The organism is Streptomyces sp. iso_384 (genome assembly GCF_056172905.1).
This window is the reverse complement of sequence record NZ_JBWBTT010000001.1, coordinates 6128148-6354633: the sequence shown is the minus strand read 5'-3', so window position 1 is coordinate 6354633 and position 226486 is coordinate 6128148. Positions and strand designations below refer to the sequence as shown.

Annotated in this window: 204 protein-coding genes, 1 tRNA gene, 2 pseudogenes and 1 riboswitch (1 of these 208 running past the window's edge); of the genes and pseudogenes, 107 read left to right on the top strand and 100 right to left on the bottom strand. The window is 71.3% G+C overall.

All coding sequences use genetic code 11. The features are described from left to right. Positions 1–301 precede the first annotated feature (301 nt). The 4 genes from AC0VY3_RS28400 to AC0VY3_RS28385 form a co-directional block, all read right to left on the bottom strand. The gene (locus AC0VY3_RS28400) at positions 302–625 is read right to left on the bottom strand and encodes a DMT family transporter (protein WP_030580547.1); all 324 of its coding nucleotides are present in this window, start codon (positions 623–625) and stop codon (positions 302–304) included. A gap of 145 nt (positions 626–770) precedes the next feature. Continuing rightward, the gene (rsgA, locus tag AC0VY3_RS28395) at positions 771–1787 is read right to left on the bottom strand and encodes a ribosome small subunit-dependent GTPase A (protein WP_103510551.1); all 1017 of its coding nucleotides are present in this window, start codon (positions 1785–1787) and stop codon (positions 771–773) included. A 3-nt stretch (positions 1788–1790) separates the two neighbouring features. Beyond that, entirely contained in the window at positions 1791–3143 is a 1353-nt protein-coding gene (aroA, locus tag AC0VY3_RS28390; protein ID WP_103510557.1) for a 3-phosphoshikimate 1-carboxyvinyltransferase, read from the bottom strand. A 102-nt stretch (positions 3144–3245) separates the two neighbouring features. Continuing rightward, a complete protein-coding gene (locus AC0VY3_RS28385; protein WP_030087216.1) occupies positions 3246–3959 on the bottom strand; it encodes a M50 family metallopeptidase in 714 nt (237 codons plus the stop codon). Between the two features lie 52 nt (positions 3960–4011). Here AC0VY3_RS28385 and AC0VY3_RS28380 point away from each other — a divergent pair, with 52 nt between their 5' ends. From AC0VY3_RS28380 to AC0VY3_RS28350, 7 genes are all read left to right on the top strand, one after another. After that, positions 4012–4827 carry an SOS response-associated peptidase gene (locus tag AC0VY3_RS28380; protein WP_475550901.1) on the top strand — a complete coding sequence of 272 codons (816 nt, stop codon included), beginning with the start codon at positions 4012–4014 and terminating at the stop codon, positions 4825–4827. A 56-nt stretch (positions 4828–4883) separates the two neighbouring features. Further along, complete coding sequence (locus tag AC0VY3_RS28375) at positions 4884–5525, top strand: alpha/beta hydrolase family protein (RefSeq protein WP_475550900.1); 642 nt, start codon at positions 4884–4886, stop codon at positions 5523–5525. Between the two features lie 312 nt (positions 5526–5837). Then, the gene (locus tag AC0VY3_RS28370) at positions 5838–6494 is read left to right on the top strand and encodes a sigma-70 family RNA polymerase sigma factor (RefSeq protein ID WP_010061546.1); all 657 of its coding nucleotides are present in this window, start codon (positions 5838–5840) and stop codon (positions 6492–6494) included. Beyond that, positions 6491–6811, top strand: a complete 321-nt coding sequence (rsrA, locus tag AC0VY3_RS28365; protein WP_030087211.1) for a mycothiol system anti-sigma-R factor — start codon at positions 6491–6493, stop codon at positions 6809–6811. Before AC0VY3_RS28370 ends, rsrA begins: the two co-directional genes overlap by 4 nt. 406 nt (positions 6812–7217) lie before the next feature. Continuing rightward, positions 7218–8213, top strand: coding sequence for a tetratricopeptide repeat protein (locus AC0VY3_RS28360; RefSeq protein ID WP_030087209.1), 996 nt, complete (start codon positions 7218–7220; stop codon positions 8211–8213). 74 nt (positions 8214–8287) lie between these two features. After that, positions 8288–8926 carry a peptide deformylase gene (gene def, locus AC0VY3_RS28355; RefSeq protein ID WP_218524801.1) on the top strand — a complete coding sequence of 213 codons (639 nt, stop codon included), beginning with the start codon at positions 8288–8290 and terminating at the stop codon, positions 8924–8926. Positions 8927–9094: 168 nt separating this feature from the next. Next, a complete protein-coding gene (locus tag AC0VY3_RS28350) occupies positions 9095–9832 on the top strand; it encodes a D-Ala-D-Ala carboxypeptidase family metallohydrolase (protein ID WP_103510545.1) in 738 nt (245 codons plus the stop codon). Between the two features lie 16 nt (positions 9833–9848). Here the strand turns inward: AC0VY3_RS28350 and AC0VY3_RS28345 are convergent, their stop codons facing one another. After that, on the bottom strand, positions 9849–10829 hold the full coding sequence (locus AC0VY3_RS28345; protein ID WP_103510544.1) for a GlxA family transcriptional regulator: 981 nt from the start codon (positions 10827–10829) through the stop codon (positions 9849–9851). 81 nt (positions 10830–10910) lie between these two features. Here AC0VY3_RS28345 and AC0VY3_RS28340 point away from each other — a divergent pair, with 81 nt between their 5' ends. Further along, on the top strand, positions 10911–11126 hold the full coding sequence (locus AC0VY3_RS28340; RefSeq protein WP_475550899.1) for a hypothetical protein: 216 nt from the start codon (positions 10911–10913) through the stop codon (positions 11124–11126). 24 nt (positions 11127–11150) lie between these two features. On the opposite strand, the gene AC0VY3_RS28335 is transcribed toward AC0VY3_RS28340, so the two are convergent. The 7 genes from AC0VY3_RS28335 to AC0VY3_RS28305 form a co-directional block, all read right to left on the bottom strand. Then, entirely contained in the window at positions 11151–12167 is a 1017-nt protein-coding gene (locus tag AC0VY3_RS28335; RefSeq protein ID WP_103510543.1) for a ribonucleotide-diphosphate reductase subunit beta, read from the bottom strand. Further along, the gene (locus tag AC0VY3_RS28330; RefSeq protein ID WP_475550898.1) at positions 12167–14581 is read right to left on the bottom strand and encodes a ribonucleoside-diphosphate reductase subunit alpha; all 2415 of its coding nucleotides are present in this window, start codon (positions 14579–14581) and stop codon (positions 12167–12169) included. The genes AC0VY3_RS28335 and AC0VY3_RS28330 overlap by 1 nt, the downstream gene beginning before the upstream one ends. A 137-nt stretch (positions 14582–14718) precedes the next feature. Beyond that, positions 14719–14872, bottom strand: a riboswitch (cobalamin riboswitch). 33 nt (positions 14873–14905) lie between these two features. Then, positions 14906–15415: a GNAT family N-acetyltransferase gene (locus tag AC0VY3_RS28325; protein WP_242741201.1), complete on the bottom strand. Its 510-nt coding sequence runs from the start codon at positions 15413–15415 to the stop codon at positions 14906–14908. Beyond that, on the bottom strand, positions 15415–16098 hold the full coding sequence (locus tag AC0VY3_RS28320) for a hypothetical protein (RefSeq protein ID WP_475550897.1): 684 nt from the start codon (positions 16096–16098) through the stop codon (positions 15415–15417). The genes AC0VY3_RS28325 and AC0VY3_RS28320 overlap by 1 nt, the downstream gene beginning before the upstream one ends. A gap of 147 nt (positions 16099–16245) precedes the next feature. Further along, positions 16246–16449 carry a YbdD/YjiX family protein gene (locus AC0VY3_RS28315; protein WP_010061528.1) on the bottom strand — a complete coding sequence of 68 codons (204 nt, stop codon included), beginning with the start codon at positions 16447–16449 and terminating at the stop codon, positions 16246–16248. Further along, complete coding sequence (locus AC0VY3_RS28310) at positions 16446–18671, bottom strand: carbon starvation CstA family protein (protein WP_475550896.1); 2226 nt, start codon at positions 18669–18671, stop codon at positions 16446–16448. The genes AC0VY3_RS28315 and AC0VY3_RS28310 overlap by 4 nt, the downstream gene beginning before the upstream one ends. 250 nt (positions 18672–18921) lie before the next feature. Further along, a complete protein-coding gene (locus AC0VY3_RS28305; protein ID WP_007458216.1) occupies positions 18922–19686 on the bottom strand; it encodes a GntR family transcriptional regulator in 765 nt (254 codons plus the stop codon). Positions 19687–19965: 279 nt separating this feature from the next. Between AC0VY3_RS28305 and AC0VY3_RS28300 the strand changes: the two genes are divergently transcribed. The 4 genes from AC0VY3_RS28300 to AC0VY3_RS28285 all read left to right on the top strand — a co-directional run bounded on the left by AC0VY3_RS28300 (position 19966) and on the right by AC0VY3_RS28285 (position 24782). After that, the gene (locus AC0VY3_RS28300) at positions 19966–21264 is read left to right on the top strand and encodes a sugar ABC transporter substrate-binding protein (protein WP_103510538.1); all 1299 of its coding nucleotides are present in this window, start codon (positions 19966–19968) and stop codon (positions 21262–21264) included. A 114-nt stretch (positions 21265–21378) separates the two neighbouring features. Beyond that, positions 21379–22386 (top strand): carbohydrate ABC transporter permease, encoded by a 1008-nt coding sequence (locus AC0VY3_RS28295; RefSeq protein ID WP_103510537.1) that lies wholly within the window; start codon positions 21379–21381, stop codon positions 22384–22386. Further along, on the top strand, positions 22383–23243 hold the full coding sequence (locus AC0VY3_RS28290; protein ID WP_103510536.1) for a carbohydrate ABC transporter permease: 861 nt from the start codon (positions 22383–22385) through the stop codon (positions 23241–23243). Before AC0VY3_RS28295 ends, AC0VY3_RS28290 begins: the two co-directional genes overlap by 4 nt. A gap of 9 nt (positions 23244–23252) precedes the next feature. Continuing rightward, positions 23253–24782, top strand: coding sequence for a glycoside hydrolase family 3 protein (locus tag AC0VY3_RS28285; protein ID WP_103510535.1), 1530 nt, complete (start codon positions 23253–23255; stop codon positions 24780–24782). Between the two features lie 155 nt (positions 24783–24937). On the opposite strand, the gene nagB is transcribed toward AC0VY3_RS28285, so the two are convergent. After that, positions 24938–25723 (bottom strand): glucosamine-6-phosphate deaminase, encoded by a 786-nt coding sequence (nagB, locus tag AC0VY3_RS28280; RefSeq protein ID WP_103510534.1) that lies wholly within the window; start codon positions 25721–25723, stop codon positions 24938–24940. 249 nt (positions 25724–25972) lie between these two features. Between nagB and AC0VY3_RS28275 the strand changes: the two genes are divergently transcribed. Next, positions 25973–27055, top strand: a complete 1083-nt coding sequence (locus AC0VY3_RS28275; protein WP_103510533.1) for an SIS domain-containing protein — start codon at positions 25973–25975, stop codon at positions 27053–27055. Between the two features lie 564 nt (positions 27056–27619). Further along, a complete protein-coding gene (locus AC0VY3_RS28270; RefSeq protein WP_103510532.1) occupies positions 27620–29086 on the top strand; it encodes a sensor histidine kinase in 1467 nt (488 codons plus the stop codon). A gap of 172 nt (positions 29087–29258) precedes the next feature. Here the strand turns inward: AC0VY3_RS28270 and AC0VY3_RS28265 are convergent, their stop codons facing one another. Together AC0VY3_RS28265 and AC0VY3_RS28260 are read right to left on the bottom strand one after the other, a co-directional pair. Then, complete coding sequence (locus AC0VY3_RS28265) at positions 29259–29516, bottom strand: WhiB family transcriptional regulator (protein WP_003953983.1); 258 nt, start codon at positions 29514–29516, stop codon at positions 29259–29261. A 320-nt stretch (positions 29517–29836) separates the two neighbouring features. After that, positions 29837–30805, bottom strand: a complete 969-nt coding sequence (locus AC0VY3_RS28260; protein ID WP_103510531.1) for a diacylglycerol/lipid kinase family protein — start codon at positions 30803–30805, stop codon at positions 29837–29839. A 165-nt stretch (positions 30806–30970) separates the two neighbouring features. On the opposite strand from AC0VY3_RS28260, the gene AC0VY3_RS28255 reads away from it, so the two are divergent. Further along, positions 30971–31420, top strand: coding sequence for a hypothetical protein (locus tag AC0VY3_RS28255; RefSeq protein WP_103510530.1), 450 nt, complete (start codon positions 30971–30973; stop codon positions 31418–31420). 35 nt (positions 31421–31455) lie between these two features. On the opposite strand, the gene AC0VY3_RS28250 is transcribed toward AC0VY3_RS28255, so the two are convergent. The 3 genes from AC0VY3_RS28250 to AC0VY3_RS28240 all read right to left on the bottom strand — a co-directional run bounded on the left by AC0VY3_RS28250 (position 31456) and on the right by AC0VY3_RS28240 (position 33315). Continuing rightward, a complete protein-coding gene (locus AC0VY3_RS28250) occupies positions 31456–32385 on the bottom strand; it encodes an RNA polymerase sigma factor SigF (protein ID WP_103510529.1) in 930 nt (309 codons plus the stop codon). 23 nt (positions 32386–32408) lie between these two features. Next, positions 32409–32822, bottom strand: a complete 414-nt coding sequence (locus AC0VY3_RS28245) for an ATP-binding protein (protein ID WP_003966375.1) — start codon at positions 32820–32822, stop codon at positions 32409–32411. Between the two features lie 232 nt (positions 32823–33054). Then, positions 33055–33315, bottom strand: a complete 261-nt coding sequence (locus tag AC0VY3_RS28240; RefSeq protein WP_103510528.1) for a UBP-type zinc finger domain-containing protein — start codon at positions 33313–33315, stop codon at positions 33055–33057. A 35-nt stretch (positions 33316–33350) separates the two neighbouring features. On the opposite strand from AC0VY3_RS28240, the gene AC0VY3_RS28235 reads away from it, so the two are divergent. Continuing rightward, positions 33351–34952, top strand: a complete 1602-nt coding sequence (locus tag AC0VY3_RS28235) for a Na+/H+ antiporter (RefSeq protein ID WP_103510527.1) — start codon at positions 33351–33353, stop codon at positions 34950–34952. Here AC0VY3_RS28235 and AC0VY3_RS28230 read toward each other — a convergent pair. The 3 genes from AC0VY3_RS28230 to AC0VY3_RS28220 all read right to left on the bottom strand — a co-directional run bounded on the left by AC0VY3_RS28230 (position 34928) and on the right by AC0VY3_RS28220 (position 37704). Next, on the bottom strand, positions 34928–35875 hold the full coding sequence (locus AC0VY3_RS28230) for a 1-aminocyclopropane-1-carboxylate deaminase/D-cysteine desulfhydrase (protein ID WP_475550895.1): 948 nt from the start codon (positions 35873–35875) through the stop codon (positions 34928–34930). The genes AC0VY3_RS28235 and AC0VY3_RS28230 overlap by 25 nt on opposite strands. Positions 35876–35912: 37 nt before the next feature. Continuing rightward, complete coding sequence (locus tag AC0VY3_RS28225) at positions 35913–37109, bottom strand: globin domain-containing protein (RefSeq protein ID WP_103510526.1); 1197 nt, start codon at positions 37107–37109, stop codon at positions 35913–35915. A gap of 148 nt (positions 37110–37257) precedes the next feature. Then, the gene (locus tag AC0VY3_RS28220) at positions 37258–37704 is read right to left on the bottom strand and encodes an RrF2 family transcriptional regulator (RefSeq protein ID WP_475550894.1); all 447 of its coding nucleotides are present in this window, start codon (positions 37702–37704) and stop codon (positions 37258–37260) included. A gap of 176 nt (positions 37705–37880) precedes the next feature. Between AC0VY3_RS28220 and AC0VY3_RS28215 the strand changes: the two genes are divergently transcribed. From AC0VY3_RS28215 to AC0VY3_RS28190, 6 genes are all read left to right on the top strand, one after another. Further along, the gene (locus AC0VY3_RS28215) at positions 37881–39287 is read left to right on the top strand and encodes a family 2B encapsulin nanocompartment shell protein (protein WP_103510524.1); all 1407 of its coding nucleotides are present in this window, start codon (positions 37881–37883) and stop codon (positions 39285–39287) included. A gap of 91 nt (positions 39288–39378) precedes the next feature. Continuing rightward, the gene (locus AC0VY3_RS28210; protein ID WP_103510523.1) at positions 39379–40422 is read left to right on the top strand and encodes a family 2 encapsulin nanocompartment cargo protein polyprenyl transferase; all 1044 of its coding nucleotides are present in this window, start codon (positions 39379–39381) and stop codon (positions 40420–40422) included. An 88-nt stretch (positions 40423–40510) separates the two neighbouring features. After that, positions 40511–41107, top strand: coding sequence for a GNAT family N-acetyltransferase (locus AC0VY3_RS28205; RefSeq protein WP_475550893.1), 597 nt, complete (start codon positions 40511–40513; stop codon positions 41105–41107). A gap of 56 nt (positions 41108–41163) precedes the next feature. Then, complete coding sequence (locus AC0VY3_RS28200; protein ID WP_103510521.1) at positions 41164–41832, top strand: DUF6304 family protein; 669 nt, start codon at positions 41164–41166, stop codon at positions 41830–41832. 169 nt (positions 41833–42001) lie between these two features. Then, positions 42002–42970: an SdpI family protein gene (locus AC0VY3_RS28195; RefSeq protein WP_103510520.1), complete on the top strand. Its 969-nt coding sequence runs from the start codon at positions 42002–42004 to the stop codon at positions 42968–42970. Positions 42971–42972: 2 nt separating this feature from the next. After that, complete coding sequence (locus AC0VY3_RS28190; protein ID WP_103510519.1) at positions 42973–43329, top strand: GntR family transcriptional regulator; 357 nt, start codon at positions 42973–42975, stop codon at positions 43327–43329. A 150-nt stretch (positions 43330–43479) separates the two neighbouring features. Here AC0VY3_RS28190 and snpA read toward each other — a convergent pair whose 3' ends face one another. Further along, the gene (snpA, locus tag AC0VY3_RS28185; protein ID WP_475550892.1) at positions 43480–44136 is read right to left on the bottom strand and encodes a snapalysin; all 657 of its coding nucleotides are present in this window, start codon (positions 44134–44136) and stop codon (positions 43480–43482) included. 314 nt (positions 44137–44450) lie between these two features. Here snpA and AC0VY3_RS28180 point away from each other — a divergent pair, with 314 nt between their 5' ends. The 5 genes from AC0VY3_RS28180 (at position 44451) to AC0VY3_RS28160 (ending at position 49499) form a co-directional block, all read left to right on the top strand. Then, positions 44451–45404 carry a LysR family transcriptional regulator gene (locus tag AC0VY3_RS28180; protein ID WP_103510517.1) on the top strand — a complete coding sequence of 318 codons (954 nt, stop codon included), beginning with the start codon at positions 44451–44453 and terminating at the stop codon, positions 45402–45404. A 96-nt stretch (positions 45405–45500) separates the two neighbouring features. Next, positions 45501–46499: an NAD-dependent epimerase/dehydratase family protein gene (locus AC0VY3_RS28175; protein WP_475550891.1), complete on the top strand. Its 999-nt coding sequence runs from the start codon at positions 45501–45503 to the stop codon at positions 46497–46499. Between the two features lie 115 nt (positions 46500–46614). Next, complete coding sequence (locus tag AC0VY3_RS28170; RefSeq protein WP_475550890.1) at positions 46615–48219, top strand: choice-of-anchor A family protein; 1605 nt, start codon at positions 46615–46617, stop codon at positions 48217–48219. A 33-nt stretch (positions 48220–48252) separates the two neighbouring features. Further along, positions 48253–48621 carry a DUF952 domain-containing protein gene (locus AC0VY3_RS28165; RefSeq protein ID WP_030079494.1) on the top strand — a complete coding sequence of 123 codons (369 nt, stop codon included), beginning with the start codon at positions 48253–48255 and terminating at the stop codon, positions 48619–48621. Further along, the gene (locus AC0VY3_RS28160; RefSeq protein ID WP_475550889.1) at positions 48618–49499 is read left to right on the top strand and encodes an SDR family oxidoreductase; all 882 of its coding nucleotides are present in this window, start codon (positions 48618–48620) and stop codon (positions 49497–49499) included. The genes AC0VY3_RS28165 and AC0VY3_RS28160 overlap by 4 nt, the downstream gene beginning before the upstream one ends. A 15-nt stretch (positions 49500–49514) precedes the next feature. Here the strand turns inward: AC0VY3_RS28160 and AC0VY3_RS28155 are convergent, their stop codons facing one another. The 12 genes and pseudogenes from AC0VY3_RS28155 to AC0VY3_RS28100 form a co-directional block, all read right to left on the bottom strand. Then, a complete protein-coding gene (locus tag AC0VY3_RS28155; protein ID WP_475550888.1) occupies positions 49515–50735 on the bottom strand; it encodes a DUF1266 domain-containing protein in 1221 nt (406 codons plus the stop codon). Then, the gene (locus tag AC0VY3_RS28150) at positions 50726–51904 is read right to left on the bottom strand and encodes a DUF1266 domain-containing protein (RefSeq protein WP_475550887.1); all 1179 of its coding nucleotides are present in this window, start codon (positions 51902–51904) and stop codon (positions 50726–50728) included. Before AC0VY3_RS28150 ends, AC0VY3_RS28155 begins: the two co-directional genes overlap by 10 nt. Positions 51905–51947: 43 nt before the next feature. Beyond that, complete coding sequence (locus AC0VY3_RS28145; RefSeq protein WP_103511855.1) at positions 51948–52622, bottom strand: response regulator; 675 nt, start codon at positions 52620–52622, stop codon at positions 51948–51950. Beyond that, on the bottom strand, positions 52619–53947 hold the full coding sequence (locus AC0VY3_RS28140) for a sensor histidine kinase (protein ID WP_103511856.1): 1329 nt from the start codon (positions 53945–53947) through the stop codon (positions 52619–52621). Before AC0VY3_RS28140 ends, AC0VY3_RS28145 begins: the two co-directional genes overlap by 4 nt. 28 nt (positions 53948–53975) lie before the next feature. Then, positions 53976–55148 carry an acyltransferase family protein gene (locus AC0VY3_RS28135; protein WP_103511857.1) on the bottom strand — a complete coding sequence of 391 codons (1173 nt, stop codon included), beginning with the start codon at positions 55146–55148 and terminating at the stop codon, positions 53976–53978. Next, positions 55145–56110: an alpha/beta hydrolase gene (locus AC0VY3_RS28130; RefSeq protein WP_475550886.1), complete on the bottom strand. Its 966-nt coding sequence runs from the start codon at positions 56108–56110 to the stop codon at positions 55145–55147. Before AC0VY3_RS28130 ends, AC0VY3_RS28135 begins: the two co-directional genes overlap by 4 nt. 183 nt (positions 56111–56293) lie before the next feature. Beyond that, a complete protein-coding gene (locus tag AC0VY3_RS28125) occupies positions 56294–57166 on the bottom strand; it encodes an alpha/beta hydrolase (RefSeq protein WP_475551744.1) in 873 nt (290 codons plus the stop codon). A 159-nt stretch (positions 57167–57325) separates the two neighbouring features. Continuing rightward, positions 57326–57592, bottom strand: a pseudogene (locus AC0VY3_RS28120) (NUDIX domain-containing protein); the annotation flags it as partial. Between the two features lie 173 nt (positions 57593–57765). After that, positions 57766–58575, bottom strand: a complete 810-nt coding sequence (locus AC0VY3_RS28115; protein ID WP_103511860.1) for an aminoglycoside phosphotransferase — start codon at positions 58573–58575, stop codon at positions 57766–57768. 77 nt (positions 58576–58652) lie between these two features. After that, positions 58653–58790 (bottom strand): hypothetical protein, encoded by a 138-nt coding sequence (locus tag AC0VY3_RS28110; protein ID WP_167398098.1) that lies wholly within the window; start codon positions 58788–58790, stop codon positions 58653–58655. A gap of 3 nt (positions 58791–58793) precedes the next feature. Next, on the bottom strand, positions 58794–59906 hold the full coding sequence (locus AC0VY3_RS28105) for a radical SAM protein (protein ID WP_103511861.1): 1113 nt from the start codon (positions 59904–59906) through the stop codon (positions 58794–58796). Next, entirely contained in the window at positions 59894–60346 is a 453-nt protein-coding gene (locus AC0VY3_RS28100; RefSeq protein WP_258047364.1) for an ATP-binding protein, read from the bottom strand. The genes AC0VY3_RS28105 and AC0VY3_RS28100 overlap by 13 nt, the downstream gene beginning before the upstream one ends. Before the next feature lie 149 nt (positions 60347–60495). On the opposite strand from AC0VY3_RS28100, the gene AC0VY3_RS28095 reads away from it, so the two are divergent. Continuing rightward, positions 60496–61806: an NsdA family TPR-like regulatory protein gene (locus AC0VY3_RS28095; protein WP_181011063.1), complete on the top strand. Its 1311-nt coding sequence runs from the start codon at positions 60496–60498 to the stop codon at positions 61804–61806. Positions 61807–61810: 4 nt separating this feature from the next. On the opposite strand, the gene AC0VY3_RS28090 is transcribed toward AC0VY3_RS28095, so the two are convergent. Together AC0VY3_RS28090 and sodN are read right to left on the bottom strand one after the other, a co-directional pair. Then, positions 61811–62350, bottom strand: coding sequence for an NUDIX hydrolase (locus AC0VY3_RS28090; RefSeq protein WP_103511863.1), 540 nt, complete (start codon positions 62348–62350; stop codon positions 61811–61813). A gap of 302 nt (positions 62351–62652) precedes the next feature. Beyond that, entirely contained in the window at positions 62653–63048 is a 396-nt protein-coding gene (gene sodN / locus AC0VY3_RS28085; protein WP_015611295.1) for a superoxide dismutase, Ni, read from the bottom strand. Positions 63049–63237: 189 nt separating this feature from the next. On the opposite strand from sodN, the gene sodX reads away from it, so the two are divergent. Next, positions 63238–63666 (top strand): nickel-type superoxide dismutase maturation protease, encoded by a 429-nt coding sequence (gene sodX / locus AC0VY3_RS28080; protein WP_242741818.1) that lies wholly within the window; start codon positions 63238–63240, stop codon positions 63664–63666. Here sodX and AC0VY3_RS28075 read toward each other — a convergent pair. Then, on the bottom strand, positions 63579–64199 hold the full coding sequence (locus tag AC0VY3_RS28075; protein ID WP_103511865.1) for a CGNR zinc finger domain-containing protein: 621 nt from the start codon (positions 64197–64199) through the stop codon (positions 63579–63581). The genes sodX and AC0VY3_RS28075 overlap by 88 nt on opposite strands. A gap of 88 nt (positions 64200–64287) precedes the next feature. Between AC0VY3_RS28075 and AC0VY3_RS28070 the strand changes: the two genes are divergently transcribed. Next, on the top strand, positions 64288–65049 hold the full coding sequence (locus AC0VY3_RS28070) for a class I SAM-dependent methyltransferase (protein WP_103511866.1): 762 nt from the start codon (positions 64288–64290) through the stop codon (positions 65047–65049). 272 nt (positions 65050–65321) lie between these two features. After that, entirely contained in the window at positions 65322–65714 is a 393-nt protein-coding gene (locus tag AC0VY3_RS28065) for a hypothetical protein (protein WP_146065948.1), read from the top strand. A 46-nt stretch (positions 65715–65760) separates the two neighbouring features. On the opposite strand, the gene AC0VY3_RS28060 is transcribed toward AC0VY3_RS28065, so the two are convergent. Genes AC0VY3_RS28060 through AC0VY3_RS28050 form a run of 3 tightly spaced genes read right to left on the bottom strand, consistent with a single transcriptional unit; the run spans position 65761 to position 68455 of the window. Further along, positions 65761–66528 carry an amino acid ABC transporter ATP-binding protein gene (locus AC0VY3_RS28060; RefSeq protein ID WP_103511867.1) on the bottom strand — a complete coding sequence of 256 codons (768 nt, stop codon included), beginning with the start codon at positions 66526–66528 and terminating at the stop codon, positions 65761–65763. Then, positions 66525–67466 (bottom strand): amino acid ABC transporter permease, encoded by a 942-nt coding sequence (locus tag AC0VY3_RS28055; RefSeq protein ID WP_103511868.1) that lies wholly within the window; start codon positions 67464–67466, stop codon positions 66525–66527. Before AC0VY3_RS28055 ends, AC0VY3_RS28060 begins: the two co-directional genes overlap by 4 nt. Before the next feature lie 29 nt (positions 67467–67495). Further along, the gene (locus tag AC0VY3_RS28050; protein ID WP_103511869.1) at positions 67496–68455 is read right to left on the bottom strand and encodes an ABC transporter substrate-binding protein; all 960 of its coding nucleotides are present in this window, start codon (positions 68453–68455) and stop codon (positions 67496–67498) included. Between the two features lie 529 nt (positions 68456–68984). Here AC0VY3_RS28050 and AC0VY3_RS28045 point away from each other — a divergent pair. From AC0VY3_RS28045 to AC0VY3_RS28020, 6 genes are all read left to right on the top strand, one after another. Next, entirely contained in the window at positions 68985–70226 is a 1242-nt protein-coding gene (locus AC0VY3_RS28045; RefSeq protein ID WP_098025096.1) for an NAD(P)-dependent malic enzyme, read from the top strand. A 223-nt stretch (positions 70227–70449) separates the two neighbouring features. Then, entirely contained in the window at positions 70450–71418 is a 969-nt protein-coding gene (locus tag AC0VY3_RS28040) for a zinc-binding dehydrogenase (protein WP_103511870.1), read from the top strand. Positions 71419–71667: 249 nt separating this feature from the next. Next, entirely contained in the window at positions 71668–73089 is a 1422-nt protein-coding gene (locus AC0VY3_RS28035; RefSeq protein WP_475550885.1) for a cellulase family glycosylhydrolase, read from the top strand. Next, positions 73067–73606, top strand: coding sequence for a GNAT family N-acetyltransferase (locus AC0VY3_RS28030; protein ID WP_475550884.1), 540 nt, complete (start codon positions 73067–73069; stop codon positions 73604–73606). The genes AC0VY3_RS28035 and AC0VY3_RS28030 overlap by 23 nt, the downstream gene beginning before the upstream one ends. 31 nt (positions 73607–73637) lie before the next feature. Beyond that, positions 73638–73847 carry a sigma factor-like helix-turn-helix DNA-binding protein gene (locus tag AC0VY3_RS28025; RefSeq protein ID WP_450228866.1) on the top strand — a complete coding sequence of 70 codons (210 nt, stop codon included), beginning with the start codon at positions 73638–73640 and terminating at the stop codon, positions 73845–73847. Further along, positions 73847–74446 carry a Clp protease N-terminal domain-containing protein gene (locus AC0VY3_RS28020; RefSeq protein WP_475550883.1) on the top strand — a complete coding sequence of 200 codons (600 nt, stop codon included), beginning with the start codon at positions 73847–73849 and terminating at the stop codon, positions 74444–74446. Before AC0VY3_RS28025 ends, AC0VY3_RS28020 begins: the two co-directional genes overlap by 1 nt. Before the next feature lie 48 nt (positions 74447–74494). Here the strand turns inward: AC0VY3_RS28020 and AC0VY3_RS28015 are convergent, their stop codons facing one another. Continuing rightward, a complete protein-coding gene (locus AC0VY3_RS28015; RefSeq protein WP_475550882.1) occupies positions 74495–75544 on the bottom strand; it encodes a PadR family transcriptional regulator in 1050 nt (349 codons plus the stop codon). A 1-nt stretch (position 75545) separates the two neighbouring features. Beyond that, a complete protein-coding gene (locus AC0VY3_RS28010) occupies positions 75546–76403 on the bottom strand; it encodes a DUF4097 family beta strand repeat-containing protein (protein ID WP_181011065.1) in 858 nt (285 codons plus the stop codon). 152 nt (positions 76404–76555) lie between these two features. Between AC0VY3_RS28010 and AC0VY3_RS28005 the strand changes: the two genes are divergently transcribed. Beyond that, positions 76556–77380: a hypothetical protein gene (locus AC0VY3_RS28005; protein WP_475550881.1), complete on the top strand. Its 825-nt coding sequence runs from the start codon at positions 76556–76558 to the stop codon at positions 77378–77380. Positions 77381–77421: 41 nt separating this feature from the next. On the opposite strand, the gene AC0VY3_RS28000 is transcribed toward AC0VY3_RS28005, so the two are convergent. The 5 genes from AC0VY3_RS28000 to AC0VY3_RS27980 form a co-directional block, all read right to left on the bottom strand. Next, on the bottom strand, positions 77422–77607 hold the full coding sequence (locus AC0VY3_RS28000; protein ID WP_010061466.1) for a DUF6104 family protein: 186 nt from the start codon (positions 77605–77607) through the stop codon (positions 77422–77424). Positions 77608–77707: 100 nt separating this feature from the next. Continuing rightward, on the bottom strand, positions 77708–81523 hold the full coding sequence (locus tag AC0VY3_RS27995; RefSeq protein WP_475550880.1) for a multifunctional oxoglutarate decarboxylase/oxoglutarate dehydrogenase thiamine pyrophosphate-binding subunit/dihydrolipoyllysine-residue succinyltransferase subunit: 3816 nt from the start codon (positions 81521–81523) through the stop codon (positions 77708–77710). Between the two features lie 282 nt (positions 81524–81805). Continuing rightward, on the bottom strand, positions 81806–82882 hold the full coding sequence (locus AC0VY3_RS27990) for a HAMP domain-containing sensor histidine kinase (protein ID WP_103507559.1): 1077 nt from the start codon (positions 82880–82882) through the stop codon (positions 81806–81808). After that, a complete protein-coding gene (locus AC0VY3_RS27985; RefSeq protein ID WP_103507558.1) occupies positions 82879–83616 on the bottom strand; it encodes a response regulator transcription factor in 738 nt (245 codons plus the stop codon). The genes AC0VY3_RS27990 and AC0VY3_RS27985 overlap by 4 nt, the downstream gene beginning before the upstream one ends. 234 nt (positions 83617–83850) lie before the next feature. Then, on the bottom strand, positions 83851–84561 hold the full coding sequence (locus AC0VY3_RS27980; protein WP_475551743.1) for a spermidine synthase family protein: 711 nt from the start codon (positions 84559–84561) through the stop codon (positions 83851–83853). 261 nt (positions 84562–84822) lie between these two features. Between AC0VY3_RS27980 and lon the strand changes: the two genes are divergently transcribed. After that, positions 84823–87240: an endopeptidase La gene (lon, locus tag AC0VY3_RS27975; protein WP_103507557.1), complete on the top strand. Its 2418-nt coding sequence runs from the start codon at positions 84823–84825 to the stop codon at positions 87238–87240. Positions 87241–87342: 102 nt separating this feature from the next. Here the strand turns inward: lon and AC0VY3_RS27970 are convergent, their stop codons facing one another. Next, complete coding sequence (locus tag AC0VY3_RS27970) at positions 87343–88095, bottom strand: polysaccharide deacetylase family protein (protein ID WP_181010731.1); 753 nt, start codon at positions 88093–88095, stop codon at positions 87343–87345. Between the two features lie 310 nt (positions 88096–88405). Between AC0VY3_RS27970 and AC0VY3_RS27965 the strand changes: the two genes are divergently transcribed. Further along, positions 88406–88888 (top strand): MarR family winged helix-turn-helix transcriptional regulator, encoded by a 483-nt coding sequence (locus AC0VY3_RS27965; protein ID WP_103507560.1) that lies wholly within the window; start codon positions 88406–88408, stop codon positions 88886–88888. Between the two features lie 60 nt (positions 88889–88948). Here AC0VY3_RS27965 and AC0VY3_RS27960 read toward each other — a convergent pair whose 3' ends face one another. Beyond that, positions 88949–89743 (bottom strand): protein phosphatase 2C domain-containing protein, encoded by a 795-nt coding sequence (locus AC0VY3_RS27960; protein WP_103507555.1) that lies wholly within the window; start codon positions 89741–89743, stop codon positions 88949–88951. Between the two features lie 364 nt (positions 89744–90107). On the opposite strand from AC0VY3_RS27960, the gene AC0VY3_RS27955 reads away from it, so the two are divergent. The 5 genes from AC0VY3_RS27955 to AC0VY3_RS27935 are packed head-to-tail and all read left to right on the top strand — an operon-like array spanning position 90108 to position 96162. After that, the gene (locus AC0VY3_RS27955; RefSeq protein WP_475551742.1) at positions 90108–93320 is read left to right on the top strand and encodes a sensor histidine kinase; all 3213 of its coding nucleotides are present in this window, start codon (positions 90108–90110) and stop codon (positions 93318–93320) included. Further along, positions 93317–93823, top strand: coding sequence for a roadblock/LC7 domain-containing protein (locus AC0VY3_RS27950; RefSeq protein ID WP_103507138.1), 507 nt, complete (start codon positions 93317–93319; stop codon positions 93821–93823). The genes AC0VY3_RS27955 and AC0VY3_RS27950 overlap by 4 nt, the downstream gene beginning before the upstream one ends. Beyond that, positions 93820–94236: a DUF742 domain-containing protein gene (locus tag AC0VY3_RS27945; RefSeq protein ID WP_103507137.1), complete on the top strand. Its 417-nt coding sequence runs from the start codon at positions 93820–93822 to the stop codon at positions 94234–94236. The genes AC0VY3_RS27950 and AC0VY3_RS27945 overlap by 4 nt, the downstream gene beginning before the upstream one ends. After that, on the top strand, positions 94217–94888 hold the full coding sequence (locus AC0VY3_RS27940) for a GTP-binding protein (RefSeq protein ID WP_103507136.1): 672 nt from the start codon (positions 94217–94219) through the stop codon (positions 94886–94888). The genes AC0VY3_RS27945 and AC0VY3_RS27940 overlap by 20 nt, the downstream gene beginning before the upstream one ends. Before the next feature lie 38 nt (positions 94889–94926). Further along, positions 94927–96162 (top strand): styrene monooxygenase/indole monooxygenase family protein, encoded by a 1236-nt coding sequence (locus AC0VY3_RS27935; RefSeq protein ID WP_475550879.1) that lies wholly within the window; start codon positions 94927–94929, stop codon positions 96160–96162. Between the two features lie 108 nt (positions 96163–96270). Here AC0VY3_RS27935 and AC0VY3_RS27930 read toward each other — a convergent pair whose 3' ends face one another. The 5 genes from AC0VY3_RS27930 to AC0VY3_RS27910 all read right to left on the bottom strand — a co-directional run bounded on the left by AC0VY3_RS27930 (position 96271) and on the right by AC0VY3_RS27910 (position 102814). Continuing rightward, positions 96271–97572 (bottom strand): C40 family peptidase, encoded by a 1302-nt coding sequence (locus tag AC0VY3_RS27930; RefSeq protein ID WP_475550878.1) that lies wholly within the window; start codon positions 97570–97572, stop codon positions 96271–96273. 165 nt (positions 97573–97737) lie between these two features. After that, complete coding sequence (locus AC0VY3_RS27925; RefSeq protein WP_475550877.1) at positions 97738–100662, bottom strand: outer membrane protein assembly factor BamB family protein; 2925 nt, start codon at positions 100660–100662, stop codon at positions 97738–97740. A 114-nt stretch (positions 100663–100776) separates the two neighbouring features. Further along, complete coding sequence (locus tag AC0VY3_RS27920; protein WP_086779598.1) at positions 100777–101052, bottom strand: hypothetical protein; 276 nt, start codon at positions 101050–101052, stop codon at positions 100777–100779. Positions 101053–101056: 4 nt separating this feature from the next. Further along, complete coding sequence (locus tag AC0VY3_RS27915) at positions 101057–101833, bottom strand: TetR/AcrR family transcriptional regulator (protein WP_103507976.1); 777 nt, start codon at positions 101831–101833, stop codon at positions 101057–101059. A gap of 45 nt (positions 101834–101878) precedes the next feature. Further along, positions 101879–102814 (bottom strand): AurF N-oxygenase family protein, encoded by a 936-nt coding sequence (locus tag AC0VY3_RS27910; RefSeq protein WP_103507975.1) that lies wholly within the window; start codon positions 102812–102814, stop codon positions 101879–101881. Between the two features lie 247 nt (positions 102815–103061). Between AC0VY3_RS27910 and AC0VY3_RS27905 the strand changes: the two genes are divergently transcribed. The 3 genes and pseudogenes from AC0VY3_RS27905 to AC0VY3_RS27895 all read left to right on the top strand — a co-directional run bounded on the left by AC0VY3_RS27905 (position 103062) and on the right by AC0VY3_RS27895 (position 105473). Continuing rightward, positions 103062–104174, top strand: coding sequence for a ferritin-like domain-containing protein (locus tag AC0VY3_RS27905; RefSeq protein WP_103507974.1), 1113 nt, complete (start codon positions 103062–103064; stop codon positions 104172–104174). A gap of 56 nt (positions 104175–104230) precedes the next feature. Beyond that, positions 104231–104482, top strand: a pseudogene (locus tag AC0VY3_RS27900) (ADP-ribosylglycohydrolase family protein); the annotation flags it as partial. A 133-nt stretch (positions 104483–104615) separates the two neighbouring features. Next, positions 104616–105473, top strand: coding sequence for a hypothetical protein (locus AC0VY3_RS27895; RefSeq protein ID WP_475550876.1), 858 nt, complete (start codon positions 104616–104618; stop codon positions 105471–105473). A gap of 45 nt (positions 105474–105518) precedes the next feature. Here AC0VY3_RS27895 and AC0VY3_RS27890 read toward each other — a convergent pair whose 3' ends face one another. From AC0VY3_RS27890 to ligD, 9 genes are all read right to left on the bottom strand, one after another. After that, the gene (locus AC0VY3_RS27890; protein WP_475550875.1) at positions 105519–106652 is read right to left on the bottom strand and encodes an amidase family protein; all 1134 of its coding nucleotides are present in this window, start codon (positions 106650–106652) and stop codon (positions 105519–105521) included. A 38-nt stretch (positions 106653–106690) separates the two neighbouring features. After that, positions 106691–108148: a peptidoglycan D,D-transpeptidase FtsI family protein gene (locus AC0VY3_RS27885; RefSeq protein ID WP_475550874.1), complete on the bottom strand. Its 1458-nt coding sequence runs from the start codon at positions 108146–108148 to the stop codon at positions 106691–106693. Further along, positions 108145–109524, bottom strand: a complete 1380-nt coding sequence (locus AC0VY3_RS27880; protein ID WP_103507475.1) for an FtsW/RodA/SpoVE family cell cycle protein — start codon at positions 109522–109524, stop codon at positions 108145–108147. The genes AC0VY3_RS27885 and AC0VY3_RS27880 overlap by 4 nt, the downstream gene beginning before the upstream one ends. A 169-nt stretch (positions 109525–109693) precedes the next feature. Next, positions 109694–110194, bottom strand: coding sequence for an SH3 domain-containing protein (locus AC0VY3_RS27875; protein WP_103507476.1), 501 nt, complete (start codon positions 110192–110194; stop codon positions 109694–109696). A 93-nt stretch (positions 110195–110287) separates the two neighbouring features. Beyond that, complete coding sequence (locus AC0VY3_RS27870; protein ID WP_475550873.1) at positions 110288–111670, bottom strand: ATP-binding protein; 1383 nt, start codon at positions 111668–111670, stop codon at positions 110288–110290. Continuing rightward, positions 111667–112485, bottom strand: coding sequence for a hypothetical protein (locus AC0VY3_RS27865; protein ID WP_103507172.1), 819 nt, complete (start codon positions 112483–112485; stop codon positions 111667–111669). Before AC0VY3_RS27865 ends, AC0VY3_RS27870 begins: the two co-directional genes overlap by 4 nt. 111 nt (positions 112486–112596) lie before the next feature. Beyond that, positions 112597–112914, bottom strand: coding sequence for a zinc ribbon domain-containing protein (locus AC0VY3_RS27860; RefSeq protein WP_098026030.1), 318 nt, complete (start codon positions 112912–112914; stop codon positions 112597–112599). After that, positions 112911–115121, bottom strand: a complete 2211-nt coding sequence (locus AC0VY3_RS27855) for a HEAT repeat domain-containing protein (RefSeq protein ID WP_475550872.1) — start codon at positions 115119–115121, stop codon at positions 112911–112913. Before AC0VY3_RS27855 ends, AC0VY3_RS27860 begins: the two co-directional genes overlap by 4 nt. A gap of 181 nt (positions 115122–115302) precedes the next feature. Further along, on the bottom strand, positions 115303–116208 hold the full coding sequence (gene ligD / locus AC0VY3_RS27850) for a non-homologous end-joining DNA ligase (RefSeq protein WP_475550871.1): 906 nt from the start codon (positions 116206–116208) through the stop codon (positions 115303–115305). A 78-nt stretch (positions 116209–116286) separates the two neighbouring features. Between ligD and ku the strand changes: the two genes are divergently transcribed. Together ku and AC0VY3_RS27840 are read left to right on the top strand one after the other, a co-directional pair. After that, entirely contained in the window at positions 116287–117495 is a 1209-nt protein-coding gene (ku, locus tag AC0VY3_RS27845) for a non-homologous end joining protein Ku (protein ID WP_475550870.1), read from the top strand. Positions 117496–117604: 109 nt separating this feature from the next. Further along, entirely contained in the window at positions 117605–119362 is a 1758-nt protein-coding gene (locus AC0VY3_RS27840) for a serine/threonine-protein kinase (protein ID WP_475550869.1), read from the top strand. Here AC0VY3_RS27840 and AC0VY3_RS27835 read toward each other — a convergent pair. Continuing rightward, the gene (locus AC0VY3_RS27835) at positions 119331–120983 is read right to left on the bottom strand and encodes a hypothetical protein (protein ID WP_475550868.1); all 1653 of its coding nucleotides are present in this window, start codon (positions 120981–120983) and stop codon (positions 119331–119333) included. The two genes, AC0VY3_RS27840 and AC0VY3_RS27835, sit on opposite strands and share 32 nt — an antisense overlap. 305 nt (positions 120984–121288) lie before the next feature. Here AC0VY3_RS27835 and AC0VY3_RS27830 point away from each other — a divergent pair, with 305 nt between their 5' ends. From AC0VY3_RS27830 to AC0VY3_RS27810, 5 genes are all read left to right on the top strand, one after another. After that, a complete protein-coding gene (locus tag AC0VY3_RS27830) occupies positions 121289–122587 on the top strand; it encodes a serine hydroxymethyltransferase (RefSeq protein ID WP_103508034.1) in 1299 nt (432 codons plus the stop codon). A gap of 214 nt (positions 122588–122801) precedes the next feature. Next, a complete protein-coding gene (locus AC0VY3_RS27825) occupies positions 122802–124619 on the top strand; it encodes a DUF262 domain-containing protein (protein WP_258047072.1) in 1818 nt (605 codons plus the stop codon). Then, positions 124603–125634 (top strand): CBS domain-containing protein, encoded by a 1032-nt coding sequence (locus tag AC0VY3_RS27820; protein WP_475550867.1) that lies wholly within the window; start codon positions 124603–124605, stop codon positions 125632–125634. The genes AC0VY3_RS27825 and AC0VY3_RS27820 overlap by 17 nt, the downstream gene beginning before the upstream one ends. 176 nt (positions 125635–125810) lie before the next feature. Further along, complete coding sequence (locus AC0VY3_RS27815; protein WP_475550866.1) at positions 125811–126131, top strand: hypothetical protein; 321 nt, start codon at positions 125811–125813, stop codon at positions 126129–126131. 212 nt (positions 126132–126343) lie between these two features. Further along, positions 126344–126904 carry a hypothetical protein gene (locus tag AC0VY3_RS27810; protein ID WP_103508038.1) on the top strand — a complete coding sequence of 187 codons (561 nt, stop codon included), beginning with the start codon at positions 126344–126346 and terminating at the stop codon, positions 126902–126904. A 126-nt stretch (positions 126905–127030) separates the two neighbouring features. Here AC0VY3_RS27810 and AC0VY3_RS27805 read toward each other — a convergent pair. Continuing rightward, positions 127031–127102: transfer RNA gene (locus AC0VY3_RS27805), tRNA-Arg, on the bottom strand. A 211-nt stretch (positions 127103–127313) separates the two neighbouring features. On the opposite strand from AC0VY3_RS27805, the gene AC0VY3_RS27800 reads away from it, so the two are divergent. The 25 genes from AC0VY3_RS27800 to AC0VY3_RS27680 all read left to right on the top strand — a co-directional run bounded on the left by AC0VY3_RS27800 (position 127314) and on the right by AC0VY3_RS27680 (position 153302). Next, entirely contained in the window at positions 127314–127727 is a 414-nt protein-coding gene (locus AC0VY3_RS27800) for a response regulator (protein WP_475550865.1), read from the top strand. Positions 127728–127782: 55 nt separating this feature from the next. Continuing rightward, positions 127783–128871, top strand: coding sequence for an ArgS-related anticodon-binding protein NrtL (gene nrtL, locus AC0VY3_RS27795; protein WP_475550864.1), 1089 nt, complete (start codon positions 127783–127785; stop codon positions 128869–128871). Between the two features lie 33 nt (positions 128872–128904). Further along, positions 128905–130296 (top strand): diaminopimelate decarboxylase, encoded by a 1392-nt coding sequence (gene lysA / locus AC0VY3_RS27790; protein WP_103508041.1) that lies wholly within the window; start codon positions 128905–128907, stop codon positions 130294–130296. Between the two features lie 96 nt (positions 130297–130392). Further along, entirely contained in the window at positions 130393–131694 is a 1302-nt protein-coding gene (locus tag AC0VY3_RS27785) for a homoserine dehydrogenase (RefSeq protein ID WP_475550863.1), read from the top strand. A gap of 7 nt (positions 131695–131701) precedes the next feature. Continuing rightward, positions 131702–132772: a threonine synthase gene (thrC, locus tag AC0VY3_RS27780; RefSeq protein ID WP_047178819.1), complete on the top strand. Its 1071-nt coding sequence runs from the start codon at positions 131702–131704 to the stop codon at positions 132770–132772. Between the two features lie 388 nt (positions 132773–133160). Continuing rightward, positions 133161–134078 carry a homoserine kinase gene (gene thrB / locus AC0VY3_RS27775; RefSeq protein ID WP_475550862.1) on the top strand — a complete coding sequence of 306 codons (918 nt, stop codon included), beginning with the start codon at positions 133161–133163 and terminating at the stop codon, positions 134076–134078. Between the two features lie 389 nt (positions 134079–134467). Continuing rightward, positions 134468–136504, top strand: a complete 2037-nt coding sequence (gene rho / locus AC0VY3_RS27770) for a transcription termination factor Rho (RefSeq protein ID WP_475550861.1) — start codon at positions 134468–134470, stop codon at positions 136502–136504. Between the two features lie 330 nt (positions 136505–136834). Beyond that, positions 136835–137938, top strand: a complete 1104-nt coding sequence (locus AC0VY3_RS27765) for an LCP family protein (protein ID WP_103508044.1) — start codon at positions 136835–136837, stop codon at positions 137936–137938. 173 nt (positions 137939–138111) lie between these two features. Further along, entirely contained in the window at positions 138112–138336 is a 225-nt protein-coding gene (rpmE, locus tag AC0VY3_RS27760; protein ID WP_015611364.1) for a 50S ribosomal protein L31, read from the top strand. Between the two features lie 156 nt (positions 138337–138492). Beyond that, positions 138493–139569: a peptide chain release factor 1 gene (prfA, locus tag AC0VY3_RS27755; protein ID WP_103508045.1), complete on the top strand. Its 1077-nt coding sequence runs from the start codon at positions 138493–138495 to the stop codon at positions 139567–139569. A 46-nt stretch (positions 139570–139615) separates the two neighbouring features. After that, entirely contained in the window at positions 139616–140461 is an 846-nt protein-coding gene (gene prmC, locus AC0VY3_RS27750) for a peptide chain release factor N(5)-glutamine methyltransferase (protein ID WP_073878327.1), read from the top strand. A gap of 52 nt (positions 140462–140513) precedes the next feature. Beyond that, positions 140514–141161: an L-threonylcarbamoyladenylate synthase gene (locus AC0VY3_RS27745; RefSeq protein ID WP_006127582.1), complete on the top strand. Its 648-nt coding sequence runs from the start codon at positions 140514–140516 to the stop codon at positions 141159–141161. Then, positions 141158–141799 (top strand): arsenate reductase/protein-tyrosine-phosphatase family protein, encoded by a 642-nt coding sequence (locus AC0VY3_RS27740; protein ID WP_103508046.1) that lies wholly within the window; start codon positions 141158–141160, stop codon positions 141797–141799. The genes AC0VY3_RS27745 and AC0VY3_RS27740 overlap by 4 nt, the downstream gene beginning before the upstream one ends. Positions 141800–141949: 150 nt before the next feature. Then, positions 141950–143230, top strand: a complete 1281-nt coding sequence (locus AC0VY3_RS27735) for a serine hydroxymethyltransferase (RefSeq protein WP_103508047.1) — start codon at positions 141950–141952, stop codon at positions 143228–143230. A 93-nt stretch (positions 143231–143323) separates the two neighbouring features. Beyond that, entirely contained in the window at positions 143324–144718 is a 1395-nt protein-coding gene (locus AC0VY3_RS27730; protein ID WP_181010773.1) for an MraY family glycosyltransferase, read from the top strand. Positions 144719–144985: 267 nt separating this feature from the next. Further along, positions 144986–145426, top strand: a complete 441-nt coding sequence (locus tag AC0VY3_RS27725; protein WP_103508049.1) for a Cg1360 family ATP-synthase-associated protein — start codon at positions 144986–144988, stop codon at positions 145424–145426. Positions 145427–145626: 200 nt separating this feature from the next. After that, positions 145627–146454, top strand: coding sequence for a F0F1 ATP synthase subunit A (gene atpB / locus AC0VY3_RS27720; protein ID WP_103508050.1), 828 nt, complete (start codon positions 145627–145629; stop codon positions 146452–146454). A gap of 97 nt (positions 146455–146551) precedes the next feature. Then, the gene (atpE, locus tag AC0VY3_RS27715) at positions 146552–146788 is read left to right on the top strand and encodes an ATP synthase F0 subunit C (RefSeq protein WP_003966254.1); all 237 of its coding nucleotides are present in this window, start codon (positions 146552–146554) and stop codon (positions 146786–146788) included. 37 nt (positions 146789–146825) lie between these two features. Then, positions 146826–147362, top strand: coding sequence for a F0F1 ATP synthase subunit B (locus tag AC0VY3_RS27710; protein WP_098024909.1), 537 nt, complete (start codon positions 146826–146828; stop codon positions 147360–147362). Continuing rightward, the gene (locus tag AC0VY3_RS27705) at positions 147359–148174 is read left to right on the top strand and encodes a F0F1 ATP synthase subunit delta (protein WP_475550860.1); all 816 of its coding nucleotides are present in this window, start codon (positions 147359–147361) and stop codon (positions 148172–148174) included. The genes AC0VY3_RS27710 and AC0VY3_RS27705 overlap by 4 nt, the downstream gene beginning before the upstream one ends. 129 nt (positions 148175–148303) lie before the next feature. Next, entirely contained in the window at positions 148304–149875 is a 1572-nt protein-coding gene (gene atpA, locus AC0VY3_RS27700; protein ID WP_030580920.1) for a F0F1 ATP synthase subunit alpha, read from the top strand. A gap of 3 nt (positions 149876–149878) precedes the next feature. Continuing rightward, positions 149879–150796 carry a F0F1 ATP synthase subunit gamma gene (locus tag AC0VY3_RS27695; RefSeq protein WP_475550859.1) on the top strand — a complete coding sequence of 306 codons (918 nt, stop codon included), beginning with the start codon at positions 149879–149881 and terminating at the stop codon, positions 150794–150796. Next, positions 150796–152238: a F0F1 ATP synthase subunit beta gene (gene atpD / locus AC0VY3_RS27690; protein ID WP_103508052.1), complete on the top strand. Its 1443-nt coding sequence runs from the start codon at positions 150796–150798 to the stop codon at positions 152236–152238. Before AC0VY3_RS27695 ends, atpD begins: the two co-directional genes overlap by 1 nt. A 109-nt stretch (positions 152239–152347) precedes the next feature. Beyond that, complete coding sequence (locus tag AC0VY3_RS27685; protein WP_010060164.1) at positions 152348–152722, top strand: F0F1 ATP synthase subunit epsilon; 375 nt, start codon at positions 152348–152350, stop codon at positions 152720–152722. A 133-nt stretch (positions 152723–152855) separates the two neighbouring features. Beyond that, a complete protein-coding gene (locus tag AC0VY3_RS27680) occupies positions 152856–153302 on the top strand; it encodes a DUF2550 domain-containing protein (protein ID WP_030079306.1) in 447 nt (148 codons plus the stop codon). 204 nt (positions 153303–153506) lie between these two features. On the opposite strand, the gene AC0VY3_RS27675 is transcribed toward AC0VY3_RS27680, so the two are convergent. The 3 genes from AC0VY3_RS27675 to AC0VY3_RS27665 form a co-directional block, all read right to left on the bottom strand. Further along, positions 153507–155378 carry a glycosyl hydrolase family 18 protein gene (locus AC0VY3_RS27675; protein WP_475550858.1) on the bottom strand — a complete coding sequence of 624 codons (1872 nt, stop codon included), beginning with the start codon at positions 155376–155378 and terminating at the stop codon, positions 153507–153509. Between the two features lie 165 nt (positions 155379–155543). Next, positions 155544–156206: a response regulator gene (locus AC0VY3_RS27670; protein ID WP_475550857.1), complete on the bottom strand. Its 663-nt coding sequence runs from the start codon at positions 156204–156206 to the stop codon at positions 155544–155546. Next, complete coding sequence (locus tag AC0VY3_RS27665; RefSeq protein ID WP_475550856.1) at positions 156203–157402, bottom strand: sensor histidine kinase; 1200 nt, start codon at positions 157400–157402, stop codon at positions 156203–156205. Before AC0VY3_RS27665 ends, AC0VY3_RS27670 begins: the two co-directional genes overlap by 4 nt. A 150-nt stretch (positions 157403–157552) precedes the next feature. On the opposite strand from AC0VY3_RS27665, the gene AC0VY3_RS27660 reads away from it, so the two are divergent. Beyond that, positions 157553–158125, top strand: coding sequence for a hypothetical protein (locus tag AC0VY3_RS27660; RefSeq protein ID WP_475550855.1), 573 nt, complete (start codon positions 157553–157555; stop codon positions 158123–158125). Between the two features lie 10 nt (positions 158126–158135). Here the strand turns inward: AC0VY3_RS27660 and AC0VY3_RS27655 are convergent, their stop codons facing one another. The 3 genes from AC0VY3_RS27655 to AC0VY3_RS27645 are packed head-to-tail and all read right to left on the bottom strand — an operon-like array spanning position 158136 to position 160264. Beyond that, positions 158136–158708, bottom strand: a complete 573-nt coding sequence (locus tag AC0VY3_RS27655; protein WP_103508055.1) for a cob(I)yrinic acid a,c-diamide adenosyltransferase — start codon at positions 158706–158708, stop codon at positions 158136–158138. A 13-nt stretch (positions 158709–158721) separates the two neighbouring features. Then, on the bottom strand, positions 158722–159471 hold the full coding sequence (locus AC0VY3_RS27650; RefSeq protein WP_475550854.1) for an ABC transporter permease: 750 nt from the start codon (positions 159469–159471) through the stop codon (positions 158722–158724). Positions 159472–159481: 10 nt separating this feature from the next. Then, positions 159482–160264: an ABC transporter ATP-binding protein gene (locus AC0VY3_RS27645; RefSeq protein WP_475550853.1), complete on the bottom strand. Its 783-nt coding sequence runs from the start codon at positions 160262–160264 to the stop codon at positions 159482–159484. Positions 160265–160372: 108 nt separating this feature from the next. On the opposite strand from AC0VY3_RS27645, the gene AC0VY3_RS27640 reads away from it, so the two are divergent. The 4 genes from AC0VY3_RS27640 to AC0VY3_RS27625 all read left to right on the top strand — a co-directional run bounded on the left by AC0VY3_RS27640 (position 160373) and on the right by AC0VY3_RS27625 (position 165314). Beyond that, positions 160373–161014 carry a TetR/AcrR family transcriptional regulator gene (locus AC0VY3_RS27640; protein WP_242741125.1) on the top strand — a complete coding sequence of 214 codons (642 nt, stop codon included), beginning with the start codon at positions 160373–160375 and terminating at the stop codon, positions 161012–161014. Between the two features lie 150 nt (positions 161015–161164). Further along, positions 161165–162013: a 3-hydroxyacyl-CoA dehydrogenase family protein gene (locus AC0VY3_RS27635; protein ID WP_475550852.1), complete on the top strand. Its 849-nt coding sequence runs from the start codon at positions 161165–161167 to the stop codon at positions 162011–162013. Between the two features lie 236 nt (positions 162014–162249). Then, entirely contained in the window at positions 162250–162573 is a 324-nt protein-coding gene (locus AC0VY3_RS27630) for an STAS domain-containing protein (RefSeq protein ID WP_003966237.1), read from the top strand. 221 nt (positions 162574–162794) lie between these two features. Continuing rightward, complete coding sequence (locus AC0VY3_RS27625; RefSeq protein WP_475550851.1) at positions 162795–165314, top strand: ATP-binding protein; 2520 nt, start codon at positions 162795–162797, stop codon at positions 165312–165314. Between the two features lie 64 nt (positions 165315–165378). Here AC0VY3_RS27625 and nucS read toward each other — a convergent pair whose 3' ends face one another. Further along, on the bottom strand, positions 165379–166050 hold the full coding sequence (gene nucS, locus AC0VY3_RS27620) for an endonuclease NucS (protein ID WP_030079290.1): 672 nt from the start codon (positions 166048–166050) through the stop codon (positions 165379–165381). Positions 166051–166322: 272 nt separating this feature from the next. Here nucS and AC0VY3_RS27615 point away from each other — a divergent pair, with 272 nt between their 5' ends. Further along, complete coding sequence (locus AC0VY3_RS27615) at positions 166323–166715, top strand: SCO5389 family protein (RefSeq protein ID WP_006127608.1); 393 nt, start codon at positions 166323–166325, stop codon at positions 166713–166715. Between the two features lie 133 nt (positions 166716–166848). Here the strand turns inward: AC0VY3_RS27615 and AC0VY3_RS27610 are convergent, their stop codons facing one another. Beyond that, positions 166849–167898 (bottom strand): LLM class flavin-dependent oxidoreductase, encoded by a 1050-nt coding sequence (locus tag AC0VY3_RS27610; protein ID WP_475550850.1) that lies wholly within the window; start codon positions 167896–167898, stop codon positions 166849–166851. 211 nt (positions 167899–168109) lie between these two features. On the opposite strand from AC0VY3_RS27610, the gene AC0VY3_RS27605 reads away from it, so the two are divergent. Then, positions 168110–168439 (top strand): hypothetical protein, encoded by a 330-nt coding sequence (locus AC0VY3_RS27605; RefSeq protein ID WP_030079288.1) that lies wholly within the window; start codon positions 168110–168112, stop codon positions 168437–168439. Between the two features lie 89 nt (positions 168440–168528). Here the strand turns inward: AC0VY3_RS27605 and AC0VY3_RS27600 are convergent, their stop codons facing one another. The 7 genes from AC0VY3_RS27600 to mce form a co-directional block, all read right to left on the bottom strand. Then, the gene (locus AC0VY3_RS27600; RefSeq protein WP_475550849.1) at positions 168529–169380 is read right to left on the bottom strand and encodes an ABC transporter permease; all 852 of its coding nucleotides are present in this window, start codon (positions 169378–169380) and stop codon (positions 168529–168531) included. Then, the gene (locus tag AC0VY3_RS27595) at positions 169377–170522 is read right to left on the bottom strand and encodes an ABC transporter ATP-binding protein (RefSeq protein WP_475550848.1); all 1146 of its coding nucleotides are present in this window, start codon (positions 170520–170522) and stop codon (positions 169377–169379) included. The genes AC0VY3_RS27600 and AC0VY3_RS27595 overlap by 4 nt, the downstream gene beginning before the upstream one ends. Positions 170523–170661: 139 nt before the next feature. After that, positions 170662–171441 (bottom strand): ABC transporter permease, encoded by a 780-nt coding sequence (locus AC0VY3_RS27590; RefSeq protein WP_103507880.1) that lies wholly within the window; start codon positions 171439–171441, stop codon positions 170662–170664. A gap of 5 nt (positions 171442–171446) precedes the next feature. Then, positions 171447–172442: an ABC transporter ATP-binding protein gene (locus AC0VY3_RS27585; RefSeq protein ID WP_103507876.1), complete on the bottom strand. Its 996-nt coding sequence runs from the start codon at positions 172440–172442 to the stop codon at positions 171447–171449. Positions 172443–172520: 78 nt separating this feature from the next. Beyond that, entirely contained in the window at positions 172521–173459 is a 939-nt protein-coding gene (locus tag AC0VY3_RS27580; RefSeq protein WP_030079278.1) for a coiled-coil domain-containing protein, read from the bottom strand. 184 nt (positions 173460–173643) lie between these two features. Continuing rightward, positions 173644–177537 (bottom strand): polarized growth protein Scy, encoded by a 3894-nt coding sequence (scy, locus tag AC0VY3_RS27575; RefSeq protein WP_475550847.1) that lies wholly within the window; start codon positions 177535–177537, stop codon positions 173644–173646. A gap of 199 nt (positions 177538–177736) precedes the next feature. Beyond that, positions 177737–178165 (bottom strand): methylmalonyl-CoA epimerase, encoded by a 429-nt coding sequence (gene mce, locus AC0VY3_RS27570; RefSeq protein WP_103511468.1) that lies wholly within the window; start codon positions 178163–178165, stop codon positions 177737–177739. Positions 178166–178329: 164 nt separating this feature from the next. Between mce and AC0VY3_RS27565 the strand changes: the two genes are divergently transcribed. Further along, positions 178330–179505, top strand: coding sequence for an acetyl-CoA C-acetyltransferase (locus tag AC0VY3_RS27565; RefSeq protein WP_103511469.1), 1176 nt, complete (start codon positions 178330–178332; stop codon positions 179503–179505). A gap of 45 nt (positions 179506–179550) precedes the next feature. After that, positions 179551–180519, top strand: coding sequence for a methylmalonyl Co-A mutase-associated GTPase MeaB (meaB, locus tag AC0VY3_RS27560; RefSeq protein ID WP_181011030.1), 969 nt, complete (start codon positions 179551–179553; stop codon positions 180517–180519). 163 nt (positions 180520–180682) lie between these two features. Here meaB and AC0VY3_RS27555 read toward each other — a convergent pair whose 3' ends face one another. Next, positions 180683–181114, bottom strand: a complete 432-nt coding sequence (locus AC0VY3_RS27555; protein WP_475550846.1) for a DUF7919 family protein — start codon at positions 181112–181114, stop codon at positions 180683–180685. A 72-nt stretch (positions 181115–181186) separates the two neighbouring features. After that, complete coding sequence (locus AC0VY3_RS27550) at positions 181187–181924, bottom strand: PepSY domain-containing protein (protein WP_475550845.1); 738 nt, start codon at positions 181922–181924, stop codon at positions 181187–181189. A 119-nt stretch (positions 181925–182043) separates the two neighbouring features. On the opposite strand from AC0VY3_RS27550, the gene AC0VY3_RS27545 reads away from it, so the two are divergent. Both AC0VY3_RS27545 and AC0VY3_RS27540 read left to right on the top strand, forming a co-directional pair. Further along, positions 182044–182706 carry a response regulator transcription factor gene (locus AC0VY3_RS27545; protein WP_475550844.1) on the top strand — a complete coding sequence of 221 codons (663 nt, stop codon included), beginning with the start codon at positions 182044–182046 and terminating at the stop codon, positions 182704–182706. Beyond that, positions 182703–184163, top strand: a complete 1461-nt coding sequence (locus AC0VY3_RS27540; RefSeq protein WP_103511473.1) for a sensor histidine kinase — start codon at positions 182703–182705, stop codon at positions 184161–184163. The genes AC0VY3_RS27545 and AC0VY3_RS27540 overlap by 4 nt, the downstream gene beginning before the upstream one ends. Positions 184164–184175: 12 nt before the next feature. Here AC0VY3_RS27540 and AC0VY3_RS27535 read toward each other — a convergent pair whose 3' ends face one another. The 4 genes from AC0VY3_RS27535 to AC0VY3_RS27520 form a co-directional block, all read right to left on the bottom strand. Then, the gene (locus AC0VY3_RS27535; protein ID WP_103511474.1) at positions 184176–184652 is read right to left on the bottom strand and encodes a MarR family winged helix-turn-helix transcriptional regulator; all 477 of its coding nucleotides are present in this window, start codon (positions 184650–184652) and stop codon (positions 184176–184178) included. Between the two features lie 149 nt (positions 184653–184801). Then, positions 184802–185563, bottom strand: coding sequence for an AIM24 family protein (locus AC0VY3_RS27530; protein WP_475550843.1), 762 nt, complete (start codon positions 185561–185563; stop codon positions 184802–184804). Continuing rightward, a complete protein-coding gene (locus AC0VY3_RS27525) occupies positions 185560–186210 on the bottom strand; it encodes an AIM24 family protein (RefSeq protein ID WP_103511476.1) in 651 nt (216 codons plus the stop codon). Before AC0VY3_RS27525 ends, AC0VY3_RS27530 begins: the two co-directional genes overlap by 4 nt. After that, positions 186210–186842, bottom strand: coding sequence for an AIM24 family protein (locus AC0VY3_RS27520; protein ID WP_103511477.1), 633 nt, complete (start codon positions 186840–186842; stop codon positions 186210–186212). Before AC0VY3_RS27520 ends, AC0VY3_RS27525 begins: the two co-directional genes overlap by 1 nt. 233 nt (positions 186843–187075) lie before the next feature. On the opposite strand from AC0VY3_RS27520, the gene AC0VY3_RS27515 reads away from it, so the two are divergent. From AC0VY3_RS27515 to glxA, 4 genes are all read left to right on the top strand, one after another. Beyond that, on the top strand, positions 187076–187426 hold the full coding sequence (locus AC0VY3_RS27515; RefSeq protein ID WP_030079251.1) for a DUF3817 domain-containing protein: 351 nt from the start codon (positions 187076–187078) through the stop codon (positions 187424–187426). After that, a complete protein-coding gene (locus AC0VY3_RS27510; protein ID WP_030079249.1) occupies positions 187423–187716 on the top strand; it encodes an MTH1187 family thiamine-binding protein in 294 nt (97 codons plus the stop codon). The genes AC0VY3_RS27515 and AC0VY3_RS27510 overlap by 4 nt, the downstream gene beginning before the upstream one ends. Positions 187717–187888: 172 nt before the next feature. Further along, a complete protein-coding gene (locus tag AC0VY3_RS27505; protein WP_475550842.1) occupies positions 187889–189706 on the top strand; it encodes a glycosyltransferase family 2 protein in 1818 nt (605 codons plus the stop codon). A gap of 3 nt (positions 189707–189709) precedes the next feature. Continuing rightward, on the top strand, positions 189710–191665 hold the full coding sequence (glxA, locus tag AC0VY3_RS27500) for a radical copper oxidase GlxA (protein ID WP_475550841.1): 1956 nt from the start codon (positions 189710–189712) through the stop codon (positions 191663–191665). 48 nt (positions 191666–191713) lie between these two features. Here glxA and AC0VY3_RS27495 read toward each other — a convergent pair whose 3' ends face one another. Together AC0VY3_RS27495 and AC0VY3_RS27490 are read right to left on the bottom strand one after the other, a co-directional pair. Beyond that, complete coding sequence (locus tag AC0VY3_RS27495) at positions 191714–192763, bottom strand: glycoside hydrolase family 6 protein (protein ID WP_103511480.1); 1050 nt, start codon at positions 192761–192763, stop codon at positions 191714–191716. 129 nt (positions 192764–192892) lie between these two features. After that, positions 192893–193876 carry an ArsR/SmtB family transcription factor gene (locus AC0VY3_RS27490; protein ID WP_103511481.1) on the bottom strand — a complete coding sequence of 328 codons (984 nt, stop codon included), beginning with the start codon at positions 193874–193876 and terminating at the stop codon, positions 192893–192895. A 95-nt stretch (positions 193877–193971) separates the two neighbouring features. Here AC0VY3_RS27490 and AC0VY3_RS27485 point away from each other — a divergent pair, with 95 nt between their 5' ends. The 4 genes from AC0VY3_RS27485 to AC0VY3_RS27470 all read left to right on the top strand — a co-directional run bounded on the left by AC0VY3_RS27485 (position 193972) and on the right by AC0VY3_RS27470 (position 198110). Next, positions 193972–195381, top strand: coding sequence for an MFS transporter (locus tag AC0VY3_RS27485; protein WP_475550840.1), 1410 nt, complete (start codon positions 193972–193974; stop codon positions 195379–195381). 10 nt (positions 195382–195391) lie between these two features. Next, a complete protein-coding gene (locus tag AC0VY3_RS27480; protein WP_103511483.1) occupies positions 195392–195901 on the top strand; it encodes a MarR family winged helix-turn-helix transcriptional regulator in 510 nt (169 codons plus the stop codon). A gap of 85 nt (positions 195902–195986) precedes the next feature. Next, positions 195987–196313, top strand: a complete 327-nt coding sequence (locus AC0VY3_RS27475) for a DUF3817 domain-containing protein (protein WP_030079230.1) — start codon at positions 195987–195989, stop codon at positions 196311–196313. Between the two features lie 96 nt (positions 196314–196409). After that, complete coding sequence (locus AC0VY3_RS27470) at positions 196410–198110, top strand: acyl-CoA mutase large subunit family protein (protein ID WP_475550839.1); 1701 nt, start codon at positions 196410–196412, stop codon at positions 198108–198110. 49 nt (positions 198111–198159) lie between these two features. On the opposite strand, the gene AC0VY3_RS27465 is transcribed toward AC0VY3_RS27470, so the two are convergent. Together AC0VY3_RS27465 and AC0VY3_RS27460 are read right to left on the bottom strand one after the other, a co-directional pair. Beyond that, on the bottom strand, positions 198160–200058 hold the full coding sequence (locus tag AC0VY3_RS27465) for a glycoside hydrolase family 5 protein (RefSeq protein WP_475550838.1): 1899 nt from the start codon (positions 200056–200058) through the stop codon (positions 198160–198162). Between the two features lie 80 nt (positions 200059–200138). Further along, entirely contained in the window at positions 200139–200765 is a 627-nt protein-coding gene (locus AC0VY3_RS27460; RefSeq protein WP_103511486.1) for a TetR/AcrR family transcriptional regulator, read from the bottom strand. Between the two features lie 379 nt (positions 200766–201144). On the opposite strand from AC0VY3_RS27460, the gene AC0VY3_RS27455 reads away from it, so the two are divergent. The 4 genes from AC0VY3_RS27455 to AC0VY3_RS27440 all read left to right on the top strand — a co-directional run bounded on the left by AC0VY3_RS27455 (position 201145) and on the right by AC0VY3_RS27440 (position 205405). Next, positions 201145–202116 carry a tetratricopeptide repeat protein gene (locus tag AC0VY3_RS27455; protein ID WP_181011032.1) on the top strand — a complete coding sequence of 324 codons (972 nt, stop codon included), beginning with the start codon at positions 201145–201147 and terminating at the stop codon, positions 202114–202116. 652 nt (positions 202117–202768) lie between these two features. Next, positions 202769–203419: a DUF6230 family protein gene (locus AC0VY3_RS27450; protein ID WP_030079216.1), complete on the top strand. Its 651-nt coding sequence runs from the start codon at positions 202769–202771 to the stop codon at positions 203417–203419. 95 nt (positions 203420–203514) lie between these two features. Next, entirely contained in the window at positions 203515–204078 is a 564-nt protein-coding gene (locus tag AC0VY3_RS27445; protein WP_475550837.1) for a DUF6114 domain-containing protein, read from the top strand. Beyond that, positions 204068–205405 (top strand): RNA polymerase sigma factor, encoded by a 1338-nt coding sequence (locus AC0VY3_RS27440; protein ID WP_475550836.1) that lies wholly within the window; start codon positions 204068–204070, stop codon positions 205403–205405. Before AC0VY3_RS27445 ends, AC0VY3_RS27440 begins: the two co-directional genes overlap by 11 nt. Positions 205406–205507: 102 nt before the next feature. Here AC0VY3_RS27440 and pyk read toward each other — a convergent pair whose 3' ends face one another. From pyk to pta, 3 genes are all read right to left on the bottom strand, one after another. After that, positions 205508–206938, bottom strand: a complete 1431-nt coding sequence (gene pyk / locus AC0VY3_RS27435) for a pyruvate kinase (protein WP_103511490.1) — start codon at positions 206936–206938, stop codon at positions 205508–205510. 102 nt (positions 206939–207040) lie between these two features. Next, positions 207041–208252 carry an acetate kinase gene (locus AC0VY3_RS27430; protein ID WP_475551741.1) on the bottom strand — a complete coding sequence of 404 codons (1212 nt, stop codon included), beginning with the start codon at positions 208250–208252 and terminating at the stop codon, positions 207041–207043. A gap of 38 nt (positions 208253–208290) precedes the next feature. Beyond that, positions 208291–210426 (bottom strand): phosphate acetyltransferase, encoded by a 2136-nt coding sequence (gene pta / locus AC0VY3_RS27425; RefSeq protein ID WP_475550835.1) that lies wholly within the window; start codon positions 210424–210426, stop codon positions 208291–208293. 281 nt (positions 210427–210707) lie between these two features. Between pta and AC0VY3_RS27420 the strand changes: the two genes are divergently transcribed. After that, a complete protein-coding gene (locus tag AC0VY3_RS27420) occupies positions 210708–211733 on the top strand; it encodes an ATP-dependent 6-phosphofructokinase (protein ID WP_103511493.1) in 1026 nt (341 codons plus the stop codon). 64 nt (positions 211734–211797) lie between these two features. Here AC0VY3_RS27420 and AC0VY3_RS27415 read toward each other — a convergent pair whose 3' ends face one another. From AC0VY3_RS27415 to AC0VY3_RS27405, 3 genes are all read right to left on the bottom strand, one after another. Then, positions 211798–212502 carry a helix-turn-helix transcriptional regulator gene (locus AC0VY3_RS27415; protein WP_181011033.1) on the bottom strand — a complete coding sequence of 235 codons (705 nt, stop codon included), beginning with the start codon at positions 212500–212502 and terminating at the stop codon, positions 211798–211800. A 181-nt stretch (positions 212503–212683) separates the two neighbouring features. Beyond that, a complete protein-coding gene (locus tag AC0VY3_RS27410) occupies positions 212684–213358 on the bottom strand; it encodes a response regulator (RefSeq protein WP_103511494.1) in 675 nt (224 codons plus the stop codon). Further along, the gene (locus tag AC0VY3_RS27405) at positions 213355–215046 is read right to left on the bottom strand and encodes a sensor histidine kinase (protein WP_475550834.1); all 1692 of its coding nucleotides are present in this window, start codon (positions 215044–215046) and stop codon (positions 213355–213357) included. The genes AC0VY3_RS27410 and AC0VY3_RS27405 overlap by 4 nt, the downstream gene beginning before the upstream one ends. Positions 215047–215215: 169 nt before the next feature. Here AC0VY3_RS27405 and AC0VY3_RS27400 point away from each other — a divergent pair, with 169 nt between their 5' ends. The 3 genes from AC0VY3_RS27400 (at position 215216) to AC0VY3_RS27390 (ending at position 219233) form a co-directional block, all read left to right on the top strand. Next, entirely contained in the window at positions 215216–216583 is a 1368-nt protein-coding gene (locus AC0VY3_RS27400; RefSeq protein WP_103511496.1) for a cation:dicarboxylate symporter family transporter, read from the top strand. 228 nt (positions 216584–216811) lie between these two features. Beyond that, on the top strand, positions 216812–218107 hold the full coding sequence (locus AC0VY3_RS27395; protein ID WP_475550833.1) for an LAETG motif-containing sortase-dependent surface protein: 1296 nt from the start codon (positions 216812–216814) through the stop codon (positions 218105–218107). Positions 218108–218339: 232 nt separating this feature from the next. Next, positions 218340–219233, top strand: coding sequence for an NAD(P)-dependent oxidoreductase (locus AC0VY3_RS27390; protein ID WP_475550832.1), 894 nt, complete (start codon positions 218340–218342; stop codon positions 219231–219233). 80 nt (positions 219234–219313) lie between these two features. Here the strand turns inward: AC0VY3_RS27390 and glgB are convergent, their stop codons facing one another. The 4 genes from glgB to AC0VY3_RS27370 all read right to left on the bottom strand — a co-directional run. After that, entirely contained in the window at positions 219314–221743 is a 2430-nt protein-coding gene (gene glgB, locus AC0VY3_RS27385) for a 1,4-alpha-glucan branching enzyme (RefSeq protein WP_242741097.1), read from the bottom strand. 73 nt (positions 221744–221816) lie between these two features. Beyond that, positions 221817–223235, bottom strand: a complete 1419-nt coding sequence (locus tag AC0VY3_RS27380; protein ID WP_103509896.1) for a maltokinase N-terminal cap-like domain-containing protein — start codon at positions 223233–223235, stop codon at positions 221817–221819. A gap of 230 nt (positions 223236–223465) precedes the next feature. Further along, positions 223466–225172, bottom strand: coding sequence for a maltose alpha-D-glucosyltransferase (gene treS / locus AC0VY3_RS27375; protein WP_030079176.1), 1707 nt, complete (start codon positions 225170–225172; stop codon positions 223466–223468). Next, a protein-coding gene (locus AC0VY3_RS27370; RefSeq protein WP_475550831.1) for an alpha-1,4-glucan--maltose-1-phosphate maltosyltransferase crosses the window boundary here: on the bottom strand, positions 225169–226486 show its 3' portion. 701 nt of this gene lie beyond the right edge of the window; 1318 of the gene's 2019 nt are visible here — the last part of the coding sequence; the start codon falls outside the window, past its right edge; it ends in the stop codon at positions 225169–225171. Before AC0VY3_RS27370 ends, treS begins: the two co-directional genes overlap by 4 nt.

The following is a 226486-nucleotide window of genomic DNA, read 5'->3' as shown; positions in this document are numbered from 1 at the left end:
GGAGGGGCTGCCCCGCCCGGAGCGCCGGCCGGGCTCCCGGGGGCGTACGGCCGCCGTACGACCGCCGCCGACCCCCGGGGAACTGCTCACGCTGGTACGGGACCGGATGGCGGCCGCGACGCCCGGTGCCGCCGACGGGCGCGGCGAGATCGCGTTACGCCTCGCGCTGTCCTGTGTGATCGTCCCGGTGCCGGGCGACGACGCCGCGGACAGCCGCGCGCTCCGCCTCGTACGGGAGGCGTCGCGGCCGGTGGTCCAGGGGGCGGTGCTCAAGGACCGGTGGTCCGGAGCCCCGCGGGTCTCAGTGCGCGGAGCCCGACAGCTGGAGGCCGATCACACCGATGATCACCAGCGAGATCGACACCAGCTTCAGCGTGGAGACCACATCGCCGAGGAAGACCATGCCGTAGATCGCGGTCCCGGCCGCCCCGATCCCGGTCCACACCGCGTACGCCGGACCGACGTCCAGCTTCCGCAGCGCCAGGGTCAGCAGACCGAAGCTGCCGAGGGCGAACGCGGCGAACGCGATCGTCGGCCAGAGCCGGGTGAATCCGTGGGAGAGCTTCAGACACACGGCGAAGCCGGTCTCCAGCAGTCCTGCGACCACGACCAGCAGCCACGCCATCGTCAGTTGCCTCCCGCATAGGTGACGGCTTCGTCCCGCTCGGTGCGATTATGCCTTTACCAGTCGTTGAAGCTCGCAAACGTGTCCGCGTGGCCGGAACCGAATCCGGCCGGATGGTGTCGCCGCCGGCCGCCCTCGCGCCGTTTCAGTCGCCCTCGCGCCGTTCCCGGGTCGCGAGGAGCCGGCGCAGCGAGTCCAGTCGCGCCGGGTCGGCATGGCCTTCCGCCACCCAGGCGTCCAGCGCGCACTCGGGCTGGTCCTCGTCGTGCGTGCAGCCGCGCGGGCAGTTCTCGGTGCCCGGCTCCAGGTCCGGGAAGGCGTGGATGACACGCGACGGGTCGACGTGGTGCAGCCCGAAGGACCGCACGCCCGGGGTGTCGACGACCCAGCCCCGGTCGCCGGGCAGCGGCAGCGCGAGGGCCGAGGTGGTGGTGTGCCGGCCCCGGCCGGTGACCGCGTTGACGATGCCCGTGGTCCGCCGCCGGTCCTTCGGCACCAGGGCGTTGACCAGCGTCGTCTTGCCGACCCCGGAGTGCCCGACGAAAGCGGTGACCCGGCCGTTGAGGAAGGTGCGCACCTGGTCGGCCGCGTCCCCGTTCTCCAGCTCCTCGCGGCTGGTCACGATGTACGGGACGCCGAGCGGGGTGTACGCCTCCAGCAGCTTGTCCGGCGAGGCCAGGTCGGACTTGGTCAGCACCAGCAGCGGGGTCAGCCCGCCGTCGTACGCCGCCACCAGACAGCGGTCGATCATGCGCGGGCGCGGCTCCGGGTCGGCCAGCGCGGTGACGATCGCCAGCTGGTCCGCGTTCGCGACGACCACGCGCTCGTACGGATCGTCGTCGTCCGCGGTGCGGCGCAGCACCGTACGGCGCGGGGCGATGCGCACGATCCGGGCCAGCGTGTCCTTCTCGCCGGAGAGATCGCCGACGATGGAGACGGTGTCGCCCACCACGGCGGCCTTGCGGCCCAGCTCGCGGGCCTTCATGGCCACCACGGTCCGGCCCTCGACGAGGCAGGTGAGCCGGCCCCGGTCGACGGTGAGGACCATGCCGTCCTCGGCGTCCTCGTGCTTGGGCCGGATGTGCGTACGCGGCCGGTTGCCCTTGCGGTTGGGGCGGACGCGGATGTCGTCCTCGTCGGGGTTCTTCCCGTAGCGGCGCATGTCCTAGGCCCCGAGCATTCCGGTCCACATGTCCGGGAAGTCCGGCAGGGTCTTGGCGGTCGTGCCCACGTTCTCGATCTCCACGCCCTTCACCGCCAGGCCGATGATCGCCCCGGCGGTGGCCATGCGGTGATCGTCGTACGTGTGGAAGACACCGCCGTGCAGCGGGCGCGGGCGGATGTGCAGCCCGTCGGCCGTCTCGGTGACGTCGCCGCCGAGCTCGTTGATCTCCTTGGTCAGCGCGGCCAGCCGGTCCGTCTCGTGCAGCCGCAGATGGGCGACGCCGCTCAGGGTGGAGGGGGAGTCGGCCAGCGCCGCGACCGCCGCGATGCCCGGGGTCAGCTCGCCGACCTCGCCGAGGTCCACGTCGATGCCGTGGATCCGGCCCGTACCCGTGAAGGTCAGACCGTGCTCGGTCAGCTCGCAGCTGCCGCCCATCGTGGTGAAGATCTCGCGCAGCGCGTCACCCGGCTGGGTGGTCCGCTCGGGCCAGTCGGGGATGGTGACCCGGCCGCCGGTCACCAGGGCCGCGGCCAGGAAGGGCTGGGCGTTGGACAGGTCCGGCTCGATCGTCAGGTCCCGGCCGAGCAGGGCGGAGGGCGAGACCCGCCAGACGTTCGGCTCGCCGCCCGTCTCCGGCTCGTCCACCTGGGCGCCGACGGCCCGCAGCATGTCGACGGTCATCCGGATGTGCGGCATCGAGGGGAGCGTGGATCCGGTGTGCCGGACCTCCACGCCCTGGTTGAAGCGCGGCCCCGACAGCAGCAGCGCCGACACGAACTGCGAGGAGGACGAGGCGTCGATCGACACCGGACCGCCCTCCAGCGCCCCGCCGCCGTGCACGGTCAGCGGGAGCGCCCCGCGCCCGTCGTCGTCGATCCGCGCGCCCAGCGCCCGCAGGCCCTCGATCACCCCGGTCAGCGGGCGCTCGTAGGACCGCGGGTCGCCGTCGAAGCGGATCGGGCCGTCGGCAAGCGTGGCGACGGGCGGCAGGAAGCGCATGACCGTGCCCGCGTTGCCGACGTCGACCGTGGCCGGGCCGTGCAGCCCGGCCGGAATGACGCGCCAGGCCTCGCCCGAGCTGTCCGGGGAGGCCGCTGCGGACGGGCTGCTCGCGGACGAGGAGGAGACGGTCTCCTCGATGCCGACGCCCATCGCGCGCAGCGCCTCGGCCATCAGCAGGGTGTCGCGGGAGCGCAGCGGGCGGCGCAGCCAGCCCGGCTCGGCGGCCAGCGAGGCCAGCACGAGCGCGCGGTTGGTGACCGATTTGGATCCGGGCACGGTGACGGTCGCGTCGACGGCTCCGCTCGCGTGGGGAGCGGGCCAGAGGGCAGGGTGCACGGAACTCTCGGTCATGGCCATCACTTTAGTGGCTTTACGCCGACCCGGATCCTGGCCAAAAGCGTGTGAACCGTCCCGTAACGAAGGAGTGGTACGGGCCGCGGCGACTCACCGGCCTCACCAGCCCAGCAGCCACCTGCCGCCGCCGATCAGCGAGCACAGCGACACCGCGTGGAAGAGGAACAGCCACAGCACCGCCGGGGCGTGCGTCAGCCGGGCCAGCTGGTCCGCGTCGGAGTCCGGGGCGCCGCCGTACCGCCGCTTCGACTGGAGCTCGAACGGCGGCCGCACCCCGCCCAGCAGCAGGAACCACACCACCACGTACGCGAACGCCGACTGCACGTCCGAGTCCGCCAGCCAGGACACCAGCAGGAACGTGGTGCCGGTCAGGATGACGGTGAGGGCCCCGTACACATTGCGGATCATCACCAGCATCACCGCGAGCAGCGCCGTCGCCACCCACAGCAGCAGGGTGATCCGGCCGTTGGTCAGCAGCCAGGCGCCGCCCAGCCCCAGCAGCGAGGGGGCCGTGTAGCCCGCCGCCGCCGTGAGGATCATCCCGATGCCCGTCGGCTTGCCGCGGCTCACCGTCAGCCCGCTGGTGTCCGAATGCAGCCGGATGCCGGACAGCTGCCGCCCGGTGAGCAGGGCCACCAGACCGTGACCGCCCTCGTGCGCGATGGTGATCGTGTTGCGCGCGAGCCGCCATATCGGGTTCGGCACGACGGCGATGAGCGCCAGGGCGGCCGTCACCACCACCAGCCACTGCTCGGGAGCGGACTGGGTTCCGGTGACGCGATCCCACAGATCGCCCAGTTCGGTGCTGTTCATCGTCGGGCGACTCCTTGCGGTGGAGGTGGGCGGTCGTGGCAGTCTGGCATCCATGTGCGGACGGTTTGCAGCCAGTCGGGCGCCCGAGGACCTGACCGGGCTCTTCGGTGTCGAGAAGTGGGAACCCACCGAGACCCTGGAGCCGGACTGGAACGTGGCGCCGACCAAAGAGGTCTACGCGGTTCTCGAGCGTCCTGTTAAGGACGCCGACGACCGGCGTCCGGTTCGCCAGCTGCGCGCCCTGAAATGGGGACTCGTGCCGTCCTGGTCGAAGACCCCCGAGGGCGCCGCCCGGATGATCAACGCCCGCGCGGAGACTGTGCACGAGAAGCCCTCCTTCCGCCGCGCCTTCGCCCAGCGCCGCTGCATCCTGCCCGCCGACGGCTACTACGAGTGGGTCACCGGCGCCGAGGAGCGGCAGCTGGAGGAGAGGAAGGGCAAGAAGCGGGCCCGGAAGCAGCCGTACTTCGTGACCCCGGCCGACGGATCGGTCTTCGCGATGGCCGGGCTCTACGAGTTCTGGCGCGATAAGACGCTGCCCGGCGACCACGAGAACGCCTGGTGGGTGACCTGCTCGGTGATCACCACCGAGGCCGAGACCACTCCGCTGGCCGTCGCCCCCGCCGAGGGTCCCGGCGCGCTCGCCGACATCCACCCCCGGATGCCGCTGATGCTCACCCCGGACCGCTGGGACGCCTGGCTGGACCCCTCGCGCACCGGCGAGGACGAGCTGCGGGCCTTGCTGGAGCCGCCGCCCGGCGGGCTGATGCGCGCCTATCCGGTCGCCACCGCCGTCAGCAACGTCCGCAACAACGGGCCCGAGCTGCTGGAGGAGCTGGCCGCGCCGGAGGAGTCCACGCTCTTCTGAGGCGTACGCGGAGGAGTCCACGCCGTTCTGGGGCGTACGCGGGGGAGGATGACGCGGTGAGCCGTCAACCACGTACCCAGAACGTCACCACCGACGCCGGTGAGGCCAGGATCACCTGGGTCCCCGCGTCCGCACCCCGCCTCGTGCTGGCCGTGAGCCACGGGGCGGGCGGCGGCATCGAGGCCCGCGATCTGCGGGCCCTCGCCGCCGGCCTGCCCGGACACGGTGTCACCGTCGCCCTGGTGGAGCAGCCCTGGCGGGTGGCCGGCAAGAAGGTGGCCCCCGCCCCGAAGACCCTGGACACCGGCTGGCGCGGTCTGTGGCCCGCCCTGACCGTTCCCGGGCTGCCCGTCGTCGCCGGGGGCCGCAGCGCCGGGGCCCGGGTCGCCTGCCGGACCGCCACCGAACTGGGAGCGGCGGCCGTCCTCGCCCTCAGCTTCCCGCTGCACCCGCCGGGCAAGCCGGAGAAGTCCCGCGCCGACGAACTGCTCGGCACCGGAGTGCCCACCCTGGTGGTGCAGGGCGGCAACGACCCCTTCGGCAGGCCCGACGAGTTCCCGCCCGGCTCGTACACGCTGGCCGAAGTACCCCACGGCGACCACGGGTTCGCGGTGCCGAAGAGGTCCGGTCTCACCGAGGAACAGGCGATGGGCATCCTCACGGAGGCGGTCACCGGGTGGCTTTCGTCACTCGGATGACCCAGTGCCCACCGGCCCGCACGGTCGTCGCACCCGTGTCACCGACCCCGGGAATGCGCCGCGCGGGGGCGCTGTTGTTCGGGACGTCGGTACAGATACGTCGTACGTGGAGAGGGAGTCCGTCGCATGGGTTCGACCATCTGCCCCAGCCGCTCGAACGCCGCTGACCTGGAGTGGACTGTGCTGTCTGCGGCGAAGACCACCTCCGAGCGGGCGAAGGGCGGCGCTGATCGACAGGCCGTCTCCAAGCAAGGTCGACTATTCTCCGAGGCGAGCGGGTCCGGTTTCGGCTCCGCCACATCGTTGGAGGAGGTGGGTCCGGTCACTGGGACCGACACAGGGACCGACGACGGCCGTGCACCGGAGACGCCGGCCGAGCGCAACGCGCGCTTCGAGCGCGACGCCCTCGGCTTTCTCGACCAGATGTACTCGGCCGCGCTGCGCATGACGCGCAATCCGGCCGATGCCGAGGACCTGGTGCAGGAGACCTACGCCAAGGCGTACGGCTCCTTCCACCAGTTCCGTGAGGGCACCAACCTCAAGGCGTGGATGTACCGCATCCTCACCAACACCTTCATCAACTCGTACCGCAAGAAGCAGCGGGAACCCCAGCGCAGCGCCGCCGAGGAGATCGAGGACTGGCAGCTGGCACGGGCCGAGTCGCACATGTCGACCGGTCTGCGCTCGGCGGAGTCCCAGGCACTCGACCATCTCCCGGACTCCGACGTGAAGTCGGCGCTCCAGGCGATTCCCGAGGAGTTCCGCATCGCCGTGTATCTCGCCGATGTCGAGGGCTTTGCCTACAAGGAGATCGCGGACATCATGGGGACTCCCATCGGTACGGTGATGTCCCGGCTGCACCGCGGCCGTCGCCAGCTGCGCGGCATGCTGGAGGACTACGCCCGTGAGCGCGGGCTCGTCGCGGCCGGTGCCGGTGACTCGGACGATCGGAAGGGCTCGGCCTCATGAGCTGCGGAGAGCCGCACGAGACGGATTGCTCGGAGGTCCTCGACCACCTCTACGAGTTTCTCGACCGGGAGATGCCCGAGGGCGACTGCACGAAGTTCGAGGTGCACTTCGAGGAGTGCTCCCCGTGCCTGGAGAAGTACGGCCTCGAACAGGCCGTGAAGAAGCTGGTCAAGCGCTGCTGCGGACAGGACGACGTCCCGACCGACCTGCGCTCCAAGGTGATGGGCCGGATCGATCTGATCCGGGCCGGTGAGACCGTGCCCGATCACGATGTGACGGCGCAGGGCCCTGACCGCTCGGCGACCGCCGCCGAATAGCCGTCCGGCAGTCCGGCCGCCCGCTCGTCCGCGCGGCTCACCGGGTCCGTAGTGGCCCGGTGAGCCGCGCAGTCGTCTCCGCCCCCGTACGCCGGCCTCCCTCCCCGGCGGGGCGCCGGTGCCGGCCCCTCGCCGCCAGGATCGTCAGGACGGTCGACGCATACGACGGCCCGCACGGGGCATGCGTGGGCGGGCCGCCCGGCACGCTGGAGCGGCCCGGGTCCGGCACCGGGCGCGACCACCGGCCGCAGGCGGCCGGGGACCTGGGACGCGTCCTCGCGCGGGGCGGTCTGACCCCGGCCGGAGCTGGGTAACCCATGGGTAATGAGCGGGCGTCCGGCTGGGCATGGTTGGATGCGAAAGCAGAGCGGATGACGAGGGTGTCCAGTCGGGACAGGCGGGAATCGTGAGGATCTTCGGGAAGGTACGGCATCGGCCGTCCGCCTCTTGGCGGCAGGCCACGGACCGCGCGTTCACGCTGATCGGCGACGGCCGGTACGAGGACGCGGGGGCGCTGCTGACGCGCGCGGCGGATCTGGAGCCCTGGCTCTCGGAGTCCTGGTTCAATCTGGCGCTGCTGCACAAGTTCCGGCACGACTGGGAGCAGGCGCGGGCCGCGGGTCTGCGGGCCGTCGCGCTGCTGGACCGCGAGTCCGGCGCCCCGGACTGGTGGAACGTGGGGATCGCGGCCACCGCGCTCCAGGACTGGCCGCTGGCGCGGCGGGCCTGGCAGGCGTACGGCCTGAAGGTGCCCGGCGGCGGCCAGCACAGCGCGGCCACCACCGAGCCGACCGGCATGGAGCTGGGCAGTGCCGCCGTGCGGCTCTCGCCGGAGGGCGAGGCCGAGGTGGTCTGGGGCCGCCGGCTCGACCCGGCCCGGATCGAGGTGCTCTCCATCCCGCTGCCGTCCTCCGGGCGGCGCTGGGGCGAGGTCGTCCTGCACGACGGGGTGCCCAACGGCGAGCGGGTCACCGCGGCCGGGCCCGCGTATCCGGTGTTCGACGAGATCGAGCTGTGGGCGCCCTCGCCGGTGCCGACCTGGGTGGTGCTGCTGGAGGCGGCCACCGAGGACGACCGGGACGCGCTGGAGAAGCTGGCCTCGGACGCCGGGTTCGCCGCCGAGGACTGGTCCTCCTCCGTACGGCTGCTGTGCCGGGCCTGTTCGGAGAGCCGGATGGACAGCGACGAGGGCGACGGCGAGCACCTGGACCCGCACGACCACAGCGAGCCGGGCCACCCGGGTCCGCTCGGCCACCGCACCGCGGGCGCCGGCGATCTGTGGGTGCCGGAGCGCGAGTGCGGTCTCGCGGCCCCCGCCGGGCTGGTGCGCGGGCTGCTGGACGGCTGGGTCGCCGACAGCCCGGACAGCCGCGAGTGGCGGGATCTCGAAGAAGTCTGCTGACCGCTGCCCGTAGGCTGTAGGCGCACCGGTCGCGGTGCGGTTCCCCAGGTTTTGCAGGAAGGCGTACGGCGGACATGTCGCAGCAGGAGACGGACGGGCGGATCGGCGTGGACGACGAGGGGTTCATCGTCGACACCGAGGACTGCGAGGAGCGCGAGGCGGCCTACCGCGCGCGCGGCACCTCGCGTCCGATCACGGTCGTGGGCAACCCGGTGCTGCACAAGGAGTGCAAGGACGTCACCGCGTTCGACGACGAGCTGGCGCAGCTGATCGACGACATGTTCGCCAGCCAGAAGACGGCCGAGGGCGTGGGGCTCGCGGCCAACCAGATCGGCGTGGACCTGAAGGTCTTCGTCTACGACTGCCCGGACGACGACGGCAAGCGCCACACCGGTGTCGTCTGCAACCCGGTCCTGGAGGAGCTGGCCCCCGAGATGCGGGTGCTCGACGACTCCAACGAGGGCTGCCTCTCGGTCCCGACCGCGTACGCCTCGCTCGCCCGCCCCGACTACGCGGTGGTGCGCGGGCAGGACGCCGAGGGCAACCCGATCCGGGTCAAGGGCACCGGCTACTTCGCGCGCTGCCTCCAGCACGAGACGGACCACCTGTACGGCTACCTCTACATCGACCGGCTCTCCAAGCGGGAGCGCAAGGACGCGCTGCGGCAGATGGAAGAGGGCACGCCGCGCTACGAGACCGTACCGAACAGCTGAGTTCGTCGCGGCAGGGGCTCGGCGCCGGTTCGTCCGCGCCGGGCCCCTGCCGCTTTTCCCGTGGCCTCTTGGCAGATAACTGCAGTTTCCCCAGGGGTAGTTGACGCGCGTAGCTGACTGGGCCAGGCTCGCACGCACATCGACCGTGACGTTCAGAGGGAGGCCCCTGTGCTGAGACGCACCGCACGCGTTCTGCTCGGACTTGTCATGACCATTTCGTTCGCCTTGGGCGGTGTGGTGCTGACCGCCGGCACCGCGCAGGCCGACGGCTGCTACACCTGGACCCGCACCCTGAAGTCCGGCGCCACCGGCAACGACGTCACCCAGCTCCAGATCCGGGTGGCCGGATACCCGGGCTACAACTCCGTGCTCGCCATCGACGGCTCGTACGGCCCCGCCACGACCGCCGCCGTCAAGCGGTTCCAGGCGGCCTACGGCCTGGCGGCCGACGGGGTCGCCGGACCCGCGACCCAGGCCAAGCTCTACGCGCTCCAGGACAACGACTGCACGCCGATCCACTTCACGTACCCCGAGCTCAACAAGTGCAACAGCACCTGGGCCGGCGGGAAGGTCGCGGCGGGCACGGCCAAGGCCAACGCGCTGAGCAGCATGTGGAAGCTGGAGGCGCTGCGCCACGCGCTCGGCGACAAGTCCATCCGGGTCACCAGCGGCTTCCGCTCCGTCTCCTGCAACGCCGCCGTCGGCGGGGCCTCCAACAGTCGCCACATGTACGGCGACGCGGTCGACCTCGGAGTCTCCCCGCACTCGCTGTGCACGCTGGCCAAGCAGGCCCGCTACCACGGCTTCCGCGGGATCCTCGGCCCGGGCTACGTCGGCCACAACGACCACGTGCACGTCAACCAGGGCCCCAGCCGCTTCTGGTCCGCGCCCAGTTGCGGCGTCTGACCCTTCCGCGCCGCTCTCAGGCGACGTCGGGCACGGCCGTGGCCGCCGGGCCCCGGAACGTACGGCGGTAGGCGTTCGGCGTGGTGCCCAGTGACCGCACGAACTGGTGTCGCAGTGTCGCCGCCGTACCGAAGCCCGTCTGGCCCGCGATCGTGTCGATCGTCCGGTCGGAGGTCTCCAGCAGGTGCTGGGCCAGCAGGACCCGCTGCCGCAGCAGCCAGCGGTAGGGCGTGGTCCCGGTCTCCTGCTGGAACCGCCGGGCGAAGGTGCGCGGCGACATGTGCGCCTGCGCCGCCAGCTGCTCCACGCTCATCTCCTGGTCGAGGTGCTGCTCCATCCAAGCCAGCGTGGAGCCGACGGTGTCGCAGGCGTTCCGGGGCAGCGGGCGGCTGATGTACTGCGCCTGTCCGCCGTCCCGGTGCGGCGGCACCACCATGCGCCGGGCCAGGGTGTTGGCCGCGTCCTGGCCGTACTCCTGCCGGATCAGGTGCAGACAGGCGTCGATCCCGGCGGCGGTGCCCGCCGAACTGATCACCGGGCCCTCGTCCACGTACAGCACGTCCGGCTCGACGATCGCCTTCGGGTAGCGCCGGGACAGCTCCGCCGCGTGCCGCCAGTGGGTGGTGCAGCGGCGGCCGTCCAGCAGGCCGGCCGCGCCGAGGACGTACGCCCCCGAGCAGACGCTCAGCACCCGCGAGCCGCGCTCCACGGCCCGGCGCAGCGCGTCGAGGACCTCCTCCGGATACTCCCGCTGCATGAAGTGGCTGCCCGCGGGCACGGCGATGAGGTCGGCCTCCTCCAGCCGCTCCAGGCCGTGCGGCGTGGTGATGGTGAAGCCCGCGTGGGTGTTCAGGACGGGACCCTCGGCGGAGACCACCGCGAAGTCGTGCACCGGCAGGCCCTCGTCGCTGCGGTCCAGGCCGAACACCTCGCACAGGACGCCGAGTTCGAAGGGGTGGACCTCGTCGAGGAGGAGGGCGGCGACATTGGTCAGCATGGAGCAAGTGTGGCAGCTATTTGATGTCTCATGGCAGTCCTGCCACTGATGTTTCTTGTCCGGGCGGGCCAGAGTAGAGGCATGAACACATTCCTGAACTACCTGGTCGTAGCCGCACTTTTCGCCCTCGTCCTCGCGCCCGTCGCCCTCGGCTCCGCCCGCGAACGCCGGATCGACCGCCAGCTGCGGGAGGCGGAACGCGGTCGGCGGGCCGCCGGACCCCCGGAAGCGGAAAGCGCCGCGCGGCCTGTTGCAGCCACGCGGCGCCTTCACCTCAGGAGTTGGGCCAGGGTCTGAGCAACCCCGTCGGTCCCGTCGGGTCTAGAAGTCGTCGTCGAACCCGACCGAGCCCTCGACGGCCACCTGGTAGGCGGACGGGCGGCGCTCGAAGAAGTTCGTCAGCTCCTGGACGCCCTGGAGCTCCATGAAGGAGAACGGGTTCTCCGAGCCGTACACCGTCGGGAAGCCGAGGCGGGCGAGCCGCTGGTCGGCGACGCACTCCAGGTACTGGCGCATCGACTCGGTGTTCATGCCCGGCAGGCCCTCGCCGCACAGGTCGCGGCCGAACTGCAGCTCCGCCTCGACCGCCTCCTTCAGCATGTCGGTGACCTGCTGCTGGAGCGCGTCGTCGAAGAGCTCCGGCTCCTCCTTGCGGACGGTGTCCACGACCTCGAACGCGAAGTTCATGTGCATCGTCTCGTCACGGAACACCCAGTTGGTGCCCGTGGCGAGACCGTGCAGCAGACCGCGCGAGCGGAACCAGTACACGTAGGCGAACGCACCGTAGAAGAACAGGCCCTCGATGCACGCCGCGAAGCAGATCAGGTTCAGCAGGAAGCGACGGCGGTCGGCCTTCGTCTCCAGCCGGTCGATCTTCTCGACCGAGTCCATCCACTTGAAGCAGAACTGCGCCTTCTCCCGGATCGAGGGGATCTCCTCGACCGCGTCGAACGCCGCCGCCCGGTCGTCCGGGTCGGGCAGATAGGTGTCCAGCAGCGTCAGATAGAACTGGACGTGCACGGCCTCCTCGAAGAGCTGCCGCGACAGGTACAGCCGCGCCTCGGGGGAGTTGATGTGCTTGTACAGCGTCAGCACGAGGTTGTTGGAGACGATCGAGTCACCGGTCGCGAAGAACGCCACCAGCCGGCCGATCATGTGCTGCTCACCCGGCGACAGCTTGGCGAGGTCGGCGACGTCCGAGTGGAGGTCGACCTCCTCGACGGTCCAGGTGTTCTTGATCGCGTCCCGGTAGCGCTCGTAGAAGTCCGGGTAGCGCATGGGACGCAGGGTCAGCTCGAATCCCGGGTCGAGCAGGTTCTTCTCTTCGTTCGTGCTCATTACTGGCAGGCCTCGCAGGACTCGGGGTTTTCGAGAGAGCAGGCGATGGCGTCCGCGTCGGGAGCCGAAGCCTGCTGTACGGGAATGGGGGCGGCGGCCGCCGCCTGCCCGGACGCGGCACGGGCGATCCGGGTCGCCGGGCGCGAACGCAGGTAGTACGTCGTCTTCAGCCCCTGCTTCCAGGCGTACGCGTACATCGAGGAGAGCTTGCCGATCGTCGGCGTCTCCAGGAACAGGTTGAGCGACTGGCTCTGGTCGAGGAACGGCGTACGGGCCGCCGCCATGTCGATCAGACCGCGCTGCGGGATCTCCCACGCCGTGCGGTACAGCGCCCGCACGTCCTCGGGGATCCAGGCGAAGCCCTGCACGGAGCCGCTGGCCTCGCGCAGCGCCTCACGGGTGCGGGCGTCCCACACGCCGAGCTTCTTCAGCTCGTCCACCAGGTAGGCGTTCACCTGGAGGAACTCACCGCTGAGCGTCTCGCGCTTGAACAGGTTGGAGACCTGCGGCTCGATGCACTCGTACACCCCGGCGATCGAGGCGATCGTCGCGGTCGGCGCGATGGCGAGCAGCAGCGAGTTGCGCATGCCGGTCTTCGCGACCCGGGCGCGCAGCGCGTCCCAGCGCTCCGGCCAGTTCAGCTCGGTGTCGTAGTGGTCGGGGTGCAGCACCCCGCGCGCGGCACGCGTCTCCGACCACGCGGGCAGCGGGCCGGAGCGCTCGGCGAGGTCGCAGGACGCCTCGTACGCGGCCAGCATGATGCGCTCGGAGATCTTCGTGGAGAGCGCGCGGGCCTCGGGCGAGTCGAACGGCAGGCGCAGCTGGAAGAAGACGTCCTGGAGGCCCATCGCACCCAGGCCGACCGGCCGCCAGCGGGAGTTGGAGCGCCCGGCCTGCTCGGTCGGGTAGAAGTTGATGTCGACGACCCGGTCCAGGAAGGTCACGGCCGTCCGCACGGTGGCGTCCAGGCGTTCCCAGTCGATCGAGCCGTTCGCCACGAAGGCGCCCAGGTTGACCGAGCCCAGGTTGCAGACGGCCGTCTCGCCGTCGTCGGTGACCTCGAGGATCTCCGTGCACAGGTTCGAGGAGTGCACGACCCGGCCCGGCTCGGCGGTCTGGTTCGCGGTCCGGTTGGAGGCGTCCTTGAACGTCATCCAGCCCTGACCGGTCTGCGCGAGGGTCCGCATCATCCGGCCGTACAGCTCACGCGCCGGAATCGTCCTGCGGGCCAGACCCTTGGCCTCGGCCCCGCGGTAGGCCGCGTCGAACGCGTCGCCCCACAGGTCGACCAGCTCGGGCACGTCCGCCGGGGAGAACAGCGACCACTCGGTGTCCGCGTCGACCCGGCGCATGAACTCGTCCGGGATCCAGTGCGCCAGGTTCAGGTTGTGCGTACGCCGCTGGTCCTCACCGGTGTTGTCGCGGAGCTCCAGGAACTCCTCGATGTCCGCGTGCCAGGTCTCCAGGTAGACCGCCGCCGCGCCCTTGCGCCGGCCGCCCTGGTTCACCGCCGCGACGGAGGCGTCCAGCGTCTTGAGGAACGGCACGATGCCGTTGGAGTGCCCGTTGGTGCCCCGGATCAGCGAACCCCGGGCACGGATGCGGGAGTACGACAGACCGATGCCGCCCGCGTGCTTGGAGAGCCGCGCCACCTGGTGGTAGCGGTCGTAGATCGAGTCCAGCTCGTCCTTCGGCGAGTCCAGCAGATAGCAGGAGGACATCTGCGGGTGTCGCGTACCGGAGTTGAAGAGCGTGGGGGAGGAGGGGAGGTAGTCCAGCTTGCTCATCAGCCCGTAGAGCGCGGCGACCTCGTCCAGCGCCCGCACCGACTCGTCCTCGGCGAGGCCCGCGGCCACGCGCAGCATGAAGTGCTGCGGGGTCTCGATGACCTCGCGGGTGAGCGGGTGGCGCAGGAGGTAACGGCTGTGCAGCGTCCGCAGACCGAAGTAGCCGAAGCGGTCGTCGGCGCCGTCCGCCAGGGCCTGCTCGACGAGCTTGTCGAGCGCGTCCGCGTGCAGCGCCACGAACGCGGCGGTGCGGTCGGCGATCAGGCCCTCGCGGTGCCCGACGGCGACCGAGGCGGAGAAGGACGTCGCGCCCTGCCCCGCGGCCTCGTCCGCGATCGTGCGGGTCAGCAGCCGGGCGGCGAGCCGGGAGTACGCCGGGTCCTCGGAGATCAGCCCCGCGGCGGCCTCGGTGGCCAGCGAGCGCAACTCGGCCTCGTCGGAACGGGCGTTGCGCCCGCGCAGCGCGGCGGCGGCGACCCGGCCGGGGTCGGTGTCGGGCAGATCGACGGTGAGGTCGGTCAGGGTCCGCAGCAAAGCGGTCCCGGGTCCGTCGTTCGGGGCGTTCCCGGCCGTGGTGGACTCGGCGGATTCGGTGGCTGAAACCGGATCGGCGGGCGCGATGGTCACTGGGCTTTCCCTCGCTCGGCAGGGGGCCGGCAGCAGGCGGGGAAGCCGGGCAGCGCGAAGCCCGGGGCAGGGCAGCACAGCTGACGGCGTCCACCGGCCTATCCGCGAGGCCCGGACGTCTGGCATCCGGTTCGGTCGATCCGGACGCGCTGTCGGCAGGTCATCGGACTTCAGGTGTGCAAAAACACACTGATCACACCGTTGCGGGACAGTTCCGGATTCGCACCGGATTCCCCTGCGACGACAGCGAGGTCGAGCATACATGTGGGGGCCGCCAGATGCTGCGGCCCCCACATGTTGTGTCGCGTCGATTCAATACGCCCCTCAGGACGCCGCCTCCAGCCCCAGCCGGAAGGTCATGAGCCGCAGGCCCGGCACCGGCTCCCAGTCCCGTTCAGGGGTCCGCAGAAAGCCGAGCCGACGGTAGATCCTGTGGGCCGCGAGCATGGCCGGCTGCGTCGACAGCACCAGTGCCCGGACAGCCTCCGTCGACCGGGCCCGCTCGATGCACGCCCGCACGAGAGCCTCTCCCACGCCCCGTCCGCGCCCCGCGCGGGCCACGGCCAGCATCCGGAATTCGGCCTCGCCCGGACCGGCGATGTCGCGCCACGGAGTGCCGGGAGCGGCATACGTCACGCCGCCGAGCACCGTCCCGTCCGCGTCGAGCGCGACCAGCACCTCCGCCTCGGCCGCCCGTCGTTCCACCGCCCGCAGCTGGAGCAGATACGGGTCCTGCGGGCCGTCCAGCAGATCATCACCGAGATACGCCTCGGCGATGATCCCGCCGAGCGCGGCGTACTCGGCGGGTTCCGCCACCCTGATCGTCAGATCCATCAGCCACTCGCTCCCACATCGTTGTTCGGCGCGCCGTCGCCCACCGGCGGCAGATCGCCGCGCTCGACCGGCTGCCGCCCGGCGGCCTCCCCGGCCGGCGGCAGCACCCGGTCCAGTTCCCGGTCGTCGGCTCGGTGGGCGGCCCGCGCCGCCGAACGCAGCGTCGCCCGGTCCACCTTGTCGCGCGGCCCGCTCACCGTGACCACGAGTCCGCCCTGTTCCCAGGCGTACGCATGGCCCGACTCCGTGGCCCGGTACCACTGTTCGCCGTCCCGCTCGCACGTCACCAGGGGCTCCTGACCGCTCGCGGCCGCGGCCCCCTCCGCACAGTCGGCCTCGGCGCGCGGGCGGCGCTCCACCGACAGCTGGAGCGTTCCGCCGTCCGGCGCGCTGTAGGAGCTGCTGAACCCGTCGTCACCGAGCGCCCCGACCGACTGGCGTACCAGGGCGTAGCCCGCGGCCTCGGTCACCCACACCTGCTCCGCGACGAGCTGCGCGGCGCTCGCCCGTGCCTCCAGATCCGCCCGGTCCGGCGCCGGACCGTCCGAGGAACTCCGGCCCGCCGCCATCGTGTCGGGCGCCGGCTCGGTGCCGCAGCCCGTCGCCGTCAGGGTCAGTGCCAGCGTCAGCGGCAGGGTCAGGAGGAGGGGCCGGAGCCGGGGCGACCGGGAGCGCGATGTCATGGGCACATCTTTTCGTACGGTGAGGGGTCCGCGCACCGGGTAATCGAACGGTGGACGGACACCGGAACGACCTCCGGGCCGCCGCCCGCTCCATCGAGGGAGGGGCGACGGCCCGGGATCCAGGGCCCGCTGACCGGCCGGTGGTGCTCAGCAGCAGCGGAAGCCCTCGCGCGGATCGGCCTCGCGGGCGTCCGTGCGGCTGCGCTCGAACGCGCGGCGGGTCATCACCGGGGCGTCCGGATCGTGCGTTCTCGCGTGTGCCACATAGCGGTCGTACGTGGACTCGCCGGTCAGCTCACGGACGTACCAGCGGATCCGTCCCGCCACCCGCCGGACGTCCGCGACGGTCATGTCGGACTCCCCGTTCCCGCGGGCTCCTTGCGGAGGCCGCCCTCGGGGCCGAGGCCGGCGGCGGCCAGTTCGGCCTTCTCCTCCGGGGTCGCGATGAGCGAGGCCGGGGCGACGAGCTTGGACTCGACGTACGGCGTCTCGTGGAGCTTGACGCTCTCCGGGTCGCGGATGGCCTTGTAGCAGACCCGCCCGGCGTCCACGAGCACCACGATGATGAGGAGCGCGAAGAGCGCGCTCAGCACCCCGTCGACGGTGGAGTTGGTGACGACGGTCCGCATGTCGTCCATGTTCTTCGCGGGGGCCAGCACCTCGCCCGCGTCGATGCCCGCCTGGTACTTGTCACGCTGGGCGAAGAAGCCGATCTTCACGTCCTCGGAGAAGATCTTCTGCCAGCTCGCGGTGAGGGTGACCGCCACGTCCCAGGCGAGCGGGACCGCGGTGACCCAGGCCCACTTCAGCCGGCCGGACTTGACGAGCAGCGTGGTGCAGACGGCCAGCGCGACGGCGGCCAGCAGCTGGTTGGCGATGCCGAAGAGCGGGAAGAGCTGGTTGATGCCGCCCAGCGGGTCGTGCACACCGACCCAGAGGAAGTAGCCCCAGCCGCCGACCACGACGGCGCTGGCGAACCAGACGCCCGGCTTCCAGCTGACCTCGCGGAACGGCTTGTAGGCGTTGCCCAGCATGTCCTGGAGCATGAAGCGCCCGACCCGGGTGCCGGCGTCCACGGTGGTCAGGATGAAGAGCGCCTCGAACATGATGGCGAAGTGGTACCAGAACGCCTTCATCGCGGTCCCGCCGACCACCGCGGAGAAGATCTCCGACATGCCGAGCGCGAAGGTGGGCGCGCCACCGGTCCGGGAGAGCAGGCTCGCCTCCTCGACGTCCTTGGCGGCCTGGGCCAGGGCGTCCGGGGTGATGGTGAAGCCGAAGTTGGCCACGGCCTGGGAGGCGGACTGGACGCTGTCGCCGATCACGCCGGCGGGCGCGTTGATGGCGAAGTAGAGCCCGGGGTCGATGATGCAGGCGGCGATCATCGCCATGATCGCCACGAACGACTCGACCAGCATGGCGCCGTAGCCGATCATCCTGATCTGCGTCTCCTTCTGGACCATCTTCGGCGTGGTGCCGGAGGAGACCAGGGAGTGGAAGCCGGAGAGCGCGCCGCAGGCGATGGTGATGAAGACGAACGGGAACATCGAGCCGGCGAAGACCGGGCCCGAGCCGCTGGAGGCGAAGTCGGTGACCGCGGGCATCTTCAGGGTCGGCAGGGCGACGACCACGCCCAGGGCCAGCAGCCCGATCGTGCCGACCTTCATGAAGGTGGAGAGGTAGTCGCGCGGGGCCAGCAGCAGCCACACGGGGAGCACGGAGGCGAGGAACCCGTACACGATCATCCAGATGACCAGCGTGCCCGGCTCCAGCGTGAAGAAGTCCGCCCACGACGACTCCGCGACCCAGCCGCCCGAGACGATCGCGAGGAGCAGCAGCGCGACGCCGATCAGGGAGACCTCGCTGACCTTGCCGGGCCGCAGGATGCGCAGATAGACGCCCATGAAGAGGGCGATCGGGATCGTCATGCCGATGGAGAAGACGCCCCACGGCGAGTGGGCGAGCGCGTTCACGATGACCAGCGCGAGGACCGCGAGCAGGATGATCATGATGATGAAGACCGCGACCAGGGCGGCGATCCCGCCGACCGGCCCTATCTCGTCGCGCGCCATCTGGCCGAGCGAACGGCCGTTGCGGCGGGTCGAGAAGAAGAGCGTCACCATGTCCTGGACGGCGCCGGCGAAGATGACGCCCACGACGAGCCAGATCGTGCCCGGCAGATAACCCATCTGTGCGGCGAGCACCGGACCGACCAGCGGGCCCGCGCCCGCGATGGCGGCGAAGTGGTGGCCGAACAGGACCCGGCGGTCGGTGGGATGGAAGTCGACGCCGTTGTCCAGCCGTTCGGCCGGGGTCGCACGGTTCTTGTCGACCTTCAGGACCCGGTTGGCGATGAACCGGGAGTAGAAGCGGTACGCGATGGCGTACGAGCCGAGGGCCGCGGCCAGCATCCAGGCGGCGGAGACCTCTTCACCCCGCGAGAGCGCGAGGGTGGCCCAGCCGATGGCGCCGGCCAGGGCCACCAGGCTCCAGACGACTATGGACTTCGGGGTCGGAGCCCGCCGTCCGGGTGCGGGTGGAACCGGTGGTGCTGATGTGGGCGTTTCCGGCATATCGATCCGTCCCCTCGCGCGATCACTGTCGTAACGTGCGCGAAATCTAGGTGGTGCGGCCGCTCTCCGGAACCCCTGTCCGCATACCGGTCGTGTTTCGCCGATGTCTCCACCGAAGTTCCGCAGTCATGACACGGACGGGAGGGAGGATCGGTTCACGCGATGCCCGCGTCACTCGGGATGACCGAAAACAGGCGGTGGCCCGGGGAAGGGATCCCTGGGCCACCGCCTGTTCGTGCGCTGGTGGTTCTCAGTCCGTCGGGCGTTTGAGACGGGCCACGAACTTGTAGCGGTCGCCCCGGTAGACCGAGCGCACCCACTCCACCGGTTCGCCCTGGCCGTCCACCGAATGACGGGACAGCATGAGCATCGGCAGGCCCACGTCGGTGCCCAGCAGACCGGCCTCGCGCGGGGTGGCGAGCGAGGTCTCGATGGTCTCCTCCGCCTCGGCGAGGCGGACGTCGTACACCTCGGCGAGCGCGGTGTAGAGCGAGGTGTACTTCACCAGCGAACGGCGCAGCGCCGGGAAGCGTTTGGCCGAAAGGTGGGTGGTCTCGATCGCCATCGGCTCCCCGCTGGCGAGCCGGAGCCGCTCGATGCGCAGCACCCGGCCGCCCGTCGAGATGTCCAGCAGGCCGGCGAGCGTGTCGTCCGCCGTGACATAGCCGATGTCCAGCAGTTGGGACGTCGGCTCCAGTCCCTGGGCGCGCATGTCCTCGGTGTACGAGGTGAGCTGGAGGGCCTGGGAGACCTTCGGCTTGGCGACGAAGGTGCCCTTGCCCTGGATGCGTTCGAGGCGGCCCTCGACGACCAGCTCCTGGAGCGCCTGGCGCACGGTGGTGCGCGAGGTGTCGAACTCGGCCGCCAGGGTGCGTTCGGGCGGCACCGGGGTGCCGGGCGGCAAGGTGTCCGTCATGTCGAGGAGATGGCGCTTGAGCCGGTAGTACTTCGGTACGCGCGCCGTGCGCGTACCGGCACCGGTCTCGCTCCCCGTACTGCCCCCGTCGGCACCCATGGCCCGCCTTCCCGACTGCTGCGTTGCTGCCGTCACCGGCTCCTCCGTCTGTCGCGGCTCACATGGTGGCACGGTCCGGTCACGGGTCGTCGCCCTCCCTTAGGTGTCGGTCCTATAACGGACGCGAGTGCACTTCTTATACACCCTTGACACCCCTAAAGGTCTAGGCCAAGCTCCCGGTACTGGTCTAAACCATTAAAGACCAGGTCCAGCCCCAGCAGAACTCGTCGAATGTCTTCGCGGTGGGTGGGGTTGCAGCATCCCTGAGGAGGGTTTGACGTGAAGCGCAAGCTCATCGCGGCTATCGGTGTCGCGGGCATGTTGGTTTCGGTCGCGGCGTGTGGTTCCGACGACAAGAATTCGTCCGCGGACCCGAAGGACCGCAAGGAAACCCTGACCGTCTGGCTCATGGGCGAGGCCCAGTCCACCTGGCCCGAGCTGGTCAAGGACGTCAACGCCGAGTTCAACAAGAAGTACCCGGGCGTCACGGTCAAGATTCAGTACCAGCAGTGGGCCGACAAGGTCAAGAAGCTGGACACCTCCCTCGGCGGCGACAAATTCCCGGACGTCGTGGAACTCGGCAATACCGAGACCATGCAGTACATCCTCAATGGTGCGCTCGGAGAAATCGACCCCAAGAAGTACGAGAACTCGGACACCTGGATCAAGGGTCTGAAGGACACGTGCTCCTTCGAGGGCAAGACCTACTGCGTCCCCTACTACGCGAGCGCCCGTCTGGCCGTGTACAACAAGGACATGCTGAAGGCCGGCACCGGCAGCGACGCCCTCCCGCAGACCGAGGACGAGTTCCTCGCCGCGATGGACAAGGTCGACGCCGAGCTGGGCAAGAAGGACAAGCGCGCCTCCTCCCTCTACTTCCCGGGCCGCTACTGGTACGCCGCGATGTCGTACGTCGCCGCCTACGGTGGCCAGATAGCCACGTACGACGAGGGCGGCAAGGAGTGGAAGGCCGCGCTCTCCACTCCGGAGGCCCAGAAGGGCATCCAGCACTTCGTCGACCTGGTCAAAAAGTACAACAAGGCCGATGTGACGAAGGACGAGCAGGACCACGCCAACGTCATGGCCAACGAGAAGGCCGCGGTCATCTACGGCCAGGCCTGGGAGGCCGGCAGCGTCACCACGGGTGAGAACGGCAACCCGAAGCTCGAGGGCAAGATCGCCACGGCCGGTATGCCCGGCCCCGAGGGCAAGGCCCTCCCGTCCTTCATCGGCGGCTCGGACCTCGCGACGATCTCCAAGTCCAAGGTCCAGGACCTCGGCGAGGAGTGGATCTCCCTCTTCACCAACGCGAAGTCCATGGAGGTCCTCGCGTCGAAGAACATCCTCCCCAACAACGAGAAGCAGCTTGAGCCGCTGAAGGCCAAGCCGGAGACCGCCGCCATCGCCAACGCGGTGCCGGACGCCTGGTTCACGCCGATCGCGCCGGGCTGGGCCTCCATCGAGAAGGAGGAGATCCTCCAGAACATGCTTCTGGAGATCGTCAAGGGCTCCTCCGTCGCCGACGCCACCAAGAAGGCCGACGACAAGATCAACGCGCTGATCAACAAGGAATCCTGACCTTCCGATCGCCAGGCGGGGCCCGGCGTCAGCGCCGGGCCCCCGCTCCTTTCCCGCAAGTGAATGCCGTGAATTCCGGGGCCCGCCCCGGACCCGCGATGGAAGGTCAGCCACGTGTCTGCCGCTGATACCAAGGCCGCCGGGCCGCCGGTCCCCGTACCACCCGACCCGCAGGCGACGGGGAAGTCGTCCTTTGACGACCATGCGCCCCGGGTGCAGAAGAGAAAGCGGAAGAAGGGGGAACTGCTCCCCTACTTCCTGATTCTCCCGGCGATCGTGGCGATCGCCGCCGTCTACCTCTACCCGCTCGGCAAGACGGTCATCATGTCCTTCCAGGACATGGGCCGGCGCGAGCTGTGGTCCGGAGAACCGGCGCCATGGGTCGGCTTCGAGCAGTTCACCAACATCCTCGGCGACTCCGAGTTCTGGTGGGTCACCTTCCGCACGGTCGTCTTCATGGCCATCTGTGTGACGCTGACCATGGGGATCGGGCTGCTGGTCGCCCTGCTGATGCGCAAGCTCACCACCTGGGTCCGGCTCGTGCTCACCGCCTGCCTCATCGCCGCCTGGTCGATGCCGCTGATGGTGGCCGCCTCGATCTTCCGCTTCATGGCCGACTCCGACTACGGCCTGATCAACACCCTGATCGCCAAGGTCGTCGGCGAGGACTGGCTCGGACACAACTGGTACCTCAACCCGATCCAGGGCTTCGGCATCATCACCCTGCTGGTCGTCTGGGGCGCCATCCCGTTCGTCGTCGTCACCCTGTACGCCGCCCTCACCCAGGTTCCCCAGGAGCTGGAGGAGGCCGCCGCCCTCGACGGCGCCAGCGCCTACGGCATCTACAAGTTCGTTACCTGGCCGGTCATCAAGCCGGTCTTCACCATGGTCGCCACCCTCTCGGTGATCTGGGACTTCAACGTCTTCGGCCAGATCTGGCTGCTGCGCGGCAACAAGCCCGAGCCGGAGTACGAGACCCTCGGCCTCTACTCCTACTCCAAGGCGTTCGAGTCCACCTCCTTCAGCCAGGGCACCGCGATCGCCCTGATCACGGTACTGCTGCTGTCCGGCGTGGCCGTGTACTACCTGCGCCAGCTCATGAAGACGGGAGAGGTCGAATGAGCAGCTCGACCCAGACACAGGTACTGCGCCCCGACCGCAAGAAGAGCCGGCTGCACTTCGACCTCATCGGCCTCGTCGTCGCCCTGGTCATGGTCTTCCCGGTCTACTGGCTGGTCATCAGCGCCCTGCGGCCCAACCGGGAGATCCGCAGCTACGACCAGACCCTGTGGCCCACGTCGATCACCTTCGACAACTTCGTCCGGGCCACCGAGCAGCCGAACTTCACCACCGCCATCCAGTCCAGCCTGATCGTCGCCGTCACCGCGGTGGTCGGCGGCATGATCATCGCGACCCTGGCGGCCCTGGCCATCGGCCGGTTCCGGTTCTTCGGCCGCAAGGCCCTGGTCCTGATCATGATCCTGGTCCAGATGCTGCCGCCGACGGCGATGCTCATCCCGATCTACGCCCAGCTCAACGCCATGGGCGGGATCGACGAGTACTGGGGCCTGATCGTCGTCTATCTGGTCTCCACGCTGCCCTTCGCCACCATCATGATCCGCGGCTTCGTCGTGAACATCCCGGTGGAGCTGGAGGAGTCCGCGATGGTCGACGGCTGCACCCGCTTCCAGGCCTTCCGGCGGGTGATCTTCCCGCTGCTCGCCCCCGGGCTCGCCGCCGCGTCGATCTTCGCCCTGGTGAACGCGTGGAACGAGTACCTCTTCGCGTACATCCTGATCAACGACAACTCCAAGTACACGCTGAACGTCTGGCTGATGACGTTCACGACCGAGCGCGGAACGGACTACGGCGCCCTCATGGCGGCATCGACCATGATCGCCATCCCGGTCGTCGTGTTCTTCATGATCATTCAGAAGAAGATGGCCGCAGGCCTCACTTCCGGCGCCGTGAAGGGATAGTGCGGGCTCATGACCACCCTCGTTTCCACCACGGACACCGTGACGCGCGACGCGCTCGCTGTGCTCCAGCCCGGGTTCACCGGAACCACCGCACCGGACTGGCTGCTGCGCCGCGTCGGTGAAGGCCTCGCCTCCGTCGGCCTGTTCGGGCGCAACATCACCTCGCCCGAGCAGCTCACCGCCCTCACCGGACGGCTGCGCTCCGAGCGGGACGACGTCCTCGTCGCCATCGACGAGGAGGGCGGCGACGTGACCCGCCTGGAGGTCACGCACGGCTCCTCCTTCCCCGGCAACTTCGCCCTCGGCTCGGTGGACGACGTCCACCTCACCCGGGCCGTCGCCCAGGAGCTGGGCCGCCGGCTCGCCGAGTGCGGCGTCAACCTCAACTGGGCGCCGTCCGCCGACGTCAACTCCAACCCGGGCAACCCGGTCATCGGCGTGCGCTCCTTCGGCGCCGACACCCGCCTGGCCGCCCGGCACACCGCCGCGTACATCGAGGGGCTCCAGGCCGCCGGTGTCGCCGCCTGCACCAAGCACTTCCCCGGGCACGGCGACACCGCGGTCGACTCGCACCTCGCACTGCCCCGCATCGATGTGGACCTGGACACCCTGCACGCCCGTGAGCTGGTGCCCTTCCGGGCGGCCATCGCCGCGGGTTCCAAATCGGTGATGAGCGCGCATATCCTTCTTCCCGCACTCGACCCGGACCGCCCGGCGACCCTGAGCCCGCAGATCCTCACCGGTCTGCTGCGCCAGGAGCTGGGCTACGACGGCCTGATCGTCACCGACGCCGTGGAGATGGACGCCATCGCCGGTACGTACGGCATCGAGCGCGGGTCCGTCCTCGCCCTCGCGGCGGGCGCCGACGCCATCTGTGTGGGCGGCGGCCTGGCCGACGAGGAGACGGTGCTGCGGCTGCGCGACGCCCTCGTCGCGGCCGTGCGCAGCGGGGAACTGACCGAGGAGCGGCTCGCCGACGCGGCCGCCCGTGTACGAGCCCTCGCGTCCTGGACGCAGAGGGCCCGGGGGGATGTCCCGGAGCCGGGCGCGGCAGTGCAGGAGGGGACCGCGCCCGGCACCGGTGTCAGCTCCGACATCGGTCTGGTGGCCGCCCGCCGCGCGGTCCGGGTGACCGGCTCCGGCGACCGGCTGACGGAGGCGGCGTACGTCGCCTCGTTCAGCGCGGTGGCGAACATCGCGGTCGGCGACGAGACCCCGTGGGGCATCGCCGCCGAGCTGGACAGGATCCTGCCCGGCACCGGCACGGACACCTACACCGAGGAGACCGAGGCCGTCGCGGACGCGATCCTGGCGGCGGCGGGGGAGCGGCGCGTCGTCGCCGTGGTCCGCGACGAGCACCGGCACGCCTGGATGGGCGCGGCGCTCGACGCCCTGCTGGCGGCCCGCCCGGACACGGTCGTGGTCGAGATGGGCCTGCCCCAGTCGGACCCGAGGGGTGCGCTGTATGTCGCCACCCATGGCGCGGCAAGGGTCTGCGGCACAGCGGCGGCGGAAGCGCTGACGGGCACCAAGGCCTGACACGTTCGAGCCGGGCAACATCAAGCCCGTCCGGCGATCGAGGACAACGCCTCTGGCCGGACGGGCCGCCCCGTTCAGCACCACACCGCACGGCAGAGGGCCGGGACACCACCAAGGCGTCCCGGCCCTCTGCCGTACGGGAAAGGGGGCGAGCCCTACAGCCCCTGCCACTGAGGCTTCGCCGCATACGTGGCCCGGAAGTAGTCCCCCAGCTTCAGCTTCGACGCCGCCGCCTCGTCCACCACCACGGTCGCGTGCGGATGCAGCTGGAGCGCCGAGGCCGGCACGATCGAGGCGACCGGACCCTCCACCGTCTGGGCGATGGCCTCCGCCTTGCCCTCACCGGTGGCCAGCAGGATCGGGTGCCGGGAGTCCAGGATCGTCCCGATGCCCTGCGTGATCACGTGGTGCGGCACCTGCTCGATGTCGTCGTCGAAGAAGCGCGCGTTGTCGACCCGGGTCTGCTGCGTCAGCGTCTTGATGCGGGTGCGCGATGCGAGGGAGGAGCACGGCTCGTTGAAACCGATGTGCCCGTCCGTGCCGATGCCCAGGAGCTGGAGGTCGACACCGCCCGCCTCCGCCAGCGCCCGGTCGTACGCCTCGCAGGCCGCCTGGACGTCCTCGGCCGAGCCGTCGGGGCCCATGAAGGAGGCCTCGGAGAGCCCCAGCGGCTCGACGACCTCGCGCAGCACCACCGAGCGGTACGACTCCGGGTGCCCCGCGGGCAGGCCGACGTACTCGTCGAGCTGGCAGATCCGGGCGCGCGTGGCGTCGACGGCCCCGGAGGCGACCTTGGCCGCCAGTGCGCGGTAGATGGGCAGCGGGGTCGAGCCGGTGGCAACGCCGAGCAGGGCGTCGGGCTTGCGGCGGAGCAGCGCGGCGATGGCCTCCGCGATCAGTTCGCCGCCTGCCGTGGCGTCCGGGACGATGACAACTTCCACGCTGTGCCTGCCGATCTGACTAGGGGAGCCGGTGGTATAGACCAATCAAGTTCCCAATTTAGCAGAATCGAGCGGCCGTACGGTGAACAGTCCGCCCATCGGCCGCACCCGGTGCGCACCTCCGGCCCCGCACGCCCCGGCCCGCTGGCGGGCCACCGCATTGCCTGGTCGACTTGTCCGGTACGGCGCCGACCGCGTACCACCCGCGCGCCGTCCCGTATGCCGTTGACAGCCCAGGGAGGCCCCCACATGTCCGCCACCCCTCCGGCCGACCGGAGCGGCCAGGGCGACGAGCCCGGCCGCATCATGTCCGGCGAAATGGCCGAGCAGCCCGCGATGCTGCGCCGGATCCTCGAACAGGGCGCGCCCCGCATCAACGAGGTCGCCGCCGAGATCGCCGCCCGGAAGCCCCGGTTCGTGCTGCTCACCGCCCGGGGTACGTCGGACAACGCGGCGCTCTATGCGAAGTACCTGCTGGAGATCCGCCTCGGGCTGCCCTGCGGACTGGCCTCGATGTCCACCACCACGGCCTACGGAGCCAAGCCCGATCTGCGGGACGTCCTGGTGATCACCGTCAGTCAGTCGGGCGGCTCGCCGGACCTGGTGGCCTCCACCCGGGCCGCCCGGGAGGCCGGGGCCGTCACGCTCGCCGTCACCAACAACCCGGACTCCGCGCTCGCCGCCGTCTCCGAGTACCACATCGACATCCTGGCGGGCCCGGAGAAGGCGCTGCCGGCCACCAAGACGTACACCGCCTCCCTGCTCTCCCTCTACCTCTTCGTGGTGGGCCTGGGCGGCGGCGACGGCACCACGGCCGCCGCGGGCCTGCCCGACCTCGCCGGCGCGATCCTGGGCCGCCGGGCCGAGGTCAAGGCGCTGGCCTCCCGCTACCGCTTCGCCGAGCGCATGGTGATCACCTCGCGCGGCTACGGCTACCCGACGGCCAAGGAAGCGGCCCTGAAGCTCATGGAGACCAGCTACATCCCGGCTCTCTCCTACTCCGGCGCCGATCTGCTGCACGGCCCGCTGGCGATGGTCGACAACATCTCCCCGGTGATCGCCGTGGTCACCGACGGCCGGGGCGGCGAGGCACTCCAGCCGGTGCTGGACCGGCTGCGCGGACGCGGCGCGGATCTCTTCGTGGTCGGCCCCAAGGCCCAGGTGGAGGCGGCCTCGGCCGGCTTCTCGCTGCCCACGGCGGGCGTCCCGGAGGAGTTGCAGCCGATCCTGGAGATCCTGCCGCTGCAGATGCTGGCGTACGAGGTGACGATCGCCCGGGGCCAGGACCCCGACGCGCCCCGCGCCCTGGCGAAGGTCACCGAGACCCGCTGAGGACCGGAGGCGTGCGGCCCCCGGAAACACCCGCGGGCCGCGGCGCCGGGACGGGACCCTCAGCCCATCCGGCACCGCAGCCCGGAGCTGCGGGCCTGCCTTTCGGAACAGGCCGGGCTCCCGGGCCCCGGCACGCGCATCTGCGGCGTTGTCGTCGGTCGCCGACTTCCCCAAGCTCTCGAACGAGCTCGAGCAGGGGGAGAGCCCACTGCGTCGACTTCCTCCTCCGCCTTGCAGCTGCACGCACCGGACCCCGCTCGCTGATCCGGCCTGTTCCAAAAGGCAGGCCCTACCTGGCCGGCGGTGTGCGGTGCCCCCGGCCACTGGAGGCACCGGCGCGGTCAGGGCAGAGAGCGCCGGGTGCCTCGGTCCGCTCTCCTGTGCGGGGAGAGCGGAGGTCTTGATGAACATTGTGGACTAGACCAATACCCGTGTCCATCCGCATGCACGACATTCTCGGGCCGGCCGCCGCGCCTGTCCATCGTCCTGCCCACTGCACGGTCCGCCGGGCCGATCGGTTCGAACGCTTCCGGTAACCACAGGTACGCTCCACACGTGCCCTCCATGAACGACCTCGTCCGCCAGCACACCGCTCTGAGCGACACCGACCTCGAGTGGCTCCATCTGCTGGTCTCGGAGTGGCAGCTGCTCTCCGACCTGTCCTTCGCCGACCTGGTGCTGTGGGTCCCGACCCGCGACGGCACGCGGTACGTCTCCGTCGCCCAGATGCGCCCCAACACCGGGCCCACCTCCTACCAGGACGACATGGTCGGCCACCTGGTGCCGCGCGGCCGCCGCCCGCTGCTGGACGCGGCGCTGGACGAGGGCCGGATCGTGCGCGAGGGCGACCCGGAGTGGCGCGAGGAGGTGCCCGTACGGGTCGAGTCCATCCCCGTACGCCGTGACGGCCGGGTGCTCGGCGTCATCGCCCGCAACACCAACCTGCTCACCGTGCGCACCCCCTCCCGGCTGGAGCTCACCTACCTCCAGTCCGCCTCCGACCTGGCCCAGATGATCGCCGCCGGGTCCTTCCCCTTCCCCGGCCAGCAGGTCGACATGGACGCCTCCCCGCGGGTGGGCGACGGCCTGATCCGGCTCGACGCCGACGGGATCGTGCAGTACGCCAGCCCCAACGGCCTCTCCGCCTACCACCGCCTCGGCCTCGCCTCCGATCTGGTCGGCCACCACCTCGGCACCACCACCGCCGAACTGGCCCCGTCCCGGGGGCCGGTGGACGAGGCCCTGGTCAAGGTGGCCAGCGGTTACGCGCCCCGGGAGTTCGAGGTCGAGTGCGCGGGCGGGGTGATCCAGCTGCGGGCCATCCCGCTCAAACCCAAGGGTGTCCGCATCGGCTCGCTCGTCCTGCTCCGGGACGTCACCGAACTGCGCCGCCGCGAACGTGAGTTGATCACCAAGGACGCGACCATCCGGGAGATCCACCACCGGGTGAAGAACAACCTCCAGACGGTGGCCGCCCTGTTGCGCCTCCAGTCCCGCCGGATGGACTCCGAGCAGGGCCGCGAGGCGCTCAACGAGGCCGTCCGGCGCGTCGGTTCGATCGCCATCGTCCATGAGACGCTGTCCCAGAATCTGGACGAGCGGGTCGAGTTCGACGAGATCGCCGACCGGGTGATCGCGATGGTCTCGGAGATCTCCCCGGGCAAGGTGACCTGCCGGCGCACCGGACGCTTCGGCATCCTCGACGCCGAGGTCGCCACCCCGCTCTCCATGGTGCTGACGGAGGTTCTGCAGAACGCCCTGGAGCACGCCTTCGCCGTGGCCGACCACGGGACGGTGGAGGTCTCCGCCGTGCGCGGCGGATCGCCCGCCGACGGGCGGCTGCTGATCACCGTCACCGACGACGGCCGCGGGCTGCCCGAGGGGTTCGACCCGAAGCGGGCCGGCAACCTCGGACTCCAGATCGTACGGACCTTGGTGGAGGGGGAGTTGGGCGGCACGTTCGGCATGGTCCCGGCCCCCGAGCGCGGCACCCAGGTGGTGCTGGACCTTCCGGTCAGCAGCGACAAGTAGAACCGCGCGAGCGCACACAGCAGAGCGGGCCCGGACCGTGGTGACGGTCCGGGCCCGCTCCGTGATGCTCACGATGCGATGCGCTCCGGGGTACTGCGCGCTGCGACTCGAAGGCGGGGCTGTGCGTACGCTCTGTACGCGCCGCCGGGCTGAGGCTTGGTGCGGTTCTCGCTCAGGCGCTTGCGTTGCGCGCCCGGTTGCGAGCGGCGCGGCGCTTCATCGCGCGGCGCTCGTCCTCGCTGAGGCCACCCCAGACGCCGGAGTCCTGGCCGGACTCGAGCGCCCACTGCAGGCACTGCTCCATGACGGGGCAGCGGCGGCAGACAGCCTTGGCTTCCTCGATCTGCAGCAGCGCAGGACCGGTGTTGCCGATGGGGAAGAACAGCTCGGGGTCTTCCTCACGACAAACGGCGTTGTGACGCCAGTCCATGGCTGCTACCTCTCCTTGGTATTACACGCTTGTTGCTTGTGAATGTGAACGCTTTCACGAATCCCCCCGCAGATGACGGGCCGACCCCCAGATGGACTGGGCGTGGTCTGTGATGGTGAGGAGGGGTTCTGGCTCTCAGTGGAGGCCGGTGTTGCGGGCCGTCCCGATCGCCATGAAGAGATTCCCAAACCTCGGCGACGGATACAACCCCTTCTGGAAAGTTTTTTTTGATTCCTCGGTGTCGACTAGGTCACAGGCGCACTTCTTAGGGGTGGGACCCAGTCCAAACGTTCGAGTTAAAGGACTTTCGGCCCTTCCACTCACACAATCACACGCAGTGCACGGCGTACGCCTGTGAACGTCACGCTCGTACGCAGTCCCAGGTGGTCACCGTCCATCTGGAAGGGCAGTGGGACCTTTGAATGCAAGGTGAAGTCCGTGAGGTCATGCCGTGAAACGGCGTGCTTCCCGCGGGGCCCCTTCTCGGGGCTCGAAGTGAGCAGCTGGGTGCCGTAGAGGGCCACCGCCGGGGTGGACAGACGCTTCAGTCCGAGGACGTCCAGCGCGGTGTCGAAGGAGGCCTTCGGGGAGGCGTACATCGGACGATTGCCCAGGTAGGTCCAGGGGGCGGTGTTGCAGATTATGGAGAGCGCGAGGTCGGTGACCGGGTCCTGGCCGGGCACGTCGAGCGTGATCTGACCGTGTCTGCGGTGGGCCTCGTTCAGGAACTGCCGCACCACCTGGCGTACGTACAGGGCGTGCGTCGAACGCTTCCCGCCCTCGCGCTTCTGTTCGACCCGGCCGATGACTCCCGCGTCGAACCCGAGTCCGGCACAGAAAGTGAACCAGCGTTCGGGAACGGACTCGTCCTCCGTGCCCGGGGTGCCGGCGGCCAGGCCCAGACCAACCGTGCGTTCGGTCCGGTTCGCCAGGGCGTCCAGAATCGCACCGGTCGCCTCCACCGCGTCGTTCGGCAGTCCGAGGGCGCGCGCGAAGACATTGGTGGACCCGCCGGGAACCACGGCGAGCTTCGGGAGGGCGTCCACGTCCGGGCCCCGGTGCAGCAGCCCGTTCACGACCTCGTTCACCGTGCCGTCGCCGCCGAGGGCGACCACCAGATCGATGTCGTCGCTGTCCGCCGCCCGCCGCCCCAGGTCGCGCGCGTGCCCCCGGTACTCCGTGGTCACCGCCTCCAGCTTCATCTCGCTGGCCAGCGCGTGGATGAGCACATCACGGGTGCGGGCACTGGTGGTGGTAGCAGCTGGGTTGACCACGAGGAGTGCGCGCATGACCGCCAGCCTACCTACCGGGCGGTTCGGGCTCGTAGTCCCGGTTCGCTGCGCTCGGGGCCGGTGACGGAGCGTGACGGCCCGCCCCGGTCCACCGCCGAACGGGTGGGGCTCCCGCGCACCCCGGCTTCACTTCCGGGCCCCGGGGATGCCAACCTGAAAGGCGTGAGCACTCAGCAGACACCGTCCACGCCGTCGCCCTCCGCAGCGGAGCGCCCGACCAGGATCACCGTCCTCGCCGGGGTCAACGCCCTCGAAGGCGTGGCACTCGCCGTCGGCGGCGTCTGTCTCCTGGTCATGGGGGTGCTCGGGAAGCTGGAGAGCACACAGCAGGCCGAGACGGTCGGGATCACCCTGATCGCACTCGGCGCGATCCCGCTGATCGCCGCCCGCGGGCTGCTGCTGCTGCGCAGCTGGAGCCGGGGGCCCGCGCTGATCACCCAGATCATGGCGCTGCCGGTGGCCTGGACGCTGCTGCGCTCTCAGGGCGCCCTGATCCCCACCGGAATCGTGCTGGCGGCGGTCGCCGTCACCGGACTCGTGCTCGTCCTGAACCCGGCGACCACCCAGGACCTCGGCATCCGCCGGGGGCCGAGGGCGACCCCCGAGGCCTGAGCCGACGGACCCCGCCCCGCTCGCCCGCTCCTCGCCTACTCCTCGACGAGCAGCCGCTCACGCAGCTGCGCCAGGGTGCGGGCCAGCAGTCGCGAGACGTGCATCTGCGAGATGCCGACCTCCTGGGCGATCTGCGACTGGGTCATGTTCCCGAAGAAGCGCAGCAGCAGGATGCGCTTCTCGCGCGGCGGCAGGTCCTCCAGGAGCGGCTTGAGCGACTCCCGGTACTCCACGCCTTCCAGCGCCTCGTCCTCCGAGCCCAGCGTGTCCGCGACCGCCGGCGACTCGTCGTCCGTGTCCGGCACGTCCAGCGAGAGCGTGCTGTACGCGTTGGCCGACTCCAGGCCCTCCAGCACCTCCTCCTCGGAGATGCCGAGCCGCTCGGCCAGCTCGTGCACCGTCGGCGAGCGGCCGTGCTGCTGGGAGAGCTCCGCGGTGGCCGTGGTCAGCGACAGCCGCAGCTCCTGGAGGCGGCGCGGCACCCGCACCGCCCAGCCCTTGTCCCGGAAGTGGCGCTTGATCTCGCCGACCACCGTGGGGGTGGCGTACGTCGAGAACTCCACCCCCCGGTCCGGGTCGAACCGGTCCACGGACTTGATGAGTCCGATCGTGGCGACCTGGGTCAGGTCGTCCAGCGGCTCGCCCCGATTGCGGAAGCGGCGCGCCAGGTGCTCCACCAGTGGCAGATGCATCCGCACCAGCCGGTTGCGCAGCTCGGCCTTCTCCGCCGAACCGTCGGGCAGTTCCCGCAGCTCGAAGAAGAGGGCCCGGGCCCCGCTGCGGTCGTGTGGATCGTGGTGCCCGTGCTCGCTCATCTGGCCCGCCCGCTCTGCCTGCGACTGCTGCTCCACCGCGACGTTGAGGCTCTCGGGCCCGTCCGCTCCGTCCACCGGATGCGGCCGGGCCTGTTGTTCCGGGATGCCTGCTGGGCGCACCACCCCGGATCGGATCGTCTCGTCCCGCACAGGACCGTCCCCGTTCCCGTCGCTCACGCCGGCCCGGGGCCCGCGCCGCGCTGTTTGTAGAGGCTGATGCTGACCGTACGGTCGTCGGCGACCGTGGAGTCGACCTTGCCGGCCAGTGCGGAGAGCACCGTCCAGGCGAAGGTGTCGCGCTCGGGCGCCCGTCCGTCCGTGGTGGGCGCCGACACCGTCACTTCGAGGGAATCGTCGACGAGACGGAAGACGCAGCTGAGGACGGAGCCCGGCACGGCCTGCTGGAGCAGGATCGCGCAGGCCTCGTCGACCGCGATGCGAAGATCCTCGATCTCGTCGAGAGTGAAGTCCAAACGCGCTGCGAGACCGGCCGTGGCCGTTCGCAGCACCGACAGGTAGGCACCCGCAGCGGGCAGCCGGACTTCCACGAAGTCCTGATTCCCGGGCTCGCCTGCGATCTGGGACACCCTCACCTCCAAGGTGGCACAAACTCTTTCGAGGTTCCGGGAAGGGGGGCCCGGAGCCATGCGGTCCGTCGACGGTTCTTCGGCTCGGCGACGTTATCGGATCCATGATGCCGTGTCGTACGGACCCCATACCCCGGCCGTCACTCATGGTAAGCCCATGAGTACGCACAGTGGCTAGGGGTCTGCGGCGTCCAATTGCGAAGAACCAGCGCCGCATTGACGTACCCAGGCGTCAGACGATCGAACCGTCCTCGAAGCACCAGCGCCAGCTCTCGCCCGTCTCGAAGCTCCGCATCACGGGGTGACCGGTCGCCCGGAAGTGTCCGGTGGCGTGCCGCAGCGGCGACGAATCGCAGCAGCCGACGTGCCCACAGGTCAGGCAGAGCCTCAGCTGCACGGGGTGGGTGCCCGCCGCCAGGCACTCGGGACAGGTCTCGCCGAGCGGCACGGGCTCGGGGCGTGGCAGTTCCGCTACATGCGCACACTCGCTCATGATGGGCAGGTTACGACGGATCCGAGGACGGTGGGATGGACGCGCTGCCGCTGGTTGCCCTGGTCGCGGTCAGTGCGGCGGTCGCCGGCGCGGCCCGCCGTACCCCGGTGCCCGCCCCGCTCGTGCTGGTCGCCGTGGGGCTCGTGGCCGGCTATCTGCCGGGTATCCCGACGTACCACCTGGACGCGCACGTCGTGCTGCCGCTGCTGCTTCCGCCGCTGCTCTACACGGCGGCCGTGGACAGCTCCTACCTGGATCTGCGGGCCAACATCCGGCCGGTCGCCCTGCTCTCGGTGGGCTACACCCTCTTCGCGACCGTCGCGGTGGGCTGGCTGGCGTACCGGATCATCCCGGACCTGCCGCTGACCGCCGCCCTGGTCCTGGGGGCGGTCGTCGCGCCGCCGGACGCCGTGACGGCCGCCGCCATCGCCCGCCGGGTCGGGCTGCCCGCCCGGGTGACCACGATCCTCCAGGGCGAGTCGCTGGTGAACGACGCCACGGCGATCACCGCCTTCCGGGTGGCACTGGCAGCCGCGGTGGGGGAGGGGATGAGCTGGGCCGCCGGGATCGGCGAGTTCCTGCTGGCGGCGGTCGGCGGCGTCGGTGTCGGGCTGCTGCTGATGGTGCCGCTGCACTGGCTGCGTACGCATCTCAAGGAAGCGCTCCTCCAGAACACGCTCTCCCTCCTGATCCCCTTCGTGGCGTACGCGGCGGCCGAACGGGTGCACGCCTCCGGAGTCCTCGCCGTGGTCGTCGTCGCCCTCTACCTGGGCCACCGCTCCTGGCAGGTCGACTTCGCCACCCGTCTTCAGGAGGCGGCCGTCTGGAAGATGGTGGCGTTCATCCTGGAGTCGGCGGTCTTCGCCCTGATCGGGCTCCAGCTGCCGTTCGTCCTGAAGGGGCTCGGCTCGTTCGGGGTGGGGGAGGCGCTCGGCTACGCCGTCCTCGTGTTCCTGGCCGTCGTCGTGGTCCGCTTCGTCTGGGTCTACCCGGCCACCTATCTGCCCCGGTGGCTCTCGCGCCGCGTCCGGGAACGCGAGCCGGGCACCGACTGGACCGCGCCGCTGATCGTGGGCTGGGCCGGGATGCGCGGGGTCGTCTCGCTCGCCGTCGCGTTCTCGATCCCGCTGGTCATGCAGGACGGCGAACCGTTCCCGGCCCGCAGTCTGGTGCTGTTCCTGACCTTCACCACCGTCATCGGCACGCTGGTGATCCAGGGGCTGACGCTGCCCGTCCTCGTCCGCGTGCTGAAGCTGCCGGGCCCCGATCCGCGGACCGTCACGCTGGTCGAGGCGCAGGCCCAGAGCGAGGCCTCCGCGGCCGCCGAGGCCCGCCTGGACGAGCTGCTGGCCGACCCGCACAGCAGCCTGCCGCCACCGCTGGCCGACCGGTTGCGCAGTGTGCTGGAGCGCCGCCGCAACGCCGTGTGGGAGCGCCTGGGCACGGCCGACCCGGTCACCGGGGAGTCGGCGGACGACACCTACCGGCGGCTGGCGCGGGAGATGATCGAGGCCGAACGCGAGGTCTTCGTGCGGCTCCGCGACGAGCGGCGGATCGACGACGAGATGATGCGTACGCTGCTGCGCCGGCTGGATCTGGAGGAGGCGGCCGCCTACCGGGAGACGGACGACTCCTGAAGCGGCGCGGGCGGAGCCCCGGGGGTGCCGGTGATCACCGCGGCCACCCGGGCGCCCGGCGCGAAGGCGCCCTCCTCGGCCAGCGCGGTCAGCGCGAACAGCAGCTTGGCGACGTAGACGCGTTCCACGGGCAGCCCGTGCCGGTCCTCGAAGTCCGCGGCGAAGGCCTCCAGCTCCGGGGTGGAGCGGGCGTAGCCGCCGAAGGTGAAGCGCTCGTCCAGCGTCCAGCTGCCGGACGGGCCGCCGAACGCCTCGCGCTGGAGCCGCTCCACCTCCCGCCCGAGGAAGCCGCCGCGCAGCACCGGCACGCCCAGGGCCCGCTGCCCGGGGTCGAGACCGGCGGCGAGCCCGGCCAGGGTGCCGCCCGTACCGCAGGCCACGGCCGCCGCATCGGCCTCTCCGGCCAGCTCGCGCCCCAGCGCCGTACAGCCCTGTGCGGCCAGGGCGTTGCTGCCGCCCTCCGGGATGACCTCCACGTCCCCGTACCGGCTCAGCAGCCCCTCCAGGACCTCGGGGGAGGCCTTCGCGCGGTACGTCGTACGGTCCACGAAGTGCAGCCGCATACCGTCGGCCGCACACCGGGCGAGCGACGGGTTGAGCGGGCGGCTGGCCAGCTCGTCGCCGCGGACGACGCCGATGGTGGGGAACCCCAGCAGCCGGCCGGCCGCCGCGGTGGCCCGGAGGTGGTTGGAGTACGCGCCGCCGAACGTGAGCACGGTGCGCCCGGCGGCGGCCTCCAGATTGAGGACGAGTTTGCGCCACTTGTTGCCCGGCAGGTCCGGGTGGATCAGGTCGTCCCGCTTGAGGAGCAGGGTCACCCCGTGGCGCGCGAAGCGCTCGTCCCGGACGGCCGACAGCGGGGAGGGCACCCGGGGCCGCAGGAGGGCGTCGAGGCGGGGCGGGGGGTCGGGCGGGCTGTTCACCCGCCCATTGTCGTCCGCCCGTCGCAGCGGCGACGTTTCAGGATGTGGCCAGCCAGAGGTCCGGGCCGAACACCTCGTAATGGACGTCGGCCGGCCGGACGCCCGCCTCCAGCAGCCGGGCGCGGACGGCCCGCATGAACGGGAGCGGGCCGCAGAGATAGGCGTGCGTGCCCGGCCGTACGGTGATGCCGTCCAGGTCGACGAGGCCGGTGCGGTTCACGGGGTGCCCGGCCTCCGGGGTCTCGTACCAGAAGTGCGCCTCGGCTTCCGGGAGCTTCTCCGTCAGCCGGACGTGGTCGTTGCGCAGGGCGTGGTCGGCCGGTGAGCGGTCGCCGTGCACGACGGTGACCGGCCCTTGGTGGCCCTCCTGCGCGAGGTGTTCCAGCATCGACAGCATCGGGGTGCAGCCGATCCCCGCCGAGGCCAGCAGCAGGGGCGCGTCCAGGTGGTCGAGCACCAGGTCCCCGTAGGGGACGGAGACGCGCAGCAGGTCGCCCGCGCGGGTGTGCTCGTGCAGGTGCCGGGAGACCTCGCCGTCGGGCGTGGCCTGGCCGCGTACGTGTTTCACGGTGATCGACCGGAGCCGGGAGCCGGGGGCGCAGGAGAGGCTGTACTGGCGTATCTGGCGGGCCCCGTCCGGGAGTTCGACCTGTACGGAGACGTACTGGCCGGGCCTGAAGGCGGGCGGGGGCGTGTCCTGGGCTGGGCGCAGCAGGAAGGTGGCGACGTCCTCGGTCTCCTCGACCCGGGCGGCGACCTCCCAGGTGTGCCACACATCGCCCGCCAGGACGCCCTGCTGCGCGTAGAGCCGCTCCTCGACAGCGATCAGCGAGCCCGCCATCAGCCAGTAGACCTCGTCCCAGGCGGCGGCGACCTCCGGGGTGACCGCGTCGCCCAGGACGTCGGCGATGGCCGCGAACAAGTGGGTGTGCACCACCTCGTACTGCTCCGGGGTCACCCCGAGCGAGGCGTGCTTGTGGGCGATCCGGTCCAGCATCACGTCGGGCCGGGTGCCGGGCCGCTCCACCAGCTGGGTCGCGAAGGCGGCGATCGAGCCGGCGAGCGCCCGCCGCTGGTCGCCGGAGGCCTGATTGCCCCGGTTGAACAGGTCCCGCAGCAGCTCGGGACGGGCGGCGAAGAGCTTCTCGTAGAAGAGGTCGGCGATGTCCCCGATGGCCGCGCCGACGGCGGGAAGGGTGGCGCGGACAGTGGCGGTGGACCGGTCGGAGAGCATGCGGGCTCCTCATTATTGGTATTCTAGATGCGTATTTGAGGGTGCGGGGTGGCTCGGTCGGTGCGTGAGGTGCGTGGAAGCCCGGGCGTGCTGGTGCGTTCGCGCGGCCGGGCGGGGCGGGCTTCGGGCCCGAGATGGAGGCCCGGGCTCAGTCGGGCGGGGGGCCGCTGCCGATGCCCAGCAGCAGCGGGCCGGTGGGGGAGGCGACGAGGTCGGTGACGGTGATCGGGTCCAGTGCCGCGTAGAACGCTTCCTGGGCTCCCCGCAGGGCTCCGCGCAGCCGGCAGGCGGAGCGGAGCGGGCAAGGGGTGTCGCCCTCGCACTCCACGACCTCCTCCGGCCCCTCCAGCTCCCGCACCAGCGAGCCGATCGACGCGGAGCGGCCGGCGGAGGTCAGGGTGAGCCCGCCGCCCCGGCCGCGCCGGGCGTCGAGGAGGCCGAGGTGCTGGAGGCGGGCGACAACCTTCGCGGTGTGCGTGTACGGGACCCGCATGGTCGCCGCCACCTCGCGGGTGGTCGGCGGCTCCTGGCCCTCGGCGACCGCCAGCCGCATGAGGACGCGGAGTGCCACGTCGGTGAATCTCGTCAACCGCATGGAGTCAGGATAGGTAAGTGGCATGTGGGATGCAAATTAAGCGGCCCGCCCGGCGACGGGGATCAACGTGCCCCGCCCGAAGGCGGATTAGTCGCACTCTTTTGTGTAATGGCGGGCCGCTCCTCCTGCTGAAAGGCTTCTGTACGCAGGTCAGCCCATGATCGAGAGGACGTCAGATGTCCGTTGGTGAAGAGGTTCGCGACACGCAGGCGCCGCCGCAGCAGAGTCTGGGGACGGCAGCTGCGCGGAACCTCGCGACGACCACCAAATCCGCGCCGCAGATGCAGGAGATCACCTCGCGGTGGCTGCTGAAGATGCTGCCGTGGGTGCAGGTACAGGGCGGTACGTACCGGGTGAACCGTCGGCTCAGCTATTCGGTCGGTGACGGCCGGGTGACGTTCGTCCAGACCGGGGACCGGGTGGCCGTGATCCCCGCCGAGCTGGGAGAACTGCCCGCTCTGCGTAATTTCGGGGACGAGGAGGTCCTCGCCGAGCTCGCCCGCAGGTGCGAGCAGCGGGACGTGGCCGCGGGGGAGGTGCTCGCCGCCTCGGGGGACGCGGCGGACCGGGTCTTCCTGCTGGCGCACGGCAAGGTCGAGAAGATCGGAGCCGGACTCTACGGCGACGAGACGGAGCTCGGGGTCCTCGCCGACGGCGCGTACTTCGGTGACCAGAGCCTGGTCGACGGCGACGCCGTCTGGGAGTACACCGCCCGCGCGGTCACCCCGTGCACGCTGCTCACCCTGAGCCGTGCCGATGTGTTCAACCTGGCGGAGCGCGCCGATTCGCTGCGCGGCCACCTCGCCGGTCTGCTCTCCATCCCGCATCAGCGGACCAACCACTACGGCGAGGCGGAGATCGACCTCTCGGCCGGCCATGTGGGGGAGGCGGTCGTCCCGCACACCTTCGTCGACTACGACGCGGCGCCGCGCGAGTACGAACTGAGCGTCGCCCAGACGGTGCTGAAGGTGCACAGCCGGGTCGCCGATCTCTACAACCAGCCGATGAACCAGACCGAGCAGCAGTTGCGGCTCACGGTCGAGGCGCTGCGCGAGCGCCAGGAGCACGAGCTCATCAACAACAGGGAGTTCGGACTGCTCAACAACTGCGACTACGGGCAGCGACTCCAGCCGCACGACGGAGTTCCCGGTCCGGACGACATGGACGAGCTGCTTTCGCGCCGCCGCGGGTCGAAGCTCTTCCTCGCCCACCCGAAGGCCATCGCCGCCTTCGGCCGCGAGTGCAACCGGCGCGGGCTCGTCCCGGAGAGCGTCGACATCGGCGGCCACCATGTGCCCGCCTGGCGCGGGGTGCCGATCTTCCCGTCCAACAAGATCCCGGTCACCGACGCCCGCACCACCTCCATCATCTGCATGAGGACCGGCGAGGCCGAGCAGGGCGTCATCGGCCTCCAGCAGACCGGCATCCCCGACGAGATCGAGCCGAGCCTCTCGGTCCGTTTCATGGGCATCGACGAGCAGGCGATCATCTCCTACCTGGTGACGGCGTACTACTCCGCCGCCATCCTGGTACCGGACGCCCTCGGAGTGCTGGAGAACGTCGAGGTCAGCCGCTGGCGCTGACCCCGAGTCACCCCGGGGGTCCGGGCGGCAGCGGCCGCCCGGACCCCCGGTCCCCGCACCCATCGCCTCGCCCCAGGGAGTGACCGTGACCATGACCAGTACGGACGCAGCGACGGAAGGGCACGAGGCCGCGGCGCTCCTGGAGCGCACCCGCGCTGTCGTCGACCCCCATCTGCGATCGGCCGTGGAGTCGTTGCCCGGTGGCATACGCCGGATCGCGATGTACCACTTCGGCTGGGAGAACGCCGACGGAACCCCCGCCGCCGGCCAGGCGGGCAAGGCCATCAGGCCGGCCCTCGTGCTGGCCGCCGCCCGTGCACTGGGCGGCGATCCGGAACGCGCGGTCCGGGCCGCCGTCGCCGTCGAGCTCGCCCACAACTTCACCCTGCTGCACGACGACGTCATCGACGAGGACACCACCCGCAGGCACCGGCCCACCGCCTGGGCGGTCTTCGGCGTCCCGGACGCCATCATCACCGGCGACGCCATGCTCGCCCTCGCTCAGCGCCTGCTCGCCGAGGACACCCACCCGGCGGCCGCCCGCGCCGCCGCCCGCCTCTCCTCGTGCGTCATCGAGCTGTGCGCGGGCCAGCAGGCGGACTGCGCCTTCGAGGAGCGCGGCCCCGACGAGGTCACGCTCGACGAATGCCTCGCCATGGCGACCGCCAAGACCGGCGCCCTGCTCGGCTGCGCCTGTGCGCTCGGAGCCCTCTACGCCGGAGCGGAGGACCGGGCGGTCCGCGCGATGGACGGGTTCGGCCGGGAGGCAGGGCTCTCCTTCCAGCTCATCGACGACCTGATCGGCATCTGGGGCGACCCGGACCGCACCGGCAAGCCCGTCGGGGCCGACCTGGCCGCCCACAAGAAGTCGCTGCCCGTGGTCGCCGCCCTCACCTCGGGCACCCCGGCCGCCGCGGAGCTCGCCGCGCTCTACCGGGGCCCCATGAACACCGCTGCCGAAGTGAGCCGGGCGGCCGACGCGGTGGACCGGGCCGGCGGCCGGGACTGGGCGCAGGTCTGCGCGGCCGACCGGATGGCGCGCGCGGTCCACCACCTCTCCCGGGCGGTTCCCGACCCGAGCGTGGCGGGCGACCTGCTGGCGCTGGCCGAGTTCGTCACCCGCAGGACCAGCTGAGCCACCTCGCGTGACCGGCTCCGCCCTCTCAACTCTAGTATTCCGGAGGTTGGTTGACAGGAAAGCAGCGGAGAGGCGGCGGCCGGTCATGGGCATACGGATTCAGCAGGCGGAGCAGCGGGACCGGGAGCTGGTCGTCTCGGTCATGGAAGAAGCGTTCCACCATGACCCGGTCAGCAGCTGGGTGTTCCCCGACGAGGAGCACCGGCGCGCGGTGCACGGAAGGTTCCTCGGCGTCTTCGTCGACGTGGCCCTCGCCGAGGGCCGTATCGACATCGCCGAGGACGGAGCCGCGGTGGCCCTGTGGCTGCCGGTGTCCGCCGGCGCCCCCGAGGAGGAGGACCCCACGCCCGCCCTGATGCGGCAGACGGCCGACCCCGACAACGAGCGCTGCGAACTGGTGGGCAGGCTCACCGGAGCGATTCACCCGCACGACCGTGCGCACGCCTACCTGCTGATGATCGGCGTCACCCCCGACCGCCAGGGGGAGGGCATCGGCGCGGAGCTGATCGGGGCGGAGCTGGAGCGCTGCGACCGGGACGCGCTGCCGGCCTATCTGGAGGCCAGCAGCGCCCGGAGCCGGACGCTGTACGAGCGGCTCGGATTCCGCTTCCTCGGCCGCGCCGTCGAGTTGCCGGACGGCCCGCCGATGTACCCCATGTGGCGTGAACCCCAGGCTGGTTGAGCCAAGGTGGAGGGTGGTACGGAAGCCGCCCCGGGCAGGGGCTACAGTCCCTGCTCATGACAGATGAGTCGTGGTCCGGCTGGTACCGGGACGCCAAGGGTTCCGATGCCGTCGTTCTCACCACGGACGGACAGCAGCTCCGGATCCGGATCCGGGGCGTCGACTTCGAGGGCGAGAGCTTCGACCGCCTGGGGCCGGTCGCCGGCACACCGCCGCAGAGCGGGGCGTTCGTCCTCGCGGACGGCGCGCTCACCGACTGCGTACTGGAGTGGGACCTGCCGTTGCCCGTCCTCGTCGCGGGCACACTCCGCCATGCCACGCTCAGCTGTCTGCTCTCCCTGCGCCGGACCGACCCGGACCTTCACCTCGCCCTCCATCTGGACGGCGCGGTGTACGAATCGGCCCGCGCCGAACGCGACTTCGCCGTGGCCCTGGCGGCCGTCCAGCGGATCCTTCCGGACGGCATCCGGATCCAGACCTGTATCGCCTGTGCCTTCTCCGACTACTTCCCGGCCCCGGGCCGCGGCCTCTCCGGAGGCCTCGCCTGCTTCCGCGGGGTCAAGGACGCCTACCGGGGCTCGGCGGGCGAGGGCGATGTCCTGGGGCTGTGGGACCGGCGGTCCGGGTTCGTCCAGGAGATCTGGAGCTGCCGCGAGTTCGAGATGCGCCCGGCCGACGGCGCGGGCACCGGCCACCGGGGAGCCTTCCCCCTGGAACACGCCTGATCCGACCGGCCCCGACCGGCATCCGGCCGGCCCCTGACCGGCCGCTTCCGCCCGCCGCCCCACCGCTCACCTGCCTCCGCCCCGTACCGCATCCCGGTTCGGGGCGGACGGCGTTCCCCGTTGCCACCACCTCATTGTTCTACTAGCATGCGAACAACGGAGGTTTTCCATGACAAGCAAGAACCTTGGCCGCGCAACGTTCGCCGCCCTGCCCTTTGTCCTCGCTCTCCTCGTCGATCTCACCCTCTACGCCGCCATCGCGGACCGTCTGCCCGACCGGCTGGCCGTCCACTTCGACGCCGGCGGTACTGCCGACGGGTACCTCGGCTCCACCGCGTATCTCCTCTACACGGTCTTGTCGCTGCTTGTGCTCGGAGCCGTGTGGGCCCTCATCGCGGTCGCCGGCAGGCTCTACGGCCGCTTCCACCGCTGGTACGCCGGCGGAGGCTTCGCCGTTGCCGCGTTCCTCGGCTATCTGCAGATCGCCGTCCTGTACGTCAACGTGGACGCCCCCGAAGGCGGCCCGGCCGACGGCTTCCCGCTGTGGCACATCGCCGTGGCCCTCGGCGCGGCCGTCGCAGCCGGAGCCCTCGGTCTGCTGCTGGCCCGGCTCACCCCCGCACCCGAGGACCCGCGCGACGGGGAACCGGCGGTCCGCGAGCGGCTGACGCTCGCCGACGGCGAGGTGGCCGGCTGGGCGCGCGGGATCGGCGCGTGGTGGGCGCCGACCGCTGTGCTGCTGTTGCTGGCGGCCGGTGTCACCGTCGGCCGCGAGCTGAACTGGTTCGTCGGGGCGCCGCTGATCCTCCTCGCCCTGGTGATGGCCACCTTCTGCCGTCCCCACGTCACCGTGGACCGGCGTGGCCTGACCGTCTCCGGCCTGCTGCCCCGGCCCCGGGTGCGGGTGTCGCTGGAGCGGATGGCGGGAGCGGAGAGCCGCCGCGTCAACGCCCTCGCGGAGTACGGCGGATGGGGCTACCGCATCCGCCCCGAGCGCAGCGGGGTCATCACCCGCTCGGGTGAGGCCATCGTGGTCAGCCTGACGGGCGGCCGTGAGTTCGCCGTCACCGTCGACGACTCGGCCACCGGTGCGGCGCTGCTCAACACGCTGCTCGACCGGCAGCGGGCGGGACGCTGACCATGCTCTTCCGGGTCGACCCGAACTCCACCGTTCCGCTCGGGGACCAGATCGCCGCCTCGGTCCGGCGTGCTGTCGCCGAGGGGGCGGTGACCCCGGGCGAGCGGCTGCCCGCCGCCCGGGTGCTCGCCGAGTCCCTCGGCGTGAACGTCCACACCGTGCTGCGCGGCTACCAACGGCTGCGCGAGGAAGGGCTCATCGAGCTGCGGCGCGGCCGGGGCGCGGCGATCACCGCGGGTGCGTCGCCGCAGCGGGCCCGGCTGCTGGAGCGGGTCCGCGAAGCGGTCGCGGACGCCCGGGACCTGGGCATGACCGAGGACGAGCTGCTGGCCCTCGTCCGCAGCGAACTCGACGCCTGACGGGGTTCGGCGGGGCGTACCGCGCAGAGGACCGTTCCGTGAGCGGAACGGTCCTCTGTCGTGTGGGGGGTGCCGGCCGGTCCCGGGACGCGGGACCGGCCGGCCACAGCCGCTGGTACAGCCGTTGTCGCTGGTGCGTGCGTCCCGGTGTCAGGAGGCGGAGCGGGCGAGCGCGGCCAGGCCGTTCTGCCAGAGCTGGTTCACCCGGGCCCGCTCGTTGGCGTCCGGCTGGGCGTTGGTGCAGGACGGGCCGGGTCCGCCACCGGACATCAACTCGCTGCACGGGCCGGAGTAGTGGTCCGGCAGGCCGAGCACATGGCCGGTCTCGTGCGTGGTGACGCGGGTCGAGTCGTACTGCTGGTTCTGGGCGTAGTCCAGGAAGATGTAGCCGCGGCCGTGCCCGTCGGTGCTCGCATAGGAGCCGCGCGGGTCGTTGCCCTCGTGGTAGGTGAAGTCCGCGTTGGAGCCTTCCTGGAGCCGGACGTTGGAGACCGAGCTGTTCCAGATCCGCGTGCTGTTGGCTATCTGGCTGCGGAAGGACGGTGCGCTCGACGCGTTGTAGGTCACCGTGACGGCCTTGATGCCCGGGTCGGCGGCGCGCTTCTCGGCGACGGACTTCATGACCGCGTCGAGGAAGGCGCGGTTCGCCTCGGCGTTCTCGCCCGATCCGTTGTACGCGGCGACGGTGGTGGATGCGGAGGGGGAGGCAGGGGCCGGAGCGGCGACGGCGACGGGTGCGGTGCCCAGCGCGGCGACGAGGCCGAGCCCGGCGGCGGCGGTGGCGACGGCGGTCCTGAGGTGTCTCATGGGGGATTTCTCCTACCTGTCCGATCGAACCCGCGCCGTGGGGGTGTCCGCTGAGCGGACAAGGCGTGGGGCGGTACGGGGAAGAGTGTGGTGCAGCGCACAGTCGCCGGGGATGATGCCGAACGGCGATAACGCCGCCCTATCGCCGCCCCGCCCCGCTCTTTGTGCACGTCAGCCGCTCACCAACATGCCATGCTCACGTCATCTGCACGGCATCGTCACAGGCCTCCGGTCCCAACACTCCCTGAATTGCCGCTGTTTGGTGGGGTTGCGACGTCTGGTGCGTGGTGGTCGGCGGTCATAGTCTCCGCTGCATGGAGCTGGAGGTGAGGCACCTCAGGGCGCTGGTCGCCATCGCCGACGCGGGCAGCCTGCATCAGGCGGCCCGTCGCCTCGGCGTGAGCCAGCCCTCCCTGACCACCCAGCTCCGGCGGATCGAGAACGTGCTCGGCGCCGAACTCTTCCGCCGCGAACGCACCGGCTGCCGGCCGACCTCTCTGGGGCGGGCCGTTCTCGGCCGGGCCCGCCCCCTCGTCGACGGCATGAGCGAACTGGTCGCCGAGGCGCTGGCGGAGGCCGAGGCCGCCCGGCCCCGCGGCTCCCGGCTGCGTATCGGCTCCACCGCGAGCAGGGTCATCGGCGGCTGGCTGCGCCGGCTGCGGGTCGCACTGCCCGGCGCCGACATCTCCCTGCGGGTCGACGTCTCCGCCCACGCACTGCTGCGCTCGGTCGAGGCGGGCCGCCTGGACGTCGCCTTCGTGCACGAGGTGGAGGGCTGCCCGCTCGCCGTGCCGGAGGGCCTGGAGCAGCGCGTACTCGTGGACCGGGAACCGCAGTTCATCTCGCTCTCGCGGGACCATCCGGCCGCCCGCCGCCGGGTGGTGGAGCTCGGCGATCTGGCGGGCGACCCGTGGATGGTCGACCCGACGGTGGACGGCGAGTGGGACGGGGTGCGCCGGGTGCTCGGGGCCGCCGGACTGAACCCGCCGGTCCTGCACGGCGATTACCTCACCGCCGCCTCGCTCGTCGTGCTCGGTGAGGCCGTCGCCCCCTGCCAGCCGACGTCGGGCCCGCGTGACGACATGGTGATCCGCCCGCTGCTGGGCGACCCGCTCGCGGTGAGGCTGCTCCTGGTCTCGCGGCCCGGCACGGACATCGAGGTGGTGTACGCGCAGTTGGAGGGCGCCTACCGGGACGCGGCGCGCCGGGCGAGCGGCTACCACGAGTGGCTGCTGCGCCACCGCTCCCCGCTGGCCTGCACGCCCTGACCTCCGACCGCTCTGCATCCCCGACCGGGAAGTTCCCCGTTCTGCTGACAGCGTGGTCGTGTTCCCCCGCCCCCGTCCGGTGGGCAGGGTCGTCCCATGAGGCTTCTGATGCTGGGTGGTACGGAGTTCGTCGGGCGGGCCGTCACCGATGCGGCGCTGGAGAGGGGCTGGGACGTCACGGTGTTCCACCGCGGCCGTCACGCGCCGCCGCCCGGTGTGAGAGCGCTGACCGGGGACCGGACCGCGGGCCCTGCCGGACTCGTGGCGCTCACGGCGGGCGGGCCGGACTGGGACCTGGTCGTCGACACCTGGAGCGGTGCGCCGTCCGCCGTCCGGGACGCCGCCCGGCTGCTGTGCGGCCGCGCCGGGCACTTCAGTTACGTCTCCAGCCGCTCGGTGTACGCCTACCCGGCCGCCGCCGGACTCGACGAGGACGGCCCGCTGGTGGCCGGCGCCTCGCCCGACGACGGCGGGGACGTGCCGTACGACCGGGCCAAGCGCGGCGGTGAGCTGGCCGCCCTCGACGCCTTCGGGGACCGGGCGCTGCTGGCCCGGGCCGGGCTGATCATCGGGCCCGGGGAGAACATCGGCCGGCTGCCCTGGTGGCTGTCGCGGATCGCCCGGGGCGGACCGGTGATCGCCCCCGGCCCGCCCGGTACGGAGCTCCAGTACATCGACGCCCGGGACCTGGCCGAGTGGCTCCTGGGCGCGGCGGCGAACGGTCTGCACGGCGCGTACAACACGGTCAGCCGCCCCGGCCACGCCACCATGGGCGAGCTGCTGACGGCCTGCGTGCGCGCCACCGGTTCCGGCGCCGAGCTGCGCTGGACCGATCCGGAGGTCCTGCTGGCCGCCGGGGTCGAGCCCTGGAGCGACCTGCCGGTCTGGCTGCCGCCGGGCGAGCTGTACGACACGCTCCACCGGGGCGACCACACCAAGGCGTACGCCGCGGGGCTGCGCTGCCGCCCGGTCGGGGAGACCGTCGCGGACACCTGGGCCTGGCTGCGCACGCTGGGCGGGATCGCGCCCCGGCGCCCCGACCGCCCGGCCGTCGGCCTCGACCCTCGTCTGGAGGCGAAGCTGCTGGCCCTCTGACACACCGCTTCCGTGTGCGTGTCGCGGCGAAGAACCCTCCTATAGGCCTACACGAGGGGGCAAAAACGGCGTGTCATACAAAATGACTAAGTGATGACCATGCATATTGCGCGGCATGGAACAGAAGGCGCGCAGGCGCGGCAACGCAATCCGGGCAGCAGTGACAGTGGCCACGGCCGCGGCGATGGTGGGCGTGCTGGCCCCGGCCGCGGGTGCCGATCCGCTGCCGGGCGGACTGGGACCCTGCCTCGGCAGCTCCTGCCCGCCCAGCTGGAACGACCCCAGCAATGATCCGGTCGAATACTTCGACAGCAACATCAACGTCTTCGTCGGCGGGGACTTCCTGGTCCGGGAGGCGGCGGCCGAGGCGGAGGGCAAGGTCGTCACCCTCGGCCGGTTCGACATGGACAAGCGGGACGGGGTCTCGCAGATCTACAACGTCGGTATCGCGGGCGTCGGTTCACGGGTGCCGCCGCCGGACGGTTCCGACTATCTGACGGCCGGCGGGGACATCAGCATCGCCGACGGCGAGCGCCTCCTCGCCGAGGAGGGCACGCACTCCGGCCGCGTCGCACACGCGCAGGGCCTCACGGGCACGGTGAACCCCACCACCGCTCCGCGCTTCGACGCGGATGCGGTGGCGCCGTACACCGCGCTGCGCCCGCAGCTCACCGAGGCCAGCCACTGCTACGCGTACGACGGCGACGAGCACCGGCAGGCCACCGGCACCTGGCAGCTGGTCGGCGACACCATGACGTTCACCGGTGACGGCTCGTCCGCGATCCAGATCTTCGACGTGGACGCGGACCTGGAGTCGGAGTCGGGCGGCAACGCGGGCTTCGTGTTCAACGGCATCCCCGAGGGCGCGACCGTCCTGGTCAACGTCTACGGCAGCACCCGGAGCGTCGCCACGTTCATGGGCTCGTTCCCGAACGAGGGCCTCCGCGAGAACCTGCTGTGGAATTTCCCGGACGCCACCGATCTGTCGCTGACCGGTCCGGCCCAGTTCGAGGGCAGCATCCTGGTCGGCCGGCCGACGAGCAACACCGTGCTCAGCATGAGCGGCACCAACGGCCGCTTCTACACGGCGGGTTCGCTCACCCACACCTCGTCGGGCACGTCCGGCGGCCAGGAGATCCACGCCTACCCCTTCAACGGCGACCTGCCCACCTGCACGCCCGACCCGACACCGACCCCGACGGACCCGACCCCCACGCCGACGGATCCCACTCCGACCCCGACGGATCCCACGCCGACCCCGACGGATCCGACGCCGACTCCGACGGACCCGACCCCCACGCCGACGGATCCGACGCCGACTCCGACGGACCCGACCCCCACGCCGACGGATCCCACGCCGACCCCGACGGATCCCACGCCGACCCCGACGGACCCGACGCCGACCCCCACCGACCCCACCCCGACGCCCACGGATCCGACGCCGACCCCCACCGACCCCACGCCCACCCCCACCGACCCCACGCCCACCCCCACCGATCCGACGGACCCCACCCCGACCCCCACCGACCCCACGGACCCGACCCCCACCCCCACCGGCCACACGCCGCACCCCACGCACTCGCCGAGCCACCCGGGTGAGCTGCCCGACACCGGCTCCCGGGGCGGCGAATGGATCCTCGGGTCCATCGCGGCAGCGCTGGTGGCCGCCGGCGGTACGGTCCTCGTGGCCACGCGCAGGGCGCGTCGCCGCACCTTCTAGCAGGCGCGGAGCAGCGACGGTTAGCGTGGCCCGATGACCGAACAGCCGACCGGACCGCTGCTGCACCTCGCCGAAGCACCTCTGTGGGAGGCGGCCCGCGGGTCGGGGACGTACGAGATGTCCACCCGCGGCCGCACCCTCCAGGAGGAGGGCTTCATCCACCTCTCGCTGCCCCGGCAGCTTCCCGGTGTGGCCCGGATGCTGTACGGGGACGACGACCGGGACCTCGTGGTCCTGGTCGTCGACCCCGGCCGCCTCGCCGACCCCGTCCGGTACGAGGCGATGAAGCCCGGCGGCGAGGAGTTCCCGCATCTGTACGGACCGCTCCCGGTGGACGCGGTCGTGGAGGTGCGGCCCTGGCACGGCGACGGAGAACGACGAGAGGAAGACGAACCCCAGTGATCGGCCCCCTCACCGCGGTGACCGGAGCGAGCGGAGCGGTCGGCGGCCGGGTCGCCCGGCGGCTCGCCCGGACCGGCGTACCCGTACGGCTCCTCGGCCGTGACCCCGCCCGCCTGCCCGACGTGCCCGGCGCCGACCGTGCGCCCGCCGCCCCCTACGGCGACGGGGAGGCCATGCGGCGGGCCCTCGACGGGGCCCAAACCCTGTTCCTGGTCTCCGCCCACGAAAGCCCCTACCGGGTGCGCGAGCACACCACCGCGATCGACGCCGCCGTGGCGGTGGGCGTGGAGCGGATCGTGTACGTGTCCTTCCAAGGGGCCGCGCCCGACGCCACGTTCACCTTCGCCCGCGACCACTGGGACACCGAGGCCCACATCCGTACGGCCGAGGTGCGCCACACCTTCCTGCGCGACAACTGGTATCTGGCCGGGCTGCCCGCGATGACCGGGACCGACGGCGTGCTGCGCGGGCCCGGCGGCGACGGGCGGGTGGCGGCCGTCGCCCACGAGGACATCGCCGACGCGGCGGCGGCCGTGCTGCTGGACGAGGGCACGGACCACGACGGCCGGGTCTACGACCTCACAGGACCGGAGGCGTTCACCCTCGCCGAAGCGGCCGAGGAGCTGAGCCGCGTCACCGGACGCCCCGTCGTCTACGTCCCCGAGACCCGCGAGGAGGCCTACGCCTCGCGGGCCGGCTACGGGGCCGAGGACTGGGAGGTGGCCGGCTGGGTCACCTCGTACGAGGCCATCGCGGCCGGCGAACTGGCCGCCGTCTCCGACGCGGTGCCCACGCTCACCGGCCATCCTGCCAAGAGCTTCGCGGAGTTCCTGGTGGAGAACCCGGACAGCTACCGTCACCTGCTGGCCGGCGGCTGACCGGGAGCCCCCGCCTCACCGCCACGGGATGTGCCGCCACGGGCTTCCCTCGCTCTCCGCCAGCAGACGGTGGGCGACGACGTTCTTCTCGTAGAACGGCCCGTACTCCTCCTCGTCGAACCGCAGCACCCGCCCCAGCGAGTAGCCCGCCGAGAACTCCTCCCAGGACCGGTGTGCCGACTTGCTCAGCGCCCCCGCGTAGACGATCGCCTGCTCCGCGTCGGCGGGGGCGCAGTAGCGTGCCGCCAGCCCCCAGCGCGCCAGGTTCACGGCCCGCCCGTAGTCGTAGGCGACCGTCGTGTGCACCCGGCCGTCCGGCGGCAGCAGCCCGTCCGCGCGGAACCGGGCCTCGTAGCGCATGATCCGGCGCACCAGCTCCTCGATGCCCTTCACCGTGCCGGAGTCCGCCCCCAGATCCTGGGCGTGGCCCGCCGCGGTCTCGCGCCACAGGTCGGCCGTGGGCAACTCGCCCAGCGCGGAGGCCAGCTGGTCTCGGGTACGCAGCACGAAGTCCGGCTCCGGCGGGCTGTTACCGGCCTCCAGCAGCGCGTCCAGCTGCTTGCGCCACTCCGCGTGGTCGGTGATGCCCCAGGAATCGCGCAGCAGCTCGCGCTCGGTGGTGTACTCGCGGTAGACCGTCCCGACCTCGTTCCACGGCACCGCGTTCCCGATCGCCAGATGCGCGCCGCAGGCCAGCCCGTACGCCAACGGCCCGTGCAGCGCGCCGTGGCGCAGCGCGAGCAGCCGGTTCTCCCGGAGACGGTCGTTCTCCGCGTAGGCGCGCTGCCACAGCGCGAGGTCGGTCGGGGCCGTCGGCAGCAGCAGCTGGCCGGGCGTGCCCACGTTCACCCCGAGGAACATGCGGGGGTCGGACCACCCGAACCCGGCGGCCCAGCGCAGGGAGACCCCGTGGAAGACCCAGTCCGGATGCCACGCGGGCAGCATGCCCCGGGTGAGCACCGGCCGGCAGACGAAGCCCGACGGGTCGTGGTGGGCGCGCCAGGTGATGGTGTCCGGCCTCGCGTCCACCTCGGCGCGCGGGGCCGGGATGTACAGCTCGGCCCCGGCCAGGGCGGCCAGTTGGGCCCGCCCGTCGCCGCGCAGCGCCGCCTCGTGCAGGAGCTGCTCGGTCTCGGACGGCGGAACCCAGGGAGCCGGGGGAGCCTGGTGGGCCGGGGTTGCCGGAGGAGCCGGGTAGTGGTGCGGCTGGTCCGGGTGGATCGGGTTCATGACCATGCGATGTTCCGGTAGGGGCTGGTGGGGTCCTGGAGCAGGGCGCGGTGCTCGGCGAGCGACTGCCGGTACGTGGGATCCGCCGCCTCCGGGCCGTCGTCCTCGGCCCGGTGGACGATGCGGGTCATGAGGTAGCCGAGGGAGAAGTCCGCCCACGATGAATAGGCGCCCCGGGCCAGCTCGCCGAGGCGCAGCACGTCCTGCTCTGCCTCGTGCGGATCGCCGTACCGGGCGCCGAGCGCGAGCCGTACGACGTTGACCGCCCGGCCGAGGTCGAAGGCGGCCAGGGTGTCCACGCGGCCGTCCGGGGCCAGCGCGCCGTCGGCCCGGAACCGGTCCTCGTACCGGGCGATGTGGTGCAGCGACCGTTCCGCCAGCGCCCGGTCGTCCGCGTCGCGCGCGGCGAAGGCACGGGCCACCGCCTCGGACCACTCCTCGCGGGACGGGGTACGCCCCAGCCGGGCGGCCAGCGTGTGCCGGGTGCGCAGGACGGCCTCCTGGACCCGGCCGACCAGCTGGTTCTTCATCAGCGACGCGAGGCGGTCGCGGTACTCGGCGCGGTGCGGGACGCCCCACGGACTGCGCAGCCGGGCCCGGTCGGTCGCGTAGTCCTCGTAGACGGCACCGAGCCGGTTCCAGATCAGGCCGTTGGTGACGGCCAGATGGGCGCCGAGCGCCAGCCCGTGGGCGAGCGGGCCGTGCAGCGGGCCGCCGCTGTCGGTGAGCAGCACCCCGCGCTCGGGCCCCCCGGAGTGTTCGTCCGCCTTCAGCCAGGCCTTCAGGTGCTTGGGCCGGGCGTCGAACGTCACCGCGTACGGGGTGCCGTGGTTCACCGCGAGCCGGCGCACGTCGTACGGCCAGGTCCGGGCCAGCTCGCCGAGGCTCACCGCGCGGAACACCCACTCCGGGTGCCAGGGCGGCAGCACCCCCGGGGTCAGGACCGGGACGCAGGTCCGCCGGGTGGCCTCGTCGCGGATCGTGGGCAGCGGGGCCGTCCAGCCCGGGATGTCCGCGTGCAGCCGGGCGACGAGTACGTACAGCCGGGTCCGCGCGAGCACCTCCACCACCGCGTCGGCGCTGCCGCCCGCGACCGCGGCGGACAGCGCGCGCTCGATCCCGGTGGGCGCCACCGCTCCGCCGCTCTCTGTTCCTGCCCCGTTCCCCGTTGTCACGGAGCCGATCCTACGAAACGGGCCCCGCGCCCGGCCCGGGTGGTCAGAGGCCCGCCGGGCGCACCAGCCCCGACTCGTACGCGAACACCGCCGCCTGGGTCCGGTCGCGGACGCCCAACTTGACCAGGATGCGGCCCACATGGGTCTTCACCGTCTGCTCCGCGAGGACCAGCCGACCGGCGATCTCCGCGTTCGACAGGCCGCCCGCGATCAGCGACAGCACCTCCGTCTCGCGCTCGGTCAGATCACCGATCCGCGCCTTGAGCGGGGGGCGAGGGGCCCCGGCCGTCCGGGAGAACTCCACGATCAGCCGCTTGGTGATGTTGGGGGAGAGCAGCGCGTCGCCCGCCGCCACCACCCGTACGGCATGAGCGAGTTCATCGGCGGAGGCGTCCTTGAGCAGAAAGCCGGAGGCGCCCGCGCGCAGTGCCTCGTAGACGTACTCGTCGAGATCGAAGGTGGTCAGCACGAGCACCTTCACCGCGGAGCCCTCGCGCGCGGTGATCCGGCGGGTAGCCTCGATACCGCCCAGCTCGGGCATCCGGATGTCCATCAGCACGACGTCCGGGGCGAGTTCGTCGACCTTGGCGACGGCGTCCAGACCGTTCACGGCCTGTCCGACGACCTCGATGTCCGGCTCGGCGTTCAGCAGGACCGTGAAGCCCTGGCGGACCATCATCTGGTCGTCGGCGATCACGGCACGGATGGGCGGGGTCATGGGACTTCCTCGGTCGTCTTGTCCGGCTCGTTCGTCCCGGTGCCGGCGGGCAGGATCGCGGTGACTTCCCAGCCGCCGTCGGGGGTCGGTCCGGTGGCCAGCTCGCCGCCGAGCATCGCGGCGCGCTCGCGCATGCCCAGCAGGCCGTGCCGGACACCGGCGGAGGGGGCGGCCGGGTGCTCCGGCGGGGAGTTGACGACCCGGACGGTCAGCCCGGTGAACCGGTGTCCGATCACCACCTCGGCGCTCGCCCCCGGCGCGTGGCGCATCACGTTGCTCAGGGCCTCCTGCACGATGCGGTACGCGGACAGTTCGACGCCCGGCGACAGCGGGCGAGGTGCGCCGGTGGTGGAGACGGAGACGGCGAGACCGGCGGAACGCACGGTGGCCACCAGCTCGCCGAGCCGGTCGAGACCGGGCTGCGGGGCATGCCGCGTACTCTGCGCGGGCGCGTCCTCCGAGCGCAGGACGCCGAGCACCCGGCGCAGCTCGGCCAGCGCCGCCAGGGCGTTCTCGCGGATGCCGGTCAGATTCTCCCGCAGCTCCTCCGTGGGGTGCTCCACCAGATGCGGGGCGACCTGGGCCTGGATGGAGATCACCGACATGTGATGGGCGACCACGTCGTGCAGCTCCCGGGCGATCCGGTTGCGCTCCTCCAGCAGGGTGCGCCGGGCCCGCTCCTCGGCGGTCAACTCGGCCTGGACGACGAGGTCCTTACGGGCGAGGCGCAGGCTGCGCAACGCCGCGCCGAGGACCAGGGCGACGACGAACACGGGTGCGGAGCGGTCCAGGTCGAGGTTGTGCCGCTGGGTCTGGTGCAAGGTGAGGGCCATGCCCGCCAGCAGCGTGAGGGCCAGCGCTCCCGTCGCACGGCGCAGCGGGACGCGCAGTGCCAGCAGGAACAGCGCCCCGCCCTGGAACACCATCCCCATGACGCTCCAGGGGAACAGCCGGTCCGGGCTCATGACCGGCTCGGTGACCAGGACCGTGGTCACCGACAGTGCGGTCGCCGCCCACCACGCCCCGACCGGGCGGATCATCCCGGCGACCAGCACCACGGACTGCGCCAGGGCGGCCAGCACGGCCCACCCGCTGACTCCGTTGCTCGCCTCCGTGACCAGTTCATTGGTACGGGGCACCGCGAAGCAGGCGGCCGCGATGATCAGCAGCACCAGCAACGACGGCCGCCACACCGGCGCGTCCGGCTCGCCCATGCGCGGCACCCGGTCGGCGGGCGCGGCCCACAACTCCTCGTACAGCGCACGCGGCGCCCGGCACACCGCCGCCCGCAGGCGCACCGCCCTCGATGACGTCACGGCCCCCACCGCCCCCTCGGTTCGACCAGCCCACAGACTAGGCACGACGCGCCCGTCCCCTCCGCTCGGGGGCGGACTCCCGTACGACGAGGGAGCCCCCGCCGCCGCGCCGACCGCCCTGCTCATAGCCCCGGAACGCCGCCCAGCACCCCAGCAGGGCCAGGGCGAACACCGGCAGCCAGAGCAGCCGGGCCACCACCCAGCCGGCGTCGTCGGGCACGGTGTGGAGCCCTGGCAGCGGGCCGTCCGCGATCAGCAGCGCGCTCGCCGTGACGATGATCATCGCGGTCTGGTGCCAGAGGAACACGGTCATCGCCGACAGGTTCACCACCGCCACCACCGCCCACACGGCAGGCCTGCGCAGCACCCGCCGCAGCGGCCCGAGCAGCAGCAGCGCCGCCCCGCACTGGGCCAGCCCGAACGCGGCGGCGGCGAGGCTCGGCGGGTCCAGATTCGACATCCGGCCGCCCGGAACGCCCACCATGGAGGCCGGATACCCGGCCCACAGCACGAGTCCGGTCGCTGCCGAGGCCCCGCCGAACAGCAGCCCCCAGCGGCCCGCCCGGCCGCGCAGACCGCCCCGGGCCACCAGCGCCCCCAGGCAGTACGGCACCAGCCACCCCGCGACCACGTTGATCCACCCCAGCTCACGCGGACCGCCGAGACCCAGCCGTACGAGGTCGACGTGCAGCACCACCACGAGCGGCCACAGCGGGTGCAGCCGGGCCACCAGCGGCGTCAGCGCGGTCAACGCGGCGAAGACGAGCAGGAACCACAGCGGCGACCAGACCAGCTTGGCCAGCGCCCGCACCGTCGGTTCGCCCACCCCGGCCACCAGCATCACCGCCGCCGCGAGCGCCCACACCACGAGCACCGCCGCCACCGGCCGGAACAGCCGCGCCAGCCGGCCGCCCACCCACTGCCCGTACGGCACGCCACGCTTCCGCGCGGAGGCCCAACTTCCCGCCGCCACCTGCCCGCCCACCAGGAAGAACACCGCGAGCGTCTGGAAGACCCAGGAGACGGCGGACAGCTGGGGCATGGTGGTCAGTGGGCTCGCCCCGCGCACCGTGCCGCTGTCGGCGACCAGCGCGGTCACCAGCCAGTGGCCGCCCACCACGCCCAGGATGGCCAGGGCCCGCAGGGCGTCGACGGCCCGGTCGCGGCCGGGCGGGGTGGCTGCCTCGATCCGCCCGACGAGTCCGCTCATCCGGAGGCCCCCAGCGGTTCGGCCCCTGCCGCGATCCGGGCGAGATTCGTCAACGACCGCGACCCGGGCCGCAGATAGTCGCTGTGCCCGCCGTCGCCCGCGTCGAACACCTCGGCCCCGAACCGTTCCGCCACCGGGTCCGTCCCGAACCCGACGGTCGCGACGAACGGCACCCGCATCCGTGCATGGGGCACCCGGGCGATCCAGTCCCCGCCGCTCCGGCCCGCCCACACCCGGGCCCCGGTGCGCAGCGAGCGGGCATCCTCGAACCCGACCCCGGGGCTGCCGTAGAGGACGAGGGCGTCTGCCGGGATCCCGGAGGCGGCGCGGGCGCAGATCACCGAACCGTAGGAGTGGCAGAGCAGGCTGATCCGGGCGGCGGGCCGCACCGCGTGCAGCCCGTCCACCAGGGCCCGCAGCGCCGGCGCGGCCCGGTCGGCCCGCCCGGTGGTGAAGGCGGCCGGGCTGACGGTGGCGGGTGAGCGGTACCCCAGCCAGGCGACGACGGCCGCGCCCTCGCCCAGCTCCCGGTGCAGCGCCCGGGCGTCACGCCGCAGCCGCCAGTACGCGTCCAGGCCGACGCCGGCACCGGGCACCAGCACCGCGATCCGCCGAGCCGAGGACAGCGCGCCCACGACCTCCATGCTCCGGCCGCCGTCGCGCCCGTCGAAGGACAGGAACTGCCGCCCCGGCGCGGCCATCGCCCGCAGCGAGGCCGCCCGCTTCAGGTCCCCGTGCGCCTTTGCCGCCCGCCCGGCCGCCCGGATATCGGCCCGGCTCACCCCGTACCGCTCCTCCAACGCCGCCGCACTCGCGTCCCGCAGCGGCCCGAGGGCGGTCGGCGCGGGGGCGGGCACGGCGGCGGGCCTAGCCGCTCCGGACACCGGCACGGCCACCGCGAAGGTGACCAGGGCGGCGAGCAGGGTGCGGCGCAGACGGGGTCTGCGCGGGCGGTCGGGCATGGGGCGGGGTCCTTCCGTACCGGGGGCATGGGGTGCTCCCGGTACAGAAGCTATGGACGGGGGGCGGTAGTCGGCGTCCCGCTGGAGGGGGCACCTCCGACGTGGCTCTCAGGTATGACGCGGCCGACGTGGCACGGCGTCAGCTCCGGCCGGTACGACGTGGAGGACGCGCCCCCGGGGGCTTCAGCCGTGGCCCGTGTGGTCCAGGATCGCGGCGGCGAGCGGGGCGTGGACCTCGCGGGGCAGGGCGTGGCCCATGCCGGGGATCTCGACGAGCCGGGCGCCGCGGATCGCCTGGGTGAGGTGCTCGGCGTGCGGGGGCGGGAAGACGGGTTCGGCGAGGGCCGAGACGACCAGGGTGGGCACGCTGGTCCGGGCGAGCTGTTCGGTGCGGTCCATGCCGGAGTGGTCGGCGCGGGCGTGCGCGGTGCCGGCGTGGTGGTGCCCGGTGTGCGCGATGATTCGGCGCTCCAGCTCACGGGCGCGATCGGCATCGAAGGGGATCACTCCGCCGCCGAGCGCCCGCCAGTGCTCCACGCGCCGCTCCAACTCGGCCTCGGGACCCCGGTCCTCGACCGGCCGGGACCACATCTCCAGCAGGGCGGGCGCGACCCCGGGAAGTTGCTCGGACGGGATGCGGGCCCCGTCCGGCGCGGTGCAGGGGACGGAGCTGAGCGCTCTCGTCCCGAACACCGTGGCGCTCAGCAGCCGCTCGGGGTGGTCGGCGATCAGCAACTGGGCGAGCATGCCGCCCAGCGACATCCCCAGGACGTGCGCGCGCTCCACGCCGAACGCGTCCAGCACGGCCACGGCGTCCTCGGCCAGTGCGGTGAGCGGATAGGGCCGCTCGTCGAAGGCCCAGCTTGAACGTCCGGTGTCCCGATGGTCGTACCGGATCACCCGGTGCCGTACGGCCAGCAGCTCGACCAACTCGTCGGGCCAGCCGAGCCCGGACGCCTGCGCACCCATGACGAGCAGCAGGGCGGGGGCGTCGGGAGCACCGTGCTCCTGCGCCCAGAGGCGCACGCCGGGGGCGACGTCGACGAAGCGTTCCATGGTGGACCTCGCGGCTCTGAAGTGTCGGTCAAATGGACGAGACGTATCGTCTCGCTTTGAGGTTAGCGCATCGCCGGATGCGCGACCAGGGATGGCTGCGAAGCCGATGGCGGCGCGGACCGGGGCCGGTGGCCGGACGAGGAACGGCCCCGGCCCGCACGCGAAACGCGCGGACCGGGGCCGTCGAACCCTGTGCGGGCGATCAGGCCTTCTTGGTCTCGCAGTCCCGGTGATGGGCTCGCCGGGTTCGCTCTTGCCGACCGGCAGGTCCCACATACCTTGGGCGAACTTGGCGTTCTCGCTGCGTTTGAGTAGGACGACGCGGTTGGTGGCCCTGTCGTGGACGATGACCGCAGCGACCAGCAGGGTCATCGATTCGAGCGCCGGCTTGAGGGCCTTCGGCTGGTCGCCGGTCTGCTGGGGCATGAGGGTCCCTTCATAAATAGGACTGATTGTCGAGCGAGGGCTCCGAGGGGCCGCCGTAGCACTTCCGCAGAAGAGATCAGTTCGGAAGGTTCGCCGACCTGTCTGTGCTCAGGAGCACGAGATCAACGTGCGGGAGGCTGCGCCACGGTTGATCCATCCGCAGGCTGCGTCCGTCAGGAGCGATTGCTTCGATGCTGTTGCCAGAGCCGTGCGGCGTTGAGCAAGTTCATTGTCCAGTCGTCTGGAGCGGAGCCCGCGATCTCCTCCCAGAGGTTCGCGCTGGCGTCAGCGAAGGCGTCCACTGCTCGGGATGGTGCCAATGCCCAGGAGGGAAGAAACGCGACCGTCTCCTCTGCGGCAGAAGGCGTGTGGCCAGCCGCGATGAGCCAGATGACCCAGTGGGCGGGATCCAACCAGGCGGCTCCGCGGGTGGCCCAGCCCCAGTCGACGAGGTGGGCGCGGTCGTGGGTGATGAGAACGTTGTGGTTGTTCCAGTCAGTGTGAAGCAACGCGTTTCCTGCGAAAGCTTTCGCGTCGGCGGGATCGGCGACGTAGCCAGCCAGGCGTTGTTCGGCGCGCCGGAGTTCGATGTCAGGGCAAGGGAGAGAGGAGAGCTCTCTGAGAGCCCCGGTCACTTTGGGCAAGTCGGGGGAGCCTGGGGAGTAGTCGGCATGGTGGCCGTCGATGGCCTCAAAGCCGAGGAGATCCCAGCCGCCGGCGATGACGTGGAAGAGCAGGCGCGGGGCGAGCGGGGTCACGTACGGGTTGATGTCTGCCTCGCGTTGCTGCGTCCAGACCCAGCGGTGGTCGGCGCGCAGGCCCTTGAGGAAGACGGCTCCGTCGGCGGTGTGTGCGAGCGCGGAGAGGGAGCTGTTGAGACCGGTGCTGACGTCTTCGACCCTGAGAATCGAGCCAATCTCGGCTTCGATGGCGGTACGAGCGCCAGAGGGGAGACCGGCGAAGGTGATGGAGGGTGCGGGCATGGCCGTCAGGTTCCCAGATCTACGCGCCAACAGGGGCCTCCGGCGCGAGGTGCCGCCGAAAGCCCCTGAAGGGATGGTCAGTTGTACGGGTTGTCGTCCCCGCAGCCGGGCGTGGTGGCCGCAGCGAAGGCGTCCACGTCGTCGATGAGGACGATCTCCGCATCAGGCTCGGACGGCGGGCGGATGGGGGCGATCTCGACTGCTACGGCGGTCATGGTTCAGCTCCTTGTAGTCGCGTGTTGGCAGTACCTGTCCAGTGGTGCCTTCGCCTCCTGGTAGACCTTGGCCAGCGGCCGGCAGACCCGGCAGGTGCCGGAGAGCTGGCAGCCGGTGCAGCCACCGGTGCGAAGCATCAGGGAGTCGGCGATGCCGCCGAGGCGGCTCAGGCCCTCGACTCCCGTGGTCATGAGGGGGATCGCCTCGTCACGGCCGACCTTGCAGATGGTCGCCATGCCGTGCGGGTCGACGTGGAAGAAGGTGTGGCCGGCGTTGCAGCCGTTGAAGGGTTCGCGATCTGCGAGGTGGTCCGGGGCCTGGGTGGCGAGGGTTTCCGCGCCGCCGTAGATGGTCGGCGACATGTGGGTGTATTCGCGGTACGGCAGGTCGTAGCGGCCGGCGAAGGCGCGCATCTGGTCGGCCTCGTGGGCGTTGTGCCGCGTGATGATCAAGGCCAGATCGAGGGGTAGCCCAGCTTCGTGGGCTGCATCCAGTCCTTTGACGAACATGCGGTACGCGCCCCGGCGCCGGGTCAGCCCGTCGTAGGACTCTGCGGTGGCCCCGTACAGGCTGAGTGTGATCCGGTTCGGCCTCAAGCGAGTCAGCAGGGCGAGGTTCTTCGGTGCGGCGAGACGCGAGCCATTGGTGAGGATCTCGACCATCATGCCCAGCTCGTACGCCAGCCGGTACGTCTCGGGGAACAGCTTGTCGATCATCGGCTCACCGCCTGTGAGCTGGAGCCAAAGCACCCCCGAGTCCCTGATGGCGTGCAGCAGGCGCTCACGCTCAGGCCACTCCAGGCCGGCGAATTGCTTCAGGCCGAGGTAGCAGTGTTCGCAGTCGTAGTTGCAGCCGAGGTTCAGCTCGTACGAGGCGCGCCCGTATGCATATGGAGAGCGGGAACGAACCAGCACAGTTTCATCGAGGCGTCGGTCGCTGAGATCGATCTTCCAAGCCTGACGGGCCACGTCGGCCAGCCACGCGGGCACTGCTGAGGTACCCGATGCGGAGTGCAGTTCGTCGTACCGGGAGGCGGGAACGCGTGCTGCCTTCGGGTTGCCCGGCCGTACGAGGAGGTGGTGGTCGAGGTACGGGGCAGCGATCAGCTCGTGCATGCGGACTCCTCGCTCGGGCTGCTGAGGACCAGGCGGGCCCAGACGGTCTTGCCGATCGGGTGGCGGTCGTGGTGGCCGGTTTCTTCAGAGAGCGCTGCGACGAGAAGCAGGCCCCGGCCGCCTTCGTCGTCCTCCCCGGCCTGGATGGGGCGGGGAGGGGTGCGGCCGGCATCGGAGACTTCGACCAGGCAGCGTGGGCCGTCAACCGTCAGTCGAACTTCGAAGAGGTGTCCTCGTCTGCCGCCGTGTTCGACGGCATTGGCAGAGAGCTCTCCGCAGACGAGGACCACCCGGTCAATGCACTCCTGGCCGTATCCCCAGCTGGCGAGCGTCTTGGAGACGAGGGCGCGGGCCAGAGGCACGCACTTGCGTACCGGGCTGAACTGCATCTGCCACCGCAACGGGGTGGTCTGTCGGTCGTACGTCGTCATCGCGTGCATCGCGTCCCCTCGTCGCGGGCGGGTTGTGGGACACAAGTTCACTGCTGCGGCGATCACAGAATCAGGTCACAGTGATTACCCAACGTGGGTAATCTCATCAGCAGTCGGTCCCATGTCAGTCCGTCCGAACGGGCGAGTGAGGGGGATGAGTGGCACGCTCTCAGGCCCACCGGGCCCTGGCGGCCGACCTGCTGGCCAGCGCGGCATGGCAGGAAGCCTGTCGTGCTCGGGACTTCGCCCGCATCTTTCGGCTGGTCAAAGTCAAGGCCGGGATCTACCCGTCGCGGATCGCCGCGCTGTGCGGCATGACGCCGAGCAGAGTCGGCGAGATCATGGCGGGGCGGCGCGGCTTGGCGCACATCGATGTGATCGAGCGCGTCGCCGACGGCCTGCGCATCCCCGGTGCGATGCTCGGCCTGGCCCACCGACCTTGGGAGATCCCTGCCCCAGCTCGCACCGAGGAGAGGCCGCCCGAGCCCTCTTCTGCTGTACCGGGCGAACCTCAGCACACCGAACCGGCAGAGGAATTGGACGACCTTCTCGCTCTGGTCGACGGCCGTGCCACCCGCTCCACCCTCACAGCCCTGCGCTCCTCGGTCCAGGACTACTGGCGGCGAGACAACGCACACGGCGGTGCGACCCTGCGGCCGGCCGTCGTGGGGCACCTGCGCTATGTCGGCCGCCTCCTCGACTCTGCCGAGGGTGGCTTACGGCATGACCTCCAAGGGGTTGCGGCCGAGCTGGCACGGCTTTCCGGCTGGGCCTACTTCGACGCCCGTCAGTACAGCACCGCTCGCACCTACTTCACCCAGGCGCTCAAGCTCTCCCACACGCAAGGCGACAGCCTCTTCATGGCCAATGTGCTGTCCTGCATGAGCCTTCTGGCCACCTACGACGGCAACCCGAACGATGCCGTGGCCCTTGCATGCCGTGCCCAGGATGCGGCCCGCGCCGTTGGCGAACAGCCGCTCGTCATGTCGATGTTGCACTTGCGTGAAGCGTTCGCCCATGCCGCCCTTCGAGACGCCCAGGCTTGCCACCAGGCCGTGGATCGCTCCCGTGACCAGTACGAACGCTCACGCGGACACGAAGTCGAGGCGCCTGACTGGGTCCAGTACTTCGACGAGACGAAACTCCTCGTCGACACCGGCATCGCCTACGCGCGCCTCGGCGAACCAGCCCGCGCCGAACCCCTCATCACTGAGGGCTTGCGTCGAGAAAATGCCGACCAACAGCGAGGCCGGGCCTTCCACGCTTACTGGCTGGCCAGCGCCCAGCTCCAGCTGGGCAAACTCGACGAGGCATGCACCAGCGCCAGCCTCGCCCTCGACCTCGCCGCAGCCATTGACTCGCCACGAGTGAGCAGCCACGTCCAGGAACTTCACCGCCGAATGCTGCCCTACGCACGCGAAGCCCCCGTCCTCGCCTTCGAGCAACGCATGCGGGAGGCCCTGCTCTGACCCCTTACGAGCTGCCGGTCACCTCGTCCAGCAGCAGGTACAGCAGCCCGACCAGGCTGCCACTGCTGACGACTTCGCGGCGGTCGATCATGCCTCGGATCTCTGAGATCGGAACCCACTCGATTCGGTCGGACTCGTTCAACTCGGTCGGTGGGCCCGCGTACGAGGCGGTCTCGGCACGAAAGACGAAGTGCTCGGAATCCGTGATGCCGTTCGCCGGTTGCGCGTACACGAGCGGCTTGACGCCCTTCACCCGCCAGCCGGTCTCCTCCTCGACCTCGCGGGCAGCCGCCTGTTCCGGGGTCTCGTCGGCCTCAATGAGGCCCATCGGAAGCTCCCAGCCCCAGGTATCGGTGATGAACCGGTGCCGCCACATCATCAGCACGCGCTTCTGGTCGTCGACCACGGCCGCTACGGCCAGGTGCCGCATCCGGACCACGTGGTGTTCCCACCGCCGGCCGTCAGGCTGCTGGACGTCCACGAGCCAGAGATTCACCCATGGGTTGTTGTAGATCTGCCGCTCACCATGGACGGTCCACTGCATGAGTTCAGCTCCCTCGCTTCAGTGAAGTTTCCATCATGTCACTTTGACGAGAATTCGTCCGCCGAGTTGGGGCATCATCGCTGACTCCGGCGAGCGATGAACCTCTGTGTTCAGCAAGGAGCTGGCACAGTTGACCCTCGGCCACGTGACTGCCTTGATCACACTGCGGACGCGGGCGCTCCCGTCGGAAAACACCGCACCCGGCCCGCCGAGCCACCGAAGTCGGCGACCGGCGGACCGGGTGCGGTCCGATGGGCGGCTTCACCGGCCACTGAGGGCCGGGCCGGCCGGTTCCACCAGGATCAGGCCTTCTTGGTCTCCCAGAAGATCCGGTCGACCTCGGCGATGAGGTCCAGGGCCTTCTGGCCCGTCTTCGGGTCGTTCGAGCCCTTGGCCGCGGAGAGCGCCTTCAGGGTGTCGTTGATCAGCTGGTGCAGCTCCGGGTACTTCTCGAAGTGCGGGGGCTTGAAGTAGTCGCTCCAGAGCACCGACACGTGGTGCTTCGCGAGCTCGGCGCGCTGCTCCTTGATCAGGATGGCGCGGGTGCGGAAGTCCGCGTCCTCGTTGGCCTGGTACTTCTCCTGGACGGCCTTGACCGACTCGGCCTCGATGCGGGCCTGGGCCGGGTCGTACACGCCGCAGGGCAGGTCGCAGTGGGCGCTGACCTTCACCTTGGGGGCAAACAGGCGGGAAAGCATGGAGCTGTCCTCCTCGTGATCGTCTTCTCAGGTGGGACATTACTCCGTGGAGTGCCGCTTTCCGTGGCTGCCCCAGGGGCTTAGGTCAAAAGTCCGGGGTGGGAATCGGGCCGTCGGCCGAATGTACGGAGCCGTACCCGGGGCGATGTACTGACGATGTGGTGGAGGAGGAAGCGGGAGGTGTCGGAGATGCCGGAGCGGCGACAGGTGTCCGGAGGCAGGCGGGTGACGCGGCGTCCGTTGCAGGTCGTGGAGGTGACGGGCCCCTCGATGGTGCCCACGCTCTACCACGGCGACCTGCTGCTCGTGCAGTACGGAGCGCCCGTGCGCCCCGGTGACGTGGTGATCCTGCGTCACCCCTTCCAACAGGACCTGCTGGTGGTGAAGCGGGCCACCGAGCGGCGGCCCGGCGGCTGGTGGGTGCGGGGCGACAACACCTTCGCGGGCGGGGACAGCACGGATTACGGGGCCGTGCCGGAGGAGTTGGTGCTGGCCCGGGTGCGGGCCCGCTACCGGCCCCTGGCGAAGGGTCAGCGGTCGGTGACGGCGGTGCTGGGCTGGGCGGTCTCCGCGCTGCGGCCGGTGCGGTCGGCCTCCTCGCGCTTGCGGGCCCGGTAGGCGGCCACGTTCGCCCGGGTCGCACAGCGGTCCGAGCAGTAGCGCCTGGAGCGGTTGGTGGACGTGTCCAGGTAGGCGTTGCGGCAGGGGGCCGCCTCGCAGAGGCCGAGCCGGTCCACGCCGTGCCCGGTGAGGTGGAATGCCAGGCCCATCGCCGCGATGGCCGCGTAACCGGCGGTCGCGTTCGACGGATGGTCCGCCAGGTGCATGTGCCAGTCCGGCCGGCCGTCCTCGTCCCGCACCTCGTGCCCCGAGATCTGCGGGCTCACCGGGAACTCCAGCAGCAGCGAGTTCAGCAGGTCGACCGCGAGCGTCTCCTCGCCGTCGTCGGCCGCCTCGAAGACCGCGCGCAGCCGCGCCCGTACGGAACGGAACCGGGTCACGTCCGCGTCCGTCGTCCGCCGTGCCGCCTGCTGATTGGCGCCGAACAGCTCCCGGACCGCCTCGACCGAGGTGAGGGCGTCCTTGTTGCGGGCCGGCTCCTCGGTGTTGACCAGGCGCACGGCGTAGTCCGAGTAATAGGCCAGTTCCACTTGTAGTCCTTACGGTGTCGGTCTAGAGTCGGGGCATCAGCCAGTGTAATGGTTGGTATTCGGGTATGGGTATTACGTGGAGGTTGGCGTGACGGAGACGGCTACAGGCACCGACTGGCAGTCCTGGCAGGAGAGCTGGGACCGGCAGCAGGAGTGGTACATGCCCGACCGCGAGGAGCGGTTCCGGGTGATGCTGGACATGGTCGAGGCGGTCGTCGGACCGGAACCGCGGGTGCTGGACCTCGCGTGCGGTACGGGAAGTATTACGGACCGGCTCCTCAAGCGGTTCCCGAACGCCACGAGCACCGGCGTCGACCTCGACCCCGCGCTGCTGGCCATCGCCCGCGGCACCTTCGACGGCGACGACCGGGTCTCCTTCGTCACCGCCGACCTCAAGGACCCGCACTGGACCGAGCGGCTGCCCCACACCTCGTACGACGCCGTCCTCACCGCCACCGCCCTGCACTGGTTGCACAGCGAGCCGCTGGCGGTCCTCTACGGGCAGATCGGCGGGCTCGTCCGGGACGGCGGGGTGTTCATGAACGCCGACCGCATGATCGATTCCGGCACGCCGCGGATCAACGCCGCCGAGCGCGCCCACCGGCACGCCGCGATGGAGCGGGCCAAGGCCGCCGGGGCGCTGGACTGGGCCGCCTGGTGGGCCGTCGCCGCGAAGGACCCGGTCCTCGCCGCGCCCACCGCCGAGCGGTTCGCGATCTACGGCGAGCACGCGGACGGCGACATGCCCTCCGCCGACTGGCACGCCCGCACGCTCATCGCCTCCGGCTTCGGTGAGGCCCGTGCGGTGTGGGCCTCGCCTTCGGACACGATGGTGCTCGCCGTGAAGTAGACGGACGCGACATGACGGCGCGGAATCGCCCGCGCCGTCAATCTTTATTGGCCCGTTGTGTGACCTTCAGGGAATTTCAATATTCCGGGACGGTTCCTCCCGGTATTTTCCTGCCGCTGGGAACATATAGGGGTGGATCAATGGCGCATGATGTGGCAACGTGACGCACCGCACCCCGCTTCGCGTGATACGCGTGAAGGGTGCCGCAGTGGTGGATGCCCTATCTCCGCGCACGGTGCGGCACACTCGATGAACCCAATTTCTGGAGATTTATGTCGATGCGTAAAGCGGTTACTGCTTCGATGACGGCGGCTGCTTCGGTAGCCGCGGTCCTCGCTGCCGGTACGCCGTCCCATGCTGCGACGACCAAGTTCTGTGGGCCTCCCTACGCCGTCGCACTGGGGTGTTTCTATTCGACAGGCGACGACTTCACGGTTCAGGACATGCGCGTGGATGGTAAGCGCGCCGTACTGAAGTGGACCACAGACTATGGGCGCTCGGGCGAATGCCATGATGCGAATGGCGCCAATAACCCGCCCACCAAGTGCGACTACAACCTCGCCGAAGGGCGCACTCTCCTCTTCTGGACGGTCATCCGCGACGGGGCCAATGGGGCGGACGAAGGCACATCCGATCCGATGACTGCTTGGACTTCCGGCCGGTAAGCAGAAATGCGCCCCGAGCCAGCCGGCTCGGGGCGCATCGGGCGCCCTACAGAACCTTGGACAGGAACGACTTGGTGCGGTCGTGCTGCGGGTTGGTCAGGACGTCGCGCGGGTGGCCGGACTCGACCACCACACCGTCGTCCATGAAGACCAGCGCGTCGCCCACCTCGCGGGCGAAGCCCATCTCGTGGGTGACGACGATCATCGTCATGCCGTCCTCGGCCAGTCCGCGCATGACGTCCAGGACGTCGCCGACCAGCTCCGGGTCGAGGGCCGAGGTCGGCTCGTCGAAGAGCATCAGCTTCGGCTCCATGGCCAGCGCGCGGGCGATGGCCACGCGCTGCTGCTGGCCGCCGGAGAGCTGGGAGGGATAGTTCTTCGCCTTGTCGCCGAGGCCGACCCGGTCCAGCAGCGTCTCGGCACGGGCCCGTGCCACCGCCTTGGACTCGCCCTTGACCTGGACCGGCGCCTCCATGACGTTCTCAAGCGCCGTCATGTGCGGGAAGAGGTTGAAGCGCTGGAAGACCATGCCGATCTCGCGGCGCTGGAGGGCGACCTCGCTGTCCTTCAGCTCGTAGAGCTTGTCGCCCTTCTGCCGGTAGCCGACCAGCTCGCCGTCGACCGAGAGCCGGCCGGCGTTGATCTGCTCCAGGTGGTTGATGCACCGAAGGAAGGTGGACTTGCCGGAGCCGGACGGGCCGATCAGGCAGAACACCTCACGCGGGGCCACCTCCAGGTCGATGCCCTTGAGGATGTGAGCGGCGCCGAAGGACTTGTGGACGCCCTCGGCCTTCACCATGGGGGTCGTCGTCATGCCATGCCTCCCTTGGGGCGGCCCAGGGACAGCATGTTGGCCCTGATCTTCTGGATCGGTGTCTGCGGCAGGCTCCGGCTGGAACCGCGGGCGTAGTGGCGCTCGAGGTAGTACTGGCCCACACTCAGCACCGAGGTCATGATCAGGTACCAGGCCGCGGCGAGGAAGTACATCTCCACGGGGGCGCCCGAGTTCTGGCCGATGTCCTGGGCATACCGGAACAGCTCGGTGAACTGCACGGCGGCCACCAGCGAGGTCGTCTTGAGCATGTTGATGACCTCATTGCCCGTCGGCGGCACGATCACCCGCATCGCCTGCGGGATGACCACCCGGCGCAGCGTCTTGCTGTGGCTCATGCCCAGCGCGTGTGACGCCTCGGTCTGGCCCTCGTCGACCGAGAGCAGGCCGGCGCGGCAGATCTCCGCCATGTACGCGGCCTCGTTGAGGCCGAGTCCCAGCAGAGCGGTCAGCAGCGGCGTCATGAAGGACGACCACTCGTCCTTGTAGACCGGCCCGAGGTTGATGTACTCGAAGACCAGGCCCAGGTTGAACCAGACGAAGAGCTGGACCAGGACCGGCGTGCCCCGGAAGAACCAGATGTACGACCATGCGATCGACGAGGTCACCGGGTTCTTCGACAGGCGCATCACCGCGAGCAGGACGCCGCCGATGATGCCGATGGCCATCGAGAGGACGGTCAGCAGCAGGGTCTGGCCCACGCCCCGGATGATCCGGTCGTCGAAGAAGTAGTCCGGTACGGCACCCCAGTTGATCTGGCCCTGGGAGAAGGCGTAAACGATGGATGCCAGCAGGCCGATGGCGATGACCGCCGACACGTAGCGCCCGTAGTGGCGGACCGGGATGGCCGTGATCGCCTCGGGTCCGGCCGCCGGGGTAGGTGGCGTGTCGGTGGGACCCGTCTTCTTGATGTCAGTCACAGGTGTTGCCTCTCACCGCCGAAATCCGGTCACGATCCGCCGTTGATCTTGGCTTCGGTGACCGCGCCGGCCTCGACGCCCCACTTGGCGATGATCTTGTCGTACTCGCCGTTCTTGATGATCGCGTCGAGCGCCGCCTTCACCGCGTCCCGGAGCTCGGGGTTGCCCTTGGCGACGGCGATGCCGTACGGGGCCGCCTCGACCTGCTCACCCACGATCTGGAAGTCCTTGCCGCCGCCCGAGGTCTTCACCGCGTACGCGGCTACCGGGAAGTCGGACGAACCGGCGTCCGCGCCTCCGGCGCGGAGCCGGGTCTGAGCCTCCAGGTCGTTGTCGAACTGCTCAATGGTGATCTTGCCCTTGCTTCCGCACTTCGTGCTCTCGGCCTTGGCGAGGTCGTGGGAGACGGTGCCACGCTGGACGGCGATCTTCTTGCCGCAGAGGTCGGACCAGGCCTTGATGCCCTGGTCGTCGCCCTTCTTGGTGTAGATCGAGACGCCGGCGGTGAAGTAGTCGATGAAGTCGACGCCCTCGCCGACCTTCTTCTTCGTCTCGGAGTCGATGCCTTCCTGGCGGTCCTTGGTGTCGGTCATCGCTGACATCGCCAGGTCGTAGCGCTTCGAGCGGAGCCCCGTGATGAGGGTGTCGAACGTTCCGTTCTGGAACTCGAAGGTGACGCCGAGCTGCTTGCCGAGTGCGGCGCCGAGGTCGGGGTCGATACCTATGATTTTGCCGGACTCGTCCTTGAACTCCACCGGCGGGTACGCGATGTCGGAACCGACCTTGATGACGCCCTTGTCCTTGATGGCCTGCGGCAGCAGGTCGGCGAGCGGCGCGCTGTCCGACGCCTTCGGGGAGCCGGACTCCTTCGAGCCCTTGTCGGTCTGGTCGCCACAGGCGGTGAGGAGCAGCGTGCCGGCGACCGCGATGGCGCCGACCGCCGCGATCCGGGCCCTGGCGGTCGTACGACGCGTGGTGCTTGCGGTCATGTCGGGATCCTCCGGCAGGTGAGGGTGAGGGTGAGGTGCTGGTGGGGCGGCTTGGCGCGCACCTTCGAGTGTCGCCACCTCGTGTGAACGGCATCCTGCCATTCGGACTGGCCCATTCAGGGGTCCCGCCATGTCAAAATCGGATAACGGGCGACCCCCGAACATCAACGGCCGGTACGCCAGGACCGGACCTTCTCTGGGGATTCATTCCCCTCGCCGGAGAATCTTCGGCGCGTCTCGACCAGTGGGCGGCATTTATACCGGTTTGCCGACTTGTCCAGATATTCGACTATGAGTCACGTCACCGCGTCGATATGGACTCGTCCGTAACACCGTTCGTCCGGTAAGAAAGACGTTTACACCCCTCATCCGGGGCTCAGGGCGCGTGTGCGGCGCGCCCGCGCGTATGTACCTCTCCCTGCCAGGGCGGGCCAACCGCTCGGTGCGGGGCACGTACGCGGTGCCCGCCCACCCCTCCTCAACCAGGAGTGGCCACCCTCAAACGATGAAGACTTAAGGGGTCAACACCATGGCAGCGGAGATCGTCAATCCTCGCAGCGACAGCACCACCGACAGCGGCATCCAGCGCACGAGCGCAGCGGACACCGGGGCCGACGAGCCCTTCGATCCGGCCTTCGCCCTCCACCGGGGCGGGAAGATGGCCGTGCAGGCCACCGTCCCGATCCGGGACAAGGACGACCTTTCCCTGGCGTACACGCCCGGTGTGGCGAAAGTGTGCAGCGCCATCGCCGACAACCCCGAGCTCGTCCACGACTACACCTGGAAGTCCCAGGTCGTGGCCGTCGTGACGGACGGCACCGCCGTGCTCGGCCTCGGCGACATCGGGCCCGAGGCGTCCCTCCCCGTCATGGAGGGCAAGGCCATCCTCTTCAAGCAGTTCGGCGGCGTCGACGCGGTGCCGATCGCGCTCGCGACCACTGACGCCGACGAGATCGTCGACACCGTCGTCCGGCTCGCCCCGTCCTTCGGCGGCGTGAACCTGGAGGACATCTCGGCGCCCCGCTGCTTCGAGATCGAGCGCAAGCTCCAGGAGCGGCTGGACATCCCGGTCTTCCACGACGACCAGCACGGCACCGCCGTCGTCACCCTCGCCGCCCTGCGCAACGCCGCGAAGCTCTCCGGGCGGACGCTCGGTGATCTGCGAGGCGTGATCTCCGGTGCGGGCGCGGCGGGCGTGGCCATCGCCAAGTTCCTGCTGGAGGCGGGGATCGGCGACATCGCGGTGGCCGACCGCAAGGGCATCGTCAGCCGCGACCGCGACGACCTCACCGAGGTCAAGCGCGAGCTGGCCGAACTCACCAACCGGGCCGGGCTCTCCGGTTCGCTGGAGCAGGCGCTCGCCGGTGCGGACGTCTTCATCGGCGTCTCCGGCGGTACGGTCCCGGAGGCGGCGGTGGCCTCGATGGCACCCGGCGCGTACGTCTTCGCGATGGCCAACCCGAACCCGGAGGTCCACCCGGAGGTCGCGCACAAGTACGCGGCCGTCGTGGCGACCGGGCGGTCGGACTTCCCGAACCAGATCAACAACGTGCTGGCCTTCCCGGGCATCTTCGCGGGTGCGCTTCAGGTCCGGGCCTCCCGGATCACGGAGGGCATGAAGATCGCGGCGGCGAACGCGCTGGCCGACGTGGTCGGCGACGAGCTGGCGGCGGACTACGTGATCCCGTCGCCGTTCGACGAGCGGGTCGCTCCGGCGGTCACGGCGGCGGTTGCCGCTGCGGCTCGGGCGGAGGGCGTGGCTCGGCGCTGAGGCTGTTGCCGAGCGGTGCGTGAATGGGCGGGGCCTGTACTGGTACGGGCCCCGCCCGTGCGTTTCAGCCCCTCCGGCGATTGATGAGCGGGGGGGCTGGGGGCAGAGCCCCGGGGCGCTGCCCCGGACCCCGCTCCTCAACCGCCGCAGGGGCTTGATTTGTTGGCGTGCGTCACACGCGTAGGCGGTTACGTGGTCGGCTCGCCCCGCCTATCGTCGAGCCATGTTCGCCGCCTACGCAGCCCGCATCGACCCCGACCAGCCGCTCGACGGGCTGGAGCTGGGCGACCGTCCCGCCCCCGAGGCGCGTCCCGGGTGGTCCACCGTCACCGTTCGGGCCGCCTCCCTCAACCACCACGACCTCTGGTCCCTGCGCGGTGTCGGCCTGTCGCCGGACCGGCTGCCGATGATCCTCGGCTGCGACGCGGCCGGCGTCGACCAGGACGGCAACGAGGTCGTCCTGCACTCCGTCATCGGGCAGTCCGGGCACGGTGTCGGGCCCGAGGAGCCGCGCTCCATCCTCACCGAGCGCTACCAGGGCACCTTCGCCGAGCAGGTCACCGTCCCCACCTGGAACGTGCTGCCCAAGCCGAAGGAGCTCAGCTTCGAGGAGGCCGCCTGTCTGCCGACCGCCTGGCTCACCGCGTACCGGATGCTGTTCACCAACGCCGGCGTGCGGCCCGGCGATTCCGTGCTCGTCCAGGGCGCCGGCGGCGGGGTCGCCACCGCCGCGATCGTCCTCGGGAAGGCCGCCGGGCTGCGGGTCTTCGCCACCAGCCGGGACAAGGCCAAGCGCGAGCGGGCCGTCGAACTCGGCGCGCTGGAGGCGTACGAGCCCGGCGCCCGGCTGCCGCAGCGGGTGGACGCCGTCATCGAGACCGTCGGCGCCGCCACCTGGTCCCACTCCGTGAAGTCGCTGCGCCCCGGCGGCACCCTCGTCATCTCCGGGGCCACCAGCGGCGACCGGCCCACGCACGCCGAGCTGACCCGGATCTTCTTCCTGGAGCTGAAGGTCGTCGGGTCCACCATGGGGTCCAAGGACGAGCTGGAGGACCTGCTCGCGTTCTGCGCGACCACCGGGGTACGCCCGGTCATCGACGAGGTGCTGCCGCTGGACCGGGCCCGCGAGGGGTTCCAACGGCTGGAGTCGGGAGACCTCTTCGGGAAGATCGTGTTCACGCCGACCTCCTAGGGCCTTTCGTTTGGATCATGCCGGGCTCGCGGGGGCCGGTACGCACATCTGCGGCGTTGTCGTCAGTCGCCGATGCTCCGCAGTGACTCCCTCCTCCGCCTTGCAGCTGTACGCACCGGCCCCCGCTCCCTGATCCGGCCTGATCCAAACGAAAGGCCCTGGGTCCGCCGGAAACTCGTCGGTGACAGATACTTGAGGGATGCTCAGCTTTACTGATGTGCTCTGCCCATGCGAATGGGCAGAGCACTCATGGCAGTTGTCGTCGCGTCCGTGCTCGCGGCCGGGGTCCTCGCCCCCGCCGCATCGGCGCGCCCCGCACCCGGTTCCTCGTCCCCCTCCTCGTACGAACGCGTCATCCCGCCGCTCACCGACGACCGGGGCCGCACCCTGACCCTCCGCGGCTGGAACGTCGAGGACAAGGCCAACCGCGGCGAGGACGCCCTCACGGCCATCACCGAACGCCACTTCCGCGACCTGCGCGCCAACGGCTTCAACTTCGCCCGGCTGCTGGTCTTCTGGGACGATCTGGAGCCCCGGCGCGGTCAGTACAGCGAGCGCTACCTCCGGCGCGTCGAACGCATCCTGGACTGGGCCCGCAAGCACCGTGTCCATGTCCTCATCGACGCCCACCAGGACGTCTTCGGGCCCGCGTTCGGGCACCGGGGCATCCCGGAATGGGCCACCAGGACCGACGGGCTGCCGTTCACGCCGAACCCCGACGACTGGTTCTCCGAGTACTTCGAACCGGCCGTGCAGCGGGCCTTCACCCACCTCTACGAGGACCCCGACCTCCAGCGCGCTCAGGCCGCCATGTGGCAGGTCCTCGCGGCCCGCTTCCGCGACCACCCGGCCGTCATCGGCTACGACCTGATCAACGAGCCGATGGGGGAGCTGCGTGCGGGCGAGGACCTGCCCACCGCCGCGCGCCGGATCGAGGCCGAGCACCTCACGCCGATGTACAACCGGCTGGCCCGCGCCGTCCGGGCCAAGGACCGCGACACCTGGATCTTCGTCGAGCCCACCCCCATCGTCGGCGAGGGTGTGCCCACGGGCCTCGGGCGCATCCAGGACCGGCGGACCGTCTACGCCCCGCACTTCTACAACACCGCCATGGAGGCGGGAGCCGACTACGACCCGGACGCGGGCTGGATCGAGGCCTACGAGGACGCCGTCACCGCCTACCCGGCCCGGTACGGGATGCCCGTGGTCGTGGGGGAGTGGGGGCCGCTGAACAACGCCCTCCCCCACATGGGCCGCTTCTACCGTGAGGCCGTCGCCTCCCTGAACCGCTACAGCTCCGGCTGGGCGGGGTACGTCTGGTGCTACGGCGGCGGCTACTGCGCGGTCGACGAACGCGGCCGCTTCCGTACGAACAAGGAGCAGACGGCCACCCCGTACGCCCCGGCCGTCGCGGGAACCGTCCGTTCCCAGGTGTACGACCCCGGCGCCCGCACCTACCGCCTCGCCTACCGTGCGGCCGCCCGCCCCGGGGTGACGGAGCTGTCGCTGCCGCCCTCGTCCCAGGGGTGGCGGGTCACCCTCACGGGCCCGGCACACGTCCTTGGCGCTCCCTCGCGCGGTGGACGGCCGGTCGTCGTGGCGCGGCCCGGGGCGGAGGTGGTGGTGACCGTGCGGGAAGCTGGCCCGTATGGACGAACTGACCACCCCTGAAGGGTTTCTGCTGCGCCCCTGGCTGCCCGACGACGCCTCGGCGGTGCTCCGCGCCTTCGCCCCGGCGGAGATGGACCGCCAGACGGACCGGCCCGTGGACGACCGGTCCGGGGCGCTGGCCTGGATCGCGGAACGTACACGCGAACGGGGGGCGCGCACCGGCTACTCCTGGGCCGTCGTGGGGGAGGAGGACGAGGCGCTGGGCTGTGTGGCGCTCGATGTCGTCAACCGGACGCATGAAACCGGCTGGGTCTCCTACTGGACCACCGAGTCGGCGCGCGGCCGGGGCGTCGCCGTGGCCGGAGTGCGGGCGCTGGCGCGCTGGGCCTTCGACGAGCTCGGGCTGTACCGGCTGGAGCTGGGTCATCGCACCGACAACCCGGCCTCCTGTCGGGTCGCCCTCCGGTCCGGATTCGCACCCGAGGGCATCGACCGGGCCAAGCTGCGGTACGGCGATGTCCGCTACGACGTCGAGCGGCACGCACGCCTGGCCGACGATGATGTCAACTTTCGTTGACGAGAGGGTCATGTCAATGTAGGTTGACATCATGACCGAAGCAACGGATCTGGCCGCACGTGCCGGTGACCGCGACCCGCGCGTCGGACTGCGGGCGGTGGCCGCGCTGCGGCGGCTGCTGGAACAGCTCGAAGCCGTACAAGTCAGAAGTGCCCGCCTGCAGGGCTGGTCCTGGCAGGAGATCGCCGCCGAGCTGGGCGTCAGTCGGCAGGCCGTGCACAAGAAGTACGGGAGGCGTTGATGTTCGAGCGATTCACCCGAGGGGCCCGCGCGACCGTGAAGGGCGCCGTGGGCCAGGCCGAGCGCACCGGGGCCGACTCGGTCACCGAGGAACATCTGCTGCTCGCGCTGCTGGAACAGGAGGGCGGCCGGGCCGCGTTCGCCGTCACCGCCCTCGGCCTCCACGACCGCCGGGTCTCCCTGGAGGCCTCCTTCGCCGAGGCCCGCCGCCGTGGCGGGCTCACCATGGCCGACACCGACGCCCTCGCCGGCATCGGGATCGACGTCGGCGCGATCGTGTCCCAGGTCGAGGGAGTCCACGGCGAGGGGGCCCTGGACGCCGACCGCCGCAGCCGCCGGTGGTGGTCCGGGCACCGCGCGTTCACCCCGGGCGCGAAGACCGTGCTGGAGAACTCGCTACGGGTGGCCCTCGGCCGCGGCGACCGGTTCATCGGCGAGGAACACCTGCTCCTGGCCCTCACCGCGAAGCCCGGAGTCGTCGCCGACGTCCTCGCCGAGCACGGTGCGACCTACGCGGCCGTGCAGCGTGCGCTGTACGGCCCCGACGCGGACAGCGGTGACGGACGCGACGGGGGCCAGGGGCACGCCAAGGCCGGGTGAGGGGAGGGCGGGGTGGCGTCGAGCCTGCAGCCAGGACGGCCGGGCCTCTCAGGCCTTCCCGCCGCCCTCGCTCTCCGCCGTCAGCAGCGCCTCGATCCGTGCCGTCGCCGCGCCCAGGTGGCGGCGGGCCTCCGCGAGCTGGGTCTCCGTCACCCCGTGGTCGCGGGCCGCGTCCCGGATGCCGTCGCGGAAACGGTCCAGCAGGCGGTCCAGATCGCGCACCGGGTCGCCGGTCGTCGGTGCGTCCTGCCCCCAGTCCGCACCGGGAGCCGGGTCCTGGACGGGCGGGGCGGTCTCCGGCCCGGGTTTGCCGAACGGGGGCCAGGCGCCGGACCGCGCGAAGCCGCCGAGCTGGCCGGTGATCTCCGCGAGTCCTTCCCGTACACCGGTGGGCCAGTCGCCCCGCGCGAAGTGCTCCTGCACCTGGCGGGCGGCGGTCTGCATCTGCTCGCGCGCCTTCTCCTGGGCCTCCTTGGCCTGACGGCGGGCCTGCTGGGCGTCCTCGCGGGCGCGCCGGGACTCGTCCTTCGCCCGGCGGGCCTGCTCCTTCCACTCCTGCTTGGCCCGGCGCAGCTCCTCCTTCGCCGTGTGCCACGCCTCGGTGTCGCCGAGGTCGCCCAGACTGCCGAAGTCACCGAAGTCGCCGAAGGGGGAGGGCTGGTCGCCCTTGCTCCGGCCCTTGCGGCTCTCGGCCCCCGTGCCCGTACCGTGCCGGGACTCCGAGGCGGCCGCCCGCATGTCGCTGCGGAGCCGGCCCGCCGCGCCCCGTACGTCGTCGCGTATCTCGGCGGCCAGCTCGGAGACCGAGTCGCGGATCTCCAGCTCCAGATCGGCCAGTTCACCGCTGCGGCCCGCCAGCTCCTCGCGGCCGGCGTCGGTGATCGAGTAGACCTTGCGGCCGCCCTCGGTGGCATGGGTGACCAGGCCCTCGGCCTCCAGCTTGGCCAGCCGGGGGTAGACCGTGCCGGCGGACGGGGCGTACAGGCCCTGGAAGCGCTCCTCCAGCAGCCGGATGACCTCGTAGCCGTGACGCGGGGCCTCGTCCAGGAGCTTGAGGAGATACAGCCGCAGACGGCCGTGGGCGAAAACGGGAGCCATGTCAGAGAACCTTTCCGGTCGGCTCGGCGGTGTGGGCGTCGTCCTCGGCGGGCGGCCTGCGCAGCAGGGCGATCGAACCGGAGACGGTCGTCGCCCGCAGGGTCCCGGTCCCGGCGCCCAGCGTGCCGGTGATCTTCTTCGCGCCCCACTGGCCGCCCACCCGCAGGTCCTCGAAGGCGTTGGAGACGGCCCCGCTCGCGGTGTTCGCCTCGACCCGGGCGTCGGCCGGGTGCGGCAGCCGGATCGCGATCTCACCGGACACCGTGGTCAGCCGGATGTCGGTGGGCTTCCCGGACGGGTCGACGTCCAGCACCATGTCGCCGCTGACCGACTCGGCCCGGACCGATGTCCCCGCCCCGTCGACCACCGTCAGATCACCGGACACCGAGTGGAAGCGCAGGTCCCCCGTGACGCTCTGGGCCTCCAGGCTGCCCGACACGGACTCGCCGCGCACCGCGCCGGTCAGTCCGACGAGCGTGGAGTCGCCGGTGATGCCGCGGACCTCGGTGCGGCCGCTGATCCCGGAGACGACGGCCCCGGCGCCGATCACGCCGACCTCGACCGAGGAGGCGGCCGGTACGACGAGCGTGACGACGGCGCTGCGACGGCGGCCCTTGGGGTCGAACCAGCGCAGAAAGTCCTGCCAGGGCAGATCCTCGTAGGCCACGGTCAGCCGGCCGTCCTCCTGGGTCACGATCAGCGGCGGGCCCTCGACCGCGGAGATCTCCAGCCGGGCTTCCGGCTCGTCGGTCCCGACCACGTTGACCGTGCCGTCGACGATGCGCACATGGAGCGCCGCCACCGGATCGTCGAAGGCGAGCTTCCGCGGCTCGGTGATGGTCCATGTCGACACAGGCATGGATGTGACCTCCCGGAACGCGTGACGACGCAACATATCGCGTCTCGTACGGAACACGATATATCGCGGATCGGTGAAGTCAAGGCCGGGCGAGGGTCGTCGAGCGGTACCAAGGCCTCCGAACCCTGACAAATTGCCCTAGCGTGTGAGCCATGAACGCGACATCCACCGGGGCCCTCCTGCTGTGCCGGGCCGACCCCGAGACCGTACGGCCGCTCGCCCACCTGCTGCGCGAGCAGATGCTGCTGGCCCGCGCGGGCGAGGAGTGGAGCGTGCTCGTCCCGGAGGGGAAGCCCTGGCGGAACGGGGGCGCGGAGCAGGACGCCGAGCCGGTGGACCGGGTCCTGGGCGGCTGGGCCACCGCGCTCGCCGTCGGCTCCACCTGGCCGGTGCTCGCCCTGTGGTGGGACGCCGACCGGGCCGGATACACCCTCGCCGCCGGATTCCGCAGGCCCGTGGGCTACATCTGGCTGACCGACGGCACCCCGGTGGGCGAGGACGAGGCCATGCGCACCTTCGCGGTCCGCCTCGGCCTCGACCCGGTGCTGGACGTGCAGGCGCTGGAAGGACTCACCCGCCCCGACCCGGAGGCGGGCGCGGAAGCCAGGCTGCGCGGACTGCTCGCCGTCCTCACCCGTACGGGGCTCGCCCTGCCCGCCGGACTCTCACCGGGCGAGAGCGCCGACCGGCTGCGCAGCGTCGCGGCGGTGCAGCGCGGGGTGGAGCGCGTCGAGTGGGCCGGCTGGCGCGATGCCGTACGCGTAGAGCTGGACGCGGTCGAGAGCAGCCGGATCGGCCCGTGGGTACGCGGCCCCCGCGCCCGGGCCGTCGCCGCCGTCCAGCTCGCGGCGGGGCTCCCGCTCCTGCTGTGGGGCGCCCGCCGTCGCAGCGGCGGCTGGGCGGCGGCCGGCGCGGTGCTCCTGGCCCAGGGCGCGCTGGGACTCGCGTACGAACGGGCCAGGGCGGGCACCCCCTGAGCCGGGCGGAACAGGCCCCGCGGATCAGGCCCTGAGGATGCTCACTCGTCCTCGTCGTCCTCGTCGTCCAGCCGGGCCAGCCAGGTCGCGAGGCGCTCGACGGGCACCTCGAAGTCGGGGTTGAGATCGACGAACGTCCGCAGCTGCTCGGCGAGCCACTCGAAGGTGACCTCCTCCTCGCCGCGCCGCTTCTCCAGTTCCTCGATGCCACGGTCCGTGAAGTACATGGGAAAAGGATAGCGAGGCCCGGGGGCCTCCAGAACGCCGGAGACCCGGCCCCGCGACGAGCGCGGAACCGGGTCCCCGGGGTGTTCGGCGTGAAGGTCCTCAGGCCTCGAAGACCTCGTTGACCAGCTGCGTCTGCTCCGCCTGGTGACGCTTGGCCGAGCCGACAGCCGGGGACGAGCCGTGCGGCCGCGAGATGCGGCGCAGGCGCTCGCCGTGCGGCACGTCCGAGCCGACCGCCAGGTCCAGGTGGTCGATCAGGTTGAGCGCGATGAACGGCCACGCACCCTGGTTCGCCGGCTCCTCCTGCGCCCAGAGGTACTTCTCGGCGTTCGGGTACTTCGCGATCTCGGCCTGGATCTCCGCACCCGGCAGCGGGTACAGGCGCTCGAGGCGGATGATCGCCGTCTCCGTGTCGCCGCGCTTCTCCCGCTCGGCGTCCAGGTCGTAGTACAGCTTGCCGGAGACGAAGACGACCTTGCGGACGTCCTCGGCCTTGACCGACGCGTCGCCGATCACCGGGCGGAAGCCGCCGGTGGTGAACTCCTCGATGGACGAGGCCGCCGCCTTCAGACGCAGCATCGACTTCGGGGTGAAGACGATGAGCGGCTTGTGGTGCGGGTTGTGCACCTGCCAGCGCAGCAGGTGGAAGTAGTTCGACGGCAGGGTCGGCATCGCGACCGTCATGTTGTCCTGCGCGCACATCTGGAGGAAGCGCTCCGGGCGGGCGGACGAGTGGTCCGGGCCCTGGCCCTCGTAGCCGTGCGGCAGCAGCAGCGTGACGCCGGAGGTCTGGCCCCACTTCTGCTCGGCCGAGGAGATGAACTCGTCGACGACGGTCTGCGCGCCGTTGACGAAGTCACCGAACTGGGCCTCCCAGATGACCAGCGACTCCGGACGGGCCAGCGAGTAGCCGTACTCGAAGCCCATCGCCGCGTACTCCGAGAGCAGCGAGTCGTAGACGTTGTACCGGGCCTGGTCGTCGGCCAGGTACAGCAGCGGGGTGTAGTCCTCGCCGGTGACCTGGTCGACCAGGACCGCGTGGCGCTGGCCGAACGTGCCGCGGCGGGTGTCCTGGCCGGCGAGCCGGACCGGGGTGCCTTCCATCAGCAGCGAACCGATGGCCAGCGTCTCGCCCATGCCCCAGTCGATCGTGCCGTTCTCCACCGAGGCCGCGCGACGCTGCATCTGCGGCATCAGACGGGGGTGGACGGTGATCGAATCGGGGATGTTGACCTGCGACTCGGCGATCCGCTTGACGACCTCGGCGGAGACTGCGGTCTCCACGGCCACCGGGAACGCAGCCTGCGGCTCCGGGACGTGCGGGGAGGCGGGCTGCGAGGTGGCCTCGCGGACCTCCGCGAAGACCTTCTCCAGCTGGCCCTGGAAGTCCTGGAGCGCCTGCTCCGCCTCTTCCAGCGTGATGTCGCCGCGACCGATCAGCGACTCGGTGTAGAGCTTGCGCACCGAGCGCTTCTTGTCGATCAGGGTGTACATCTGAGGGTTGGTGAACTCCGGGTTGTCGCCCTCGTTGTGACCGCGGCGGCGGTAGCAGATGAGGTCGATCACGACGTCCTTGTTGAACGCCTGCCGGAACTCGAAGGCGAGCCGCGCGACGCGGACCACGGCCTCCGGGTCGTCGCCGTTGACGTGGATGATCGGCGCCTCGATCATGCGCGCCACGTCGGTGGCGTACATCGAGGAGCGCGAGGACTCCGGGGCGGCGGTGAAGCCGACCTGGTTGTTGATCACCACGTGCACGGTGCCGCCGGTGCGGTAGCCGCGCAGCTGCGACATGTTGAGCGTCTCGGCGACGACGCCCTGGCCCGCGAAGGCCGCGTCGCCGTGGAGCGCGACCGGCAGGACCGTGAAGTCCGTGCCGCCCTTGTTGATGATGTCCTGCTTGGCGCGGGCGATGCCCTCCAGGACCGGGTCGACCGCCTCCAGGTGCGAGGGGTTGGCGGCCAGCGAGACCTTGATCTGCTCGCCGTCCAGACCGGTGAAGGTGCCCTCGGCGCCCAGGTGGTACTTGACGTCGCCGGATCCGTGCATCGAGCGCGGGTCGAGGTTGCCCTCGAACTCGCGGAAGATCTGGGCGTACGACTTGCCGACGATGTTCGCCAGGACGTTCAGCCGGCCGCGGTGGGCCATGCCGATGACGACCTCGTCGAGGCGGGCCTCGGCGGCGGAGTCGATGACCGCGTCGAGCAGCGGGATGACGGACTCGCCGCCCTCCAGCGAGAACCGCTTCTGGCCGACGTACTTCGTCTGCAGGAAGGTCTCGAACGCCTCCGCGGCGTTCAGCCGGCGCAGGATCCGCAGCTGCTCCTCGCGCTCGGGCTTCGGGCGCGGGCGCTCGACCCGGTCCTGGAGCCACTTGCGCTGCTTCGGGTCCTGGATGTGCATGAACTCGATGCCGGTGGTGCGGCAGTACGACTCACGGAGCACACCGAGGATGTCGCGGAGCTTCATCATCGTCTTGCCGGCGAACCCGCCGACCGCGAAGTCCCGCTCCAGGTCCCACAGGGTGAGGCCGTGCTCGGTGATGTCGAGGTCGGGGTGCTTGCGCTGGTGGTACTCCAGCGGGTCGGTGTCGGCCATGACGTGGCCGCGGACCCGGTAGGAGTGGATCAGCTCGAAGACCCGCGCGGCCTTGGTGACGTCGTCGTCGTGCGAGGCGTCGATGTCCTTGAGCCAGCGGACCGGCTCGTAGGGGATGCGCAGCGCCTTGAAGATCTCGTCGTAGAACTCGTTCTCGCCGAGCAGCAGCTGGGAGAGGACGCGCAGGAACTCGCCGGAGGCGGCGCCCTGGATGACCCGGTGGTCGTAGGTCGACGTGAGCGTCATGACCTTCGAGATGCCGAGCTTGTTGAGGGTGTCCTGCGAGGTGCCCTGGAACTCCGCCGGGTAGTCCATCGCGCCGACGCCCATGATGAGGCCCTGACCGGGCATCAGGCGGGGCACCGAGTGGACGGTGCCGATGCCGCCGGGGTTGGTCAGCGAGGCGGTGACGCCGGTGAAGTCGTCCATGCCGAGCTTGCCGATGCGGGCGCGCCGGACGATGTCCTCGTACGCCTGCCAGAACTCGAAGAAGTTGAGCGTCTCGGCCTTCTTGATGGCCGCGACGACCAGCTGGCGGTCGCCGTTCGGCTTCACCAGGTCGATGGCCAGACCCAGGTTGATGTGCTCCGGCTTGACCAGGGTCGGCTTGCCGTCCTTCTCCGCGAAGGAGTAGTTCATCGACGGCATGGCCTTGAGGGCCTGCACCATTGCGTACCCGATGAGGTGCGTGAAGGAGATCTTCCCGCCGCGGGCGCGCTTGAGGTGGTTGTTGATGACGATGCGGTTGTCGAAGAGCAGCTTCACCGGGACCGCGCGGACGGATGTGGCCGTCGGCAGCTCCAGCGAGGCGTTCATGTTCTTCGCGACCGCGGCCGAGGGGCCGCGCAGCGTCACGTACTCCGGTCCTGCCGGGGCCTCGGTGGACTCGTCGGCCTTCGCCTTGGGCTTGGCGGGCGCGGCGGCGGGCTTCGCCGCCGCGGGCTTCGCCGGAGCCGGGGCCGGGGCCGCCGGGGCGGCCTTGGCCGGGGCGGACTGCGCGGGAGCCGCCGGAGCGGCTGCGGGCGCGGCCTTCACCGGAGCCGGAGCGGCGGCCGGAGCGGGCGCGGCCGCCTCGGTCACCGGGGCCCCCGAGGCCCCGGCGCCGGGAGCGGGCTTGTCCGCCGTGCCGGTGGCACCCGGCTTGTAGTCGGCGAAGAAGTCCCACCAGGCGCGATCGACCGAACTGGGATCCTGGAGGTACTGCTGGTAGATCTCGTCGACGAGCCATTCATTGGCGCCGAAAGCCGCGGCCGGGTTGGTGCCCGGGCTGGCTTGGTCGGTCGAGATGCTCGAGTTACTGGGGGACTGAGACGACACGGCGGCAACCGCCCTCTTCCGCTTCACAAGGTGATGGACAGCGGAAATCAAGGCTACGCCCCCCGAACCGTTCCGTGCAGACCGGGCCGGTGCTTCGTCGTGCACATCACATCGAAGGGCGGGTTTCGGCGCAGGAAATGGCGGGAAACAAGCGAGGTTCCACTGCACTCCGGGTACGCAGGACCGTGGGTACGGTCTCCCGACCGAATCCCCTTGCGGTCCCCAGCTGGCAGGACACGGATGAACGTGCCCTTCCGGTTCGACCCTATGTCAATGAGGTCGTCAACCGCGCTGCTCGGGGATTCCCGGGAGGGTGACCTGGATGCGGCAGCCCCGTGCGGATTCGGCCACCCCGATCCGGCCGCCGTGCAGATCGACCGCCCAGCGGGCGATGGCCAGACCCAGTCCCGTACCGCCGTCGCTGCCCGGACCGTGCGGGGACGGAACATGGCCCCGGTTGAAGCGCTCGAACACCCGGTGGCGCTCCGCCTCCGGGATGCCGGGCCCCTCGTCCATGACCTCCAGCTCCAGCGACTCGGGATACGCCCCGCGCCGTGCGAGCACCGTCACCCGGCCGTGCGGCGGGCTGTGCTTGACGGCGTTGTCGATGAGGTTGGCGACCACCTGGTGCAGCCGCTCCGCGTCCGCGTGCGCGGTGAGCTCCGGCGGCGAGACGTCCAGGTGCAGATGGACGTCCGTACGGGAGTGATTGCCCGAGCCCGACGACAGGCGTCGCTGGGAGGCCGCGAGATTGGCCTCTTTCAGTACGCCCGAGAGATACGGCCACACCTCGAAACGGCCTGCCTTGAGCGCCACCACCCCGTTGTCGAGACGCGACAGGTCCAGCAGCGTCTCGACCAGCCGGCCCAGCCGCTCCGTCTGTTTCAGCGCCGTGCGCATCGTCTCCGGGTCGGCGGCGGACACCCCGTCCACCACGTTCTCCAGCACGGCCCTCAGCGCCGCGATGGGCGTGCGCAGCTCATGGCTGACATTGGCGACCAGCTCTTTTCGGTGCCGGTACTCCGCCTCCAGGTCGTCCGCCATGCGGTTGATCGTCTGCGCCAGGTCGCCCAGCTCGTCCCGCCGCCCGGCGCCGCTCACCCGCCGCGTGTAGTCGCCGTGCGAGATGGACCGGGCCACCGCTCTCATCTCGTCCAGTGGCGCCGTCAGACCGTGCGCCACGAACTGCGTGATCAGCAGCGTCGCGATCACCGAGAACACGGTGATGAACTGGAACTCGGTCCGGGTCCGCAGGGCGACGATCAGCAGCCCGGTGGTGATGAACACCGAGACCACGACGAGCGTGCCCAGCTTGGCCTTGATGGAGAAGGGCCGCATTCCTGGCCCTGGCCAGGTCATGGCGCCGGAGTCTCCAGGGCGTAGCCCACGCCGTGCACCGTACGGATCCGCTCCGCGCCGATCTTCCGGCGCAGCGCCTTGATGTGGCTGTCGACCGTGCGGGTGCCCGATGCGTCCGCCCAGTCCCACACCTCGGCCAGCAACTGCTCCCGGGAGAGCACCGCGCGCGGGGTGTTGGCGAGGCAGACCAGCAGGTCGAACTCGGTAGGCGTGAGGTGGACGTCCTCCGCACGCACCCGGACCCGGCGCTGCGCGTGGTCGATCTCCAGCTCACCCAGACGCAGTATCCCGCTGCGCGGGGTCACCGCGGCCAGCGCGGCCCGCTCCACCCGGCGCAGGAGTACGTGCACCCGGGCGGCCAGCTCCCGCATGGAGAACGGCTTGGTCATGTAGTCGTCGGCGCCGACCCCGAGCCCGACCAGCATGTCGGTCTCGTCGTCGCGCGCGGTGAGCATCAGCACCGGCACCGGACGCTGCGCCTGCACCCGGCGGCAGACCTCCAGGCCGTCGAAGCCCGGAAGCATGATGTCGAGCACCATCAGGTCGGGCTGCCAGGCCTCGGCCGCGTCCACGGCCGCGGGGCCGTCCGGCGCGGTCTGCACCAGGAAGCCCTCCGCCCGCAGCCGGGCGGAAATGGCGTCGACGATCGTGGCGTCGTCCTCGACCACCAGCACCCGGCGCTGAGCCCCCGGGGTGGCCGCGACGCCGTTGTGGGTGGTGTGTGTCTGTTCCATCGCCCCGCCCCTGCCCGGTCTCGCGGGAGCCATTCCCCCGCAAGGCACGGTCTTCGCTCGTGGATTTCGTGGGTGAACCCGTGTGCCGGTCAGCAGCGTAAAGGCAGCGGAGGGCTCCCGGCTACGCAGGGTGTTGCCCCGTCGGACGAGTTCACGCCCACCGGGCAACCGGATCGTCGCCCTTGTGCCGGTTGGCCCGTGCCACCGCCGGGTCCCGCATACCGGGAGGGGGGTTCAGGCGGCCCGGAGTGCGAGATGGACCACGTCGGGCACACCTCGGGCAACGGCCACCTCTTCCGTCCTAACCCCGCTGAACCCGGCATTCCGCAAAGCCTGTTCGAAGGCCGGCGACGGCTGCGCGGACCAGACGGCGAGCACGCCGCCCGGGGTCAGCCGGTCGTGGCAGTGCGCCAGACCGGCGGCGGAGTAGAGGCTTCCGTTGTCCTCCGTGACGGTCCAGTCGGGCCCGTTGTCGATGTCCAGGCAGAGTGCGTCGTAACGCTCCGTGGCCGTACGGAGGTGGGCGACGAGATCCGTGTGCAGGATCTCGGTCCGCGGGTCCGCCAGCGCCGGCCCGGAGATCCGGTCCAGCGGCCCGTCCCGGTGCCAGCCCACGATCGCCTGCTCCCGCTCCACGACCGCGATCCGCCCCCAGCGCTCCTCCTCGGCGGCCCGCACCACGGAGAAGCCGACGCCCAGGCCGCCGATCAGCACCGAGAGACCCGTCCGCCCCGCGGGCAGCGCGGCGAGCGCGGCGTCGATCAGCAGCCGCTCGGAGCGCCCGTCGGAGGTGTCCATCAGGAAGCAGCCGTTGGCGATGATCTCGAAGTGCTCCCCGCGCTCCCGCAACACGACCTCGCCGAACGGGCCCTCGCGGCGGTCGAGGACGACGGGGGCGTCGGCCGGGCGCGTCGGCAACAGATCGGGGGCGGGCGTCGAGGGCATCGCGGCCGTCGCAGACATCGTGGGTCTCTCCGGTCTCCGGTCGTGGTGGTCGGTGTCCGCCATCCTGTCCGCCGCCCGGGCCGAGTGCCAGCGGGTTCCGTGCTCCGGGGGCGGGGAACAAGCGTCCGCCCCGCGGTGCTCCCGTAGACAGGCGGAGGCCCTGAGCGGCTGATCGCTCAGAGCGAACAGACCGTGGGGAACATTCGGAGGCTCAGGAGCATTGAGTCCACATAGCTCAACTTGCCTGCCGAAGGGGAGATCATGACTAACGAGTCCCAGGCGTTCACACCGATCGACCTGCCCGTGCTGCCGCTCGACGACGAGGTCGTCCTGCCCGGCATGGTGGTGCCGCTCGACCTGTCCGACACCGAGGTCCGCGCCGCCGTCGAGGCCGCGCAGGCCGCCGCCCGTCCCGGCGGCGGGAAGCCCGAGGTGCTGCTGGTCCCGCGGATCGACGGTACGTACACGGGGACCGGCGTCCTCGGCACCGTCGAGCAGGTCGGGCGCCTGTCGGACGGCGACCCGGGCGCGCTCATCCGGGCCCGGGACCGGGTTCGCATCGGCGCCGGGACCAGCGGCCCCGGCCGGGCGCTCTGGGTCGAGGGCACCGTCCTCGACACCGCCGCCCCGGACCCGCTGCCCGGATCCGCCGCCGAGCTCGTCAAGGAGTACAAGGCGCTCGCCACCAGCTGGCTGAAGAAGCGCGGCGCCTGGCAGGTCGTGGACCGGGTCCAGCAGATCGACGACGTCTCCGCGCTCGCCGACAACTCCGGATACTCGCCGTTCCTCTCCACCGCCCAGAAGGTCCAGCTCCTGGAGACCGTGGACCCGGTCGCCCGGCTGAAGCTCGCCATCCAGTGGCTGAGCGAGCACCTCGCCGAACAGGACGTGGCCGAGTCCATCGCCAAGGACGTCCAGGACGGCGTTGACAAGCAGCAGCGCGAGTTCCTGCTGCGCCGCCAGCTGGACGCCGTACGCAAGGAGCTCGCCGAGCTCAACGGCGACCCGGAGGACGAGTCCGACGACTACCGGGCCCGTGTCGAGGCCGCCGACCTGCCCGAGCACGTCCGCGAGGCCGCTCTCAAGGAGGTCGAGAAGCTGGAGCGCTCCAGCGACCAGTCGCCCGAGGGATCCTGGATCCGCACCTGGCTGGACACCGTCCTCGAACTGCCGTGGACCGAGCGGACCGAGGACGCCTACGACATCCGCGGCGCCCAGGAGGTCCTGGACGCCGAGCACGCCGGCCTCGCCGACGTGAAGGAACGCATCACCGAGTACCTGGCGGTGCGCAAGCGCCGTGCCGACCGCGGTCTCGGTGTCGTGGGCGGCCGCCGTGGCGGCGCCGTGCTCGCCCTCGTCGGGCCGCCCGGCGTCGGCAAGACCTCGCTCGGCGAGTCCGTCGCGCACGCCATGGGCCGCAAGTTCGTCCGTGTCGCGCTCGGCGGTGTCCGGGACGAGGCGGAGATCCGTGGCCACCGGCGTACGTACGTGGGCGCGCTCCCCGGACGTATCGTGCGGGCCGTCAAGGAGGCCGGCTCGATGAACCCGGTCGTCCTGCTCGACGAGATCGACAAGGTCGGCTCCGACTTCCGGGGCGACCCCGCCGCCGCCCTCCTCGAAGTCCTCGATCCGGCGCAGAACCACACCTTCCGCGACCACTACCTGGAGGTCGAGCTCGACCTCAGCGACGTCGTCTTCCTCGCCACCGCCAATGTGCTCGAAGCCATCCCGGAGGCCCTCCTCGACCGCATGGAGCTGGTCCGGCTGGACGGCTACACCGAGGACGAGAAGGTCGTCATCGCCCGGGACCACCTGCTCCCGCGCCAGCTGGAGCGAGCGGGTCTGGAGAAGGACGAGGTCGCTCTGGAGGAGTCGGCGCTGCGCAAGCTGGCCGGCGAGTACACCCGCGAGGCGGGCGTACGGAATCTGGAGCGGGCCGTCGCCCGGCTGCTCCGCAAGGTCGCGGCCCAGCACGAACTGGGCGACCGCGAGCTGCCGTTCACGGTGACCGACGCGGATCTGCGCGGCCTCATCGGCCGACCGCACCACGTGCCCGAGTCCGCCCAGGACCCGGCCGGGCGACGCACCGCCGTGCCGGGCGTGGCCACCGGGCTCGCGGTGACCGGGGCGGGCGGTGACGTCCTCTTCGTCGAGGCGTCGCTCGCCGACCCGGAGACCGGGGCGTCCGGACTGACCCTGACCGGTCAGCTCGGCGACGTCATGAAGGAGTCGGCGCAGATCGCGCTGAGCTTCCTGCGGTCGCACGGTGCGGAGCTGGAACTGCCGGTCGCGGACCTCAAGGACCGGGGTGTGCACATCCACTTCCCGGCGGGCGCGGTCCCCAAGGACGGCCCGAGCGCCGGTATCACCCTGACGACCGCCCTGGCCTCGCTGCTCTCCGGACGGCTGGTCCGTACGGATGTGGCGATGACCGGTGAGGTGTCGCTGACCGGGCGGGTGCTGCCGATCGGTGGCCTCAAGCAGAAGCTGCTGGCGGCCCACCGTGCGGGCATCACCACCGTGGTGATCCCCCAGCGCAACGAGGCCGACCTGGACGACGTGCCGGCCGAGGTGCTGGAGAAGCTGGACGTCCACCCGGTCACCGACGTCCGCCAGGTGCTGGAGATCGCCCTCGCCCCGGCCTCGGCCCCGGCGGAGAGGATCCCGGCCGCGGCCTGACCGCCACGCAGTGACGGGCGCGGCATCAGGTGCGCGACCGGTACGGACGGCCCGCTTCCCGGTCAACGGGGGGCGGGCCGTTCCGTGTGTCCGGGGCGCGGCTCAGGGGCGGTAGATCGTGCCCGGCTCCGGCTCGGCGGGGGCCATCAGCTCGGGGACGGTCACGAAGGTGTAGCCGTCCTTCTGGAGCGCGTCGATGATCCCGGGCACGGCGGGCACGGTGCCCCGGTAGATGTCGTGGAGCAGGATGATGCCGTCCTTGCTCGCCTGGTCCAGGATCCGCTTCTTGATCAGCGCCGAGTCGTTGGTCGAGTAGTCCTTGGCGGTGGCGCTCCACAGCACCTGGGAGAGTCCCAGGTCCTTGCTGATCTCCGAGACCGTGTCGTCGGTGCGGCCCTGCGGCGGACGCATCAGCCGGGGCTTCTTGCCGGTGATCTTCTCGATGGCCAGCTGCGTCTTCTCCAGCTCGGCGCGTATCTGATCCGGCTTCTGGTCGGTCAGGACCTTGTGCGTCCAGGTGTGGTTGGCCACCTCGTGGCCCTCGTCCTCGATGCGCTGCACCACGTCGGGGTGCTTGACGACGTGGTGCTTGCCCAGCAGGAAGAAGGTGGCGTGCACCTTCTTCTCCTCGAGGATGTCCAGCAGCCTCGGCGTGTCCTTGCCCGGCCCCGCGTCGAAGGTCAGGGCGATGCACTTGGCCTTGCGGCAGTCCACCGGACCGAACGAACCCTTGGCGTCCGAGGCCGCCTCGCCCCGTGCCGAGCCCGGCGCCGTCGTGTCCATCGAGCAGCCGCTCAGCGTCAGTGTGAGCGCGGTCACCAGCGCCGCGGTCAACCCCATCCCCGGCAACGGCATCTTTCTGGGCACGACGCATCACTCCTCTGTGCGGAAATCCGCACAGGTGTGCGGTGCACCGAGGACTATACACAGCGCGTATACGCGGAGTGCATAGTGGGGTCCCGGACCGCGGAAAGCCCCGTTGACCTGGGGTGCGGCCGCCGGGGTGGGGGAGCGGGCGCTCGGTGCGGGGCCGGCCGTCCGCGTTGCGCCGCCGGTCCCCTTCTGCGGAATACTGTCCGGGCTGCGACGTCGACCGGTCGCGGAAGAGGCTTTCGCCGGCAGGACGCCGCAGGAATCGGCAGGGCACCGTATGAGGGGTACCGACGTGCGCGGGAACGACATCGAGCCGGAGCCGGGCACGCCCGACGAGAGCGGCGTGGACCATGAGTTCCTGGCGCTGGAGCGTGAGCTGGCGGTGTTCCTGCGCCGGGCGCGGGCCAGCTCGGGCGAGATGGCCCGGGAGGTCCACCCCGAACTGGAGCCCGCCGCCTACGGATTGCTCGTCCGTCTGGAGGAGGCTGGCCGGCAACGGGCCACCGAGCTGGCCGCCTACTTCGGCGTCGGCAAGGCCACCATGAGCCGCCAGCTGCACTCCCTGGAGAACCTCGGGCTGGTGGCCCGCGAACCCGACCCGGCCGACGGGCGCGCCTGGCTCGTCCACCTCACCGACGACGGGCTGGCCCGCTTCCGCAGCGTCCGGGACGCCCGCCGCGGGCGCTATGTGCGCAAGCTGGCCGACTGGGACCGGGCCGAGATCGCCGAGCTGGCCCGGCTGCTGCACCAGCTGAACACCCGCGCGGAGAGCTGACCCGCCTCCCGTACGGGCCTCCGGCACCCGCCTCCCGTACGGGCCTCCGGCCTCCGGCGGTCAGCCCAGCTCCACCAGGAGCGCGGTCGCGTCGTCGTGCGTCTTGCCGCGCCCCAGCCGTACGCGCCCCGCCTCCGCATCGGCGAGCTCCAGCTCCCGCACCCGGTCGATCAGCCCCTGCGGCCCCGCCTTCCGCAGCAGCCCCAGCGCGCCCGTCCAGTCGCCCTCGCCGAACACCTCCGTCCAGCGGCTCGCCCCGTCCGTGAGCGCGGCGAGGGCCCGGACGCCGGCCGCCGGGGTGCTGCCCGTCACCGCACGCGCGGCCACCGACGGATCCGCGGCGGCCGTGAAGAAGCCGCCTTCCTTGTTACGGACCGTGGAGTCGGCGATCTCGTCGGACGCGAGCGAGCCCGGCGGCAGCCGGTCCAGCCGGTCGTCGAGAACCGCCCGGACCGTGCCGTCGGCGGACTCCAGCAGCAGGGCCGAGTCGGAGAGCACCAGGTGCTCGATCGTCTGTTCGTTCCAGCGTGCCAGGACCACGGTCGCCTGGGGCGTGCGCACGTGAGAAAGGTCACAGGTGGCCCGATGGGCGTCGGCTGTACGGGAGATGGCCGCGGCCAGGATCTCGGCCAGGGGCAGATCAGGGCGGGAACCGGACAGTTCCACCAGTGCGCCGCCCAGCCGTGCGGTGAACCACGGGACCGAGTGCACACAACCGTCGTCCCCGCGCGGCGGGGTGACGCCGTCGAGCACGACCAGCGCACCACCCTGGCCGGAGGCGGGAAGAGACCCGGACACCCAGTCCTCGTTGGGGCGTTCGGGACTGCCGGGAGCGGTGGCGAGTTCGATGCGCATACGGTCAGTCTGCACGAGCCCTTCACCATCCCCGCACGCGACCGGATTTGGCCTGTACCAGCAGGTCAACGGGTGCGTGCCGGCCGGAAGGGGCGGCTCCGGACCGATTGCGGGCGGGCATCCTGCCAAAGGCGGAGCGGAAGTTCCACCCCATGGTCCATGCATGGTCAGAGGCGCTCCAGGGCAGACTTGTTCGCCAACTCCGGAGTGATGTTCACTCCTTCGAGTGGCGGAGCGGTTGATGCGCGCCCCCCTCTCATAAGCGCTGGAATGGTCAGAAGCCGTACCAGGAGCGGGGCGCCCTTCCATGTGACCGTGCGTCACCTCTGCTTCAAGGGTGGACGAGTCAAGATTGCGAGCACCGGTGCAGAAGAAGCGGCCGCGGAGCAAGGGCACGACGCGCGACGGTTCCGGGGCGACGCCTCCGGCACCCGGCGCGGACAAGCGGACCGTGCGGGTACGCAGCCGACTGGTCGCCGGTGTCGCGGTCGTCGGCGTCATCGTCCTGGCGGCGGGCGCCCCCGCCGCACTCGGGGCCTCCGCCGATCTGAGCGAGTCCCAGCGGCTGGTCACCCTCGCCGAGCTGAACCAGCAGGCGGTCACCCTCGCGCACTCCCTCGCCGACGAACGTGACGCCATCACCGCGTACATCGCCGACGGACGCGACGAGGACGCCGACGACAAGGACGGCGCGGAGAACCGCACCGCACGCACCACCCGTGTCGACCAGCAGATCGACGAGATCCACGAGGCGGCCTCCGCGGCCCTGCGCCGCGACCTCTCGACGGTCGCCTCGCTGCGCCGCGACGCGCTGACCGGCAAGGGCTCGGCCCTGGAGGCGCACCAGGCGTACTCCGACGTCATCGCCAAGCTGCACGGCATCGCCGCCGAACTGGCGGAGAAGACCCCGCCGCGCGCCGCCGACGCCACCCGGGCCCCGCTCACCCTCGGCGGCGCGTCCGAACAGGCCTCCGCCACCCGCGGGCTCCTCCTCGCCGCGCTCGCCGTGCCGAGCCCCGAGCCGACGGCCCCGCAGACCGACCCCTTTACCGGGCTGCCCGTGCAGACCCAGGACGAGGACGCCACCCGGGCCGACCGCGAACGCGACGAGCTGAGCGCCGCCGCCCAGCAGGCCCGTGTCCGGGAGCTGGCCGCGCTCGCCGACTTCGACCAGGCGGCGGACCCGGAGGCCCGCGACAAGCTCTCCGACACCGTCACCGGACCCGAGGTCAACGACGCGGAGAAGTACCTCACCCGTCTCACCGACCGACCCGAACTCTCGGACGCCGAGCGCAGGGTCAGCCCCAAGAAGCTGGAGGCCGCGCTCTCCGCCCGCGTCGACCGGATGCGCAGCGTCGAGTCCGCCCTGACCACCGGCCAGGTCCGGCATCTGGAGGGCCTGCGCGACGACGACGTCACCGCTCTCGAACTGAGCATCGCCCTGCTCGGCGGCTGCTTCCTGCTCGCCGTCGGCGTCTCCACGGCCGTCGCCCGCACTCTCACCCAGCCGCTCGCCGTCCTGCGCATCGGCGCCGCGCGCCTCGCCGAGGACCCTTCGAGCGCCGAACCGGTCCGCTACACCGGCCGCAACGACGAGTTCGCCCAGGTCGTACGGTCGATGAACACCCTGCACGGCCGGCTCACCACCCTGCACCAGGACCTCGGCGGACGCGTCGAGAACCTCACCGCCGAACGGTCCGGCCTGATCAAGAGCCGGGAGACCCTGGCCCAGCAGCGGACCGAACTCCAGGAGCGGACCGCCGAGCTGACCACCCAGCTGGAGCAGCTGCGGAACACGGTCAACCACACCTTCGTCAACCTCTCCCTGCGTACCCTCGGCCTGGTCGAGCGGCAGCTCGGCGTCATCGAGGGCCTGGAGGAGCGCGAGCAGGACCCGGAGCGCCTGGCCACCCTGTTCAAGCTGGACCACATGGCCACGGTCATGCGCCGCCACAGCGAGAACATGCTCGTCCTCGCGGGCGCCGAACACGGCCACGCCCACGCCGGTCCGATCCCGCTGGTCGACGTTGCGCGCGCCGCCGTCAGCGAGATCGAGCGGTACGAGCGGGTGACCATCCAGTCCCTGCCGCCGCACGCCCAGATCGCCGGGTTCGCCGCCGACGACCTCAGCCACCTGCTGGCCGAACTCCTGGAGAACGCCACCTCCTTCTCGCCGCCGGACTCCCATGTCGAGCTGTCCGGCTGGCTGCTGGAGAGCGGTGAGGTGATGCTCTCCGTGTCGGACGAGGGCATCGGCATGTCGACGGTCCGGATGGACGAGCTGAATGCCAGGCTGGGCGACCCGGCCTCGTTCGAGGCCGGTGAGCAGAACGCCGACGGCGCCGGACTCGGTCTCCAGGTGACGTCGTTGCTGGCCGCCCGGCACGGAGTACGGGTCCAGCTGCGCGAGCAGAAGGGAAGTGGAGTGACGGCCGTCGTCGTCCTGCCGCAGGCCCTGCTGCCCAAGACCCTGCCCGCCGCCACCCCGCCCGCCGTGCAACTGCCCGGTGACGCGCCCACGCTCAACCTGCCGGGTTCGGTGGCCGAGGCCAACTCCAACGCCCTGCCGTGCCGTTCACCGCTCCCGGCGGCCGCGCCGGAGCCTGGCACACCCGCCGGGGCCGCTTCGGACCCGTCGGACCCGTCGGACCCGTCGGACCTGTCGGACAGCGACGGGGCGAACGCACCGGAGCCGGTGGCCGAGCCGGTCGCCGAGGCGCCTCCCGCCGTGGACCCGATGATCGCCGCCGCCGAGCGGACGATCCGTGAGAACGCCGCCGAGAGCGCCGGGTCCGACGAGACCCCGGAAGCCACCGCCGTACCGCAGGAGCAGCCGGAGCAGGCGCAGCAGGAGCAGGACGCACAGCACCCGTTCACGGAAGCCGAGCCCGAGGCCGCCGCCGCAACCGGTACCGATGCCGGCGCCGGGCCGGGCACCGAGCCGGACGTCGAGTCGGAGTCCGAGATCACGCTGCAGGTCCGCCTGCCGAAGCCGCCGGCCGACCCGGCCGGCCCGGAGCTCCTGCCGGACCCCGCCGTCCCGGCGCCGGCCGACCCGTACGCCATCGGCCCCGACCGCCACGAGCGCCCGGCCGAGAACGGCCCGGGCGACCAGGACCCGGACGGGCCCGCGTTCCGCCCCGCGCCGCACGCCGAGGCCGCCGCCGGCCCCGCGCCCGCCGAGACCGTCCCCGGACCCCGCCTCCCCGAGGCCGGACGGATCACGGACAAGGGGCTGCCGAAGCGCACCCCCAAGGTGGTCCGGCCCGACACCGCTCCCGCCACCGGGCGCACCGGCAGCCTGGACCGGGACGCCCTGCGCCGCCGGCTCGGCAGCTTCCACCAGGCGGCGGAGGAGGGCCGGCGCGACGTCGAGGCGGAGATCGCCGAGACCGGCGGCATCGCCCTCGCCGCTCTCGGAGGCGTACCCGCCGACCGCACCGGGCACCAGAGCACCACCGCACCGACCACGGACACCGCACGGAACGCAAGGACCGCCCGGGCCGCCGAGACCGGCGGCCGGGCGGACGGCCGGAACGAAGAGACGGGGGACACAGTCGAGGAGGCACGCAGTTGACTGCGCCCAGCACATTCGGGCTGAGTACCGAGGCCCGGAACCTTCACTGGTTGCTGAGCAATCTCGTGGAGGAGGTGCCAGGGGTCCACTCGGTCACCGTCGTCTCGTCCGACGGCCTGATGCTGCTCTCCTCCGACCCCGGCCATCTGACCGCGACGGCGGCCGGACCGGCCATCGGGACGTCGGACGGGCCCACCTCGGACGGGCCCAAGGGGTCCAGCGCCGACCTGGCCACGATCGTCTCCGGCATCGGTTCGCTGACCGTCGGCGCGGCGAAGCTGATGGACGGCGGCGGCGTCAAACAGACGATGGTCGCCATGGACGAGGGCAGTGTCTTCGTCATGTCGATCAGCGACGGCTCCCTGCTCGGCGTCCACGCCACCCCGGACTGCGACATGAGCGTCGTCGCCTACCACATGGCCCTCTTCGTCGGCCGGGCCGGACACGTACTCACCCCCGAACTCCGCAGTGAGCTGCGCACATCGTTGGAGAGCGCCCAGTGACCACCGCCGCCGCAGAACCCGCCCCCCGCCTCCCCGTCCGCGGGGCCGACAAGCGCCCCGCCCGGGTCCGCCCGTACTCCCTCACCGGCGGCCGCACGCGATTCGGGCACGTCCTGCTGGTCGAGACGTTCGTCGCCGCCCTCGAAGCACCCGACGAGCGCCGCGAACTCACCAACGGCAACCTCGCGTCGCGGGTGATGCCGGAGCTCCAGGCCATCGTCGAAATCTGCCGCCGGATGCGTACGGTCGCGGAGATCTCGGCCCTGCTGAAGATGCCGCTCGGAGTCGTCCGGGTGCTGCTCAGCGACCTGGCCGACCAAGGAAAGATCCGCGTGTACGGGACCGGTCACGGCACCGGCCAGCCCGACCGCGCACTGCTCGAAAGGGTGCTCAATGGACTCCGCCGTCTCTGAGGCGCCGCTCTTCGCCCCGCGTCAGCCGGGGGCCCGGGACCAGGCGTCAGGTCCCGTGGACCAGGCCGAGGAGTCGCTCCAGGCCTGGCAGCTCGACCACACCCGCGCGCCCACCGCCACCAAGATCGTGGTGGCGGGCGGCTTCGGCGTCGGCAAGACCACGTTCGTCGGCTCGGTCTCCGAGATCACGCCGCTGCAGACCGAAGCGCTGATGACGCAGGCCAGCGAGGAGACCGACGACCTCTCCGCGACACCGGAGAAGACCACCACGACGGTGGCCATGGACTTCGGCCGTCTCACCCTCGACGACGACCTCGTCCTGTACGTCTTCGGCACCCCGGGCCAGCAGCGCTTCTGGTTCATGTGGGACGACCTGGTGCGCGGGGCGATCGGCGCGGTCGTCCTCGCCGACACCCGGCGTCTGGAGGACTGCTTCCCGGCGCTCGACTACTTCGAGAGCTGCGGCCTGCCGTACATCGTGGCGGTCAACCACTTCGAGGGGACGCCGGGTTACGAGCCGGAGGACGTCCGCGAGGCCCTGACCGTACCCCCGCAGGTGCCGATAGTGATCATGGATGCGCGTAACAGGATCACGGTCGTCGAGTCGCTGCTGGCCCTCGTGGGGCATGCTCTCGACGTCACCCCCGCCTGACGCCTCGAATCAGAAACGACGGAGCACGGAGAGCCGCGATGCGGAAGATACTCATAGTCGGAGCCGGTCAGTCCGGGCTCCAGCTGGCCCTGGGGCTGCAGTCCAGAGGCTACGAAGTCACCCTGATGTCCAACCGCACCGCCGACGAGATCCGCACCGGGCGGGTCATGTCCACGCAGTGCATGTTCCACACCGCGCTCCAGCACGAGCGGGACTACCAGCTGAACTTCTGGGAGTCCCAGGCCCCGGAGATCGAGGGCCTCGGCGTCTCCGTCGCCGCCCCCGACTCCTCCCGCGCCGTCGACTGGGTCGGCAAGCTCGACGGCTACGCCCAGTCCGTCGACCAGCGCGTGAAGATGGCCGGCTGGATGGAGACCTTCGCCCAGCGCGGCGGGCAGCTCGTCATCCACGGCGCCGCCGTCTCCGACCTGGACTACTTCTCCCGCACCTACGACCTGGTGATGGTCTCGGCCGGCAAGGGCGAGCTGGTCTCCATGTTCGGCCGGGACGCGGCCCGTTCCCCGTTCGACGCCCCGCAGCGCGCGCTGGCCGTCGCCTACGTCCACGGCATGGGCCCGCGTCCGGAGCACCCGGAGTTCGACGCGGTCCGGTGCAACCTGGTGCCGGGCGTCGGCGAGCTGTTCGTGATGCCGACGCTCACCACCTCCGGCCGTGCCGACATCCTCTTCTGGGAGGGCGTCCCGGGCGGACCGCTCGACGCCTTCCAGGGCATCAAGGACCCCTCCGAGCACCTGGCGAAGACGCTGGAGCTGATGGAGAAGTTCACGCCGTGGGAGTACGCCCGCGCCACCAGGGTCGAGCTGACCGACGCCAACGGCACCCTCGCCGGCCGCTACGCCCCCACGGTCCGCAAGCCGATCGGCCGGCTGCCCGGCGGCGGCCTGGTCCTCGGCGTCGCGGACGTCGTCGTGGCCAACGACCCGATCACCGGCCAGGGCTCCAACTCGGCCTCCAAGTGCGCCAACTCCTACCTGGACTCGATCATCGAGCACGGTGGGAAGGAGTTCGACGCGGCGTGGATGCAGTCCACGTTCGACCGCTACTGGGAGACCGCGCAGCACGTCACGAAGTGGACCAACGCGATGCTCGGCGTCCCGCCGGAGCACGTGCTGAACCTGATCGGCGCCGCCGGCGGGCTCCAGCCCGCCGCCGACCGCTTCGCCAACGGGTTCAACGACCCGGCGGACTTCGAGAACTTCTTCTACGAGCCCGAGAAGACCAACGCCTACCTGGCCTCGCTCACCGGGGCCTGAGCGCCCCGATCACCCGCTCCGGCGGCCGGACCAGCACCGTCGGTCCGGCCGCCGAGTTCTGCCCGTGCTTCTTGGCTCCTCGGCCCTTCGGCCGCTTGTCCGTGCCGTTCAGGAGGCGTCCGGTGGTGCCGCGTCCGTGCTGTACCCGGTGTCCGCGCCGTCGCGTGCGCCCTCGGGGAGTTCCGGGAGCGTGTACGTGGACAGTGGGGCGCCGCCGGGGTCGGGGCGGACGGCTCCCAGCAGCGGGTTCGACGCCAGGGGCGAGACCTTGACCTTGGTGCCGGGGCGGGGCGCCTGCACCACCAGGCCGTTGCCGATGTACAGCGCCACATGGGTCGCCTTCGGGAAGTAGATCACCAGGTCACCGGGGCGCAGCGCGGAGACCGGCACCTTCGGGAGCTGCTTCCACTGCTCCTGCGAGGTGCGCGGGATCGCCCGCCCCGCCGCCTCCCAGGCCTGGGAGGTGAGCCCGGAGCAGTCGAAGGAACCGGGGCCCTCGGCGCCCCATACGTACGGCTTGCCGATCTGCCGGACCGCGTACGCGACGGCGTCGCCGCCCTGCCGGGTCGGCGGCCGGGTGGAGCTGAGCGCCCCGGAGGCGACCAGTTCGCGCTGGGCCTTGTCCACGCCCTGCTGTTCGAGGCCGGCGAGCTGGGCGATCTGCTCCTCGGAGAGCGTGGCCAGCAGCCCCTCGACCTCCTTGAGCCTGCCGCGTACGGTGTCGCGCTGCTTCTTCTGCCGGCCGGCCAGCTTCTTCTGCTCGTCCAGCGCCTTGCGGGAGGCGGCGGCCAGGGTGTCGGCCCGCCGGGCGGCGTCGGTCATCCGGTCCACCGTCGCCGCGCGGTTCGCGGCCAGCCGCCCCACGACATGGCTCTGGTCCAGGGCCCGCAACGGGTCGCGGGCCAGCAGCAGTTGGAGGTAGGCGGAGAAATCGGTACGCCCCTGGTACTGCTCCCGGGCCAGCCGCCCGGCGTCCCCGCGGCTGAGCTCCAGCGCGGCCCGGGCCTTCGCCAGGTCCGCGTTCACCTTCTTCACCTGCGCGGTCCGTCGCTTCAGCTTCTCGGCGGTGGCGTTGTAGTTCTCGGCCGCCTCCTCCGCCGCCCGGTAGCGGGTCTGCAGCTCGCGCAGCAGGGCGACGACGCTCCTGGGCGCCTCGGGTGCGCCGAGGGCGGTCTCGGCATCGACCTCCGGCGCGTCGGTCCCGTCGGTCCCGTCGGTCTCGCCGGTCTCGCCGGGCCCGTCGGTCCCGTCGGTCTCCTCCGGAGTGTCCGATGCGTCCGGGGCGTCTGCCTCGTCGGATTCCCGGGAGGGTACGGGGCCGGGCTCGGCCCGTGCGACGGTGGCGGGCGAGACCGTGAGCGCCGTGGTCAGCACGGTCGCGCAGGCCGCGCGCAGGAGTCTGCCTGACACGACATCACCTCCGTGACGGAGACGAAGCCCGGCACCGGGCTCGTCCATAAATGGGCGAATCCGATAATCCGGTCACTCGATGTCGGGTGACGCAAGCACCGTGCGGCGTGCCGTCCGGGGGTTCCCCCGGACGGCGGTGGTGACGACGCAAGGGCGTCGGTCCGCCTAAGCCACCGGGAAGGCGTAGAAGGACCTGTCCCGCTGGACGACGACGGTCTCGCCGGAGGCGAGCGCCCGGTACGGCGCGCTCACCGTCGCCCCCTTCGGGTCGGCCGACCCGATGTCCTGGAACTTCCACAGCCGCTCGCCGTCGGCCGCCGAGAACACCGTGACCTGGATGGCGTCGGCGGCGATCAGGGTCTTCTCGCTGCTGCTCAGGGTGAGCGAGGGGGCGTTGCCGATGCCCGGCACCTCGGTGGAGCGACGCCACACGAGCCGGCCGCTCTCCCGCTCCACCGCGCCGACCAGCCGGCTGCGTTCGGTGGTGTGGATCAGGGGCCCGGCGATCAGCGGGGTGCCGAACCAGGAGCCGTCACTGCCCTCGACACGCCACAGCGGCTTCGTCGTGTCCGTCTCGAAGGCCTGGAGATCCTGGCCGACCGCCGCGTACAGCGTCCCGTCCTCGTCGCCCGTGGTGGCGGCCTCCAGGGAGGCCGCGCCGTACTTCTTGGTCCACAGCAGCTTGCCGGTCCTCTGGTCGAACGAGCGGACCGAGCCCTTGCCCTTGGCCGCCTTGACCTCGGCCGCCGTCAGGGTGACCGCGTCCTGCCGTACGAGAACGTCGGCGGAGCGCTCCGCGACCACCCGGTAGGCGGGGGTGCCCGGGGAGCGGCCCGCGGGCACGGCGGTCCGCCACAACTCCTTGCGCTGCACGATGTCGTACGCGAAGAAGTGGGCCTGGACGACTTCCTTGTCCTTCTCCTTCTTCTTGCCCTTCTTCGGCTTCGGGGCCTTCACGGTGACGGTGTGCGATCCGGTGAACCAGATGACCGGCCCGGAACTCCCGGCCAGCCGCCCGACGGTGAGGCCCGGCAGGTCGGCGAAGGCTTCGGTGTAGCGCACGCGGTGCACGACCTTGCCGTTCTTCGGCGACAGCCACAGGAACTCCGTGGGGCTCGCCACGAAGACCAGATCGTCGCCCGCCGCCAGCGCGGCCTGCCCCTTCGCCCCGTCCGCGCGCTGCCACAGCCGCTTGCCGGTGCGCAGGTCCACGGCGCTGGCCTGGCTCTCGCTGGTCACCACCAGGAGCTTGTCCTGCCATACGGCGGTGGTGAGCGGGGACGACTCGGAGGCCGGGTGCGCGTAGATCCAGCGCGGCTCGGGGGCCTGTCCCGGGAGCGTACGGCGGGGCTTCGGCGCGGGCTTGTCGTCGGTCGCCGCCGCCGTGTCCCCGGAGCCGAGCGCGGCGACCGAACCGCCGCCCACGACCAGCCCGCCGACGGCCGCCGCCGCGATGGTCAGCAGTGTCCGGCGGCTCGCGCCGGGGTCGGGCGCCGGTGCGGGCGCGGGAGGCAGCGGCAACGACACCATCGGGCCGCCGCCGGGCCCACCGGGCCCCGCCGGTCCGGCCGGCAGCGCGGCGGCGGGGTACGGGGCGGGCCCGCCCTGCGTGTGGCTCGGCCTCTGCTGCGGCTGCTGAGGTTGTTGCGGGGTGCCGGGGGCGGCGGGCAGTGCGGGCGCCATCGGGTGGGCCGCCGGGACGAGGGCGGCGCCCGGGGGTGCGGTGAGTTCGTGGGGGAGTGCGAGCTGGGTCGTGGGGCGGTCGTTCCGCGGCGGTCGCGGCCCGGTGTTGAGGAACCGCGTGGTGCCCCGGTCCTCACCGATGCCCCCGTCGCTCGCGGAAGCGGAAGCGGAAGCGGCGGTGGGTGCTTGCGACGCGGGGGCGTTCACCGGCGAGGCATCGGCCGGCGAGGCATCCGCCGGTGGTGCGTCGGCCGGTGACGCGTCCGTCTGCGACGCGTCCGCCGGTGGGACGGGCAGCGGCCGGGCGTCCTGCGGCTCCGGGACCGCGCGCGGGTCCTCGGGCCGGGCGTCGTCCGTACGCGGGCCCTCGGGCCGGGCGTCGTCCGTACGCGGGCCCTCGGGCCGGGCGTCCTCGGGCTCCGGGGCCTCCTCCGGCCCGGAGTCCTCGGCCCCGGACGCCGACTCGGCCTCCGGCTCCGTGTCCTCCTCCGGTGGCTCCAGGGCCAGGACCCGCGCCTCCTGGTCCGTGACCGCCGCCGCGAGCCGTTCGGGGAGCCAGCCGCCCCGGGCGAGGCCCGCCGCGCCCTCCAGGGCCAGTTCGGCGGCCACCGTGCCGGCGGCGGGCCGCTCGGCCGGGTCCTTCGCCAGGCAGCTCGCGATCAGCTCGCGCAACGGGTCCGGTACGGCGTCGAGTTCGGGCTCGTCCTCGGCGATCCGGCGGGCGGCCTCCTCGGCCGGGCCCTCCGTGAACGGGGTCGTCCCGGTCGCCGCGTACGCCAGCAGCAGCCCCAGCACGAACAGGTCGGAGGCGGCGGAGACCTCCTTGCCCTCGATCTGCTCGGGCGTCAGGTAGCCGAGCCGTACCGAGAGCTGGCCGCCCGGACCCACCTCCGCCGAGGCGGCGGCGCCCAGCGGGCCGAAGGCGGTGAGGCGGGGCCCGTCGGCGGCCAGCAGCACCGTGCCGGGGGCCAGCCCCTGGAGCGCCGAGCCGGAGGCGTGCACCCGGGAGAGGATCTCGGCGATGCCCGCGCCCAGTATCCGCAGGGCCCGCTCGGGCAGCGGACCGGCGATCCCGATCGCCTCGGCCAGCGGCAGCGCGGGCACGTAACCCGCCGCCGTCCACAGCGGTTCCGGCCCGTCCGCAGGGGCCTCCGGCTCCTCGCCGGTGTCGACGGGCGGGCTCACCCAGCCGCCCGCGAGGCGCTCGGCGGTGCGCGCCTCGGCCCGGAAGCGGCGGCTGAAGACCGGTACGGCGGCCAGTTCGGGGCGCGCGGCGGTGACGAGGGCCACCTCGCCGGTGGCGGTGTCCCGGGCCACGTACCGTACGGCGCTCGCGCCTTCGTGGAAGCGGGCCAGCGCGGTGAAGCGGCCGAAGCGGCGTGGATCGTCCTGACGCAGCGCCTCCATGGCGCACCCCCCTTGTGACCGTCCTCCGGCAGCCGAGTGACCCGGCGCTCGGCACCTGACCGTCGATCTTAGACCGACCGGCCCGTGCCGTACGCGAGAGCCGCCCGCCGGGGTTCAGTCGCGGCTCGGCGGCTTGGACCAGGGCCACTTGAGCGTGCGGTGCTCGCGGCCGCCGGGGGCGTACTCGTACACCCAGCCGCGCTGGAGCCCGAGCCGCTTGGTGTAGCCGGCGGGGACGCGCTGGTACGCGTACACGGTGGCGGGGCCGCCGTCGGGGGAGGGCACCGGGACCTCGTACCACTTCGGCGGGTGGCCGGTCGGGCCTAGCAGGATCGGCAGGACCCGGCCGTCCAGGGGGCCGCCGCGGAAAGGGGTGTTCTCGCTCTTCACCGGGTCAGTCTGACGCAGCGGCCGGGGGCAGCAGGTGCGCCGCCTCCGCGACGACCGGAATCACCCGTTCCGCCAGCTGTCCCGCCGGGCCGCCGGGCCGCTCCAGGGCCAGCAGCTCGTTCACCACCACCGCGGTCTCCGGGTCGGTGGCGGCGGTCGCGGTGAGCAGGGCGATCAGGTGGTCGACGAGCCAGCCGCGCAGCTCGGCCGCGTCCGGCCGCTTCCCGTCGTCGAGCCAGATCAGCGAGGCCGCCTCGACGGCCGCGATCCAACTGCGCACCATCATCCGCAGCCTCGGCCCGGCGGGCTGCTCCCCGGCCCCGCCGATCCGCCCGAGATGGCGCAGGATCTCGTCGGCCGCCGCCCGGCGCACCCCGTCCACGATCGTCGTCGTACGGGAGGTCTCCACGACGCTGCCGCCGCGCAGCAGGGCGCTGAACCCGGTGTCGTGCTCGTCGACGAAGCGCAGATAGCGGTCCAGGACCCGGGCGACCCGCTCGGTGGGCGGGCCGGCCGGCGGTTCGGTGAAGCACAGCGTCAGCTCGTCGGCCGCCGAGCCGAGCGCGGCCTCGTACAACTGCTGCCGCCCGCCGGGGAAGTAGCGGTAGACGAGCGGCCGGGACACCCCGGCCGCCACCGCCACCTCGTCGAGCGAGACCTCGTCGGGCGCCCGGTGGGCGAACAGGCCGAGCGCGGCGAGGAGCAGCTGGGAGCGGCGCTCCTCCACGCTGAGCCTGCGGTACGTCGCCCGGGGCGGCGGGACTGCGGCGGTGGACGTCATGCCACCGAGCCTACGACAGGCCCTGCCGGGGTCGGCCGGTACACCTCAGGCCAGCAGGCCGGAGCTTCGCCACAGCCGGCGGCCGACGCCGTTCAGCAGCCCGATGTCGTCGAAGAAGTCGGTGAGCCGTTTCGCGCCGGTCTGCATGACCTCGGCGCGGTGCCCGCTGGCCTTCACCTGGGCGACGGCCTCGCGGCGGTCCAGGCCGACGTTCTCGTACACCTGCGGGTTCACGAAGCAGACGGAGAAGACCCGGGCCGCCTCGCCGCAGCTGACCTTGGTGAGTTCGCGCTCCCAGCGCGGGGCGGTCACCATCTGGCGGCGCAGCTCCTCGCGGGCGTACCGGACGTGCCGGGCCTCCTCGATCACATGGATCCGGGTCACGCCGCGCACCAGCGTCTGCACCCGCTCGTCCGGGAACGTCAGCCGCTGCATCCAGTCGAGGATCTCCTCGCCCAGCAGGGTCGCGGCGAACGAACCGGGGGTGGTGGAGACGGTCTTCAGGACGCGCGCGAGGTTGTGGTAGACGCGCGGCACCGGATACGTCGGGGCGCCGCCCCAGTCGATCATGCGGCCGAACATCATCGAGTGCCGGCACTCGTCGGCTATCTCGGTGAGCGCGTAGCGGACGTGGTTGCTGGTCACCGGCTTGTCGTAGATGTGCCGGACCAGCAGCTGCATCAGGATGATCTCGAACCAGATGCCGAGCGAGGCGAGCGCCGCGCCTTCGTGCCGGGAGAGGTCCAGGCGCTGTTCCTCCGACATCCGGTGCCACATCGGGGTGTCGTACAGCGAGAGCAGCTCCGGCGGCCAGAACCACCTGCCCTCCTCGACGGCCGCGTCCCAGTCGAGTTCGGTGTCGGGGTCGAAGGAGTGCTTGGCCGAGGATTCGAGCAGCCGCAGGGCGATCTGCTCGCGGTCGCGGAGCGGCCCGAGCGCGTCGCGGAGCACGGTCACATCGCGAGCGGTGACGGTCGTCATGGCGGGAGCACCTCACACAGGGGTTACCGGGAACGGGGGTTACCGGCGGTCACCCCTTATGAGACTGCCTGTCAGCAAGGCCGTCAATCCCTTGCGCGCGACTCCGTACGACTCCGTACGACTTGTTGACCCGCTGTCTACCAACGTGTGAACCTGCCGGGGAGGCGGCTGACGCACGCGCTCAACTGCCTTCGGCGTCACGGAACTTGTCGATCACGTCCCGCTGTCCGAGGCGAAGGAGCCGTCCGTGTCCACTCATGACCTCTACACCACCCCGCCCGCCGAACCGGTCTGGCAGGTCCCCGCCACTGGAGCCGCCCGGTTCAGCTGGGACTACGACGACGGCCGCGAGCGCCTCCTCGCCCTCTACCAGAAGGGCAAGGACAAGCAGTGGGACGGCAACAAGCGCATCGACTGGTCCCTGGAGGTCGACCCCGCCGACCCGCTCGGCACCCCCGACGAGGCGCTCACGCTGTACGGCACCCCGCACTGGGCGAAGATGACCGAGAAGGACCGGGGCGAGCTGCGCAAGCACTACACCTCCTGGCAGTTCAGCCAGTTCCTGCACGGCGAGCAGGGGGCGATGGTGTGCGCGGCGCGCATCGTGGAGTCCGTCCCCGACCTGGACGCCAAGTTCTACTCCGCCACCCAGACCATGGACGAGGCCCGGCACGCGGAGATCTACGGCCGGTTCCTGCACGAGAAGATCGGCATGCTCTACCCGGTCAACGACAACCTCCAGGGGCTGCTGGGCGACACCCTGCGCGACTCCCGCTGGGACATGCCCTACCTCGGCATGCAGGTCCTCATCGAGGGCCTGGCGCTGGCCGCCTTCGGGATGATCCGCGACACCACGACCAAGCCGCTGCCCAAGCAGATCCTCGCGTACGTCATGCAGGACGAGGCCCGGCACGTCGCGTTCGGCCGGATGGCGCTGCGCGACTACTACAAACAGCTGAGCGGCGCCGAACTCCGCGAGCGCGAGGAGTTCGTCATCGAGGGCTGCTACCTGATGCGCGACCGGCTCAGCGGCGTCGAGGTCCTGGAGAACTTCGGCATCGGCAAGCAGGAGGCGAAGGACCTCTCCGAACACTCGGAGTACCTCCAGCTCTTCCGCAAGCTGCTCTTCAGCCGGATCGTCCCGTGCGTCAAGGACATCGGCCTGTGGGGCCCGCGGCTCCAGAAGGCGTACGTCGACATGGGCGTCCTCGAACTCGGCGACTCCAACCTCGACCTGCTGATGTCGCAGGACGAGGAGATAGCCGAGGAACTGGACCGCGAACGCTTCGCAGCCGAGGAGCGGGCCCGGGTGGCGGAGGTCGCGGACGCGATCGACGAGGGGGCCGCCGACGCCGCCTGAGGGGCGTTGCGGCGGGTGGGGCCGACAAGGGATGTACGAGGACGGGCCAGGCGGTCAGCACCGGACCGTGGCCGGCCGCGGACCTCCTCGGCAACGGGCAGCGCATACGGGCCGACGACACCGTGCCCTTCGCGCTGTGGAGCGCTGCCCGTCACGGGGACGACCTGGAAGCGGCGCTCTGGGCGACCGCGGCGGGCCTCGGCGACGTCGACACCACGTGCGCCATCACCGGCGGCGTGGTCGGGGCGGCGACCGGGACGGCCGGGGCGCCGGAGGAGTGGCTGCGCGGACGCGAGCTGTTGGGGTGAGTTGTAGGGGGGAGCCTCTGAAAGGAGGTGAGCCGGGCGCGCGGAGTCCCTTGCCCCGGCCGCATTCTCTCGACCTGATACCGATATCGGCCGGACCGAAATTCCGTTCGCAAACGTGTCGTAACGTGAGCCCATGACCACCCCGCCGCACCCGCCGCAGGGCCCCTACGGGCCGCCTCCCCCGCAGAACCCCTACGGCCCGCCGCCGGTCGCCCCGGGGGCCGTGCCGCAGCAACAGCCGTACGGCTACCCGCAGCAGCCCCCGCCCCCGCCCCAGCAGGGTGGCTGGGGGCAGCCCGGCATACCCGGCGGGGGCGGCCCGGCGATGGGCGGCTGGCCGCCGGCGGGCCCGCAGCCGCCGCGCCGCAGGCGGACCGGGCTGATCGTCGGGATCGCGGTCGGCGCGGTGCTGGCGGCGGGCGGCATCGTCTACGGCGTCACCCAGCTCGCCGACAAGGGCAGCGACCTGGTGTACCCGAAGGCGGAGTACCAGCTCACCGTGCAGAAGAAGCTCCTGGACGGCGAGTTCGGCCTGGGCCAGGACCTGTCGGAGACCGAGGGCAAGGAGATCGAGGACACCCCCGACCCCAGCATCCGGAACGCCGAGGCGGTCGTCGCGCACTACACCTCGGCCAAGGGCGGCGCGCTGGTGCTCTCGGGGATGTACGGGCGGCTGGCCAGCCCCGGTTTCATGCGCGGCGAGATCATGAAGGGCGCGGCGGAGGCCGACGGCGCGAAGCTCATCGTGCCTCCCGAGGAGTTCAGACCCGAGGGGTACGACATCACGATCGAGTGCCAGGTCGTGCAGTCGAAGGAGGCCGGCGGCGCCGTGAACATTCCCATGTGCGCCTGGGGCGACGACAACACCGCCGCGATGGTCGCGCTGATCCGCCCGGAAACCGTGCTCAAGGACGCCAAGTCCGTGGACCTGGCGAGCGCGGCGGCGGAGACGGCCAAGGTGCGTGAGGAAGCCCGCAAGCCGATCGGCTGACCGGGGTTCCTCGTCCGGGGCGGCCGAGCGCCCGGGGCCGGGTCGTCACCGCGCGGCCGCGGGCGGTCTCCGGGCCGGGGGCAGGGCGTCCTCCACCGCGCGGGCCGCGGCGAGCAGCCGGAGGTCCGCGCCGTGCGCCGCCACCAGCTGGAGCCCCACCGGACAGCCGTCCCCGGTGAATCCGGCGGGCAGGCTCGCCGCCGGATGCCCGCTCAGGTTGAACGCCCAGGTGAGCGCCGTGGAGTAGAAGGAGCCCGGACCCTCGTGGCCGTGCGGCCGGTTCGGTGTGGCGGGGGTCAGCAGCAGGGTCCCGCCGGCGAGCAGCGCCGCCAGCCGCTCGTCGTTCGTCCGTCGTACCCGGACCGCCTCCGGGTCGTCCGGCGCCCCGCCCCGTACCGCCGTCCAGGCGCCCACCGGGTCGAGCAGCCCGGCGGCGCGCTCCACCAGGCGTACGGTCCCCGCCGCGACCAGCCGGTCCACCGCCCTGCCGATGACAGCGGCCACCTCCGGGTCCACGTCCGCGAATCCGAGGTCCTCGCTGTACACGGCGGGCAGAGGCAGAGGCAGAGGCAGAGGCAGAGGCATCGGCAGGGGAGGGGCGGCGGTGGGCGGCTCGTCCCCGTCCAGCACCCGGCGCAGATACGGCTCCGCCGCAGCCGCCGACCGGGCGAGCACCCCGGCCGATGCCAGCCCGGACCGGTCGGGCGAGGGGAGCAGCCCGTTCGTCGTCTTCAGCCCGAACACCCCGCACCAGGCGGCCGGGATGCGGACCGACCCGGCCCCGTCGCTGCCCGTCGCCAGCTCCACCATCCCCGCCGCCACCGCGACCGCCGACCCGGCCGATGAGCCGCCCGGAGTCCGGTCCGCCCGCCACGGGTTGACCGTACGGCCGTGCGCGCCCTGCCCCCAGGTCTGCCAGTGGGTGCCGGGCCCGGGCACCGAGGTCGCGCCGACCGGGACCCCGCCCGCCGCGATCAGCCGGCGGGCCGCGAAGGACCGGATTCCGGCGGGGCCCTTCACCGCGAACGGCAGCCCGCCCAGCGGCAGTCGCCGTGCCACGGCCTCCCGTTCGCGTGCGAGCGCCTCGTCCGGCCAGACCTCGATGAACGCGTGCAGCGCCGGGTCCAGCCGGTCGATCCGCTCCAGGGTCCGCGCCACGGCGGACGGTATCGGTGTCACGGGACCAGTCTGCCGCTGCCCCGACGCACCGGCAGGGTTCACTCCTCCAGCGCCGCCTCCATCACCGCCCGGGCGATCGGCGCCGCGCTGCCGCCGCCGCTGATGTCGGCCCGGTCGGCGGAGGCGTCCTCCACGACCACCGCCACCGCGACCGCCGGGCGGCCGGAGTCGGGGGCCTGGGCCCACGAGATGAACCAGGCGTACGGCAGCCCGGAGTTGTCGACGCCGTGCTGGGCGGTACCGGTCTTGCCGCCGACCTTCACCCCGTCGATCGCCGCGTTCGACCCGGTGCCGCTCTCCACGACCTCGACCATCATCCGCTGGAGCTGCACGGCCGTCGACGGGTTCATCGCCCGCTCGTACGGGCGCGAGCCCTCCTGCCGGACCGTGTCCCCGTCGTTCGTCGTCACCCGGTCCACCAGACGCGGGCGGCGCAGATCTCCGCCGTTGGCGACCGCCGAGGCGACCATCGCCATCTGGAGCGGGGTCGCCGTCGTGTTGAACTGCCCGATCGAGGACAGGGCCAGCTGGTCCTCGCTCATGTCCGTGTCGAAGTTGCTCTTCGCCACCCCGGACGGGATCCGCAGCCCGGCGTCGTTGAAGCCGAACCGCTCCGCCGCGTCCACCATCCCGTCCAGCCCGACCTCCACGCCCAGATGGGCCATCACGGTGTTGCAGGAGACCCGGATCGCATCCGTCAGGGAGGCGTTCTCGCAGCCGCTCGACTCGTTCGGCAGGGTCGTCCTCGTACCGGGCAGGACGTACGGCGACGGGGTGTCCGTGGCCGCGTCGGCGTCCGTCACCGCCCGGGAGTCCAGCGCGGCCGCCGCCGTCACGATCTTGAAGGTGGAGCCCGGCGGATAGGTCTGCCGGATGGCCCGGTTGAGCATCGGCAGGCTCTTGGCCGCGTTGAGCCGGGCCCATGCCTCGGTCACCGCCGCACCGGTCCCGGACAGCCGCTCGGGGTCGTACGACGGGGTCGAGACCAGGGCCAGGATCGCGCCCGTCGACGGGTCCAGGGCCGCCACCGCACCCCGCCGCCCGCGCAGCCCGTCGTACGCGGCCTCCTGCACGGACGCCCTGATCGTGGTGACGACGTCGCCGCCCGGCTGCCGGCCCCGGGTGAACTCGTTCCAGAAGGGCAGCGGCGCCAGGAGCGAGTCCGTACCGGACAGGACGGCGTCCTCGGCGTTCTCGACGAGTGTGGTGCCGTACGTCTGCGAGGCGTATCCGGTCACCGGGGCGTACAGCGGGCCGTGCAGATAGGTGCGCTCGAAGCTGAGCTGCTCGCGGGTCTCCTTGTTGCCGGTCACGGGCCGGTCGCCGACCAGGATGTTGCCGCGCGGCTGGTCGTAACGGGCGATGGAGTTCCGGCGGTTGGCCGGGTTGGCGTCCAGCTCGTCGGCCTCGAAGAGCTGGACGCGGGCCGCGTTGACGAGCAGCGCGACGAGCAGCAGCAGACAGAAGGCGGCGGCCCGCCGGATGTAGCGGATCACCGGTCCTCCTCCACGGCCGCCGCGATGACCCCGGTCTCCACCTGCTCCGGGTGCGGTCTGCGGGAGACGTCGCTGACCCGGATCAGCAGCGCCACGATGATCCAGTTGGTGACGACGGACGAGCCGCCCTGCGCCAGGAACGGCATCGCCATCCCGGTCAGCGGGATCAGCCCCATCACCCCGCCCGCGATGACGAACACCTGGAGCGCCAGGATCGACGCCAGACCGATGGCGAGCAGCCGTCCGAACGGGTCGCGCAGGACGAGCCCGGCCCGGTAGCCGCGCGCCACGAGCAGCGCGTAGAGCAGGAAGATCGCGGTGAGCCCGCTCAGCCCCAGCTCCTCGCCCGCGGTCGCCAGGATGAAGTCGGACTTGGCGGCGAAGCCGATCAGGACGGAGTGGCCGGAGCCGAGCCCGGTCCCGAGCATCCCGCCCGCCGCGAAGGCGAACAGCGACTGGGCGAGCTGGCCGGGCCCCCGGCCCGCGTCGATCGAGGCGAACGGATCCAGCCAGTCCTGCACCCGGCCGTGGACATGCGGTTCGAAGGAGCCCACGACGAACGCCCCGACGGCGGCCAGCAGCAGACCGACCGCGATCCAGCCGGTCCGGCCCGTCGCCACGTACAGCATGATGACGAAGAGTCCGAAGAACAGCAGCGAGGTGCCGAGATCGCGCTCCAGCACCAGCACACCGACGCTCAGCAGCCAGATCGCCACGATCGGTCCGAGCACCCGCCCGGCGGGCAGTTGCAGCTTCCACACCCTGCGGCCGGTGTAGGCCAGCGCGTTGCGGTTGGCCGCCAGATAGGCGGCGAAGAACACCGCGAGCAGGATCTTGGCGAACTCGCCCGGCTGGAAGGAGAGTCCGCCGATCCGGATCCAGATCTTCGCCCCGTTCACGGCCGGGAAGAAGATCGGCACGATCAGCAGCGCGAGCGCGGAGGCCACCGAGAGATACGCGTACCGCTGGAGCACCCGGTGGTCGCGCAGCAGCACCACCACGACGGTGAACAGCGCGACGCCGAGCGTGGACCAGACGAGCTGGGTGGGCGCGGCCTGGTCCCTCGGGGTCTCCAGATCGAGCCGGTAGATCAGCACCAGGCCGAGACCGTTGAGCAGGACCGCGATCGGCAGCAGCAGCGGATCGGCGTACGGGGCCCGGAAGCGGACCGCGACATGGGCGAGCAGCGCGAGCGCGCCGAGCCCGGCGCCGTACCCGGCGACATCGGGGGGCACGGCGCCGTCGTGGGCGAGGCCGACCACCGCATAGCCGAGGACGGAGATCAGGACGCCCCCGACGAGGAGGGTGAGCTCCACCCCGCGCCGCTTGGGCAGGCGTAGCTCGGGCGGGGGAGCGTCCGCCGTCGTTGCGGTCATGCCCCGCAACGTAGCAAGAGGTGCGAGGTATTTCCCTTATGTCACACCTTTGCCCATGTCAGCCCCGCTCGGGCCGGCGTCCCCTGAGCGCGGGTCCGCCCGTGGAGCGCGCGGCGAGGGGCCGGACTCCACGGGCGGACGGACACGCGGGTGTGCGGGTGACGAGAGGTCAGCACCACTTCGGCGCGGAGCCGATGTTCTCGATGTAGCGCGCCGAACCCCAGGCCCAGGTGCCGTCGGTCAGCAGGTACCAGCGGTTGTTGCCGTCGACGTTGTCGCCCTGGGTCTTGCAGAAGATGTGCACGACCGAGCCGTACTTCACCGAGCCGACGATGCGGCTGCTGCGGGTCGGCTTGTCGCGGAGCAGCAGGTACGGCTTGGCGATGACCCGTCCCTTGTAGGTCCGCTTGGGCGCCTGGGGCTTGGCCTGGCCCTGCTGCTGCGCCTCCTGGCGGGCCTCCTTCTGCTGCGCCTCGTGCTCGCGCTGGAGAGCCGAGGCGGAGAGCTCGTCGGACGTCGGGTCCGGCGCGGTGGCCTCCGCGCGCTGTCCGACCGGCTGGGGGTCGGCCGCCATGGCGGCGGGAGCGGCGGCGGTGAGCGCCGCGAGCGTGCCGGTGGCGACGCAGAGACCGAGCCGGCGGAGCCGCGAGGGGCGGGACAGGGGGGACATGCTGCCTCCATACGATGAGGAACGGGACCGTGGGGGACACGAGCTGGGCTCGTGCTCGTCACGCTAAGTTCGCCACTTATAGTCCGCAACGCGTCACGATGCGTGAGGGCGGTCCTCCGTTGAGCCGTCCGGGGTGTCCGTGCCCTCCGGGCCCCCGTCCTGGCCCGGATTCCCGCCGGAATCCCCGTCGTCGAGCCTCACGTACTCCGGCAGGGTCAACCGGGCGAGCGCCCCGCCGTCCGGCGGATCGGCGAAGTCCAGCCGGGCGCCGATGACCTGGGCCTGGCCGAGGGCGATGGTCAGCCCGAGACCGTGGCCCTTGCCCGCGCCGTCCGTGCGGAACCGCTGCGGCCCGCCGTCCAGCAGATACGCCGGGAACCCCGGGCCGTGATCGCGTACGGAGACCACCGCGCCGTCCACACTCAGCACCACCGGAGGGCCTCCGTGCCGGTGGGCGTTGGCGACCAGGTTGCCGAGCACCCGCTCCAGGCGCCGCCGGTCGGTCTCCACCCTTGCCGCGCCGCTCACCCGTACCTCGGTGTCGGTGCCCGAGGCCCGCACGACCCGCTCCACCACCGGCGCGAGATCGTGCACGGCGAGGTCGACCTGTTCGGTACGGGCGTCCAGGCGGGAGATCTCCAGCAGGTCCTCCGTCAGCGCCCGCATGGCCTTCACCCGGTCGCGCACCAGCTCCGCCGGGCGGCCCGGCGGCAGCAGTTCGGCGGCGGCCGACAGACCGGTCAGCGGGGTGCGCAGCTCGTGCGCCACGTCGGCGGTGAACCGCTGCTCGGTCTGGAGCTTGCGCTGGAGGGTCGAGGCCATGGTGTCGAGTGCGCCCGCCACGATCGCCACCTCGTCCTGGGCACGGACCGGACGCGCGGTGCGCGGGTCGTTCACCCGGGCGTCGAGGTCGCCCGCGCTGATCCGGCGGGCCACCCGGGCGCTCTGGTGGAGCCTGCGGGTCACCCGGCCGACGGCGAACAGCCCGACGAGCAGCGTGGCGGCGATGGCCAGCAGCGAGGAGCCGATGATCGCCCGGTCGAGGCCGCCGATGGTGCGGGCGCTGTGGCTGTAGTCCGTCCAGGTGGCCAGCGCCCGCCCGTCCGCCGGGCCCGCCGCCCACATGGCGGGGCCGCCCTGACCGTCCGGGTCGCCCGGCCGGTGCGGCCCGTCCGCGACCACGGTGCCGCGCTCGCCGCCCGCCGCCAGGGCCCGCAGCGACGCGGGCAGGCCCGGCGGGTCGATGCCGGACCCCCGGGGCAGTGGCTCCCCGGCCTCGTACGCGTCGGTGACCACTTCCAGCCGGGCCAGCGCCTTCTCGCGGGCGTGGTCGACGGTCTGCCGGGTGACCGCGGTGTGCACCAGGACGCCGAGGAGGGCGGCCAGGGTGCAGCACATGGCGGTCAGGAAGACCGCGGACTTCCAGGTGAGGCTCGCGGTCCAGGAAGGCGAGCGGAGGCGGCGCCGACGTCTCATGACGTCTCCGCCGGTGATGCGGAACGTGACGCGGAAGGCGCTTCCGAAGAGGTTTCCGAAGGCGTTTCCGAGGGCGCTTCCGAAGGCGTACGGGTGGCGGAGCCGGCGGACGGCGTCGGCGTGCGCCGCGGCTTCGGGGCCTTCCGGTGCTCGGGCGTCCGGAGGATCTCGTCCCGGGTGGGCAGCATCGCGCGCTGCCGGTCGTCCCAGGACCACGCGGTGCGGTACTCGTACCCCGGGATCACCGACGGAGCCCGCATGATCACGTCCCGGCCCGCCAGCTCCACGCTGATGACGGCGTCGTAGGTGGACATGATCCGGGTCAGCCCGCCCTTGTCCGGCATGTACACGCGCACGGCGAGCTGCCGATCGGGCATGCGGATGCCGAGCACCAGTTCGTCCCTGCCGTCGCCGGTCAGGTCGCGGTAGTACGGCGCGAGCACCGGGCAGTCGTCCGGGGCGGTCCGGCACGCCTTGATCTGCCGGACGGTCGCGTCCGGCAGCTCGTCCAGCCCGCTGCCCCGGTTCGTCCTGGCCTTCAGGCCGGCCTGCGCCACGGTCACCGGGTCCAGCCGGCGCACATCGCCGCCGGTCACCCGGATGCCCGGGATGCGCGCGGTCTCGCCCTCGCCGTAGTCGTACGGGGCGGAGGAGGCGGGCGGCAGATCCGGCCAGAGGTGCTTGGGCTCGACGGCCGACGGCGCGTCCCCGGCGCTCTTCAGCCCGCCGGCCCCGCCGCAGCCGGACAGCAGGGCGAGCGCGGCGACGGCGAACACGACGGCACGGTTCGCCGCCGGGACGCGGTGCGGGCGCACGGCTCGCCTCCTCCTCGACGACAGAGGCTTCACACCCTAATCGGACGGCCGTGCGCAATGCCCGGTTCGCGCCGTTGCGTGACGGTGCGTGACCCTACGGTCGCCGCGGGGTCAGCGCTGGTACGGGTTCTGTCCGGGCGGTGTGACGCCGGGCTGCTGCGGGGCCTGGCCGTAGGCGTTGCCGTCCTGCCCGGCCGCGGCCTGGGCGAGCAGCCGGTCCGCCTCCTCCTTGGGTATCTGCCGCTCCCCGCCGCAGAACGTGCACTGCGTGGCGTACTTCGTCGAGAACGGGAACAGCGGCACGAAGAACAGCGTGAACTTCGTGACCCGCTTGCGCAGGGTGTGCGCCGCCGGATTGCCGCACCAGCCGCAGACCATCGTCAGGACGGCCAGCTGGTAGAGATAGCCCTTGGTACCGAAAATGATCATGCCGTGGTCCCTTTCCCCGTCCCCCGGAGCGCCCGTCGGCACAGCTCCAGGAGCTTCTCGTCCTCGTGGATGTCATGACTGCCGTACCCGCCGTCCATCGCGTTGTGACGGCGTACGGAGGCGAGTTCGCTCCGCAGGACGTGTGCTGCGGCCGACCCTTCCGGGACCGGCCCCATCCGTGCCACGCATTCTGCCACCCGGACCCGGACATGACGGCTCCGCTCCCAGCCGGCGAGCAGCGCCTCGGTGGTCTCCCGCGGCCGGCCGGTCACCTCCCACAGCGCGACCGCCGCGTCCACCCGCAGCCACAGCTCCTCGTGCGCCAGCAGCCCGCGCAGCCGGGGCGCGACCACCGCGGCGCGCGGCCCGAGCGATCCGAGCGCCGTCGCCGCCGCCCGCCGGTCGTGCACCTGGTCCGACTGGAGGCCCTCGACCAGCACCGGCAGCACCGCATCGGCGTCCCCGGAGATCGCGAACAGCGCCTCGGCCGCCTCCGTCGCGGAGGCCGTCCCCGGGCGGCGGATCAGCGCCCGCAGCTCGGGGACCGCCTCGTGCGCCGCGGGCCCGAACGAACCCAGCGCCCGCAGCGCCGCCGTACGCAGCCACTCGCCCCGGTACTCCGGCGCCCCGCGCAGCACCCGCAGCACCTCGGGGGCCGCCTCGCCCGCCCGCAGCCCGGTCAGCCCGGCCAGCAGCGGGCTCGCCCGGTCGTAGGCGCCCTCGTCCAGCTCCACCTCCGCGAGCCTGCGCCGCAGCGCCCCGGCGAGCGGCCGGGCCGCCTCGCCCAGATGGCCCACCGCGAACCCCACGTCGTGCGCCACCTGCGGCAGCTCCAGCGCCGCCGCGAGCGCGGGCACCGCACGGGCGTCGCCGAGACGGGCCAGGGCCTTGACGGTGGAGCCGAGCCCGGGCGGACCGCCGGCCCAGGTCTTCACCCAGCTCCCGGGATCGGCGGCCAGCCGGGCGGCCAGGGCGTCGGCGGCGGGCGCGGCGAGGCCGAACAGCTCCTCCAGGACATGGGACGCGGCCTCGGACAGGCGGGGCTCGGGATCGGCGAGCTGATCGCCCACCAGCGCCACCAGCTCCTCGTACGGGCCGCGCCAGGCCCGTATGAGCCCGCCGCTCATCCGTACGGCGTCGATCCGCTGGCGGCGGTCGGGGCTGCGCAACTGGTCGGCGAGCAGCGCGGTGCGGTCGCCCACCCGGTCGTCGAGGCCGACGTGCAGGGTGCGCAGCAGATCGGCGGCCCAGGGGGTGCCGGGTCCGGCGTTCTCCTCGGCGGAGAGCGACCGCAGCTGCCCCACGAGCGTCGGCGTCACGACGTGCTCGCCCCGCCCGGTCTCCGCCGGGGCCGCCGGCTCGGGGTCCGCGGGCTCCGCGTCCGGTTGCGGGTCCGGGCCGGCGTCCGGCTCGTCCCCCGCCCGCGCGGCGTCGCTCTCCGGCGCGGCGGCCCCTCCCGGGGTGGTGGGCTCGTCCGACGCCGAACGCATCTCGCGCAGCAGCCCCGAGACCACCGGCACCACATCACCGGGCAGCCCGTCGGGCGAACACCGCGCCAACTGCGCCAGGGCCGCGAGCCGCAGCCCCGGCGAGTGCGCCCGGGACGCCAGCCGGCCCAGCCACTCCGCGGCCCGCCCCGCCAGCGGCCGGTGCCGCAGCGCGACCCGGCCGGCCGCCTCCACCAGGGCGAGCCGCACCTCCTCGTCGGGCTCCACCGGCAGCCGCTCCCGCAGCAGCGCGAGCACCCGCACGGGGTGCCGGTGCAGCGTGGCGAGCGCCAGCGGGGCCGCGAGCCGTACGCCGGGGTCCTCGTCGGCGATCAGCTCGAAGAACACCCCCGCGCCCGCGGTGACCGCCGCGGCCGCCATCGCGTAGTTCGCGGCGCCCTCGATCTCGTCCTCGTCGATCTCCGCCTCGTCGTCCTCGTCGAGGTCGAAGCCGCCGATGCTGGTGAGCAGTTCGACCACACCGCCCCGGTCCTGCACGCCCGGATCCGCGACCAGCTCGAACAGGAACGGGATGCACGCGAGCGTGCACGCGTACACATCGCCCTGGTGGTGCACCGCGCCGTACATACCGTCGAGCGCCGCCTCCCGCTCCGCCGGATCGTCGGAGGCGAGCCCCCGCAGCAGCTCCGGCACATCGTTGGCAGGCCCGTAGGCATGCTCCATCGAAGCCCAGTCGACCTCATCGATCCCCGAGAACACGCCATCCCCTCCCCACGATCACGACAGCGCCCGGACCGGCGCGCACGGTGGCGCGCCCTGTCCGTCACACCCCTCCCGGCGCGCCCCGTAGAAAGCGCCTGCGCAGAGTGTGCACCACGGCTCCGACAATCCACCCGCCACTTGTGGCCTTTCCTCGGGCCGTAACGAGGTCATGACCCGGTCAAGATGATTCGGTGGTGCGGGGCAGCGGACGTGCCTGCTCCGGATCGTTCAGCGGGGCGAGCGGATCGCCGTGCCGGTCCAGCCGCGCTGCCATGTCCCCGGCGCGGAACACCAGGGCCCCGGCCTCCCGGCACCCCGCGATCTCGTCCCAGCCGACCGGGGCCGAGACGGTGGGCTCGGGCCGGGCCCGGAGGGTGTAGGGCGTGGCGGTCGTCTTCGCCGCGGCGTTCTGGCTGAAGTCGACGAAGACCTTGCCCGGCCGCAGGGCGCGCTTCATCCGGTGCAGCGCCAGCCCCGGCAGGGCCGCCTCCGCCTCCACCGCGAGCCGCTTCGCGTACGCGGACACCTCGCCGGAGGGGGTGGGTTCCAGCGGGACCAGCAGATGCAGCCCCTTGGACCCGGACGTCTTCCCGTACGCAGCCAGCCCGTCGGCCGCGAGCCGTTCCCGCAGCCAGAGCGCCACCGTGCAGCACTCCACGACGGTCGCGGGGGAGCCGGGGTCCAGGTCGAAGACCATCCGGTCGGCGATCTCCGGCGCGTCCGTGCGCCACTGCGGGGTGTGGAACTCCACCACCAGGTTGGCCGCCCACATCAGCGAGGCCAGATCCTGCACGACCACCTGCCGGGCGTTCCGGTCCTCGCTCCGGGGAACGGCGGCGGTGGCCACCCAGGCGGGCGTACCGGGCGGCGGATTCTTGGTGAAGAAGAGCTGGCCGCCCGGCCCGTCCGGATACCGCAGGAAGGACACCGGACGGTCGCGCAGATGGGGCAGGATCACGCCGCTCACCGTGGCCGCGTAGTAGTGCAGCACCTCGCCCTTGGTCGTCCCGGTGGCCGGATACAGAACCTTGTCGAGATTGCTGAGCGAGACCCGTCGCCCCTCCACCTCGGTGATCGGCGTCATACGATAAGAGTCACACGAAATCGGGCTAAAGCGTCTCTGTCTGGCAGAGAGTCCCTGACGGTCGACAAGGGGTGAACGGTGAGGTCCATATGGAACGGAGCGATCTCCTTCGGGCTGGTCAGCATCCCGATCAAGCTGGTCAACGCCACCGAGAACCACTCGATCCACTTCCGGCAGATCCACCTCGCCGACGGTGGCCGGATCCGGTACCGCAAGGTCTGTGAACTGGACGAGGAGGAGGTCGGGACCGGCGACATCGGCAAGGCCTACGAGGACGCCGACGGCACGATGATCCCGATCACCGACGAGGACCTCGCCCAGCTCCCGCTGCCCACGGCGAAGACCATCGAGATCGTCGCCTTCGTGCCCGCCGACCAGATCGACCCGCTCCAGATGGACGCGGCGTACTACCTCTCCGCCAACGGCGTCCCGGCCGCCAAGCCGTACACCCTGCTCCGCGAGGCCCTCAAGCGCAGCAACAAGGTCGCCGTCGCCAAGTACGCGCTGCGCGGCCGCGAACGGCTCGGCATGCTCCGCGTCGTCGACGACGTGATCGCCATGCACGGCCTGCTGTGGCCGGACGAGATCCGCGCCCCCGAGGGCGTCGCCCCGGACGGCGACGTCACGGTCCGCGACGCCGAACTCGACCTGGCGGACGCCCTGATGGACACGCTCGGCGAGGTCGACATGGACAGCCTCCACGACGACTACCGGGAGGCGGTGGAGGAACTCATCGCCGCGAAGGCCTCCGGCGAGAGCGTGCGCCCTGCCGAGACCGAGGACGCCGGCGGCGGCAAGGTCATCGACCTGATCGCGGCCCTGGAGAACAGCGTGCAGGCGGCCAGGAAGTCCCGGGGCGAGCAGGGCGCCGATGAGCAGGACGCGGACGACGGCGACGGCGAGATGGCCGACGTCCACGCCATCAAGAAGACCGCCGGGAAGTCCACCGGAAGGTCCGCGGGAAAGACCTCCGGAGGGTCCCCCGGGAAGACATCGGCGAGGTCGTCCGGGGGCGCCACGAAGAAGACCACGCACCGCACCCCGACCGGCAAGACGGTCACCCGCTCCGGAAGCTCCACGACGAAGAAGTCCGCCCCCAAGTCCACCGGCGCGAAGAAATCCACGTCGACGGCGAAGAAGTCGTCGGGAGGCGGTGCGAGTTCGGGGGCCAGCGGCGGCGGAGGCCGGGCGACCGGAAAGAAGACCGCGGCGAAGAAGCAGACGTCGTCGAGCGGCGGCACCACGGCCAAGAAGACAGCCGCCACCCGCAAACGCGCCTCGGCCTGAGAGGTACACGCGGACTGCTCGCAGCCGAGACGTGGTGCCGCCGGCCCGGCCCGCTCCCGGCCCCCGCCCCCGCAACCCGCTGTCGTACGCCCCCCGTACGCTACGGCCCATGAGCGAAGAGGCCCCTGCGAGACGGGTGATCGACGGCCGCTTCACGCTGGTGGAGCGGCTCGGCAGTGGTGGTATGGGCATGGTCTGGCGGGCCCGGGACGAGGCGCTCCACCGCGATGTCGCGCTCAAGGAAGTCCGGCCCCCGGACCCGGCGCTCGCGGACTACGACCCCGAAGGCGCCCGCACGCTGCGTGCCCGGGTGCTGCGTGAGGCCCGCGCCCTGGCCCGGGTCGACCATCCCAACGTGGTCACCGTCCACCACATCGTCGACCCCGGCGAGGAGGGCTACCCGTGGATCGTGATGGAGCTGGTGGCCGGCTCCTCGCTGCACGAACGGCTCGCCGCCGGGCCCATGGCGCCCGCCGAGGCCGCCGAACTGGGGCGCGGCATCCTCTCCGCCCTCCGCGCCGCCCACGCGGTCGGTATCCAGCACCGTGACGTCAAGCCCGCCAACGTGCTCCTGCGCACCGACGGCCGCCCCGTCCTCACCGATTTCGGTATCGCCGCGATCCGGGAGTCGACGAGCCTCACCGCCACCGGCGCCCTCATCGGCTCGCCCGACTACATAGCCCCCGAGCGCATCCGGGGCACCGAGGGCGACCCGTCCTCCGACCTCTGGTCGCTCGGCATGATGCTGTACGTCGCCGTCGAGGGCCGCCACCCGCTGCGCCGGGCCACCACCCTGGCCACGCTGGCCGCCGTGCTCGACGAGGAGATCCCGCCGCCGGTACGGGCCGGGGCCCTCACCCCGGTGCTGAGCGCACTCCTCACCCGGAACATTCCGGCCCGCCCTGGCGCCGAGGCCCTCGACCGCATGCTGGCCGAGGCCGTGCGGACCGGCGGGAGCGCGGCCCCGACGCCCACGGAGCCCGTACGGGAACGGCCGGCGTCCGTGCACACCACGCCCACGCAGACGGCCTCCGTGTCTGCGCCCGCCGCGCCGGAGGACCGCGTACCGACGGGCTACGGCCACGGCTACCAACAGGTCGTCACCGGACCGTCCGCCACCTCGGGCACTCCCGGCGCCCCAGGCATCCCGGAAGAGCGCGAGCGCCGGGTCCTGCGCCGGGTCCGGATGATCAGCGCCGCCTCGTCCGTCGTCGCGGCCGTGGTCATCGCGGGCGTCATCCTCTGGATGGTGGACCCGTTCTCCAAGGGCTCCGACAGCCACGGCCGTCCCCGCGACAGCGCCGGCGCAACGCAGGCATCAACTCCGGCTCCGGACCCGGCCGCCGACGGTTCCGGCGGCTCCGACGGTGCGGGCGCGTCCGACCCGTCCGACGAGAAGGACGTACCGGAGGCCGAGAACCTGCTGACCCCGGACGGAGCGCGGGCCGCGATCAAGGCGCTGAAGCCGCTCATGGGCGGAACGAAGGTCACCGACTTCACCCTCTACGGCGAACACGCCTCCGCCGAGGCGCCGCTGAAGTCCAACGCCGCGCTGTACGACCGCTTCAGCTACCGCGACGGCCGGGCGAAGAACGACGACATGGGCGGCACCCTGATGTCCGGGTCCGCGACGATCGACCTGGACTCCGTCGACTGGGACGCGCTGCCCGCCCTGCTGAAGACGGCGGAGAGGACGCTCAACGTCGACGAGCCGGAGAGCCGTTACGTGATCGTGGACCCCAGCTCGCCCTTCCACGAAGACCGCCCGGTGCTGCGCGTCTACGTCTCCGACTCGCACGGCGGCGCCTTCCTCACCGCCGAGCTGGACGGCCGGGTCATCGAGAAGAGCCCGCGCCCCAAGGGCTGAGCACCGGCTGGATCGGGTCCGGGAGCAGCGGCAGGTCCAGGTCGAACGGGCTCCGCTCGATGACGTACGTGCAACTGGTGTAGGTGTAGCCCGGCTGGACCTTCGTGCCGGAGGAGTAGCTGTCCACCCGGGCGGTCACGCCCGTGCCGTGCTTGTAGAGGAAGTGGTACTCCCCGGCGGGCAGCTGAAGGCGTGCCTTCGGGTAGTTCCTGCCGCCCGCCTTGCAGGCCTGCCGCGCTCCGTCGGAGGCGCTGTACCGCTTGCAGCCGGCACAGGCCTTCAGCGTGACGGTGCCGGTGACCGGGCCGGTGTAGAGCACCTCGACCGTGTTCGGCGCGTCATTGCTGATGACCAGCTCCATCCGGGCCCCGCCGGGCCGCTTCGACGGCGGCAGCCGCTTGCCCGCAGCCGGCCGGTCGTCGGCTATCTCCGCGGCGATGGCGATGTCCCGCGCCTGCCGCTCCCGCCCGTCGCTCTTGTACGTCCGGGCGAAATCGGTCAGCGTCGTGCGCGCTTCGCCGAACTTCCTGTCCTTGAACTGGTCGACCCCGCAGGCGTACGAGCCGTCCTTGACACCCGCGTCGGCATCGGCGCGCAGCGACTTCACGCTTTCGGCGGGGAGTGAGGACGCGGTGGCGCCGAGGCTGCGCAGCACCCCGGTGGCCGCACACGGCTCTGCCCCCTTCACCGCCTTCACCTGGGCCTTGATCCGCCGGCTGATCTCCGGCCCCACCTGCTGCGCGGACGCGGAATCGGGGAACGTACGCAGCAACTCGCCCAGCTCCGTGCCGCCCCCGCCCGCCGCGCCCAGGCGCGAGACGCCGCAGCCGTACAGCGACTCGGCGAGGGGCTCGTCCGGCCAGGCGGCCAAGGCCCCGAGGAGCTTCACGTCGACCGAGTCGGGCAGGCCGCGCAGATAGGTCAACGGTTCCACGGCCTCGCAGTGCCGCTTCTTCGCGTACGGGGCGGAGACGGCGTCGTAATACCTCTTCAGGCGGTCCGGGACCAGCTTGGCGGCCCGGGAGCCGGGATGGTCGTCGCCGAGCGCGCGATAGACGCCGAGCCCCTTCTCGTACTCACCCCTGGCCGAACCGAACGGCTGCCGCGAGGCCACCGCGACCCGCTCGTCCCCGGCCGCCAGCCGGTCCAGCAGCATCTGCTCCCGCGCCTCGTCCCGCGCTGAGCCGTACACCACCGCCCCGCCCGCCGGCACGGCCAGCAGCACCACCCCGAGCCCGACCGCCAGGACGGGCCGCCACGCCCCGCCCAGCGCCGAACGCCGGGCGATCCGGGCCCCGTCGGCGGCGGCGAGCACCAGCACCAGCAGATACCCGACGAGCACACCCGCGGGCACCCCGTCCGGATCGGCCGGCAACGCCACCCACAGCAGCACCGCCGTGGCCGCCCAGCACCCGGCAGCCCGCACCCAGCGCCCCAACAGGGCGTAACCCAGGCCGATTCCGGTCAGATTGAGCAACGCGGCCCCGACCGCGCGCAGAGCCGCACCGGGCGGCGTCGGCCCGACGGAAGGCGCATGGGAAGGAGGCGGCGGTACGGGCCCACCGGCTCCGGGCCTGTAGGCCCCGTACCCCGCAACGCCGTAACGATCACCGGACTCCATAACGGTCCCCCACCGTCGAGCCGAAAAAGTCAGCCGAAAAAGTCACCGGGAATCTGCCCCGTTCTGTCACCGATCACGCGCGGTTGCGGCAGCCTCTTGGTACGCCGTGCCACCCCCGCGCCGACCCACCCTCTAGACTGCCGAAAGCCGCGACTGGCGCGCGCCCCGGCAGGGGCGCTCCGTGGAATCGACCACGAGGAAGCGGCACACCCCGGGTGCGCCCGGGGCGTCGTCTCCGGAGAGCCGTCCGCCTGGGCATCCGGGTCCACGCCGCGTACGGCGGCCGACCCGGAAGGACTTCTTCCATGACCACCCGGCCCATCACCACCACACTCGCCACCGCGTCACACCATCCGGCCCTCACCGCGTCCGACCCTGAACTGGCCGTCCTGATCGGTGCGGAGGAACGCCTCCAGGCCGACACCCTGCGGCTGATCCCCAGCGAGAACTACGTTTCCGCCGCCGTGCTCGAAGCCTCGGGCACCGTGCTCCAGAACAAGTACTCCGAGGGCTACCCCGGCAAGCGGTACTACGAGGGCCAGCAGGTCATCGACCAGGTCGAGACGCTGGCGATCCGCCGCGCCCAGGCCCTCTTCGGGATGGAGCACGCCAATGTCCAGCCGTACTCCGGCTCCCCGGCCAACCTCGCCGCCTACCTGGCCTTCCTCCGGCCCGGCGACACCGTCCTCGGCATGTCCCTGCCGATGGGCGGCCACCTCACGCACGGCTGGGACGTCTCGGCCACCGGCCGCTGGTTCCGCGGTGTCCGGTACGGAGTCCGCCGGGACACCGGCCGGATCGACCTGGACGAGGTCCGTGACCTGGCCCTCGCCGAACGGCCCAAGCTCATCTTCTGCGGCGGTACGGCCGTTCCCCGCACGATCGACTTCGCGGGCTTCGCGGAGATCGCCCGTGAGACGGGCGCCGTCCTGGTCGCGGACATCGCGCACATCGCCGGCCTGATCGCGGGCGGCGCGCACCCCTCCCCCGCCGGTCACGCGGACGTCGTCTCCACCACCACGCACAAGACCCTGCGCGGCCCGCGCGGCGCGATGCTGCTCTCCACCGCCGAACACGCCCGCGCCATCGACCGCGCGGTCTTCCCCGGCCTCCAGGGCGGCCCGCACAACCAGACCACGGCCGCCATCGCGGTCGCCCTCGGCGAAGCCGCCACCGCGGGCTTCTGCTCCTACGCCCACCAGGTCGTGGCCAACGCCCGCGCACTGGGGGAGGAGTTGGCCGCTCGCGGCTTCGACCTGGTCTCCGGTGGCACCGACAACCACCTGTTGCTGATCGACCTCACCGACAAGGACGTCCCCGGCAAGACCGCGGCCAAGGCCCTCGACCGCGCGGGCATCGTCGTCAACTACAACGCCGTCCCCTACGACCCCCGTAAGCCCTTCGACCCCTCCGGCATCCGGATCGGCACTCCGGCCCTCACCTCCCGCGGTGTCCCCGCCTCCGCGATGGGCACGGTCGCCACCTGGATCACCACGGCGGTCGACGCGGCACGCACGGGCGACGAGGCCGCGATCAGGAAGGTACGCGAAGAGGTGAAGGAGCTGATGGACGCCTACCCGGCGCCGGGGCTGCCGGTGTCCTGAAACACGGAACCCGCCCCCCCGCGGGCGGGCTGGGTGTCCGACCCGCGGACGAAGAGGTCGATCCGGGCTCGCCCTGTCGAAGTCCGATCAATGGTCGACCGGAGCGCCCGGGCGAAGACGGGAAAGTGCCGCTAGCATGTCCCTTCCGTGACGCTGGGGAGCGTCTTCGACACTGGGGGTGGGGATGGCGCTCGACGGGCCCAGCCTGAGCAAGATGCTGGACGATGTCGCTGTCGGCAGGATCCAGCTTCCCGACTTCCAACGGCAGTGGAAGTGGGACGACGACCGGATCAGCGCTCTGCTGGCGACCGTGACGCTCGACTACCCGCTGGGTGTTGCGATGACGCTGGAGACGGGCGGTGAAGCCCAGTTCAAGGCGCGCCCGTTACATGGCACCGAGGTGGGCCCGCAGGTCGTCCCGGAGCAGCTGTTGCTCGATGGTCAGCAGCGGCTGACGTCTCTGTTCCAGGCGCTCAAGTCGGAGCGTCCGGTGGAGACGACGGGCGCCCGGAACAGACCGCTCAAGCGCTGGTACTACATCGACATCGCAAAAGCCGTGGACGATACCGCGGACCGGGACGAGGCGATCCTCTCCGTCCCTGAGGACCGCGTTGCGCGGGGCGCGTTGGGCCGGAGCGCTCCACGCGACCTCACCACACGGGAGAAGGAGTGCACCAGTGGCCTCTTCCCACTGAATCTGATCTTCCAGCCGGACCAGACCGGGAAGTGGCAACGGGTCTACGTCAGTGGCGCCGAAGACCGCTGGGACCTGTGGTCGGCCTTCCAGGCCAGGGTGATCGACACCGTCAAGGGGTTCAAGGTGCCGCTGATCCGCCTGCCCAAGGAGACCCGCAAGGAAGCGGTGTGCTCCGTGTTCGAGCGAGTGAACACCGGCGGTGTCGTCCTCAACGTCTTCGAGTTGCTCACGGCGACCTATGCCGGTGACGCGCAGTACGCGGAGAGCAACGGGGGCGAGGACTTCAGCCTCATCGAGGACTGGCGGGCCATCAAGGGCACGTTGTGCTCGGAGCACCAGGTCTTCGGGACGACGGACAAGGACGGCGGTCAGGAGACCGGGCTCAGCAGCCTGGACTTCCTTCAGTCCATCGCGCTGGTTCGCACACATCAGCGCAAGCAGGCGTTTCTTGCGGAGCACCCGGGGGCGACGAACGCGCCGGCCGTGAGCTGTAAGCGCCGCGACCTGCTGCACCTGCCGCTCACCGACTACACCCGGATCGCGCCGAAGGCCGCTGAAGCGCTGTCCTGGGTCGGCCGGTTCCTCGGGGCACAGCATGTCTTCCGTGAGCGTGACCTGCCGTACGGCTCCCAGATCGTGCCACTCACGGCGATCGGTGTCCTCCTCGGGAGCCTCGTGGAGGACCGGGACGTTCAGGACAAGCTCGCGCGCTGGTATTGGTGCGGTGTGCTCGGCGAACTCTACGGAGGCGTCACGGACACCCGCTTCGTCCGGGACGTGGAGCAGGTGGTCGGGTGGATCAAGGACGGCGGTCCGGAGCCCGACACCATCACGGAGGCGACGTTCCAGGAGCAGCGCCTGCATCGGCTCACTTCGCGTAACAGTGCCGCGTACAAGGGAGTGCACGCTCTGCTCCTCAAGGAGGGGGTGATCGACTGGTTCTTCCACGAGGAGCCAATCAACGAACAGTTCCTGATCGGGCAGTACGTGGACATCCGGCAGGTCTTCCCCAAGTCCTGGTTCGAGCAGAACGGCGTGGACGGGACACGGATGAGCAGCATCGTCAACAAGACGCCGCTGTCCTACAGGGCGCTGCAAGCGATGGGATCGAGCGTGCCGTCGGCGTACCTGTCCTCCTTCGAACGGCATACCGGCAGCCCGGGTGACTGGTTCGACGACATCGTCGGCACGCACCTCATCGACGCCAAGACGCTGCGCGCCGACGACTTCGAGGGCTTCTACCGAAACCGGACGGCCAGGCTCCTGGAACTCGTGGAACGGGAGATGGGCAAGGTCGCGGTGCGTGAGGGGGCGGACGATGCCCACGCCGGATGATGCCGTGCTCAAGAGCCTGGAGGGCGTGACCCTGTCGATCCGGGATCTTCTGTCCCGATGGGGCTTCCGGGTCCGTGACCACGCCTCCGTGCCGCAGATCCGACTTGATCTGACCAGCGTTGGACTGACCACGGTGCCGGACTTCGCGACCGGCCCGCAGGACGTCGAGGTCGAAGTCGTACCGATCGGCCTCAAGCACGGTGTCGGTGTCGGTACGGGCGATGGCGATGGCGATGCTGAGAAGGATCCGGCGGACGCCGCCGAAGAAGCCGTCGGCAAGTTCCCGCAGACGGCGATGCGGGTGCACGACCTGCGGTGTGCCGACAGTGTCACATCGATCACGCCCGACGAGGCTCTGTCCGTCGCGATGGGCAGGATGGTGGAGTTCGGGTACTCGCAACTTCCCGTGATCGATGCTTCGGGGACCCTCCATGGGGTTGTCACTTGGGCATCGATTGCCCATATTCACGCGACCGGGCGCGAGATGTGTCTGGCCAGCGCGATCAGCAGCGAGTACGAGATTGTCAACGCCTCGGCGCATTTGCTGCCTGTTCTGCCGACCATTCGTGAACACGAGTTCGTCCTCGTCCGAGCCGCAGATGGACGGGTGACCGGCATCGTCACTTCGGCCGACCTCGCCGGCGAGTTCGGCACGGTGGCCCGCCCCTTCTTCACCTTGGGTGAGATCGAGCGGAGACTGCGGCGGTGTCTGGGGCGCGTCTACGACGATTCCGACGTCCAGCAGGTGCACAAGAAGAGGAAGTCCGTCGACGAGTTGATGTTCGGCGAGTACATCCGTCTTCTGGACGACGAAGTGCGCTGGGCCAAGCTCGGCTGGCCTCTCGTTGACCGGGACCATTTCATCGGGCTGCTCGGCAGAGTGAAGAACGTCCGCAACACGGTCATGCACTTCAACGCCCCGGCGCTCAGGCCTGAACAGCTCGACCTGCTCGACAGCTTCGTCTCCATGCTGCGCCTCTACGACCCCGACTACAGAGCCACTTCCGCGGCCTGAGGGTGCACGGAGTTCCGGTGAGGACCGGAAGCCTGTCGCGCCGCACCGGAACCGCTGTGCGTATCGCGCACACCGCCCGGCCTTTTCACAGGTTCTCCGCCCCCGGCGCCGCGCGCTGTGACACCGTGGATCAACTGATGGCTCGGGTGTCCGGGCGTCCGCGTAGGGGGATCTTCATGCGTTTTCGCACCGTCGCGGCCTCGGCCGCACTCGTCCTGTGCGCCACGGCGGGCGTCGCGGCCTGCTCGTCCTCGTCGGACACCGCCGACGCCCAGCGCCCCGCCGCCCCCTCCACCCCGGCATCCGTGGAAGGTCTGGCGGAGAGCATCGAGACGGGCAAGCGCCAGGCGGGCCCGCCCGAGACGGGCGGCCAGGAGGCGACCGGCCCCGCGAAGTGCGCGACGTCCGCCGCCGAGATCCCGGCGGAGTGCGCCGTCGACGTCACGTTCTCCGAGATCACCGAGGGAGAGCGGGCCACGGAGCCTCCCGTGCGGTGAACGCGTTGCGCGGAAGGGGCGGGTACACACGGGTGTGCCCGCCCCTTCGTCATGCCCGCGAGGTGAGCGCCGGAGAACACCACCCGCACCATGGACCTCTCACGTCACAGAAGACCCTTCCATCCGTCACAGCGATCTCTTAGTCTCACACCCTGTTCACATGTGATAATTGATGATCTCGCCACAGAGGTCAGGCGCGGGGGTAGTGAAGCATGCGTGAAAACTGGCGCTCTAAGTTGAGCGTTCTCGCCGGGGCGTCGGCACTCGCCCTCTCGGCCGTCACCGCGACGCCGGCGCTCGCCGACGACGCCCCGGAGACCCCCGTGGAAATCCAGCTTCCCGCCGACGTGAAGATCGTCGAAGGTATCGCCCAGGAACCCGGCACGGAGATCCCCTTCCCGGCGGACGAGGACGAGACGACGGGACCTGCGGGCACGATGGCCGCCAAGGCCGCCCCACCGTCGAACACCTGCCTGGGCGCGACCGCCGCCTACGGTTCCAGCGGTTGCTTCCAGCACAACGGCGACATCGTCTGGGCGGGCGACACGAAGAAGGACGGCATGTCCGCGGCCGTCGGCGTCTACACCGACTACGGCCGCGCCGAGGAGGTCTGCGTCAACAAGCTCGGCGTGAACACCTGGGCGACCTGCAACAAGGACTACCGCGAGACCGGGAACGTACGCCTCCGCGTCCTGCGCTACGACGGCGACACCGGCAAGTTCTACCAGCCCGAGTCCTGGTCCGGCTGGATCCCGGTCGACGGCAAGTACTGACCCGCCGATCTCGTGAGGGCGAGCCGGACCACATTCCGCTCGCCCTCACGGGACTGCGGCATGCACAGGAAAGAAACACGAAAAAACCGGACCAGCCTCTGCTGGTCCGGTTCTTCAATCCGGAAGTGCCCCCGGCAGGATTCGAACCTGCGCACCCGGCTCCGGAGGCCGATGCTCTATCCCCTGAGCTACGGGGGCGTATCGCGGTGCTGCTCTGCGACGGGTGAAACACTACCAGCTCCTGCGGGGTGTCCGTGAACAGGTATTCCGCCGTGGCTCCGCGTGCTCTCCTCCCGGTCGGGCGGGCCGTGGAAGTGGAGGCCACCCGTCCGGGGCGGAAGTGGACAAAACCCGGACGCCGCCCGTCCGGCCGACCTACCCTCGAAGGGTGTCAGGGGCGTACGGCCGCGTGCTTGTTGTCGACGACAACAAGGTCATCCGGCAGCTGATCAGGGTCAATCTCGAGCTGGAGGGCTTCGAGGTCGTGACCGCGGCCGATGGTGTCGAGGCCCTGGACCTGGTGGAGAGGGTCCGGCCCGACGCGATCACCCTCGACGTCGTGATGCCCCGGCTGGACGGTCTGGAGACCGCCACCCGACTGCGCTCCGACCCCCGGACCCGCGGTCTTCCCATCGTCGTCATCAGCGCCTGTACAGCCTACGAGGTCGACGCGGGCGTGGCGGCCGGGGTCGACGCGTTCCTGGCGAAGCCGTTCGAGCCGAGCGAGCTGGTGCGGATCATGCGCCGGCTGGTGACCGGGGAGGAAGGCCCCCCGGTGGACGGGCGGCGCGGTGCCGGGCGGGCGGGGAGCACCGCCGGCTGACCGGATGGCGAAACCGGGTCGCGAGGTGCCCCCCTCTCTCACCTACGCTTGACCCGTGACCCCCGCCGATCTCTCCCGGACCGTGCTGCACGCCGTGCGCCGTGCGGTCGACGAGGACGCGTTGCGCGCACCCGTGCCCGCGCGCGTGCGGGTGGAGCGGACCCGGCCCGGCGGCAGCGGCGACTACGCCTGCGCCGTCGCGCTCCAGCTCGCCGGGCCCGCCGCGCTGCCCGCCCTGGAGGTCGCCCGCATCCTGCGCGAACGCGTCGCCGCCGAACCCGGCGTCGGGCGGGTCGAGATCACCGGACCGGGGTTCCTGAGCTTCACCCTCGACGCCCCGGCCGAGAGCGACCGGGCCGTGCTCACCGCCGTACGGGAACAGGGCCTCGGGTACGGACACGGGGACGCGCTCCGGGGCGAGATCCTTCAGCTCCACCACGCGCGGGAGGTCCGCGCCGCCGTCACCGCCGATGCCGTGCGCCGGCTCCTCGTCGCCCAGGGCGCCCGGGTCCGGGTCAGCAGCACGGAGCCGTCCGACCCGGACTGGGACCGCATCGGCGTCACCGTCGACGTGCACGGGGCGCTCCCCGTACCGCTCACCGGGATCCGGCCCGTCCCCGCCGGGGCCACCGCGGGCGAGCTGCTGGAGCGGCTCGGGCCCGACGCGGCCCGCTGGGGGCTCCTGCGGCCCGCCGGACACGACCGTCCCGCCCTCGGCCCCGAACTGCTCGTCCAGGGCGAGGCCAATCCGCTCTTCCGGGTCCGGTACGCCCACGCCAGGGCCCGCGCTCTCACCCGGGGGGCCGCCCTCCTCGGTTTCACCTCCGAGCCCTCCGAGCCCGCCGAGGACGTCCGGGGCGCCGCGTACGACCGCGCCGCCCGCCCCCTCCTCGACCTCATCGCCGACCACCCCGGTGTCCTGCTCGCCGGGGCCCGTCACCGCGCGCCCGACCGGGTCGCCCGGCAGCTGGAAGCCGTCGCGCACGCGTTCTTCGACTTCCACGACTCCTGCCCGCCCCTGCCCGCCGGTGACGAGAAACCCTCGGCCGCCCACCGTGCCCGGCTGGCTCTCGCCGAAGCCGCCGGGACGGTGCTGGCAGGCGGCCTGTCCCTGCTCGGTATCCGTGCGCCCGAACACCTCTGACGCGATCAGAAGAGACCTGAAAGAACCATCACGATGAGCCGCTCCGCACACCCCGCAGGTCCCCGTCACGCCGACGTCCTCACCGAGGGCCACTACTCCGCGCCCGCCGCCGACCTCAACGTCCTCGACGAGAAGGTCTGGTCGCGTACCGTCACCCGCGACGCGGACGGCGCCCTCACCGTCGGCGGGATCACCGTCGCCCGGCTCGCGGAGGAGTTCGGCACCCCCGCCTACTTCCTCGACGAGAGCGACTTCCGGGCCCGCTGCCGCGCCTGGGCCGACGCCTTCGGGCCGGACGCCGACGTCTTCTACGCCGGGAAGGCCTTCCTCTCCCGCGCCGTCGTGCGCTGGCTCAAGGAGGAGGGGCTCAACCTCGATGTGTGCTCCGGCGGTGAGCTGACCACCGCGCTCGACGCCGGTATGCCCGCCGAGCGCATCGCCTTCCACGGCAACAACAAGACCGTCGCCGAGATCGAGCGGGCCGTCGAGGCGGGCGTCGGGCGGATCGTGCTCGACTCCTTCCAGGAGATCGTCCGCGTCGCCCACATCGCCCGGCGCCACGGCGTCCGCCAGCGGGTGCAGATCCGCGTCACCGTCGGCGTCGAGGCCCACACCCACGAGTTCATCGCCACCGCGCACGAGGACCAGAAGTTCGGCATCGCGCTCGCCGACGGGCAGGCCGCCGAGGCGGTGCGCCGCGCGCTCGCCCTCGACGGGCTCGAACTCATCGGCGTCCACTCGCACATCGGCTCGCAGATCTTCGACATGGCCGGCTTCGAGGTCTCCGCCCGGCGCGTGGTCCAGCTGCTCGCCGAGATCCGCGACGAGCACGGTGTCGAGCTGCCCGAGATCGACCTCGGCGGTGGCCTCGGCATCGCGTACACCTCCGAGGACGACCCCCGCGAGCCGCACGAGATCGCCAAGGCGCTCAGCGACATCGTCACCCGCGAGTGCGAGGCCGCGAAGCTGCGCACCCCCCGGATCTCCGTCGAGCCGGGGCGCGCCATCGTCGGACCCACCGCGTTCACGCTGTACGAGGTCGGCACGATCAAGCCCCTGGAGGGGCTGCGGACGTACGTCAGCGTCGACGGCGGCATGTCGGACAACATCCGCACCGCGCTGTACGACGCCGAGTACAGCGTCGCGCTGGTCTCGCGGACCTCGGACGCCGAACCGATGCTGGTCCGGGTCGTCGGCAAGCACTGCGAGAGCGGTGACATCGTGGTCAAGGACGCGTTCCTGCCCGCCGACCTGGCGCCCGGCGACCTGATCGCCGTCCCCGCCACCGGCGCGTACTGCCGTTCCATGGCGAGCAACTACAACCACGCGCTGCGGCCTCCGGTCGTCGCCGTCCGCGACGGAGAGGCACGCGTCATCGTCCGGCGCGAGACGGAGGAAGATCTCCTGCGTCTCGATGTCGGCTGATGAAATAGTCATCTCAGGATCCGGACGGGGGTCAGAAACTCCCGTCCGGTGAGTGAGACTGGTCCCCACATGTGCATGTATGAGAAACGAGGTCGGATGATGCGTACGCGTCCGCTGAAGGTGGCGCTGCTGGGCTGTGGTGTGGTCGGCTCAGAGGTGGCGCGCATCATGACGACGCACGCCGACGACCTCGCGGCGCGCATCGGCGCGCCGGTCGAGCTCGCCGGCGTGGCCGTCCGCCGGCCCTCGAAGGTGCGTGAGGGCATCGACCCCGCACTGATCACCACCGACGCGACCGCGCTCGTGCGGCGCGGCGACATCGACGTCGTCATCGAGGTCATCGGGGGCGTCGAGCCGGCCCGCACGCTCATCACCACCGCCTTCGAGAACGGCGCGAGCGTCGTCTCCGCGAACAAGGCGCTGCTGGCCGAGGACGGCGCGGCCCTGCACGCCGCCGCCGAGAAGTACGGCCGTGATCTGTACTACGAGGCCGCCGTCGCCGGGGCCATCCCGCTGGTCCGGCCGCTGCGCGAGTCGCTCGCGGGCGACAAGGTCAACCGGGTGCTCGGCATCGTCAACGGCACGACCAACTTCATCCTCGACAAGATGGACACCAGTGGCGCCGGCTACTCCGAGGCGCTCGACGAGGCCACCGCCCTCGGGTACGCCGAGGCCGACCCGACCGCCGACGTCGAGGGCTTCGACGCCGCCGCGAAGGCCGCGATCCTCGCCGGGATCGCCTTCCACACCCGGGTGAAGATCGGCGACGTGCACCGCGAGGGCATCACCGAGGTCACCGCCGCCGACATCGCCTCCGCCCGTCGCATGGGCTGCACGGTCAAGCTGCTCGCCATCTGCGAGCGCGCCGCCGACGGGCAGTCCGTCACCGCCCGCGTCCACCCCGCGATGATCCCGCTCAGCCACCCGCTGGCCTCGGTCCGCGAGGCGTACAACGCGGTGTTCATCGAGGCCGACGCCGCGGGTCAGCTGATGTTCTACGGGCCCGGCGCCGGCGGCTCGCCGACCGCCTCCGCGGTCCTCGGCGACCTCGTCGCGGTCTGCCGCAACAAACTGGGCGAGGCCACCGGCCCCGGTGAGTCCGCCTACACCCGCCTGCCGGTCAGCCCCATGGGCGAGGTCGTCACGCGGTACCACATCAGCCTCGACGTGGCCGACAAGCCGGGCGTGCTCGCCCAGGTCGCGACGGTCTTCGCCGAGCAGGGCGTATCGATCGATACCGTACGCCAGCAAGGACGTCCAGATGGAGGCGGCGAGGCATCGCTCGTCGTCGTCACCCACCGCGCGCCCGACGCCGCCCTCTCCGGGACCGTCGAAGCGCTGCGCAAGCTCGACACCGTGCGCGGTGTCGCCAGCATCATGCGTGTTGAAGGGGAGTAAAGGACCCATGACCAGCAAGGGCACCCACCAGTGGCGCGGCATCATCGAGGAGTACCGGGACCGCCTCCCGGTCACGGCCACGACGCCGGTCGTCACACTTCGTGAGGGCGGTACGCCGCTCGTTCCGGCGCAGGTCCTCTCCGAGCGCACGGGCTGCGAGGTGCACCTCAAGGTCGAGGGCGCCAACCCCACCGGTTCGTTCAAGGACCGCGGCATGACCATGGCGATCACCCGGGCCAAGGAGGAGGGCGCGAAGGCCGTCATCTGCGCCTCCACCGGCAACACCTCGGCCTCCGCCGCGGCGTACGCGGTGCGTGCGGGCATGGTCTGCGCCGTCCTCGTACCGCAGGGCAAGATCGCGCTCGGCAAGATGGGCCAGGCGCTCGTGCACGGCGCCAAGATCCTCCAGGTCGACGGCAACTTCGACGACTGCCTGACCCTGGCCCGCTCGCTCTCGGACAACTACCCGGTGGCGCTGGTCAATTCGGTCAACCCGGTCCGGATCGAGGGCCAGAAGACCGCCGCGTTCGAGATCGTCGACGCGCTCGGCGACGCTCCCGACATCCACGTCCTGCCGGTCGGCAACGCGGGCAACATCACCGCGTACTGGAAGGGGTACACCGAGTACGCAGGCGACGGCGTCTCGACCCGTTCCCCGCGCATGTGGGGCTTCCAGGCCTCCGGCTCCGCGCCGATCGTGCGCGGCGAGGTCGTCAAGGACCCGTCGACCATCGCCACCGCGATCCGGATCGGCAACCCGGCCTCCTGGAACTACGCGCTCGCCGCACGCGACGAGTCGGGCGGCTTCATCGACGAGGTGACGGACCGGCAGATCCTGTCCGCGTACCGGCTGTTGGCCTCCCAGGAGGGCGTCTTCGTGGAGCCCGCGTCGGCCGCGTCCGTCGCCGGTCTGCTCAAGGCCGCCGAGGAGGGCAAGGTCGACCCCGGCCAGCGCATCGTCTGCACGGTCACCGGCAACGGCCTCAAGGACCCCGACTGGGCCGTCGCGGGCGCCCCGCAGCCGGTCACGGTCCCGGTCGACGCGGCCACCGCCGCCGAGAAGCTCGGACTCGTCTGATCCGGTCCCCGGGTCGAACGCGGCGGGCGTCGCGTTCGGCCCGGGGCAACCGCGACAACCCGGCTCAACCGGCCCCTTTCCGGGGCGGAGAGCGCATGGGAGGCGGGCGACACGCATCGTGCGCCTCCTGTGCGCCCTATGTCGCCACAGAACCTTCCTTCGATAAGCTGTACCCCATCCGCCCGGCATCCGCCCGCCGGACCGCCACGCCTGCGGTCCCCGTCGTGGCCGTCGGGCCGGTCACCGGATCCCGCACCGTTCCGGAGCCCTCCGCACAGCCGCGACCCCCACCGCAGCCGCCCCCGCCCATAACCCCGTCTTCAACGCCCCGCCGCCGCAGAGCCACCCGCACTGCATCCCCGCCGCCTTACAAGGAGTGGTCCGACCGATGGCCGGTCCCGCGTTCCGAGCCGCCGCCGTCAGGGTGCGCGTCCCCGCAACCAGCGCCAACCTGGGTCCGGGATTCGACTCCCTGGGTCTCTCGCTGGGGCTGTACGACGACGTCGTCGTCCGGGTCGCCGACTCCGGGCTGCACATCGACATCGCAGGTGAGGGCAGCCAGACCCTGCCCCGCGACGAGAGCCACCTGCTCGTACGCTCCCTGCGCACCGCGTTCGACCTGCTCGGCGGGCAGCCCCGCGGGCTGGAGATCGTCTGCGCCAACCGCATCCCGCACGGCCGCGGCCTCGGCTCCTCCTCCGCCGCCATCTGCGCCGGAATCGTCGCCGCCCGCGCCGTGACGACCGGCGGCGACGCCCGCCTCGACGACGCGGCCCTGCTGGAGCTGGCGACCGAGATCGAGGGGCACCCCGACAATGTCGCGGCCTGTCTGCTCGGCGGATTCACGCTGGCCTGGATGGACGGCGGCGCGGCCCGGGCGATCCGGATGGACCCCGCCGACTCCGTCGTGCCCGTCGTCTTCGTCCCCGGGCGCCCGGTGCTCACCGAGACGGCGCGCGGACTGCTCCCGCGCACCGTCCCGCACGTCGACGCCGCGCTCAACGCCGGCCGGGCGGCCCTGCTCGTCGAGGCCCTGACCCGCCGCCCCGAACTGCTGCTCGCCGCCACCGAGGACCGGATCCACCAGGAATACCGGGGCCCCGCCATGCCGGAGAGCGTGGAACTGGTCAACCGTCTGCGTGGAGACGGTGTGCCCGCGGTCATCTCCGGTGCGGGGCCCACGGTCCTCGCGCTGACGGAGGAAGGATCGGCCGACAAGGTCGCCCGACTGGCGGGGGAGGGCTGGGCGGCGAACCGGCTGGCCCTCGACGCGACGGGCGCCAGTGTGCTGCCGCTGGCCGCGTAACCGCATGTGATTACCGGTGAGCGAGAGGGGGAATGTTTGTTGGAGCCGGTAGTGTTAACCTCAAGTCTGCAACCGACGTCTTTGAGGCGCGTTGCTTCGTGTCCCCCTCCGGGACCGCCATTCTTCCGGGAGCCTCCCCAACTGCCTGAGCAGCCTGCCTGAGCAGTTTCGAGCACGCTCCGGAACCGGCACGACACCCCTCGCTCGTCCAGGAGTGGGCCGAGCAGGGGGATCTCGCGCCGGACCCCGCACGTTCATCTCTCCGCCGTACCCGGCGGACCACCGCCCCGGCAAGGTCCGCGATCCAGCAAGATCAACAGACCGCAGTCGGACAGCACAACCGGTCGCCGAGCCAGAAGGCCGACGTCCGCTCCAGGGAAGGACCCTTCGTGAGCGACACCACCGATCTGATGGGCGTGACTGCCGACAAGAACGTCGACAGCGCCGCGCCCGCCGAAGGTGCTGCCACTGGCACCACCGCACGGCGCCGCCGCTCCGGCACCGGCCTCGAGGGCATGGTCCTGGCCGAGCTGCAGCAGGTCGCGTCCGGCCTCGGCATCAGGGGCACTGCGCGGATGCGCAAGAGCCAGCTGATCGAGGTCATCAAGGAGGCGCAGGCGGGTGGTGGATCCGCCGCCCCCAAGACCTCCTCCAAGGCCGCGGCGGCCCCCGCCGAGGCGGAGAGCAAGCCGAAGCGCCGCGCGACCTCCAAGGCGCGCACCGGGGACGAGGGCGCTGCTGCCGCCGAGAAGGACACGGCCCAGCAGCAGATCGACATCCCCGGTCAGCCGGCCAGCGACGACCAGCCCGCGGGCGAGCGTCGTCGCCGCCGTGCCACCGCGCAGGCGGGCAGCCCCGACACCAAGACCGAGGCGAAGACCGAGGTCAAGGCGAAGGCGGAGCCCCAGGCCGAGCAGAAGACCGAGGAGCGCGCCGAGCCGAAGGGCGACGCCAAGGCCGAGGCCGCCGCCGACACGGCCGAGGGCCGTCGCGGCGACCGTCGTGACCGCGGTGAGCGGGGCGAGCGCGGTGAGCGTGGCGACCGCCGCGAGCGTCAGCGCGACCGCCGGGGCAAGGGCGACGACCAGGGCCAGCAGGGCGGCGGCGGGCAGCGCCCGCAGCGCCAGGGCCAGGGGCAGGGCCAGCAGAACCGTGACAACGGTCCGCAGGACGACTTCGACGACGAGGCGGGCGGCCGTCGTGGCCGTCGTGGCCGTTACCGCGACCGCCGGGGCCGTCGCGGGCGCGACGACTTCGCCGGCGATGTGCAGGTGGCCGACGACGACGTCCTGATCCCCGTCGCGGGCATCCTGGACATCCTCGACAACTACGCGTTCATCCGGACCTCCGGCTACCTGCCGGGCCCGAACGACGTGTACGTCTCGCTCGCCCAGGTCCGCAAGAACGGCCTGCGCAAGGGTGACCACGTCACCGGCGCGGTGCGTCAGCCCAAGGACGGCGAGCGGCGCGAGAAGTTCAACGCGCTGGTCCGCCTCGACTCGGTCAACGGCATGGCCCCCGAGTCCGGCCGCGGCCGCCCGGAGTTCCAGAAGCTGACCCCGCTCTACCCGCAGGACCGGCTCCGTCTGGAGACCGACTCCAACATCCTGACGACGCGGATCATCGACCTGGTGGCCCCGATCGGCAAGGGCCAGCGCGGGCTCATCGTGGCCCCGCCGAAGACCGGCAAGACCATGATCCTGCAGGCCATCGCCAACGCGATCACGGTCAACAGCCCCGAGTGCCACCTGATGGTCGTCCTGGTCGACGAGCGTCCGGAAGAGGTCACCGACATGCAGCGGTCGGTGAAGGGCGAGGTCATCTCCTCGACCTTCGACCGTCCCGCCGAGGACCACACCACCGTCGCCGAGCTGGCCATCGAGCGCGCCAAGCGTCTCGTCGAGCTGGGTCACGACGTGGTCGTCCTGCTCGACTCGATCACCCGACTGGGCCGCGCGTACAACCTCGCGGCGCCGGCCTCCGGCCGCATCCTCTCCGGTGGTGTCGACTCGACCGCGCTGTACCCCCCGAAGCGCTTCTTCGGCGCGGCGCGCAACATCGAGGACGGCGGCTCGCTGACCATCCTGGCCACCGCGCTCGTCGAGACCGGCTCGCGCATGGACGAGGTGATCTTCGAGGAGTTCAAGGGCACCGGCAACATGGAGCTCAAGCTCGACCGGAAGCTCTCGGACAAGCGCATCTTCCCGGCGGTGGACGTCGACGCGTCCTCGACCCGTAAGGAAGAGATCCTGCTCGGCACCGACGAGCTGGCGGTCGTCTGGAAGCTGCGCCGGGTGCTGCACGCGCTCGACCAGCAGCAGGCGATCGAGCTTCTCCTGGACCGGATGAAGAAGACCCAGTCCAATGCGGAGTTCCTGCTCCAGATCCAGAAGACGACGCCGGGCAGCGGGAACGGCAACGACTGACGTTCTTCCGGCAGTTGAACACGGCGGCCCCCCTCGCTCCGGTGAGGGGGGCCGCCGTGCGTCGACCGGGCCGTCCCGAGACCTTTGCCACACGGAGCGTCGCCCCGCAGTGCTCCGGCCGACGTCGGCCGGAGCCGGAAAACCCCAGGTGAACGCCGGAGCACCGGCCGGCTGCCGACTGTGTACCGCGCCTGCCGGCCGAACGGGGGCCACAGCCGCGTATGCAACCCTTCTTGGTGCTTCGGCCGTCCCTACAGGAGAGGCCGGCCGCGCGTGGACCACCACGGCAGGGGGGGGGCAGACGGGCTACAGGAGTCACGAGGGAGACGTGTGAGCGAGCAGAGCAGGAGCACGGGCCGCATACGCGGTACCGGCAGCCGGCGGAGGAAGCCCTCGGGACGGCACCGTGCCAAGGTCGTCGCGGCCTGGACGGTGGCGGGTGTCGTGGTCGTCGGCGGGGCCGGACTCGGATACGCCTACCTGGCGCTCGACGGCAACCTCTCCAGCGTCGACATCGACGCCAAGCTCGGCGCCGACCGTCCCGACGACGTGGACGACGGCTCGCAGGACATCCTGGTGCTGGGTTCCGACTCGCGCTCCGGCGACAACGGGAAGTACGGCGCCGACGAGGGCGCGGCCCGCTCGGACACGGCGATGGTCGTGCACGTCGACAAGGGCCACAAGAGCGCGAGCGTCGTGTCGATACCGCGCGACACCCTGATAGAGCGCCCCGCCTGCACGAGCGACACGACGGACGAGACGGTTCCCGCCGAGCACCGGGCGATGTTCAACACCGCGTACGAGGTCGGCGGGCCGGCCTGCGCCGTGAAGACCGTAGAAGCGATGTCCGGCATCCGCATGGACCACTACCTCGAGGTCGACTTCACCGGCTTCGAGAAGCTCATCGACGAGCTGGGCGGCGTGGAGATCACCACGAAGACCGCCATCAACGACTCCAAGAGCCACCTCGACCTGGAGCCGGGCACCCACACCCTGGACGGCGAGGAGTCCCTCGGGCTCGTCCGCACCCGCAAGAGCGTCGGCGACGGCAGCGACCTGGGACGTATCCAGCTCCAACAGGCTTTCGTCAAGGCGCTGATGGAGCAGACGAAGAGCGTCGGGGTGTTCTCCAGCCCCAAGAAGCTCTACGGTCTCGCGGACGCCGCCACCAAGGCCGTCACCACCGACTCCGGGCTCGGCTCGGTCAAGAAGCTCACCGGGTTCGCGGGCGGCCTCAAGGGGCTGGGCGCGGACAACGTCCACATGGTGACCCTGCCGGTGGAGTACGACCCGGCCGACCCGAACCGGGTCCTGCCGCAGGAGAACGCCGGCCGCCAGGTCTGGGCCGCCCTCAAGAACGACCGGCCGATCCCCGCCTCCGCCACCGAGAAGTCGGCCGGCGACAAGGGCGAGGCCGCGAAGGTCGTCGAGTAGGACGAGCCGGGCCCGCCGGTCACCCGCCGTGCGCGGAGAGTAGGGGAATACCTGGCCCCCGTCCCTGGTTTTGGGAGATACGGCCGGTCCTGGCAGACTGGTACGTCGGCCCCGGTTCACGGCCGCGCAATCCGCGCGGACGACCCGGCGCCCTCCCGAAACTAGGAGACACCTTGAAGCGCGACATCCACCCCGAGTACGTCGAGACCCAGGTCAGCTGCACCTGCGGTGCGTCGTTCACCACCCGGAGCACCATCGACTCCGGCGCCATCCGCGCCGACGTCTGCTCCGAGTGCCACCCGTTCTACACGGGCAAGCAGAAGATCCTCGACACCGGCGGCCGCGTGGCCCGCTTCGAGGCCCGCTTCGGCAAGGCTGCCGGCTCCGCCAGCAAGTAGCGAGCCACTGCGCCGGTTCCTGGCGCCCTCTTCCCGGGGGCGTCGGAACCGGCGTTTTTTCCGGTCGGGTGCCCGGGGGAGCCCCCGCCGGACACCCCACCGGGCAGTACGCCCTCCAGCAGGCCCGCAGAATCCAGACCAACCAGGAGCCCCCGAATGTTCGAGGCGGTCGAGGAACTGATCGGTGAACACACCGGTCTCGAGAAGAAGCTCGCCGATCCGTCGGTCCACGCCGACCAGGCCAACGCGCGCAAGCTGAACAAGCGTTACGCGGAGCTGACCCCGATCGTCTCCACGTACCGGAGCTGGAAGCAGACCGGCGAGGACATCGAGACCGCCCGCGAGTACGCCGCGGACGACCCCGACTTCGCCGCCGAGGTCAAGGACCTGGAGAAGGAGCGCGAAGAGCTCACCGAGAAGCTCCGTCTCCTCCTCGTCCCGCGCGACCCCAGCGACGACAAGGACGTGCTCCTGGAGATCAAGGCGGGCGCGGGCGGCGACGAGTCCGCCCTGTTCGCCGGTGATCTGCTGCGCATGTATCTGCGCTATGCCGAGCGCGTCGGCTGGAAGACCGAGATCATCGACTCCACCGAATCCGAGCTCGGCGGCTACAAGGACGTCCAGGTCGCCGTGAAGACCAAGGGCGGCAACGGCGCCACCGAGCCCGGCCAGGGCGTCTGGGCCCGGATGAAGTACGAGGGCGGCGTGCACCGGGTGCAGCGCGTGCCCTCCACCGAGTCCCAGGGCCGTATCCACACCTCCGCCGCGGGCGTGCTCGTCACCCCCGAGGCCGAGGAGGTCGACGTCGAGATCCACGCCAACGATCTCCGTATCGACGTCTACCGCTCCTCCGGCCCCGGCGGCCAGTCCGTCAACACGACCGACTCCGCCGTCCGCATCACCCACCTGCCGACCGGCGTCGTCGCCTCCTGCCAGAACGAGAAGAGCCAGCTCCAGAACAAGGAGCAGGCCATGCGCATCCTGCGCTCCCGGCTGCTGGCCGCCGCCCAGGAGGCCGCCGAGCAGGAGGCCTCCGACGTCCGCCGCAGCCAGGTGCGTACCGTCGACCGATCCGAGAAGATCCGGACCTACAACTTCCCGGAAAACCGCATCTCGGACCACCGGGTCGGCTTCAAGGCGTACAACTTGGACCAGGTCCTCGACGGAGAGCTCGACGCCGTCATCCAGGCATGCGTCGACGCCGACTCCGCCGCCAAGCTCGCCAACGCGTAAGCGTCCCGCCCGCCCCGCACACCCGTAACCCGTACGGAGAACCGCGATGAACCTGCTGCTCGCCGAGGTGGCCCAGGCCACCCAGCGGCTGGCCGACGCCGGTGTCCCCTCACCGCGATTCGACGCCGAGGAACTCGCGGCCTTCGTCCACGGGGTGAAGCGGGGCGCGCTGCACACGGTGCCCGACACCGACTTCGACGCCCGGTACTGGGAGACGATCGCCCGCCGCGAGGCCCGCGAACCCCTCCAGCACATCACCGGCCGCGCCTTCTTCCGCTACCTGGAGCTCCAGGTAGGACCCGGTGTCTTCGTGCCCCGGCCGGAGACCGAGTCGGTCGTCGGCTGGGCGATAGACGCCGTGCGCGCGATGGACGTCGTCGAGCCCGTCGTCGTCGACCTGTGCACCGGATCGGGCGCCATCGCGCTCGCCATGGCGCAGGAGGTCCCGCGCTCGCGCGTCCACGCCGTGGAGCTGTCCGAGGACGCCCTCAGATGGACGCGGAAGAACGCCGAGGGGTCCAGGGTCACCGTGCACAAGGGAGACGCCCTGAGCGCCCTTCCGGAGCTCGACGGCCAGGTCGACCTGGTGATCTCCAACCCGCCGTACATCCCGCTCACCGAGTGGGAGTACGTCGCCCCCGAGGCCCGCGACCACGACCCGGAGATGGCCCTGTTCTCCGGCGAGGACGGCCTCGACACCATCCGCGGCATCGAACGCACCGCCCACCGGCTGCTGCGCCCCGGCGGCCTCGTCGTCATCGAGCACGCCGACACCCAGGGCGGCCAGGTGCCGTGGATCTTCACCGAGGAGCGGGGCTGGGCGGATGCCGCCGACCACCCCGACCTGAACAAGCGGCCCCGGTTCGCCACCGCCCGCAAGGCCATGCCGTGACCCGGATCCGGCACCACCACCCGTACCCGCACCTGTCCGAGGAGGCCGGCTGATGGCTCGGCGATACGACTGCAACGACGCCACCGACCGGACCACGGGTCTGCGCGAGGCCGCATCGGCCGTCCGCCGGGGCGAACTGGTCGTGCTGCCCACCGACACCGTGTACGGGATCGGTGCGGACGCCTTCACCTCGGAGGCCGTCGCGGACCTGCTCGACGCCAAGGGCCGGGGCCGCAACATGCCCACCCCCGTCCTGATCGGCTCGCCGAACACCCTGCACGGCCTGGTCACCGACTTCTCCGAGGAGGCCTGGGAGCTCGTCGACGCCTTCTGGCCCGGCGCCCTCACCCTCGTCGCCCGGCACCAGCCCTCCCTCCAGTGGGATCTCGGCGACACCCGGGGCACCGTCGCCATCCGGATGCCGCTGCACCCGGTCGCCATCGAGCTGCTCACCGAGGTCGGCCCGATGGCCGTCTCCAGCGCCAACCTCACCGGACACCCCGCGCCGGAGGACTGCGACGCCGCCCAGGGCATGCTCGGCGACTCCGTCTCCGTCTACCTCGACGGCGGCCCGACGCCCGGCATCGTGCCGTCCTCGATCGTCGACGTCACCGGCGCCACCCCGGTCCTGCTGCGCGCCGGCGCCCTCTCCGCGGAGGAGCTGCGCAAGGTGGTTCCCGACCTCGAGGTGGCCAATTGACCGCCCCCGAGGGGCGTGGCATAGCAGGGCGGACCGACACCTTCCGCATCCTCCACGTCAGCACCGGCAACGTCTGCCGCTCACCGATCACCGAGCGGCTGACCCGCCATGCCCTGGTGGACCGCCTCGGCGATCCGCTCAGCGGCGGCCTGATCGTGGAGAGCGCGGGCACCTGGGGCCATGAAGGCGCGCCCATGGAGGCCAACGCCGAGGTCGTCCTCGCCGACTTCGGCGCGGACGCCAGCGGCTTCGTCGGCCGCGAACTGCTCGACGAGCACGTGATCCGCGCCGACCTGGTCCTCACCGCCACCCGCGACCACCGCGCCCAGGTCATCTCCATGGGCCACTCCGCGGGCCTGCGCACCTTCACGCTCAAGGAGTTCACCCGGCTGGTACGGGCCATAGACCCGGCCACCCTGCCCGACCCGCGCGACGAGGGCGTCGTCGAGCGCGCCCGCGCCCTGGTGCGCGCCGCCGCCGCGCTGCGCGGCTGGCTGCTGGCCCCGACCGCCGAGGCGGACGAGGTCTACGACCCCTACGGCGCCCCCATCACCTTCTTCCGCTCCATCGGCGACGAGATCAACCAGGCCCTCGACCCGGTCGTCACCGCGCTCACCGGCGTACACGCCCCGAGCTGAGCGGCACACCCGCGCCGTATCGGGCGGCCGGTGCGCCGACCGGCGTACGGGACGCCGCGACAGCGGGCACGGCGCCCGGCCCCGGCCTACATTGGAGCTGACACCGGCACCCCTCGCCGGCGCACCCACCTCCAGGCCCGGAGCCGTCCCATGCCGGTCACCTCCCCCGCCGCACCCGCAGCCGTGTCGCCCGCGCCCGACGCCCTGCCCCAGGACTTCGGCGCCCTGCTCCGCCAGGACCCGGAGATCGCCGGGGTCCTGGACGCGGAGAGGGACCGTCAGGCGAGCACCCTCCAGCTGATCGCCGGCGAGAACTTCCAGTCGCCCGCGGTCCTCGCCGCCCTCGGCTCCCCGCTCGCCAACAAGTACGCCGAGGGCTACCCGGGCGCCCGCCACCACGGCGGCTGCGAACACGCGGACGCCGCCGAACGCATCGCGGTCCGCCGGGCCACCGCCCTCTTCGGCGCCGAACACGCCAACGTCCAGCCGCACTCCGGCTCCTCCGCCGTCCTCGCCGCCTACGCCGCGCTGCTGCGCCCCGGCGACACGGTCCTCGCGATGGGACTGCCGTACGGCGGACACCTCACCCACGGGGCTCCGGGCAACTTCTCCGGCCGCTGGTTCGACTTCGTCGGCTACGGCGTGGACCCGGACACCGGGCTCATCGACCACACCCGGCTCCGCGCCCTGGCCCGCGCCCGCCGCCCCAAGGCCATCGTCTGCGGCTCGATCTCCTACCCCCGCCACCCCGACTACGAGATGTTCCGCGAGATCGCCGACGAGGTCGGCGCGTATCTGATCGCGGACGCCGCCCATCCGATGGGGCTGATCGCCGGGGGAGCGGCCCCGAGCCCGGTCCCGTACGCCGACGTGGTCTGCGCCACCACGCACAAGGTGCTGCGCGGGCCGCGCGGCGGCATGATCCTGTGCGGCGCGGAGCTGGCCGGGCGGATCGACCGGGCGGTGTTCCCGTTCACCCAGGGCGGGGCGCAGATGCACACGGTGGCGGCGAAGGCGGTCGCGTTCGGCGAGGCCGAGACCCCGGCGTACACGCTTTACGCCCACCAGGTCGTCGCCCACGCCCGGGTGCTCGCCGCCGGCCTGGAGGCGGAGGGCTTCGAGGTCACCACGGGCGGTACCGACACCCACATCGTGGTCGCGGACCCGGCACCGCTCGGCGTCGACGGCCGCACCGCGCGGATGCGGCTGGCGGCGGCCGGCATGGTCCTGGACACCTGTGCCCTGCCGTACGGGGACGCCCGGGGCATCCGCCTGGGCACGGCCGCCGTGACCACGCAGGGGATGGACGAGGGGGACATGGCCAGGATCGCGGCGCTGTTCGGGGCGGCCGTACGGGAGCCGGGCGATGTGAGCCCGATCGCGGCGGAGGTCCGTGAACTGGCCCTGCGCAATCCGCCGTATCCGGGGTAGGCGAGGTGGGCGGGGCCCGTGGAACCATCACCCGTACCGTGGAGTCCTTGTTTCAGAGACTAGTCTTTGGGGCTCAGATGGCCGGCGAATTCTGTGGGGCAGCCCGTGCGTGATTACCTGCTGACGCTCTGTGTCACGGCAGCGGTGACTTATCTGCTGACCGGACCGGTGCGTAAGTTCGCCATCGCGGTCGGGGCGATGCCCGCGATCCGCGCGCGCGACGTCCACCGGGAACCGACTCCCCGGCTCGGTGGCATCGCCATGTTCGGCGGACTGTGTGCGGGACTGATCGTCGCCGACCACCTGTTCAACCTGAACGGCGTCTTCGAACTCTCCAACGAGCCAAGGGCGTTGCTCTCCGGCGCCGCGCTGATCTGGCTGATCGGCGTCCTGGACGACAAGTTCGAGATCGACGCGCTGATCAAGCTCGGCGGCCAGATGATCGCCGCCGCCGTCATGGTCATCCAGGGCCTCACGATCCTGTGGCTGCCGATCCCGGGCGTCGGCACGGTCGCCCTCACCCAGTGGCAGGGGACGCTGCTCACGGTGGCGCTGGTCGTCATCACGATCAACGCGGTCAACTTCGTCGACGGCCTGGACGGGCTCGCGGCGGGCATGGTGTGCATCGCGTCGGCGGCGTTCTTCCTGTACGCCTACCGCCTCTGGTACGGGTACGGGATCGAGGCGGCGGCCCCCGCGACGCTGTTCGCGGCGATCCTGATGGGCATGTGCCTCGGCTTCCTGCCGCACAACATGCATCCGGCGCGGATCTTCATGGGCGACTCGGGCTCGATGCTGATCGGCCTGGTGCTGTCGGCGGGCGCGATCTCGATCACGGGCCAGGTCGACCCGGACCTCATGAAGCTCTTCGAGGGCAGCGAGCGCGAGGCCACCCACGCCCTGCTGCCGGTCTTCATCCCGCTGGTGCTGCCGCTGACGATCATCGCGATCCCGGCCGCCGACCTGGTCCTCGCCATCGTCCGGCGCACCTGGAACGGCCAGTCGCCGTTCGCCGCCGACCGGGGCCATCTGCACCACCGGCTGCTGGAGATCGGCCACTCGCACAGCCGGGCCGTGCTGATCATGTACTTCTGGTCGGCGCTCATCGCCTTCGGCGCCGTCGGCTACTCGGTGCACTCGGCGTCCTCATGGATCGTGTTCGTCATCATCGCGTCGAGCGCGGTGGGCCTGGCCCTGCTGCTGATGCCGCGCTTCACCCCGCGCGCCCCGCACTGGGCCAACCGCTTCGTCCCGCCGCGCTACCGGCACCGGGCGACCGAGCGGGCCGCGGCTCCGTCGTCCTCCCACGGCGAGAAGCCGGCACCGGTGACCTCCGGGGCCCAACAGGGCGCGGCAGACGCTCAGATGGGCGAGGAGGCCGTCGAACGGGCCCCTGTGGCGGTCGGGGTGTCCGGCGTCAACGGCGCTACCGCGATCGGTGCTCGTTCGCGCTTCCCGGATCGCCGTTCCATCGACTCCTCGCGCTGACGATTCGGATCCTGCGGTGCATTACCAGACATTGCGCCGCCTTGTCGTGCACACACGCGCGAGGTAACCCTCATGTGTGACAGTTGGCACACTTTCCAGGTAAAGACCTCATCAAATAGTTTGTGATACCGTTCACGAGACCCGGTGACGGAGCCGAAGGACCCTAGTGAGACGGTCCATTGGCCCGAAAATCCGCCTCGCGGACCGGGCCTACGCTCGTCCATGACGACGCCCCATTCCTCCTCTCAGACCAGTGGAGCTGCCGCCATGCAGTCCGACATGCGCGAACTACTGCGCATCGCCACCCCCACCGCCGCGGTGGGAGCCATCGCCACGCTCGTCGGCGGGCTCGTCGCCGGCGGCGAGGGGGCGATCGGTGCCGCGGTCGGCTGCGTGGTCGTGATCGTCTTCATGGCGCTCGGACTGCTGGCGCTCAACTGGGTCGGCAAGACCATGCCTCACCTGTTCCAGGGCATGGGGCTGATGATCTACTCGGCCCAGCTCGTGCTCCTGCTCATCTTCATCCTGAGCATCAGGAACACCTCTCTCTTCGATCTTCAGGTCTTCGCCCTCTCGCTGGTCGCAGCCGTGATCACGTGGATCACCACGCAGGCCGTGCTGCACGCGCGGAGCAAGACCCTCTACGTCGACCCCGACGCGGACACCCGGAACCGTCCGGGCGGGCCTGGGGGAGATCGTGACGAGTAGGGCCGGAATAAAGCCGTGTTCGACGTGCTGCTATCGTCCGGTCTCGGTTGCGGTAGTGCGAGCGCGGGCAACAGGGCGGTCGCTTGATACATCGCGAGGCTTCGGGCCCGGCCGCCGCCTCCTCACCGTAAGAACCAGTCCGGTGCCGACCTGCGGCCACCCGCCGCTCCGACACAACGAGGTAGCCGCATCCATGCGCCATGCAGAAGGAGCTCTTGGTGACTGACGCCCAGACGCTCGCCTTCGAGACGAACTGCCACCTGTTCAAGGACTGCGGGTTCCATGCCCCCAGCGTGTGGTCGTTCCTCTTCGAGCCGCTCTTCACCATTGGGCCTGTCGAGTTCAACAAGCCCATGCTGCTCGCGATCATCGGCACGTTCGCGATCCTGGCCTTCTTCTGGGCCGGTTTCTCGAAGCCCAAGGTCGTTCCGGGCAAGCTGCAGATGGTCGCCGAGGCGCTGTACGACTTCGTCCACCGCGGCATTGCCCGTGAGGTCATCGGCAAGAAGGGCGAGCCCTTCGTCCCTCTGCTGGTCTCGCTGTTCTTCTTCGTGTGGATCCTGAACCTCTGGGCCATCATTCCGCTCGCCCAGTTCCCGGTCAGCTCCGTCATCGCCTACCCCATCGGCCTGGCCCTGGTGGTCTGGGTGACGTACATGACGGTGACGTTCCGGACGAACGGATTCGTCGGAGGCATCCGCAACCTCTGCGTCCCGAGTGGTCTGCCCAAGCCGATCTACGTCCTGCTGACGCCGCTGGAGTTCATCTCCAACGTCTTCGTCCGGCCGTTCACGCTGGCTGTGCGACTCTTCGCGAACATGTTCGCGGGTCACATCCTGATCCTGATCTTCACCATCGCCACCTGGTACATGCTCGGCACCGTCCTGGGCACGGTCTACGCGGGCGCGTCGTTCATCATGACGCTGGTCCTGACCGTGTTCGAGATGTTCATCCAGGCCCTTCAGGCCTACGTGTTCACGGTGCTGACCGCCACGTACCTCTCCCAGGCGCTCGAAGAAGCCCACTGAGGACCCGCCAAGCCCTCCGGCTTGAGCCCTCACCCACCCCAGACGCCCGGTGCGAAGACACTTTCCACCGGTCCCATCAAGAGAAGGAACCACGGACATGTCTGCTGCTTTCGAGACCCTCGCGGCCGTGAACGGCAACGTCGGCACCATCGGCTACGGCCTCGCCGCGATCGGCCCCGGTATCGGCATCGGCATCATCTTCGGTAACGGTGTGCAGGCCATCGCCCGCCAGCCCGAGGCTGCCGGCCTCATCCGCCAGAACATGCTGCTCGGCTTCGCCGTCGTCGAGGCCCTCGCCCTGATCGGCTTCGTCGTTCCGTTCATCGTCAAGTGACGTTGTGGCTGTAGCTCCATTCGACGAAAGGTCCACCATGATGTACCTGGCAGCCGAGGAACCGCAGAGCCCTCTGCTCCCGGTCTGGCCTGAAGTCGTCATCGGCTTGATCTGCTTCGGCATCGTCTTCTTCGTCTTCTCGAAGAAACTGCTTCCGGTGATCAACAAGACCCTGGAAGAGCGCCGCGAGGCGATCGAGGGTGGCATCGAGAAGGCCGAAGCGGCTCAGACCGAGGCTCAGAGCGTTCTTGAGCAGTACAAGGCTCAGCTCGCCGAGGCCCGTCACGAGGCCGCGCGTCTGCGCCAGGAGGCGCAGGAGCAGGGTGCCGTCATCATCCAGGAGATGAAGGCGGAAGGTCAGCGGCAGCGCGAAGAGATCATCGCCGCCGGCCACGCCCAGATCGAGGCCGACCGCAAGGCCGCTGCCTCGGCGCTGCGTCAGGACGTGGGCAAGCTCGCCACCGACCTGGCCGGCAAGCTCGTCGGCGAGTCCCTCCAGGACCACGCCCGGCAGAGCGGCACCGTCGACCGTTTCCTCGACGAGCTCGAGGCGAAGGCCGAGGCCGCCCGATGAACGGCGCGAGCCGCGAAGCACTGGCTGCCGCACGCGAGCGTCTCGACGCGCTGACCGACAACACGTCGGTCGACGCGGCGAAGCTCGCCGAGGAGCTGGCATCGGTCACCGCGCTGCTCGACCGCGAAGTTTCCCTGCGCCGGGTTCTCACCGACCCGGCCCAGAGCGGCGAGAGCAAGGCCGAGCTGGCCACGCGTCTGCTCAGCGGGCAGGTGGGCGGCGAGGCCGTCGACCTGGTCTCCGGACTGGTCCGGTCCCGCTGGTCGCAGTCGCGTGACCTGGTGGACTCGGTCGAGGAGCTGGCGAACACCGCAGACCTCACCGCGGCCCAGCGCGGCGGGAACCTCGACGACGTCGAGGACGAGCTGTTCCGGTTCGGCCGGATCGTCGGCTCCGACACGGAGCTGCGTTCCGCGCTCACCAGCCGTACGGCCACGGCGTCCGCCAAGGGCGAGCTGCTGCGCAGCCTGCTCGGCGGCAAGGCGCAGCCGGTCACCGAGCGGATCATCGTCCGTCTCGTGACCCAGCCCCGTGGACGTAGCCTGGAAGCAGGGCTGGACTCGCTGTCCAAGCTCGCCGCGGAGCGCCGGGACCGCATGGTCGCCGTCGTCACCTCGGCGGTGCCGCTCAGCGACCGGCAGAAGCAGCGCCTGGGCGACGCCCTGGCGAAGATCTACGGCCGGCAGATGCACCTGAACCTGGACGTGGACCCCGCGGTCCTCGGCGGGATCTCGGTGCGCGTCGGTGACGAGATCATCAACGGCACCGTCGCGGAGCGTCTCGAAGAGGCGACCCGCCGCATGGCCGGCTGACACAGAGCAAAGAACAAGCAAGACCAGCGGCCCGGTTGGGCCGTGCAGAAATTGCAGAAGATTCCTGGGGGTCGGCCCCCAGACCCCCTTAAGAAACTTCGGGCCCAACAAGGAGAGCAGGGAACCCAGATGGCGGAGCTCACGATCCGGCCGGAGGAGATCCGGGACGCACTGGATAACTTTGTCCAGTCGTACCAGCCGGACGCGGCCTCGCGCGAGGAGGTCGGTACGGTCAGCGTTGCCGGCGACGGCATCGCGAAGGTGGAGGGTCTGCCCTCCGCCATGGCGAACGAGCTGCTGAAGTTCGAGGACGGCACCCTCGGTCTCGCCCTCAACCTCGAGGAGCGCGAGATCGGTGCGATCGTCCTCGGCGAGTTCAGCGGAATCGAGGAGGGCCAGCCGGTGCAGCGCACCGGTGAGGTGCTCTCCGTCGGCGTCGGCGAGGGCTACCTCGGCCGCGTCGTCGACCCGCTCGGCAACCCGATCGACGGTCTCGGCGAGATCGCGACCGACAGCCGTCGCGCCCTCGAGCTGCAGGCCCCTGGCGTCATGGTCCGTAAGTCGGTGCACGAGCCGATGCAGACCGGCTACAAGGCCGTCGACGCCATGGTGCCGATCGGCCGCGGCCAGCGTCAGCTGATCATCGGCGACCGTCAGACGGGTAAGACCGCGCTGGCCGTCGACACGATCATCAACCAGCGCGACAACTGGCGCTCGGGCGACGTGAACAAGCAGGTGCGCTGCATCTACGTCGCCATCGGTCAGAAGGGTTCCACCATCGCCTCCGTGCGTGGTGCGCTCGAAGAGGCCGGTGCGCTGGAGTACACGACCATCGTCGCCGCCCCGGCGTCCGACCCGGCCGGCTTCAAGTACCTGGCCCCGTACACCGGTTCGGCCATCGGCCAGCACTGGATGTACCAGGGCAAGCACGTCCTGATCATCTTCGACGACCTCTCGAAGCAGGCCGACGCCTACCGCGCCGTGTCCCTGCTGCTGCGCCGCCCGCCGGGCCGCGAGGCCTACCCGGGTGACGTCTTCTACCTGCACTCGCGTCTGCTGGAGCGCTGCGCCAAGCTCTCCGACGAGATGGGCGCCGGTTCGATGACGGGCCTCCCGATCGTCGAGACCAAGGCGAACGACGTGTCGGCGTTCATTCCGACCAACGTCATCTCCATCACCGACGGCCAGTGCTTCCTGGAGTCCGACCTGTTCAACGCGGGTCAGCGTCCGGCGCTCAACGTCGGTATCTCGGTCTCCCGAGTCGGTGGCTCCGCCCAGCACAAGGCCATGAAGCAGGTCTCCGGCCGGCTTCGCGTGGACCTCGCCCAGTACCGCGAGCTGGAGGCGTTCGCCGCCTTCGGTTCCGACCTGGACGCGGCCTCGAAGGCCTCGCTGGAGCGCGGTAAGCGCATGGTCGAGCTGCTGAAGCAGCCGCAGTACGCCCCGTTCCCGATGGAGGAGCAGGTCGTCTCGGTCTGGGCCGGCACCACGGGCAAGATGGACGACGTCCCGGTCGAGGACATCCGTCGCTTCGAGGCCGAGCTGCTGGAGTTCCTGCGCCGTGAGCGCAAGGACCTCCTGACCAGCATCGCCGAGGGCGGCAAGATGTCCGACGACACGCTGCAGTCGATCGCCGACGCGATCGCCGCCTTCAAGCAGCAGTTCGAGACCTCGGACGGCAAGCTCCTGGGCGAGGGCTGATCGATGGGCGCTCAGCTTCGCGTTTACAAGCGCCGCATCCAAGCCGTCACCGCGACCAAGAAGATCACCAAGGCGATGGAGATGATCGCCGCCTCGCGCATCGTCAAGGCGCAGCGCAAGGTGGCGGCATCGCAGCCGTACGCGACCGAGCTCACCCGTGCGGTGACCGCGGTGGCGACCGGTTCCGACGCCAAGCACCCGCTCACCACCGAGGTCGAGACCCCGACCCGGGCCGCGGTCCTGCTCATCACGAGCGACCGCGGTCTGGCCGGCGGTTACTCCTCCAACGCCATCAAGGCCGCGGAGCGACTGCGGGAGCGCCTTGCCTCCGAGGGCAAGGAGGTCGACACGTACATCGTCGGCCGCAAGGGTGTCGCGTACTACGGCTTCCGCGAGCGCAAGGTCGAGGGCTCCTGGACCGGCTTCACCGACAACCCGGCGTACGGCGATGCCAAGCGCATCGCCGCCCCGTTGATCGCGGCCATCCAGAACGAGACGGCCGAGGGCGGCGTCGACGAGCTGCACATCGTCTTCACGGAATTCGTGTCGATGATGACGCAGAACGCGGTCGACGCCCGGATGCTGCCGCTTTCGCTCGACGAGGTCGCCGAGGAGAGCACCCGCAAGGGTGAGATCCTTCCGCTGTTCGACTTCGAGCCGTCGGCCGAGGACGTCCTCGACGCCCTTCTGCCGCGCTACGTCGAGAGCCGTATCTACAACGCACTGCTGCAGGCAGCCGCTTCCGAGCACGCTGCCCGCCGCCGCGCGATGAAGTCGGCCACCGACAACGCCGGGGACCTCATCAAGAGCCTGTCCCGGCTTGCCAACGCGGCCCGCCAGGCCGAAATCACCCAGGAAATCAGCGAGATCGTCGGCGGTGCCAGTGCTCTGGCCGACGCGACCGCGGGGAGTGACAAGTAATGACGACCACTGTTGAGACGGCCGCTGCCACGGGCCGCGTCGCCCGGGTCATCGGCCCGGTCGTCGACGTGGAGTTCCCCGTCGACGCGATGCCGGAGATCTACAACGCCCTCCACGTCGAGGTCGCGGACCCCGCCGAGGACGGCGCCCGCAAGACGCTGACCCTGGAAGTCGCCCAGCACCTGGGTGACGGAGTGGTCCGCGCGATCTCGATGCAGCCCACCGACGGTCTGGTCCGCCAGGCCGCGGTGACCGACACGGGCGCGGGCATCACCGTCCCCGTCGGTGACATCACCAAGGGCAAGGTGTTCAACACCCTCGGTCAGATCCTGAACGAGCCGGAGGCCGAGGCGCAGATCACCGAGCGTTGGCCGATCCACCGCAAGGCCCCGGCCTTCGACCAGCTCGAGTCGAAGACCGAGATGTTCGAGACCGGCCTGAAGGTCGTCGACCTGCTGACCCCGTACGTCAAGGGCGGCAAGATCGGTCTGTTCGGTGGTGCGGGCGTCGGCAAGACGGTCCTCATCCAGGAAATGATCATGCGTGTGGCGAAGCTGCACGACGGTGTGTCGGTGTTCGCCGGTGTCGGCGAGCGCACCCGTGAGGGCAACGACCTCATCGACGAGATGACCGAGTCGGGCGTTCTGGACAAGACCGCGCTCGTCTTCGGCCAGATGGACGAGCCGCCGGGGACGCGTCTGCGCGTGGCCCTGTCCGCCCTGACCATGGCGGAGTACTTCCGCGATGTGCAGAAGCAGGACGTGCTGCTCTTCATCGACAACATCTTCCGCTTCACGCAGGCCGGCTCCGAGGTCTCCACGCTGCTCGGCCGTATGCCGTCCGCGGTGGGTTACCAGCCGACCCTGGCCGACGAGATGGGTGTGCTCCAGGAGCGCATCACCTCGACGCGTGGTCACTCGATCACCTCGATGCAGGCGATCTACGTCCCCGCGGACGACCTGACCGACCCGGCCCCGGCCACCACGTTCGCCCACCTCGACGCGACGACGGTTCTCTCCCGTCCGATCTCCGAGAAGGGCATCTACCCGGCCGTGGACCCGCTGGACTCCACGTCCCGCATCCTGGACCCGCGCTACATCTCCCAGGACCACTACGCCGCGGCCAGCCGCGTCAAGGGGATCCTGCAGAAGTACAAGGACCTCCAGGACATCATCGCGATCCTCGGCATCGACGAGCTGGGCGAGGAGGACAAGCTCGTTGTCCACCGTGCCCGTCGCGTCGAGCGCTTCCTGTCGCAGAACACCCACGCCGCGAAGCAGTTCACCGGCCTGGACGGTTCGGACGTCCCGCTCGACGAGTCGATCGCCGCGTTCAACGCGATCTGCGACGGGGAGTACGACCACTTCCCCGAGCAGGCGTTCTTCATGTGCGGTGGCCTGGAAGACCTCAAGGCCAAGGCCAAGGAGCTCGGCGTCTCCTGAGCCTCCGGCTCACCGAGGGGGGTGGGTGTGTCCCGCCCCCCTCACCACGCCCCGTAGAATTGACCCAACACCCGGCCGGGCGGCCGGGTGGTGACCCGAGGAGCCACCCTTGGCTGCTGAGCTGCATGTCGAGCTGGTCGCCGCGGACCGAAGTGTCTGGTCCGGCGAGGCCACCCTGGTCGTCGCGCGTACCACGTCCGGCGACATCGGCGTCATGCCCGGTCACCAGCCGCTTCTCGGTGTGCTGGAATCGGGCCCGGTGACGATCCGCACGAGCGAGGGCGGCACCGTGATCGCCGCCGTGCACGGTGGATTCATCTCGTTCGCGGACGACAAGCTGTCGCTGCTGGCCGAGATCGCCGAGCTGGCCGACGAGATCGATGTCCAGCGCGCCGAGCGGGCGCTGGAGCTCGCGAAGTCGGATGCCGACGCTGCCGCTGAGCGGCGCGCCGAGATCCGTCTGCGTGCGGTGGCGGTGCTCTAGCACCCCCACGGACAGATGTTTTTACTCAGCCGCGGCCCGAGCTGGAGCAATCCAGCCGTGTCGCGGCTGAGGCGATGCAGGTGCAATACGGTTTCGGTGTTCGTTACTCGACGATGCGAGGAGGTCGGTGGAGATGGTCCTCGCATTGTGGGTGGGCTTGTCCGTCGTCGTCATGGTCCTGCTGGGACTGTTCGTCTTCGGCCTGCGCCGGCGGCTGATCCAGCGGTCCGGAGGGACCTTCGACTGCAGCCTGCGCTGGGACGTGTCGGAGGAACCCGATGCGCTCGGCAAAGGCTGGGTCTACGGGGTCGCCCGCTACAGCGGTGACCGCGTCGACTGGTTCCGGGTCTTCTCCTACGCTCCTCGCCCCCGCCGGGGCCTGGAGCGTTCTGCGATCGAGGTGATCGCCCGCCGGATGCCGGAGGGCGAGGAGGAGCTGGCGCTCCTGTCCGACTCCGTCGTGCTCGGCTGTCTCCACCGGGGGACGCGCCTGGAGCTGGCGATGAGCGAGGACGCGCTGACCGGCTTCCTCGCCTGGCTGGAGGCGGCACCGCCCGGCCAGAGGGTGAACGTCGCCTGAGAACGGCGCGTGACCGCGTACGCACCCAGCGAAAGAACGTGCCCAGCGACGTGCCCAGCGGGAGAGCGTACCCAGCGACGTGCCCAGCGGGAGAGCGTACCCAGCGAAGGAACGTACACAGCGAAAAACCGGGGAGACGGGGGGCGGACCCGTCTCCCCGGTGCTTTTCCGGGGTGGTGCGGTGGTGCTGTTACGGCGTGGGGACTACTGGAGACCGCTGTTGATCGCGCTCACCAGCTCGCCGTTCGTGGTGTCACCGGAGAACTCCCAGAAGAACGCGCCTCCCAGGCCCTGGTTCTTCGCCCAGGTCATCTTCGAGCCGATGGTGGCCGGGGTGTCGTAGCTCCACCAGTTGGTGCCGCAGTGGGCGTACGCGGTGCCGGCGATGGTGCCGGTGGCCGGGCAGGAGTTCTTGAGGACCTTGTAGTCCTCGATGCCCGCCTCGTACGTGCCCGGGGCCGCGCCGGTCGCCGTGCCGCCGGGGGCGGCCTGGGTGACGCCGGTCCAGCCGCGGCCGTAGAAGCCGATGCCCAGGAGCAGCTTCTTGGCCGGGACGCCCTGGGCCTTCAGCTTGGCGATGGCGTCGGCGGAGGTGAAGCCCTGCTGGGGGATGCCGGTGTACGGGTTCAGCGGCGAGTGCGGGGCCGTCGGGCCCTTGGCCGCCCAGGCGCCGAAGAAGTCGTACGTCATCACGTTGTACCAGTCGAAGGACTGGGCGGCGCCCGCGTAGTCGGCGGCGTCGATCTTGCCGCCGGCCGAGCCGTCCGCGGTGATGGCGGCGGTGACCAGGTTGCCCGCGCCGAACTTCGTCTTCACGGCCGAGGCGAGGTTCTTCAGCGCGGCCGGGCCGCTGGTGTCACAGGTCAGACCACAGGCGTTGGGGTACTCCCAGTCGAGGTCGATGCCGTCGAAGACATCGGCCCAGCGGGGGTCCTCGACCAGGTCGTAGCAGGACTGGGCGAAGGCGGCCGGGTTCTGCGCGGCCTGGGGGAAACCGCCGGACCAGGTCCAGCCGCCGAACGACCAGAGGACCTTGATGTGCGGGTACTTGGCCTTCAGCTTGCGCAGCTGGTTGAAGTTGCCGCGCAGCGGCTGGTCCCAGGTGTCGGCGACGCCGTCGACGGACTGGTCGGCGGTGTACGCCTTGTCGTAGTCGGCGTACGCGTCGCCGATGGTGCACTTGCCGTTCTGCACGTTGCCGAAGGCGTAGTTGATGTGCGTGATCTTCGCGGCGGAACCGGACGTCACCAGGTTCTTGACGTGGTAGTTGCGCCCGTAGACGCCCCAGTTGGTGAAGTAGCCCAGGTTGATCTTGTCGCCGACGGGCGGTTCACCGCCGCCGCCGGTGGTGCGCACGGAGACGGAGCCGGAGACCGGGCCGGTCTGATCGGCGGTGTCCCGGGCCTGCACGGCGTAGGAGTAGTCGGTGCCGGCGGTGAGGCCGGTGTTGGTGTACGTCGTGCCGGTGACCGTGGCGACCTTCGCGCCGTCGCGCAGCACGTCGTAGTTCTTGACGCCGTTGTCGTCGGTCGCGGCGCTCCAGCTGAGCTTCACCGAGGTGTTGGTGACATCGCTGGTGGTCGGGGTGCCGGGGGCCGAGGGCGGGTTGTCGCCGGGCACGCTGCCGCCGTCACAGGAGGCGCCGTTCAGCTTGCAGCCGGTGGGGGAGCCGGAGCCGGTGCCGTTGAAGCCGAAGCTGATGCTGGCGCCGGGGGCCACGGACCCGTTCCAGGAAAGGTTCTTGGCGGTCCAGTGGTTGCCGCTGCTGGTGACGGAGGCGTCCCAGGCGGAGCCGACCGAGGTGCCGGAGGGGAAGTCCCACTCGATGGTCCAGGAGGAGAGCGCGGTGGTGCCGGTGTTCTTCACCGTCCACTGGCCCTCGAAGCCGCTGCCCCAGTCCGACTTCTTGGTGTACGTGGCGGTGGCCGACGTGGCTGCCGAGGCGGGGGAGGCGAGCCCCACCATCGCGGCCAGCGGCACGACCAGCGCGGTCAGGCCCGCGACGACCTTGGATCTGCCGCTCGGGGTGGGGATCCATCTGAATCTGGAACGGCGTTGGGGGGTGTCAGTGCTCAACGGTGCTCCTCGGGTGAGGTCCAACAAACGGGGGTGATTCGTGGACTGCAAACCCTGCGCCGCCCTGAGTACGGGTGCTCTCGTACTCACCGCAGTGTGTGTCGGTGACAGTAGAAAGGTCTGGACCAACCGTCAAGAGGTCTGGACCAAAGATCGATATTCGGCTCAGATCCCCAACTCCTGGGCCAGAACGGCCGCCTGAACCCGGCTGCGCAGCTCCAGCTTGCCCAGCAGCCTGCTGACGTGGGTCTTCACCGTGGCCTCGGCCATCGAGAGCCGCAGCGCGATCTCCGCGTTCGACAGCCCCTCGCCCAGACACCCCAGCACCTCGCGCTCGCGCCGGGTGAGCGCGTCCAGCACCGCCGGATCGGCCGTTCCCCGGCCGCGAACGGCCCCGCCTCCCGCCCCCGATCCGGCGAACTCGGCGATCAGCCGCCGGGTCACCGCCGGGGCGATCAGCCCCTCGCCGCGCGCCACCGTCCGTACCGCCTCCAGCAGATCGCGGGCGTCGGTGTTCTTCAGCAGAAAGCCGGCGGCCCCCGCGCGCAGCGCCCCGAAGACGTACTCGTCCAGATCGAACGTGGTCAGCACCAGGACGTCCGCGAGCTCCTCCGCCACCACCTGCCGTGTCGCCGACACCCCGTCGAGGCGGGGCATCTGCACATCCATCAGCACCAGATCCGGGCGGAGTTCACGCGCCAGGCGCACCGCCGCCTCACCGTCGCCCGCCTCTCCGACGATCTCGATGTCCGGCGCGCTGGAGAGGATCAGCACCAGCCCCGCGCGCACCGCCGACTGGTCCTCCGCGACCAGTACCCGGATCGTCATTCCCGCATCGTCCTTTCCGTCACGGGCAGTTCCGCCCGCACCCGCCAGATCTCGGTCGCCTCGCCGTCCGGCTCCACCCGCGCCGTGATCGTCCCGCCGAGCAGCGCCACCCGCTCCCGCATGCCCACCAGGCCCGCCCCCGAACCGGGCGCCGTGGGTCCGGGGCGGTTGCCGAACACACTGGTCACCTCGACCGTCAGCAGCTGCCCGGTCCGGCCGAGCCGCACCGCGACCGGGCCCGGTGCGGCGTGCTTGAGGGCGTTGGTCAGGGACTCCTGGACGATCCGGTACGCGGCCAGCTCGACCGGCGTCGGCAGCGCCCCGGCCGCCGGGTCCCGGGTGTCCTGAAGGGTGCAGACCAGCCCGCCGGACGCCCCGTTGACGTTCGTCTGCTCGATCAGGGTGTCCAGAGCGGCGAGCGTCGGGGCCGTGGCCGGAGCCCGGTCCTCGCCTCCCTCCCGCAGCAGGCCGATCAGCCGGCGCATCTCCGCGAGCCCCTCGACGCTGTTCTCGCGGATCACCTTCAGGGCGCTCCGCGAGGTCTCCGGGTCGTCGATGGACAGGGCCGCGGTGGAGTGGATCGCCACGGCGGAGAGATGGTTGGCCACCATGTCGTGCAGCTCCCGGGCCATCCGGGCCCGCTCGGCGACCACCGCCTGCGTCCGGTCCATCTCGGCCAGCCGCGCGGTCTGGGCGGCGGCCAGCCGGGCCGCGTCGGCGGCGGTGCGATGGCTGCGCACGCTGACCCCGGTGAGGGCGGGGATGAAGGAGACCAGCCCGATGACCAGGCCGATCAGGAGCGCCTCGGGCTTGCGGATCCAGGCCAGGAAGCCGATCGTGGCCGCCACGGTGATCAGCAGCGTGGCCACCGGGAGGCGGCGGGCGGCGGCCGGGGTCCCGTAGAGCACGGCCGCGTACATGACGTCCGTGAACATCAGGATGGTGGCGAGGTTGCCCCAGGTGAACTGGTCCGCCACCAGCGCGAGCGCGCCGATCGTCAGCGCCGTGCGCGGGGCGTTGCGGCGCAGCAGCTCGGCCGCGGCCATGGCGGTCAGCGGTACGAGCGTGACCCACGGTCCGAGCGAGGAGTGGCCGCCCTGGGTGTGGAGGCCCAGCAGCCACAGGATCAAGCCTCCGAGCAGCCCGGAGACGGCCAGGGCCACCGCGTCGCGGTCGGGGCGGATCGAGGTGAGCACCCCTCCATCCAACACACACCGCCGCCCCCGGACCTCCCTTCGCGGGCCGATCCGCGACTACATCGAAGGATGCAGTCCCGTTTCGTCACCGCCGACGACGTATCCACGCCCGGCGGCCGGGAGGCTGGAGGGGAACGGGAGGAGAGAGTCGTGATCGCCCTACTGGTCGTGGCCTGCGAGGTCGCATTCTGGGTTCTGCTGGCCGCCGGGCTGGCCCTGCGTTACGTCGCGAGGAAACCGAGGCTCGGCGCGGCCGTGCTGCTGTGCGAGCCGCTGCTGGAGGTCGTGCTGCTGGTGGTGACGGCCGTCGACCTGAAGAACGGGGCCGAGCCCGACTGGAAGCACGGGCTGGCCGCCGTCTACATCGGGTTCACGGTGGGCCTCGGCCACCACACCGTCAAGAAGGTGGACGCCTGGGTCGCCCACCGCTGGTTCGGCGGCCCGCCGCCGGTGAAGCCGCCGAAGTACGGCATGGCCCGTGCGATCCACGAGTGGCGCACGGCCGCCCGCTGGATCCTGGCCGCGGTGGTCGCCCTGGGCCTGCTCCAGGCGGCGATCTGGTACGTCGGCCCGGGCGGGGCGGTCAGCTCGCTCCAGGGCTGGCAGCAGAAGATGGGCATCGTGATCGGGATCAACCTGATCATCGCCGGAGGCTACACGCTGTTCCCGAAGCAGGCCCCCAAGGACGCGGTGACGGACCGCGAGCCGGCCGACCGGTTCTAGGCTCCAGGGCCTACCGCTCGCCGCCCGGCACCCACAGCACGTCCCCGACCTCCTTGTTCGCGCTCCGCGCCAGGATGAACAGGAGGTCGGAGAGGCGGTTGAGATAGGTGGCGGTCAGGGTGTTCATCGACTCGCCGTGCACCTCCAGCGCCGCCCAGGTGGACCGCTCCGCCCGCCGGACCACCGTGCACGCCTGGTGCAGCAGCGCCGCCCCCGGCGTACCGCCCGGGAGGATGAAGCTGCGCAGCTTCTCCAGCTCCTCCAGGAAGCGGTCGCAGTCCGCCTCCAGTTTGTCGATGTAGGACTGCTCGACCCGCAGCGGCGGGTACTTCGGGTCCTCGACCACCGGGGTGGAGAGGTCCGCGCCCACGTCGAACAGGTCGTTCTGGACGCGGACGAGGACCTTCACCACGTCCTCGGACAGCTGCCCCAGTGCGATGGCGGTCCCGATCACCGCGTTGGCCTCGTTGGCGTCCGCGTACGCCGAGATCCGCAGATCGGTCTTGGCGGTGCGGCTCATGTCGCCGAGGGCCGTGGTGCCCCGGTCGCCGGTCCGGGTGTAGATGCGCGTCAGATTGACCATGGGGTCAGCGTAGTTACGCTCCGGCCCGTCGGAAGACCCGTGTGCCCACTGTCACGGCCGCGGCGGCGAAGCCCACGGCGACCAGGACCCCGTACAGCATGTGCGTCGTGGCGTACGAGCCGCTGTAGGCGTCCCGTACCGCGTCCACCAGATAGCGGAACGGGGTGAAGTGCGAGAGCACGTCCAGCCAGCCGGGACCGAGCGTGATGGGCAGCATCAGTCCGGAGAGCAGCATCGCCGGCATCGTCACCGCGTTGATCACCGGCCCGAACTCCTGCGGGGTGCTGACGCGCAGGGCCAGCGCGTACGAGAGCGAGGCCAGCGAGAGCGCCAGCACGGCGGTGAACGCGAAGCCGATGAGGACGCCCGCCAGCGGGGCGCGCAACCCCATCAGCAGTGCGGCGAGCACCAGCAGGACGGCCTGGAAGGTGAAGAGCAGGGCGTCGCGCAGCACCCGCCCCAGCAGCAGGGCCTGCCTGCTGACCGGGGTGACCCGCATCCGCTCGACCACGCCGGTCGACTTCTCGACGATGATCGCGAAACCGGCGAAGGACGCGCCGAACAGGCTGAGTTGGAGCAGCAGACCGGGCACGAGGATCTGCCAGGAGTCGGCGGGGGAGCCGAGCGGAAGGTCCTGGAGGAGCGGGCCGAAGAAGAACAGATAGAGCAGGGGCATCAGCAGGCCGAAGAGGACCTGGAAGCGGGAGCGCAGGGTCTGCCGGGCGTACCGCCCGAAGACGATCGCGGTGTCGTGGAAGAGCACTGATGAGGTCCTAAACGGCTACGGGGGCGGCGTCGGCAGGGGTGACCGGGCGTCCGGTGGCGGCCAGGAAGGCGTCCTGGAGGGAGGCGTCGGGGGAGCCGGCGTACCGGGTCTTCAGCTCGGCGGGGGTGCCCTCGGCGACGACCGTGCCGCCGTCGATCAGGATCAGCCGGTCCGCCAGCGCGTCCGCCTCGTCGAGATAGTGGGTGGTCAGGACGACGGTGGTGCCGGTCTCCTCGCGCAGGCCCCGCACCAGGTCCCACAGGTCGGCCCGGCTGCCCGGGTCCAGGCCCGTGGTCGGCTCGTCCAGGAAGAGCACGGCCGGGCGGTGGGTGAGGCCCATGGCGATGTCGAGCCGTCGCCGCTGGCCCCCGGAGAGGCTCACCGCCTTCCGGTCGAGCAGCCCGTCGAGGCCGAGCACGGCGGCCAGTTCCCCGGCGCGCGCCGCGGCTTCCGCCCGGCCCAGCCGGTACAGCCGGCCCTGGGTGACCAGCTCCTCCCGGACGGTCAGATACGGGTCGACGCCGCCGGACTGGGCGACGTACCCGCAGACCGCGCGGACGGCGGCGGGGTCGGCGAGCAGGTCGTGGCCGGCCACGGTGGCCGCGCCGCCGGTCGGGGTGAGCAGCGTCGTGAGCATGCGCAGAGTGGTCGTCTTGCCCGCGCCGTTGGGGCCGAGGAGCGCGACTATCTCTCCCGCGCGGATGGTCAGGTCGATGGAGCGGACGGCTTCCACCGGGCCGCTCGGCGTGGTGAAGGTCCGGGCGAGCCCGGCGGTGCTGATGACGGTCATGCGGCCAGAAAAACAGAGGGACACCAAAAATGCAATGCCACCCAAAATCTAAGTCACCCCAAAAATGCGCTGACCTCATGATCGCTCGGCGCGTCCTACGATGGGGGCATGGCTGAGGGACTCAGGGAACGCAAGAAGCGTCAGGCCAAGCAGCGCATCTCGGACATGGCGACCGGGCTGTTCCTCCAGCACGGCTTCGTCACGGTGACCGTCGCCGAGATCGCCGACCTGGCCGACGTCTCCGTGAACACCGTCTACAACTACTTCCCGGCCAAGGAGGACCTCTTCCTCGACCGGATGAAGGGCGTCACCCAGCGCGTCGCCCGCTACGTCCGTGCCCGCGACAAGGGCGAGTCGGCCGCCGAGGCGGTCCTGCGCGAGGTGCGTGCCGCCGTCGTCGCCGTCTCCCCGGAGTTCGGCCTGATGGACGGCTTCGCCGACTTCATGCGCGTCATCGAGGACGCCCCCACCCTCAAGGCCCGCCTCTGGTACCTCCAGCAGGAGGTGCTCCAGTCCGTCGTCGCCACCCTCCGCGAGGACACCGGTGCGAGCGAGGACGACCCGCTGCCGCTCCTCGTCGGCGGCCAGATCGCCTGGATCGAACACGCCCTCGTCGGCTATGTCGGCCAGGAGATGATGAAGGGCCGCAAAGCCGTCGAGGTCTCCCGGGACGCCCTCGGCGTTCTCGACGACATCGAGGGGCTGCTCAGCGATCAGGTCCTCAACTACGCGCGGCGCGGAGCCGAATGACGGGTCCCGGTGTGATGTCCGTCATCTGAGACGTGACGCGCATCTCTTCACCGCCCCAGCGGGCCCGGCGGGTACTAACCTCCGCCGGAGAGCAATGTGAACCGCCGTGAACAAATGCGCACGGGCGAACAGAAACCAAGGGGTGCGAACGTGGCCAGGAAGCTTGCCGTCATCGGGGCCGGACTCATGGGATCCGGGATCGCGCAGGTCTCCGCCCAGGCGGGCTGGGACGTCGTGCTGCGGGACGTCACCGACGCCGCGCTGACCCGGGGCCGTGACGGCATCAAGGCCTCGTACGACAAGTTCGTCTCCAAGGGCAAGCTGGACGCGGCCGACGCCGAGGCCGCCCTCGCCCGCATCACCACGACCACCGACCTCGACGCCGTGGCCGACGCGGACGTGGTCGTGGAGGCCGTCTTCGAGAAGCTGGAAGTCAAGCACGAGATCTTCCGCACCCTGGACAAGGTCGTCGGCGAGCACACCGTCCTCGCGTCCAACACCTCCGCCATCCCGATCACCAAGATCGCGGCCGTGACGGAGCGTCCGGAACGCGTCGTCGGCGTGCACTTCTTCTCGCCGGTCCCGATGATGCAGCTCTGCGAGCTGGTGCGCGGCTACAAGACCAGCGACGAAACCCTCGCCACCGCACGGGAGTTCGCCGAGTCGGTCGGCAAGACCTGCATCGTCGTCAACCGTGATGTGGCGGGCTTCGTCACCACCCGGCTGATCTCGGCGCTGGTCGTCGAGGCCGCCAAGCTGTACGAGTCGGGCGTCGCCTCGGCCGAGGACATCGACATCGCCTGCAAGCTGGGCTTCGGCCACGCGATGGGCCCGCTCGCCACCGCGGACCTGACCGGAGTCGACATCCTGCTGCACGCCACCGGCAACATCTACGCCGAGTCGCAGGACGAGAAGTTCGCCGCCCCGGAGCTGATGCGCCGGATGGTCGACGCAGGTGACATCGGGCGCAAGAGCGGGCAGGGCTTCTACACGTACTGACCGGATCCGCCCCCTCGGCCCGTCGGCCCGCCGCCGTCCGGGCCGGGGGAGCCGGGGATTTTACCCGGCGGTGACCGGACTCCGACGAACCGAAGTCACTCCACCGAGTGAATTCGGTATCGGTTTGCTTACAGACGGCAACTTCCCTGTCGTCGCGGCAGTCAGTGGTGGCAGAGGCAGAGCCGGCGGCAGAACAGACAGACGGACCTTCTACGGAGCATGACCGGGGAGCGCATATGCACATCAGGGGCGACCACGCCGAGCTGGTCGTCGGGGGCCGCCTCGACGTCCGAAGCGCGGCGGACGCCCGTACGGTTCTGCACTCGGCCGTGGACGACGGAGTCGGCGACCTCGTGCTGGACCTGACCGAGCTGGATTCCTGGGACGCCACCGGACTCGGCGTCATCATGGGGGCCCACCGAAGGGCCGGACGGGCCGGACGCCGTCTCGTGCTGCGCGGCGTGCCGCCGCAGATGCAGCGCCTCCTGGTGGCCACCCGGCTGCACCGCATCCTGGCCATCGAGGGCGGCATCGCCGCGGAGTCACTGCCGCGCGTCTGAGAGGCCGTCCGGACAACCGGGAAAGTCACGCAATCCTCACCGGAACGTGACGACTTGGACGGCGTGGCACCCCGGCGCTTCATGAATACTGTGCCAAGGTCTAGGGTTCGGCCGTCCGCCGAATGAAACCGAACCCATGGGCGGACACCGGACCGGAAGCGACAGCGGGGCGTGCGAGGCCGGAGGGGCAACCACGCACGACGCGTCTGGGGGACTTTGCGATGGACCCGACACACCGGGCACCGGAAGAGTACGGACAGGGCCACGACCGCTCCGGCGGCGACCCCGGCCACCGCCGGCCGTCCCGCGACTCCGGCGGTGCCGACTTCGGCGCGCAGACACCACAGCAGGTCCGCGTCGTCCAGCTGACCGCCGGCGACCTGCTGCTGACGGTCAACCCCGTCGACGGCAGCGAGGTCGAGGCCTGCCCGCCCGGCTCGGGCCCCGAAGCCCCGGTCCGCCGCACCCCCGCCGAACGCGCCGAACACGAGCGCGCCGGCGCACCCCCGGTGCCCGCGGGCCCGCCCGCCCCGCAGCTGCCCCTCCTGGAGCGCGAGGAGGAGCGCGAGCGCCTGGTCCGCCTGCTGGCCCGCGGCCGCAGCGTCCGCCTCACCGGCCAGGCCGGCTCCGGCCGTACCGCGCTGCTCGACGCCGTCGCCGCCGACTGCGCGGACCTGGCCCCCGACGGGGTCGTCCGCCTCAACGGCCGCGGCCGCACCGGAACCGATCTGCTGCACGCCCTCTTCGACACCGTCTACAAGGCCCCGAGCCACCGCCCCGACCGTGACGAACTGCACGCACTCGTCCGGTCCATCGGCGCCGTCGTCACCATCGACGACCTGGAGATCGGCGGAGCGGCCCTCGACGAACTGCTCGCCGCCACCCCCGAGTGCGCCTTCCTGCTCGCCGCCACCCCGGACGTCACCACCCCCGGCGTCGACGCCCACCTGGAGGAGGTGCTCCTCGCCGGCCTCGGCCGTGGCGCCTCGCTGGCCCTGCTGGAGAAGGTCGTCGAACGCCCCCTCACCGAGGAGGAGCGGAACTGGGCGGGCGACCTCTGGTTCGAGTCCGAGGGCCTGCCGCTCCGCTTCGTCCAGGCCGGATCCCTCCTCGTCCAGCGCGACCGGCTGCGCGTGGACCCCGAAGCCTTCGACGAGTACGACTACTTCGAGCCACGCGCGGACGACGCGCCTCCGCCCCTCGAAGCGCCGACCGCCGAGACCCTCGACCTCCCCCTGCCGAGCCTCGGCGAGGGCGCCGCGCCCGCCGAGCTGCTCGCCTCCCGGCTCAGCGAGGCCGCCCGCGCCACCCTGCGCTTCGCCGTCGCCCTCGGCGGCGAGGTGCCCCACCAGGCCCATCTGCCGGCCCTGGTGGGCGACACCCACGCGGACGCCGCGCTCGGCGAACTCGCGGGCTGCGGGCTGCTCTCCCCGGCCGGCCCCCGCTACCGCCTCGCCGCCGGAGTCCTCGCCCAGCTGGTGGCGTCCGGCTACGAGGACGCCGCCGCCGCCCACGCCCGTACCGCCGCCCAGCACTACGCCTGGTGGACCTCGCACCCCTCGGTCACCCCGCGCCGGGCCGTCGCCGAGGCCGACGCGATCGTCGCCTCGCTGGCCCGGCTGGTCCCGGCCGACGAGGCGGGAGCGGCCAGCGCGGCCGTCCTGCTGGCCCGCAGCGCCTCCCCGGCCTTCGCCGCGGGCCTGGGCTGGGGAGCCTGGGAACGGGCCCTCAGGATCGGCCAGGAGGCCGCCAGGATCGCCGGTGAGGTCGCCGAGGAGGCCTACTTCCACCACGAGTTGGGTGTCCTCGCGCTCTGCACCGGCAACCCCGCCCGGGCCCGGACCGAGCTGGAGACCTCCATAGGCATGCGCGGCGCGCTCGCCGACAAGTCCGGGGCCGTCGCCGGGCGCCGCGCGCTCGCCCTGGTCGCGGACCGCTCCGGCGACTTCCCGCCGTTGAACCGCACCTCCACGGGCGACGAGGTGCCCGTCGTACGCCAGGACGCCCCGGGCACGCCGCCCGGCGGGCTCCCGGGGGCGCCGCTGTTCGTCCGGCACCCCGCCGATGAGGAGCCCACCGTCCTCTCCTCGCTGCCGCCCGGCCCGGCCGCGCGCCGCAGCGGCGGACGCCTCGCGGTCCTGGGCGGCGCCCGGCGCAACCTGGCCGCCGCGGGCGCGGGCGCCCTGCTGATCGCGGTCCTCGGCACCGTCGTCACGCTCGGCGTCACCTCGGGCGACGGCGACGAGCCGGACAGCCGCAACGTCACCACCGAGCAGACCGCCACCGAGGACGCCACCGACGACGGCCTGCCCGCCGACGAACCGGACGAGGGCACCGCCCCGGCCGGGGAGACGACCGGCGGCGAGACCTCCGCGACCCCCGGCCCCTCCGGCTCGGCGAGCCCCAGCACGTCCGGCTCGCCGTCGCCGAGCGCGTCCACGTCGGACGGTACGTCGCCGGGGACGGACGAGCCGACGGACGGCGGGAGCAGCAGCTCCTCGCCCTCGCCGAGCGGAAAGCCGACCAAGCCCACCAAGCCGCCGACGACTCCGCCCACCACCCCGCCGACGACGCCGCCCACCGAGACGCCGACGACTCCGCCGACCGAGACGCCCACCGAGGAGCCGCCGGAGCCGCCCCAGGGCTCTTCCTCCGCCGCCGGCCCCATCGAGTCGGCCAGTGCGAGTGCGAGCGCCGACGCCCCGGCGGAGAGCGACGAGCCCACCGAGGCGGCGGCCTGACGCACGGAAGCCGGGTGCCCCCGTGGGGGACACCCGGCTCCGGCCGTACAGCGGTGGACGGCGGTCAGAACAACCGCAGCTTGTCGTCCTCGATGCCCCGCATCGCGTCGTAGTCCAGGACCAGGCAGCCGATGCCGCGGTCCGTCGCCAGCACCCGGGCCTGCGGCTTGATCTCCTGGGCGGCGAAGACGCCCCGGACCGGCGCCAGATGAGGGTCGCGGTTCAGCAGCTCCAGATAGCGCGTCAGCTGCTCCACGCCGTCGATGTCACCGCGCCGCTTCAGCTCCACGGCCACCGTCTGCCCGTTCGCGTCCCGGCACAGGATGTCCACCGGCCCGATCGCGGTGGGGTATTCACGGCGGATCAGGGTGTGGCCCTCGCCGAGGATCTCGATCCGGTCCGCGAGCAGCTCCTGGAGGTGCGCTTCCACGCCGTCCTTGATGAGCCCCGGGTCGACGCCCAGCTCGTACGACGAGTCGTGGAGGACTTCCTCCATCGTGATGATCAGTTTTTCGCCCGCCTTGTTCACCACGGTCCAGACGCCTTCGTCACCGTCGGCGCCCTCCTTCAGGGTGCACGGCGGGGACATCCAGTTGAGGGGCTTGTACGCCCGGTCGTCGGCGTGGATGGAGACGCTTCCGTCCGCCTTCACCAGGATCAGACGGGGGGCGGAGGGCAGGTGGGCTGTGAGCCGGCCCGCGTAGTCCACGGAGCAACGGGCGATGACGAGACGCATGGTCGGCAACGCTACTCGACGACGGGGGCCCGACGCGATTTCCCCATCCGTTGCCTCCTGTCACTCGGTGCGCGTCGCGTCGCGGCGAAGCGGGCTTGCCCCTCTTTGCGCCCCTTCGTTATTGGCCGGTTGTGTTCCCAATCTCCTGGTGCGGCCCCGACTGCGCGCTTAACGTGGAAGCAGGAGGTCGCCGCCCGTGCACGCTGCGTCGTCGCCCCCCTTCCCTGCCCGTAAGGCCCCGGCCACTCTCCGGGGTCGCGAGAGGAGAACCCATGTCGCTCGACGTCTCACCGGCGCTGTTGGAACAGGCCGAGCGAGGCGAGGTCGACGAAGCCGACTTCGTCGACTGCGTCCGGACCTCCCTGCCCTTCGCATGGGAGATGATCAGCTCGCTGGTGGCTCAGCTGAAGGTCGACGGCGGAGAGTTCGCCGACAACCAGACGCCGCCGCCGGACGAGCAGGCACGTGGTCAGCTGCTGCGCGCGCTCGCGAGTGATGCGATACGCGGCGCGCTGCAGCGGCACTTCGGAGTGCGTCTCGCATTCCAGAACTGCCACCGCGTCGCGGTGTTCCCGCTGGACGCCTCGGTCGACGACCGACTGGCCAAGTTCACCTCGGTGAGGGGCCAGTTGCTCAACCAGTCGCCCGAACTACGGGACTGCTGAACGCTTCTGCTGCCGTCCCGGGCCGCGGGAGGTGCAACTGGCTCCGGGGCGGCAGCTCCCGTACCACCGCACCACATGTCCCACCGATGTCACCGAGAACACCCGGTCACCGAGGAACACCGGCATGGCCAGGTCAGGTGAGCAGCGGCAGCACATCGGCGCCCAGCCGCCGCACATTCTCCTCGGTCGCCGCGAGATCGCCCGAGCCCTCCACCAGCAGGGCGAAGCGCGTGATCCCGGTCCGCTCGGCGGTGGCCGCGAGCCGGTCGGCCGCCAGCTGCGGCGTGCCCACCGGATGCAGCCCGCACAGCAGTTCCGTGTACGCGACCGGGTCCCGCATCACGCGGTGCCTGCCGTCGACCGTGACATGGGCGTCGAGCCCCTGGCGCAGCCAGCCGGGCATCGCCTTCACCAGCATCTCCGTGGCACCCCCGGCGCCGTCCGCGATCTGGGCCACCCCGGCGGACACATGTGCGGCCCCCTCCACCACCTCGGGCGGATGGCCGGCCTCCCGGGCCGCCGTACGCCACAGGGCGACCATCTCCGCCTTCTCCTCGTCCCCGCAGTGCATGCCCAGCAGCATCGGGAGCGCCTGCCGGGCCGCGAGCCGCACGCTCTTCGGCGAGGTGCACGCCACGACGACCTCGGGCCCCGCCGCGCCGGGAACCGCGTCGGCCGGCCCCTCCAGCAGCTCGTCCGCGCGCGGCACCACCGCCACCTCGCGGAAGCCGAACCGCTCGCCGCGCCCCGCGACGCGCGCCTCCCGCAGCCAGTCGAGCACCAGGCCGAGTGCCTCGGGGAAGCCGTTCTCGTACGCGTCGAGACCGCCGCCGAACACCTCCAGGTCCACCCACGGACCGCCCCGGCCCACCCCGAGCGAGAAGCGCCCGCCGCTGGTCAGATGCAGCAGCGCGGCCTGCTCGGCGAGCGCGACCGGGTGGTGGCTGGGCAGCACGCTGACAGCGGTGCCGACCCGGATTCTGCGGGTGCGGCCCAGCAGCAGCGCGGCCAGCGTCGTCGCCGACGGGCAGACTCCGTACGGCACGAAGTGGTGCTCGGCCAGCCAGACCGAGTCGAGGCCGCTCTCCTCCGCGGCCTCGGTGGACCGGACGGCCCGGTGCAGGGCCTCACCCGGCCCCTGTCCCGGGAACTGGGCTGCCAGAACGAATGTTCCGATGCGCATCGCCTATTGCCTCCTTGCGGCCGACGCGTTCTCCCCCACTGGCAACAACGTCTGACACGTGCCAAAGGCACGGTCCGCGGAGAAGTTGTTGCGATTTTCCGCTAACTCATTCCACTGCCGGATCGGACCGCCCCGGGGACCCGACGACCACCCCGACACCAGGCTCTAGGCTTGGTCGGACCGTGCCCGATCCGCCCCCGTGAGGTGTCCTGTGTCCCCGCGCCGTAACCGCCCCCGTGGCGGCGAGAGTCCCGACGAACGCCCCGGCACGGCGCCCGGCAGATACGGCGGGGGAGGGGGCACCGAGAGCTGGCAGGGCGAGGAGTGGTCGGTGCGCCCGGTCAGCGGCGCGAGCGCCCAGGGCAAGCGGTACCGCTGTCCCGGCTGCGACCAGGAGATCCCCTCCGGCGTCCCGCATCTGGTCGCCTGGCCCGAGTACGGCGGCATCGACGACCGCAGGCACTGGCACAAGGCGTGCTGGAACGCGAAGGACCGCCGCACCACCCGGGTGCAGCGGTCCCGTAACGCCCCGCGCCACTGAGGTCCCGCGGCCCCACGGACGTACACGAGACCTTGGACGTACGCGAGGACCTGTGCCTACGCGCATGCTCCCGGACCCCGTCCGTGCTCTCAGACGTCGCGCCGGTTCAGTATCGCGAGCGCCCCGACCAGCGCCACGGCGGCCATGCACGCCATCAGCACCGGCGACTCCCAGGCGGACGGACCGGAATCGGTCATCGTCGCGCCGTACAGCGCGCTGAGCTGGTTGGGGATCGAGTATTCGATCAGGAAGCGCTGAAGGCCCCGCAGATCGTCGGCGAACATGAACAGCGCCAGGACCAGCGGCAGCAGCACCACGCCGATCATGATGGTGATCGCGCCCGCCGAGTGCCGCACGATCGCGCCGACCCCGAGCGACAGCAGGCCGAGGGCCGCGATGTAGAACCCGACGCCGAGCGTGGCGTACACCCACTGGCCGGCCGACGCGGCGACGGTGTCGTTCAGGATCAGGGTCTGGAACACCGCCACGACCGTGGCGGTCACCGTCGTGATGACGAAGGTCAGCAGGAAGAAGACGATCGCCTTCGCCGCGAGCACCCGGCCCCGGCTCGGGCAGGCCGTCAGCGTCGTACGGATCATGCCGGTGCTGTACTCGGAGCCGATGGTCAGCACCCCGAGCGTGATCACGCAGATCGAGCCCAGCAGCACCCCGAAGAAGCCGAGGCCCAGGACGGGCTCGCCCGACAGGCCGGCGTCGTTCACCGCGAGCAGCAGCGCGGTGCCGGACCCGATCGTCAGCATCAGCGCGACCATCACGCCGAGCGTCCAGACCGTGGCGCGCACGGAACGGATCTTGGTCCACTCCGAGGCGACCGCATCGCCGAGGGTGGCGGGCCGGATCGGGATCGGCGACTCGTAGGGGCCCGGCAGGCCGGCTTCCGGCGCCTGCTCGTCAGCCTGCGGGGTGGCCGGCGTCGTCATCTGAGGTCCTTGCTGGTCTGCTCCCCGGCCGGGGCGGCGAAGGAGGGCTCGGCGGCGGGTACGGGAGCGGGCCCGGCGTCCCGGTCCGGGCGGACGGGCGGCGGCGGGGCGTACCAGCCCTCCTGCGGCACCTCCACCGGTTCCGGGGGCGCCGGGTCGTCGGCGCCCAGGACATTGCCGTACGTGTCCAGGGGCGGCGGTTCCACGAGGCCCTCCTTGGCGTCGTCCGTCGAGCGGTAGTCCACCAGGCCCTGGGTCAGCCGCATGTACGCCTCCTCCAGCGAGGCCTGGTGCGGCGACAGCTCCCAGAGCCGTACGTCGCACGCGTGGGCCAGATCGCTGATCCGCGGCAGCGGCAGCCCGGTGACCCGCAGGGCCCCGCCCGGCTCCGACAGCACCCGGCCGCCCGCCTCGATGAGCGTGGCCGTCAGCTTCTTCCGTTCCACGGCGTCGTCCTCCGGCACCCGGACCCGGGCGAAGTCGGCGGAGTTGGCGGAGATGAAGTCCGTGACGCTCATGTCGGAGAGCAGCCGGCCGCGCCCGATCACGATCAGATGGTCGGCGGTCAGGGCCATCTCGCTCATCAGATGGGACGAGACGAAGACGGTGCGCCCCTCGGCGGCCAGCGACTTCATCAGATTGCGGACCCAGTGGATGCCCTCCGGGTCGAGACCGTTGACCGGCTCGTCGAACAGCAGCACCTGCGGATCGCCGAGCAGCGCCGCCGCGATCCCGAGCCGCTGCCCCATCCCGAGCGAGAAGCCGCTGGAGCGCCGCTTGGCGACGTCCCTGAGGCCGACGACGCCCAGCACCTCGTCCACCCGGGCCGCCGGGATACCGGCCAGCTGGGCCAGGGACAGCAGGTGGTTACGGGCGGTGCGGCCGCCGTGCACGCCCTTGGCGTCCAGCAGCGCGCCCACCAGGCGCGGGGCGTTCGGCAGGCTGCGGTAGGGGTGGCCGGCGATCGTGACGTGACCCGCGGTGGGGCGGTCCAGGCCGAGGATCATGCGCATGGTCGTGGACTTGCCCGACCCGTTGGGACCGAGGAAGCCGGTGACGGCGCCCGGCCGCACCTGGAAGGAAAGGTCGTCCACGGCCGTCTTCGCGCCGTAGCGCTTGGTCAGGCCGACTGCCTCGATCATTCTCCAGCCCCATCGACTCACTCTGTCGTTCGGGGCTCGGGCCACCCGGCCGCACACCCCCGTAAGAGTTAGGAGGATAACCAGGCGCTGACGGTTCCGGCCAAGTTGCGCACAGCGTGCGAGCGGGCGGTTACGGGCTCTAGGCGTCCCGCTTCTTCAGGACCAGATAGCCGCCGAGCACCGCGGCCAGGACCCAGAGCACCATGATGCCGAGCCCTCCCCACGGACCGTACGGGGCGGGATCGGTGTTCATCGCGTCCGGGACGACCTGCATGATCTTCGAACCGGCCTGGTCCGGGAAGTACCGGGCGACGCTCTTGGCGCCGGGCACCGCCGCGAGGATCTGCGAGACCAGGAAGAAGAACGGCATCAGGATGCCGAGCGACAGCATGGAGCTGCGCAGCATCGCCGCCACTCCCATGGAGAAGATCGCGATCAGCCCCATGTAGAGCCCGCCGCCGACCACCGCGCGCAGGACGTTCTCCGCGCCGATGTCGGTGCCCCGGTCGCCCAGCATGGCCTGGCCGAGGAAGAACGAGACGAAGCTGGTGAGCAGCCCCACGACCAGGGCCAGCACACCGGCCACCGTGATCTTGCTGAGGAGGAAGGTCGCGCGCTGGGGCACCGCCGCCAGCGAGGTGCGGATCATGCCGGAGCTGTACTCCGTACCGACCACCAGCACTCCGAACACGACCATCGCGAGCTGGCCGAGAATGGTCCCGGAGAAGCTGACGAAGGTCGGGTCGAACGTGGCCTGCTCGGCCTCGGAGAGATCGTCGAACGTGGCGTTCAGCAGGGCGCTCAGCGCCACGCCCATCACGACCGTCACCGCGAACGCGGAGATGAGGGTCCAGGTGGTCGAGGAGACCGACCGGATCTTGGTCCACTCCGAGGTGAGAACCGCGGGTACCGATGCCATCGTCGTCACTCGCCCTCGTTGTCGGTGCTGCCCGGCTTGTTCCAGCCCTCGCCCCAGCCCGCGCCCACCGCTGGCGGTTCGGCGGCCGGATCCTGTTCGGAATGGGCGTGGTACTCCACCGAACCGGCGGTCATCTGCATGAACGCCTCCTCCAGCGAGGCCCGCTGGGAACTCAACTCGTGCAGCACCACCTGGTGCCGGGCCGCCAGTTCACCCAGTTCCTCGGTGCTCGCGCCGTCGATCTCCAGGACGCCGCCCGCCGTCTCGACCGCGGTGAAGCCCTCCTGGTGCAGCACGTCGCGCAGCCGCTCCTGCTGCGGGGAGCGCAGCCGCGTGTAGCTGCGGGAGTTCTCGTGGATGAAGTCCGCCATCGAGGTGTCGGCGAGCAGCTTGCCCTGGCCGATCACGATCAAATGGTCGGCGGTCAGCGCCATTTCGCTCATCAGGTGCGAGGAGACGAAGATCGTCCGGCCCTCCGACGCGAGCGCCTTCATCAGATTGCGGATCCAGTGGATGCCCTCCGGGTCCAGTCCGTTGACCGGCTCGTCGAACATCAGGATCTCGGGATCGCCCAGCAGCGCGGAGGCGATGCCGAGCCGCTGGCCCATGCCGAGGGAGAACCCCTTGGACTTCTTCTTCGCCACCGCGGTCAGACCGACCATGTCGAGCACCTCGTCGACCCGGCCGCTCGGGATGCGGTTGCTCTGCGCCAGGCACAGCAGGTTGTTGTACGCGCTGCGGCCGCCGTGCATCGCCTTGGCGTCGAGGAGCGCCCCGATGTACTTCAGCGGTTCCTGGAGTTCGCGGTAGTGCTTGCCGTCGATGCGCACCGTGCCGCTGGTCGCGTGGTCGAGATCGAGCATCATCCGCATCGTGGTGGACTTGCCCGCCCCGTTGGGACCGAGAAAGCCGGTCACGATGCCCGGCCTGACCTGAAACGACAGATGATCGACGGCGACCTTGCTGCCGAACCGTTTGGTGAGTCCCTCGAGCTCGATCATGCGCACACGCTAGAACGCCCGAGCGCCCGGCGCCACCACAAGGGCAGAACCGGGCGCACACGGGGGTACTGCGGGGCGTCAGCGGGTCTGCTGGGCCGGGACGCCGCGGGTGGCGGGCTCGTCCTCCACCGGGGTGCCGGCGGCGGCCACGGCGGCGCCGGTCAGCGTCGCCAGCATCTCGCGGACATTGGTCAGCTGCGCGTTGATCGAGTCGCGGCGGTTGGTGAGCGCCGCCAGCTCGCGCTCCGATTCGCTGCGGATCCGGTCGGCCTTGGCGTTGGCGTCGGCGACGATGTCCTCGGCCTGGCGCTGGGCGGTCTCCACCGTCTGGCGGGCCCGGCGCTCGGCGTCCGTGCGAAGCTTCTCGGCCTCCAGGCGGAGCTGCTCGGCGCGGTGCTCGATCTCGGCGAGACGCTTCTCGGCCTTGGCCTGACGGGACGCGAGGTCGCGCTCCGACTGCTCGCGGCGCTTGGCGAGGTTCGTCTCGAAGTCGGCCGCGGCCTGGGCGGCCTTGGCGCGGGTCTCCTCGAAGAGGGCGTCGGCCTCCTCGCGCTTCTGCTGGGCGTCCTTCTGGGCGTCCGAGCGCAGCGTGTTCGCCTCGCCCTGAGCCTTCTCGACGATCCGGACGCCCTCGTCCTCGGCCTTCGCCTTGCGCTCGGCGGCGAACGACTCGGCGTCGTTGCGCACCTGCTGGGCCGCCGACTCGGCGAGCTCACGGTGCTGCTCGGCCGCGCGACGGGCCTCCTCGCGCAGGTCCTTGGCCTCCTCCTCGGCGAGGCGGAGAATCTTCTCGACACGGGCGCCGAGGCCGGCGTACGACGGCTCCGCGTCGTTTACCTGGGCCTGGGCGTTCTGCGTTTCGAGGTGCAGCTCCTCGATGCGCTTTTCCAGAGAGGTGATTCGGGCCAGAGCACTATCACGGTCGGCGACGAGCTTGGTAATGCGGTCGTCCACCTGACCGCGGTCGTAGCCACGGCGCACGAGCTCGAAGCCGAAGGGGGAGGAAGGGTCACTCATGGGGTTCCTGTCGAATGAGACCGGTGAGGTGATAGAGGGAATCCTAGGGGCCATAGCGGCGTGTCAGCGTGCAGATGCCGGTTTGATCTGGAGAATGACACCCCTTTTGAGTGGCTGACCCCCGGAGTGCTTGCCACTCGAAGGGTTGAATGTCCATGGCGAACCACGGCGCACCGCGGATCGGCTACCGCTCGGACGACTTGCCCCCCGATCGGGTCCCCGCCGCCGCCGGGGCCTTGGCGCCCCCCGCGGAACCGCCGGCCGGTTTCCCGCCCCCGGTCGGAGTCTCGAAAGACTCCAACGCTTCGAGCACGTCCTGGACACGGGAGATCTCCGCATTGATGTCCTCGCGCCTGCGCACCAGGACGTCCAGCTCGCGTTTGCCCTCGTCGACCGTGGCCTTCGCCTCGGCCTCGGCGTCGGCGCGCAGCTTCTCCGCCTCGCGGATCAGCTCGGCCTTCTTGGTCTCGGCCTCCTTCAGCAGCGACTCGGCCCGTTTCACCGCGGCGATACGGACCTTACTCGCCTCCGAATTGGCCTCCGCCATCAGCTCCTTGGCCTTCGCCTCGGCCTCGTCGCGCTGCTCGGTCGCCGCCTTCATCAGGTTGTCGACGCGCTCTCCGGCGGTCTTCATCTGCTCGGACGTCTCCCGGCGGGCCCGCTCGTGCAGCTCCTCGATCTCGCTCTCCAGCCGGGTCCGCAGCTCCTCGGCCCGCTCCCGGATCTGGGTCGCGTCGCGCCGGGCGCCGACCAGCAGCTCATCCGCGTCGGCCCGGGCGCGCTCCACCAGGGTGTTGCCCTCGACGGTCGCCTCCGAGGTGATCCGCTGGGCCTCCTTGCGGGCCGCGCCGACCATCGTGTCGGACTGCGTCTCGGCCTCGGTGGCCGTACGCAGCGCCTCTTCCCGCGCCTTGTTGATGAGCTGGTCCGCCTGCTCGGCCGCGTCCGCCCGGCGTTTCGCCGCCGCCTCGCGCGCCTCGTCCAGCACCCGGTCCGCCTCCTGGCGGGCCTGGGCGCGCAGCTCCTCCGCCGCCGACTCCGCCTCCGCGCGCAGCCGTTCGGCCTCCTCGTGGGTGCGGGCCGCGTGCTCCTGCGCGGAGCCCAGCCGCTCGGCCGCCTCACTGCGCAGCCGCTCGGACTCGGCCGTCGCCTCGGCCAGCATCCGGTCCGCCTTCTCGGTGGACTCGGCCCGGCGGCGGTTGGCCTCCGTGGTGGCCTCGACGACGAGCTGCTCGGCGGCCTGGGCCGCCTCGTTGCGGATGCGTTCGCTCTCGGTGGTCGACTCGCCGATCAGCAGGTCCGACTGGGCCGCCGCCTCCGAACGGATCCGGTTGGCGTCCTGCCGGGCCTCGGCACGGGCGCGCGAGGCGTCCTGCTCCGCCGACGCCAGGGCGTCGGACGCCTCGGTGCGCATCCGCTGGCTGTACTCGGAGGTGTCCGCGCGCAGCCGCTCCGACTCGCCGATCGCCTCGGAGACCGTCCGCTCGGCCAGCGCCTTCGCGGCCTCGGCCTCCTCGTGCGCCTCGCGCCGGAGCCGGTCCGCCTCCTCGTTCGCCTCCTGACGCAGGCGTACCGCGTCCTCGGAGGCCCGGTCCCGCTCCGCGTGCGCGTCGGCGCGGACCCGGTCCGCCTCCTCCTGCGCCTCGGTCCGGGTGCGCTCCGCGACATGCTCCGCCGTCGAACGCAGCCCGGCGATCTCCTCCTCGGCCTGCTCCTGCAGACCCGAGACGGAGTCCCGTACCTGCTGGGCGGTCTGCTCGGCCGCCGAGACCAGCTCGGTCGCCCGGGTGTCCGCCTCCTCGACCAGCCGGTCAGCCTCGGCCTGGGCCTCCTCGACCCGCTTGCGGGCGGAGGCGAGCAGCTCCTCGCTCTGCTCCCGGGCCCGCTCGCGCTCCTGCTCCGCTTCGGTCCTGGCCGCACCGAGGATCTCCTCGGCCTCCCGGCGGCGGCGCGTGGCCTCCTCCTGGGCGGCGGCCAGCGCCTCGGCGGCCTCGGCCCCGACCCGCTCGGCGGCGGCCGCGGCCTCCGCGCGCACCCGGTCGGCGCTCTCCTGGGCCTCGGACTTGAGCCGCTCGGCCTCCGCGGCGGCCTCGCTCCGCAGCCGTACGGCGACGTTCTCGCCCTCGGCACGTGACTGCGAGGCGTCGGCGGCGGCCTCGTCGCGCAGCCGTTCGGCCTCCGCCTCGGCCTGCTCGGTCAGCGCCCGCAGCCGCTCGGCGGCCTCCGCGCGCTGCCGCTCCGACTCCTCGCTCGTCTCGCGGCGGATCCGCTCGGCCTCGGTCCGGGCCTCGCCGAGCACCTCCTCGGCGGCGGTGAGCTTCGCCTCGGCCTCGGTGTGCAGCCGGGTCAGCTCGTCGGCGGCCTCGGCCTGCCGGGCGGCGACTGCGCGCTCGGTCTCCTCGCGCAGCTCGGCGGCGGCGCGCTCGGCCGCCTCCGTGACGGCCGCCGCCTGCTCCTCGGCCTCGGCCCGCAGCTCGTCGGCCTCGGTCCGGGTGCGCTCCAGCGTCTCCTCGGCCTGCTTGCGCAGGGCCGCGGCCCGCTCGGCGGCCTCGGCGCGGATCCGCTCGCTCTCGCCGTTCGCCTTGGTGCGCAGCTCGTCCGCGTCGGAGCGGGCCTTGGTCAGCAGCTCCTCGGCGGTACGGGCGCCCTCCTCCAGCTGCTGGACCGCCTCGCGGCGGGCCTCGCCCCGGATCCGCTCGCCCTCGGCGACCGCCTCGGAGCGCAGCTGCTCGGCCTCGCCGCGCAGCCGGCGGGCCTCCTCCTGGAGCTCGACCGTCTTGGCCCGGTACTCCTTGGTGTCGTCCTTGGCCGCGCCCTTGAGCTCGTCGGCCTGTTCGGCGGCCTCGCCGCGCAGCCGGTCCGCCTCGGCCTCGGCCTCGCGGCGGATCCGCTCGGCCTCCTCGCTCGCCGCCTTGGTGGTCGACTTCGCGTCCTCGGAGGCTTTGGTGAGCACCTCCTCGGCGCTGCGGGCCGCCTTCGCCAGCTGGGCGGCGGCGTCCTCGGCGGCGACCGTACGGGCCTTCTCACCGGCTTCGGCGACCAGTCGCTCCGCCTCGGCACGGGCGTCGGCGAGGGCCTGCTCGGCCTCCTCCTTGAGCGCCTCGGTGCTCTGGGTGGCCTCGCCGACCAGCCGGGCGATCTCCGACTTGGCCGTACGGGTGCGCTGTTCGTTCTGCGACTCGGCGGCGGCCAGCTGCTTGGCGGCGGCCTCCTTCGCCTCGGAGAGGACCTTCTCGGCCTCCAGGCGGGACTCGCGCAGCCGGGTCTCGGCCTCCGCGAGGCGCTGCTCGGCGGTGCGGTTCAGCTCGGCGGTCTGCTGGCGGGCCTGGTCGGTCTCCGCGGTGGTGCTGGAGCGCAGCTGTTCCGCGTGGCTGGTGGCCTCCTGCGCCTGGGCTGAGGCGGCCCCGAGCAGGCGCTCGGCGTCCTTGCGGGCACGCAGCAGGATCGCTTCGGCTTCGGCCCGGGCGGTCTCGGTCTCCGAACCGGTCCGCCGACGGGTCTCCTCGGCCAGCCGGGCGGCCTCGTCGCGGGCGGCGGCCAGCGCCTGCTCGGCCTCGGCGCGGGACTCCTCCAGCAGCCGGCGGGCCTGCGACTCGGTGCGGGCGCGCAGCTGTTCGGCCCAGGCGACGTTCTCGTTGACGTGCGACTCGACGGTCTGGCGGCGCTCCGCCAGCTCCTGGTCGAGCCGCTGCCTGCGCTGGACGGCCTCGGTGTGCAACTCGGCCTGGAGGCGCGCCTGGTGCTCGGCGTGCTCCTGCAGGATCCGCTGTGTCTGGGCCCGGGCCTCGCGCAGCTCGCGCTCGGCGTCGCTGCGCATCTGCTCGGCCTGGACCTGCGCGTTCCGCAGCATCTGCTCGGCCTGGTAACCGATGTCCGCGCTGTCGTAGGCGGGACGGGTCGCGAGATTGCGCCGGGCTTCGTGCAGCTTGGCACGCAAGACCTCGACCTGGTAACCGAGGTCCTCGGCGTGCTGGACGGCCTTCTCCCGGTCGGTCTTCAGCCGGTCCATCTCGGCTTCGAACCGCGAGAGATGGTCGTCTTCAGCTCGGTGGCTCTCCTGGCGTTCGTAGCCCCGCACTGCGCGGTCCCATCCTTCCCCGAGCTCTCACACTCTTCGAGCAGGGGAGACCCCAACCCTGGTCGCAACTCTGCACACGGGGGCCCGCCGACGAGCGGTCCCCCGGGGAATGGTGACAGACGAACGACGAGGACGCGGTACGGCCCCGACCCGGCCCCGGCCCGGAACCGCCCACTCTACCGGGCCGGGTATGCGGGGGTCAGTGCTCCGCCCTGCTCGTGACCAGTTCGGTGAGGACGCCGTGGCAGTCCTTGGGGTGCAGGAAGGTGATCCGGGACCCCATGGACCCCGTCCTGGGCTCGTCGTACAGCACCCGGACGCCCTTTTCGCGGATGTCCGCGGCGTCCCCGTCCACATCCTCCGTACCGAAGGCGATGTGGTGCACGCCTTCCCCGTTCTTCGCCAGCCACTTGCCCACGGCCGAGTCCTCCCGGGTCGGCTCCAGCAGTTGGAGGTACGAAGCCCCGCCGTCCGAGGTCTCGTTGATCTTGAGCATCGCCTCCCGGACGCCCTGCTCCTCGTTGATCTCGGAGTGGAACACCTCGAACCCGTACGTGGCACGGTAGAACTCAACCGTCTTGTCCAGGTCGAAACAGGCGATCCCGATGTGGTCGATTCGCGTCAGCATGAATCCAGTGCAGCGCCCCCGCCATGGTTACGCAACGTGCGCGCCGTCACACCGGTAGCCGGATGACGGGCGCGGGACCGCTCAGTACATTCAGGTAAACCCTCGTTCACATCCGATCCCAAGGGGCCGTGCCCATGCCAGCAACGACCGGTACCACCACCTCAGTGATCGTCGCGGGCGCCCGGACGCCCATGGGCCGTCTCCTCGGCTCCCTGAAGAGCTTCTCCGCCGCCGAGCTCGGCGGCGTCGCGATCAAGGCCGCCCTGGACCGGGCCGGCATCGGCGGTGATCAGGTCCAGTACGTGATCATGGGCCAGGTGCTCACGGCCGGCGCGGGCCAGATTCCCGCCCGGCAGGCCGCGATCAAGGCCGGCATCCCGATGAACGTCCCCGCGCTCACCGTCAACAAGGTGTGTCTCTCCGGCCTCGACGCCATCGCGCTGGCCGACCAGCTCATCCGCGCCGGGGAGTTCGACGTGGTGGTCGCGGGCGGCCAGGAGTCCATGACCAACGCCCCGCACCTGCTGCCGAAGTCCCGCGAGGGCTACAAGTACGGCGCGATCGAGATGCTGGACTCGATGGCGTACGACGGTCTCACCGACGCGTACGAGAACATCCCGATGGGAGAGTCCACCGAGAAGCACAACGGGCGTCTCGGGCTCGACCGCGCCGCCCAGGACGAGATCGGCGCGCTGTCCCACCAGCGGGCCGCCGCCGCCCAGAAGAACGGCCTCTTCGAGGCGGAGATCACCCCGGTCGAGATCCCGCAGCGCAAGGGCGACCCGGTCCTCTTCGCCCAGGACGAGGGCATCCGCGCCGAGACGACCGTGGAGACCCTCGGCAAGCTGCGCCCCGCCTTCGCCAAGGACGGCACGATCACCGCCGGCACCTCCTCGCAGATCTCCGACGGCGCCGCGGCCGTCGTCGTGATGAGCAAGGCCAGGGCCGAGGAGCTGGGCCTCGACTGGATCGCCGAGATCGGCGCCCACGGAAACGTCGCGGGCCCCGACAACTCCCTGCAGTCGCAGCCGTCCAACGCCATCGAGCACGCCCTGAAGAAGGACGGCCTGACCGTCGACGACCTCGACCTGATCGAGATCAACGAGGCGTTCGCCGCCGTCGCCGTCCAGTCCATGAAGGACCTGGGCGTCACCTCGGACAAGGTCAACGTCAACGGCGGCGCGATCGCGCTCGGCCACCCCATCGGGATGTCCGGCGCCCGGGTCGTCCTGCACCTGGCGCTGGAGCTGAAGCGGCGCGGCGGCGGCACGGGCGCCGCGGCGCTGTGCGGTGGCGGCGGCCAGGGCGACGCGCTGATCATCCGCGTTCCGGGCAAGTAACACCCGTAACGGTCACGAGGGCGAGAGATCGAGGGATACGGAGCGGTGAACGTGGACGTGGACGTCCCCACGCTGGTCGAACAGGCGCGAGCAGGCAGGCCGCGTGCGGTGGCTCGGCTGATCTCGCTGGTGGAGGGGGCGTCCCCGCAGCTGCGGGAGGTGATGGCCGCGCTGGCGCCGCTGGCGGGCCACGCCTACGTCGTCGGGCTCACGGGCTCGCCCGGCGTCGGCAAGTCCACCTCCACCTCGGCCCTGGTCACCGCCTACCGCCGGGCGGGCAAGCGGGTCGGCGTCCTCGCCGTCGACCCGTCCTCGCCGTTCTCCGGCGGCGCGCTGCTGGGCGACCGGATCCGGATGGCGGACCATGTCTCCGACCCGGGCGTCTACATTCGCTCCATGGCGACCCGGGGCCACCTCGGGGGCCTGGCCTGGTCCGCCCCGCAGGCCATCCGGGTGCTGGACGCGGCGGGCTGCGACGTGGTCCTCGTCGAGACGGTCGGCGTCGGCCAGTCCGAGGTGGAGATCGCCTCCCAGGCCGACACCTCCGTGGTGCTGCTCGCCCCGGGCATGGGCGACGGTATCCAGGCGGCCAAGGCCGGAATCCTGGAGATCGGCGACGTCTACGTGGTCAACAAGGCGGACCGCGACGGCGCGGACGCCACGGCCCGCGAGCTGAACCACATGCTGGGCCTGGGCGAGTCCCGGGGCCCCGGCGACTGGCGGCCCCCGATCGTGAAGACGGTCGCGGCCCGGGGCCAGGGCACGGACGAGGTCGTCGAGGCGCTGGAGAAACACCGGGCCTGGATGGAGGAGCACGGCGTCCTCGCCGAGCGCCGCACCGCCCGCGCCGCCCACGAGGTCGAGACGATCGCCGTCACCGCGCTCCGCGAGAAGATCGCCGACCTGCGCGGCGACCGCCGTCTGCACGCCCTGGCCGAGCGCATCGTGGCCGGGAGCCTGGACCCGTACGCGGCGGCGGACGAGCTGGTGGCGGGGCTGACGGGGAGCGCCTGAGCTCCTGAGCACGTGTTGACGGCCCCGGGGCGGCGTGGGCGCCGCCCCGGGGCCGTTCTCGCGTACGGGCCCGGCGCGCCCACCGCCCCCGTCCTCGGGGCAGAGGCGGGTGCCCGGGGCCGTGCCCGGCCGCCGTGGGGCGACCGGGCGCCGTCCGAGGGTGCTACTCGACCAGACTCAGCGGTCCGGGCGCATCGATTCCCGCCGCTCCGACCGCCGCACGGCAGAATCCCTCGGGCGGGCGGTAGCGGTGCGCGGTGATGTAGTGGATGACCAGGTTCGGAGCGGCGTAGACGGTTCCGTCCTCCCCCGTCACCCGGATCTCCGCCGAGCCGAGCCATACCCGGGTGTCCCCGTTCGGCCCGCCGGAGACGGAGACGGAGACGGAGACCCGGTCCGTGTCGCAGAACTCGCACCTGTGAAAGCCGCGCATCTGGTTCTCGTAGGCGGAGCTGAGGATCACCAACGCCTGCACCACCCGTTCGTCCACGACACCGGTGCCGTATCCGTGGTGGGGATGCAGCCATCCGACGTTGAGCAGGGCACGGGGTGACTCGTCGTAGGAGTACGGTGACAGATCGGGGTAGTGGCTCATGTGCTGTCCCTCAGCGTCGCAGGTCGCAGTGGTACGGGGCCCCTGCCGCGCTCACGGGCGCTGGGCGGTGGTTCAGTCGTCGTCGCCGCCCCGGCCGTCACGGTCGCCGTCCCGGTCATCGCGGTCGTCACGGTCGTCACGGTCGTCGCCGTCGTCGTCGCGGTCCACGGTGACCTTGCCGGTCTTCGCGTCGACCCGCAGTTCGTGCTGCTTGCCGTCCTTGCCCGTGATGTCGACGTCCCAGCGCAGGACGTTGCCCCGGCCGCCGTTGTCGTCATCGTCATCGTCGTCCAGGTCGATCGACGTGACCGTGCCGGGCGCGGTCTTCAGGGCCTGGGCCGCCGCCTGGTTCAGGGTGACGGCGGCGGAGCGGGGCGCGTGGCGGTCGCGGTCGTCGTTGTCGTCGTCGCGGGTCTTCAGGACCTTGCCGGTGGCGGCGTCCACTGTCACGTCGTGCCAGGTGCCGTCGGAGCCGCGGATGTCCAGCTCCCAGACCGCCCGGCCGCCGTGGTCGTCGTCGTCATCGTCCAGCTCGGCCTCGGTGACCGTGCCCGGGACGCTCTTCAGGGCGGCGGCGACGGCCTGGTCGAGGGTGATGCGGGTGCTCTTCGCGGCGGCCGGGGCACGGTCGCCGGAAGCGGCTGCCGTGCGGTCGTCGGAAGCGCTGTCGTCGGCGCGGGTCACGGTGCCCGCGCTCCTGGTGGACGTGCGCTCGCCGTCGCCGCTGTCCGCGAGGGCGACGGTGGCGGCGGTGGTGCCGCCGATGAGAACGGCCGCGGTGATCGCTGCGATGGTGACGTTGCGCTTCATGAGGTTCCTCCCCGAGAGCTGCTGTGCTGTTCGACGGGTTCCACACTGCCGGGGCGATGCTGAACGCAACCTGAAGCCACCTGAAGCCTTCTTCAGGTGGAGTTTGCGAGGCTGTGCGCATGCGCCTGTTGATCGTGGAGGACGAGAAGCGCCTCGCGGTGTCCCTGGCCAGGGGACTCACCGCCGAGGGCTTCGCCGTGGATGTCGTGCACGACGGGCTCGAAGGGCTGCACCGGGCGAGCGAGGGCGGCTACGACCTGGTGATCCTCGACATCATGCTGCCCGGCATGAACGGCTACCGCGTCTGCTCGAACCTGCGCGCCGCCGGACACGAGGTGCCGATCCTCATGCTGACCGCCAAGGACGGCGAGTACGACGAGGCCGAGGGCCTGGACACCGGCGCCGACGACTATCTGACCAAGCCCTTCAGCTACGTCGTCCTCGTCGCCCGGGTGCGCGCCCTGCTGCGCCGGCGCGGGGCCGGAACCGCCGCGCCCGTCCTGACCGTCGGCTCCCTGCGCATCGACACCGCCGCCCGCCGGGTCCACCGCGGCGAGGACGAATACGCCCTCACCGCCAAGGAGTTCGCCGTGCTGGAGCAACTCGCCCTGCGCGCCGGGCAGGTGGTCAGCAAGGCGGAGATCCTGGAGCACGTCTGGGACTTCGCCTACGACGGCGACCCGAACATCGTCGAGGTCTACATCTCCACCCTGCGCCGCAAGTTGGGCGCCGCCTCCATCGTGACGGTGCGCGGCGCCGGCTACCGGCTGGAGGCGGCGTGAGGTCCGTCCGGGCCAGGGCCGCCCTCGGCGCCACCCTGGTCGTCGCCGTCGCCCTGGTCGCGGCCGGACTCGCCGTCCTCCTCGTCCTGCGGGCCAACCTGATCGACCAGGCGGACCTCCAGGCCGAGGTGGCGGCCCGCGAGGCGGCCGGACAAATCGCCACGGGCACGCCGTACGAGGACGTGGAGCTGGACGACGAGGAGGACCACCCGGTCCAGGTGACCGACGAGGAGGACCGGGTCGTCATCGTCTCCAAGGACCTGCGGGCCGTCACCGGCACCGGCGCGGGCGGCGTCACCCCGGTGCCCTCGGCCTCGGCGGGGGCCACCCCGTCACCCGGCGACGACGACGGCGACGACGGGGACGACGACGGGGACGACGACGGGGACCGCAGCCGGCCGGGCCGGGGCGAGGTCTCCTCCGACGACCCGGACTTCTCCGACGGCACCGCCACCGTGGGCCGCACCACCGCCGACTACCGCTTCGCCGCCGTCGAGGCGACCACCCCCGACGGCGTCACCCTCACCGTGTACGCGGGCGCGCCGCTCGCCGCCGAGCAGGAGGCGGTGAACACCGTGCGCGGGGCCATGCTCACCGGGCTGCCGCTGCTCCTGGTCGTCGTCGCCGGGGTGACCTGGCTGGTGACCCGCCGGGCCCTGCGGCCGGTCGAGGGCATCCGCCGCGAGATGGCGGCGATCACCGCGTCCGAGGACCTGGCCCGCCGGGTGCCGGAGCCCGGTTCGCGGGACGAGATCGCCGCGCTGGCCAGGACGACGAACGAGACGCTGACGGTCCTGGAGGCGTCCGTGGAGCGACAGCGCAGGTTCGTCGCGGACGCCTCGCACGAACTGCGTTCCCCGATCGCCTCGCTGCGCACCCAGCTGGAGGTGGCCGAGGCCCACCCGGAGCTGCTGGACCTGCCGGGCGCGGTCGCCGACACCGTACGGCTCCAGGTGCTGGCGGCGGACCTGCTGCTGCTCGCCCGGCTGGACGCGGGGGAGAAGCCCGGGAGCGCGACGGTGGAGCTGGGCGCACTGGTCCGGGAGGAGGTGTCGCAGCGGGCCGGGGACCGCATCGCGGTGCGGGTGGAGGTGCCGGAGGGCGGCGCGTTCGAGGTGAACGGGTCGCGCGGGCAGTTGTCCCGGGTGATCGGCAATCTGCTGGACAACGCCCAGCGGCACGCCGAGGCGAGCGTCGCGGTGTCGGTGGCGGCCGACGGGCGCGGTGTGCGGGTGGAGGTCCGGGACGACGGGGCCGGTGTCCCCGACGAGGAGCGGGAGCGGATCTTCGAGCGGTTCGTCCGGCTCGACGACGCCCGCAGCCGGGACGACGGCGGGGCCGGTCTGGGCCTCGCCATCGCCCGGGACGTCGCCTCGCGCCACGGCGGCACGCTGACGGTGCACCGGGCGGCCGAGGGCGGTGCGGCCTTCCGGCTGTGGCTGCCCCGCCCGTCCTGAGGCGCCTCGCCGCTACGGCTTGCCGCGCTTGCCGCGCAGGTGTTCCGCGATCGGGGTCAGCGCGGCGTGCAGATCGGCCAGCGCCTCGGGGGACAGCAGGTCCATGAAGTGCTGCCGCACCGAGTCGACGTGGTGCGGGGAGACCTTCCGCATGGTCTCCGCGCCGTGCTCGGTGAGGACCGCGAACAGCCCGCGCCGGTCCGACTCGCAGTGCGTACGCCGCACCAGACCCGCGGTCTCCATGCGGGTGATCTGGTGCGAGAGCCGGCTCTTGGACTGCAGGGTGGCGGCGGCGAGGTCGCTCATCCGCATCCGCTGGTCGTCCGATTCGGAGAGGTTGACCAGGATCTCGTAGTCGTTCATGGTCAGGCCGAACGGCTGGAGGTCCTTCTCCAGCTGGTGCATCAGCAGCCTGCTGACGTCCAGGTGGGTGCGCCAGGCGCACTGCTCCGTGTCGCTCAGCCAGCGGGTGGCCGTCTCGGTCTCCATATATGGATTCTACCTAAGAAGTTGAAAGCCGGACGAGATGGGGACGTGTGACGACCGGCACCCCCGGCTCGCCGGAGTGCCGACAGGCCGGTCGGCAAGCACCGACGGCTGGGCGCAGACGTTCGACGTCACACTCCGCAGACTACCGCTCACAACCCGAAGCGACGCTGGAGGTCCCCCAGCTGGCCGGGCATGCGCGGGCCGGATCCGGGATGACCGCCGCCCGGAACACCCGGCTCGTCGGGCACCGCACCGGTCGCCTGCTCCGCCATCAGCGCCTCGGTCGACTGCATCAGCACCGTGCCCGCCCCGACGAACTCGAACTGGTGCTCCTCGCCCGACGCCCCGCCGATCCCCGTGAACGACCGGATCCCGCCCATCACGCCCGTCATGTAGCCGTGGTCGTAGTGGTGGCACGGCGAGGGGCAGTCGGCCCAGCCCACCAGCGCCTGCGGATCCACCCGCAGCGGCGGCTCCATGAAAACCACCGGCCCGTTCGACGCGGCCACGAACTTCCCCGTACCGATCAGCGTCACGAACCCCGGCACGATCGACTGCTTCAGCGCCAGCGACGGCTGGTACGCCAGCAGATTCCCGGACCGGATGGTGAGGTTGCCGTCCTCCAGGTCGAAGGAGTTCACATCGAACGCCCGGTCCGCCAGCAGCATCTTCCCGCTGCCCTCGGCCACCACCCAGTCGCTCGCGTGCAGCGGCGAATGGAAGCTGGAACGCACCAGCCGCTCGAACCGGCCGTGCCCGATGCCGTCGAAGTCGATCTGCCCGTAGTAGGCGATCATCTTGCCCTTCTGCAGGAACCACCGGCTCCCCTTGAGCTCCACGCAGAAGGTGTAGGAGTTGACGTTGTCGTCCGACGGCAGCGTCATCGGTTCGAAGACCACGGGCGTGCTCAAAGCTTCTCCTCCGACGCCTGGACGTACACCGCACCACTGCCGCTCAGCTCCAGCTGGAACGCCTCGCCGGAGCCCCGTCCCACCATGTCCCGCCAGCCGACCGCCGTGGACAGCTTGTTGCGGACCTCCCCGTGGTGGGCGACGTACGCCTGCGGGTCCACATGGACGTCCCGGCCCGGCGTGATCGGCAGCTCGATCACCCCGCCGTGCGCCATCACCGCGACCGCGCCGTGCCCCTTGAGGGTGGTGGTGAACAGGCCCTGGCCGGTCACCTGGCCGCGCACCATGCCCATCACCCCGCCCTGCGAGCCCATGAACATCGTGCCCTGCTGGAGCGTCCCGTCGAACGCCAGCAGCCGGTCGGCCTCCACGTACAGGGTGTCGCCGGACAGATTGATCACCTGGATGTGGTGGCCGCCGTGGCCGAACATCACCGTGCCCGCGCCCTCGACCGTCATCAGCGGTGTCGCCTCGCCCGCCACCCGGCGGCCGATCATCGACGCGAAGCCGCCCTGGCCGCCCTGGATGTTCGGGGTGAAGGACACCTCGCCCCGGTACGCCAGCATCGCGCCGCGCTGACTGAACAGCTTCTGGCCCGGGGCGAGCGTGGCCTCGACCATCTTGGAGTTGATCTCCCGGAACGGCATCAGACATCGCCTCCGACGGTGTTGCGCTCGCTGGGCTGTACGTAGACCAGTCCGTCGCCCTCGAAGCGGATCTGGAACGCCTCGCCGGATCCCTCGCCCATCAGCGTCCGGAAGTTCACGCCCGACTGGAAGCTCTGCTGGAGCCGGCCCTGATGGGCGATGTACGCGCCGGGGTCCACCATCAGCGGATACTGCGGCGACACCCGCAACAGCACCGCCGTGCCGTCCGACATGATCGCCGCCTGCCCGGTGCCCTCCACCGTGGTGGTGAACAGGCCGTTGCCGCTCGCCCCGCCGCGCAGCCCGGTGAAGGTGGTGCCCGTGCGCAGCCCGGCGTCGGTGGCCAGCAGATTGCTCGCCTCCACGTACAGCTTGTCGCCGTGCAGCGCGACCAGGTTGATCTCGCTCGCCCGGTCGGCGAAGTAGCAGGTGCCCTGCCCGGACACCTCCATCACGGTCATCTGCTCACCGGTCAGCCGGCGGGTCACCATGCCGCGGAGCCCGTCACCGCCGCCGGTCATCTTCTTGAAGGTCATCCGGCCGTCGTACGCGACCATCGAGCCGTTCTTCGCCTTGACGGAATCGCCGGCCAGATCGACGGCGAGCGTCTTGCTGCCTTGGAGTCGGAACATCGCCACGCGACGACGTTAGCCCTCCACGCCGCACCCCGGCCAGATTCTCCGGAACCGTTACGCCCCTGATGCTCCCCTGATGCGCACCCGGACCGGCCCTGATATGCGGCGATACGCCCGCCCGCGGCCGGGGCGGAACCCGGCGACGGGGGCGTACCGGCGCGATGCCACAATGGGAGCGGCTTGTGCCTGGGTTCACAAGCCCTCGCGACCCTCCCACCGAAGGTGCCTTCGTGGACATCAAGACCGCTTCCGCCCTGCACCGGCTGCGCCTCATCTCGCTCCCCGAGGCGCTCTCCTTCCCGGCGCTGCTCATTTTCGGCTCGCTGCTCATGCGGGTCTCGGACATCGACTTCCTGATGCCGCCCCTCGGCGCGCTGCACGGCCTTCTCTTCACGATCTACGTGCTGTTCCTGCTGGACGTCTGGGTCAAGGCCAAGTGGCCCCTCAAGCGCGTGGCCCTGTTCTTCCTCCTCGCGGTCATCCCCTTCGGCGGGCTCTACGGCGACAAGCTCCTCAAGCAGTACGAGGCCGACGGTGTCATCGCCGCCCGCGCCCGCCGCGAGGGCACGGTCAGCGCATGATCGTCGCGTTCTCGGTCTCCCCGCTCGGTGTCGGTGAGGACGTCGGGGAGTACGTCGCCGACGCCGTGCGCGTCGTCCGTGAATCCGGGCTCCCCAACCGCACCGACGCCATGTTCACCTCCATCGAGGGGGAGTGGGACGAGGTCATGGACGTCGTCAAGCGCGCCGTGGCCGCCGTCGAGGCCCGCGCGGGCCGCGTCTCCCTGGTACTGAAGGCCGACATCCGGCCCGGTGTCACGGACGGTCTGACCTCGAAGGTCGAGACCGTGGAGCGTCATCTCGCCTCCTGACGCACCGTCGCGCGGGTCCGGCCCGCGTTCACCCGAAAAGCCCCCGGCACCACACGGCCGGGGGCTTTTCCGGTCCCGGAACGAAAACCGCTCACTCGGACCTGCCAAGTCGACACGCCGTTAGCTGTCCCCTTCTGTGGGGATATCAACCCGTTCGACAGTGGGAGGCACGGTGCGGTCGGAGGGCTACGACTACGACACCTACAGCCGGCTCGCGGGTCCGCTCACGGAGCCGGATCCGACGGGGTACCGGGTGCGGTACAAGAGCCTGCTCTCGACGGAGAAGCACCGAATAAGAGCCGTCCTGCTGATGACGCTCGCCCCGGTGCTCACGGGCATCCTGCTGCTCTACCTGGTCTGGCCCACGCACTGGACCGAGCGGGAGAACGGGGAGCGCTGGCTGGTCGTCGCCGACACCGTGATGCTGGTGTCGATCGCCCTGATCGAGCTGTTCATGCTGGTCAACGTGGTCTCCATCGCGCACGCCACGCTCGTCGCGCGAGACCCCGTGCCGGTGACGGCCGAGCCCGGCACCCGGGTCGCCTTCCTGACCACGTACGTCCCCGGCAAGGAACCGCTCTCCATGGTCCGCGCCACCCTCAAGGGCGCCGTACAGCTGAACCACCCCGGTCCGCTGGACGTCTGGCTGCTCGACGAGGGCGACGACCCCGGGGCCCGGATGCTCTGCGCCGAACTGGGCGTCCACCACTTCACCCGGCGCGGCGTCCCCGAGTGGAACCGCGACAAGGGCGTCCACAAGACGAAGACCAAGCACGGCAACTACAACGCCTGGATCGCCCTGCACGGCGGCGACTACGACTTCTTCGCCTCCGTCGACACCGACCATGTGCCGATGCCCAACTTCCTGGAACGGATGATGGGCTACTTCCGCGACCCGGACGTCGCCTTCGTCGTCGGGCCGCAGGTCTACGGCAACTACGACTCGGCCGTCACCAAGGCCGCCGAGTCGCAGCAGTTCCTCTTCCACGCCCTCATCCAGCGCGCGGGCAACCGCTACGGCGCCCCGATGTTCGTCGGCACCAACAACGTCGTGCGCATCGCCGCGCTGCGGCAGGTCGGCGGCCTGTACGACTCGATCACCGAGGACATGGCCACCGGCTTCGAGATCCACCGTCGCCGCAACCCGCGCACCAGGCACTACTGGCGCTCCGTCTACACCCCCGACGTGCTGGCCGTCGGCGAGGGCCCCGCCTCCTGGACGGACTTCTTCACCCAGCAGCTGCGCTGGTCCCGGGGCACGTACGAGACGCTGTTCAAGCAGTACGGCAAGGCGCTGTTCCGGTTGCCGCCCGGCCGGCTCCTCAGCTACACGCTGATGCTCGTCTACTACCCGATGACCGCGGTCAACTGGCTGCTCGGCGTCCTCAGCTGCGTGCTGTTCCTCTGGTTCGGGGCGTCCGGCACCCAGGTCGCCGCCTCCATCTGGCTGATGCTCTACAGCGACGCCGCCGCCCTCCAGATCGGGCTCTACCTCTGGAACCGCCGGCACAACGTCTCCCCGCACGAGCCCGAGGGCTCCGGCGGGCTCGCCGGCATGGCCATGTCCGCGCTCTCCGCGCCGATCTACCTGAAGTCGCTCGGCTCGGCCGTGCTGCGCACCGACGGCCGGTTCGTCGTCACCCCCAAGGGCGGCCAGGCCTCCCCGGACCGGCTGCTCACCTTCCGGATCCACCTCTTCTGGGCGGCGGTCCTGCTCTCCTCGCTCGCCGCGTCCGTCTACCTCGACCACACCCATGTCGCGATGCGGACCTGGGCGACGCTGGGCCTGGCGATATCCCTCTCCCCGGTCGTCGTCTGGGCCTGGACCGTCCGGCAGGACAAGCGCGCCGAGGCCGCGCGCGCCGTCCCTGTCCCGGCGCCCCCGCCGCCCGAGCCGGCGTACGTCACCACCACCACGGCCCCCGCCCCGCCGGCGACCACCGCGGCGAGCGCCGGCACCACCGCCACTACTACCGCAGGAGGGAACTGAGCCATGGCCTACCGGCCCTCGAAGAAGATGAGGAAGACGCTCCTGGGCGGCGGCGCGGTGATGCTGCTCGCCGGGCTGAACGCGCCCGCGGCCCTGTCCTTCGCCGAGGACAGGTACCACGCGTACAAGATCGACCAGCCGGCGTACAAGGCGGAGTACGGTTCCTGGGACGAGGTGAACATCCCGAAGGAGTACCGCACCAACGCCGTCCACGCGGCGCTCCTGCACACCGGGAAGGTGCTGATCGTCGCGGGCTCCGGCAACGACGAGGCGCACTTCGACGCGGGCACCTTCGACACGGTGCTGTGGGATCCGGCCGAGAACACCTTCCAGAAGATCCCCACCCCCGAGGACTTCTTCTGCGGCGGCCACGCCCAGCTCCCCGACGGGCGGCTCCTCATCGCGGGCGGCACCGCCCGTTACGAGGTGCTCGACGACAAGGTGAAGCGGGCCGGCGGCGGTATGCGGGTCAAGAACGAGAACCCGGACAAGCCGCTGAAGCTCAAGAAGGGCACGGTCTTCCGCTCGCCCTCCGGCGTGGAGTACCGGGCCAAGTTCGACGTCACCGTTCCCAAGGCCAAGCGCGAGTTCGAGGTCGACTACTTCGAGAGCGGCCAGATGAAGCCGTGGAAGACCAAGGTGACCGCCGCCGAGCAGCGCGTCTTCGTCGAGGCGGTGGAGGACGGCCCCGAGGCGGTGGCGACCGAGGCCGCCCAGTACGAGATCGTCGGGCTCAAGGGCAAGGAGGCCGACAACTCCTACGGCCTCGCCGAGAAGATCACCATGGACAAGCAGGACTTCCAGGGGATCCGCGCCGCCTACGAGTTCGACCCGACGGCGGAGAAGTACATCAAGGTCGACCCGATGAAGGAGGCCCGCTGGTATCCGACGCTCGTCGGCCTGGAGGACGGCAAGGTGCTCGCCGTCTCCGGTCTCGACGACGTCGGCGCGATCCTCCCGGGCGACAACGAGATCTACGACCCGAAGACGAAGAAATGGTCCAAGGGCCCCTTCCACTACTTCCCGACCTACCCGGCGCTCTTCCTGACCAAGGGCGGCAAGCTCTTCTACCCGGGCGCCAACGCCGGCTACGGCCCGGCGGACAAGGGGCGCGAGCCCGGGATCTGGGACATCGAGAAGAACACCTTCACCAAGGTGCCCGGCCTCACAGACACCGACGAGCTGGAGACGGCGGCCTCGCTGCTGCTGCCGCCCGTGCAGGACCAGAAGGTGATGGTGCTGGGCGGCGGCGGGGTCGGCGAGTCCAAGAAGTCCACGGCCCGCACGGCGGTCATCGACCTCAAGAAGGACAGCCCGGCCTTCGAGGCGGGCCCCGACCTGCCACAGGGCACGCGCTACCTCAACAGCGTGATCATGCCCGACGACACGGTCTTCACCAGCGGCGGATCGGTGGACTACCGGGGCCGCGGGAACAGCAACATCCTGAAGGCGCAGACCTACGACCCGAAGACCAACACCTTCAAGGAGGCGGCCGAGCCGACGGTGGGGCGCAACTACCACTCCGAGGCGCTGCTGCTGCCCGACGGACGGGTGGCGACCTTCGGCTCCGACCCGCTCTACGGCGACAAGGACAACACCAAGCTCGGCAAGTTCGAGCAGCGGATGGAGGTCTACACCCCGCCCGCCCTGCACCGCGGCAAGGACAAGCGCCCGGTGATCGGGAACGGCCCGGAGAACGCCGAGCGCGGCGCGACGGTGACGTACGAGAGCGCCGACGCCGACCGGATCGCCACCGCCCGGCTGATGCGCCCGAGCGCCGTCACCCACACCACCGACGTGGAGCAGCGCTCCATCGAGCTGGGCCTGAAGAAGGCCGGCGGCAAGCTGAGTGTGACCGTGCCGGACGACCCCACACTGGTCCCGCCCGGCTGGTACATGCTCTTCGTCACGGACACCGACGGCATCCCCTCCGAGGCGAAGTGGGTCAAGGTGGCCTGAGCAGCAGGTCAGCCGCTGGCGGCTGAAGGGGCGCAGACGGGAGAGAGCCTAGGAGGCGGCGCGCCGGGCGAGGCCGAGTGCGTACTCCGGCCACCAGTCGCCGGCCGGCGGGCCGCCCCGGCAGGTGCCGTCGGAGTCGCCCGGCCGCTTGATCCAGAGATAGGCGTCGAGCCGGTCGTCGCCGGTGTCGGTGGTCGGCGGTGTGCCGAGCCCCCGGCCCGGCGGATTGCACCAGGCCTCCTCACGGCCCCCGGACAGGGGGCCGTTGCCGTTGCGGCTGGTGTCGATCACGAAGTGCGCGCCGCCGACCGCGTCGGAGAGCTGTCCCGCGTACGTCTTCACGCTGTCGTTCGACTGGAAGTTGGAGACGTTCAGCGAGAAGCCGTCGGCCCGGTCGATGCCCGCCTGCCGCAGCGGCTGCGCCATCTTGGCCGGTTCGTCGATCCAGTCCGGGTTTCCGGCGTCCAGGTAGACCTTGGTGCCGGGCCGGGCCTTGAGTGTGTCCACCGCCTCGGAGAGGAGCTGGTAGCGCTCGGCGTGGTGCTCGGGCGGGGTGCAGCCGTCCGTGATGTGGGGGAGGGCGTCCGGTTCCAGGATCACGGTCGCGGGCGCGTCCCCGATGGCGTCGGCGAACTCCCCGATCCAGGTCCGGTAGGCGTCCGCGTCCTTCGCGCCGCCCGCGGAGTAGAGCCCGCAGTCGCGGTGCGGGATGTTGTACGCCACGAGCAGGATGGTCTTCTTCGTCCGGGCGGCGGACCTCGCGGCGGCCCGGATCCCCGGGGCCGGGTCGTCCCACGCGGGCCAGTCGGCCACCGGCCGGCCGGAGATCCGCCGCAGGATCTTCGCCTCCGCCTCGCGCCCCTGTTTCTCCCAGGTGCGCACCTGGCGGGCCGCGTCGCTGTTCGGGTCGACCCAGTACGGGGAGGCCGCGCTCGGGGCGGGCTCGCCCCGGACGGGTTCGCCGCCCTCCTCGGCGGTCCCGGTGACCCGTGGCTCCGGCGTCGAGCACCCCGCGGTGAGTGCGCTCGCCAGGGCGAGGACGGCCAGGGCGCGGACGGTACGGGGGAGAACGCGGGGGACGATTCTGCGGCCGGACATCCAGACCCCTCGGACGGCGGTGGCTCACGGACACGGGAAACAGGGCAATCGTGACACAACGGTTACGGGGAGTGGTGGCGCGACACCGTCCGTGACGCGTCCGTACGCCGGATGCCGACAGCCGCGTCCTCAGTCCGAGGCGGCCAGCGCGATCCCCAGCGGGGTGCGCTCGTACAGCACCTGGTGCCCGTACCGCCGCGAGGTCAGCAGCCCCGCCCCGCGCAGCACGGAGAGATGGGCCGACACGGACGAGGCGGCGAGGCCCAGCCGGTGCGCCAGTGCGCTGGTCCCGGCCGGTTCGTCCAGCGCGCACAGCACATCGGCCCGGACCCGCCCCAGCAGCCGGGCGAGCGCCTCGGGCGTCCGGTCGCCGCCGTGGGACCAGAGCCCGCCGATGCCCCGCGCCGGATAGATCAGCCCGGGCCGCCACGGCTCCTCGTGGCCGCCCACCACCTCGGGCCAGACGAAGACGCTCGGCATCAGTACCAGCCCCTGCCCGCCCAGTACCCGCTCGTGGTCGCCCCGGGTCTCCGCCAGGGTCAGCGTCGAGCCGTTCCAGCTCAGCCGGGGGCTCAGCTCACCCAGCAGCCGTTCCAGCCCGCTGTCCGCGAGCCGCCGGGAGTGGTAGGCGATGTCCGCCTCCAGCAGGGCCCGCAGCCGGGGCCAGTACGGCTCGATCAGCACCTGCCAGGCCTGCTCCAGCAGATCGGCGAGCTCCCGCACCGCCCGCGCCGGATCGGCCGCCAGTCGCCGTCCCGTCGCCGACGTGGTCCCGCCGGGCCGGTCCGCCAGGGCGAGCGCCATGTCGGCCCGCGCCACCTCCGGATCGGTCGCCCGGACGGCCGCGATCTCCTCCTCGAAGGTGGCGAGCGGGCCGATCGGCGGCGGGCAGATGAAGTCGGGGTTGTGGCCGGCGTCCGGCATCAGCAGCCACAGCGGCTCCAGGTCCAGGGCCGCGGCCGCCTCCCGGATCCGGCGGAGCCACGGCAGGTGGTAGCCGTGGCGGTAGGGGCGGGAGAGGGTGCGCACCGCCTCCTGGGTCTCGAACAGCGGCGACAGTGCGAACCGGCAGCGCAGCAGGTCGCTCTCGCCGAAGTGCAGCTGGAACGGCACGCCTCTCCCTCCGTCGCCGGGCCCTGGTATGCGTCGACATTCGTCCTGAGCCGAAAGTCTACGGAGGAGGGCCGTCCGGGCCCCAGGCTCGCCCCATGCCGACCGACAGCCCCGCCCTGGCGGACACACCCCGTACCCCGCCCGCCCCGGCGGCGCAGGTCCCGGCTCCCGCCCCGGAGCGTGCCGCCCACCGTGACCCGGGCCCCGGGCCCACGCTCCGGGACCCCGGCGCCCCGGCCCCCGAAGCCCCGCGCGGCTACCGCGCGGTCTTCGCCGTCGCCGAGTTCCGGGCCGTCTTCGCCGCGCACCTGCTCTCGCTGCTCGGCGTCGTCGTCAGCGAGCTGGCGCTCACCGTCCTCGTCTACGACCTCACCGGCTCCCCGCTGCTCAGCGCCCTGACCTTCGCGCTGGGGCTGCTCCCGTACATCGTCGGCGGCACGCTCCTCGCCGGGGTCGCCGACCGCTACCCGGCCCGCCGCGTCCTGGTCGTCTGCGATCTGCTCTGCGCGGTCTGCGTCGCGGTGATGCTGGTGCCCGCCACCCCGGTCGCCGGACTCCTCGCCCTGCGCTGCCTGGTCGCCGCGATCGCGCCCGTCTTCACGGGCACGCGGATGGCGGCGCTCACCGACATCCTCGGCGAGGGCGACCTCTATGTGCTGGGCCGTTCCCTGCTGCGGATCGTCTCGCAGAGCGCGATGCTCATCGGGTTCGGCGCCGGAGGGGTGCTGCTCACCGTGCTCTCCCCGCGCGGCGCGATCACCGTCACCGTGGTGACCTTCCTCTGCTCGGCCGCCCTGCTCCGCTTCGGCACCCGTGACCGCCCCGCCCGCGCCACCGCCACCGGTGACGGCGGCGGGACCCTCCTCAAGGAGTCGCTCTCCGGGGCCCGCCTCGTCCTGGGCGACCGCCGCATCCGCGCCCTGATGCTGCTGTTCTGGCTGCCCGCGATGTTCGTGGTGGCCCCGGAGGCGCTCGCCGCCCCGTACGCCGACGCGATCGGGGCCCCGCCCGCCGCGCTCGGGCTGCTGCTCTGCGCGATGGCCGTCGGGCACATCGGGGCCGAACTGTTCGTGGGCTCCGCGCTCAGCCCCCGTAACCGCTCCCGGATCGTCCTGCCGGTCGCCGCCGTCGGCCTGCTCCCGCTCCTCGTGTACGTGGTCCGGCCCGGACTGCCGCTCGCCCTCGCCGCCCTGGCGCTGGCCGGGGCGGGAGCGGCGTACGTCATCGGGCTCGACCAGTGGTTCGTCGACGCCGTGCCCCTGGAACTGCGCGGCCGGGCCATGACGCTGCTCACCGCCGGACTGATGACCGTCCAGGGCCTCGGGATGGCGCTGGCGGGGCTCGCGGCCGAGTTCTTCCCCGTCCACCAGGTGGTCGCCGGATCCGGAATCATCGGTACCGTCTGCGCGCTGCTGCTCGTCGCCGAGGTCCGCCGGACAGCCCCCGGACGGATGTCCGATACCGAAGGACGAGACGGGGCTGACCGGCATGTGACCAGTCGGTAAGGTCGGTGCCGTGCCGAAGCCGCTCAGCCTTCCCTTCGATCCCATCGCCCGCGCCGACGAGCTCTGGCGGCAGCGCTGGGGACCTGTGCCCTCGATGGGGGCGATCACCTCGATCATGCGGGCCCAGCAGATCCTGCTCGCCGAGGTCGACGCCGTCGTCAAGCCGTACGGGCTGACCTTCGCCCGGTACGAGGCGCTGGTGCTGCTCACCTTCTCCAAGGCCGGTGAACTGCCGATGTCCAAGATCGGCGAGCGGCTGATGGTGCACCCCACCTCGGTCACCAACACCGTGGACCGGCTGGTCAAGTCGGGTCTGGTCGGCAAGCGGCCCAACCCGAACGACGGCCGCGGAACGCTGGCGGCCATCACCGACAAGGGCCGCGAGGTCGTCGAGTCGGCCACCCGGGACCTGGTCGCGGTCGACTTCGGGCTCGGTGTGTACGACTCCGAGGAATGCGCCGAGATCTTCGCCATGCTGCGTCCGCTGCGGGTGGCGGCCCGGGACTTCGAGGAGCAGTGAGCACGGTTTTCCCGTGAGGGGGAGGCGCTTCCGCTCGGAGGGGCCGCGCGAAGATCGCCCCGGTCGCCCGGTTACGCTCGATGCCATGAAACAGAACGTGCTCACCCGCTACCGGGTGATGGCCTACGTCACCGCCGTCTGGCTGCTCGTCTTCACCGCGGCGATCATCGCGAAGTACGGCTTCGAGACCGGCGACACCATGCTGATCTCCCAGATCCACGGCGTGCTGTTCATCGTCTACGTCGTCTTCGCCTTCGATCTCGGCTCCAAGGCGAAGTGGCCCTTCGGCAAGCTCCTGTGGGTGCTGGCCGCGGGCTGCATCCCGTTCGCCTCGTTCTTCGTCGAACCGAAGGTCAGCCGCGAGGCCCGCGCCCTGGTCACCGACCCGGCGCCGGCCCCCGCCAAGGCCTGAGGCCAGGGCTTCCGGATCCGCCGAACCGCCCCGCGCGAAAAGCGCCGGGCGGTTTGCCATCGACATTTACTAGGACGTCCTAGTAAATTCGAGGGTATGGACGCTGACGCGATCGAGGAAGGCCGCCTCCGCTGGCAGGCCCGTTACGACAAGGCCCGCAAGCGTGACGCGGACTTCACCACGCTCTCCGGGGATCCGGTCGAGCCCGCGTACGGGCCACGCCCCGGCGACACGTACGAGGGGTTCGAGCGGATCGGCTGGCCCGGGGAATACCCCTTCACCCGCGGGCTGCACCCCACCGGCTACCGGGGCCGTACGTGGACGATCCGCCAGTTCGCCGGCTTCGGCAACGCCCAGCAGACCAACGAGCGCTACAAGATGATCCTCGCGGCGGGCGGCGGCGGACTCAGCGTCGCCTTCGACATGCCGACGCTGATGGGCCGCGACTCCGACGACCCGCGCTCGCTCGGCGAGGTCGGCCACTGCGGGGTCGCCATCGACTCCGCCGCCGACATGGAGGTCCTCTTCGGGGACATCCCGCTCGGCGACGTGACCACCTCGATGACGATCAGCGGCCCGGCCGTCCCCGTCTTCTGCATGTACCTGGTCGCCGCCGAGCGCCAGGGCGTCGACCCGGGGGTGCTCAACGGCACGCTCCAGACCGACATCTTCAAGGAGTACATCGCGCAGAAGGAGTGGCTCTTCCAGCCCGAGCCCCATCTGCGCCTCATCGGCGACCTGATGGAGCACTGCGCCGCCTCCATCCCCGCCTACAAGCCGCTCTCCGTCTCCGGGTACCACATCCGCGAGGCCGGGGCGACGGCCGCGCAGGAGCTGGCGTACACGCTGGCCGACGGCTTCGGCTATGTGGAGCTGGGACTCTCGCGCGGCCTGGACGTCGACACCTTCGCCCCCGGGCTCTCCTTCTTCTTCGACGCGCACCTGGACTTCTTCGAGGAGATCGCCAAGTTCCGCGCCGCCCGCCGCATCTGGGCCCGCTGGATGAAGGAGACGTACGGCGCGAAGACCGACAAGGCCCAGTGGCTGCGCTTCCACACCCAGACCGCCGGGGTCTCGCTCACCGCGCAGCAGCCGTACAACAACGTCGTACGGACGGCCGTGGAGGCGCTCTCCGCCGTCCTCGGCGGTACGAACTCGCTGCACACCAACGCCCTCGACGAGACCCTCGCGCTCCCCTCCGAGCAGGCCGCCGAGATCGCCCTGCGCACCCAGCAGGTGCTGATGGAGGAGACCGGCGTCGCCAATGTGGCCGACCCGCTGGGCGGCTCCTGGTACGTGGAGCAGCTCACCGACCGGATCGAGGCCGAGGCCGAGAAGATCTTCGACCAGATCAGGGAGCGGGGCACCCGGGCCCACCCGGACGGGCAGCACCCCATCGGGCCGATCACCTCCGGCATCCTGCGCGGCATCGAGGACGGCTGGTTCACCGGCGAGATCGCCGAGTCCGCCTTCCAGTACCAGCGGGCCCTGGAGAAGGGCGACAAGCGGGTCGTCGGCGTCAACGTCCACCACGGCTCGGTCACCGGCGACCTGGAGATCCTGCGGGTCAGCCACGAGGTCGAGCGCGACCAGGTCAGCCAGCTCGCCGACCGCAAGGCCGCCCGCGACGACGCCAAGGTCACCGCCGCGCTGGACGCGATGCTGGTCGCCGCCCGCGACGGCTCCAACATGATCGCGCCGATGCTCGACGCCGTACGGGCCGAGGCCACGCTCGGCGAGATCTGCGGGGTGCTGCGCGACGAGTGGGGCGTCTACACGGAGCCGCCGGGCTTCTGAGGAGGACCCGGCCGGGGCGCGGGAACGCCCCGGCCGGGGACCGGCCCGCTCAGCCGGGCAGACGGCGGCAGTACAGCGCGTCCGGGGTGCCGCCGCGGCCGATCGCCGTGGAGAAGGCGATGCCCGCCGCGTACTCGTCGGCGCTGCACTGGGCCTTGTGGTACCCCTTCGCGTAGTCCCCGCCCTCGCCGGAGGCCGGGCGGCTGTCGCCCCGGTCGTCCCACAGGGTGCGGCCCTCGCCCGCGAGCGCGACCCGGGCCGGGGCGCACAGCACCGCCGACACCCGGTCGCCGCGCACGCTGTAGCCGGTCATGAACTGGCCCGTGGCGCACTGGTACTTGGTGAAGCCATGGGCCCAGTCCGTGGTGACGCCGGCCTCCGATGTCACCTTGCTCAGCGCCCCCGGAGCACCGAGACCGGCGACCCCGGCATCGGTGCACAGTCCGCCCTGCCCGCGCCGGCTGATGCCGATGAGACGCTGGTCGTCCGGGCAGGTCAGCTTCCGGGCCCCGCCGTCCCAGTCGGCCGCCGCCCGCAGGGAGCGGTTGGCGTCCGCATGGGTGGCCTTCAGCATCGACCAGGTCCGCACCGGCTCCACCACGCCCTGCCGCCCCGGCGCCGAGGTCAGCGCCCGCCAGGCGGTGGAGCGCCAGTCGTCGGGGTCCAGGACGCTGCGCCGCTCGCCGTTCCCGTCGTAGCGGATCAGGCCCCATTGGTTGCCCCGGTCACCGTCGTGGAAGCCGACCACGGGCCAGTAGGCGAAGTCGAGATCGTGCTCGGCCAGGAAGTCCACGGTGTTGGCGAACCACGCACGGTCCGTGGCGTCCGCGTCCTTCGCCACGCCGAACTCGCTGATCCAGACGGGCGCTGTGAAGTGCCGGTCGGGGGTGTCGGCCACATAGGCGGAGCTGCGGTGCATCTCGGCGAACAGCTCCGCGCGGCTCAGATCGCGGTAGCGCGGATCGCTGGTCTCCCCGATCCCGGTCGCGCCGCTGTGCCGGGGGCCGGTGTAGCCGTAGTAGTGGGCGGCGTAGACGAGCTTGTGGGAGCGCACCAGCGTGTGCGACAGCTCCGCCACCGGCTTGAGGTGCGGGCGGTCGCGCCAGAAGCCGTCCACCGGAATACCGGCCCAGTTGATGCCCTCGATCATGATGAGCAGGTCCGGATCGGCGTCCTTCAGGATGCGGTCGCCCGCGCGCTGGGCGGCGGCGGCCCAGTCGTGCGCGTCGCCGAGCCCCCAGTTGGGGTCGTCCCACACGTCACGGCGGACCTCGTTGCGCAGATCGGCCCCGACCACACGGGGGTTGGAGCGGTAGCGCTTCGCCAGCAGCACCCAGTCCTCGATCCACTCCTCGGTGCTCTGGCCGCTGTTCCAGCGCTCGCTGCCGTCCACCCCGCAGCACCAACGTGTCTGCGTGCTGTGGTTGTTGAGGATGACCGCGAACCCGGCGTCGGTCAGCGCGCGGACCGCCCGGTCGAAGACCTCCAGGGGACGCAGGCCGTTCAGTTCCGGGTTGGCGGTCAGCCCGGAGACCGGCCGGGTGTCGTCGATCATCCGGTTGGAGAAGGGCAGCCGGACGCTGTTGAGCCCCAACTCCCCGAAATCGGCGATGATCTCGTCCATCGGCACCCGGTCGAGCCCGAGGGGCGCCCGGTGACCCACCTCGCCCGCGTGGTTGTTCGCCGGGTCGTCCTCGGGGCCCGAGCCGTTCCAGGTGCCGCTGGAGCCGTGCCAGTTCCCGGACTTGAGCTTGAAACGGCGGCCCTCGGCGTCCACGACGTAACGGCCGCGGGTGCTCAGGGGCGGAGTCCAGCCGGGTGACACGGACGGCCCTGCGGCGACGGGGGCCGGCGGTGCGGGCCGCTCCGGCTTGGCGGTGGCCGACGTGGGGGAGAGCAGTGCTCCGGTCAACAGGAGGACGAGCGGGGCCAGTAAGCGCGTACGCACGGGGCGACTCCTCTGGTCGGAAGGAGCCCCGAGACTAGGCGGCGTCCCGCCACACCTGAAGAGCCCCCGACACCCCTGTCTCACCCCGCCTGGGCGCCCGCCAGCCCCAGCAGCAGCAGCGAGGTGAAGCCGCGCGCCCACTCGGCGTCCACCGGCTCCGCGCTCACCAGGGTGCGGTGCACCACCGCGCCGGCGATCACGTCGAAGATCAGGTCCGCGTTGCGGGCGGCCGTCGAGGCGTCGTCCTCGTACCGCAGCTCGCCGCGGGCCTGAGCGCGTTCCCGGCCCAGCAGCACCAGCCGCTTCTGCCGGTCCACGATCGCCGAGCGGATCCGCCGGCGCAGCGAGTCGTCGCGGGTGGACTCGGCGACCACCGCCATCAGCGCGGTCCGGGCCTCCGGCCGCTCCAGCAGCGAGGCGAACTGGAGCACGACGCCCTGCACATCGGCGGCCAGGCTGCCCCGGTCGGGCAGCTCCAGCTCGTCGAAGAGGACCGCGACCGCGTCCACGACCAGTTCGTTCTTGCCCGCCCACCGGCGGTAGAGGGTCGTCTTGGCGACCCCGGCCCGGGTGGCCACATCGCCCATCGTCAGCTTCGACCAGCCGAGATCGACCAGGGACGCCCGTGTCGCTTCGAGGATCGCGGCATCGGCCGCGGTGCTCCGCGGGCGTCCTGTTCGGGTGGCTTTGGGGTCGCTGTCGCTCATGATGCGGCGACCATACCGGCCGGTAGGGAAAACCGTTGTGCCTCGGTGCCCGTGAGACAGATCACCGGGATCACCTGTTCCAGCAGGGTGATCGGCAGTTACGCTACGGGTCGTAGCGTAAGGAAGGCGGCTGGCCCGCCCCCGTACGCCACGGAACGAACGAGCGACCGCCACCGGGTCTCATGGAGACCCAGGCGCCGGGTGGGGACCCGGGGCCGCACGGACCGGCCGGATGGGGATCCGGAAGGTCCAACCCGGGTCTTTCAGGGGCCCTTGACCGCTCCGGTCCGTCCGCCCCCGCACGCCGGTGGGGGCTCGGACCGGGCCGGTTCTCGCACTCGCTTTCCGGAACGGTGTGCTCAGGGGGGAGGATGTACGTATGCAGCCTAGGAACATGTCCATGAGCGGCGTTGTCGACCTCGCCGCTGTCAAGGCGGCCGGTGAGGCCAAGGCCAAGGCGGAGCAGGCCCGTGCGGAGGCCGCCCGTACCGGGGGTACCGGCGCCGTCGCGCCCGCAGCCCTGGTGATCGACGTCGATGAAGCCGGCTTCGAGCGCGATGTCCTCCAGCGCTCCGCCGAGGTCCCCGTCGTCATCGACTTCTGGGCCGAGTGGTGCGAGCCGTGCAAGCAGCTGGGCCCTCTGCTGGAGCGCCTGGCGGTCGAGTACAACGGCCGCTTCCTGCTGGCCAAGGTCGATGTCGACGCCAACCAGATGCTGATGCAGCAGTTCGGCATCCAGGGCATTCCGGCCGTTTTCGCCGTTGTCGCCGGACAGGCCCTCCCGCTCTTCCAGGGCGCGGCCCCCGAGGCCCAGATCCGCGAGACGCTGGACCAGCTGATCCAGGTCGGCGAGGAGCGCTTCGGGCTGACCGGGATCGTCGTCGACCCGGACGCCGGGGCGCCGGGCGCGGCCCCGGCCGAGGTGCCGGCCGGCCCGTACGACGCCGTGCTGGAGGCCGCCGCGTCGGCTCTCGACGCCAATGACTTCGGCGGCGCGGTCCAGGCGTACAAGAACGTCCTCGCGGACGACCCGGGCAACCCGGAGGCCAAGCTCGGTCTGGCCCAGGCGGAGCTGCTCGGCCGGGTGCAGAGCATGGACCCGGCCGCGGTCCGCAAGGAGGCGGCGGACAACCCGGGCGATGTGAAGGCCCAGCTCGCCGCGGCCGATCTGGACCTGGTCGGCGGCCATGTCGAGGACGCCTTCGGCCGGCTCGTCGAGGCGGTCCGCCGCACCGCGGGCGAGGACCGTGACGCCGCCCGGCTGCGGCTGCTGGAGCTGTTCGAGGTGATCGGCCCGGAGGACCCCAGGGTCACGGCCGCGCGCACCGCGCTGGCCCGCGTCCTGTTCTGAGACCGGCCCGCCGTCCGCTCCGGACGAGCCCGATTGTTCCGATGTGACAAGACGGCCGCACTGCCTCCCCGGCAGTGCGGCCGTTTTGCCGTCCTGACGCCAAAGGGCGGCGCGGAACGCCCTCGCTTTACCAAATCTTGACAAAGATGCGAGCTGTTACTCGCAGTAAAGCAGGCTGGTGATTCTGTCCCGTTTCCATGAAGTTTCCCGCCATTCCGATGTCCCTTTCGTGCCACCCTGCGTCGCCGCGCGACGCCGCCCTGTCGTGCTGCGGTTATCGGGCCGTTACTAGCCAGTAACGATCCCCCTTGTGCCGCGGGCGTGAATGCACCACGATCGGCCACGCTCGGTCCAATACCTCCAGCCCGGTCTCCAGCCGGTGCCTGAGGGTCTGTTGGGTCCCCACCGGGTGGGTCGGCGGCAGTGGCGCCGACCGCGGACAGGGGGGTTCCCGCTCACGGGCGGGGCCTGTCCGACCGGCTGTGCTGAACGCGCGGCCAGTGGTTGTCGCTCGGGGGTGAACGCCGGTGGATCGGATGCGGGACACGTCTCCGATACGGGCGCTCTCCTTCCCCGAGGACGTAGCACTTCTCCCATCCCAGACGGGCACGATGCCCGGCCGGAGATGTACGTCCGAGAAGAAGGAGCAAGTATGAGTTCCCAGGTTCGCGGTGGGACGAGATGGAAGCGGTTCGCTCTGGTCATGGTGCCGAGCGTCGTCGCCACGGCGGCGGTGGGCGTCGGCCTCGCACAGGGCGCGCTGGCGGCGTCGTTCAGTGTGTCCGGGCAGAGCTTCAAGGTCAGCACCGACAAGCTGGAGGGCGAGAACTTCGTCCAGTACGGCAGCGTCGCCGTCGGCAAGGACCTTGAGGGCAAGGAAGCGGCGCACGCGGTCGCGGTGTCGGGCTTCAGCGACGCCACGATCACCAACATGTGCCAGTCGGTGGTCACGCCGAAGGTTCCCTTCATCGGCAACGTCAGCCTCATGCTGAACGCCGGTACGAACCCGAAGAAGCCGGTCAAGGCGACCAACCTCTACCTGGACGTCGCGCAGCTCGACGCCGACGCCGAGTTCGAGAACATCGACATCGGTGTCGCGGCCGGCTCGCTGAAGAAGCCGAACAAGCCGGGAAGCATCGGCATCCAGCCGGGCACCCAGGCGAAGGAGGAAGGCTTCTCGCAGCGCGCCGACAAGGCGACGCTGACCAACGTGAAGCAGACGGCGTGGGCGACCACGGCCGGCACCTTCAAGCTCAGCGACCTGAAGCTGCGGCTGCACACGGGCGTCAAGGAGTGCTTCTAAGCACTCGCCCGGGTGGCCGGAACGCCCCTCGGCGGGTTTTCCGGCCGCCCCCCTCCTCCTTTTACGGCAGTACCGGTTCCAGGGAGCTGTTTTCCATGAGCCCCGAGTCCACAGGGCAGAACGAGCACCACCTTCACGTCGCCCGGCGACGCTTCCGCGCCTGGCGGGGTGACCGGCCGTTCTGGGCGGGTCTGTTCACCATCCTCGGCGGTGCGCCCATCGCCTACTTCCCGTACGCCGATCTGCATCTCGGCAACATGACGCTGACGATGTCCACCACCGCCGGCGCCGGGTCCCTGATCATCGGGGTTCTGCTGATCACGCTGGGTCTGACGATGTGGTTCCACCACATCGTCCGGGTGTTCGCCGGCGTCGCGGCCATCCTGCTCGCGCTGATCTCCATACCCGTCGCCAACATCGGCGGCTTCGTGATCGGGTTCGTCTTCGCCCTCGTCGGCGGGGCCCTGTCCGTTTCCTGGGCCCCCGGCGAACCCAGGAGCGACGAGGACCCGCTCGACGAGCAGGACGCCCGGCGCACGTCGCTCGAGAAGGACCTGCCGTACGAGGACGCGCTCCACGCCGCGGCCGTGCCCCAGCAGCAGGCCGCCGGGGCCGACCTGGCAGCCGACGCCGACGCCGGGAGGCATCGTGCGGGGTGACGAAGGACAGCGGACCTACCCCGGCGACGACTTCCGCGAGCGCAAGGGCCCCCGTCACGCGGCCCCCAAGAAGCCCCTCCTGGCCAAGCTTCACCTGCCCAGCGGCAAGAAGGCGCTGGCGCTCGCGGCGATGCCGACGGCGGTCTTCGTGGGCATGGGGCTGACCCCCAAGCTCGCCCTGGCCGACGACCGCGCCGACATCCCGTTCGCGCCGGGACCGTGCGTCACCCGGTCCGACGAGCCGAGCGAGAGCGAGTCGCCGAAGGCCACCCCGTCCCCGTCGGCCACGGCGAAGGACGACAAGAAGGACGGCGCGTCCGGCACGGACGACACCGCGACCCCGAAGCCCTCGGCGAGCGGTTCGGCCTCCGACGCGGACAAGGACACGGCGGACGGCGCGAAGCCCGACACCGGGGACAAGTCGGCCCAGGCCGCGGCGGAGGAGCCCGCCGAGACGCCCTCCGCGACCCCGACGCCCACCAGGTCGAAGAACCCGCTGGACCCGCTCGGGCTCGGCGACGCGCTGAAGGACCTCTTCGACGGCCCGGACGAGAAGGACGACGAGGCCGAGGAGAAGGCCGCGGACGAGAAGCCGGCGAGCCCGTCCCCGAGCCCGACGGCCGAGGCCCCGAAGGCGTCCGACGAGCCGAAGGACGAGGCGAAGGACCCGGTCGAGGGCGCGGCCGACAAGGCGAAGGAGACGTCCGACAAGACGGCCGACGCCATCCGCGAGGCGGCCGGGAAGGCCGGCAAGGACGTCGAGGAGCTCGACGAGGACGTCAAGGGACTCGACCCCAAGAAGGACGAGGACATCCCGGAGGGCGCCAAGCCGCGCTTCCCGTGCCCCGAGGCCGACCCGGACGCGCTCGCCGCGGCCGAGCTGGAGCCCGGCATCCCGCTGCTCCCGTCCGACCCGTGGACGCTGGAGTCGACGCTGCTCACCCTCAACGGCCTGGACTACCACGGCATCGTCGAGGTGAAGAAGGCGGACGGCAGCATCAAGAAGGTGCTGAAGTTCACCGCCAGCTCCATCGACATCAAGGACCTGCACCAGCTGACCGTCGGCCCCGCGGGCACGACCGGCCACGTGAAGTCGCGGCCCGGCTCCACGTCGACGATCCGCAACGGCGAGGTGACGATGTACACGGAGGAGCTGAAGGGCAACCTCTTCGGCCTCATCCCGATCACCTTCAGCCCGGAGACCCCGCCGCCGCTGAACGTCCCTTTCGCCTTCTTCACCAAGGTGAAGGTGGTCCAGGCCGGCCAGTTCGGCGGCACGCTCACCGTTCCGGGACTGCAGAACTACCTCGAAGGCGGCAACGGCTGACAGCCGCCCGCCCCCCGAACCCGTCCGGGAGCCGCACAGCACCGTGGGCCGTACTCCTCACCAGGAGTACGGCCCACGGTCATGCGGTGGAGCGGGTGCCGGTCAGTTGCGCTCGCCGCCGCCCAGGTGGTGCACCCGGACCATGTTGGTGGTGCCGGGGACGCCGGGGGGCGAGCCGGCGGTGATGACCATCGTGTCGCCGTCGCTGTAGCGGTTCAGCTTCAGCAGCTCCGCGTCGACCAGGTCGACCATCGCGTCGGTGTTGTCCACGTGCGGGACGACGTACGACTCGACGCCCCAGCTCAGCGCGAGCTGGTTGCGGGTGTTCTCGTCCGTGGTGAAGGCCAGGATCGGCTGGGCCGTGCGGTAACGGGAGAGGCGGCGGGCGGTGTCGCCGGACTGGGTGAAGGCGACCAGGGCCTTGCCGTCGAGGAAGTCCGCGATCTCGCAGGCGGCGCGGGCCACCGAACCACCCTGCGTACGGGGCTTCTTGCCGTGGACCAGCGGCTGGAGGCCCTTGGAGAGCAGCTCCTCCTCGGCGGCGCAGACGATCTTCGACATCGTCTTGACCGTCTCGATCGGATACGCGCCCACCGAGGACTCGGCGGACAGCATGACCGCGTCCGCGCCGTCCAGGATCGCGTTGGCGACGTCGGACGCCTCGGCGCGGGTCGGCCGCGAGTTGGTGATCATCGACTCCATCATCTGGGTCGCCACGATCACCGGCTTGGCGTTGCGCCGGCAGAGCTCCACCAGGCGCTTCTGCACCATCGGGACCTTCTCCAGCGGGTACTCGACGGCCAGGTCGCCGCGGGCCACCATCACACCGTCGAACGCCGCGACGACGCCCTCCATGTGCTCGACGGCCTGCGGCTTCTCCACCTTGGCGATGACGGGGACCCGGCGGCCCTCCTCGTCCATCACCTTGTGGACGTCCTTGACGTCGTCGGCGTCCCGGACGAAGGAGAGGGCGACCAGGTCGCAGCCCATCCGCAGGGCGAAGCGCAGGTCCTCGATGTCCTTCTCGGACAGGGCCGGGACGTTGACCGCCGCGCCGGGCAGGTTGATGCCCTTGTGGTCGGAGATGACGCCGCCCTCGATGACGATGGTCCTGACCCGGGGGCCCTCGACCGCGACGACCTTCAGCTCGACGTTGCCGTCGTTGATCAGGATCGGGTCGCCCTTGGTGACGTCGCCGGGCAGACCCTTGTAGGTCGTGCCGCAGATCGACTTGTCGCCGGGGACGTCCTCGGAGGTGATGGTGAACTCGTCCCCGCGGACCAGCTCGACCGGGCCCTCGGCGAACTTCGCCAGCCGGATCTTGGGGCCCTGGAGGTCGGCGAGCACGCCCACCGCGCGGCCGGTCTCGGCGGCCGCCTTGCGGACACGGTCGTAACGGCCCTGGTGTTCCTCGTGGGTGCCGTGACTGAAGTTGAAACGGGCCACGCTCATGCCGGCCTCGATCAGAGCGACGAGCTGCTCATGGGAGTCGACGGCGGGACCGAGGGTGCAGACGATTTTGGAACGGCGCATGAGGCGGATCCTATCGGTTTGTTTCGCTGCGGAATATTCCGTCTGGTGGAAGATACAAAGGGGCGCGGGGCCGCTCAGTTGTCGACCTGTCCGAACCGTGGACTACGGCCTCCCGACGAGCGCGAACGTCTGGTCGGCGATCTCCAGCTCCTCGTCCGTCGGCACCACGGCGACCGCCACCCGGGCGTACTCCGGCGAGATCAGCCGCGGTTCACCGGACCGTACGGAGTTGAGCGAGGCGTCCACCGCCATGCCCAGCTCCTCCAGGCCCGCGATGGCAGCTTCCCGCACCGGAGCCGCGTTCTCCCCGACCCCCGCCGTGAACGCCACCGCGTCCACCCGGCCGAGCACCGCCGTATAGGCGCCGATGTACTTCTTCAGCCGGTGGATGTAGATGTCGAAGGCCAGCTCGGCCCGCTCGTCGCCCTCGTCGATCCGGCGGCGGATCACCCGCATGTCGTTGTCGCCGCAGAGACCGACCAGCCCGCTCCTCTTGTTCAGCAGGACGTCGATCTCGTCGGCCGACATGCCCGCCACCCGCTTCAGATGGAAGGTGACCGCCGGATCGATGTCCCCGGAGCGGGTACCCATCACGAGCCCTTCCAAAGGCGTCAGCCCCATCGAGGTCTCGACGCACCGCCCGCCCGCGACCGCCGAGGCCGACGCCCCGTTGCCCAGGTGCAGCACGATGACGTTCACCTCCTCGGGGGTCTTCCCCAGCAGCTCGGCCGTCTTCCGCGAGACGTACGCGTGCGAGGTGCCGTGGAAGCCGTAGCGCCGGATGCGGTGCGCGTCGGCGGTCTCCACGTCGATCGCGTACCGCGCGGCGGCCTCCGGCATCGTCGTGTGGAACGCCGTGTCGAACACCGCCACCTGCGGCAGGTCCGGCCGCAGCGCCCGCGCCGTACGGATACCCGTGATGTTGGCCGGGTTGTGCAGCGGCGCGACCGGCACGAGGCGCTCGATCTCCTTCAGCACCTCGTCGGTGATCACGGTCGGCGCGCTGAACCTCAGCCCGCCGTGCACCACCCGGTGCCCGATCGCGGCGAGTTCGGGGGAGTCGAGGCCGAGGCCGTCCGCCGCCAGCTCCTCGGCCGCCGCCTTGAGCGCCTCGTCGTGGTCAGCGATCCGGCCCGTACGCTCACGGGGCTCGGCGCCGCCGCCGGTCAGCGGCGTGTGCACCAGGCGCGAGGTCTCCTCGCCGATCCGCTCGACCAGGCCCGAGGCGAGCCGGGAGCGGTCGCGCATGTCGAGGAGCTGGTACTTCACCGACGAGGAGCCGGAGTTGAGGACGAGGACGCGATGCGGTTCCACAGGGGCCGTGCCTTCGTGCTGGGGGATGGAGGAAGTCGTCATGCGGGGCGCTCCTCGCTCTGCGCCTGGATCGCCGTGATCGCCACGGTGTTGACGATGTCCTGGACGAGCGCGCCGCGCGACAGGTCGTTGACCGGCTTGCGCAGACCCTGGAGCACCGGACCGACCGCCACCGCGCCCGCCGAGCGCTGCACGGCCTTGTAGGTGTTGTTGCCGGTGTTCAGGTCCGGGAAGATCAGCACGGTGGCCTGCCCGGCCACCTCCGAATCCGGCAGCTTCGTCGCCGCGACGGACGGCTCGACCGCCGCGTCGTACTGGATCGGCCCCTCCACCCGCAGCTCCGGCCGCTCCGCCCGCAGCCGCTCGGTGGCCTCGCGCACCTTGTCGACGTCCGCGCCGGAGCCCGAGGTCCCGGTGGAGTACGACAGCATCGCGATCCGGGGCTCCACGCCGAAGCGGGCCGCCGTCACCGCCGACTGCACCGCGATGTCCGCGAGCTGCTCGGCGTTCGGGTCCGGGTTGACCGCGCAGTCGCCGTACACGAGGACCTTGTCGGCCAGGCACATGAAGAAGACGGAGGAGACGATCGACGCGTCCGGCTTGGCCCTCCCGTCACCCGCCGCCGCCCTGTCTGACGAGCTGCGCTCGGCCCTCTTCGTCTTGATGATCTCGAACGCCGGGCGGATCGTGGCCGCCGTGGAGTGCACCGACCCGGACACCATCCCGTCGGCGAGACCCTCCTGCACCATCAGCGTGCCGAAGTAGTTCACGTCCGCCACCACGTCGTGTGCCAGCTCCACCGTCACCCCGCGGTGCGCGCGCAGTTCGGCGTACCGCTCGGCGAAGGCCCCGCGCAGCTCCGAGGTCTGCGGGTCGATCAGCTGGGTGTCCGCGAGGTCGATGCCGAGGTCGGCGGCCTTCTTGCGGATCACGTCCACATCGCCGAGCAGCGTCAGATCGCAGACGTCCCGGCGCAGCAGCACGTCGGCGGCGCGCAGCACCCGCTCCTCGGCGCCCTCCGGCAGCACCACGCGCCTGCGGTCGGAGCGGGCCTGCTCCAGCAGCTCGTGCTCGAACATCATCGGCGTGACCCGTCCGCTGCGCGCCACCGAGATCCGGTCGAGGAGGGCGCCGGTGTCGACGTGCCGCTCGAACAGGCCCAGCGCGGTCTCCGCCTTACGGGGCGTCGCCGCGTTCAACTTGCCTTCGAGGGTGAAGAGTTCCGTCGCCGTGGGGAAGGAGCCGCCGGCCACCGAGACGACCGGGGTACCCGGTGCGAGCCGGGCGGCCAGCGTGAGTATCTCCTCGCCGGGGCGCTCGTTCAGGGTCAGCAGGACGCCCGCGATGGGCGGGGTGCCGGCGCTGTGCGCGGCCAGCGAGCCCACCACCAGGTCGGCCCGGTCCCCGGGCGTCACGACCATGCAGCCGGGCGTCAGCGCGTTCAGCAGATTCGGCAGCATCGCCCCGCCGAAGACGAAGTCCAGCGCGTCCCGTGCGAGGCCGGCGTCGTCGCCGAGCAGCACGGTGCCGTCCAGCGCCGCGGTGATCTGGGCGACCGTGGGGGCGGAGAGCGCCGGGTCGTCCGGCAGCACGGAGACGGGCACGGGCAGCCGGGCCGCGAGCCGCTCCGCCATCACCGTCCGGTCCTCGGGAGCGACGCGGTTGACCACCATCGCCAGCACATCGCAGCCGAGGCCGGCGTAGGCGCGGTAGGCGTTACGGGTCTCGGCGCGGACGGACTCCGCGGTCTGCCCCTTGCCGCCGACGACCGCGATCACCGAGGCGCCGAACTCGTTGGCCAGCCGGGCGTTGAGCGCCAGCTCGTCCGGGAGCTGGGTGGCGGCGAAGTCGCTGCCGAGGACGAGGACCACCTCGTACTCCCGGGCCACCTGATGGAAGCGCTCGACGAGCCGTGAGACCAGCTCGTCGGTACCCTCCTCCGCCTGCACGGTGGAGGCGTCGTGGTAGTCCAGGCCGTAGACGGAGTCCGGGCTCTGGGAGAGCCGGTAGCGGGCCCGCAGCAGCTCGTAGAGCCGGTCGGGTCCGTCATGGACCAGCGGGCGGAAGACGCCGACCCGGTCCACCTGACGCGTCAGAAGCTCCATGACTCCCAGCTCGACGACCTGACGGCCGTCCCCCCGGTCGATCCCGGTCACGTACACGCTGCGCGCCACGCGTGGTCTCCCGTCCATGTTCGGTGCCGCGACCCGCGGGGCGTCCGGACGTACGGTGCTGCCCCCGTGCCCGCCCGGCGGGTCACCGGGTGCGGCATTGGCCTGCATTGCCTCTTGACGATACCTGCGGGGGCCGCTATGCCGCCCGCCGGAGGTCCCGGCCCGGCCGAAAGCGCCGGGTCCATGCCGGGCGTGGGAGAATCGTGGAGGTTCAGGGCACGGGAGCCGCCTCGGTCGGCTCCCCGGAAAGCGCGGCACTAACGAGCAGGAGAAACACCTCGATGCGCATCGGCATTCTCACCGCGGGCGGCGACTGCCCCGGCCTGAACGCAGTGATCCGGTCGGTCGTCCACCGGGCCGTCGTCGGCCACGGCGACGAGGTCATCGGCTTCGAGGACGGCTTCAAGGGGCTGCTCGACGGCCACTTCCGCCCCTTGGACCTCAATGCGGTCAGCGGCATCCTGGCCCGCGGCGGCACCATCCTCGGCTCGGCCCGCCTGGAGCGCGACCGGCTGCGCGAGGCCGCCGAGAACTGCGAGGAGCTGGCCCGCCGTTACGGCATCGACGCGCTCATCCCGATCGGCGGCGAGGGCACGCTCACCGCGGCCCGGATGCTCTCCGACGCGGGCATGCCGGTCGTCGGCGTCCCGAAGACCATCGACAACGACATCTCCGCCACCGACCGCACCTTCGGGTTCGACACGGCGGTGGGTGTCGCGACCGAGGCCATAGACCGTCTCAAGACCACCGCCGAGTCCCACCAGCGGGTGATGGTCGTCGAGGTGATGGGCCGGCACGCGGGCTGGATCGCCCTGGAGTCCGGGATGGCCGGCGGAGCCCACGGCATCTGCCTGCCCGAGCGCCCCTTCGAGGTCGACGACCTGGTCAAGATGGTCGAGGAACGGTTCGCGCGCGGCAAGAAGTTCGCCGTCATCTGCGTCGCCGAGGGTGCGCACCCGGCCGAGGGCTCCATGCCGTACGCCAAGGGCGAGATCGACCAGTACGGTCACGAGCGCTTCCAGGGCATCGGCAACCGCCTCGCCATCGAGCTGGAGACCCGCCTCGGCAAGGAGGCCCGGCCGGTCATTCTCGGCCATGTCCAGCGCGGCGGCACGCCGACCGCGTACGACCGGGTGCTCGCCACCCGCTTCGGCTGGAACGCCGTGGAGGCCGTGCACCGCGGCGACTTCGGCCGGATGACCGCCCTGCGCGGCAACGACATCGCCATGGTCCCGCTCGCCGACGCCGTCACCCAGCTGAAGCGGGTACCCATCGAGCGGATGTACGAGGCCGAGTCGGTCTTCTAGGCCCCCGTCCAGGGCCTCCTGGCCGTTTCGAACCGCACGGGCCGCACGGGCGGCCCGTGCGGAGTCACACTCCGGCGGTCCGCCAGAACTGCTCCACCACCCGGGACAGGAACGCCCGGCCCGCGTCGCCCGTCGACCCGGAGCGTTCCTGGCCCGTGCTGCTCCAGCTCAGCGTGGAGACCATCAGCGCCTGGTAGTCGGTGTGCAGTTGTTCCAGTACGTCCTGGATCAGCACCCGGTCCAGCGGCACGATCTTGGCCACCGGCCGGACGTACGCCTGCCAGCGTGTGGTGACCGCGCTGCTCAGCAGCTCCGCCAGCTCCTCGTCGCGCCCGGTCGCCGTCAGGAACTGCGCCGCCGACAGACCCAGCGCCCGGCACAGCGCCGACGACTGTTTCTCGTTGCCCCGCCAGCGCCCCGACTCCTCCATCCGCTGGTACGAAGCGCCGGTCATGCCCAGCTGCCGGGCCAGGTCGTCCACGGTCAGGTCCCGGGTCATACGGTGTTCGCGCAGGGTGGCGGCGGCCGCCAGCAGCTCGCCGGGGGCGCACCAGAGGACGCCGGCGAGGGCGGTCAGCTCACGTTCCCCGGGGGTCGCGATGCCGCGCTCCCAGGCGATGACGGTCTCTGCGCTGATCCGGAGTCCGTACTGGGCGGCGAGCCCGTAGGCGACATGGCCGGGAGCCATCCCCAGAGCCTCGCGGAGACGGCGCGCGGCGGGGGCGTTGAATGGCGGGGTGGGGTGCACGGGCCCACCGTAGAAGTCCATTTCCGCCCTGGCTACGGTACGTTCCCCACAGAACACGCTTCGTAGGAACCTCCAGCCACGAACCGGGCGGGCGGTACGCGAATCCCTCCCCACCAGCGCTTTCTTTTCCGCCCCGGCCGAGGGCCGCCGGGGTGCCGAAACCGACCAGCAAGCGCTTGCCCGCCGACCGGTCGCTACCGGGTCAGCGCCCTGTCGCCAGCCAGCTGTAGTGCAGCTCCGGTCGGCCGACCTGCCCATAATGCGGACGCCTCGCGGCACTGCCGACGGTCACCAGATGCTCCAGGTACCGCCGGGCGGTGATCCGCGAGATCCCCAGACGCTCGCCGGCGGCGGCCGCCGTCACCCCCTCGGGCGACTCCTTCAGCACCCGCGTCACCGCCTCCAGCGTCGGACCGCTGAGCCCTTTGGGCAGGGCGGCCGGATGTGCGACCCGCAGCGCGCCCAGCGCCCGGTCCACCTCCTCCTGGCCGCTCGCCTCCCCGGCGACGCCCCGGAACTCCGCGTACCGCACCAGCCGGTCGCGCAGCGTGGGGTACGTGAACGGCTTCAGCACGTACTGCACGACGCCGAGCGACACCCCTTCCCGCACCACCGCGAGATCCCGGGCCGAGGTCACCGCGATCACATCCGCCCCGTGGCCGGAGGCCCGCAGCGAACGCAGCAGCCCGAGCCCGTGCCCGTCGGGCAGATAGAGGTCGAGCAGCAGCAGATCCACCGGCGTCCGCTCCAGCGCCCGCACCGCCGCAGCCCGGGTGTGCGCCACCGCCGTCACCGTGAAGCCCTCGACCCGCTCCACGTACATCTGGTGGGCGTCGGCGGCCACCGGATCGTCCTCCACCACCAGCACTCTGATCATGCCGTGACCTCCTTCGCCCGGGTCCCCGCCGCCGTACGGTCCCCGAGCGGCAGCCGTACGGTGAACCGCGCGCCGCCGCCCGGACCCGCGTCCAGCTCCACCGTGCCTCCGTTGCGGTGCGCCGCCTGCCGGACCAGCGCCAGGCCGAGCCCGCGCCCCGCCCCGTGCGTCGACCAGCCCCGCCGGAACACCTCGTCCGCCGCCTCCGGGCCGATGCCCGCGCCCGTGTCCGCGACCCGCAGCAACAGCTCCCGCTCGTCCGCGAGCGCGGTCACCGTGACCCGGGCCCGCCCCGCCGGAGCCCCGGCCGCCCGGGGCGCGGGCACCGCGGCCCCGGTTTCCTCCGCACCGTCCGGGCCCTCCGACGCGGCCTCCACCGCGTTGTCGATCAGATTGCCGAGGATCGTCACCAGATCGCGCTGGGCCAGCGAGGGCGGCAGCGCCCCGTCGTCGATCAGGCTGTCCTCCGCGAGCACCAGCTCCACGGCCCGCTCTTTCGCCTGGGCCGCCTTGCCCAGCAGCAGCGCCGCCAGCACCGGCTCCTCCACCGCCCCCACCACCCGGTCGGTCAGCACCTGAGCCAGTTCCAGTTCCGCCGTCGCGAAGTCCACCGCCTCCTCCACCCGGCCCAGCTCGATCAGCGACACCACGGTGTGCAGCCGGTTCGCCGCCTCGTGGGCCTGCGAGCGCAGCGCCTGCGTGAAGCCGCGCTCGGAGTCCAGCTCACCGGAGAGCGCCTGGAGCTCGGTGTGGTCGCGCAGGGTCACCACCGTGCCGCGCCGCTCACCGCCCACCACCGGACGGGTGTTGACCACGATCACCCGCTCCGCCGTCAGATGCAGCTCGTCCACCCGGGCCTCCGACGCCAGCGGCGCCCCGGTCAGCGGCGCGGGCAGCGCCAGCTCGTCGACCGTACGGCCGACCGCCTCCGCGTCCGCCCCCAGGCCCAGCAGCTCCCGCCCGGCGTCGTTGATCAGCGCGATCCGCCGCCGCCCGTCCAGCATCAGCAGCCCCTCGCGCACCGCGTGCAGGGTGGCCTGGTGGTAGTCGTGCAGCCGGCTGAGCTCGGCCGCGTTCATCCCGTGGGTGTGCCGCCGCAGCCGGGCGTTGACCACGTACGTACCGATCCCGCCGAGGGCCAGCGCCCCGCCCGCCGCCAGCGCGAGGGCGCCGAGCTGTTCCCGTACCTGCGAGGAGACCCGGTCCACCGTGATGCCCGCGCTGACCAGGCCGACGATCCGCCCGTCGTCGCGGATCGGGGTGACCACCCGTATCGAGGGGCCCAGCGTGCCGGTGTACGTCTCGGTGAAGGTCTGCCCGCGCAGCGCCTTCGCGGTGTTCCCGAGGAAGGTGTCGCCGATCTGCGTCGTGTCCGGATGCGTCCAGCGCACCCGCTCGGTGTCCATGATCGTGACGAAGGCGATCCCGGTGTCCTCGCGCACCCGCTCCGCGTACGGCTGGAGTACGGCGGACGGGTCCGGGGTACGGATGGCCTCCCGTACGGAGGGGGAATCGGCCACGGCGAGGGCCGCCACCCGCACCTGCCGGGCGGCCGTCTCCTCGGCCTGCGCGCTGCCCGACACGTAGGCGAAGACGGCGCACCCGGCCACCACCGCGGCGATGAGCACGACCTGCATGGCGAAGAGCTGACCCGCCAGGCTGCGCGGGAGGGTACGGGGGAGACGCATACCCCACAGTCTGCCTGGCCCGGCCGGAGGCTCCCGGAGGTCTCCCGGTTGGCCGGAAAGCGACTGTGAACGATATGAACGCAAGGGTGACCGGGGTCACAGGTCGGTGGATAGTCACCGAAGCCCCCAGGGACGGGGGCGCAAGCCCACCGAGCCGAGGAGCCCCACCATGGCTGTGGCAGCCAAACAACGGGACCGCACCCACTACCTGTACATCGCCGTGATCGCCGCCGTGGCGCTCGGCATCCTGGTGGGCTTCGCGGCCCCCGGGGTGGCCGTCGAGCTGAAGCCCATCGGCGCCGGATTCGTGAACCTGATCAAGATGATGATCTCGCCGATCATCTTCTGCACGATCGTCCTGGGCGTCGGCTCGGTCCGCAAGGCCGCCAAGGTCGGCGCGGTCGGCGGTCTGGCGCTCGGCTACTTCCTGGTCATGTCGACCGTGGCCCTCGCCATCGGCCTGCTGGTCGGCAACGTCCTGGAGCCCGGCTCCACCCTGCACATCACCGAGCAGGCGCGGGCCGCGGGCGAGGCACAGGCGTCCGGCGCGAGCGAGTCCACCGTGGACTTCCTGCTCGGCATCATCCCGACCACGATCGTCTCCGCCTTCACCGCGGGCGAGGTCCTCCAGACCCTCCTCGTCGCGCTGCTCGCGGGCTTCGCGCTCCAGGCGATGGGCTCGGCCGGCGAGCCGATCATCCGCGGCATCACCCACATCCAGCGCCTCGTCTTCCGCATCCTCGCCATGATCATGTGGGCCGCCCCGGTCGGCGCGTTCGGCGCGATCGCCGCGGTGGTCGGCGAGACCGGCCTCGACGCCCTGAAGTCGCTGGCGATCATCATGATCGGCTTCTACGTCACCTGCGCGCTGTTCGTCTTCGTGGTGCTCGGCGCGATCCTGCGGCTGGTCGCCGGGGTAAACCTGTTCGCGCTGCTGAAGTACCTGGGCCGCGAGTTCCTGCTCATCCTGTCCACCTCCTCCTCCGAGTCGGCCCTGCCGCGGCTGATCGCGAAGATGGAGCACCTGGGCGTCAGCAAGCCCGTCGTCGGCATCACCGTGCCGACCGGCTACTCCTTCAACCTCGACGGCACCGCGATCTACCTCACGATGTCCTCGCTCTTCATCGCCAACGCGATGGGTGACCCGCTGAGCGCGAGCGAGCAGATCTCGCTGCTGGTCTTCATGATCATCGCCTCGAAGGGTGCGGCGGGCGTGACCGGCGCCGGCCTGGCGACCCTGGCCGGCGGACTCCAGTCGCACCGCCCCGAACTCGTCGACGGCGTCGGCCTGATCGTCGGCATCGACCGCTTCATGAGCGAGGCCCGCGCGCTGACCAACTTCGCGGGCAACGCGGTCGCCACCGTGCTGGTCGGCCACTGGACCAAGGAGATCGACAAGGACCGGGTGAACGAGGTGCTGGCCGGCCGGGCGCCGTTCGACGAGAAGACCCTGGTGGACGACCACGCCCCGGCCGGCGGCTCCGACGAACTGCCCGAGCAGCGGGAGACCGCCCCCGAGCAGCCCGCCAAGGTCTGACCCGCACCGCCCCGCACTGCCGCGTCACCCCCCGACGCCGCAGCGGCGCCCCCGGGCCGCCGCGGTACCCCCCACACAAGGACACCCGTGCCTCCCCCGGTACGGGTGTCCTTATGTCTGTGTTCTGTCACGACCGTTTCGGCGGGCACAACCCCCCTTGTCCGGCACCGGTCTTGAGAGGTGAAGGACCGCAGTCCGCCCCACGCGCCCCACGACCGAAGGACCTCCATGCGCATCACGCCTTCCCGCCGCCGGACCCTCCGTGGCTCCACCGCCGCCCTAGCCGCCACCGCGCTGGTGGCGTTGGGTGCCGCGCCGGCGCTCGCCGACGAACCGGAGCCGGACCTCGGCGTCGGAACGATCGCACCGATCAAGGGGGTTCAGGCCGGGGCTGCGTTCTCCACCCCGCTGACCTTTCTCAACAAGGGGTCGGAGGAGGTGCCCGTCTCCTATGTGACGTACGCGGTGTCGCCCGGCCTGAAGGCGGACGAGACGTACCGGAACTGCAGCTACTACACGATCCCGTCCTACGACGAGATGCCCGACTCGCATGTCGCCGCCTGCAAGATCGACCAGCCGCTGAAGCCGGGCGTCGTCTACGGCACGGCGAAGCCCGTCTCCCTCAAGGCGCTCGACTCCGCGCTCAACGACGACCTGCGGGTGACGATCGGCGTCACCGAGCCGGACCCGGACGCGGGCGACAGCGGCTCCACCGAGCCGGTGCCGGGCACCGGCGACCCGCTCACCCTGGTCGAGAAGGGCCCGGCCACCGACGCCGACCGGGAGAACCACCCCGAGCCGGTCGCCTCGGCCGACGTCACCGCGGCGAACACCGCCGACTTCGGCCTGGCCGGCGCCGAGCTGAAGGGCGAGCCCGGCGAGCAGGTCACCGCCACGGTGAAGTTCACCAACGCGGGCCCCGCCCGGGTACAGGGCGCCCGCGACCGGAGCGTGGCCACCGTCGACGTCCGCATACCGAAGGGCACGTCCGTCGTCAAGGCGCACGGATACTGCGACGCGGTCACCAAGACGCACTACCGCTGCGGGACCTCGCAGTCCTGGGTCGACGTGGACGGCGGCGAGAGCTACCCCTTCGTCCTGCGCATCGACAAGGCGGTGGGCCGCACCACGGGTGAGGTCTCCTTCAGCGGCCAGGAGCGCCCCTTCGACCGGAATACCGCCAACGACACCGCGCAGATCGTGATCGACACCGGCAAGGGCGCGGACACCTCGGGTTCCTCCGGCTCGTCCGGTTCCACCGGCGGTACGGGCGGCTCCTCGTCCACCGGCGGCTCCGACACCACCGGCGGCACGAGCGGCACCGGCGGTTCGGGCTCCTCCGGCGGCTCCGCCGGCACGGGCGGCTCGACGACCGGCGGCGCCACCCCGCAGACCGGCGGCACCCTCGCGGCGACCGGCTCGGACTCCACCGCACCGCTCGCCGGCATGGCGGCCGCCGCGGTGGCGGCGGGCGGCGGCATCGTCTGGGCCGTGCGCCGACGGTCCGCGGCCCGGGGAAACTGACGCCCCGGTCCCTCGCTCGCCTCGGCGCCGGCCATCCCCGCGGCGGCGTCGGCGTCAGGGCATACGTTCTTCCGATGCGCATCGGGGAGTCGGCCGACGCGCGGACTGCTCCGGGAGCCGGCGGACGTCCTGGCCCCGGTCGGCCGCTGACCTGCATCCTTTCCTCGAAGTGCGTATCTGACAGTCAAGTGGGTTCTGGTCACGCCCGGTTCGCGCGCCCAGCATGGTCCCCATGAAGCAAGCGAACACGACCACCGATCCCACCCCCGTCACCGTTCTCGGCCTCGGCGACATGGGCCGCTCCCTGGCCCGCGCCTTCCTGGCCGCCGGCCACCCCACCACCGTCTGGAACCGTTCGTCCGGAAAGGGCGAGGACGTCGTCGGCCTCGGCGCGGTGCGGGCCGCGTCCGCCGAGGAGGCTGTTCGGGCGAGCGGACTCGTCGTGGTCTGCCTCGTCGACTACGACGCCTCCGACGCGGTCCTGGAGCCGCTGGCCGAAGCGCTTCGGGGGCGGGTCCTGGTCAACCTCACCTCGGACACCCCGGCCCGTTCGCGGCGGACCGCCGCCTGGGCCGAGAAGCACGCCCTGTCCTACCTCGACGGCGCGATCATGGTGCCGGTCGACGTGGTCGGCTCGGCGGACGCGCTGATCTTCCACTCCGGCGACCGGGCCGCGTTCGAGACGCACGAGGCCGCCCTCAAGGCGCTCGGCGCGCCCGCCACCTTCCTCGGCGAGGACCACGGGCTCGCCGCCGCCTACGACATGGCGATGCTGGACTTCTTCTACGGAGCCATGGGCGGCCTGGTCCACGCCTTCGCGCTGGCCCGCGCCGAGGGCATCGACGGCGCGTCGCTCGCCCCGTACCTCAACACCATCGCGGGCATCCTGCCGCCGATCGCGGCCTACACGGCGACCGACATCGACTCCCGTACCTACGTGGGCGAGGGCGGGAACCTCGCCATGATGGCGGCCAGCGTCGACCACATCCTGCACACCTCGAAGGACCACGGCCTGGACGTCTCGCAGCTGGTGGGGCTGAAGTCCGTCACCGACCGGGCCGTCGCCGAGGGCCACGGCTCCTCGTCCTGGTCGAGCATCGTCGAGGTGATCGCCGCCGGGCGCTGACCCGCCGTGAACGGGGGAGGGGCCCGCACCGCGTCCACCGTCGATGCGGTACGGGCCCCGGGCTCATCCCACCGTGGCGGCTACGCCGGGCGGAACCACACCGTCGACAGCGGCGGCAGCGTCAGCGAGATGCTGGCCGGACGGCCGTGCGCGGGCACCGCCTCCGCCTTCAGCGGCTCCTCGTTGCGCACATCGCCACCGCCGTACCGGGCCGCGTCGGTGTTCAGGACCTCCACCCAGCCCTCCGTACCGGTCTCCGGCACCCCGAGGCGGTAGTCGCTGCGGACCGCCGGGGAGAAGTGCGAGACCGCGAGCAGCGGGGAGCCGTCCGCGTCGTACCGCAGGAACGCGAACACATTGTCCTCGGCCGCCCCGCCGTCCACCCAGCTGAACCCCTCCGGCACGGTGTCGCGCTGCCACAGCGCGGGCACCGCCCCGTACACCGCGTTCAGATCGCCGACCAGGGTCCGCACCCCGCGGTGGTCGCCGGACGCGTCGTACGCCGGGTCCAGCAGCCACCAGTCCGGGCCGTGCCCCTCGGACCACTCCGCACCCTGGGCGAACTCCTGTCCCATGAAGAGGAGTTGCTTGCCGGGGTGGGCCCACATGAAGCCCAGGTAGGCGCGGTGGTTGGCGCGCTGCTGCCACCAGTCGCCGGGCATCTTCGTCACCAGCGCCTGCTTGCCGTGCACCACCTCGTCGTGCGAGATCGGCAGCACATAGTTCTCGCTGTACGCGTACACCATCGAGAACGTCATCTCGTCGTGGTGGTACTTGCGGTGGATCGGCTCCTTGGACATGTAGACCAGCGAGTCGTGCATCCAGCCCATGTTCCACTTCAGCCCGAAGCCCAGGCCGCCGCTGTCGGTGGGCCGGGTGACACCGTCCCAGGCGGTGGACTCCTCGGCGATGGTGACGACGCCCGGGTTGCGGCGGTAGACGGTCGCGTTCATCTCCTGGAGGAAGGCGACCGCGTCCAGGTTCTCCCGGCCGCCGAACTCGTTGGGCGACCACTGGCCGTCCTCGCGGGAGTAGTCGAGGTAGAGCATCGAGGCCACCGCGTCGACCCGCAGCCCGTCGATGTGGAACTCCTCGCACCAGTACGTGGCGTTGGCGACCAGGAAGTTACGCACCTCGGTGCGGCCGTAGTCGAACTCCAGCGTCCCCCAGTCCGGGTGCGCCGCACGCTGCGGATCGGAGTGCTCGTACAGCGGGCGCCCGTCGAACTCGGCCAACGCCCAGTCGTCGCGCGGGAAATGAGCCGGGACCCAGTCCATGATCACACCGATACCGGCCCGGTGCAGCGCGTCCACCAGGAAGCGGAAATCGTCCGGGGTGCCCATCCGCGAGGTCGGCGCGTAGAAGCCGGTCACCTGATAGCCCCAGGAGCCGCCGAAGGGATGCTCGGAGACCGGCATCAGCTCGACATGCGTGAAGCCCAGGTCCTTGACGTACGCGGGCAGCTGTTCGGCCAGCTGACGATACGTCAGGCCCGGGCGCCAGGAGCCGAGATGGACCTCGTACACCGAGAACGGGGCCTCGTGGACCGGCCGGTCGCCCCGGTGCGCCATCCAGTCCGCGTCCTGCCACTCGTGGTGCGGGGCGGTGACGATCGACGCGGTCGCGGGCGGCACCTCGGTGCGCCGGGCCATCGGGTCGGCCCGCACCGTGTGCGAACCGTCCGGGCGGCAGATGTCGTACTTGTACAGCGCGCCCTCGCCGACCCCGGGCAGGAACAGCTCCCACACCCCGGTCGAGCCGAGCGAACGCATCGGCGTGCCCGTGCCGTCCCAGTAGGTGAAGTCACCGGTGACCCGCACACCGCGCGCGTTCGGCGCCCACAACGTGAACCGGGTCCCGGCCACCCCCTGGTGGACCATCGGCTCCGCGCCGAGCGCCCGCCACAGCTCCTCGTGCCGGCCCTCGCCGATCAGATGCAGGTCGAGCTCGCCGATCGCCGGCCAGAAGCGGTAGGGATCCTCCACCTCGATGGTGGTGTCCTCGTACGCCACTTCCAGCCGGTACGCGGGCGCCTCCGGCACCGGCAGCACTCCGGAGAAGAAGCCGTCGCCGTCGTCGTGCAGCTCGGCCCGGAGCCCGGCCGCCAGCACCGTGACCGACCGTGCGAACGGCCGCAGCGCCCTGACCAGCACCCCGCCCGGGATCGGGTGCGCGCCGAGCACATCGTGCGGCGCGTGATGGTCGCCGGCCAGCAGCCGGCCGCGGTCCGCGCCGTCCAGGGCCGGTGCGGGGCGCGCGCCCTGGCCGCCGTCACCGGCCTGCCGGGGGCGCGGCGGCACCGCGTCGGCGCGCCGGGGCCTGGCGCGCCTGGCGGACGCGGCCTTGGTGGCGGTGGCGGCGGGCGCCGGTGCGGGGGCGGCCGCCGCGTCGGCGGAGGTCTCGGCTGCGGCGATCTCGACGGCGGGTTCGGCGGCGGCCTCGACGGGCACGTCGGCCGGTACTTCGGTGGTCTTGCGGGATGCCTTGCGGGACGGCTTGCGGGCGGTCACAGGGACTGCCTCCTCGGAGGGTGAAGGGGAGAAGCACGGGTGGAGGGGCGGGAGGTGCGTGGGGGGGCGCGGCTCAGGCCGCGGCGGACTGGGCCAGCCGTCGGATGGCCGCCATCGGAACCGGCAGCCAGTCGGGGCGGTGCCGGGCCTCGTACAGCACCTCGTACACGGCCTTGTCGGTCTCATGGGCGCGCAGCAGCTCCGGCTCGCCGCGCGGATCGGTGCCCGAACCCTGTGCGTAGCCCTCGCAGTAGGCGGCACGGCAGCGGGCCGCCCACTCCGGGTTCCACGGGCGGTGCGAGCGGGCCGCGTAGTCGAAGGACCGCAGCATGCCCGCGACATCACGCACCGGGGGCGCGGGCCTGCGGCGCTCGGGCAGCGGGCGGGCCGGCTCGCCCTCGAAGTCGATCAGCGACCAGAATCCGTCGGCGGAGCGCAGGGTCTGCCCGAGGTGGAGATCGCCGTGCACCCGTTGCTGGGCCCAGCCGCTGCCCCGCGCCCCCAGGTCGGTCACCGCCTCGAACGCGGCGCGCAGTCCGGGGACGTACGGCACGAGCGCCGGGACCGCCTGGGCGGCGGCCTCCAGCCGCTGCGTCATCTGCGAGACGAGCTGCCGGGTCTGGGTGCCGCGCAGCGCCGGGGTCGGCAGCGCGGCGGCGAGCGCGGTGTGCACCTCGGCGGTGGCCCGGCCCAGCGCCCGCGCCTCGGGCAGGAAGTCGCGGCCCGCGGCGAGCGCGGCCAGCGCGAGCTGCCAGCCGTCCCGCGCTCCGTGCAGAAAGGGCTGGAGGACGCCGAGGGTGAGCGGTTCGGGGCCCGGGGCCTCGAACCAGGCGACCGGGGCGGGCACCCGCTCGCACCCCTCGCCGGTGAGCGCGAGGGGCAGCTCCAGGTCCGGGTTGGTGCCCGGGAAGACGCGCCGGAAGATCTTGAGGATGAACGCGTCCCCGTAGACGAGCGAGGAGTTGGACTGCTCGGCGTCCAGCACCCGGGGCGCGAGACCGGCCGGGATAGCGGCGGTCCGCTCGAAGCGCAGCGAGCCGAGGTGCCCGGGGCGGCGGAAGCGCTCCAGCAGCAGATCGGCCAGGCGTGGATCGTGCAGCGCGTCGTAGACGGTCCGGCCGGCGAGCGGGCCCCGCTCCACCCGGCCGATCAGGGCGCCCGAGAGCAGCGGCGGCAGTGACGTTCGTGCGCCCAGGAGCAGTTGGTAGCAGTCCTCGGCGGGGCGGGACTGCTGGGAGGGCTGCTCGACCCGCAGCAGCAGATGCAGGAGCCCCGGGCCGGCCGTGCCGTCCAGCGGCAGCATCTCGGTGGCCGAGACCAGGGAGAAGCCGGTGACCGGCCGGCCCTTGCCGGCGAACCACCGCTGCCGGGGCAGCCATGCGTGGAGCAGTGGGGCGAGGGACGGGAGCAGGGCCTCGTCCGTCCTACTGGGGGTTGCGCTGATCCTCGTGCTCTTCGCCAGGGCGACGTGAGTGGATGCAGCCTCCGACATGGCATCGCGTCCTTTCCCCGGGCACACAGGATGCGAAGAGTGTCCCGGATTGCGGCAATGGCTGTCCGGCTGTGCGGGACGTGTCGGGAGAGGAAGGTGCTTACGGACTCGAACGGCGGAACCGTGAAGGCCAGGGGCGGCGGATCCATGAGAGGCCCGCGGCCTTGCGTTGGGGTCAGGGTGCCCGGTGCGGGACGGCGGAAACCGTCCCGCACCGGGCGGACGGGGCGTCAGGCCGGCGGCGCGTCCTTGCGCAGCCGGAACCAGTAGAAGCCGTGTCCCGCGAGGGTCAGCAGGTAGGGCCACTGACCGATGGCCGGGAAGCGTACCCCGCCGATCAATTCCACCGGATGACGTCCGTTGAACGATCGCAGGTCCAGTTCCGTCGGCTGCGCGAACCGCGAGAAGTTGTGCACGCACAGGACGAGGTCGTCCTTGTACTCGCGGGTGAACGCCAGCACCGCCGGGTTGGAGGACGGGAGTTCGGTGTACTCGCCGAGACCGAAGGCCGGATTCTGCTTACGGATCTCGATCATCCGGCGGGTCCAGTGCAGCAGCGAGGACGGCGATGCCATCGACGCCTCCACGTTGGTGACCTGGTAGCCGTAGACCGGGTCCATGATCGTGGGGAGGTAGAGCCGCCCCGGATCGCTGGAGGAGAACCCGGCGTTGCGGTCGGGCGTCCACTGCATCGGGGTGCGCACCGCGTCCCGGTCGCCCAGCCAGATGTTGTCGCCCATCCCGATCTCGTCCCCGTAGTAGAGGATCGGGGAGCCGGGCAGCGACAGCAGCAGCGCGGTGAACAGCTCGATCTGGTTGCGGTCGTTGTCCAGCAGTGGGGCGAGCCGCCGGCGGATGCCGATGTTGGCGCGCATCCGTGGGTCCTTGGCGTACTCCGCGTACATGTAGTCGCGCTCTTCGTCCGTGACCATTTCGAGGGTCAGCTCGTCGTGGTTGCGCAGGAAGATGCCCCACTGGCAGTTCTTCGGGATCGCCGGGGTCTTGGCGAGGATCTCGGAGACCGGGTAGCGGCTCTCGCGGCGCACCGCCATGAAGATCCGCGGCATGACGGGGAAGTGGAACGCCATGTGGCATTCGTCGCCGCCCTGCTCGTAGTCGCCGAAGTAGTCGACGACGTCCTCCGGCCACTGGTTGGCCTCGGCGAGGAGCACGGTGTCCGGGTAGTTGGCGTCGATCTCCTTGCGGACCCGCTTCAGGAAGTGGTGGGTCTCGGGGAGGTTCTCGCAGTTGGTGCCCTCGCGCTGGTAGAGGTAGGGCACCGCGTCGACCCGGAAGCCGTCGATGCCCAGGTCCAGCCAGAAGCGCAGGGCCGCGAGGATCTCCTCCTGCACCGCCGGGTTCTCGTAGTTGAGGTCCGGCTGGTGCGAGAAGAAGCGGTGCCAGTAGTACTGCTTGCGGACCGGGTCGAAGGTCCAGTTGGACGTCTCGGTGTCGACGAAGATGATCCGGGCGTCCTGGAACTGCTTGTCGTCGTCCGCCCAGACGTAGTAGTCGCCGTACGGCCCGTCGGGGTCGGTGCGGGACTGCTGGAACCACTCGTGCTGATCGCTCGTGTGGTTCATGACGAAGTCGATGATGACGCGCATGCCGCGCTGGTGCGCGGCGTCCACGAACTCCACGAAGTCGGCGAGGTCGCCGAACTCCGGCAGCACGGCGGTGTAGTCGGAGACGTCGTAGCCCCCGTCGCGCAGCGGCGACTTGAAGAACGGCGGCAGCCAGAGGCAGTCGACGCCGAGCCACTGGAGATAGTCCAGCTTGGCGGTGATGCCCTTGAGGTCGCCGATTCCGTCGCCGTTGGAGTCCTGGAAGGACCGGACGAGCACCTCGTAGAAGACGGCGCGCTTGAACCAGTCGGGATCGCGGTCCTTGGCGGGAGTGTCCTCGAACGTGTCGTGGACAGGCTCATTGACGATCATGGTGTGGGTGACCCTCCGGTCGGCGGGGACGGTCGCAGGACGGCGATGTGCGCGGGCGTGATGCCCGGCTCTAGGCGCACATAGAAGGCCCTGCCCCAGTGGTAGGTATCGCCGGTGAGCTCGTCGCGCACCGGTACGCGCTCGTGCCATGAGAGGCCGAGCCGCTCCATGTCCAACGAGACCGTGGCCTCCTGGGTGTGGTGCGGGTCGAGGTTCACGACCACCAGAACGGTGTTCGTTCCGGAGCGCTTGCTGTAGGCGATCAGCGCTTCGTTGTCGGTGTGGTGGAAGTGGACGTCGCGTAGCTGCCGCAGAGCGGGGTTACGCCGGCGGATCCGGTTCAGCGAGGTGATCAGGGGGGTCAGCGTGCGGCCCTCGCGTTCCGCCGACTCCCAGTCTCTCGGGCGCAGTTCGTACTTCTCCGAGTGCAGGTACTCCTCGCTCCCCGGCTTGGCCGGAGTGTTCTCGCACAGCTCGAATCCCGCGTACACGCCCCAGGACGGGGCGAGCGTCGCGGCCAGGACCGCCCGTGCCTCGAAGGCCGGGCGGCCACCCTCCTGGAGGTAACCGGGAAGGATGTCGGGGGTGTTCACGAAGAAGTTGGGCCGCATGTACGAGGCGGCCTCGCCGGACAGCTCCGTGACGTACTCGGTGAGCTCCTGCTTGGTGTTGCGCCAGGTGAAGTACGTGTACGACTGCTGGAAGCCGACCGCGCCGAGCGTGTGCATCATCGCCGGCCGGGTGAACGCCTCCGCCAGGAAGATGACGTCCGGGTCGGCGCCGTTGATCTCCTCGATGACCTTCTCCCAGAACACCACCGGCTTGGTGTGCGGGTTGTCGACCCGGAAGATACGCACGCCGTGGTCCATCCAGAAGCGCAGGATCCGTACGGTCTCCGCGACCAGGCCGCGCATGTCCTTGTCGAAGGCGATCGGATAGATGTCCTGGTACTTCTTCGGCGGGTTCTCGGCGTACGCGATCGAACCGTCGGGGCGGTGGTGGAACCAGTCCGGGTGCTCCTTGACCCACGGGTGGTCCGGCGAGCACTGGAGCGCGAAGTCCAGCGCGATCTCCATCCGCAGATTGCGGGCCACCGACACGAAGTGGTCGAAGTCCTCCAGCGTGCCCAGCTCCGGATGGACCGCGTCGTGCCCGCCGTCGGCCGAACCGATCGCCCACGGCACCCCCGGGTCGTGCTCCCCGGGCGTGAGGCTGTTGTTCGGGCCCTTGCGGTGCGTGGTCCCGATCGGGTGGACCGGCGGCAGATACACCACGTCGAACCCCATGGCGGCGACCGCGGGCAGCCGCTCGGCG

What these genes read in the sequence shown, in the direction of transcription:
- AC0VY3_RS27810 (WP_103508038.1), top strand. Translation starts at nt 126,344, where the DNA reads ATGCGTGAAAACTGGCGCTCTAAGTTGAGCGTTCTCGCCGGGGCGTCG.
- AC0VY3_RS27655 (WP_103508055.1), bottom strand. Translation starts at nt 158,708, where the DNA reads ATGGTCAATCTGACGCGCATCTACACCCGGACCGGCGACCGGGGCACC.
- AC0VY3_RS28045 (WP_098025096.1), top strand. Translation starts at nt 68,985, where the DNA reads ATGGCAGCGGAGATCGTCAATCCTCGCAGCGACAGCACCACCGACAGC.
- AC0VY3_RS28050 (WP_103511869.1), bottom strand. Translation starts at nt 68,455, where the DNA reads ATGACCGCAAGCACCACGCGTCGTACGACCGCCAGGGCCCGGATCGCG.
- AC0VY3_RS27625 (WP_475550851.1), top strand. Translation starts at nt 162,795, where the DNA reads ATGGACCCGACACACCGGGCACCGGAAGAGTACGGACAGGGCCACGAC.
- AC0VY3_RS28305 (WP_007458216.1), bottom strand. Translation starts at nt 19,686, where the DNA reads ATGGGTGCCGACGGGGGCAGTACGGGGAGCGAGACCGGTGCCGGTACG.
- AC0VY3_RS27990 (WP_103507559.1), bottom strand. Translation starts at nt 82,882, where the DNA reads ATGACCTGGCCAGGGCCAGGAATGCGGCCCTTCTCCATCAAGGCCAAG.
- AC0VY3_RS27735 (WP_103508047.1), top strand. Translation starts at nt 141,950, where the DNA reads ATGCCGGTCACCTCCCCCGCCGCACCCGCAGCCGTGTCGCCCGCGCCC.
- AC0VY3_RS27390 (WP_475550832.1), top strand. Translation starts at nt 218,340, where the DNA reads ATGAAGCAAGCGAACACGACCACCGATCCCACCCCCGTCACCGTTCTC.
- ligD (WP_475550871.1), bottom strand. Translation starts at nt 116,208, where the DNA reads ATGACGCCGATCACCGAGGTGGAGGGGCGACGGGTCTCGCTCAGCAAT.
- AC0VY3_RS27835 (WP_475550868.1), bottom strand. Translation starts at nt 120,983, where the DNA reads ATGGAGTCCGGTGATCGTTACGGCGTTGCGGGGTACGGGGCCTACAGG.
- AC0VY3_RS28235 (WP_103510527.1), top strand. Translation starts at nt 33,351, where the DNA reads ATGGACGCGCTGCCGCTGGTTGCCCTGGTCGCGGTCAGTGCGGCGGTC.
- AC0VY3_RS27450 (WP_030079216.1), top strand. Translation starts at nt 202,769, where the DNA reads ATGAGTTCCCAGGTTCGCGGTGGGACGAGATGGAAGCGGTTCGCTCTG.
- AC0VY3_RS27590 (WP_103507880.1), bottom strand. Translation starts at nt 171,441, where the DNA reads ATGGCATCGGTACCCGCGGTTCTCACCTCGGAGTGGACCAAGATCCGG.
- sodN (WP_015611295.1), bottom strand. Translation starts at nt 63,048, where the DNA reads ATGCTTTCCCGCCTGTTTGCCCCCAAGGTGAAGGTCAGCGCCCACTGC.
- AC0VY3_RS28170 (WP_475550890.1), top strand. Translation starts at nt 46,615, where the DNA reads ATGGAACAGAAGGCGCGCAGGCGCGGCAACGCAATCCGGGCAGCAGTG.
- rsrA (WP_030087211.1), top strand. Translation starts at nt 6,491, where the DNA reads ATGAGCTGCGGAGAGCCGCACGAGACGGATTGCTCGGAGGTCCTCGAC.
- AC0VY3_RS27595 (WP_475550848.1), bottom strand. Translation starts at nt 170,522, where the DNA reads ATGATCGAGGCAGTCGGCCTGACCAAGCGCTACGGCGCGAAGACGGCC.
- AC0VY3_RS27670 (WP_475550857.1), bottom strand. Translation starts at nt 156,206, where the DNA reads ATGACGATCCGGGTACTGGTCGCGGAGGACCAGTCGGCGGTGCGCGCG.
- AC0VY3_RS28005 (WP_475550881.1), top strand. Translation starts at nt 76,556, where the DNA reads ATGAACGCGACATCCACCGGGGCCCTCCTGCTGTGCCGGGCCGACCCC.
- AC0VY3_RS27550 (WP_475550845.1), bottom strand. Translation starts at nt 181,924, where the DNA reads ATGAAGCGCAACGTCACCATCGCAGCGATCACCGCGGCCGTTCTCATC.
- def (WP_218524801.1), top strand. Translation starts at nt 8,288, where the DNA reads ATGTCGCAGCAGGAGACGGACGGGCGGATCGGCGTGGACGACGAGGGG.
- AC0VY3_RS28155 (WP_475550888.1), bottom strand. Translation starts at nt 50,735, where the DNA reads ATGGTCATGAACCCGATCCACCCGGACCAGCCGCACCACTACCCGGCT.
- AC0VY3_RS28345 (WP_103510544.1), bottom strand. Translation starts at nt 10,829, where the DNA reads ATGCTGACCAATGTCGCCGCCCTCCTCCTCGACGAGGTCCACCCCTTC.
- AC0VY3_RS28195 (WP_103510520.1), top strand. Translation starts at nt 42,002, where the DNA reads ATGACAAGCAAGAACCTTGGCCGCGCAACGTTCGCCGCCCTGCCCTTT.
- AC0VY3_RS28275 (WP_103510533.1), top strand. Translation starts at nt 25,973, where the DNA reads ATGTCCGCCACCCCTCCGGCCGACCGGAGCGGCCAGGGCGACGAGCCC.
- AC0VY3_RS27695 (WP_475550859.1), top strand. Translation starts at nt 149,879, where the DNA reads ATGGGCGCTCAGCTTCGCGTTTACAAGCGCCGCATCCAAGCCGTCACC.
- AC0VY3_RS27860 (WP_098026030.1), bottom strand. Translation starts at nt 112,914, where the DNA reads ATGATCATTTTCGGTACCAAGGGCTATCTCTACCAGCTGGCCGTCCTG.
- AC0VY3_RS28225 (WP_103510526.1), bottom strand. Translation starts at nt 37,109, where the DNA reads ATGCTCTCCGACCGGTCCACCGCCACTGTCCGCGCCACCCTTCCCGCC.
- AC0VY3_RS27460 (WP_103511486.1), bottom strand. Translation starts at nt 200,765, where the DNA reads ATGAGCGACAGCGACCCCAAAGCCACCCGAACAGGACGCCCGCGGAGC.
- AC0VY3_RS27970 (WP_181010731.1), bottom strand. Translation starts at nt 88,095, where the DNA reads ATGCCGTTGCCGGGGATGGGGTTGACCGCGGCGCTGGTGACCGCGCTC.
- thrB (WP_475550862.1), top strand. Translation starts at nt 133,161, where the DNA reads ATGGCCGGTCCCGCGTTCCGAGCCGCCGCCGTCAGGGTGCGCGTCCCC.
- AC0VY3_RS27520 (WP_103511477.1), bottom strand. Translation starts at nt 186,842, where the DNA reads ATGTTCCGACTCCAAGGCAGCAAGACGCTCGCCGTCGATCTGGCCGGC.
- AC0VY3_RS28320 (WP_475550897.1), bottom strand. Translation starts at nt 16,098, where the DNA reads ATGACATCGCGCTCCCGGTCGCCCCGGCTCCGGCCCCTCCTCCTGACC.
- AC0VY3_RS27815 (WP_475550866.1), top strand. Translation starts at nt 125,811, where the DNA reads ATGCGTTTTCGCACCGTCGCGGCCTCGGCCGCACTCGTCCTGTGCGCC.
- AC0VY3_RS28010 (WP_181011065.1), bottom strand. Translation starts at nt 76,403, where the DNA reads ATGCCTGTGTCGACATGGACCATCACCGAGCCGCGGAAGCTCGCCTTC.
- AC0VY3_RS28035 (WP_475550885.1), top strand. Translation starts at nt 71,668, where the DNA reads ATGGCAGTTGTCGTCGCGTCCGTGCTCGCGGCCGGGGTCCTCGCCCCC.
- snpA (WP_475550892.1), bottom strand. Translation starts at nt 44,136, where the DNA reads ATGAGACACCTCAGGACCGCCGTCGCCACCGCCGCCGCCGGGCTCGGC.
- AC0VY3_RS28190 (WP_103510519.1), top strand. Translation starts at nt 42,973, where the DNA reads ATGCTCTTCCGGGTCGACCCGAACTCCACCGTTCCGCTCGGGGACCAG.
- atpB (WP_103508050.1), top strand. Translation starts at nt 145,627, where the DNA reads ATGCAGAAGGAGCTCTTGGTGACTGACGCCCAGACGCTCGCCTTCGAG.
- pyk (WP_103511490.1), bottom strand. Translation starts at nt 206,938, where the DNA reads ATGCGCCGTTCCAAAATCGTCTGCACCCTCGGTCCCGCCGTCGACTCC.
- AC0VY3_RS28290 (WP_103510536.1), top strand. Translation starts at nt 22,383, where the DNA reads ATGAGCAGCTCGACCCAGACACAGGTACTGCGCCCCGACCGCAAGAAG.
- AC0VY3_RS27380 (WP_103509896.1), bottom strand. Translation starts at nt 223,235, where the DNA reads ATGTCGGAGGCTGCATCCACTCACGTCGCCCTGGCGAAGAGCACGAGG.
- thrC (WP_047178819.1), top strand. Translation starts at nt 131,702, where the DNA reads ATGACCAGCAAGGGCACCCACCAGTGGCGCGGCATCATCGAGGAGTAC.
- sodX (WP_242741818.1), top strand. Translation starts at nt 63,238, where the DNA reads ATGCCGGAGCGGCGACAGGTGTCCGGAGGCAGGCGGGTGACGCGGCGT.
- AC0VY3_RS27555 (WP_475550846.1), bottom strand. Translation starts at nt 181,114, where the DNA reads ATGAGCCACTACCCCGATCTGTCACCGTACTCCTACGACGAGTCACCC.
- AC0VY3_RS27680 (WP_030079306.1), top strand. Translation starts at nt 152,856, where the DNA reads ATGGTCCTCGCATTGTGGGTGGGCTTGTCCGTCGTCGTCATGGTCCTG.
- AC0VY3_RS27535 (WP_103511474.1), bottom strand. Translation starts at nt 184,652, where the DNA reads ATGGAGACCGAGACGGCCACCCGCTGGCTGAGCGACACGGAGCAGTGC.
- AC0VY3_RS27615 (WP_006127608.1), top strand. Translation starts at nt 166,323, where the DNA reads ATGTCGCTCGACGTCTCACCGGCGCTGTTGGAACAGGCCGAGCGAGGC.
- AC0VY3_RS27880 (WP_103507475.1), bottom strand. Translation starts at nt 109,524, where the DNA reads ATGACCGCAACGACGGCGGACGCTCCCCCGCCCGAGCTACGCCTGCCC.
- AC0VY3_RS28325 (WP_242741201.1), bottom strand. Translation starts at nt 15,415, where the DNA reads ATGGATCTGACGATCAGGGTGGCGGAACCCGCCGAGTACGCCGCGCTC.
- nucS (WP_030079290.1), bottom strand. Translation starts at nt 166,050, where the DNA reads ATGCGTCTCGTCATCGCCCGTTGCTCCGTGGACTACGCGGGCCGGCTC.
- AC0VY3_RS28065 (WP_146065948.1), top strand. Translation starts at nt 65,322, where the DNA reads ATGTCGATGCGTAAAGCGGTTACTGCTTCGATGACGGCGGCTGCTTCG.
- AC0VY3_RS28220 (WP_475550894.1), bottom strand. Translation starts at nt 37,704, where the DNA reads ATGCGGTTGACGAGATTCACCGACGTGGCACTCCGCGTCCTCATGCGG.
- AC0VY3_RS27935 (WP_475550879.1), top strand. Translation starts at nt 94,927, where the DNA reads ATGCGGAAGATACTCATAGTCGGAGCCGGTCAGTCCGGGCTCCAGCTG.
- lysA (WP_103508041.1), top strand. Translation starts at nt 128,905, where the DNA reads ATGAGCCGCTCCGCACACCCCGCAGGTCCCCGTCACGCCGACGTCCTC.
- AC0VY3_RS27485 (WP_475550840.1), top strand. Translation starts at nt 193,972, where the DNA reads ATGCCGACCGACAGCCCCGCCCTGGCGGACACACCCCGTACCCCGCCC.
- AC0VY3_RS27525 (WP_103511476.1), bottom strand. Translation starts at nt 186,210, where the DNA reads ATGCCGTTCCGGGAGATCAACTCCAAGATGGTCGAGGCCACGCTCGCC.
- AC0VY3_RS27985 (WP_103507558.1), bottom strand. Translation starts at nt 83,616, where the DNA reads ATGGAACAGACACACACCACCCACAACGGCGTCGCGGCCACCCCGGGG.
- AC0VY3_RS27705 (WP_475550860.1), top strand. Translation starts at nt 147,359, where the DNA reads ATGAACGGCGCGAGCCGCGAAGCACTGGCTGCCGCACGCGAGCGTCTC.
- AC0VY3_RS28090 (WP_103511863.1), bottom strand. Translation starts at nt 62,350, where the DNA reads ATGCAGTGGACCGTCCATGGTGAGCGGCAGATCTACAACAACCCATGG.
- AC0VY3_RS27420 (WP_103511493.1), top strand. Translation starts at nt 210,708, where the DNA reads ATGCGCATCGGCATTCTCACCGCGGGCGGCGACTGCCCCGGCCTGAAC.
- lon (WP_103507557.1), top strand. Translation starts at nt 84,823, where the DNA reads ATGACTAACGAGTCCCAGGCGTTCACACCGATCGACCTGCCCGTGCTG.
- AC0VY3_RS28145 (WP_103511855.1), bottom strand. Translation starts at nt 52,622, where the DNA reads ATGACCCCGCCCATCCGTGCCGTGATCGCCGACGACCAGATGATGGTC.
- AC0VY3_RS28260 (WP_103510531.1), bottom strand. Translation starts at nt 30,805, where the DNA reads ATGCGCGCACTCCTCGTGGTCAACCCAGCTGCTACCACCACCAGTGCC.
- AC0VY3_RS27820 (WP_475550867.1), top strand. Translation starts at nt 124,603, where the DNA reads ATGCCCACGCCGGATGATGCCGTGCTCAAGAGCCTGGAGGGCGTGACC.
- AC0VY3_RS28285 (WP_103510535.1), top strand. Translation starts at nt 23,253, where the DNA reads ATGACCACCCTCGTTTCCACCACGGACACCGTGACGCGCGACGCGCTC.
- AC0VY3_RS27600 (WP_475550849.1), bottom strand. Translation starts at nt 169,380, where the DNA reads ATGACGACGCCGGCCACCCCGCAGGCTGACGAGCAGGCGCCGGAAGCC.
- AC0VY3_RS27610 (WP_475550850.1), bottom strand. Translation starts at nt 167,898, where the DNA reads ATGCGCATCGGAACATTCGTTCTGGCAGCCCAGTTCCCGGGACAGGGG.
- AC0VY3_RS27645 (WP_475550853.1), bottom strand. Translation starts at nt 160,264, where the DNA reads ATGACCGTCATCAGCACCGCCGGGCTCGCCCGGACCTTCACCACGCCG.
- AC0VY3_RS27710 (WP_098024909.1), top strand. Translation starts at nt 146,826, where the DNA reads ATGATGTACCTGGCAGCCGAGGAACCGCAGAGCCCTCTGCTCCCGGTC.
- AC0VY3_RS27585 (WP_103507876.1), bottom strand. Translation starts at nt 172,442, where the DNA reads ATGATCGAGCTCGAGGGACTCACCAAACGGTTCGGCAGCAAGGTCGCC.
- AC0VY3_RS27725 (WP_103508049.1), top strand. Translation starts at nt 144,986, where the DNA reads ATGCAGTCCGACATGCGCGAACTACTGCGCATCGCCACCCCCACCGCC.
- AC0VY3_RS28340 (WP_475550899.1), top strand. Translation starts at nt 10,911, where the DNA reads ATGAACACATTCCTGAACTACCTGGTCGTAGCCGCACTTTTCGCCCTC.
- AC0VY3_RS27580 (WP_030079278.1), bottom strand. Translation starts at nt 173,459, where the DNA reads ATGAGTGACCCTTCCTCCCCCTTCGGCTTCGAGCTCGTGCGCCGTGGC.
- aroA (WP_103510557.1), bottom strand. Translation starts at nt 3,143, where the DNA reads ATGACCGAGAGTTCCGTGCACCCTGCCCTCTGGCCCGCTCCCCACGCG.
- AC0VY3_RS27445 (WP_475550837.1), top strand. Translation starts at nt 203,515, where the DNA reads ATGAGCCCCGAGTCCACAGGGCAGAACGAGCACCACCTTCACGTCGCC.
- AC0VY3_RS28025 (WP_450228866.1), top strand. Translation starts at nt 73,638, where the DNA reads ATGACCGAAGCAACGGATCTGGCCGCACGTGCCGGTGACCGCGACCCG.
- AC0VY3_RS28030 (WP_475550884.1), top strand. Translation starts at nt 73,067, where the DNA reads ATGGACGAACTGACCACCCCTGAAGGGTTTCTGCTGCGCCCCTGGCTG.
- AC0VY3_RS27470 (WP_475550839.1), top strand. Translation starts at nt 196,410, where the DNA reads ATGGACGCTGACGCGATCGAGGAAGGCCGCCTCCGCTGGCAGGCCCGT.
- AC0VY3_RS27415 (WP_181011033.1), bottom strand. Translation starts at nt 212,502, where the DNA reads ATGGACTTCTACGGTGGGCCCGTGCACCCCACCCCGCCATTCAACGCC.
- AC0VY3_RS28270 (WP_103510532.1), top strand. Translation starts at nt 27,620, where the DNA reads ATGAACGACCTCGTCCGCCAGCACACCGCTCTGAGCGACACCGACCTC.
- AC0VY3_RS27875 (WP_103507476.1), bottom strand. Translation starts at nt 110,194, where the DNA reads ATGTCCCCCCTGTCCCGCCCCTCGCGGCTCCGCCGGCTCGGTCTCTGC.
- AC0VY3_RS28015 (WP_475550882.1), bottom strand. Translation starts at nt 75,544, where the DNA reads ATGGCTCCCGTTTTCGCCCACGGCCGTCTGCGGCTGTATCTCCTCAAG.
- AC0VY3_RS28125 (WP_475551744.1), bottom strand. Translation starts at nt 57,166, where the DNA reads ATGGAACGCTTCGTCGACGTCGCCCCCGGCGTGCGCCTCTGGGCGCAG.
- AC0VY3_RS27640 (WP_242741125.1), top strand. Translation starts at nt 160,373, where the DNA reads ATGGCTGAGGGACTCAGGGAACGCAAGAAGCGTCAGGCCAAGCAGCGC.
- AC0VY3_RS28310 (WP_475550896.1), bottom strand. Translation starts at nt 18,671, where the DNA reads ATGCCGGAAACGCCCACATCAGCACCACCGGTTCCACCCGCACCCGGA.
- AC0VY3_RS28200 (WP_103510521.1), top strand. Translation starts at nt 41,164, where the DNA reads ATGACAGATGAGTCGTGGTCCGGCTGGTACCGGGACGCCAAGGGTTCC.
- AC0VY3_RS27510 (WP_030079249.1), top strand. Translation starts at nt 187,423, where the DNA reads ATGATCGTCGCGTTCTCGGTCTCCCCGCTCGGTGTCGGTGAGGACGTC.
- AC0VY3_RS27475 (WP_030079230.1), top strand. Translation starts at nt 195,987, where the DNA reads ATGAAACAGAACGTGCTCACCCGCTACCGGGTGATGGCCTACGTCACC.
- AC0VY3_RS27545 (WP_475550844.1), top strand. Translation starts at nt 182,044, where the DNA reads ATGCGCCTGTTGATCGTGGAGGACGAGAAGCGCCTCGCGGTGTCCCTG.
- AC0VY3_RS27455 (WP_181011032.1), top strand. Translation starts at nt 201,145, where the DNA reads ATGCAGCCTAGGAACATGTCCATGAGCGGCGTTGTCGACCTCGCCGCT.
- atpE (WP_003966254.1), top strand. Translation starts at nt 146,552, where the DNA reads ATGTCTGCTGCTTTCGAGACCCTCGCGGCCGTGAACGGCAACGTCGGC.
- AC0VY3_RS27915 (WP_103507976.1), bottom strand. Translation starts at nt 101,833, where the DNA reads ATGACGTCCACCGCCGCAGTCCCGCCGCCCCGGGCGACGTACCGCAGG.
- AC0VY3_RS28135 (WP_103511857.1), bottom strand. Translation starts at nt 55,148, where the DNA reads ATGAGCGGACTCGTCGGGCGGATCGAGGCAGCCACCCCGCCCGGCCGC.
- AC0VY3_RS27395 (WP_475550833.1), top strand. Translation starts at nt 216,812, where the DNA reads ATGCGCATCACGCCTTCCCGCCGCCGGACCCTCCGTGGCTCCACCGCC.
- AC0VY3_RS28165 (WP_030079494.1), top strand. Translation starts at nt 48,253, where the DNA reads ATGACCGAACAGCCGACCGGACCGCTGCTGCACCTCGCCGAAGCACCT.
- AC0VY3_RS28215 (WP_103510524.1), top strand. Translation starts at nt 37,881, where the DNA reads ATGTCCGTTGGTGAAGAGGTTCGCGACACGCAGGCGCCGCCGCAGCAG.
- AC0VY3_RS27405 (WP_475550834.1), bottom strand. Translation starts at nt 215,046, where the DNA reads ATGCGTCTCCCCCGTACCCTCCCGCGCAGCCTGGCGGGTCAGCTCTTC.
- AC0VY3_RS28335 (WP_103510543.1), bottom strand. Translation starts at nt 12,167, where the DNA reads ATGAGCACGAACGAAGAGAAGAACCTGCTCGACCCGGGATTCGAGCTG.
- AC0VY3_RS28115 (WP_103511860.1), bottom strand. Translation starts at nt 58,575, where the DNA reads ATGCCCGCACCCTCCATCACCTTCGCCGGTCTCCCCTCTGGCGCTCGT.
- mce (WP_103511468.1), bottom strand. Translation starts at nt 178,165, where the DNA reads ATGCTGACGCGAATCGACCACATCGGGATCGCCTGTTTCGACCTGGAC.
- glxA (WP_475550841.1), top strand. Translation starts at nt 189,710, where the DNA reads ATGGCCTACCGGCCCTCGAAGAAGATGAGGAAGACGCTCCTGGGCGGC.
- AC0VY3_RS28100 (WP_258047364.1), bottom strand. Translation starts at nt 60,346, where the DNA reads ATGCACGCGATGACGACGTACGACCGACAGACCACCCCGTTGCGGTGG.
- AC0VY3_RS27840 (WP_475550869.1), top strand. Translation starts at nt 117,605, where the DNA reads ATGAGCGAAGAGGCCCCTGCGAGACGGGTGATCGACGGCCGCTTCACG.
- AC0VY3_RS28210 (WP_103510523.1), top strand. Translation starts at nt 39,379, where the DNA reads ATGACCAGTACGGACGCAGCGACGGAAGGGCACGAGGCCGCGGCGCTC.
- AC0VY3_RS28040 (WP_103511870.1), top strand. Translation starts at nt 70,450, where the DNA reads ATGTTCGCCGCCTACGCAGCCCGCATCGACCCCGACCAGCCGCTCGAC.
- AC0VY3_RS28000 (WP_010061466.1), bottom strand. Translation starts at nt 77,607, where the DNA reads ATGTACTTCACGGACCGTGGCATCGAGGAACTGGAGAAGCGGCGCGGC.
- AC0VY3_RS27870 (WP_475550873.1), bottom strand. Translation starts at nt 111,670, where the DNA reads ATGAGACGTCGGCGCCGCCTCCGCTCGCCTTCCTGGACCGCGAGCCTC.
- AC0VY3_RS27910 (WP_103507975.1), bottom strand. Translation starts at nt 102,814, where the DNA reads ATGACGACCGTCACCGCTCGCGATGTGACCGTGCTCCGCGACGCGCTC.
- AC0VY3_RS28380 (WP_475550901.1), top strand. Translation starts at nt 4,012, where the DNA reads ATGTGCGGACGGTTTGCAGCCAGTCGGGCGCCCGAGGACCTGACCGGG.
- AC0VY3_RS27825 (WP_258047072.1), top strand. Translation starts at nt 122,802, where the DNA reads ATGCTGGACGATGTCGCTGTCGGCAGGATCCAGCTTCCCGACTTCCAA.
- AC0VY3_RS27630 (WP_003966237.1), top strand. Translation starts at nt 162,250, where the DNA reads ATGCACATCAGGGGCGACCACGCCGAGCTGGTCGTCGGGGGCCGCCTC.
- atpD (WP_103508052.1), top strand. Translation starts at nt 150,796, where the DNA reads ATGACGACCACTGTTGAGACGGCCGCTGCCACGGGCCGCGTCGCCCGG.
- AC0VY3_RS28315 (WP_010061528.1), bottom strand. Translation starts at nt 16,449, where the DNA reads ATGACCGTCGCGGACGTCCGGCGGGTGGCGGGACGGATCCGCTGGTAC.
- AC0VY3_RS28175 (WP_475550891.1), top strand. Translation starts at nt 45,501, where the DNA reads ATGAGGCTTCTGATGCTGGGTGGTACGGAGTTCGTCGGGCGGGCCGTC.
- AC0VY3_RS27785 (WP_475550863.1), top strand. Translation starts at nt 130,393, where the DNA reads ATGATGCGTACGCGTCCGCTGAAGGTGGCGCTGCTGGGCTGTGGTGTG.
- treS (WP_030079176.1), bottom strand. Translation starts at nt 225,172, where the DNA reads ATGATCGTCAATGAGCCTGTCCACGACACGTTCGAGGACACTCCCGCC.
- AC0VY3_RS28400 (WP_030580547.1), bottom strand. Translation starts at nt 625, where the DNA reads ATGGCGTGGCTGCTGGTCGTGGTCGCAGGACTGCTGGAGACCGGCTTC.
- AC0VY3_RS27925 (WP_475550877.1), bottom strand. Translation starts at nt 100,662, where the DNA reads ATGGAGGCGCTGCGTCAGGACGATCCACGCCGCTTCGGCCGCTTCACC.
- AC0VY3_RS27410 (WP_103511494.1), bottom strand. Translation starts at nt 213,358, where the DNA reads ATGATCAGAGTGCTGGTGGTGGAGGACGATCCGGTGGCCGCCGACGCC.
- AC0VY3_RS28110 (WP_167398098.1), bottom strand. Translation starts at nt 58,790, where the DNA reads ATGACCGCCGTAGCAGTCGAGATCGCCCCCATCCGCCCGCCGTCCGAG.
- AC0VY3_RS28205 (WP_475550893.1), top strand. Translation starts at nt 40,511, where the DNA reads ATGGGCATACGGATTCAGCAGGCGGAGCAGCGGGACCGGGAGCTGGTC.
- AC0VY3_RS28385 (WP_030087216.1), bottom strand. Translation starts at nt 3,959, where the DNA reads ATGAACAGCACCGAACTGGGCGATCTGTGGGATCGCGTCACCGGAACC.
- AC0VY3_RS27830 (WP_103508034.1), top strand. Translation starts at nt 121,289, where the DNA reads ATGACCACCCGGCCCATCACCACCACACTCGCCACCGCGTCACACCAT.
- AC0VY3_RS27745 (WP_006127582.1), top strand. Translation starts at nt 140,514, where the DNA reads ATGGCTCGGCGATACGACTGCAACGACGCCACCGACCGGACCACGGGT.
- prmC (WP_073878327.1), top strand. Translation starts at nt 139,616, where the DNA reads ATGAACCTGCTGCTCGCCGAGGTGGCCCAGGCCACCCAGCGGCTGGCC.
- prfA (WP_103508045.1), top strand. Translation starts at nt 138,493, where the DNA reads ATGTTCGAGGCGGTCGAGGAACTGATCGGTGAACACACCGGTCTCGAG.
- AC0VY3_RS28240 (WP_103510528.1), bottom strand. Translation starts at nt 33,315, where the DNA reads ATGAGCGAGTGTGCGCATGTAGCGGAACTGCCACGCCCCGAGCCCGTG.
- rsgA (WP_103510551.1), bottom strand. Translation starts at nt 1,787, where the DNA reads ATGCGCCGCTACGGGAAGAACCCCGACGAGGACGACATCCGCGTCCGC.
- AC0VY3_RS27895 (WP_475550876.1), top strand. Translation starts at nt 104,616, where the DNA reads ATGACCACCCCGCCGCACCCGCCGCAGGGCCCCTACGGGCCGCCTCCC.
- AC0VY3_RS27940 (WP_103507136.1), top strand. Translation starts at nt 94,217, where the DNA reads ATGGACTCCGCCGTCTCTGAGGCGCCGCTCTTCGCCCCGCGTCAGCCG.
- atpA (WP_030580920.1), top strand. Translation starts at nt 148,304, where the DNA reads ATGGCGGAGCTCACGATCCGGCCGGAGGAGATCCGGGACGCACTGGAT.
- AC0VY3_RS28060 (WP_103511867.1), bottom strand. Translation starts at nt 66,528, where the DNA reads ATGACGACGACCCCCATGGTGAAGGCCGAGGGCGTCCACAAGTCCTTC.
- AC0VY3_RS27980 (WP_475551743.1), bottom strand. Translation starts at nt 84,561, where the DNA reads ATGCCCTCGACGCCCGCCCCCGATCTGTTGCCGACGCGCCCGGCCGAC.
- AC0VY3_RS28020 (WP_475550883.1), top strand. Translation starts at nt 73,847, where the DNA reads ATGTTCGAGCGATTCACCCGAGGGGCCCGCGCGACCGTGAAGGGCGCC.
- AC0VY3_RS27960 (WP_103507555.1), bottom strand. Translation starts at nt 89,743, where the DNA reads ATGCGCATCGAACTCGCCACCGCTCCCGGCAGTCCCGAACGCCCCAAC.
- AC0VY3_RS27400 (WP_103511496.1), top strand. Translation starts at nt 215,216, where the DNA reads ATGGCTGTGGCAGCCAAACAACGGGACCGCACCCACTACCTGTACATC.
- AC0VY3_RS28180 (WP_103510517.1), top strand. Translation starts at nt 44,451, where the DNA reads ATGGAGCTGGAGGTGAGGCACCTCAGGGCGCTGGTCGCCATCGCCGAC.
- AC0VY3_RS27495 (WP_103511480.1), bottom strand. Translation starts at nt 192,763, where the DNA reads ATGTCCGGCCGCAGAATCGTCCCCCGCGTTCTCCCCCGTACCGTCCGC.
- AC0VY3_RS28105 (WP_103511861.1), bottom strand. Translation starts at nt 59,906, where the DNA reads ATGCACGAGCTGATCGCTGCCCCGTACCTCGACCACCACCTCCTCGTA.
- AC0VY3_RS28130 (WP_475550886.1), bottom strand. Translation starts at nt 56,110, where the DNA reads ATGCCCGACCGCCCGCGCAGACCCCGTCTGCGCCGCACCCTGCTCGCC.
- AC0VY3_RS28265 (WP_003953983.1), bottom strand. Translation starts at nt 29,516, where the DNA reads ATGGACTGGCGTCACAACGCCGTTTGTCGTGAGGAAGACCCCGAGCTG.